The sequence below is a fragment of the Corynebacterium sp. TAE3-ERU30 genome (genome assembly GCF_019209925.1).
Classification (GTDB): Bacteria; Actinomycetota; Actinomycetes; order Mycobacteriales; family Mycobacteriaceae; genus Corynebacterium; species Corynebacterium megadyptis.
In genome coordinates, this window is record NZ_JAHUTO010000004.1 from 1 (window position 1) to 230,138 (window position 230,138).

At 64.1% G+C, this 230,138-nt stretch carries 200 protein-coding genes, 4 tRNA genes and 1 other RNA gene (1 of these 205 running past the window's edge); 130 read left to right on the plus strand and 75 right to left on the minus strand.

The annotated features are described in order from the left end of the window. The first annotated feature begins 281 nt into the window (after positions 1 to 281). Positions 282 to 1,001 carry a hypothetical protein gene (locus KR227_RS08225; RefSeq protein ID WP_218364907.1) on the plus strand — a complete coding sequence of 240 codons (720 nt, stop codon included), beginning with the start codon at positions 282 to 284 and terminating at the stop codon, positions 999 to 1,001. A 70-nt stretch (positions 1,002 to 1,071) separates the two neighbouring features. Here the strand turns inward: KR227_RS08225 and KR227_RS08230 are convergent, their stop codons facing one another. The 3 genes from KR227_RS08230 to KR227_RS08240 are packed head-to-tail and all read right to left on the minus strand — an operon-like array spanning position 1,072 to position 5,444. Next, complete coding sequence (locus KR227_RS08230; RefSeq protein ID WP_218364908.1) at positions 1,072 to 3,654, minus strand: ABC transporter permease; 2,583 nt, start codon at positions 3,652 to 3,654, stop codon at positions 1,072 to 1,074. Then, positions 3,655 to 4,389, minus strand: a complete 735-nt coding sequence (locus KR227_RS08235; RefSeq protein WP_151550304.1) for an ABC transporter ATP-binding protein — start codon at positions 4,387 to 4,389, stop codon at positions 3,655 to 3,657. A 47-nt stretch (positions 4,390 to 4,436) separates the two neighbouring features. Then, on the minus strand, positions 4,437 to 5,444 hold the full coding sequence (locus KR227_RS08240; protein ID WP_218364909.1) for a pseudouridine synthase: 1,008 nt from the start codon (positions 5,442 to 5,444) through the stop codon (positions 4,437 to 4,439). Positions 5,445 to 5,582: 138 nt separating this feature from the next. On the opposite strand from KR227_RS08240, the gene KR227_RS08245 reads away from it, so the two are divergent. Next, a complete protein-coding gene (locus tag KR227_RS08245) occupies positions 5,583 to 7,994 on the plus strand; it encodes an MMPL family transporter (protein ID WP_218364910.1) in 2,412 nt (803 codons plus the stop codon). A 20-nt stretch (positions 7,995 to 8,014) separates the two neighbouring features. Then, a complete protein-coding gene (tgt, locus tag KR227_RS08250) occupies positions 8,015 to 9,250 on the plus strand; it encodes a tRNA guanosine(34) transglycosylase Tgt (protein ID WP_218364911.1) in 1,236 nt (411 codons plus the stop codon). On the opposite strand, the gene KR227_RS08255 is transcribed toward tgt, so the two are convergent. Continuing rightward, positions 9,247 to 9,825 (minus strand): RNA polymerase sigma factor, encoded by a 579-nt coding sequence (locus KR227_RS08255; RefSeq protein ID WP_151529424.1) that lies wholly within the window; start codon positions 9,823 to 9,825, stop codon positions 9,247 to 9,249. The two genes, tgt and KR227_RS08255, sit on opposite strands and share 4 nt — an antisense overlap. Before the next feature lie 162 nt (positions 9,826 to 9,987). On the opposite strand from KR227_RS08255, the gene KR227_RS08260 reads away from it, so the two are divergent. The 3 genes from KR227_RS08260 (at position 9,988) to mmsB (ending at position 14,120) form a co-directional block, all read left to right on the plus strand. Beyond that, positions 9,988 to 11,535 (plus strand): catalase, encoded by a 1,548-nt coding sequence (locus KR227_RS08260; RefSeq protein ID WP_255549239.1) that lies wholly within the window; start codon positions 9,988 to 9,990, stop codon positions 11,533 to 11,535. 152 nt (positions 11,536 to 11,687) lie between these two features. Further along, positions 11,688 to 13,220, plus strand: a complete 1,533-nt coding sequence (locus KR227_RS08265; RefSeq protein WP_218364912.1) for a CoA-acylating methylmalonate-semialdehyde dehydrogenase — start codon at positions 11,688 to 11,690, stop codon at positions 13,218 to 13,220. Positions 13,221 to 13,238: 18 nt separating this feature from the next. After that, a complete protein-coding gene (mmsB, locus tag KR227_RS08270; RefSeq protein WP_218364913.1) occupies positions 13,239 to 14,120 on the plus strand; it encodes a 3-hydroxyisobutyrate dehydrogenase in 882 nt (293 codons plus the stop codon). On the opposite strand, the gene KR227_RS08275 is transcribed toward mmsB, so the two are convergent. Beyond that, the gene (locus KR227_RS08275; RefSeq protein WP_218364914.1) at positions 14,121 to 14,696 is read right to left on the minus strand and encodes a TetR/AcrR family transcriptional regulator; all 576 of its coding nucleotides are present in this window, start codon (positions 14,694 to 14,696) and stop codon (positions 14,121 to 14,123) included. A 53-nt stretch (positions 14,697 to 14,749) separates the two neighbouring features. On the opposite strand from KR227_RS08275, the gene KR227_RS08280 reads away from it, so the two are divergent. Beyond that, positions 14,750 to 16,132, plus strand: coding sequence for a GntP family permease (locus KR227_RS08280; RefSeq protein ID WP_218364915.1), 1,383 nt, complete (start codon positions 14,750 to 14,752; stop codon positions 16,130 to 16,132). Between the two features lie 94 nt (positions 16,133 to 16,226). Next, positions 16,227 to 17,600, plus strand: a complete 1,374-nt coding sequence (locus KR227_RS08285; protein WP_218364916.1) for an HNH endonuclease signature motif containing protein — start codon at positions 16,227 to 16,229, stop codon at positions 17,598 to 17,600. Positions 17,601 to 17,710: 110 nt separating this feature from the next. Here the strand turns inward: KR227_RS08285 and KR227_RS08290 are convergent, their stop codons facing one another. From KR227_RS08290 to KR227_RS08315, 6 genes are read right to left on the minus strand one after another with little or no spacing between them, the layout of a single operon-like run. Beyond that, the gene (locus KR227_RS08290) at positions 17,711 to 18,112 is read right to left on the minus strand and encodes a Na+/H+ antiporter subunit G (RefSeq protein WP_151549698.1); all 402 of its coding nucleotides are present in this window, start codon (positions 18,110 to 18,112) and stop codon (positions 17,711 to 17,713) included. Positions 18,113 to 18,114: 2 nt separating this feature from the next. Next, the gene (locus KR227_RS08295; RefSeq protein WP_218364917.1) at positions 18,115 to 18,384 is read right to left on the minus strand and encodes a cation:proton antiporter; all 270 of its coding nucleotides are present in this window, start codon (positions 18,382 to 18,384) and stop codon (positions 18,115 to 18,117) included. Beyond that, positions 18,381 to 18,917: a monovalent cation/H+ antiporter subunit E gene (locus KR227_RS08300; RefSeq protein WP_218364918.1), complete on the minus strand. Its 537-nt coding sequence runs from the start codon at positions 18,915 to 18,917 to the stop codon at positions 18,381 to 18,383. The genes KR227_RS08295 and KR227_RS08300 overlap by 4 nt, the downstream gene beginning before the upstream one ends. A 7-nt stretch (positions 18,918 to 18,924) precedes the next feature. Continuing rightward, positions 18,925 to 20,448: a monovalent cation/H+ antiporter subunit D family protein gene (locus KR227_RS08305; RefSeq protein ID WP_218364919.1), complete on the minus strand. Its 1,524-nt coding sequence runs from the start codon at positions 20,446 to 20,448 to the stop codon at positions 18,925 to 18,927. Next, positions 20,448 to 20,882 (minus strand): sodium:proton antiporter, encoded by a 435-nt coding sequence (locus tag KR227_RS08310; protein ID WP_151549694.1) that lies wholly within the window; start codon positions 20,880 to 20,882, stop codon positions 20,448 to 20,450. The genes KR227_RS08305 and KR227_RS08310 overlap by 1 nt, the downstream gene beginning before the upstream one ends. Then, entirely contained in the window at positions 20,879 to 23,800 is a 2,922-nt protein-coding gene (locus tag KR227_RS08315; RefSeq protein WP_218364920.1) for a DUF4040 family protein, read from the minus strand. Before KR227_RS08315 ends, KR227_RS08310 begins: the two co-directional genes overlap by 4 nt. Positions 23,801 to 23,912: 112 nt before the next feature. On the opposite strand from KR227_RS08315, the gene KR227_RS08320 reads away from it, so the two are divergent. Next, on the plus strand, positions 23,913 to 25,430 hold the full coding sequence (locus KR227_RS08320) for a YhgE/Pip domain-containing protein (protein WP_218364921.1): 1,518 nt from the start codon (positions 23,913 to 23,915) through the stop codon (positions 25,428 to 25,430). Between the two features lie 5 nt (positions 25,431 to 25,435). Continuing rightward, positions 25,436 to 26,374: a potassium channel family protein gene (locus tag KR227_RS08325; protein ID WP_218364922.1), complete on the plus strand. Its 939-nt coding sequence runs from the start codon at positions 25,436 to 25,438 to the stop codon at positions 26,372 to 26,374. Here the strand turns inward: KR227_RS08325 and KR227_RS08330 are convergent, their stop codons facing one another. Then, positions 26,375 to 27,739, minus strand: a complete 1,365-nt coding sequence (locus KR227_RS08330; RefSeq protein WP_218364923.1) for an MFS transporter — start codon at positions 27,737 to 27,739, stop codon at positions 26,375 to 26,377. A 140-nt stretch (positions 27,740 to 27,879) separates the two neighbouring features. Between KR227_RS08330 and KR227_RS08335 the strand changes: the two genes are divergently transcribed. Beyond that, complete coding sequence (locus KR227_RS08335) at positions 27,880 to 29,499, plus strand: amidohydrolase (RefSeq protein WP_218364924.1); 1,620 nt, start codon at positions 27,880 to 27,882, stop codon at positions 29,497 to 29,499. 59 nt (positions 29,500 to 29,558) lie between these two features. Here the strand turns inward: KR227_RS08335 and KR227_RS08340 are convergent. Next, positions 29,559 to 29,635: transfer RNA gene (locus tag KR227_RS08340), tRNA-Pro, on the minus strand. 52 nt (positions 29,636 to 29,687) lie between these two features. Next, positions 29,688 to 30,593: a metallophosphoesterase gene (locus tag KR227_RS08345; RefSeq protein ID WP_218364925.1), complete on the minus strand. Its 906-nt coding sequence runs from the start codon at positions 30,591 to 30,593 to the stop codon at positions 29,688 to 29,690. Positions 30,594 to 30,622: 29 nt separating this feature from the next. On the opposite strand from KR227_RS08345, the gene KR227_RS08350 reads away from it, so the two are divergent. Further along, positions 30,623 to 31,069 (plus strand): GatB/YqeY domain-containing protein, encoded by a 447-nt coding sequence (locus KR227_RS08350; protein WP_218364926.1) that lies wholly within the window; start codon positions 30,623 to 30,625, stop codon positions 31,067 to 31,069. Here KR227_RS08350 and KR227_RS08355 read toward each other — a convergent pair. Continuing rightward, complete coding sequence (locus KR227_RS08355) at positions 31,066 to 33,438, minus strand: transglycosylase domain-containing protein (protein ID WP_218364927.1); 2,373 nt, start codon at positions 33,436 to 33,438, stop codon at positions 31,066 to 31,068. The two genes, KR227_RS08350 and KR227_RS08355, sit on opposite strands and share 4 nt — an antisense overlap. 183 nt (positions 33,439 to 33,621) lie before the next feature. Between KR227_RS08355 and KR227_RS08360 the strand changes: the two genes are divergently transcribed. The 4 genes from KR227_RS08360 to KR227_RS08375 all read left to right on the plus strand — a co-directional run bounded on the left by KR227_RS08360 (position 33,622) and on the right by KR227_RS08375 (position 35,554). Then, positions 33,622 to 33,921, plus strand: coding sequence for a WhiB family transcriptional regulator (locus KR227_RS08360; RefSeq protein ID WP_151529441.1), 300 nt, complete (start codon positions 33,622 to 33,624; stop codon positions 33,919 to 33,921). 153 nt (positions 33,922 to 34,074) lie between these two features. Further along, positions 34,075 to 34,233: a DUF4177 domain-containing protein gene (locus KR227_RS08365; RefSeq protein WP_018019595.1), complete on the plus strand. Its 159-nt coding sequence runs from the start codon at positions 34,075 to 34,077 to the stop codon at positions 34,231 to 34,233. Further along, complete coding sequence (locus KR227_RS08370; RefSeq protein ID WP_218364928.1) at positions 34,226 to 34,690, plus strand: RidA family protein; 465 nt, start codon at positions 34,226 to 34,228, stop codon at positions 34,688 to 34,690. Before KR227_RS08365 ends, KR227_RS08370 begins: the two co-directional genes overlap by 8 nt. 42 nt (positions 34,691 to 34,732) lie before the next feature. Then, positions 34,733 to 35,554 carry an MBL fold metallo-hydrolase gene (locus KR227_RS08375; RefSeq protein WP_151549685.1) on the plus strand — a complete coding sequence of 274 codons (822 nt, stop codon included), beginning with the start codon at positions 34,733 to 34,735 and terminating at the stop codon, positions 35,552 to 35,554. Positions 35,555 to 35,680: 126 nt separating this feature from the next. On the opposite strand, the gene glxR is transcribed toward KR227_RS08375, so the two are convergent. Together glxR and KR227_RS08385 are read right to left on the minus strand one after the other, a co-directional pair. Further along, positions 35,681 to 36,364 (minus strand): CRP-like cAMP-activated global transcriptional regulator GlxR, encoded by a 684-nt coding sequence (gene glxR, locus KR227_RS08380; RefSeq protein WP_151529403.1) that lies wholly within the window; start codon positions 36,362 to 36,364, stop codon positions 35,681 to 35,683. 389 nt (positions 36,365 to 36,753) lie between these two features. Then, the gene (locus tag KR227_RS08385; protein WP_218364929.1) at positions 36,754 to 36,945 is read right to left on the minus strand and encodes a hypothetical protein; all 192 of its coding nucleotides are present in this window, start codon (positions 36,943 to 36,945) and stop codon (positions 36,754 to 36,756) included. Positions 36,946 to 37,006: 61 nt separating this feature from the next. Here KR227_RS08385 and nth point away from each other — a divergent pair, with 61 nt between their 5' ends. From nth to KR227_RS08405, 4 genes are read left to right on the plus strand one after another with little or no spacing between them, the layout of a single operon-like run. Further along, entirely contained in the window at positions 37,007 to 37,762 is a 756-nt protein-coding gene (nth, locus tag KR227_RS08390) for an endonuclease III (RefSeq protein WP_218364930.1), read from the plus strand. Further along, entirely contained in the window at positions 37,763 to 38,317 is a 555-nt protein-coding gene (locus tag KR227_RS08395) for a TlpA disulfide reductase family protein (RefSeq protein ID WP_218364931.1), read from the plus strand. Next, positions 38,314 to 39,039: a CoA pyrophosphatase gene (locus tag KR227_RS08400; protein WP_218364932.1), complete on the plus strand. Its 726-nt coding sequence runs from the start codon at positions 38,314 to 38,316 to the stop codon at positions 39,037 to 39,039. The genes KR227_RS08395 and KR227_RS08400 overlap by 4 nt, the downstream gene beginning before the upstream one ends. Before the next feature lie 46 nt (positions 39,040 to 39,085). Next, complete coding sequence (locus KR227_RS08405; protein ID WP_218364933.1) at positions 39,086 to 40,276, plus strand: MarP family serine protease; 1,191 nt, start codon at positions 39,086 to 39,088, stop codon at positions 40,274 to 40,276. Between the two features lie 23 nt (positions 40,277 to 40,299). On the opposite strand, the gene KR227_RS08410 is transcribed toward KR227_RS08405, so the two are convergent. Continuing rightward, positions 40,300 to 41,262 carry an alpha/beta fold hydrolase gene (locus tag KR227_RS08410; protein ID WP_218364934.1) on the minus strand — a complete coding sequence of 321 codons (963 nt, stop codon included), beginning with the start codon at positions 41,260 to 41,262 and terminating at the stop codon, positions 40,300 to 40,302. Between the two features lie 106 nt (positions 41,263 to 41,368). Beyond that, complete coding sequence (locus KR227_RS08415; RefSeq protein WP_151529440.1) at positions 41,369 to 41,860, minus strand: phage holin family protein; 492 nt, start codon at positions 41,858 to 41,860, stop codon at positions 41,369 to 41,371. A gap of 92 nt (positions 41,861 to 41,952) precedes the next feature. Between KR227_RS08415 and KR227_RS08420 the strand changes: the two genes are divergently transcribed. Beyond that, positions 41,953 to 42,606 carry a hypothetical protein gene (locus KR227_RS08420; protein WP_218364935.1) on the plus strand — a complete coding sequence of 218 codons (654 nt, stop codon included), beginning with the start codon at positions 41,953 to 41,955 and terminating at the stop codon, positions 42,604 to 42,606. Between the two features lie 23 nt (positions 42,607 to 42,629). On the opposite strand, the gene KR227_RS08425 is transcribed toward KR227_RS08420, so the two are convergent. Continuing rightward, entirely contained in the window at positions 42,630 to 43,442 is an 813-nt protein-coding gene (locus KR227_RS08425; protein WP_218364936.1) for an HAD family phosphatase, read from the minus strand. Positions 43,443 to 43,899: 457 nt separating this feature from the next. Between KR227_RS08425 and ssd the strand changes: the two genes are divergently transcribed. The 7 genes from ssd to KR227_RS08460 are packed head-to-tail and all read left to right on the plus strand — an operon-like array spanning position 43,900 to position 48,331. Beyond that, positions 43,900 to 44,973 carry a septum site-determining protein Ssd gene (ssd, locus tag KR227_RS08430; protein ID WP_218364937.1) on the plus strand — a complete coding sequence of 358 codons (1,074 nt, stop codon included), beginning with the start codon at positions 43,900 to 43,902 and terminating at the stop codon, positions 44,971 to 44,973. Positions 44,974 to 44,980: 7 nt separating this feature from the next. Beyond that, positions 44,981 to 46,117, plus strand: a complete 1,137-nt coding sequence (locus KR227_RS08435) for a TadA family conjugal transfer-associated ATPase (RefSeq protein WP_218364938.1) — start codon at positions 44,981 to 44,983, stop codon at positions 46,115 to 46,117. After that, the gene (locus KR227_RS08440; protein ID WP_218364939.1) at positions 46,114 to 46,902 is read left to right on the plus strand and encodes a type II secretion system F family protein; all 789 of its coding nucleotides are present in this window, start codon (positions 46,114 to 46,116) and stop codon (positions 46,900 to 46,902) included. The genes KR227_RS08435 and KR227_RS08440 overlap by 4 nt, the downstream gene beginning before the upstream one ends. 6 nt (positions 46,903 to 46,908) lie before the next feature. After that, a complete protein-coding gene (locus tag KR227_RS08445; RefSeq protein ID WP_218364940.1) occupies positions 46,909 to 47,457 on the plus strand; it encodes a type II secretion system F family protein in 549 nt (182 codons plus the stop codon). Positions 47,458 to 47,488: 31 nt separating this feature from the next. Further along, positions 47,489 to 47,692, plus strand: a complete 204-nt coding sequence (locus KR227_RS08450) for a DUF4244 domain-containing protein (protein WP_018019576.1) — start codon at positions 47,489 to 47,491, stop codon at positions 47,690 to 47,692. After that, positions 47,667 to 48,017 carry a hypothetical protein gene (locus KR227_RS08455; protein ID WP_218364941.1) on the plus strand — a complete coding sequence of 117 codons (351 nt, stop codon included), beginning with the start codon at positions 47,667 to 47,669 and terminating at the stop codon, positions 48,015 to 48,017. The genes KR227_RS08450 and KR227_RS08455 overlap by 26 nt, the downstream gene beginning before the upstream one ends. Further along, positions 48,017 to 48,331, plus strand: coding sequence for an Rv3654c family TadE-like protein (locus KR227_RS08460; protein ID WP_218364942.1), 315 nt, complete (start codon positions 48,017 to 48,019; stop codon positions 48,329 to 48,331). The genes KR227_RS08455 and KR227_RS08460 overlap by 1 nt, the downstream gene beginning before the upstream one ends. Here KR227_RS08460 and KR227_RS08465 read toward each other — a convergent pair. Continuing rightward, entirely contained in the window at positions 48,328 to 50,670 is a 2,343-nt protein-coding gene (locus tag KR227_RS08465) for a DEAD/DEAH box helicase (protein ID WP_218364943.1), read from the minus strand. The genes KR227_RS08460 and KR227_RS08465 overlap by 4 nt on opposite strands. Positions 50,671 to 51,005: 335 nt before the next feature. Here KR227_RS08465 and KR227_RS08470 point away from each other — a divergent pair, with 335 nt between their 5' ends. The 3 genes from KR227_RS08470 (at position 51,006) to KR227_RS08480 (ending at position 55,095) form a co-directional block, all read left to right on the plus strand. Then, positions 51,006 to 51,209, plus strand: a complete 204-nt coding sequence (locus KR227_RS08470) for a cold-shock protein (protein ID WP_018019572.1) — start codon at positions 51,006 to 51,008, stop codon at positions 51,207 to 51,209. A 488-nt stretch (positions 51,210 to 51,697) separates the two neighbouring features. Further along, positions 51,698 to 54,673: a type I DNA topoisomerase gene (gene topA / locus KR227_RS08475; RefSeq protein ID WP_218364944.1), complete on the plus strand. Its 2,976-nt coding sequence runs from the start codon at positions 51,698 to 51,700 to the stop codon at positions 54,671 to 54,673. Continuing rightward, positions 54,673 to 55,095 carry an NUDIX domain-containing protein gene (locus KR227_RS08480; RefSeq protein ID WP_218364945.1) on the plus strand — a complete coding sequence of 141 codons (423 nt, stop codon included), beginning with the start codon at positions 54,673 to 54,675 and terminating at the stop codon, positions 55,093 to 55,095. Before topA ends, KR227_RS08480 begins: the two co-directional genes overlap by 1 nt. Here the strand turns inward: KR227_RS08480 and KR227_RS08485 are convergent. Continuing rightward, positions 55,092 to 56,618 carry an adenylate/guanylate cyclase domain-containing protein gene (locus KR227_RS08485; RefSeq protein ID WP_218364946.1) on the minus strand — a complete coding sequence of 509 codons (1,527 nt, stop codon included), beginning with the start codon at positions 56,616 to 56,618 and terminating at the stop codon, positions 55,092 to 55,094. The two genes, KR227_RS08480 and KR227_RS08485, sit on opposite strands and share 4 nt — an antisense overlap. A 53-nt stretch (positions 56,619 to 56,671) precedes the next feature. Here KR227_RS08485 and KR227_RS08490 point away from each other — a divergent pair, with 53 nt between their 5' ends. Together KR227_RS08490 and KR227_RS08495 are read left to right on the plus strand one after the other, a co-directional pair. Next, entirely contained in the window at positions 56,672 to 57,856 is a 1,185-nt protein-coding gene (locus KR227_RS08490) for a DNA polymerase III subunit delta' (RefSeq protein ID WP_218364947.1), read from the plus strand. An 83-nt stretch (positions 57,857 to 57,939) separates the two neighbouring features. Further along, a tRNA-Thr gene (locus KR227_RS08495) sits at positions 57,940 to 58,015 on the plus strand. A 51-nt stretch (positions 58,016 to 58,066) separates the two neighbouring features. On the opposite strand, the gene KR227_RS08500 is transcribed toward KR227_RS08495, so the two are convergent. Continuing rightward, complete coding sequence (locus tag KR227_RS08500; protein WP_218364948.1) at positions 58,067 to 59,038, minus strand: GIY-YIG nuclease family protein; 972 nt, start codon at positions 59,036 to 59,038, stop codon at positions 58,067 to 58,069. A gap of 282 nt (positions 59,039 to 59,320) precedes the next feature. Between KR227_RS08500 and KR227_RS08505 the strand changes: the two genes are divergently transcribed. The 5 genes from KR227_RS08505 (at position 59,321) to KR227_RS08525 (ending at position 63,010) form a co-directional block, all read left to right on the plus strand. Next, complete coding sequence (locus tag KR227_RS08505) at positions 59,321 to 60,019, plus strand: hypothetical protein (RefSeq protein WP_218364949.1); 699 nt, start codon at positions 59,321 to 59,323, stop codon at positions 60,017 to 60,019. 130 nt (positions 60,020 to 60,149) lie between these two features. Beyond that, the gene (locus KR227_RS08510) at positions 60,150 to 60,470 is read left to right on the plus strand and encodes a PadR family transcriptional regulator (protein ID WP_218364950.1); all 321 of its coding nucleotides are present in this window, start codon (positions 60,150 to 60,152) and stop codon (positions 60,468 to 60,470) included. A 9-nt stretch (positions 60,471 to 60,479) separates the two neighbouring features. Beyond that, a complete protein-coding gene (locus KR227_RS08515; RefSeq protein WP_218364951.1) occupies positions 60,480 to 61,184 on the plus strand; it encodes a DUF5808 domain-containing protein in 705 nt (234 codons plus the stop codon). A gap of 60 nt (positions 61,185 to 61,244) precedes the next feature. Beyond that, on the plus strand, positions 61,245 to 61,766 hold the full coding sequence (locus KR227_RS08520) for a pyridoxamine 5'-phosphate oxidase family protein (RefSeq protein WP_218364952.1): 522 nt from the start codon (positions 61,245 to 61,247) through the stop codon (positions 61,764 to 61,766). A 32-nt stretch (positions 61,767 to 61,798) separates the two neighbouring features. Then, positions 61,799 to 63,010 carry an FAD-dependent oxidoreductase gene (locus KR227_RS08525; RefSeq protein ID WP_218364953.1) on the plus strand — a complete coding sequence of 404 codons (1,212 nt, stop codon included), beginning with the start codon at positions 61,799 to 61,801 and terminating at the stop codon, positions 63,008 to 63,010. 59 nt (positions 63,011 to 63,069) lie between these two features. Here the strand turns inward: KR227_RS08525 and ffs are convergent. Next, positions 63,070 to 63,164: signal recognition particle sRNA small type (gene ffs / locus KR227_RS08530), an RNA gene on the minus strand. Between the two features lie 191 nt (positions 63,165 to 63,355). On the opposite strand from ffs, the gene KR227_RS08535 reads away from it, so the two are divergent. Beyond that, positions 63,356 to 63,444 (plus strand) — tRNA-Ser (locus tag KR227_RS08535). Between the two features lie 75 nt (positions 63,445 to 63,519). Here KR227_RS08535 and KR227_RS08540 read toward each other — a convergent pair. The 5 genes from KR227_RS08540 to KR227_RS08560 all read right to left on the minus strand — a co-directional run bounded on the left by KR227_RS08540 (position 63,520) and on the right by KR227_RS08560 (position 66,919). After that, entirely contained in the window at positions 63,520 to 64,302 is a 783-nt protein-coding gene (locus tag KR227_RS08540) for an ABC transporter permease (RefSeq protein WP_218364954.1), read from the minus strand. Then, positions 64,302 to 65,135, minus strand: a complete 834-nt coding sequence (locus tag KR227_RS08545) for an ABC transporter ATP-binding protein (protein ID WP_218364955.1) — start codon at positions 65,133 to 65,135, stop codon at positions 64,302 to 64,304. Before KR227_RS08545 ends, KR227_RS08540 begins: the two co-directional genes overlap by 1 nt. Positions 65,136 to 65,141: 6 nt before the next feature. Further along, complete coding sequence (locus tag KR227_RS08550; RefSeq protein ID WP_218364956.1) at positions 65,142 to 65,471, minus strand: hypothetical protein; 330 nt, start codon at positions 65,469 to 65,471, stop codon at positions 65,142 to 65,144. Between the two features lie 210 nt (positions 65,472 to 65,681). Continuing rightward, a complete protein-coding gene (locus KR227_RS08555; protein WP_218364957.1) occupies positions 65,682 to 66,191 on the minus strand; it encodes a hypothetical protein in 510 nt (169 codons plus the stop codon). A gap of 29 nt (positions 66,192 to 66,220) precedes the next feature. Further along, positions 66,221 to 66,919, minus strand: a complete 699-nt coding sequence (locus KR227_RS08560) for a fasciclin domain-containing protein (RefSeq protein ID WP_218364958.1) — start codon at positions 66,917 to 66,919, stop codon at positions 66,221 to 66,223. A gap of 124 nt (positions 66,920 to 67,043) precedes the next feature. On the opposite strand from KR227_RS08560, the gene KR227_RS08565 reads away from it, so the two are divergent. The 5 genes from KR227_RS08565 to gluQRS all read left to right on the plus strand — a co-directional run bounded on the left by KR227_RS08565 (position 67,044) and on the right by gluQRS (position 71,394). Further along, the gene (locus KR227_RS08565) at positions 67,044 to 67,598 is read left to right on the plus strand and encodes a sigma-70 family RNA polymerase sigma factor (RefSeq protein WP_218364959.1); all 555 of its coding nucleotides are present in this window, start codon (positions 67,044 to 67,046) and stop codon (positions 67,596 to 67,598) included. Then, positions 67,595 to 68,275: an anti-sigma factor gene (locus tag KR227_RS08570; protein WP_218364960.1), complete on the plus strand. Its 681-nt coding sequence runs from the start codon at positions 67,595 to 67,597 to the stop codon at positions 68,273 to 68,275. Before KR227_RS08565 ends, KR227_RS08570 begins: the two co-directional genes overlap by 4 nt. Positions 68,276 to 68,499: 224 nt before the next feature. After that, the gene (locus tag KR227_RS08575) at positions 68,500 to 69,753 is read left to right on the plus strand and encodes an aminotransferase class I/II-fold pyridoxal phosphate-dependent enzyme (RefSeq protein ID WP_218365154.1); all 1,254 of its coding nucleotides are present in this window, start codon (positions 68,500 to 68,502) and stop codon (positions 69,751 to 69,753) included. Positions 69,754 to 69,890: 137 nt separating this feature from the next. Next, entirely contained in the window at positions 69,891 to 70,481 is a 591-nt protein-coding gene (locus KR227_RS08580) for a suppressor of fused domain protein (RefSeq protein WP_218364961.1), read from the plus strand. Continuing rightward, on the plus strand, positions 70,459 to 71,394 hold the full coding sequence (gluQRS, locus tag KR227_RS08585; protein WP_218364962.1) for a tRNA glutamyl-Q(34) synthetase GluQRS: 936 nt from the start codon (positions 70,459 to 70,461) through the stop codon (positions 71,392 to 71,394). The genes KR227_RS08580 and gluQRS overlap by 23 nt, the downstream gene beginning before the upstream one ends. Here the strand turns inward: gluQRS and KR227_RS08590 are convergent. Continuing rightward, positions 71,378 to 72,025 (minus strand): DedA family protein, encoded by a 648-nt coding sequence (locus KR227_RS08590; protein WP_218364963.1) that lies wholly within the window; start codon positions 72,023 to 72,025, stop codon positions 71,378 to 71,380. The two genes, gluQRS and KR227_RS08590, sit on opposite strands and share 17 nt — an antisense overlap. Before the next feature lie 176 nt (positions 72,026 to 72,201). On the opposite strand from KR227_RS08590, the gene KR227_RS08595 reads away from it, so the two are divergent. Next, positions 72,202 to 73,137: a GDP-mannose 4,6-dehydratase gene (locus KR227_RS08595; RefSeq protein WP_218364964.1), complete on the plus strand. Its 936-nt coding sequence runs from the start codon at positions 72,202 to 72,204 to the stop codon at positions 73,135 to 73,137. 86 nt (positions 73,138 to 73,223) lie between these two features. On the opposite strand, the gene KR227_RS08600 is transcribed toward KR227_RS08595, so the two are convergent. From KR227_RS08600 to KR227_RS08625, 6 genes are all read right to left on the minus strand, one after another. After that, positions 73,224 to 74,060, minus strand: coding sequence for a cytochrome c biogenesis CcdA family protein (locus tag KR227_RS08600; RefSeq protein ID WP_218364965.1), 837 nt, complete (start codon positions 74,058 to 74,060; stop codon positions 73,224 to 73,226). Then, a complete protein-coding gene (locus KR227_RS08605) occupies positions 74,057 to 74,953 on the minus strand; it encodes a thioredoxin domain-containing protein (RefSeq protein ID WP_218366103.1) in 897 nt (298 codons plus the stop codon). The genes KR227_RS08600 and KR227_RS08605 overlap by 4 nt, the downstream gene beginning before the upstream one ends. Positions 74,954 to 75,188: 235 nt before the next feature. Next, positions 75,189 to 75,593, minus strand: a complete 405-nt coding sequence (locus KR227_RS08610; protein ID WP_151529364.1) for a DUF2304 domain-containing protein — start codon at positions 75,591 to 75,593, stop codon at positions 75,189 to 75,191. Continuing rightward, complete coding sequence (locus KR227_RS08615) at positions 75,590 to 76,333, minus strand: glycosyltransferase family 2 protein (RefSeq protein ID WP_218364967.1); 744 nt, start codon at positions 76,331 to 76,333, stop codon at positions 75,590 to 75,592. The genes KR227_RS08610 and KR227_RS08615 overlap by 4 nt, the downstream gene beginning before the upstream one ends. A gap of 126 nt (positions 76,334 to 76,459) precedes the next feature. Next, positions 76,460 to 77,284, minus strand: a complete 825-nt coding sequence (locus KR227_RS08620; RefSeq protein WP_370625215.1) for a glycosyltransferase — start codon at positions 77,282 to 77,284, stop codon at positions 76,460 to 76,462. Positions 77,285 to 77,348: 64 nt separating this feature from the next. Then, a complete protein-coding gene (locus KR227_RS08625) occupies positions 77,349 to 78,545 on the minus strand; it encodes a CbrC family protein (RefSeq protein WP_218364968.1) in 1,197 nt (398 codons plus the stop codon). Positions 78,546 to 78,670: 125 nt separating this feature from the next. Between KR227_RS08625 and KR227_RS08630 the strand changes: the two genes are divergently transcribed. Further along, positions 78,671 to 79,723: an NAD(P)-dependent alcohol dehydrogenase gene (locus KR227_RS08630; RefSeq protein ID WP_218364969.1), complete on the plus strand. Its 1,053-nt coding sequence runs from the start codon at positions 78,671 to 78,673 to the stop codon at positions 79,721 to 79,723. A 13-nt stretch (positions 79,724 to 79,736) separates the two neighbouring features. Here KR227_RS08630 and KR227_RS08635 read toward each other — a convergent pair whose 3' ends face one another. The 8 genes from KR227_RS08635 to KR227_RS08670 form a co-directional block, all read right to left on the minus strand. Continuing rightward, positions 79,737 to 80,501, minus strand: a complete 765-nt coding sequence (locus KR227_RS08635) for an IclR family transcriptional regulator (RefSeq protein WP_151529361.1) — start codon at positions 80,499 to 80,501, stop codon at positions 79,737 to 79,739. A gap of 210 nt (positions 80,502 to 80,711) precedes the next feature. After that, positions 80,712 to 81,308: a DoxX family protein gene (locus tag KR227_RS08640; RefSeq protein WP_218364970.1), complete on the minus strand. Its 597-nt coding sequence runs from the start codon at positions 81,306 to 81,308 to the stop codon at positions 80,712 to 80,714. Between the two features lie 83 nt (positions 81,309 to 81,391). Continuing rightward, positions 81,392 to 82,609, minus strand: coding sequence for a hypothetical protein (locus KR227_RS08645; protein ID WP_151549644.1), 1,218 nt, complete (start codon positions 82,607 to 82,609; stop codon positions 81,392 to 81,394). Positions 82,610 to 82,619: 10 nt separating this feature from the next. After that, on the minus strand, positions 82,620 to 83,993 hold the full coding sequence (locus tag KR227_RS08650) for a M1 family metallopeptidase (protein ID WP_218364971.1): 1,374 nt from the start codon (positions 83,991 to 83,993) through the stop codon (positions 82,620 to 82,622). Between the two features lie 11 nt (positions 83,994 to 84,004). Next, entirely contained in the window at positions 84,005 to 86,101 is a 2,097-nt protein-coding gene (locus tag KR227_RS08655) for a prolyl oligopeptidase family protein (RefSeq protein WP_218364972.1), read from the minus strand. Positions 86,102 to 86,285: 184 nt separating this feature from the next. After that, positions 86,286 to 88,349, minus strand: a complete 2,064-nt coding sequence (locus KR227_RS08660; protein WP_218364973.1) for a YhgE/Pip domain-containing protein — start codon at positions 88,347 to 88,349, stop codon at positions 86,286 to 86,288. Continuing rightward, positions 88,350 to 89,306 (minus strand): ATP-binding cassette domain-containing protein, encoded by a 957-nt coding sequence (locus KR227_RS08665; RefSeq protein WP_218364974.1) that lies wholly within the window; start codon positions 89,304 to 89,306, stop codon positions 88,350 to 88,352. Positions 89,307 to 90,056: 750 nt separating this feature from the next. Beyond that, complete coding sequence (locus KR227_RS08670) at positions 90,057 to 91,085, minus strand: zinc-dependent alcohol dehydrogenase (RefSeq protein ID WP_218364975.1); 1,029 nt, start codon at positions 91,083 to 91,085, stop codon at positions 90,057 to 90,059. A gap of 641 nt (positions 91,086 to 91,726) precedes the next feature. On the opposite strand from KR227_RS08670, the gene KR227_RS08675 reads away from it, so the two are divergent. From KR227_RS08675 to KR227_RS08700, 6 genes are all read left to right on the plus strand, one after another. Next, positions 91,727 to 92,809: an iron-siderophore ABC transporter substrate-binding protein gene (locus tag KR227_RS08675; RefSeq protein WP_218364976.1), complete on the plus strand. Its 1,083-nt coding sequence runs from the start codon at positions 91,727 to 91,729 to the stop codon at positions 92,807 to 92,809. Then, on the plus strand, positions 92,806 to 93,873 hold the full coding sequence (locus KR227_RS08680; RefSeq protein ID WP_218364977.1) for an iron ABC transporter permease: 1,068 nt from the start codon (positions 92,806 to 92,808) through the stop codon (positions 93,871 to 93,873). The genes KR227_RS08675 and KR227_RS08680 overlap by 4 nt, the downstream gene beginning before the upstream one ends. Continuing rightward, positions 93,870 to 94,919 carry an iron chelate uptake ABC transporter family permease subunit gene (locus tag KR227_RS08685; protein ID WP_218364978.1) on the plus strand — a complete coding sequence of 350 codons (1,050 nt, stop codon included), beginning with the start codon at positions 93,870 to 93,872 and terminating at the stop codon, positions 94,917 to 94,919. The genes KR227_RS08680 and KR227_RS08685 overlap by 4 nt, the downstream gene beginning before the upstream one ends. Beyond that, positions 94,916 to 96,565: an ABC transporter ATP-binding protein gene (locus tag KR227_RS08690; protein ID WP_218364979.1), complete on the plus strand. Its 1,650-nt coding sequence runs from the start codon at positions 94,916 to 94,918 to the stop codon at positions 96,563 to 96,565. Before KR227_RS08685 ends, KR227_RS08690 begins: the two co-directional genes overlap by 4 nt. A 121-nt stretch (positions 96,566 to 96,686) precedes the next feature. Then, on the plus strand, positions 96,687 to 97,673 hold the full coding sequence (locus tag KR227_RS08695; RefSeq protein ID WP_218364980.1) for a bile acid:sodium symporter family protein: 987 nt from the start codon (positions 96,687 to 96,689) through the stop codon (positions 97,671 to 97,673). A gap of 335 nt (positions 97,674 to 98,008) precedes the next feature. Then, positions 98,009 to 100,627 carry an AMP-binding protein gene (locus KR227_RS08700; RefSeq protein WP_218364981.1) on the plus strand — a complete coding sequence of 873 codons (2,619 nt, stop codon included), beginning with the start codon at positions 98,009 to 98,011 and terminating at the stop codon, positions 100,625 to 100,627. A 36-nt stretch (positions 100,628 to 100,663) separates the two neighbouring features. On the opposite strand, the gene KR227_RS08705 is transcribed toward KR227_RS08700, so the two are convergent. The 4 genes from KR227_RS08705 to KR227_RS08720 form a co-directional block, all read right to left on the minus strand. Further along, positions 100,664 to 101,332: an ABC transporter ATP-binding protein gene (locus KR227_RS08705; RefSeq protein ID WP_151549635.1), complete on the minus strand. Its 669-nt coding sequence runs from the start codon at positions 101,330 to 101,332 to the stop codon at positions 100,664 to 100,666. Then, the gene (locus KR227_RS08710; RefSeq protein ID WP_255549242.1) at positions 101,325 to 102,893 is read right to left on the minus strand and encodes an iron ABC transporter permease; all 1,569 of its coding nucleotides are present in this window, start codon (positions 102,891 to 102,893) and stop codon (positions 101,325 to 101,327) included. Before KR227_RS08710 ends, KR227_RS08705 begins: the two co-directional genes overlap by 8 nt. Before the next feature lie 140 nt (positions 102,894 to 103,033). Then, positions 103,034 to 104,071 carry an extracellular solute-binding protein gene (locus tag KR227_RS08715; protein WP_218364983.1) on the minus strand — a complete coding sequence of 346 codons (1,038 nt, stop codon included), beginning with the start codon at positions 104,069 to 104,071 and terminating at the stop codon, positions 103,034 to 103,036. Positions 104,072 to 106,051: 1,980 nt separating this feature from the next. After that, positions 106,052 to 106,125 (minus strand) — tRNA-Gly (locus KR227_RS08720). Positions 106,126 to 106,311: 186 nt separating this feature from the next. Between KR227_RS08720 and dcd the strand changes: the two genes are divergently transcribed. The 6 genes from dcd to KR227_RS08750 all read left to right on the plus strand — a co-directional run bounded on the left by dcd (position 106,312) and on the right by KR227_RS08750 (position 111,904). Beyond that, entirely contained in the window at positions 106,312 to 106,875 is a 564-nt protein-coding gene (gene dcd / locus KR227_RS08725) for a dCTP deaminase (protein ID WP_151529346.1), read from the plus strand. A 39-nt stretch (positions 106,876 to 106,914) separates the two neighbouring features. Continuing rightward, positions 106,915 to 107,733 carry an ATP-binding cassette domain-containing protein gene (locus KR227_RS08730; RefSeq protein ID WP_218364984.1) on the plus strand — a complete coding sequence of 273 codons (819 nt, stop codon included), beginning with the start codon at positions 106,915 to 106,917 and terminating at the stop codon, positions 107,731 to 107,733. Beyond that, a complete protein-coding gene (locus KR227_RS08735) occupies positions 107,734 to 108,393 on the plus strand; it encodes an ABC transporter permease (RefSeq protein WP_218364985.1) in 660 nt (219 codons plus the stop codon). Continuing rightward, on the plus strand, positions 108,393 to 109,070 hold the full coding sequence (locus tag KR227_RS08740; RefSeq protein ID WP_218364986.1) for an ABC transporter permease: 678 nt from the start codon (positions 108,393 to 108,395) through the stop codon (positions 109,068 to 109,070). Before KR227_RS08735 ends, KR227_RS08740 begins: the two co-directional genes overlap by 1 nt. 378 nt (positions 109,071 to 109,448) lie before the next feature. Continuing rightward, a complete protein-coding gene (locus KR227_RS08745) occupies positions 109,449 to 110,414 on the plus strand; it encodes an ABC transporter substrate-binding protein (protein WP_255549243.1) in 966 nt (321 codons plus the stop codon). 152 nt (positions 110,415 to 110,566) lie between these two features. Beyond that, a complete protein-coding gene (locus KR227_RS08750) occupies positions 110,567 to 111,904 on the plus strand; it encodes a UDP-glucose/GDP-mannose dehydrogenase family protein (protein WP_218364987.1) in 1,338 nt (445 codons plus the stop codon). 7 nt (positions 111,905 to 111,911) lie between these two features. Here the strand turns inward: KR227_RS08750 and KR227_RS08755 are convergent, their stop codons facing one another. From KR227_RS08755 to KR227_RS08770, 4 genes are all read right to left on the minus strand, one after another. Further along, positions 111,912 to 113,306: a YibE/F family protein gene (locus tag KR227_RS08755; RefSeq protein WP_218364988.1), complete on the minus strand. Its 1,395-nt coding sequence runs from the start codon at positions 113,304 to 113,306 to the stop codon at positions 111,912 to 111,914. Positions 113,307 to 113,481: 175 nt separating this feature from the next. Beyond that, the gene (locus KR227_RS08760; protein WP_218364989.1) at positions 113,482 to 114,750 is read right to left on the minus strand and encodes a pyridoxal phosphate-dependent aminotransferase; all 1,269 of its coding nucleotides are present in this window, start codon (positions 114,748 to 114,750) and stop codon (positions 113,482 to 113,484) included. 105 nt (positions 114,751 to 114,855) lie between these two features. Then, positions 114,856 to 115,440, minus strand: coding sequence for an alpha/beta hydrolase (locus KR227_RS08765; protein ID WP_218364990.1), 585 nt, complete (start codon positions 115,438 to 115,440; stop codon positions 114,856 to 114,858). Positions 115,441 to 115,467: 27 nt separating this feature from the next. Beyond that, a complete protein-coding gene (locus KR227_RS08770; protein WP_218364991.1) occupies positions 115,468 to 118,551 on the minus strand; it encodes a heterodisulfide reductase-related iron-sulfur binding cluster in 3,084 nt (1,027 codons plus the stop codon). A gap of 177 nt (positions 118,552 to 118,728) precedes the next feature. Between KR227_RS08770 and KR227_RS08775 the strand changes: the two genes are divergently transcribed. Beyond that, positions 118,729 to 119,871 carry an alpha-amylase family glycosyl hydrolase gene (locus KR227_RS08775; RefSeq protein WP_218364992.1) on the plus strand — a complete coding sequence of 381 codons (1,143 nt, stop codon included), beginning with the start codon at positions 118,729 to 118,731 and terminating at the stop codon, positions 119,869 to 119,871. A gap of 73 nt (positions 119,872 to 119,944) precedes the next feature. Continuing rightward, entirely contained in the window at positions 119,945 to 120,529 is a 585-nt protein-coding gene (locus tag KR227_RS08780; RefSeq protein WP_218364993.1) for a nucleosidase, read from the plus strand. 141 nt (positions 120,530 to 120,670) lie between these two features. On the opposite strand, the gene KR227_RS08785 is transcribed toward KR227_RS08780, so the two are convergent. The 3 genes from KR227_RS08785 to KR227_RS08795 form a co-directional block, all read right to left on the minus strand. Further along, complete coding sequence (locus tag KR227_RS08785) at positions 120,671 to 122,107, minus strand: AI-2E family transporter (RefSeq protein WP_218364994.1); 1,437 nt, start codon at positions 122,105 to 122,107, stop codon at positions 120,671 to 120,673. 382 nt (positions 122,108 to 122,489) lie between these two features. Then, positions 122,490 to 123,935 (minus strand): Na+/H+ antiporter NhaC family protein, encoded by a 1,446-nt coding sequence (locus KR227_RS08790; RefSeq protein ID WP_218364995.1) that lies wholly within the window; start codon positions 123,933 to 123,935, stop codon positions 122,490 to 122,492. 25 nt (positions 123,936 to 123,960) lie between these two features. Continuing rightward, complete coding sequence (locus tag KR227_RS08795; RefSeq protein ID WP_255549244.1) at positions 123,961 to 125,181, minus strand: glycosyltransferase 87 family protein; 1,221 nt, start codon at positions 125,179 to 125,181, stop codon at positions 123,961 to 123,963. Between the two features lie 462 nt (positions 125,182 to 125,643). Here KR227_RS08795 and KR227_RS08800 point away from each other — a divergent pair, with 462 nt between their 5' ends. The 17 genes from KR227_RS08800 to rfbA all read left to right on the plus strand — a co-directional run bounded on the left by KR227_RS08800 (position 125,644) and on the right by rfbA (position 144,759). After that, positions 125,644 to 127,410, plus strand: a complete 1,767-nt coding sequence (locus KR227_RS08800; protein WP_255549245.1) for a uroporphyrinogen-III synthase — start codon at positions 125,644 to 125,646, stop codon at positions 127,408 to 127,410. Between the two features lie 51 nt (positions 127,411 to 127,461). Then, a complete protein-coding gene (hemB, locus tag KR227_RS08805) occupies positions 127,462 to 128,502 on the plus strand; it encodes a porphobilinogen synthase (RefSeq protein ID WP_218364997.1) in 1,041 nt (346 codons plus the stop codon). 38 nt (positions 128,503 to 128,540) lie between these two features. Continuing rightward, positions 128,541 to 129,371 (plus strand): hypothetical protein, encoded by an 831-nt coding sequence (locus tag KR227_RS08810; RefSeq protein WP_218364998.1) that lies wholly within the window; start codon positions 128,541 to 128,543, stop codon positions 129,369 to 129,371. A gap of 49 nt (positions 129,372 to 129,420) precedes the next feature. After that, entirely contained in the window at positions 129,421 to 129,918 is a 498-nt protein-coding gene (locus KR227_RS08815; RefSeq protein WP_218364999.1) for a hypothetical protein, read from the plus strand. 3 nt (positions 129,919 to 129,921) lie between these two features. Continuing rightward, positions 129,922 to 132,549: a cation-translocating P-type ATPase gene (locus tag KR227_RS08820; protein ID WP_218365000.1), complete on the plus strand. Its 2,628-nt coding sequence runs from the start codon at positions 129,922 to 129,924 to the stop codon at positions 132,547 to 132,549. A gap of 25 nt (positions 132,550 to 132,574) precedes the next feature. Beyond that, positions 132,575 to 133,345, plus strand: coding sequence for a sulfite exporter TauE/SafE family protein (locus tag KR227_RS08825; RefSeq protein WP_218365001.1), 771 nt, complete (start codon positions 132,575 to 132,577; stop codon positions 133,343 to 133,345). Between the two features lie 99 nt (positions 133,346 to 133,444). Beyond that, complete coding sequence (hemE, locus tag KR227_RS08830) at positions 133,445 to 134,521, plus strand: uroporphyrinogen decarboxylase (protein ID WP_218365002.1); 1,077 nt, start codon at positions 133,445 to 133,447, stop codon at positions 134,519 to 134,521. 18 nt (positions 134,522 to 134,539) lie between these two features. Beyond that, positions 134,540 to 135,964 carry a protoporphyrinogen oxidase gene (locus tag KR227_RS08835; RefSeq protein ID WP_218365158.1) on the plus strand — a complete coding sequence of 475 codons (1,425 nt, stop codon included), beginning with the start codon at positions 134,540 to 134,542 and terminating at the stop codon, positions 135,962 to 135,964. A gap of 54 nt (positions 135,965 to 136,018) precedes the next feature. Continuing rightward, complete coding sequence (gene hemL / locus KR227_RS08840; protein ID WP_151529326.1) at positions 136,019 to 137,332, plus strand: glutamate-1-semialdehyde 2,1-aminomutase; 1,314 nt, start codon at positions 136,019 to 136,021, stop codon at positions 137,330 to 137,332. Next, positions 137,322 to 137,957: a histidine phosphatase family protein gene (locus tag KR227_RS08845; protein WP_218365003.1), complete on the plus strand. Its 636-nt coding sequence runs from the start codon at positions 137,322 to 137,324 to the stop codon at positions 137,955 to 137,957. Before hemL ends, KR227_RS08845 begins: the two co-directional genes overlap by 11 nt. Further along, entirely contained in the window at positions 137,954 to 138,535 is a 582-nt protein-coding gene (locus KR227_RS08850; RefSeq protein WP_218365004.1) for a TlpA disulfide reductase family protein, read from the plus strand. The genes KR227_RS08845 and KR227_RS08850 overlap by 4 nt, the downstream gene beginning before the upstream one ends. An 8-nt stretch (positions 138,536 to 138,543) precedes the next feature. Further along, positions 138,544 to 139,329, plus strand: a complete 786-nt coding sequence (locus tag KR227_RS08855) for a cytochrome c biogenesis CcdA family protein (protein ID WP_218365005.1) — start codon at positions 138,544 to 138,546, stop codon at positions 139,327 to 139,329. Between the two features lie 41 nt (positions 139,330 to 139,370). Beyond that, positions 139,371 to 140,993, plus strand: coding sequence for a cytochrome c biogenesis protein ResB (locus tag KR227_RS08860; RefSeq protein WP_218365006.1), 1,623 nt, complete (start codon positions 139,371 to 139,373; stop codon positions 140,991 to 140,993). Positions 140,994 to 141,119: 126 nt separating this feature from the next. Then, on the plus strand, positions 141,120 to 142,133 hold the full coding sequence (gene ccsB, locus KR227_RS08865; RefSeq protein ID WP_218365159.1) for a c-type cytochrome biogenesis protein CcsB: 1,014 nt from the start codon (positions 141,120 to 141,122) through the stop codon (positions 142,131 to 142,133). A gap of 86 nt (positions 142,134 to 142,219) precedes the next feature. After that, a complete protein-coding gene (rfbB, locus tag KR227_RS08870) occupies positions 142,220 to 143,203 on the plus strand; it encodes a dTDP-glucose 4,6-dehydratase (protein ID WP_218365007.1) in 984 nt (327 codons plus the stop codon). 54 nt (positions 143,204 to 143,257) lie between these two features. After that, positions 143,258 to 143,875: a dTDP-4-dehydrorhamnose 3,5-epimerase gene (rfbC, locus tag KR227_RS08875; RefSeq protein WP_218365008.1), complete on the plus strand. Its 618-nt coding sequence runs from the start codon at positions 143,258 to 143,260 to the stop codon at positions 143,873 to 143,875. Continuing rightward, positions 143,872 to 144,759 (plus strand): glucose-1-phosphate thymidylyltransferase RfbA, encoded by an 888-nt coding sequence (gene rfbA, locus KR227_RS08880; protein ID WP_218365009.1) that lies wholly within the window; start codon positions 143,872 to 143,874, stop codon positions 144,757 to 144,759. The genes rfbC and rfbA overlap by 4 nt, the downstream gene beginning before the upstream one ends. 7 nt (positions 144,760 to 144,766) lie before the next feature. Here the strand turns inward: rfbA and KR227_RS08885 are convergent, their stop codons facing one another. Then, positions 144,767 to 145,147, minus strand: coding sequence for a hypothetical protein (locus KR227_RS08885; protein WP_218365010.1), 381 nt, complete (start codon positions 145,145 to 145,147; stop codon positions 144,767 to 144,769). Positions 145,148 to 145,227: 80 nt separating this feature from the next. On the opposite strand from KR227_RS08885, the gene KR227_RS08890 reads away from it, so the two are divergent. Next, positions 145,228 to 145,548 (plus strand): DUF4229 domain-containing protein, encoded by a 321-nt coding sequence (locus KR227_RS08890; protein WP_370625216.1) that lies wholly within the window; start codon positions 145,228 to 145,230, stop codon positions 145,546 to 145,548. A gap of 6 nt (positions 145,549 to 145,554) precedes the next feature. On the opposite strand, the gene KR227_RS08895 is transcribed toward KR227_RS08890, so the two are convergent. Continuing rightward, positions 145,555 to 146,448 (minus strand): 1,4-dihydroxy-2-naphthoate polyprenyltransferase, encoded by an 894-nt coding sequence (locus KR227_RS08895; protein WP_218365011.1) that lies wholly within the window; start codon positions 146,446 to 146,448, stop codon positions 145,555 to 145,557. Between the two features lie 89 nt (positions 146,449 to 146,537). Here KR227_RS08895 and KR227_RS08900 point away from each other — a divergent pair, with 89 nt between their 5' ends. Beyond that, complete coding sequence (locus KR227_RS08900; RefSeq protein WP_218365012.1) at positions 146,538 to 147,371, plus strand: glycosyltransferase; 834 nt, start codon at positions 146,538 to 146,540, stop codon at positions 147,369 to 147,371. On the opposite strand, the gene menE is transcribed toward KR227_RS08900, so the two are convergent. Together menE and KR227_RS08910 are read right to left on the minus strand one after the other, a co-directional pair. Beyond that, positions 147,368 to 148,513: an o-succinylbenzoate--CoA ligase gene (gene menE / locus KR227_RS08905; RefSeq protein ID WP_218365013.1), complete on the minus strand. Its 1,146-nt coding sequence runs from the start codon at positions 148,511 to 148,513 to the stop codon at positions 147,368 to 147,370. The two genes, KR227_RS08900 and menE, sit on opposite strands and share 4 nt — an antisense overlap. 16 nt (positions 148,514 to 148,529) lie before the next feature. Continuing rightward, a complete protein-coding gene (locus KR227_RS08910; protein WP_218365014.1) occupies positions 148,530 to 149,951 on the minus strand; it encodes a short-chain fatty acyl-CoA regulator family protein in 1,422 nt (473 codons plus the stop codon). Between the two features lie 593 nt (positions 149,952 to 150,544). Here KR227_RS08910 and KR227_RS08915 point away from each other — a divergent pair. The 7 genes from KR227_RS08915 to KR227_RS08945 all read left to right on the plus strand — a co-directional run bounded on the left by KR227_RS08915 (position 150,545) and on the right by KR227_RS08945 (position 157,229). Then, complete coding sequence (locus tag KR227_RS08915; protein ID WP_218365015.1) at positions 150,545 to 151,300, plus strand: succinate dehydrogenase cytochrome b subunit; 756 nt, start codon at positions 150,545 to 150,547, stop codon at positions 151,298 to 151,300. A 23-nt stretch (positions 151,301 to 151,323) separates the two neighbouring features. Continuing rightward, positions 151,324 to 153,333: a fumarate reductase/succinate dehydrogenase flavoprotein subunit gene (locus KR227_RS08920; RefSeq protein ID WP_218365016.1), complete on the plus strand. Its 2,010-nt coding sequence runs from the start codon at positions 151,324 to 151,326 to the stop codon at positions 153,331 to 153,333. Then, a complete protein-coding gene (locus KR227_RS08925) occupies positions 153,333 to 154,082 on the plus strand; it encodes a succinate dehydrogenase/fumarate reductase iron-sulfur subunit (protein WP_151529311.1) in 750 nt (249 codons plus the stop codon). The genes KR227_RS08920 and KR227_RS08925 overlap by 1 nt, the downstream gene beginning before the upstream one ends. Positions 154,083 to 154,125: 43 nt before the next feature. Then, positions 154,126 to 154,458, plus strand: coding sequence for a hypothetical protein (locus tag KR227_RS08930; RefSeq protein WP_218365017.1), 333 nt, complete (start codon positions 154,126 to 154,128; stop codon positions 154,456 to 154,458). A gap of 496 nt (positions 154,459 to 154,954) precedes the next feature. Next, positions 154,955 to 156,319: a DUF445 domain-containing protein gene (locus KR227_RS08935; RefSeq protein ID WP_218365018.1), complete on the plus strand. Its 1,365-nt coding sequence runs from the start codon at positions 154,955 to 154,957 to the stop codon at positions 156,317 to 156,319. 92 nt (positions 156,320 to 156,411) lie between these two features. Further along, positions 156,412 to 156,678: a DUF2516 family protein gene (locus KR227_RS08940; protein WP_255549247.1), complete on the plus strand. Its 267-nt coding sequence runs from the start codon at positions 156,412 to 156,414 to the stop codon at positions 156,676 to 156,678. A gap of 80 nt (positions 156,679 to 156,758) precedes the next feature. Continuing rightward, a complete protein-coding gene (locus tag KR227_RS08945; protein ID WP_218365019.1) occupies positions 156,759 to 157,229 on the plus strand; it encodes a hypothetical protein in 471 nt (156 codons plus the stop codon). On the opposite strand, the gene KR227_RS08950 is transcribed toward KR227_RS08945, so the two are convergent. From KR227_RS08950 to KR227_RS08960, 3 genes are read right to left on the minus strand one after another with little or no spacing between them, the layout of a single operon-like run. Beyond that, positions 157,226 to 157,975, minus strand: coding sequence for a DUF2993 domain-containing protein (locus KR227_RS08950; RefSeq protein WP_218365020.1), 750 nt, complete (start codon positions 157,973 to 157,975; stop codon positions 157,226 to 157,228). The two genes, KR227_RS08945 and KR227_RS08950, sit on opposite strands and share 4 nt — an antisense overlap. Before the next feature lie 55 nt (positions 157,976 to 158,030). Further along, positions 158,031 to 158,852: a class I SAM-dependent methyltransferase gene (locus KR227_RS08955; RefSeq protein ID WP_218365021.1), complete on the minus strand. Its 822-nt coding sequence runs from the start codon at positions 158,850 to 158,852 to the stop codon at positions 158,031 to 158,033. Between the two features lie 47 nt (positions 158,853 to 158,899). Then, positions 158,900 to 159,403: a DUF2505 domain-containing protein gene (locus KR227_RS08960; RefSeq protein WP_218365022.1), complete on the minus strand. Its 504-nt coding sequence runs from the start codon at positions 159,401 to 159,403 to the stop codon at positions 158,900 to 158,902. 24 nt (positions 159,404 to 159,427) lie between these two features. On the opposite strand from KR227_RS08960, the gene KR227_RS08965 reads away from it, so the two are divergent. Continuing rightward, entirely contained in the window at positions 159,428 to 160,570 is a 1,143-nt protein-coding gene (locus KR227_RS08965; RefSeq protein ID WP_218365023.1) for a UDP-N-acetylmuramate dehydrogenase, read from the plus strand. Between the two features lie 106 nt (positions 160,571 to 160,676). Next, on the plus strand, positions 160,677 to 161,474 hold the full coding sequence (locus KR227_RS08970) for a hypothetical protein (RefSeq protein WP_218365024.1): 798 nt from the start codon (positions 160,677 to 160,679) through the stop codon (positions 161,472 to 161,474). Between the two features lie 105 nt (positions 161,475 to 161,579). On the opposite strand, the gene KR227_RS08975 is transcribed toward KR227_RS08970, so the two are convergent. Continuing rightward, entirely contained in the window at positions 161,580 to 163,325 is a 1,746-nt protein-coding gene (locus tag KR227_RS08975; RefSeq protein WP_218365025.1) for a long-chain-fatty-acid--CoA ligase, read from the minus strand. A 491-nt stretch (positions 163,326 to 163,816) separates the two neighbouring features. Here KR227_RS08975 and mshA point away from each other — a divergent pair, with 491 nt between their 5' ends. The 4 genes from mshA to KR227_RS08995 all read left to right on the plus strand — a co-directional run bounded on the left by mshA (position 163,817) and on the right by KR227_RS08995 (position 168,269). Then, positions 163,817 to 165,079 carry a D-inositol-3-phosphate glycosyltransferase gene (gene mshA / locus KR227_RS08980; RefSeq protein ID WP_218365026.1) on the plus strand — a complete coding sequence of 421 codons (1,263 nt, stop codon included), beginning with the start codon at positions 163,817 to 163,819 and terminating at the stop codon, positions 165,077 to 165,079. Positions 165,080 to 165,175: 96 nt separating this feature from the next. Then, positions 165,176 to 165,928 (plus strand): phosphoglyceromutase, encoded by a 753-nt coding sequence (locus KR227_RS08985; RefSeq protein WP_218365162.1) that lies wholly within the window; start codon positions 165,176 to 165,178, stop codon positions 165,926 to 165,928. Between the two features lie 257 nt (positions 165,929 to 166,185). Continuing rightward, positions 166,186 to 167,577, plus strand: coding sequence for an ATP-binding protein (locus KR227_RS08990; protein ID WP_218365027.1), 1,392 nt, complete (start codon positions 166,186 to 166,188; stop codon positions 167,575 to 167,577). A gap of 2 nt (positions 167,578 to 167,579) precedes the next feature. Next, positions 167,580 to 168,269 (plus strand): response regulator transcription factor, encoded by a 690-nt coding sequence (locus KR227_RS08995; protein ID WP_151529294.1) that lies wholly within the window; start codon positions 167,580 to 167,582, stop codon positions 168,267 to 168,269. Between the two features lie 5 nt (positions 168,270 to 168,274). Here the strand turns inward: KR227_RS08995 and KR227_RS09000 are convergent, their stop codons facing one another. Further along, positions 168,275 to 169,159, minus strand: a complete 885-nt coding sequence (locus tag KR227_RS09000; protein ID WP_218365028.1) for a hypothetical protein — start codon at positions 169,157 to 169,159, stop codon at positions 168,275 to 168,277. Between the two features lie 33 nt (positions 169,160 to 169,192). Between KR227_RS09000 and KR227_RS09005 the strand changes: the two genes are divergently transcribed. The 5 genes from KR227_RS09005 to KR227_RS09025 all read left to right on the plus strand — a co-directional run bounded on the left by KR227_RS09005 (position 169,193) and on the right by KR227_RS09025 (position 172,984). Beyond that, complete coding sequence (locus KR227_RS09005; protein ID WP_218365029.1) at positions 169,193 to 170,122, plus strand: Ppx/GppA phosphatase family protein; 930 nt, start codon at positions 169,193 to 169,195, stop codon at positions 170,120 to 170,122. A 14-nt stretch (positions 170,123 to 170,136) separates the two neighbouring features. After that, complete coding sequence (locus KR227_RS09010; RefSeq protein ID WP_218365030.1) at positions 170,137 to 171,117, plus strand: hypothetical protein; 981 nt, start codon at positions 170,137 to 170,139, stop codon at positions 171,115 to 171,117. A gap of 90 nt (positions 171,118 to 171,207) precedes the next feature. Continuing rightward, on the plus strand, positions 171,208 to 172,014 hold the full coding sequence (gene proC / locus KR227_RS09015; protein WP_218365031.1) for a pyrroline-5-carboxylate reductase: 807 nt from the start codon (positions 171,208 to 171,210) through the stop codon (positions 172,012 to 172,014). A gap of 373 nt (positions 172,015 to 172,387) precedes the next feature. After that, positions 172,388 to 172,579, plus strand: coding sequence for a helix-turn-helix domain-containing protein (locus tag KR227_RS09020; RefSeq protein WP_018019464.1), 192 nt, complete (start codon positions 172,388 to 172,390; stop codon positions 172,577 to 172,579). A gap of 303 nt (positions 172,580 to 172,882) precedes the next feature. Continuing rightward, positions 172,883 to 172,984 carry a 30S ribosomal protein bS22 gene (locus tag KR227_RS09025; RefSeq protein ID WP_003855542.1) on the plus strand — a complete coding sequence of 34 codons (102 nt, stop codon included), beginning with the start codon at positions 172,883 to 172,885 and terminating at the stop codon, positions 172,982 to 172,984. Between the two features lie 106 nt (positions 172,985 to 173,090). On the opposite strand, the gene KR227_RS09030 is transcribed toward KR227_RS09025, so the two are convergent. Beyond that, entirely contained in the window at positions 173,091 to 174,146 is a 1,056-nt protein-coding gene (locus KR227_RS09030) for an HAD-IB family hydrolase (protein ID WP_218365032.1), read from the minus strand. 138 nt (positions 174,147 to 174,284) lie between these two features. On the opposite strand from KR227_RS09030, the gene KR227_RS09035 reads away from it, so the two are divergent. The 10 genes from KR227_RS09035 (at position 174,285) to KR227_RS09080 (ending at position 185,224) form a co-directional block, all read left to right on the plus strand. Beyond that, a complete protein-coding gene (locus tag KR227_RS09035) occupies positions 174,285 to 174,527 on the plus strand; it encodes a glutaredoxin family protein (protein ID WP_218365033.1) in 243 nt (80 codons plus the stop codon). A gap of 68 nt (positions 174,528 to 174,595) precedes the next feature. Continuing rightward, positions 174,596 to 175,990, plus strand: a complete 1,395-nt coding sequence (locus KR227_RS09040) for a glutamyl-tRNA reductase (RefSeq protein WP_218365034.1) — start codon at positions 174,596 to 174,598, stop codon at positions 175,988 to 175,990. A gap of 11 nt (positions 175,991 to 176,001) precedes the next feature. Then, positions 176,002 to 176,904 (plus strand): hydroxymethylbilane synthase, encoded by a 903-nt coding sequence (gene hemC, locus KR227_RS09045; RefSeq protein ID WP_218365035.1) that lies wholly within the window; start codon positions 176,002 to 176,004, stop codon positions 176,902 to 176,904. Between the two features lie 333 nt (positions 176,905 to 177,237). Beyond that, complete coding sequence (gene dnaK / locus KR227_RS09050; protein WP_151529285.1) at positions 177,238 to 179,073, plus strand: molecular chaperone DnaK; 1,836 nt, start codon at positions 177,238 to 177,240, stop codon at positions 179,071 to 179,073. Beyond that, on the plus strand, positions 179,070 to 179,756 hold the full coding sequence (gene grpE / locus KR227_RS09055; protein ID WP_218365036.1) for a nucleotide exchange factor GrpE: 687 nt from the start codon (positions 179,070 to 179,072) through the stop codon (positions 179,754 to 179,756). The genes dnaK and grpE overlap by 4 nt, the downstream gene beginning before the upstream one ends. Before the next feature lie 45 nt (positions 179,757 to 179,801). After that, positions 179,802 to 181,010, plus strand: coding sequence for a molecular chaperone DnaJ (gene dnaJ / locus KR227_RS09060; RefSeq protein ID WP_151529283.1), 1,209 nt, complete (start codon positions 179,802 to 179,804; stop codon positions 181,008 to 181,010). A 119-nt stretch (positions 181,011 to 181,129) separates the two neighbouring features. Beyond that, complete coding sequence (locus KR227_RS09065) at positions 181,130 to 181,564, plus strand: heat shock protein transcriptional repressor HspR (protein ID WP_218365037.1); 435 nt, start codon at positions 181,130 to 181,132, stop codon at positions 181,562 to 181,564. A gap of 207 nt (positions 181,565 to 181,771) precedes the next feature. Then, entirely contained in the window at positions 181,772 to 182,866 is a 1,095-nt protein-coding gene (locus KR227_RS09070; protein ID WP_218365038.1) for an S-(hydroxymethyl)mycothiol dehydrogenase, read from the plus strand. A 2-nt stretch (positions 182,867 to 182,868) separates the two neighbouring features. Continuing rightward, positions 182,869 to 183,492, plus strand: coding sequence for an MBL fold metallo-hydrolase (locus KR227_RS09075; protein WP_218365039.1), 624 nt, complete (start codon positions 182,869 to 182,871; stop codon positions 183,490 to 183,492). Between the two features lie 208 nt (positions 183,493 to 183,700). After that, a complete protein-coding gene (locus tag KR227_RS09080) occupies positions 183,701 to 185,224 on the plus strand; it encodes an aldehyde dehydrogenase family protein (RefSeq protein ID WP_218365040.1) in 1,524 nt (507 codons plus the stop codon). 68 nt (positions 185,225 to 185,292) lie between these two features. On the opposite strand, the gene KR227_RS09085 is transcribed toward KR227_RS09080, so the two are convergent. Together KR227_RS09085 and KR227_RS09090 are read right to left on the minus strand one after the other, a co-directional pair. After that, positions 185,293 to 186,537 carry an alpha/beta hydrolase gene (locus KR227_RS09085; protein ID WP_218365041.1) on the minus strand — a complete coding sequence of 415 codons (1,245 nt, stop codon included), beginning with the start codon at positions 186,535 to 186,537 and terminating at the stop codon, positions 185,293 to 185,295. Beyond that, positions 186,534 to 186,803, minus strand: coding sequence for a hypothetical protein (locus KR227_RS09090; protein WP_151529277.1), 270 nt, complete (start codon positions 186,801 to 186,803; stop codon positions 186,534 to 186,536). The genes KR227_RS09085 and KR227_RS09090 overlap by 4 nt, the downstream gene beginning before the upstream one ends. Before the next feature lie 91 nt (positions 186,804 to 186,894). Here KR227_RS09090 and KR227_RS09095 point away from each other — a divergent pair, with 91 nt between their 5' ends. After that, a complete protein-coding gene (locus tag KR227_RS09095; RefSeq protein WP_218365042.1) occupies positions 186,895 to 187,737 on the plus strand; it encodes a carbon-nitrogen hydrolase family protein in 843 nt (280 codons plus the stop codon). Positions 187,738 to 187,772: 35 nt separating this feature from the next. On the opposite strand, the gene KR227_RS09100 is transcribed toward KR227_RS09095, so the two are convergent. Continuing rightward, a complete protein-coding gene (locus tag KR227_RS09100; RefSeq protein ID WP_218365043.1) occupies positions 187,773 to 189,023 on the minus strand; it encodes an FAD-binding oxidoreductase in 1,251 nt (416 codons plus the stop codon). Between the two features lie 238 nt (positions 189,024 to 189,261). On the opposite strand from KR227_RS09100, the gene clpB reads away from it, so the two are divergent. From clpB to KR227_RS09180, 16 genes are all read left to right on the plus strand, one after another. Further along, complete coding sequence (gene clpB, locus KR227_RS09105; protein WP_218365044.1) at positions 189,262 to 191,817, plus strand: ATP-dependent chaperone ClpB; 2,556 nt, start codon at positions 189,262 to 189,264, stop codon at positions 191,815 to 191,817. Between the two features lie 93 nt (positions 191,818 to 191,910). Then, a complete protein-coding gene (locus KR227_RS09110) occupies positions 191,911 to 192,708 on the plus strand; it encodes a hypothetical protein (RefSeq protein ID WP_218365045.1) in 798 nt (265 codons plus the stop codon). A 263-nt stretch (positions 192,709 to 192,971) separates the two neighbouring features. After that, positions 192,972 to 193,844 carry a sulfurtransferase gene (locus KR227_RS09115; RefSeq protein ID WP_218365046.1) on the plus strand — a complete coding sequence of 291 codons (873 nt, stop codon included), beginning with the start codon at positions 192,972 to 192,974 and terminating at the stop codon, positions 193,842 to 193,844. A 38-nt stretch (positions 193,845 to 193,882) separates the two neighbouring features. Then, the gene (locus KR227_RS09120) at positions 193,883 to 195,487 is read left to right on the plus strand and encodes a hypothetical protein (protein ID WP_218365047.1); all 1,605 of its coding nucleotides are present in this window, start codon (positions 193,883 to 193,885) and stop codon (positions 195,485 to 195,487) included. Positions 195,488 to 195,502: 15 nt separating this feature from the next. Further along, positions 195,503 to 196,045, plus strand: a complete 543-nt coding sequence (gene pyrE, locus KR227_RS09125; RefSeq protein WP_151549700.1) for an orotate phosphoribosyltransferase — start codon at positions 195,503 to 195,505, stop codon at positions 196,043 to 196,045. Then, a complete protein-coding gene (locus KR227_RS09130) occupies positions 196,038 to 196,730 on the plus strand; it encodes an RNA methyltransferase (protein WP_218365048.1) in 693 nt (230 codons plus the stop codon). The genes pyrE and KR227_RS09130 overlap by 8 nt, the downstream gene beginning before the upstream one ends. Before the next feature lie 258 nt (positions 196,731 to 196,988). Further along, a complete protein-coding gene (locus KR227_RS09135; protein ID WP_218365049.1) occupies positions 196,989 to 198,197 on the plus strand; it encodes a glycoside hydrolase family 76 protein in 1,209 nt (402 codons plus the stop codon). Positions 198,198 to 198,404: 207 nt separating this feature from the next. Beyond that, positions 198,405 to 198,938, plus strand: coding sequence for a hypothetical protein (locus tag KR227_RS09140; protein WP_218365050.1), 534 nt, complete (start codon positions 198,405 to 198,407; stop codon positions 198,936 to 198,938). Positions 198,939 to 198,996: 58 nt separating this feature from the next. Continuing rightward, positions 198,997 to 201,669 carry a vWA domain-containing protein gene (locus KR227_RS09145; RefSeq protein ID WP_218365051.1) on the plus strand — a complete coding sequence of 891 codons (2,673 nt, stop codon included), beginning with the start codon at positions 198,997 to 198,999 and terminating at the stop codon, positions 201,667 to 201,669. 55 nt (positions 201,670 to 201,724) lie between these two features. Next, positions 201,725 to 205,387 carry a tubulin-like doman-containing protein gene (locus tag KR227_RS09150; protein WP_218365052.1) on the plus strand — a complete coding sequence of 1,221 codons (3,663 nt, stop codon included), beginning with the start codon at positions 201,725 to 201,727 and terminating at the stop codon, positions 205,385 to 205,387. Continuing rightward, positions 205,384 to 208,239, plus strand: coding sequence for a hypothetical protein (locus KR227_RS09155; RefSeq protein ID WP_218365053.1), 2,856 nt, complete (start codon positions 205,384 to 205,386; stop codon positions 208,237 to 208,239). The genes KR227_RS09150 and KR227_RS09155 overlap by 4 nt, the downstream gene beginning before the upstream one ends. A 39-nt stretch (positions 208,240 to 208,278) precedes the next feature. Further along, the gene (locus KR227_RS09160; protein WP_218365054.1) at positions 208,279 to 210,291 is read left to right on the plus strand and encodes a hypothetical protein; all 2,013 of its coding nucleotides are present in this window, start codon (positions 208,279 to 208,281) and stop codon (positions 210,289 to 210,291) included. Further along, entirely contained in the window at positions 210,288 to 212,072 is a 1,785-nt protein-coding gene (locus KR227_RS09165; RefSeq protein ID WP_218365055.1) for a hypothetical protein, read from the plus strand. The genes KR227_RS09160 and KR227_RS09165 overlap by 4 nt, the downstream gene beginning before the upstream one ends. A gap of 5 nt (positions 212,073 to 212,077) precedes the next feature. Beyond that, positions 212,078 to 213,061, plus strand: a complete 984-nt coding sequence (locus tag KR227_RS09170; RefSeq protein WP_218365056.1) for a hypothetical protein — start codon at positions 212,078 to 212,080, stop codon at positions 213,059 to 213,061. Next, on the plus strand, positions 213,061 to 214,077 hold the full coding sequence (locus KR227_RS09175; RefSeq protein WP_255549248.1) for a hypothetical protein: 1,017 nt from the start codon (positions 213,061 to 213,063) through the stop codon (positions 214,075 to 214,077). Before KR227_RS09170 ends, KR227_RS09175 begins: the two co-directional genes overlap by 1 nt. Positions 214,078 to 214,081: 4 nt before the next feature. Next, on the plus strand, positions 214,082 to 214,561 hold the full coding sequence (locus KR227_RS09180; protein WP_218365058.1) for a hypothetical protein: 480 nt from the start codon (positions 214,082 to 214,084) through the stop codon (positions 214,559 to 214,561). Here the strand turns inward: KR227_RS09180 and KR227_RS09185 are convergent. Together KR227_RS09185 and KR227_RS09190 are read right to left on the minus strand one after the other, a co-directional pair. Further along, a complete protein-coding gene (locus KR227_RS09185; RefSeq protein ID WP_218365059.1) occupies positions 214,543 to 215,565 on the minus strand; it encodes a S66 peptidase family protein in 1,023 nt (340 codons plus the stop codon). The genes KR227_RS09180 and KR227_RS09185 overlap by 19 nt on opposite strands. 46 nt (positions 215,566 to 215,611) lie before the next feature. Then, on the minus strand, positions 215,612 to 217,030 hold the full coding sequence (locus KR227_RS09190; protein WP_218365060.1) for a hypothetical protein: 1,419 nt from the start codon (positions 217,028 to 217,030) through the stop codon (positions 215,612 to 215,614). A gap of 321 nt (positions 217,031 to 217,351) precedes the next feature. On the opposite strand from KR227_RS09190, the gene fbaA reads away from it, so the two are divergent. Further along, on the plus strand, positions 217,352 to 218,386 hold the full coding sequence (gene fbaA / locus KR227_RS09195) for a class II fructose-bisphosphate aldolase (protein WP_218365061.1): 1,035 nt from the start codon (positions 217,352 to 217,354) through the stop codon (positions 218,384 to 218,386). 342 nt (positions 218,387 to 218,728) lie between these two features. Here fbaA and KR227_RS09200 read toward each other — a convergent pair whose 3' ends face one another. The 5 genes from KR227_RS09200 to KR227_RS09220 all read right to left on the minus strand — a co-directional run bounded on the left by KR227_RS09200 (position 218,729) and on the right by KR227_RS09220 (position 223,784). Continuing rightward, positions 218,729 to 219,856 (minus strand): S1 family peptidase, encoded by a 1,128-nt coding sequence (locus KR227_RS09200; RefSeq protein ID WP_218365062.1) that lies wholly within the window; start codon positions 219,854 to 219,856, stop codon positions 218,729 to 218,731. Between the two features lie 412 nt (positions 219,857 to 220,268). Then, positions 220,269 to 221,411 carry an N-acetylglucosamine-6-phosphate deacetylase gene (locus KR227_RS09205; RefSeq protein WP_218365063.1) on the minus strand — a complete coding sequence of 381 codons (1,143 nt, stop codon included), beginning with the start codon at positions 221,409 to 221,411 and terminating at the stop codon, positions 220,269 to 220,271. After that, on the minus strand, positions 221,404 to 222,123 hold the full coding sequence (locus KR227_RS09210; RefSeq protein ID WP_218365064.1) for a putative N-acetylmannosamine-6-phosphate 2-epimerase: 720 nt from the start codon (positions 222,121 to 222,123) through the stop codon (positions 221,404 to 221,406). Before KR227_RS09210 ends, KR227_RS09205 begins: the two co-directional genes overlap by 8 nt. A 48-nt stretch (positions 222,124 to 222,171) precedes the next feature. Next, positions 222,172 to 223,065, minus strand: a complete 894-nt coding sequence (locus KR227_RS09215) for an ROK family protein (protein WP_370625217.1) — start codon at positions 223,063 to 223,065, stop codon at positions 222,172 to 222,174. Continuing rightward, positions 223,062 to 223,784: a FadR/GntR family transcriptional regulator gene (locus tag KR227_RS09220; protein WP_218365066.1), complete on the minus strand. Its 723-nt coding sequence runs from the start codon at positions 223,782 to 223,784 to the stop codon at positions 223,062 to 223,064. The genes KR227_RS09215 and KR227_RS09220 overlap by 4 nt, the downstream gene beginning before the upstream one ends. Positions 223,785 to 224,239: 455 nt before the next feature. Here KR227_RS09220 and KR227_RS09225 point away from each other — a divergent pair, with 455 nt between their 5' ends. The 5 genes from KR227_RS09225 to KR227_RS09245 form a co-directional block, all read left to right on the plus strand. Further along, a complete protein-coding gene (locus KR227_RS09225; RefSeq protein ID WP_370625220.1) occupies positions 224,240 to 225,850 on the plus strand; it encodes an ABC transporter substrate-binding protein in 1,611 nt (536 codons plus the stop codon). Positions 225,851 to 226,022: 172 nt separating this feature from the next. Next, the gene (locus KR227_RS09230) at positions 226,023 to 226,988 is read left to right on the plus strand and encodes an ABC transporter permease (RefSeq protein WP_218365068.1); all 966 of its coding nucleotides are present in this window, start codon (positions 226,023 to 226,025) and stop codon (positions 226,986 to 226,988) included. Continuing rightward, positions 226,988 to 228,973, plus strand: a complete 1,986-nt coding sequence (locus KR227_RS09235) for a dipeptide/oligopeptide/nickel ABC transporter permease/ATP-binding protein (RefSeq protein WP_218365069.1) — start codon at positions 226,988 to 226,990, stop codon at positions 228,971 to 228,973. Before KR227_RS09230 ends, KR227_RS09235 begins: the two co-directional genes overlap by 1 nt. Positions 228,974 to 228,979: 6 nt before the next feature. Further along, a complete protein-coding gene (locus KR227_RS09240; protein ID WP_218365070.1) occupies positions 228,980 to 229,789 on the plus strand; it encodes an ABC transporter ATP-binding protein in 810 nt (269 codons plus the stop codon). 34 nt (positions 229,790 to 229,823) lie between these two features. Further along, positions 229,824 to 230,138, plus strand: partial view of a dihydrodipicolinate synthase family protein gene (locus KR227_RS09245; RefSeq protein ID WP_218365163.1) — the start only. It continues 606 nt past the right edge of the window; only the first 315 of its 921 coding nucleotides appear in the window; the start codon lies at positions 229,824 to 229,826; its stop codon lies off the right edge, out of view.

A 230,138-nucleotide genomic window follows, 5' to 3' on the forward strand; every position in this document is an offset into this window, starting at 1 on the left:
GTACTGCACCCGGGAGGGTGTGGGAGAGTAAGTCACCGCCGACCTAAAACTACAAACACCGCACAAGGGCGGGGGAGAAGACACACCACACCAGGTGATGCTTCACCCCCGCCCTTCGGCATGCCCAGACATTGCCCGCGCCAACAATTATATTATGTCATTGCAACATCATTAGGTTACACAAGATAAGTCTAGTAACATTCGTGGGTGTAAGAATACGTTTTTCGCCGGCTGGCGGGCTGTTATGGCTCGACGCTGGTTCCTCATACAAAGGTTAATTTATGGCACACAGCAGAACCCTCGCCGCAGTCCTCGCGGCCGTCGGAATCGCTTTCGCCGGGGTGCAGCCCGCCCAGGCCGAGGTCCAGGTTCCCTCCATCGATATGGCGGAGCCGGGTGGAGTGAGCGTCGATACGCTGCTCGACTGGGCGAGTAGCCAGTCCGAGGATGTACAGCAGGCTATCGCGGCGGTCATGGAGGAGGCCGAGGATACTGACCTCGCGGCGCTGTCCTCCGAAGTGCCCCAGGCCTTCACGGACACCAAGGCTGTGCAGAGCGGGGACTCCACCAAGAAGAGCAAGTTCTACTATCCCGCCCCGGTCCTCGGCTGCGGTATCGGGGATCTGCCGGTGACCGGGGCACTGGCCACAGTGCAACCCGGCCCCAACTACGGCTCGGGTCCGGTGTTTGGCAAGCGCAATCTCCTGAAGCCGTATATCCCCGCTGGGCATGCCTATTTCCATGTGTTCACCGCGGATGAGCGTCTCGCACCGTCGGTGAAGGGCACGGACATGAAGGTGGCGTGGCTGAACCTGAAGACCATGAAGGGCGGCGTCAACGACCTCGATGAAAGCTTCCTCGGAGCGAATGTACACGCCCAGACCTCGGCGCTGGTGAACACCGGCTCCGGTCCCGTGATTGCCGCCATCGCCGGCACCATGGCCTATGGCGAAGATAGCTGCACGGTACTGCCGACCGTGGGCTCGACCACCGTCTCTTAATCTGTCCTGACAGAGAGAGCACAAGGGGGCCGGATGCGATCGCGTCCGGCCCCTGATCGATGTTGTGGTGCTAGTCCGTGATCGCCTCGAGCGGGCGCGTCCGCGCGGCCGTCGCCGCCGGCCAGAGCGCAGCGAGCACGCCCACCAGCATGGAACCGGCGAGCATGATCCCGACGGTGCCCCAGGGGATGACGATCGCCGTAAGCCCGGTGTCTTTCAGATTCTCGAGGAAGGCGCAGCCCACGGCGATGCCGACAACGGCACCGACGACGGCGCCATAGAGGGCGATCACCGCGGATTCCAGATAGAACATGATACGCACCTGTCGGCGCTGCATGCCGACTGCCCGCAGCATGCCGATCTCTTGGCGGCGCTCGATCACCGAAAGCGCGAGGGTATTCACGATACCCAGAATGGCCACGATCACCGCCAGCGCCAGCAGCCCGTAGAGAATGGAAAGCATCCCGCGCACCTCGCTGGCGGCTTGCCCCTTCACCTCATCGGGATCCTTGACCGAGGTCACCAGATCCCGATCGACCTCCTTGTCTAGCGCCGCCCGCACCTGGGCGGGGCTAAAGCCCGCCGCGGCGTGCACATAGATCTCTTGGGGCACCAGGCCCGTCTGATCGATGAGCTCTGCGGCGCTGGCTCGGGAGAGAACACCGCCGTACAAGGTGGAGGAATCCACTAGGGCCGTCACCGGCACCTCCACGTAGCTGTCTTGGCCGCGGATACTCACCCGCGCCATCTCACCCAGCCCCACCTGCACGTAGTCCGCAGCGGTCTCGCTGAGGATAAGGCCTGGGGCGTCAAGGTCGATCTCGCCGCCCACCGCGGTGAATTTCACGCTATCGAGCATGGAATTATCGGCCACCGGGGTGGTGGGCGGCCCGAAGTCATTGCCCATGGACACGTCATTGACCATGAAGGGGCCGGCGGAGACCACCGATATGGAGTCCACCTCGGGCAGGGCGGCGACGCGCTCCGCGGTGTCCTCCGGCATGCTTATTCCGGCGCCGCGTTCGCCGGTGAGCACAAAGTCGGCGGTGATGGAATCGTCCACGATGTCCTCGGTGGAGCGCTGCATAGAGGCAGCCAGCATGCCGATAGATGAGACCATGATCAGCCCCAGGGTGAGGGAGAAGGCGGTGGCCGCAGTGCGGTGCGGGTTGCGCTGCGAGTTGGTGGCCGCCAATCTGCCCACCGTGCGGAAGGGAGCGCCGAGGATCCGGCCCAATCCACCCACCAGGGGGATGGATAGCGCCGGCCCGGCCAGCCATAGTCCCAGCACCAGCGCCAGGGTTCCGGCACCCACCAAGGACAGCGGTATGCGCAGGGCCTCGGTGTCGATGAGAACCGAGACGATGCACAGCACAGCGCCACTCAGTAGCGCCGCGGCGCCGGCCAGGGTGCGCCACTTCAAGGAGGCGCGGGTGGGCGGCTGCGGCCGCATGGCCTGGACGGGGTGAATGGACCCGGCTTTGCGCGCCGGCGCCCATGCCGAGAGCACAGTGACCACCAGACCCACGATCACCGGAGCGATGATGGTGGTGGGGGTGAGCGATACGCCAGCATCGGGCAGGCCCGCGTCGGAGCGATTGAGCAGCCAGGTGATCAGCCGCACGAGCCCCACGCCGGCGAGAACGCCAAGCAGCGAGCCCACCAGTCCGACCACCACGGATTCCGCCACCACGGAGCGGGTGATCTGCGTGGCGGAAGCGCCCAAGGCCCGCAGCAGCGCGTATTCACGGTTGCGCTGGGCCACCAGCATGGCGAAGGTATTGGAGATGATGAAAGTGCTCACCAGCAGCGCGATGCCGGCGAATGCCCACAGGAAGTAGGTGACGAAGGAGAGGGCGGACTCGATACGTTCATTGGCTTGGTCTACCAGGTGCTGCCCGGTGCTGACCATGAAGTTCGGCAGGGCGTCGGCAAGCTCGGATTGCACGCTCTCGGCGGCGTCCGGGTCCTGCAGTGTCAGCGCGGCGAGCTGGGCATGCTCCCCATCGGTGAAGTGGGCGCGATAGTCCTGCTCCCGCAGCGCGATGGAGAGCCAGCCCGCCTGGTCGGAGGGGGCCTCGTAGATGCCGGTGACCTCTGCGTCGAGGCGGGTATCGGGGACCAGTACGGTCACGTGATCGCCGATGGAGATGCCGCCGCGCTCAGCGGCATTGCTGTTGATGGCGATCTGTCCCGCCGCGCTGGGCCGTGCGCCCTCGACGATAGTGCCCTGGCTGGGGATGTCCTCGCCGTGGAGAGTCTCCGGTGGCACGAGGGCAATGGCCTGGGTGGGAACCGCTCCGCTCTGGATGCGGGCGCCATTCGGGTCGGTGAGGATCACGCTGGAGTCGCGACCCTGGATGGACACGGCGCGCACATCTGGGCGGGCGCGCAGCTCATCCACCTCCGCGAAGGGGATTCCCTGCGGCGAGCGCTCGGTGCCGGCGACCACCACGTCAATATCGTCGAAGGCGGTGGTCAGCGCCGAGTTCAGGGAGGAGGACAGGGTCGAGGTGAACATGGAGGAGCCGGCCACGAAGGCGGTGCCGAGTACCACGGCGAGCACCGTCAGCAGCAGCCGGAGCTTATGCGCGGCCACCGAACGCAGCGAGATCGTGCGCATGCGTGGCGGCGTCATGGTCGGTGTCGCCATCTACCGGCCCTCGATCCCGGCCATGATGGACATGATCTTCTCGGTGGTGGGCTCGGTGATGTCATCGCGGATGCTGCCATCGGCGAGGAAGATCACCCGGTCCGCATAGGCGGCCGCCGCCGAGTCGTGGGTGACGATCACCACGGTCTGGTTGAGCTCGTCCACCGCCGCCCGCAGAATCCGCAGCACCTCGGTGGAGGAGTTGGAATCGAGGTTGCCGGTGGGTTCATCGCCAAAGATGATATCTGGCCGCGACACTAGGGCGCGGGCGACGGCCACGCGCTGTTGCTGCCCGCCGGAGAGCTCGGAGGGCTGGTGGCGCAGTCGATCCTTCAGCCCGAGCCGCTCGGTGACCTCGGTGAACCATGCTTCATCGACGCGCTGCCCGGCGATGCCCACCGGCAGGGTGATGTTCTCCGCCGCGGAGAGCGTGGGCACCAGGTTGAAGGACTGGAACACAAACCCCAGGCGGTCGCGTCGTAGATTCGTGAGGGCGGCGTCGTTAAGCTGCGAAAGCTCGGTCTCCCCGATATAGGTCTCGCCGCTGCTCGGGGCGTCGAGCCCAGCCATGCAGTGCATGAGCGTGGATTTTCCGGAGCCGGAGGGGCCCATGATCGCGGTGAAGCGGCCGCGCTCGAATTCCACGGTGACATGGTTCAGCGCCACCACCTGGGCGCTGCCCTCGCCATAGGATTTGTATAGGTTCACGGCGCGGGCCGCGGGGATGGTGGGCATGGGGTCCTCGCTCTCTACCGGGGTCAATGGATCGTCATTCACGGCGCTTATCGACGCTCACTCGCGGAATATCCCGCCGTACTGGTGCTAAATCTACGCTGCTGGCCGGTGAAGGGATCGGTGAACGCCAGATGGGTGGAGCACAGCTGCAGGGGTGTGGCGTAGTTCTCGGGCTCATCGGCTGCGACCGTGGGATAGAAGGGATCGCCGAGGATCGGCGCCCCGGCCGCGGTCATGTGCAGGCGCAACTGGTGGGTGCGGCCGGTGTGGGGGTGCAGCTCATAGCGGGCCAGGGGTGGCTGGGGGCCATAGTCGGCTTCGAGGCGCTGCTGCTCGGCGGCGCTGAGCGGGGTCACGGCCAGCACCTCGGTGATCGCGTTGATCGCCGCGCCGGGCAGCTCCACGGCCTGGATCTCACCTGGGGTTTTGTGGATATGGGAGCGCCACACCGTGCCGGGGGTGATCTCCGCGTGTAGCGGCGCGATGGCCGTGTAGCGCTTGTCCACGGCCCGCTCGGCGAAGAGTCGCTGGTAGGCGCCGCGCACCTCGGGACGGGTGGTGAACATGAGGATTCCCGAGGTGAGCCGGTCGAGGCGGTGGGCCGGCACCACATCCATATTGCCGGTGCGACGGCGCAGCCGCACCGTGGCGGTTTCGGTGATGTGGCGCCCGCGCGGCATGGTGGAAAGAAACGCCGGTTTGTGCACCACCAGCAGGTTCTCGTCGTGGTGCAGGATAGGGCAGTCGAAGGGGATGGGCGGCTCTGGGGCGGGGATGCGATAGAACCACAGATCGGCGCCCACGCTCACCATGTCCTGCGGGGCGTAGGCGCGGCCGGTGGGGGAGACCACTTCGCCGCGGCGGAAGCGGGCGAGTATGGCCGCTTCATCGTCCTCGGGGTGGCGGTGGCGCTGGTTGAGCACCACGTCGGTGAGGAACTCGAGGGCGCTCACCGCCCCGCGCGGGGTGTCCGGCAGGCGGACGCGGGACGGGGAGAGGCCATCCTTGACGGGCAGAGGGGGTTCGCGGCGGCGCCGCCCAGAGGAGGAAGTCATCGTAGTGTTCAGCGTATCTAAAAACCGTGCTGTTACGTACGTGTCCATGTTGTTTATTACCATGAGTGAGACAGTGCCGCCGCGTTGTGCGCTGGCCGAGCGAACTCCACGCTGAAGAAGAAGCGGAAAGAAGATACTGTGGCGAAGTTTTTGTATCACCTCGGCAAACTGTGTTTTCGGTTGAAGTGGATCGTGGTTCTGCTGTGGGTGGGCATTCTAGCGGCCGTCGGCGTGAGCGCCGTGGCCTTCCAAGACGGCTTCGATGATGCCTTCTCTATCCCCGATATGCCCTCCAGTGAGGCGGGGCAGATGATGGAGCACAACTTCGAAGGCGGCGTCTCCCCTGGCTTCGCCACCGATGTGGATTTGGTGTTCCAGGCCCCGCCGGGCGAGAAGCTGGCGGATCCGAAGAATCACGAGGCCATCCAGAAGGTGATTGACTCCCTGCGCGCGGATCTGCCCGAAGCCGCCGAGGAGCGCACCTTCGGCAACCCCGTGGATGTCAATCCCAAGCTCATCGAGGGCGTGGTGGAGCAATCCGTGGAGAAGGGCCTGCCCCGCGAACTCGCGGAAACCAATGCCTACTTCCTCCGCGTGCTCAGCGATGATGGCACCATCGGCACCACCCGCTTCGCCTTCGATGCCCCCGCGCCGGGAGATGTGAACCAGGAGCAACGCGATGCGGTGAATAAGGCCATCGAGCTCGGCCGCGAGGCGGGAATCACCGTGGAAGCGGGCGGCCCGGGCTTCGCCGAGCCCATTGAGGTGCAGTCCAAGTCCGAGATGATCGGTCTCGGGGTGGCGCTGATCGTGCTGCTGTTTACCTTCGGCTCCGTGGTGGCCGCCGGCATGCCGCTGATTACCGCGGTGATCGGCGTGGGCATTGGCGCGCTCGGCATTGTGCTGGGTACTGCCGTGGTGGATCTGAATAACATCACGCCCGTGCTGGCGCTCATGCTCGGCCTGGCCGTGGGCATCGATTATGCCCTCTTTATTCTTTCTCGCTATCGCGCCGAGTTGGACGAGAAAGGCGAGGAGCAATCCCTGGAGGAGTCCGCGGGCATGGCCCTGGGCACGGCCGGTTCGGCGGTGGTCTTTGCCGGCCTGACCGTGATTATCGCCCTGGCGGCGCTCACCCTGGCGAAGATTCCCTTCCTTTCCTGGATGGGTATTGCCGCCGCGGCGACAGTCTTTGTGGCGGTGCTGATCGCCCTTACCTTCATCCCCGCCCTGCTGGGCGTGCTCAAGGGGCGCGTATTTGGGTTGAAGATCCCCGGGCTGCGCTCCACCAAGCGCGAGGCAGGCCCCTCCTATCAGCGCAGCTCCGGGCTGGCCTATCGCTATATCACGAAGGTGCAGCGCTATCCCGCGCTGGTGCTGGCGGCGGTGACCATTGGCCTGAGCGCCTTGAGCATCCCCGTCACGCACCTCGATCTGGCGCTGCCCTCGGACTCGGTGGCGGAGCGCGATACCACCCAGCGCAAGTCGGCCGAGCTCTTGGCGGAAGGATTCGGCGAGGGCAAAAACGCCCCCTTCCTCGTGGTCATGGATGTCAGCGATATGAACACCCAGGCCGCGGCGCTGAGCTCCTATCGTGCCGCCGCCGGGATCCCGGAGGATGCCGGGGTGGAGCAGCTGGCCCCGCTGACCTATCAGATGGCGGCGGAGAAATTTAACGCCAACGCCGATGTGGCCCACGCCCAAGTGGTGCGGGTGAATAAGGCCGGCACCTCCGCCCAGATTCTGGTGACCCCGCGGCTGGGCCCCAATGATCCGCTCTCCACCGAGCTGCTGCACGCACTGCGCGCCCAGGCCGATGACCTGCGCCGCAGCCTCGGCATCGAGATCGGAATTACCGGCCTGACCGCCGTGCAGCAGGATGTGACCACCAAGCTCGACCACGCCATGCCCATCTATCTCTCCGTGGTGGTGGGCCTGGCCATCGTCTTGTTGCTCATGGTCTTCCGCTCGCTCATGGTGCCGCTGGTCGCTGGTCTCGGCTTCCTGCTCAGCGTCGGCGCCGCATTCGGCACCACCATCCTCTTCTGGCAGCAGGGGCTATGGGGCATCGTGGACACACCCGGGCCGATCATTTCCTTCATGCCGATCTTCCTCATCGGCGTCACCTTCGGCCTCGCGATGGACTATCAGGTATTCCTCGTCACCCGCATGCGGGAACGCTATATCGAATTGCAGAAACACCCCGAGGAGAACACCACCCCCTTCAGCTTGGTGGATGCGTCCACCGTCCAGGGCTTCCTGCTGGGTTCGCGCGTGGTCACCGCCGCCGCGCTGATTATGATGGCGGTCTTTTTCGCCAATATCACCCAGCCGCTGCCCTTTGTGAAGATCTTCGGTTTCGCCCTCGGCGTCGCTGTGCTTGTCGACGCTTTCCTCATCCGCATGGCCCTCGTGCCCGCCACCATGTTCCTTTTGGGCCGGGCCACCTGGTGGATGCCGCGCTGGCTCGATCGCATCCTGCCCTCGCTGGATGTGGAGGGAACTAGCCTAGAAAAAGAGATGGAATCGACGGCGAGTGGGCGTCGATAAGCAGGAAAAGAGCTATAGCCATGAACTACTTTGATGTCACCAATCGCCTCGAGGGCCAGCACGGTCGCGCCGGGGTGATTCACACCCCGCACGGCGATATTGCCACGCCCGCGTTCATTCCGGTGGCCACGAAAGCCACCGTGAAAACCCTCACCCCGGAGCAGATTCGGCTCAGCGGGGCGCAGGCGATTCTCTCCAACGCCTATCACCTCTACCTGCAGCCCGGCCCCGATATTGTGGACGAGGCCGGCGGGGTGGCCGCCTTCGAGAACTGGCACGGGCCCACCTATACCGACTCCGGCGGATTCCAGGTGATGAGCCTCGGCGTGGGATTTAAAAAGGTGCTGGCCATGGACACCTCCGGGCTCGATGCGGGGGATATTCGCGCCCGGAAGAAGGACCGCATGGCGCTGGTGGATGAGGACGGCGTGGATTTCCGTTCCATCATCGACGGCTCGAAGCACCGCTTCACCCCCGAGGTGTCCATGCAGATCCAGCACCAGCTGGGCGCGGACATCATGTTCGCCTTCGATGAGCTCACCACCCTGGTGGATACCCGCGAGTATCAGGAGCAGTCGGTGGCGCGCACCCACCGCTGGGCGCAGCGCTGCCTGCTCGAGCACGAGCGGCTCTCCGAGGAGCGCCAGCACCGGCCGGAGCAGTCGCTCTGGGGCGTGGTGCAGGGAGCCCAATATGAGGACCTGCGGCGCCAGGCCGCCCGGGGGCTGGTGCAGCTCTCGAATGAGCAGGAAGAACAGGGCCAGCGCGGCTTCGGCGGCTATGGCATTGGTGGGGCGCTGGAGAAAGAGAATCTGGGCACCATCGTCGGCTGGGTATGCGATGAGCTGCCGGAGGATCGCCCCCGCCACCTCTTAGGCATTTCCGAGCCGGACGATATCTTCACCGCCGTGGAATCCGGGGCCGATACCTTCGACTGCGTGGCGCCGACGCGGCTGGGGCGGCGCGGCGGGGTCTATACCCTCGATGGCCGGATGAATCTGGCCGCCGCCCGCTTCAAGCGCGACTTCAGCGGCATCGACGAGGAGCTCGGCGGCTATGTGAGCGAGAACTACTCCCGCGCCTATATCCACCATCTGCTCAAGGCCAAGGAGTTTTTGGCCGGCACTCTCTGCACCATGCACAACCTCTACTTCATGGTGGGGCTGGTGGATCGTATCCGGGCGTCGCTGGAGGGCGGCTACTACTACGAGTTCCGGGATGAGTTCATGGGGCGCTACTACGCAGCTAAGCGCTAGGAGCTGCGCGCGGGGGAATCCTGGGTGGCGGTGGCGGCGATAATGTCCTGCCTAGCGCGCGCCACCCGGGAGCGGATGGTGCCGACGCGGCAGCCGGCGATCTTGGCTGCCTCTTCGTATTTATAGCCCAGTACCTGGGTGAGGATGAGGGCCTCGCGGCGGTCCGGGGGGAGTTTTTCAATCACCATCCGCGCATCGATCCACTCGGGCAAGGCGGCCGGGGTGGTGGAGCGGGGGACGTCATCGATTTCGGTGATGGATTTGCGGGGGCGCGCCATATCGTGGCGCACGCTATCGACCCAGACGCGGCGGGCGAGGGAGAGCAGCCAGGTGCGGGCGCTGGACTTGGCGGCGAACTTCGGCAGCGCCTTCATCACGCGAAGATAGGTTTCCTGGGTGAGGTCATCGGCGTGATCGCGGCCGGCGAGATGGGCGAGCAGGCGCCAGACATCTGCTTGGGTGGCCTGAATGAACTCCGTGAGGGCGGCTTTATTGCCGCGCCCAGCGGCGAGTGCGAGTTCGGTGACGTGCTCGTCATCGCGCTCGGGGTTCCCTGCGCCGGCGGGTGCTCTCATACCTGATGATCCTAGCAAAACGGATCGCGAACTAAGGCTTGCCTTCGGTAATACCTATGGGTTAGGCGATGATTAATTGGAATTTTAGATACAACGGGTATACTTATTAAGCAGTAGCCATCAATTAGATGGCGCCTATAAAAATTCCTTTGAGGAGGACCCATGGCTGAACAGCACAATTCTGACCTAGATGCCATCGTCAACGGCGGTGCCCGCACCCCCGGCGGCGAGCAGACCACCCGCCTGAATGGCGCCCCTGTGAGCAGTGAAAACCACTCCGTCACGCAGGGCCAGCAGGGCAGCGTCGACCTACGCGACGTGCACCTGCTGGAGAAGCTGGCCCACTTCAACCGTGAGCGCGTACCCGAGCGCGTGGTGCACGCCAAGGGCTCCGGCGCCTTCGGCGAGCTGCACATCACCGAAGATGTGTCCCGCTATACCTGCGCCGATCTCTTCCAGCCGGGGCGCGTCACCCCGATGCTGGCGCGTTTTTCCACCGTGGCCGGCGAGCAGGGCTCCCCGGACGGCTGGCGCGACGTGCGCGGCTTCGCCCTGAAGTTCTACACCCAGGAGGGTAACTATGACCTCGTGGGCAATAACACCCCGGTGTTCTTTATCCGCGACGGGATAAAGTTCCCGGACTTCATTCACTCCCAGAAGCGCCTGCCCGATACCGGCCTGCGCGATGCCAATATGCAGTGGGACTTCTGGACCCGCACCCCGGAGTCCGCCCACCAGGTGGCGTACCTCATGGGCGATCGTGGTATTCCCACGAACTTCCGCCATATGGACGGCTTCGGCTCCCACACCTACCAGTGGGTGAATGAAGACGGCGAGCGCTTCTGGGTGAAGTACCACTTCAAGACCCAGCAGGGCTGGGAGTTCTGGACCGATGAGGAGGCGGAGGCCGCCGTGGGCGCCAATGCCGATACCTCCCGTGAGGATCTCTTCAACGCCATCGAGCGTGGCGACTACCCGCGCTGGGACGTCAAGGTGCAGATTATGCCCCTCGACGAGGCTGAGGATTATCGCTGGAACCCCTTCGACCTCACCAAGGTGTGGTCCCAGAAGGATTATCCGCTCATCGATGTCGGCTACTTCGAGCTCAACCGCAACCCGAAGAACTTCTTCGCCCAGATCGAGCAGGCCTCCTTCGAGCCCAGCAATCTGGTGCGCGGCATCGGCTTCAGCCCGGACAAGATGCTCATCGCCCGCAGCTTCGCCTATGCCGATGCGGCCCGCTACCGCGTGGGCGCCAATGCCCACCACCTGCCGGTGAACCGCCCGTTGAACGAGGTCAATACCTACGCCAAGGATGGCGCGATGGCCTATGAGTTCAATGATCCTTCCGATCCCGTCTACTCCCCGAACGCCTACGCCAAGGGCGCCGGTACGGACGACGATAAGGAGACCTCCGGTTCCGGCGTGACCGTGGGCGTGGCCGGGGATCTCGGATTGTGGGATGAGACCCACGGCACCGACTTCACCCGCGGCGCCTATGTGCAGCACCCCGAGGATGATGACTTTGCCCAGCCCGGCATGCTCTACCGCGAGGTGCTTGACGACGCCGCCCGCGAGCGCATGGCCGGCAATATTGCCCGCGCCATGGCCGGGGTGAGCGAGCAGGTCGAGCAGCAGGTCTATGAGTACTGGGGCAAGGTGGACCCCCATCTCTCCCAGCGCGTCAAGGAGCTCTTCACCCAGAGCTAAGACCGCGCGCAATGCCCGCCCCTGTGTGCCGGGGGCGGGTTTTTCGCGTCTGGGGTAAATGGTGTTCACCATCGCAGAAACCCTAGGAATGTGACGGGTGACTCACTACTGTGTGGCGTATAACACTTTCGCACAGTAGTAAGGAGACTCCCATGAAGACCATCAACCACTACGTCGGTGGCCGCGAATGGGCGGGCAGCTCCACTGCCACCCAGGACGTGATGAACCCCTCCACCGGCACCGTCCAAGCCCAGGTGCGGCTGGCCAGCACCGCCGATGTGCAGGAAGCCATCAATAACGCTCGAGTTGCTCAGCCCGAATGGGCCGCGTTGAACCCGCAAAAGCGCATGCGGGTGCTCATGGAGTGGATCCGGCTGATCAACGAGCACATGGATGAGCTGGCCACCGCGCTATCGCTGGAGCATGGCAAAACCTTCGCCGACGCCCAGGGCGATGTCCAACGCGGCCTCGAGGTGGTGGAAGTATCCCTCGGCGCCCCGCACTTCCTCAAAGGCGAGTTCTCCGACTCGGTGGGCACCGGGGTGGACACCTACTCCATGCGCCAGCCGCTCGGCGTGGTCGCCGGGATCACCCCCTTCAACTTCCCCGCCATGATCCCGCTGTGGAAGGCCGGCCCCGCACTCGCGGCCGGCAATGCCTTCATCCTCAAGCCCTCCGAGCGCGACCCCTCCGTGCCCCTGAAACTCGCCGAGCTATTCACCGCCGCCGGCGGGCCGGACGGAGTATTCAACGTGGTGCACGGCGATAAACAAGCAGTGGACGCCCTCCTCGACTCCGAGGTGATCCAAGCGATCGGCTTTGTCGGCTCCACCCCAATCGCCCAGTACATCTACACCCGCTGCGCCGAGACCGGCAAGCGCGCCCAGTGCTTCGGTGGCGCCAAGAACCACATGCTCATCCTGCCCGACGCCAACCTCGACGAGGTGGCCGACGCCCTGGTGGGCGCCGCCTATGGCTCGGCCGGCGAGCGCTGCATGGCGATCTCCGTGGCCGTGCCCGTGGGCGAGGAGACCGCCACCGCGCTGCGCGCGAAACTGGTGGAACGCATCGAGGGCCTCAAGGTGGGCCACTGCCTGGACCCAGACGCCGACTATGGCCCGCTGGTGGCCGCCTCCGCGGTGGAGCGGGTGCGCTCCTATATCGACGCCGGAGTGGAGGCCGGTGCCGAGCTGGTCGTCGACGGGCGCGAGCGCGGCGCCACCGATAGCAACTTCCAAGGCGAGGACCTCAGCGGCGGCTACTACCTGGCGCCCACCCTCTTCGACCACGTCACCCCCGAGATGTCGATCTACACCGACGAGATCTTCGGCCCCGTGCTCACCATCGTCCACGCCGAGAGCATCGACGAGGCCCTGCGCCTGCCCACCGAACACGCCTATGGCAACGGCGTGTCCATCTTCACCCGCAACGGCGGCGCCGCCCGCGATATCGCCCAGCGCATCCAGGTGGGCATGGTGGGCATCAACGTCCCCATCCCCGTGCCCATCGCCTATCACACTTTCGGCGGCTGGAAGGCCTCCGGCTTCGGCGACCTCAACCAGCACGGCCCCGACGCCTTCCGCTTCTACACCAAGACCAAAACCGTCACCTCCCGCTGGACGCGTGACGACGCCGCCATCACCCCCCACTCCGGCTCCCACTTCGTGATGCCGGTCGTGGACTAAAGAGACAAGGAGAGAGCAATGACCACCATCGCTTTCATCGGCCTCGGCAACATGGGCGGGCCCATGGCCAGCAACCTCCACGCCGCCGGCTACACCGTCACCGGCTTCGACGTGATGGAACCGGCCATCACCGCCGCCCGCGCGGCTGGGATCGACGTCCACGAATCCGCCGCTGCCGCCGCCCGCGACGCCAGCATCATCATCACCATGCTCCCCAACGGTGCGCTTGTCGACGCCACCCTCCGCGAGATCATCGCCGAGCACCCCGGCAACGCGCTCTTCATTGATTCCTCCACCATCGGCGTCGACGAAGCCACCAGCAACGCCGCCACCGCCGCCGCGGCCGGGCACCGCTACATCGACGCCCCCGTCTCCGGAGGTGTGGTGGGCGCCCGCGCCGGGAAGCTGGCCTTCATGGTCGGTGGCGAGGCCGCGGCCGTGGAACAGGCCCGCCCCGTGCTCGAAGTCATGGGGGCATCCCTCACCCACTGCGGCGGCCCCGGCGCCGGCGCGGCCGCCAAGCTATGCAACAACATGATCCTCGGCATCCAGCAGATCGCCATCGCTGAGGGCATGGTGCTCGGCGAAAGGCTCGGCCTCAGCCCCCGCGCCTTCTTCGACGTGGTCTCGCACTCCACCGGCAGCTGCTGGGCGCTCACTACTAATTGCCCCGTACCCGATGTGGTCGAAAGCGCCCCCGCCAATAGGGACTTCGCCGCCGGCTTCTCCACCAACCTCATCTGCAAAGACCTCGCGCTGGCCATCGACTCCGCCACCCAGACCAGCACCGACACCCAGCTGGGCCGGCACGCCCTCGAGCTATTCACCCAGCTGCAGGACGCCGGGGAAGGGGAGCGGGACTTCTCCGTGGTGATCAACCAGGTGCGTGCGGCGCAGTAGTTAGCGTGGCTGCGGGTGGCCGTCGATAAGCGACTGCAGCTGGGTGGCATAAAAGCCCACCAGCTGCTCGTGGGGAAAGGAGGCAAACTCCACATCCCCGCAGCGGCGCATCAACGATAAGCCCGTGAGCAGGGACATCGCCGCCTGGGCGCGCAGCCGCGGCGCGGGAAAAGGATGCGGGGCCTCCGCCGCGATGCGGTCAGTGAGCACCTGCAAAATATCGCGCTGAATACGCTCGCCGATCGCCTGCAACGACGCCAAGGAACCATCCGCGATCGTCAACGCCCGCACAATCGAATAAGGCGCAGCCCACGGTGCCGTCAGCGTCTCCTCGATCGCGGTGGCACCCAGCTGGGCAAAAGGGCCCGCGAACAGCGCCCGCGCCGACTCCGAAAAATCGAGAGTAGCCGCGAACAGGTTCTCCTTGCTGTGAAAATGCTTCACGATCAGCGCCGGCGACACCTCCGCCACCTGGGCGATCTCCTTCAACGACACCCCCGCGAAAGAGCTCTCCGCAAACAACTCGCGGGCCACCACCAGAATGCGGGTGCGGGCGTTCGCCGAATCAGTGCTCATGCCCCGCATTATAAGTACACCGGCCAGCGCCGGTGCCCAGAAAGGCAGAAAACATGGTACTCGGACTCAGCGGCATCTTCCTCTCCCTGGGTGTACTTCTCGTGCTCGCGTACCGCGGGCACTCCGTGATCATCGTCGCCCCCATCGCGGCACTGCTCGCGACACTACTGTCCGGAGCCCCACTACTGGCCACCTACACCCAAATCTTCATGCCGGCGCTCGGCGGGTTCATTATCAGCTTCTTCCCGCTCTTTCTCAGCGGCGCGATCTTCGGCCGGCTCATGACCAGCTCTGGACTCGCCGCCGACCTCGCCCGCGGCATCTCGGCGCTCTTCGGCCCGCAGCGCGCCATCCTCTCCACCGTGCTCGCCACCGCCCTGCTCACCTATGGCGGTGTGAGCGCCTGGGTGGTGGCCTTCACCATCGTGCCCATTGCCACGCCGCTATTTCGGCAGGCGGGGATCCCGAAAAGGCTCATGCCAGCGGCGCTGGCACTCGGCACCATCACCTTCGCCATCGCCGCCCTGCCCGGCAGCCCGCAGGTACACAACGTGATCCCCACCCGCTACTTCGGCACCACCGGCTACGCGGCACCCGTCGTGGGGCTCATCGGCTCCATCGCCATGTTCGCGCTCGGCATGGCGTGGCTCAACCGGCGCGCCCGGGCGCTCATCCGCGCCGGGGAGCCCTTCGGTGATGATGAGCCTGAGGACACTACTGAATCGAGCACCGAGCACGTGGCGCTGCGTGGCCTGCGCGGACTGCTGCCCATTGCAGTAGTGATCGTGATGAACTTCCTCTTCATCTACGTCCTCAGCGAGGCCATGGACTTCTCCTACCTGGACTCGGAGAAATACGGCTCCACCACGATCGACGCCGTCCGAGGGCTGTGGAGCGTCGTGGTGGCGCTGGCCACGGGCATCCTGCTGATCATGGCAATGCGCTTCCGGCACGTATCCGAGCTCGTCGCAGACCTGTCCGAAGGCGCCAAAAACGCGATCCTTCCCGCGCTTACTACTGCCTCCGAGGTGGGCTACGGCGCGGTGGTGGCCTCCCTCGCCGTGTTCGCGGTGCTTCGCGACGCCATCTTCGATCTCGCCCACAACGCCATCCTGGTCGGCATCACCTCGGTGGCCGCGATCTCCGGAGTCACCGGTTCCTCCTCCGGTGGGCTATCCATTACCCTCGAAGCCTTCGGCCCCGACCTAGCGGCGCTCGCGGCACAACAAAACATCGACCCCGAGCTGCTGCACCGGCTCATGGCCATGGCCTCAGTGTCCTTCGACTCCCTGCCGCACAACGGCGCGGTGCTCACGATGTTGCTCGTATGCGGAATGACGCACCGGCAATCCTACAAAGACATAGCAGTAGTATCCGTGGCCATCCCCATCGTGGTACTCACCGGCATCCTCGGCTGGGTGATGCTCCTCGGCTAGGGGCTGTGGATAGAAAAAGGGGTTATGCACAGGATGGCGTCGATAAGCGTGCAGCGTGATGACAACGCGGGGCGGGTGGGCCACGATGTGAGCCATGACCACCCTGCAGCGCGCCCGCGCCGATCTCGCCGCCGCCCTCGAGGCCGCCGAATCGGTGCTCACTACTGCCAGCGACGCCGAGATCGCCGAGCAGTGGGAGGAGATCGTCGCCATGGATGCGCTCATGGGGCTCAAAGCGCACATCGACGTGCTACTCGCGCACCGGCTCGCCAACGGACTATCCAGCGTGGTCGCCGGAACGGGGAAATCCGTGCGGGTGCTCGAAGAAGACTTCGGCTGGTCCCGCAGCCGCGCCACTACTGTCTCCACCCAGGCGCACCGGCTCTACGGACCCATGGTGGATGACGCCACCGAGGAAGACGACGAGGTCCGCGCCCGCCGCGCCGAGGCCGCCGAGCTGCGCACCGCCAGTGAACAGCTGCTGCGCCAGGCCCTCATCTCCGCAGAAACCCGCACCGTCATCGAAACGAAACTCGCCAAACTCAAAACCGACAACGCCCTGATCCGCGAAACCCTGCGCAATCAGCTCGTCACCTACGCCACCACCCATAGCTACGCCGACGTGCGCGCCGCCGCCATCGAACGCGTCCGCACCCTCAACGCCCGGCTCGGCGCCAACCCCGATCGCGGCCGCCGCAAGCGCTTCTTCCGCATTACCCGCACCGATGAAGACGGCACCTGCTCCATCAACGCCAAACTCCCCGCCGCCGCCATCGCCGACTTCAAAGCCCAACTCGACGCCGAACTCCGGAAGCCGCGACCCCACGGCGATACCCGCACCTTCGACCAGCGCAGCGCCGACGCCGCCTGCACCGTCATGAACCGCGGCGACACCAGCCGAAGCAGCGCCATGGTCTTCAGCTTCTCCGCCAAAGACTTCGACCGCGACGACCTCATCGCCGCCGGCTACACCCTGCCCACCAACACCGGGATCAACCTCACCCTCGACCAGATCGAAGAACTCGGGGCCAACAAATACGGCTTCTACGTCATCCACGACCCCTCCACCGGGATGGCGCTGCGCGTCGGCCGCATGCGTCGCACCGCCACCTTCGCCCAACGGCTCGCCCTCTTCGCCTCCGAAGGGGTGTGCTCCCACCCAGGCTGTTCCACACCGCTGTCGCGATCCGACATCCACCACATCACTGCGTGGGAACACGGCGGCACTACTGACATCGAAAACCTCACCGCGAGATGCCGCACCCACCACACCGACAACGACGACACCCAACGCGACCCGCGAAGACACCACGCCCGCCGCGACCCCCACACCGGAATCGTCGGCACCGCCCGCGGCACCCCGCACCCATCGGTGAACATCAACAACGGATACGCCGCCTCCCGCGCCGCCGGCAGACGCATCCGCAACCAACCATGGCCGCCCGGGTGCGAACCACCCGCGAGCTAAACCCCTAGTCGCCTCAGCCCCTCCGCGCCCAGAATGCGGTGGGGCTTCAGGTGCGCGCAAAACAACCCCCAAGGATCAGGATTCCTTGGGGGTTGGTGGCGAGAACAGTACTACTGTTCAGACACCTGCGGATCGGGCTCAGCGGCGGAGCCTTCAGCAGGCGCATCGTCCTCCTGCTGGGAGGAACGCTCCTTGGCCAGGCGCACGCGGTCATCCACAGAGACACCGTAGATGGCGCGGGCCAGGTAGAAGCTGGAGACGCTTACTACTGCCAGTAGGAAAGCGATCGAAATGATGGCGCGAACGAGGTTATTGGGGTCAAACCCCTTGGTGGAGAAGTCGTTCACCAGGTTCGCGATAATCAGCAGTGGTAGTGCTACTCCCGTGAGCGGGCTCAAAAGATTCACGCGGGTCAGCGCATCCTTGGCCTCCCAAATGGAACGCACGGTAACCATGGCAATGAATGCGGCCAGGAGCACGAGGGCTCCGACGATAATGTCGCTGATGGTCATGACTACCTCCTGCCTTTCGAAAGGATGCGGGCGAGCGAAACAGTAGTGAGCGCACCCATGATCGAGGCCAGGAGGGCTACCTCATAGGCGATGGATACGGGGTGCGTGAGGGTCCAGATGAGGTAGATGCCCAGCATGCAGTAGAACACCATGTCGGCCAGTAGTGCGCGGGTGCCCGGGTCCTGGGAGCGGATGGCGAGCGACAGCGCGATGGTCAGCGCGATGGTGAAGGTGGCGATGCCGAGGTAGCAGATGATCTCAAGAACGCTCATTTCTTGTCTCCTTTCTGCTGCTGTTGCCGTTTGGCGGCCTCGATACGGGCTTGTTTGACGCGGTCGACGCGCTTTTGCTCTTTGCTTTTGGCGCTGTTTTCGTCGAGTTCCGCGAGCGGGAAGTCGATATCGTTGCGGTAGCCGTCGCCGACGTTGCCGGCATACATCCATGCGCTGTAGTGCAGGGGTGTGTCTGCGACGCGGGGCGCCAGTTTTTCTTCCATGTGCGCCAGATCGGCGATCACTTCGGCGGGATCGGATCCGTATACGGCCTGCACGAGCAGGATGTAGCCGGATTCGGATTCGGCGCCGTCGATGGTCTCGACGGGCCGGAAGCCCACGGATAGGGTGCCCGGGGTCATGGTGATGGAGGTGGAGAACAGCGTGCGCTCCCATTCACCGGTGACCCGCACGGGATAGTTGACGATGATCGGGTCTTGGGTGTTGTTGATGCGAACCGTGTCGATTGCGACTTTGCTTGCCGACGCAATCACTTGGCCAATCAACCAGATGGTGTAGCTAATCCAGTGCATTGTTGTCCTATCCTGCCGCCCCGGCGACGACGCCGACGGCCTGATCGAAGTTGTCTAGGACTGCCTGCTGGTAGCTGCTCACGTCCAGTAGTCCTTCGCTGGCGGTGAGCACCACATCGAACATGGTGCCGGCGAAGATGAACATGGCGAAGGACAGCAGGATCATGACGGCGGCCGGCGCGATGATCGGTTTTGCGATCACGTAGTCGGCGGGGAACTGGGAGGTCTGCATCGGCTTGCCCCAGAACACCTTCCGCCACACGCGCAGCATGCTCAGTAGTGCGCCCATGGAGGCCACGATGATGGTGGTGATCACGATCCACGAGGCAGTAGTGGCGGGGCGCGCCACTTCGGCCATGATGAAGAGCTTGCCCCACAGGCCCGATAGTGGCGGGAAGCCGACGATGGAGAAGGAGCCGGCGGCGAAGATTGCGGCTACGAGCGGGTCGCGCCGCATCAGCCCGGAGAGTCGAATGATCCGGCCGGTGCCGTAGGTTTCCTCAATCGCTCCGGAGGTGAGGGTGAGGGCACCGATGGTGATCATGTGGTGTAGGGCGTAGAGCAGGCCGGCGGCGAGTGCACGCTGCGGGTCCAGGGTGGTGAAGGCGAGCATGACCAGGATGAAGGGCATGCCGTTAACCATCTGGTAGGCGAGTACGCGCCGAATGGTGTGCTCGGCGAGGCCGGCGAAGCCGCCGACGAGCATGGAGGCCACCATCACCACGATGATGAGGGTGTTCCAGCGGTCGTCGAGGTCGAAGATCACGGTGTAGATGCGGAAGATCATGTACACCGCCACCTTGGTGTGCAGGCCGGAGAATAGCGCCATGACTGCCGCCGAGGATCCCGGGTAGGTGCGGGGGAGCCAGGTGTGCACGGGGAACACGCCGGCCTTGATGGCGAGGGCGATCATCACGATGCCGAGCGCCACGGTCACGGGGCCGTTTCCTGCCCCTGCCCCGGCGAGGGCGGCGATGTTCACCGAGCCGGCGACACCGTAGAGGATGCCGACGCCAATGAGCAGTAGTGTCGAGGCGGTCAGGTTCACCAGCACGAATAGTCGGCCCGATGCCATGCGCGACCAGGTGCCGGTCATGGCGAGCAGACCATAGGAGGGCAGCAGCATGACCTCCATGAACACGAAGAAGTTGAACAGGTCGCCGGTCAGTAGTGCACCGTTGATACCTGTTTGCAGCATCAGCGTGAGCGCCGGATAGAACCGGGCGCGGGTTTCGCCGACAGTAGTGGCAAACCAGTTCGCCGACAATGCCACGATGGCAGTAGTGACGATCATGACCGCCGAGAAGGGGTCAGCCACGAAGGGGATGGCGACGCCGCCCACGTATTTGCCCACGTTGTGGGCGATGGGGCCGTGTTCGGCGGTGTAGCTAAAGAGCCACAGCCCGGCGATGATGGTCCCCGCGGGCACGATGAGGTGCAGGGCGTCGCGGGCGGTTTTGTTGGGCAGTAGTGTCGCAATGCCCGCGATCAGTAGTGGGATCGCAACAAACAGCGGAAGAACAATGTCCATTAGTCGTTTTCCTCCGCATCCTTCAGGTGCCGCTTATAGCGTTGCTTGAGCTTTTCGGCGCGGCGGGGTGATTGATTGGTGCGGACTTTGCGGCCGGCGGTGTTCCACGCGGCGGGCGCTTCGGGGTCGGTGGGGTTGCGGGTGTCGTCGTCGAGGCCGAGTGCTGCGAGCGCCAGCATGAAGGTGACGGTGGCCATCGTGATCACGATGGCTGTCAGCACGAAGGCTTGGGGCAGCGGGTCGGCCATGTCGGCGATGTCGGTGCGGTCGCCAAAGACTTCGCCGCGGTAGGCGGGGACGCCGGCGACGAGGATGATGATGTTCGCGGCGTGGCTGATGAGCGACATGCCGAGCACGATGCGCATCATGCCGCGTTGCATCACGAGGTACACACCGCCGGCGACGAGGACCGCGATGGTCAGGGCCATGATCATTGCTGGTGCACCTTCTTTCCTTCTTGCTTTTCGACGTCCATCTGGTGGTGGAAGTCCGGGTCGGTCAGTTCCGCCTCGGGGTCTTCGTCGAAGCTGACATCGGGCAGGGGCGACTCGTCGTCACGGACGAAGGCGAGATCGCCGGGGTAGGCGCCGGGGCGCAGGCGGCCACCGAGGGCGTTGATGCCCATGGTGATCATGCCGAGCACCGCCAGGTAGATGCCCATGTCGAAGATGAGCGAGGTAGTCAGGTGGATATCACCGATGTGGCCGTGGATGGCGTAGAGGAAGGAGCCTTCCGTCAGCCCCAAGAAGCCGGGGGTGAGCGCCAGGATGATGCCGAAACCGATGAGCAGGAAGGGCGTATTGGGTTTGACGATGCGCTCGTCGGCGGGTTTCGCCAGGTAGCCGAGGGCGATTGCGCCGCCGGCGACGAGGGCCGCCACGAATCCTCCGCCCGGGTCCTCGTGGCCGCGCAGGAAGATCAGCACGGACAGCACCATGAGGACGGGGACGACAACCTTGAACACGTGCCGCAGCGGGGTGGCGTTGAGATCCTCAAAGCCGAAGCGCGGCGGCTTGGTGCCCGGCAGGAAGCTGTGCTTCGGCACCGAGTACACCACCGAGTAGATGACCACACCGGCCATGCCCAGCACGGACAGCTCGCCCAAGGTATCGAGTGCACGGAACTCCACCAGGATCACCGCGACGATATTGGTGCCGCCGGAGATCTCGGGGGCGTTATCGATGTACCATTGCGCGATCTCGGAGCGGCCGCCATTGCGGGCCAGCAGACCGTAGACGGCGAGGAAGGTGACAATACCGGTGGCGATCGCCAGCACGGCCGACCAGTAGCGGCGCCGGTCCGAGGTCCGGTGGAAGTAGCGCGGTTGCAAGCGCACCACCAGCATCATCATGACGGTGATGAGGATTTCCACGGTGAACTGGGTCAGTGCCACGTCGGGCGCGCCCAAAAGCAGCACCTGCAGGGTCACGCCCACACCAGCGGTGCCCACAAGCACTACTGCGTGCAGCCGGGACTTGGCGCGCATGAGGCCGCTGACGGACATCACCACGATCAGTAGTGGCACCAAATCCAGCAGCGTATCGGTGCCCTCCACGCGCGGCGGCATGGCAACGCCATCGACTCCGCCGCTGAAGAAGCTCACCATGAAGCCGAGGATGCACACCACCACCAGCGGTGGGGCCAGGTGCCGGGAGGGGGAGAAGGAATCCGCCATGCGGCCCACGGCCTTGCCCCAGCCGGCGGCGGAGCCCATGAGCACGGCGAGCGCCTGGTTGCCGGTGAAGGGAGCGAAGGTGTATTCGCCGATCGCCTTGAAAAGCGGCTTGCGGTAGATGATGGTGAGCAGGCCGGCGGCCAGCACACCCATGGAGATCATGAACGGAGTGTTCACCCCGTGCCACAGCGCCAGGTGCAGTTCCGGCTCGGCGGCGACCGAGCCCACGGCGGCGGCAATGGGCTTATCCAGCACGCCGAGAACAAACACGATCGGCAGCGACATCAGGCCCGGCAGGGCGGCGGGCAGCCACAGAGATACCGGCGCTTCGTGGACGTCATCCACCGAGCGGTCGCCGTCGATAAACGCCCCGAACAAGAAGCGTGCGGAGTAGGAGAAGGTAAACCATGCGCCCACGGCGGCCGCGATCAGTAGTGAGCTCACGCCCGTGGAGGTCAGCGGCGCCTCGGTGAAGGCCTCCAGCATGCCCTCCTTGGAGACGAAGCCGAAGAGCGGCGGCACGGCGGCCATCGACATCAAGCCGATGGCGGCGGAGGCGAAGGTGAAGGGCATCTTCTTATACAGCGGCCCCAGGCGACGGATATCGCGGGAGCCGGCCTGGTGGTCGACCACGCCGATGAGCATGAACAGGCTGGACTTGAACAGCCCGTGCGCCAGGGTGTGCACGAGGGCGGCGGCCAGCGCGAAGGGGGTGCCCACGCCGATAGTCGCCACGATCCAGCCCAGGTGGGAGACGGTGGAGTAGGCGGTGAGGCTTTTCAGATCGGTCTTCTGGATGGCGAAGAATGCCGCCATCACAGCAGTAGTCATGCCCACCGAGATCAGCAGTACATTCCAGGTGTGGTTGTCTGCAAAGACCGCGGAGAAACGCATGAGCACATAGACGCCGGCCTTCACCACGGCGGCGGCGTGCAGGAACGCCGACACGGGGGTGGCGGCGGCCATGGCCTCGGGCAGCCAGAAGTGGAAGGGCAGCTGGGCGGATTTAGTGAAGGCCGAGACCGCGACCAAGACCGCCAAAACAGTAGTAAGGTTCGGATCCGCCGCCCAGAAGTCGGAGGCGAGAATCTCCCTGATGGAGGTCGTGCCGGTCTTGGCCACCATGATCGCCACCGCGGTCAGGAGGGTGAGTCCGCCGGTGAAGGTGAGGATCAGGGTGCGGATCGCGCCCATCTGGCCGCTGGATCCCTTGGCGCGCCCAATGAGCATGAAGCTGGCCATGCTCACCAGCTCCCAGGCGATGAACAGCACCACGATGTCGTCGGTGAGCACCAGCAGCAGGATGGAGAAGGTGAACGCGGACATCAGCCAGTAGAAGCTGAGGTTGAAGTCATCGTTGTGCAGATAGGCGGCGGAATATATGAAGACCACGCCGCCGATCACAAGCGCCAACAAAGCAAAGAAGGTGCTGAGAGGATCCGCAATAAAATTCAGGTTTACATCTACGCCTGTGGCGGCGAAATCGCTGATCCACGTCATGGAGAAGGTGGGCGAGTCGCCGTCAATGATGTCCGGTAGCTTGGCGGCCAGCACACCCGCTGCTGCGAAGAACAGCAGCGCGAGCGGCCAGCCCGCAAGCCGGTCACCCAAGCGAACTGCTAGTGGAGCCAACACCACGGTGGCTGCCACTAACAGCAATACGGTCGATAGGGTCATAGAAAGTTCCACACTAGGAGTCCGGGAAAAATTGCCGCATTCTACGTTACCAGCTGGGTAAATCGGTGGGCCTCTCGCCGAATCGTCCTTGAAAGCGATAGATTTAGTGCTCATGAAAAGCTCTTCCATGCTCACTCGCTTCCTGGCTGTGCTCGTGATTGTTGCTCCTGTGCTTCTCGCCACTATTGCGGCGGCTGTGATGAGGATGGAGCCCGCCGATGCGTGGTCCACCAAGGATGAGCCCTCCGGCGCGCCTGCGGCCGCCAGCCCGGCCGGCTACTCGGATGCGGATCTCCTCGCGGCGCGCCGGGCAGCCAGTAGTGCCGGCACCCAATCGGGATTCTTAAACTCCGGTGTGAAGGAGCTGAGCGATGGCTCCCGCCAGCTCGCCGAGGGCACCACCCAGCTTCGCGACGGCATCTCCGCGGCCCACAGCGGCTCCGGCGAGCTCTCCGCGGGGATGGTGCAGCTGCAGGCCGGCGTGGGCCAGATGGGCCCGGGCGCCCAGGAACTCGCCGATGGCATCGAGCAGGTCGCCGGGGCGCTGGTGGGGGTGGAGGCCTCCCGCGGGCAGCTGCTGGCGGCGTTGGATCAGATCGACAAAGAGCTTGAAGAGTCGGTGGATCCCCGCTCCGAGGAGCTTCGCGAACAGCTCAACGAGTACCGGCCGCAGCTGGAAAATATCACCCTCAGCGAGGAGCAAAAAGCCCAGTTCACCCGCATGCGGGAGGGCTCGCGGGAACTCGCCAATCAGCTCAATACCCCCGGCTATGCCTTCCACGATGGCATCTTCCAGGCCACCCAGGGCGCCAAGGATCTCAACCAGGGCCTCGCCGAGCTGGAACGCGGCAGTATCCGCGCCCAGGAGGGGGCCACGGCCTTGGCCGATGGTGCTGAGCGGGTAGAGAAGCTGGCCGAGGATAATAAGAACTCCATCACCGGTATCCAGCGCGCCCTCCCCGCCCACACGGCCCAGGCAGACCCCGCCGAGGTGCCGGAGGCCCTCACCAACGCCCTGCCCCCGCTCTATGCGCTGCTCATCGCGGCGCTCGCCATGGGGCTCGGAGCGGCAGTGGGCCTGGCCCGGCTGTCCCTGCTGCAGCAGCTCGTGGCCGCTGTGGGGATCGCGGCCAGCGCGGCTGTGGCCTTGGCCATTGTGGGGGATCTCGGAGTCCTCGCCCTGGCGCTCTCCGCTGGGCTGCTGCTGCTCGCCACGATTGCTGGGTCGGCCATCGCGCAGCTGGTGCAGCTTCTCCTGCCGCAGCGCTTCGCCCCAGGTGTTGTCGGGGCAGTATTCCTCCTCCAGCTCCTCGTCGTGGGCCTGGTGTGGAAGAGCGCCACGACCGGCACGGTGGAGCTCGGGGCGCAGATCGCCACGGGGTTGATGCCGCTGCACTATGCCACCGCGGGATTAAGCGCCATCGGCAATAGCGCCCACGGGGTGATGGCGGGCAGCTCGGCGGCGGTGCTCGCGATCATGGCCGCTGGTGGTCTCTGGCTCGCCCGCCGCCAGGGCCCCAGCCCCAGCGCCAGCCAGAGCCAGAGCCAGAGCCCCAGCTCCGCCGAGCCGGCTGAGGTGCGAGAGGATGGCGTCGATAAGCCCGCGGCGACGGAGCATGTGGCACAGTAGGGGCCGTGGCTGCTTCGACTGAGAAAAATACCGACAGTGGGGCCGATAAGGACGCAGGGCCCGTTGATATTTCAGGCATGCCGCTGCGGCGGAAGACCTCGGTGGTGCTTAAGGAGATCTTTGCGCCCCATGTGCCGCACCATGTGAGCGCCCAGAAGAAGTGGGAGCGCCACTCCGAGGGCCCGATGCTGGTGGCCTCACTACTGTTTTTGGTGCTGTATGCGTGGACGGCCCTGGGCGCCAATGATGCGCTGCTGACCAAGATCGCCAATGTGGGCATGTGGGGCGTCTGGCTGTGCTTTTTGGTCGACTATGCGGTGCGGCTGGTGCTGGCGGAGAATTCCTGGCGCTGGTTTGTGCGCCATCTGTGGGAGTTGGCGCTGATTGTGCTGCCGATGTTCCGTCCGCTGCGGATTTTGCGGATTTTGCCGACGTTGGTGATTTTGCAGCGTTTTTCTGCGGCGAATGCCCGGGTGAGCGTGGCGTGGTACACCTCGGTCACGGCGGTGCTCGTGATTTTCGTGGCGGCGATCACGCTCTATGAGGCGGAGGCGACGCAGGATGGCAGCCAGATTGTGGATTTCGGCGACGCAGTGTGGTGGGCGTTGGTGACGGTGACCACGGTGGGCTATGGCGATATTGCGCCGGTGAGCTCCCAGGGCCGGTTGGTGGCGTCGGTGCTGATGCTCACCGGTATCGCGATCGCCGGTGTGGTGACCGCGATGTTGTCCTCCTGGCTGGTGGAGCAGGTGCAAACCACCTCCTCGGAGACGGAGGAGTTCATGGATTCCGTCCGCCACCGGGAGCTGCTCACGGCCGTTCAGGATCTTTCCCACGAGGTGCGCGAGCTGCGGGAGGAGACCTCCACGCTAAAAAGCGAGCTCGCAGAGCTGGCTTATCGACGCCACCCTGACGCCACCGCCGACCCGCCGGAGAGCAGCTAGCTACTCGGCATCGGTGGCCTCGAGCACGACCTCATCGCGGACGCGGTGCCGTTCGCCGAGGAAACCGCCGGCGGCGCTAATGAGCGCCACCACCACGAGGATGAGCATGCCGGGCCAGGCGGAGGGCTGCTCGCCCGAGCTATTGAGCCAGGCGGCCACGAAGGGCAGCATGCCGGAGATCGTCCCGGCCACATTGGAGCCGATGGCGATGCCGGTGTAGCGCAGCTGGGCGGGGAAGAGCTCGGAGAGCAAAAGCCCGGAGACCGAGTAGCTGATGGTGACCACGCTCAGCCCGATGCACACCGCGAGGGTCAGCAGGGCCACATTGGCGGTGTCGATCATCATCCACACCGGATAGGACAGTAGTGCGGTGGCGATCGAGCCCCAGCCGATGATGCGGCCCGGGCCGATCTTTTCGCCGAGGCGGCCGAAGATGAGGTTGATGAAGATCTGGCAGACTGCCGCCAGCAGGGTGGCGTTCACCACGTCCTGGCGGGCCATGCCGAGGGCGGTGGTGGCATAGCTCATCACATAGGTGGTCAGCACGAAGAAGCCGCCAATACCGAGCAGCGCCGCAGAGACCGCCAGGATCAATTGGCGATAGTAGGAGCCGAAAAGCTCCGTGAGCGAGCCCTGCTCCTCGGCATCGTTGTCGGCCTCGGCGGCGAGGGCGCGAAAGACGGGGGATTCTTCTACCTTGAGGCGGATCCACAGCGCAATGCCGAGGAAGGGGAAGGCCAAGAGGAAGGGGATGCGCCACGCCCAGGAGTCCACGGTCTCCTCCGGCATGAGCAGAACCAGGGCGAATACTCCGGAGGAGAGCAGGGTGCCGACGGGGGAGCCGATTTGGATGAGCGCGGCATAGCGGCCGCGTTTATCGGCGGGGGCGTGCTCAATGGCCATGGTGGTGGCGCCGCCCCATTCGCCGCCGACCGCCACGCCCTGGCCGAGGCGCAGCACGGTGAGCAGCACGGGGGCCCAGAGGCCGATGGAGTCGTAGGTGGGGAGTAGGCCAATCAGGCCGGTGGCCATCCCGATCACCACGATCGACAGGATGAGCGCTGGCCGTCGGCCCAGCTTATCGCCGATGCGGCCGAAGAGTAGTGCGCCGAAGGGGCGGGCGAAGAAACCGACGCCGAAGGTGGCGAAGGCCGCGAGCGTGGCGGTGGTGTCATCGGCATTGGAGAAGAAAAGATAATTAAACACCAGCGCCGATGCGGTGCCGAAGAGAAAAAAGTCGTACCATTCCAACACGGTGCCCACGAAGGCGGCGCGGGCGATCTTGCCCACCTCGCGGGAATCTACCTCCACGGTGCCGGGCCCCTGTGGGTCGCCGTCCGCGATGGTGGGTTCAGTCCTGCTCATGTCGAGCCTCCTAGCTCTGTATAGGGCATTGCAGTCAAGGCTAGAGGCAGCGGCGGGGTTGGTGCAGGATGTATCCCCCACCAGAGGGCCACCGCATAGCCCGCATGATGCATGTTCGATCCGAGGAGACAGCAGTTGTTATGAGCCACAGTCCGATTGTGTTGGTGGAGAACGCGAGGATTCTCACCCAGAATCCGCAGCAGCCCAGCGCCACGGCGGTGGCGATGCTGCAGGGGCGGTTCGTGGCGCTCGACGAGGATGCCCGCCGCCTGCCCGCGGATCGACGCATCGACGCCGGCGGCGCCACCCTTGTTCCTGGCTTTAATGATGCCCACGCCCACACCGTGTGGTTTGGCCAGACGCTCTCTGAGGTGGATCTTTCGGCGGCGTGTACCACCACCGAGGTCTATGACACGATCGCCGCCGCGGCCGCCGATGTGGGGGAGCGGGACTGGGTGATTGCCGCCGGGTTTCGCCCCCGCGCCCTGCAGGATGGCGAGCTGTCTATCGCCGCGCTCGACCGCGCCGCGGCGGGACGGCCACTACTGATCAAACACGTCTCGGGCCATGCGAATACCGTCAATACCCCAGCCCTGTGGGCGGCCGGGGTGGATCCCTCTCACCCGCCGCTGGTGGACGGCGGCGAGGTGGTCTGCGATAGCACTGGGGCGGCCACCGGTCTGCTCGACGAGAATGCGATGCGGCTGGTGCAGCAGGTGTTGCTGCCGGAATCAAGCACCGAGATCGCCGCCGCCATCGAGAAGGCAACCGCGCACTATCTCTCCGAGGGGCTGACCTCGGTCACCGATTGTGGCGTGGCCGGCGGCTGGATTGGGCATAGCCCGCGGGAGATCGGGGCCTATCAGCAGGCCACCCGCCATACCCGGATGCAGATCATGCCCACCATCGACGCCCTGCACGAGATCGCCGGCCACTCGGCGGATGGCTATGGCTATGGCCTCGATGGCGGCATCCGTACCGGCTTGGGCGATGAGTGGCTGCAGATCGGGCCCACCAAAATGTTTATGGATGGTTCGATACTGAGCACTACTGCGGCGATGGCGGAGGACTACCTGTGCTGCCCGCACCGCGGCTATTTTCAGGGGGATCCGGCAGAGATGCGTCGACAAGCACTCGGCGCGGCGGCGGCCGGCTGGTCGCTGGCCCTGCATGCGCTCGGCGATGCGGCGGTGGATCTATCGGTGGCTATTCTCTCCGAGATTATTGACACCTATGGCGCGCCGGCGATTCCGCACCGCATCGAGCACGGCGGGGTGGTGCGTGATGATCAGCTGGCCGCGATCAACGGCCGCCCCATCGTGATTGCGCCGCAGCCGCGCTTCGTGCACGCCTTCGGCGATGCCGTGATCCGGGTGCTTGGCGAGGAGCGCGCCGCCTTCTCCTATCCGGCTCGCAGGCTTCTCGACGCCGGCCTCATCCTGCCCGGAAGCTCGGACCGTCCCGTCACCGACGGGGCGCCCTTGCAGGCCATCGAGTCCTTCGTGACGCGCACCACCCAGTCCGGGCAGCTCTACTATGGCAGCGAGCGCCTCAGCGCGGAACAGGCTCTTTACGCCTATACCGCCGGATCGGCGGCGGCCACCGGCTGGGCGGGCCGCAAGGGCCAGATCATGCCCGGGCAGCTGGCCGATTGCGTGCTCTTGGATCGCAACCCGCTGCAGGTAGCGCCCGAGGAGATCGGCCGCGTGCAGGTGCTGGCCACGATCCTGGGCGGGGAGCTGGTCTACGGCGAGCTTTAAATAACGCCGCCGGACATGCGAAAAGGCCAATCATCCGGTGGATGATTGACCTTTTCCAGTGGTCGGGATAACAGGATTTGAACCTGCGACCTCTTCGTCCCGAACGAAGCGCGCTACCAAGCTGCGCCATATCCCGTTGCTACCTGAAACACTATAGGACAGCGCCGGAAGAAACTACAAAACAGCAGCTAGTGGCGTTCCGTGAGGCGTAGCAGGGTGGCGGTGGGCGGGCAGTTGAGCCGCACCGGCGCATACTTCGAGGTGCCGAGGCCGCGGGAGACATACATGTGCATCCCATCGAAGCGGTGCAGCCCGTGGGCGCGCTCGCGGTCGATGCCGCAGTTGGTCACGATGGAGCGCCCACCGGGCAGGCAGATCTGGCCACCGTGGGTGTGCCCGGAGATGCTCAGCTGGTAGCCGTCCGCGGCGAAACGCTCCAGCACCCGCGGCTCGGGGGAGTGGGTGAGCGCGATGGCGAGATCCGCATCGGCATTGGGCGGGCCGGCGATCTGCTCATAGTCGTCGAGGTCATGGTGGGGGTCATCCACCCCGGCCACGGCGAGGCGCACATCGCCTACTTTCACCTCTACCCGCTGGTGGGTAGCGTCGTGCCAGCCCCGTTCGATGAAGGCGGCCCGCATGCCCCGCCACGGCAGCTCCACGCGGGAGGGGGTGCGCTTCTTCCCCAGCAGGTAGTTGAAGGGGTTCACCGGCCGCGGGGCGAAGTAATCATTGGTGCCAAAGACGAACATGCCGGGCACATCCAGCAGCGGGTTGAGGGCCTGCAGCACATAGGGCACCGCCTGCGGATCGCCCAGGTTATCGCCGGTATTGATCACCAGGTCTGGGTGCAGCTGGGCTAGCCCGGAGACGAACTGCTGTTTGCTGCCTTGGGAGGGCAGCATGTGCAGGTCGGCGATGTGCAGGATGTCGAAGGAATCCTTCTCGCGCAGCACCCCGGGCTCGAGCAGAGGCAGCTCGAGGGTGTCGAGGCGAAAGTCGCTGGTATTAGTGATGCCTTTGAGCGCAACGCCCGCGCCAAGGGCGGCGACGGCGGCGCTCGCGGAACCAAGTCGGCGGAATAATGCAGTCACACCTCACACCCTAGCGATATCGTTGAGGCATGAGCGAATTAGAACAACAGATCCGCGCCGATCTCAAAGAGTCCATGAAAGCGCGCGACAAGCAGCGCTCCAATGCCATCCGGCAGCTGCTCTCCGCCGTGCAGTATGAGAAGACCTCCTCCGGCACCGAGCTTGTCGACGCCGATATCCTCGCCGTCATCGCCCGCGAGATCAAGAAGCGCCGCGAATCCGTCACTACCTATCGCGACGCCGGGCGCGAGGAGCTTGCCGCGGTGGAAGAGGCCGAGATCGCCGTCTTCCAGAGCTATCAGCCGGCGCAGCTTAGCGACGCCGAGCTGGAGCAGCTGGTGGACTCCTGCATCGCGGAGACGGGCGCGAGCTCCATGCGTGAGATGGGGGCGGTGATGAAGTCCGCCACCGCCCAGGCCGCCGGCCGCGCCGATGGCGCCCGCATCTCCGCTGTGGTCAAGGCCAAGCTCAGCTAGAAATTCCGCAGAAGATCGTTAATCGCGTTCGAAATCTCGTCGGGATCGGGCAGCGGCGGCGGGGGCTCCGGGTTCGACCGCGAGGATGGCGGCGGCGGTGGCGGCGGGGGCGCGGAGCCATCGGAGATCTTCAGCGTCACCGTCGATCCCTGGTGGATGATGGGCTCGTGCTCGATGCCCTTCACCTCACCGCGCGGGGTGCCATTGCCGGCCACGAACTTGACCTGGGCGCGAAGCCCGGCCTCCTCTAGTGCGCGGACGGCATCCTTTTCCTGCATGCCCACCACCTTCGGGATGCGATCTTTGGCGGTGCCTTCTCGGAAACGCCCGTGGGCGGGGGAGAGGGAGCCCTGCGCTGCTGCGGGAATCTGCTGCGCCGCAGCAATCCAGGTGCGCGCCGGCTCCTTACCGCCATAGAGATCGCCGCGGCCGCACTGGCGCACCGGGGAGGTACACAGCGGGGCGGCCGAGGTGCCGTCATTGTAGATGTAGGTGGCGGCAGCGAAACCGGAGTTAAAGCCGAGGAAGGAGCTCGACAGGTTGGACTCGGTGGTACCGGTCTTGCCCGCAGCCGAGCCGTTCCAGCCCATCGACTTCGCCGACTCGGAGGCGGTACCGGAACGGAAATCATCGCTGAGAGCGTCGCTCAGCGCCTGCGCCACGCCACTGGAGAGTGCCCGCTCGCACTCGGGGCGATCGAGCTGCACCTCCTTGCCCTCGCGGTCGGTGATCTCCATGATGGGGTTGGGTTCACACCACACGCCATCGGCGGAAATGGTGGCGGCAACATTCGATAGCTCCAGCGGGTTCACCGCCGTCGGGCCGAGCGTATAGGAGCCGAGATTGGCGTTTTTCATGTACTCGGCGATGGAGCTTTCCCCATCGAAGCTGCCCGGTGCCGTATAGGAGCGCAGGCCCAGCTTCACCGAAATATCCACCACGGAGCTCACCCCGACCTTCTCAATAAGCTCCACAAAGGTGGTGTTTGGCGATTTTGCCAGCGCCTCCTTCAGCGAGAGCTTCGGCGGGTACTGGCCGGCGTTTTCCACGCAGTAGGCGCCGGGCGGGCAGCCCTCGGCGCCGCCCTCGCCGAGGCCATAGGCCTCATAGCGCTTCGGCACCGCTAGCTCGGTGTCGATGCCCATGCCCTGCTCGATGGCGGCGGCGGCGGTAAAGACCTTAAAGACCGAGCCGGCGCCATTGCCCACCAGGGTGGAGGTCTGCGGCAGGATCGTTTGCGCGGCCGCGCCATCGAGGCCATAGGTGCGCGAGGACACCATCGCCTGGATCTCGCGGGAGTATTTTCCCGGATTAATCACGTTCATCACCTGAGCCACGCCCGGGGTGGAGGGGTCGGTGAAGCTGGTGACCGCGTTTTTCGCGGCGGCCTGGACCTCCGGATCAAGGGAGGTGCGGATGGTATAGGCATTGGTGCGCAGGTCCTCCTCGCTAATGCCCTTCTCCTCCAGATAGCGGATCACATAGTCGCAGAAGAAACCGCGATCGCCGGTGGTGATACATCCATTAGGCAGCCCCTGCGGCTGCTCCAGCACCCCGAGGGGTTCCATGGCGAAGGCCTCGGCGTCCGCGCGGGAGATGTAGTTCATCTCCGCCATCGCGTCGAGCACCACATTCCGGCGCGAGGTGACGCCCGCAATATTGGTATAGGGATCCAGCGCGGATGAGGACTGCACAATGCCCGCCAAGGTGGCGGCTTGGGGCACGGTGAGCTCGGCGGCGCTAATGCCAAAGTAGGTGCGGGCCGCAGCCTCTACCCCGTAGGCGCCATTGCCGAAGGGGACGAGGTTGAGATAGCGGCCGAGGATTTCGTCTTTATCCAGCCGCTTTTCCAGCTCTGCGGCGGCGCGGATCTCGCGGAACTTGCGGGTATAGGAGGTTTCGATGGCCTCGGCCTGCTCCTCATCATTTTCCGCCTCCACCAAGAGCGCATAGTTCTTGATGTATTGCTGATCCAGAGTGGAGGCGCCCTCGAGCACGCTACCGGCGAGCAGGTTCTTCACCATGGCGCGCCCGGCGCCCTGCCAGTCCACCCCGTCATGCGCATAGAAGCGGCGATCCTCGATCGAGACGATGGCGCGCTTCATGGCCTCAGAGATCTGATCCGGGGGCACGTCGAAGCGGCGCTGTTTATAGAGCCACGCGATGGGGGCGCCGTTTCGGTCTTGGATCTCCGTGACGCCCGGGGTGGTGCCGTCGGTGAGATTCTCGATGTCAGCCGCCATCGACTCATGGGCGCGCGCAACTGCCGCGCCGGAGAGCCCTGCCAGTGGCGTCAGTGCCACGGCACTTAGCACACCAGCGGCAACGGTGGCGAGGAGAACTTTTCCCAAGGATGCAATGCTGGTCACTTCCCTTACAGTACGCAACCGCTTGGCGCTTGTGAATCCACAAGTACCCCCTTTTTATGCCGTATTCGACACTTCCGCGACACTGTGAATACACTTACAAGTATCAAATTGCTGATCAATGAGAGGCGTGTTTTGCAGATGACTACTTCACTCATTTTGAATCGAGAAGCGGCCCGCAGCGGAATGCACTCCTCTTCCACCGAACCCGTTGAACGCGAGGATTGGGTGACTCGCGCGCGCTGCCGCAACAGCGATCCGGATGCCTTGTTCGTGCGCGGTGCAGCCCAGCGTCGGGCGGCCCAGATCTGCGAAGAATGCCCCGTGAGCACCCATTGTCTGGCCGATGCTCTGGATAATCGGATCGAGTTCGGCGTCTGGGGTGGGCTGACGGAGCGCCAGCGCCGTGCGCTGCTGCGGAAAAACCCGCACATCGAGAATTGGTCCAACTATCTCGCCCGCGGCGGCGAACTGGTGGGCATTTAGCCACAGCGAACACAGCCAGCACTTTTTATGGCAAAAACGACGGGCCCGTAAGTTATCGTACTTGCGGGCCCGTATGTGTGTGATGTGCATCTACGTCCCCTTGGGGGTGGGGCGGGGTCCCGTCGTGGCGCCGAGATCACTAAGGTGGGGCGCATGACTCAATGGGAATACGCCACCGTACCGCTTATTAGCCACGCCACTAAGCAGATCCTCGATACCTGGGGAGAGGACGGCTGGGAGCTCGTAACTGTGATCCCCGGCCCGAATCCGGAAAATCTCGTGGCCTATATGAAGCGGGTGAAAAATGACTAGCTCGATCAGCGCCCGCCTGCAGGAGCTTGGCATCACCCTTCCTGCCGTAGCCGCGCCCGTGGCGGCCTATATTCCCGCCGCCGAGGTGGGTAACCAGGTGTGGACCTCAGGTCAGCTGCCCTTCGTGGAGGGTGAGCTGCACGCCACCGGCAAGGTGGGGGCGGAGGTCTCTGCCGAGCAGGCGAAGGACTGCGCCCGCCTGGCCGTGCTCAATGCGCTGGCCGCCGTGGATGCCGTGGTGGGTATCGATAATGTGGCGCGGGTGCTGAAGATTACCGGCTTCGTCGCCAGCGCCGAGGGCTTCACCGGCCAGCCCGGAGTGGTCAATGGCGCCTCGGAGCTCATTGGTGAGATCTTCGGTGAGTCCGGTCAGCATGTGCGTTCGGCTGTCGGGGTGGCGGAGCTGCCGCTCGGCGCGCCGGTCGAGGTTGAGCTCGTCGTCGAAAAGCGTGCCTAAATTGATAGTCGTATACGAGGCAACAGGGTTAAGCTAGTGGGTATGGAGCATCCCGCTTATAGTCAGCTACGCCCAGTATCTCCGTCCGTGGGAGTCGTGCTGTGCCCTAACCCCGGCTACAGCTCGCTCGAGGGCACTAATTCGTGGGTTATTCGTGCCAAGGGTGATCCGCGCAGCATCGTGGTGGATCCCGGCCCAGAGGATGAGGGGCACCTGAATGTGCTCAATAAGAATGCCTCCGAAGTGGCGGAGGTGCTATTGACGCACCGCCACGCGGATCACGCCGATTCCGCCCAGCGTATTCGCCAGCTCACCGGCGCGCCGGTGCGGGCTTTTGATAAGCGCTACTGCTTGGGTGGGCCGGCGCTGGAAGATGGCGAGATCATCAAGGTCGAGGGTGTGACCCCGCAGATCGAGGTGGTGCACACCCCAGGCCATACCAGTGACTCCGTGTGTCTGTTCGTGTGGTCGGGTAAGCCCGGCAAGTCCACCTTGGAGGGCATTATCACCGGCGATACTATCGCTGGCCGCCACACCACGATGATTTCCGAGACGGACGGGGATCTCAAGGACTATCTGAAGACGCTGAAGATGCTGAAGAAGCGGGGCAAGAATGTGCGCATGCTGCCCGGCCATGGCCCGGATGCGGAGGATATCTCCGTCTTTGCCAAGAAGTACCTGGAGCGTCGCAAGATGCGTCTGCAGCAGGTGGAGGATGCGCTCGAGAAGCTCGGCGATAAAGCCACCGTGCGTGGCCTGATCGATGAGATCTACACCGATGTGGATCCGGTGTTGCGCCACGCCGCAGAGCAGTCCACCCGCGTGACCCTGCGCTATTTGGGCGTGGACGTGCCCTCGAAATAAACCTGCGTACATGAGGGCGGCACGGCGTGCGGCGGTGCCGTCCTCTGCGCAGCTGCGGCTGTCCGTGCATACAGCAACACCGCTGCCTTCTCCCATACTGGGGAGGCAGCGGTGTTTTTGTATGTTTTAGCGGGCGCGGCGGGCCAGCTGATCCGTGGCGACGATGAGCACGGACTTGCCCTCGAGGCGGATCCAGCCGCGGTGAGCGAAGGTCGCCAGGGCCTTATTCACGGTCTCGCGGGAGGCACCCACCAGCTGTGCGATCTCTTCCTGGGTGAGGTCGTGGTTCACGCGCAGGGCGCCGCCTTCTTGGGTGCCGAAGCGGTTGGCCAGCTGCAGCAGCGTCTTGGCCACACGGCCGGGCACATCGGTGAAGATGAGATCGGCCAAGGAGTTGTTGGTGCGGCGCAGGCGGCGGGCCAGCACGCGCAGCAGCTGCTCGGAGATTTCGGGGTGGGCCGAGATCCACTTGCGCAGCATCTCCGAGTTCATGGTGGCCGCGGCCACCTCGGTGACGCAGACAGCGGCGCTGGTGCGCGGGCCGGGGTCGAAGATGGAGAGTTCACCGAACATATCGGAGGGGCCCATCACGGTCAGCAGGTTCTCCCGCCCATCGGCGGAGTGGCGGGCCAGCTTCACCTTGCCGGAGGTAATGATGTAGAGCCGGTCACCGGGCTCGCCCTCTTCGAAGATGGTGGTGCCACGCGGAAAACGCACCGTTTCCAATTCCTGGATGAGGGTGGCTACCGCCACTGGGTCGACGCCTTGAAAGATGCCTGCCCGCGACAAGATTTCCTGTACGGATTCCACTGTCTAACTCCTTGTATCTTCGCTGAGTACGGCGCGAAGGATGCAGCAAAGTGGGCCCACATGTCGAGGAGCGTCTGTATACCAACATATCCAGACATCTATCGGTCAAGATCGGCAGTGTGGGATAGGCACCCGCGCCGTGTTTGTCTTCACTCATCCTACTATGGAGTGTGTCACTATTTGACATCTTGCCCAGCTATCTCGGATAAGCCGCTGGTCAGGGGATTTTTAATGCGATCGCGGGATGGCGGGCCGCTGTGTAGTTATGCAAATTTGGGGGTGAATGTGAGCAACCCATTCCTAGCGTGTGACCTAGCGCGCTAGGTGATTTATATGTGATCACCTCAGTGGCGGCTGAGAAACTCACACAAGCAAAAAGGTAGGAGGTCTTATGCCGCGGCTTGGTCTGGGGTGCGCTCTGTGGTGGTGTCGCGCTCTGCCTGGGCCAGCGGTGCGGCCTGCTCGCGCTCGCGCCGCTGCTTCCGGGCGCGGGAGGTCGTAGAGGAGCTCTCGCAGCGCTCCATACCCATGGCGAAAACCGTCAGTACAACTGGGGTTGCAAGTGCAAAAAGTGAACTCATGGGACTCCATTCTACTAGTGGGACAGGCGGGGGTGATCGTGTGTGGCTTAGTCTTATATCTATGGGACGAACTTTTGGCACCACCCCGCTCGCCCGCACGCGACGCGCACGGAAGGTTAGCAGGATGCTCGCAGCCGGCTATCCGGATGCGCACTGCGCCCTCGATTTCTCCAACGCTTTTGAGTTGCTTATCGCGACGGTACTCAGTGCCCAGTGCACGGACAAACGAGTCAATGAGGTGACCCCGCATCTCTTCGCCCGTTTTCCCACCGCCGCGGCGATGGCCGAGGCCAGCCCTGAGGAACTCGAGGAGCTGATTCGGCCCACTGGATTTTATCGCAATAAAGCCAAGGCCGCTGCCGGCATTGCCAAGGCCTTATCCGAGCAGTACGGCGGGGAGGTGCCGGGCACCTTAAAGGAGCTCACCGCGCTTCCCGGGGTGGGCCGCAAGACCGCCAATGTTGTCCTGGGCAATGCCTTCGATGTTCCCGGCCTCACCGTGGACACCCACTTTGGCCGCTGTGTGCGCCGGCTCGAGCTCACCGAAGAGAGCGATCCCGTGAAGGTGGAGTCGGTGCTGGCCGAGCAGCTGCCTCGCGCCGACTGGACGATGTTCTCGCACCGGATCATCTATCATGGCCGCCAGATTTGCCACTCGCGTACCGCCGCCTGTGGGGTGTGTTTTCTGCGGCAGCAGTGCCCCAGCTATGGCCGTGTCGGCCCCACCGAGGTGCCCGAGGCACTGCGCCTGCTGCGCGCCCCCGATGAGCAGGCCCAACGGCATCTGCTGCAGCTCGCGGGGATCGAGGAGGCCTAGATGCGCACCCATATTCGCCTATATCTGGCCTTCGTGGTGGTGTCGATCGTGCTCATCGCGTTCATCATCACCCGTCTGCTCAGCGGCGAGAACCCGCCCGCTCCGGAAGCGAGCGATTCCCCACAGCCCACCGAGACCTCCCCGGTGACGGCCAGCCGCCCCGCTTGTCCCGCGGCGGATCTGGGCGTGGAGCTGCCCTGTTTGGGCGCGGCGACCGAGGGCGAGGCCTCGCCCTATGTGCTGGTGAATGTGTGGGCGTGGTGGTGTGGCCCCTGCCGGGAGGAGCTGCCGGTGATCGAGGAGTTCGCCGCCCGCCACCCCGAGATGACGGTGGTGGGGGTGCACGCGGATCGGGATGCCGGCCGTGGTGCGGCGCTGCTCGAGGATCTCGGGGTGGATATTCCCAGTTTCCAGGATGATCGTGGGGCGGCCGCGGCGGCGTGGTCACTGCCCGGGGTGGTGCCGGTGACGGTGGTGCTGCGCGATGGCGAGGTGGAGCGCATCCTGCCGCAACCCTTCGATTCGGTGGCGGCCCTCGAGGAGGCGGTGCGATGACTCTGGACGCCAGCGGGGTGAATACTCGGCTGCGCCCCGAGGCGGCCCCGCCCTGGCTGGCACCCTTGGTGCGGGCCGTGGATGAGGGCCATGTGCATCGGGCGCTCTCGGATCGGGCGCGCCAGAGCGGCCCCCGCCGCGATCGACAGGCGGCGGTGCTCATGCTTATCGACGGCGACCCGCAGCAACACCAGCTTCCGGCCAGCGCCACCGTGCTGCTCACACACCGCTCACCGCGGATGCGCCATCATTCCGGGCAGATTGCGTTTCCCGGCGGCCGGGTGGATCCCACCGATATCAACGCGGTGGACTGCGCCCTGCGCGAGGCCCACGAGGAGACGGGCCTCGACCGGATGGCGGTGACACCGGTGGCTCAGATGGAGGAGGTGCACGTGCGCCGCAGCGGCTACCCGGTGCATCCCGTGATCGCGTATCAGCACGCCCCCGCGGCGGTGGCGCCGGTAAGCCCCGAGGAGGCGGATGATGTCTTCCGAGCCTCCATAGCGGAGCTGGTGGAACCAGACAATCGCCTCATGGTGGAGCACGGTTCTTGGCGGGGTCCGGCGTTTCGTTGTCGTGGCTACATTGTGTGGGGCTTTACAGGCGGTATTCTGAGTGCAGCTTTGGACCACGCCGGCTGGGCGCAGCCGTGGGCGCAGGATCGGGTGTACGATCTGGGCGCCACCCTAGCCGCGTCGCGTAACAACGAACGCCACTCCTAGCCCCTAGAATCACTATGTCCCTGCCGCAGAGAAGAGAGGCGCCCTTATGGATCCCAGCGTGATAGTGGATGGCGTTGTGGTGTTTCTCCTGCTCTTCGCGCTTATCGACGGCTGGCGCCACGGCATGGTGGGGTCGGTTTTTTCCTTTATCGGCATCGCTGCCGGGTTAGTCATCGGCTTTGCCTTGGCCCCGCTGGCCATGCAGCAAACCGAGAGCAACCAGCTGCGCATCGTGATCGCCGTGACGGTGCTGGTGCTTGCTTCCTGCATTGGCTATTTCATTGGCGGCACCGCCGGGGCCTCGCTGCGCGAGAAAGTCACCCAGCCGCAGCTGCGCCGGGTCGATTCCCTCGCCGGCGCCTTCTTTCAGGTGATGGTGGTGCTCATCGTGGCCTGGCTGCTGGCGACGCCGCTGGCAGAGGGCAACTCGCGGCTGGCGAAGGGAGTGCGCAATTCCACCGTGCTGCAACAGGTGGATACCCATTCCCCACGGGCCCTGGCCGCGCTCACGGATAAGCTGCGGGTGCTGCTCAATGATTCGGGCATGCCCATGATCACCTCGCCTTTCCAGAGCCCCAAGCCGGAGCAGGTGCAGGCTCCCCGCATCGAAGTCAGCGATGTGGCGATGGTGGAACGGGTGCGCCCCTCGGTGGTGCATATCATCGGCGAGGCCCCGCAATGCCAGCGCCGGCTCATGGGCTCGGGCTTCGTGGTGGCCCCGGATCGCATCATGACGAATGCGCACGTGGTGGCCGGCACGAACGAGGTGGATCTTGATACCGTGCTGGGCTTCCACACCGCACGGGTGGTGTACTACAACCCCGTGATTGATATCGCGATCCTCGCCACCGATGGCCTCGGGATTGATCCTCTGCCCTGGGCGGAGGAACCGGCACAGAGCGGCGCGGACGCCGTGGTGATGGGCTTTCCCGAGTCCGGCCCCTTCGAGGCCGCCCCCGCCCGCATTATCGATTCGCTCTTGATCAATAGCCCCACGATCTACGCCGATCAGCGCATCGACCGCGAGGTGTACACCGTGCGCGGCAGCATTCGCGAGGGCAACTCCGGTGGCCCGCTGCTCAGCGAGGACGGGCACGTGCTGGGTGTGGTCTTCGGCGCCGCCGCCGATGACACCGATACCGGCTATGCCCTCACCCGTGCCGAAGTAGAGAAGCACGTGGCCGATGCCACGGGCCTTGAAACCCCCGTGAATACGGGGGCCTGCGTTGTGGGCTAGCCGAGGAAGCGTCGATAAGCGCCCTAGAGAGAGCGCGCGAAGGAGACGAGCACGGAGCTGAAACTAGCGGGTGCCTCGAGATGCGGGATGTTTTTCGTCTGCGGAATGTGCACCACGCTGGTCTCGGATTTGACGCGCTTGGCGGCGCGCTCGGCCAGTCGTGCCCACGGGGTGGAAGAATCCTGCAGCAGCAGCACCGGCTGCTCCACCGGGGCGGTCATCCACCGCAGCGGCACGGGGGCGAGCTCGATGCGCGCCACCTTAGCGCGCGCGGGAGAGGTATTGGCGATGCTATAGGCCACCGTGCGCAGCTGCATCTCCTTCTTGCCGGCGGTGGTGGTATGAAAGCCCTCCGCAGTATTAGTCACCAGATTCACCCGGGCCGTGGACTGCGGGGTGGTGAGTAGCGCATGCAGGCGCGGCGGCAGCAGCGCGCTGAGATGGCGCAGAATCGGGGTGCCGAACATCCACGGATAGCTGAAGGTGCAGCGCCGCAGATCGGTGGGGTGCGCGGCGGCAATCGAGACCAGCGCGCGCACGGCCTCGGGATGATGAATGGCCAAGGCCCAGCCCACCGCGCCGCCCGCGGCATGGCCCACGACCACCGCATCCTTATGCCCGGTTGCGTGGATCACGCCATAGACATCCCCGGCGAGGGTGCGCAGATCATAGTCGCTGGGTGGCTTATCCGACATGCCGAAGCCGCGCATATCGATGGCCACGCAGTGGTAGCCAGCAGCGGCGACGGTGGGCAGCACGTGGCGATAATCGAACCAGCCGCCGAGCGCGCTGTGCACGAACACGATGAGCGGATCGTGGGGATCGCCGGCGGTCGCGGCGTGGAGGCGGATGCCGCGGGTGTGGATCCATTCGTGCGTAAAGGGGCCCTCGAGGGCCACAGCGCTGGGAATGGCGGGGGAATGCTCGGTGTGATTCCGTCGCCAGCGTGGCGGGAGCAATCGCTGACTCAGCGGACGACGGGACACAGCAGACTCCTTAGACATACGGTGCGGGTGGAACGATATGGAAAACCCCCTTTATCCCTGCAGAATACCTGAGGGAAAAGGGGATCAGAGCGGGTGCACTGACGGCTTAGGTGTACATGCCGTCCTGCTCGCGCTTCTCGAGATTCTTGGTGGCCTTGCCCGGGACAAGGGTCTTGAGATCATTCACCGACTGCACCGTCTTCTCCGGCTTGCCGATGGTTTTCACCTTGCGCCAGCCAAAGAGGGCGAACGCAGCAGCGAGCACCACCATGATGAGGAACACGATGAGGAACGCCGCCCAGCGCGACAGCCAGGTGGACAGCAGCTCGGCGAGGAAGAAGAAAAAGAAGAAGGACGAGTAGAGGGCGATCGTGCCGGCTACGCCGAAGAGACCGCCACCAATGGCGCCCTTCTTGGCTTCCTGAGCAACCTCGGCCTTGGCCAGCTCGACCTCAGCGCGGAAAAGATTGGACATCTGCGCAGTAGCGTCGCTCACGAGATTGCCGATAGAGCCCTCACCGGGGCCACGGGTATCCGCGTCGCTGAGGGGAATCGAGTTAACCTTCGGCGAAAAAGCGGGTGCCCCTTCGCTGTACATTCCCTTAGAACTGCTCACCGTCTTGATCCTCCGTTAGTGGTATTTTCTTAAACTCTAGTTGTGCACCATCGTGCCACGAATTCGGCGCGGTTGTGAACTCGACACGGAAAGTCATCAGCTCGGCCGCCATGGAAATATTCCGCAATCCAGCTATCCACCAGCATATCAATGCCGCATCGGCGAGTATTGCGACTGCTCATCGCAAGCGCGCCAACTTACGTGATGCCGCCGCCACCAGCGCCCACTCCGCGCTCGTTGGCGCCACGGCTCTCAAGAAAATCGCAGCTGATTCTGAGGTATCCGCCCTCGAGGTCTACGGGGTGCTCACCCCGGCGCTGGCTGAGACATTCCAGCGTGCCCCGCTGCAGGTGATGGCGAAATTAGACCGCATTGCAGGCGGGGAGGGGGTGCCGGAGCGCCAGGCCTCGCGGCTCAGCGTATTGGCGCGGCTCGTGGGGCAGGTAGAAACGTGCGCGCTGCTGCAGGGGGAGATCTTGGGCCACCGCATCTTTGGCCCCCGCTCGGTCGTCGTGGGGTACGCCACAGTGCGGCTTAATGCCATGGCCGCGGGGCTTGATCCCAAAGGGCTGGCGATGCCAGAGCCCTATCTACTGCGCGACCCGGCCGCGCACACCGCCCTGATTCGCGATTATTGCCGCGGCGAGGTCGATTCTCTCGCGCTGGCGCACTTTGCTGCCTGGCGCCGCGGCGGCGAGGAAGCCGCACGGGTAGCCGATCGCTTGTAGCCTGCCCCGCCGCGCCGCACCTGCTAGCTGGAGCGCAGTGCGCCCCAGCGGGTGCTGAGCCACCAGCTGCCCATCCCGAGCGCCAGAGCGGCGGCCACGGCGCCACCAATGCCCAGATCCTTTTTCGACGGGCTAGACAGCAGCGGCACGGGGTTTTTGAAGTTCAGCACCGGCCACTCGGCGGCCAGCGCATGCTTTTTCAGCACGCGATCGGGGTTGACGGCCCGCGGATGGCCCACCATCTCCAGCATGGGAATATCGGTGGCCGAATCCGAGTAGGCATAGCAGCGGGCGAGATCATAGCCGTGGCTGCCGGCCACCTTGCTGATCTCGGTCGCTTTGGTAATACCACGGCAATAGAGCTCGAGCTTGCCGGTGTAGGCGCCATCGACCACTTCTAAACGGGTGGTGATGGTGTGATCCGCGCCCAGCTCGTGGGCGATGGGATCGACCAGCTCCTTCACCGAGGCGGAAATGATGATCACATCGTGGCCGCGGGCATGATGCTCCTCGATGAGCTCGCGGGCCTCGGCGAAGATAGTGGGCACCACGCGATGCAGCAGGGTGTGGTCAATGGTGTGCTGCAGATCCTCGATGCGCAGCCCCTTGACCATCTGAGTCAGCTGATCCTTGGTGTCATCCATCTGGGATTGGGAGTGCCCCGCGATCATGTATCCCGTTTCGGCGAGCACCAGAGTGAGCGCCTCTTTGGTACTGAGCATTCCGTGGGAAACGAGCGTGCGGCTGAAGGCAAAAGCGGAGGAGGTGGCGATGATCGTCTTATCCAAATCGAAGAAGGCAGCAACGGGTGCCTCTGGGTGCTGTTCGGACGCCATGACCCACCTCCTCGCGTGATACTGATGTGAAATAAGTGACTAAGAGTGATGCTACTGAGAAGTGGCTGTGCCTGCATCTTTAGGCCTCTGTGGGGCTATTGACGTGCTATTCAAGCTGTGACATACTCGGAACCGCACGACCCCGATATACAGTGTGGTCTGCCCCGGCCCGTCCCCCCCCAAGTGGCCGGGTAACCGCAGACGGCCCGCGCATACCACCCCCCATCCCGCGCGGGCCGTCTCTTAATTTTTGGGGCCATCCTTCGCCGCTGCTGTCGCCCGCGCGAGGCAGGGTACTCGCCGCGCGGGGCCAACCCGCTGACGCTAGTGGGGCCACCCGCTTATCGCACCGGCACATATTCTCCGCTGTGCACAACTCGCCGCGGCAGCAGGTTATGCACAGCCCCCGGGGTGCGAGGGGCGACGCTCAACGCTGAATGGGCCACACTCTGGGGCCATGAGCGCCACCCGTGATCAGTCCCAGGCCCCCGTTGTCATCGCCGTCTGTGATCCTCTCGTCCACCCGGAATCCATTCATATCGCCGCCGCGACCGTCCGCCAGGTGGTGGAGGTGTCCACTGCTGAGGAATTGGCGCGCCACCACCATTCTGCTTTTGCCATCCTGGTGGATGAGCAGGGTGCCCAGTTCCTTCTCGAGCGGCCCCAGCCACGCCGCGACAAGGTCTTTCTTGTCGCCGCAGACCAGACGCCGGTGAACTTCGAGCTAGCTATGAAGATTCACGCCGAGCAGGCCTATGCCCTGCCGGCCGAGGCGGCAGCCCTGCTCACCGACCTCGGGCGGGATACGCGCAGTCAGGAAGGCCTCGTCGTGGGGGTGACAGGCTGCGTCGGTGGCTGCGGCGTGAGTACCTTTGCCGGCGCACTGGGCGTGCAGCTCGCGCAGCGCGCCCCCACCACGGTGGTGGATACCGACCCTAGTGGCGGGATGGATCTCATCCTCGGAGTGGAGGAGGAGCCTGGCCCGCGCTGGGATGAGCTGGACTTCAACCAGGGTGATCTCGCCGCCGCCGATGTGCGCGCGGTGCTGCCCACCGCCGCCGCCAGCTGTGTCAGCCATCGCCGCGATCGCGGTGCTGGCCCGCCGCCGTCGACCGACACCATCCTTGGTGCCCTGCGCACCTTGCGCGAAGAGGGCTACACGGTGGTGGACCTGCCCCGAGCCGACGCCCTGGACCCAGACATTGTGGCTGCTCTCGATCACCTCGTGGTGCTCGTTCCCCGCGAGGTGCGCGGCGTGTGCGCCGTGGCCGCGCAGTTGCCGCAGCTTCGCCGCACCCATGTGCCCTTAAGTTTTGTCACCATCAGCCGCACCTGGGCCTCTTTGAGCACAGCTGAGGTGGAGTCCGTGGCGGGTATTAACGTCAGCGCGGATGTGCGCTGCAGCACCGGGGTGGCCAAACAACTCGAACAAGGCGGGCTGCGTGGCCGCTGCCCGCGGATCCTCGCCCGGGCGGTGGAGGATATCTGCACGGATATAGAGCACATCCAGCAGCGCGGACAGCAGTGGTGAGGCGGCCATGAATAGCGAACGCATTCTGGATGCCGTGCACGCCCGGCTCGCTGCCTCCGAGCAGCCCCAGCCCGAGGCCGCCGTGATCGCGGAGCTCATCCGCCAAGAAGCGGGGGTGATCTCTGATCGGGAAGTATTCACCCTGCTGCAGAAGCTGCGCCATGACTCCACTGGCGTCGGCATCCTCGAAGGGCTGTGCAGCCTCGAGGGAGTCACCGATGTGGTGGTCAACGGGGTAGATCGCATCTATTTTGATCGCGGGCACGGCATGGAACACGCCGCGCTGAGCTTCGACTCGCCCGAGCAGATTCGCGCCCTAGCGACACGCCTGGCTGTCGCCTGCGGCCGCCGCCTCGATGATGCCCAGCCCTGTGCCGATGGGAAGCTGCGACGCGCCGACGGCAGCTCCATCAGGGTGCACGCCCTGCTGGATCCACCGAGCGATACCGGCCCGCTTATCAGCCTGCGCATGCTGCGCTCTGCGGCCGCCAGCCTCACGGAGTTAGAAGAACGCGGCACCATGCCGGCGGAGGTCACCGAGTTTTTACAAGCCATGATGGCGGCGCGGAAATCCTTTGTGGTGGTAGGCGGGACCGGTTCCGGGAAAACCACCATGCTCTCGGTCCTGCTCGCGGAGGTGGATCCGCGGGAGCGCATCATCTGTATCGAAGACACCGCCGAGCTATCACCGGCGCATCCGCATGTGGTGAATCTCGTGAGCATGGGAGCCAATGCGGAAGGCCGCGGGGAGATCACGCTCTCGCATCTGCTGCGCCAGGCGCTGCGGATGCGACCCGATCGCATTGTGGTGGGAGAGATCCGCGGCGCGGAGATCGTTGACCTCCTGGCCGCGCTCAATACCGGCCACGAGGGCGGTGCTGGCACCCTCCACGCCAACTCGCTCAGCGAGGTGCCCGCCCGCATGGAGGCGCTGGCTGCCTTGGGTGGGATGTCGCGGGAGGCGCTGCACGCCCAGCTCACTGCCGCCGTGGAGATAGTGATTGCGATGCGGCGCACCGCCACGGGCCGGATCATCAGCCAAATCGGTGTGGTGCATTCCGAGCCTGTGCGTATCGAGGTGATCTGGGATGCGCGTCATCCCGCAGCTGATGGTCTCGCGATTGCGGAGAGTTGGCAGCCATGATCTCCATAGCACCACTGACTCCCCTTGCCCTCGCTGCGGCCCTGCTCTGCACCACAGGTGCGTGCCCGCGGCAGCGCATCGGCCACCGCGCCCGACGGCGGCGCGGCGGCGCCGGCTGGGTGTGGGCAGCGATCGCCGTGGTGGCCATCATCTGTGTGCTCGGGGCGGTGGCTCTCACCTGCGCCGCACTCGTGGTGGTGGCCACGATCGGCTATGTCGTGCGCGATATGCACCGCCGGCGCCGGCAGCAGCGCGCCGCCGCGGCCGCCGGCCAGTGCGCCGGGGTGCTGGCGGCAAGTATCCGCGCCGGGGCAAGCCTGCACCACGCCCTAGCGACCGCCGCTGAGACCGCCGCTGCCACCCCTATCGCGCAGCCCCTAGCCGCCGCCGTGAACCGCGCCCGCAGTGGCCGTAGCCCCGCCCCCGCGCTCAGCGGCGCCACCGAGATTCCCGAGCTGGCGCGCATTGGGGCGCTCTGGCAGCTCAGCGAGCAGCACGGCATCGGATTGGTGGCACTGCTGGAGCGCACCCAGCAGCAACTCGATCAGGCACAGCGCCATGACAGCACTGTGCAGGCCGCACTCCAAGGGCCGATGGCCACCGCCGTGCTCCTGAGTGTGCTGCCTGCACTCGGGGTGGGGCTGGGCAGCCTGATGGGCGCAGCGCCGCTGGCCTTTCTCAGCGGCACCACCCTCGGCGGAGTGCTCCTCATGCTCGGCACCGCACTGATGTGCAGCGGTGTCCTCTGGACATATTCGATCATCAACACCGCACGGGGGAGCTAAACCACCATGACATTCCTCTTTCTCGCCCTCGCCCTGCTCGCCTATCCCCAGCCCACAGCACGCACCCGACTGGGCACCGATCCCAGCTCGAGAACTCGCCGCCCCCGCGATGATCCGGTGGTCAGGCCGCAGGATCGCGCCGCAGACATTGAGCTTCTTGCGGCCTGTATCAGCGGCGGTATGTCCCATGCCGCTGCCGTGAGCGCCGTGGCCACCGTGGCCGCGCCCGCAGACCGGCAGCTATGGGACACCGTGGCAGCCCTGCTCCGACTGGGTTGCAGCGCCGAGAAATCCTGGCAGCCCTTCCTGCACCACTCCGTGTTCGCTCCCGTCGCCGAACTGGCGGTGCTGAGCAGCCGCGGTGGAACCTCTATTGCCAGCGGGCTCGACAGGATCGCCGCCTCGGTGCGGCACACAGCAGAAAACAACCAGCGCGCCGCCGCTGAGCGCGCCGGGGTGCTCATCGCCATCCCCCTCGCTGTGTGTTTCCTTCCGGCCTTTCTCATTCTGGGACTCATTCCCATCATCGTTGATATCGCCAGCACCCTGTTTTAAACCCACACCACCACTTAAAGGAGTCATCATCATGAACACCATCTATCACCTCATCCAGGCCCGTCTTGCCCAGCTCCACCGCGAGGAGGAGGGGATGAGCACCATCGAATACGCCATGGGCAGCCTCGCGGCTGCCGCGCTTGCCGGGGTGTTATTCCTCGTCATCAATTCCGGAGCGGTCTCGGACGCGATTGAATCCATCATCACCGATGCGCTGTCGAATTCCCCGAGCTAGCCGCCGGCTCCTCGCAGCGGAGGAGGGCTCTGTCACCATCGAGGCCGCTCTCGGGCTGGCCTCGCTGGTGGTGGTGTTTGCCCTCACGATCAGTGGCGTAGTGGCGTTGGCGGCGTATCTTGCGGCCATCGATACCGCAGGGGCCGCGGCCCGTGCCGCCGCTATCGGCGAGAGTTTCATACCGCCCCGAGGAAGCGTGCAGATCACCTCCAGCAACGGCGTCATGGAGGCCACTGCGGCCATGCCCTCGCCTGTCGGCACTCTGCATGCTACCGCCCGCTTTCCGGTGGAATACACCGCCGGCGGCGCACCTGGGGATAGCTGATGTGGCGCGATGAACGCGGCTACGCCACTGTCCTGCTGGTGGCCATGATCGCCGTGCTATGCAGCATCCTGGCGGGCATGGCCACCGTGGGCAGCCTGCTCATCGCCCGGCATCAGGCCCAGCTGGCTGCCGATATGGCGGCCGTGGCGGGTGCCTATGCCCATAGCGACGGCCACGATGGGTGCCGTATGGCAGAAGAGGTGGCGCGGCACAATAGTGCAGCTCTCGGCTCCTGCGCAGTCGATGGTGCCGATATCATCGTCCAGACTGTCGTGCGTGGCCGAGAGGCTGTGGCCCGCGCCGGGCCTCTTTAGTCACCTGCGTCGCCGGTCATGCTCACCACCGCCCCCAACACAGCGATGGCTGCATCCTTATCCAGGGGTTGGTTGCCATTGCCGCACTTGGGCGACTGCACACATGAGGGACAGCCCTCGGCGCAGGGACAGGAGCGCACCGCTTCAAAGGTGGCGCTGATCCATTCGGGGAAACGGCGAAAGCCGGTATCGGCGAAGCCCGCCCCGCCCTCGTGGCCGTCATAGACAAATACCGTGGGAAGCCCAGTATCGGGATGCTCCATCGTGGATACCCCGCCGATATCCCAGCGATCGCAGGTGGCCAGCAGCGGCAGGATGCCGATGGCCGCGTGCTCGGCCGCGTGCAATGCCCCAGGCGCCTCCGCCGCGGAGACCTTCAGCTGCTGCAGAATCGCGGGATCCAGGGTGTAGGACACGGCGCGGGTGCGCAGCACCTGGGGAGACATCTCCAGCGGAATCTCCTCCAGCGGTTGGCCGTTGGTATAGCGCTTTACATAGCCCACCACTTGCTTCGTCACCTCCACCTCGAGGTTGGCCACCCAGAGTCCAGGCGCATAATTCACTAGTGCCTCCTCCTCTGGTGCAGCAAGGATCCGCAAGGTGGTGGAGCTGCGGGAAAAGGTGGAGTACGGGGGCTGTTCAGGGTGGACGAGGGCGAGATTCTCTGCCACATCGAGCTCATCCACCACGAAGCTTTCTCCCTGGTGCAGATACACCGCACCGGGAAAGACCTGGGCTTGGGCGCGCGCGGGGTCCACGGTGCCGAGCATGCGGCCGTCGGTGGAATCGACGATGAGCACCTCGCCGCCGTCGTTGCCGCGCAGTGCCACCTGGCTGTGAATGGTGTCTACCTGCCGTGGATCGGCGGGGTAGTAGCGGCCATGGCGGTGGCGCAGCAGCTGATCCTCTACCAGCTGGGGCAGGACCTGCCCCGCGCCCAAGGCGTCGATATCCGCCAAGTTCAACGGCTTTTCTGCGGCCGCGCAGAGCACATGTTCGCTCACCACATAGGGGTTAGTGGGATCAAAGACGTGTTCTTCCAAGGGGCGCTCGAGCAGGGCCTCGGGGTGGCGGATGAGATAGGTGTCCATCGGGTCGCTGCGGGCGACCAGCACATAGAGCGAGCCTTGGCCGCGGCGCCCCGCACGTCCGGCCTGCTGCCACATCGAGGCCACGGTGCCGGGAAAGCCGGCAGAGACCACCGCATCAATACCTCCGATATCGATGCCCAGCTCGAGGGCATTGGTGGTGGCCACGCCCAGCAGCTCCCCCTCGTCGAGGGCCCGTTCGAGGGCGTGGCGATCCTCGCGGGTATAGCCGGCGCGATAGCTGGCAATCCGGCGGGCATAGTCGCGGTGACCGGCGTGAATGAGCTCTTCGGCGCAGCGTAGCGCCACGGTTTCCGCAGTGTGACGGGAGCGCACAAAGGTCAGGGTGCGAGCACCTTCGGCGAGCAGCAGCGCCATCACATCGGCGGCCTCGGTACTGGCGGCTCGCCGCTGGGGCGGTTGCCGCTCATCCTCACTCGGGAGAAGGGAGGGTTCGAGGAGCATGATGGTCTGCTCGCCCGCAGGCGCGCTATCGCGCTCCACGCTGGTGATATCGAAGTCGGGGACATCGATGAGCCTGCTGGCGTGTGCCGCTGGATCACGGGAGGTGGCCGAGGCCAGAACGAAGGTGGGGTGCCCGCCGTAGTGGGCGCAGAGCCGGCGGAGCCGTCGTAGGACCAGCGCCACGTGGGCGCCGAACATGCCGCGATAGACGTGGGCCTCGTCGATCACCACATAGCGCAGGTTGCGCAGCAGCCGGGTCCAGGAGCCGTGGGCGGCCAGAATGGAGGCGTGCAGCATATCCGGGGTGCTAAACACGAAGCGAGAGGCGTCGCGGATGGGGCGGCGCGCGTCGATGGGGGTGTCGCCGTCATAGGGGTGCGGGGCGACGTCGTCAAGCGCAGAAATGGTGGAACACAGCCGCGCTACGGTGTGGAGTTGGTCATTGCCCAGGGCCTTGGTGGGGGTGATGTAGAGCGCGCAGGCGCGGTCATCGGAGGCGAGGGCGCTGAGGATGGGCAGCAGGTAGCCGAGGGATTTTCCCGAGGAGGTGCCGGTGGAGATGATGGTATCGCGGCCGGCATGGACCGCTTCGGCGCATTCCACCTGGTGGGCATAGGGGCGGGTGATGCCCTCGTGTTCGAGGTGGGTGCGCAGCTCTGGCAGCACCCAGTCGGGCCAGTCTTGGTAGGCGGCGGGTCGGCTCGGGCGGGTGCCGATGAACGTGGGTGTGGCGGTGGGAAGCGCAGTGCTGATGATGGTGGTGAGTTCGGCACCAAAAGAGGACATAACTGCGCCACTTTCTGTTGGTTTTGTGTGCTTATAAAAAATAGTATTAGCGCGTTGAGCTGCGGAAAGGCAGTAATTTTCAAATATAGACTATCCCTTTGCTGAAAAACATGACACACTGGGACTCGGTCGGACGTTTTCTGATAGCTGAAAAGCATCAGATGTGACCAGCCCACTGAGTGGGCACACAGAGGAATCGAAGAGTTTGTAAGCGCCACATAGAGCGCCACACCACGTTGTGAACAATCCGGTGAATAAGACGCCCTCCCGGCATGGCTCGTGCAATAGGAGCCAGGTCGTATCGCACTTCAAGAAAAAGATTTGAGTTAGTTTTTATGGCACAGGGAACTGTGAAATGGTTCAACGCGGAAAAGGGCTTTGGTTTCATCGCCCCTGAGGACGGCTCTGAAGACGTCTTCGTCCACTACTCCGAGATTCAGGGTGGCGGTTTCCGTACTCTCGAGGAGAACCAAAAGGTTGAGTTCGAAATTGGCGAGGGTGCTAAGGGTCCGCAGGCCCAGGCAGTAACTGCCCTCTAAACCTCCTTGCGTGTCGGCCTTCGGGTCGATCTGCTTGAAGCCCAGCGTGTAATGCGCTGGGCTTTTGTGGTGCGTGCGGGGTGTGTGCGGGATGTGTGCGGGAACAGCTGCCGCTGTCACCGTGCCCCCGCGATCGCCTGCTGGCCTGCGCTTGTGCCAGCGCATGGCGTCCCCCGTTGCTGGTACCCCAGATAGCACCGTGGAAGACCCATATATTACTGTGTACGCTAAATGACCACAGATAAAGAAGATGGGTACTGGTGCAGATGTGTCTGCGCGGTGACGCGTGGAATGTGACTAGTGTTCATCGTGGTCGGATCGTGCGGTAGCGCGAGCGTCCTGGACGCTCCCGCGGCAGGAAGTGACCGCTTCATGCACACCACCGCCCACCTCACTAACCATCTTGAGATAGCTCCAATACACGTGAGCAGCAGCCGCGAGTACCGCTGAGACGGCACCGTGGCTGCACCACGCGAGGAAAGGTAACCGTGGCTGAAGGAACGAAGCGCCTAGTGATTGTCGAGTCGGCGACCAAGGCGAGGAAGATCCAGCCGTATTTGGGCGATGATTACATCGTCGAAGCATCGGTGGGGCACATTCGTGACCTCCCGCGTGGTGCTGCGGACATCCCCGCGAAATACAAGAAGGAGTCGTGGGCTCGGCTGGGCGTGGATGTGAACAACGAGTTCGCGCCGCTCTACTTGGTGAGCCCCGATAAGAAGAAAAAGGTCGCCGATCTTAAAAAGAAGCTGAAGCAGGTAGACGAGCTCTACCTGGCAACAGACCCCGATCGCGAGGGCGAGGCCATCGCGTGGCACCTGCTCGAGGTGCTGAAGCCGAAGATCCCCGTGCGCCGCATGGTGTTCAACGAGATCACCAAGCCCGCCATCGTGGCCGCCGCGGAAAATACCCGCGAGCTGGACATGAATCTGGTGGATGCCCAAGAGACCCGCCGTATCCTCGATCGTCTCTATGGCTACGAGATCTCGCCGGTGCTGTGGAAGAAGGTGATGCCGCGGCTGTCCGCAGGCCGCGTGCAATCGGTGGCCACCCGCGTGATCGTCGAGCGCGAGCGCGAGCGCATGGCCTTTGTTTCGGCCGAGTACTGGGATCTGGTGGCGGAGGTGGCCGCGCAGAACGCGAAGGCCGATGAGCCGCGTGATTTCCAGGCGAAGCTCACCGGGGTGGAGGGCAAGCGCATCGCCCAGGGCCGCGACTTCAACGATGCGGGCGTGCTGCGTAAGCCGGATGATGTTGTGGTGGTGGATAAGTCCACCGCCGAGGCTCTCGAGGAGGGCCTGAAGGGCCAGCCCTTGCGGGTGAGCGCGGTGGAGGAAAAGCCCTATACCCGTAAGCCCTATCCGCCGTTTATGACCTCTACGCTGCAGCAGGAGGCTGGGCGCAAGCTGCATTACACCTCGGAGCGGACGATGCGCATCGCGCAGCGCCTCTACGAAAACGGTCATATCACCTATATGCGTACCGACTCCACCACGCTGTCGCGCGCCGGCCAGGAGGCGGCTCGGGTGCAGGCCCGGGAACTCTATGGCGAGAGCTATGTGCCCTCCAGCCCGCGCCAGTACTCCCGCAAGGTGAAGAACTCCCAGGAGGCGCACGAGGCGATTCGCCCCGCCGGCGAGTCTTTTGCCACCCCGGCCTCCCTGTCGGGCCAGTTGGATGCCGAGGAGTTCAAGCTTTATGAGCTGATTTGGCAGCGCACCGTGGCCTCCCAGATGGCGGATGCCAAGGGCACCTCCATGAAGGTGAGCATCGCGGGCACCGCCCAGTTGTCCTCCGGGGACCAAGAGGTGGAGTTCTCCGCCACCGGTCGCTCGATCACCTTCCCCGGTTTTTTGAAGGCCTATGTGGAGACCTCGCGTCTCGCCGATGGTCGCAATGTTGCCGATAATGCCGAGAAGCGTCTGCCGCGTCTTAGCTCCGGTGATGAGCTGCGCACCAAGGATGTGCACGCGGAAAGCCATGCCACCAATCCTCCGGCCCGCTACACCGAGGCGAGCTTGGTGAAGAAGATGGAAGACCTCGGCATTGGTCGCCCGTCCACCTATGCCTCGATTATCAAGACCATTCAGGATCGCGGCTATGTCTTCCCCCGCGGCAATGCGCTGGTGCCCTCGTGGGTGGCCTTCGCTGTCGTGGGGCTGATGGAGTCCAACTTCTCGGCATTGGTGGATTATGACTTCACCTCCTCCATGGAGGATGAGCTCGACGATATCGCCGTGGGTAATGAGGATGGCCACCACTGGCTGAGCGATTTCTACTTTGGCAACAAGGCCGCATCCGAGAACACGGCGGAGTCGATCGCGCGTTCCGGTGGGCTGAAGTCGCTTATCGACGACAACCTGGAGAGCATCGACGCTCGCTCCGTCAATTCCCTGACCCTCTTTGATGACGAGCAGGGGCGCCCCATCGTGGTGCGTGTGGGCCGCTATGGCCCCTATCTGGAGCGCGTTGTTGGTACCCAATCCGATGGCAGCCCCGAGTACCAGCGGGCGAACCTGCCGGATTCCACCACCCCCGATGAGATCACTCTCGAGGCCGCAGAAAAGCTCTTCGCCACCCCGCAGGGCGGCCGTGAGCTGGGCCGTAACCCACAGAATGGTCGCATGGTGGTGGCCAAGGAGGGCCGCTATGGGCCTTATGTGACGGAGCTGGTGACCAACGATGAGGAAAGCCACATCCTCGAGGTAGCGGAGCAGATCATCGCCGAGGAGCGCGCGGCCGAGGACGCCGAGCGGGCCAAGGAGGGCAAGCGCGCCAAGAATTGGGAGACCAAGACTGCGGCGAAGCAGAAGGAAAAGCGGATCCGCGAGATCATCGACGAGCGCCTCAAGCCCGGCACGGCCTCGCTGTTTAGCTCGATGGAGCCGGCCACGGTGACCCTCGACGAAGCCCTGAAGCTGCTGTCCTTGCCGCGCGAGGTGGGCGTGGACCCGGCCGATAATGAGCTCATCACCGCCCAAAATGGCCGCTATGGCCCCTACCTGAAGAAGGGCAATGACTCCCGTTCGCTGGGCGATGAAGAGCACATTTTCAGCATCACTCTCGAGGAGGCGCGCCGCATCTATGCCGAGCCGAAGCGCCGCGGCCGGGCCGCCGCCAAGCCGCCGCTGAAGCAGCTGGGCGATAACGATGTCTCGGGCAAGCCCATGTCCGTCAAGGACGGCCGTTTCGGCCCCTATGTCACCGATGGCACCACCAATGCCTCGCTGCGCAAGGGCGATACCCCAGAAACCATGACGGATGCTCGCGCCTGCGAGCTGCTCTCTGAGCGGCGCGCGAAGGAAGCGGAGAACCCCAAGGCCTCGAAGTCCGCTAAGAAGTCGCGGAAGAAGGCGAGCAAGAAAGCCAGCAAGAAGGCCACGAAGAAAAGCAGCAAGAAGTCGGTGAAGCGCACCACCAAGAACGTGGTGAAGGCCGGATCGCGGCGGCGTTCGACGAAGTAATGGCTGCAGGCGTGGTGCGGGTGACGGCCGTGGTGGTGCGGGATGAGCACGGCCACGTGCTCGCCGTGCGTAAGCGCGGCACCACCCGGTTCATGCAGCCCGGCGGGAAACCGGAGCCGGGCGAAAGCCCCACAGACACCGGCATTCGGGAATTGCGCGAAGAGATCGGGCTCGTGCTTAAGCCAGAGGAGCTGGACTCGCTCGGGCATTTCGAGGCCCCAGCCGCCAATGAGGCGGGCTGGGTGGTCTCGGCGGATGTCTTTGTGTGCACCCGTCTGCTCAGCGCGGCCGAGGCCGCGGCCATCGCGCCCGCCGCTGAGATCGAGGAGCTGCTGTGGATGGATCCGCAGCGGCTATCCGACTATGGCGTGGAGTGCGCCCCACTGATGGTGCGGGAGATTCTGCCGCGCCTCGGCGCCTAGGAGCGCTCCGCCAAGGTGGGGCGGATGGGGCGCGCCAATTGCGTCATCTCTTGGCGCCCGCGCAGCTCCACGGACTTCAACACGGTCCAGCGGGCCTGCTCGGCCTCGTTGGCGTCGCGCAGCGTGGAGGCAGAGGTCAGGGTTTTGCCGGGGGTGTCCTTGGCGAGTTCGGTGAGGCGGGCGGCCTGGTTTACCGCATCACCAATCACGGTGTACTCGAAGCGATCATGGCCGCCGATATGCCCGGCCACCACGTGCCCAGTTGCGACACCGATACCGCATTCCAGCTGGCTGTCCTTGAGCCGGCGCTGCAGATCGCGGGCCGTGGCTAGGGCGGCACCGGTGGAATCAGACAGCGATACCGGCGCCCCGAACACGGCCAAGGCGGCGTCTCCCTGGAACTTATTGATGATGCCGCGGTGCTCATGCACCGATTCCACCACGTGCTCGAAAAACTCGTTGAGCACGGTGACCACTTCCTCTGGGGTGTGGTGCACGGCGAAGGTGGTGGAGCCAATAACGTCCACGAAGAGCACCGCCACCTTGCGGTCCTCGCCGCCCAAGGTGGGCCGTTCCTCGAGAGCACGGCTGGCCACCTCGGCGCCGACATAGCGGCCGAAGATATCGCGCACCCGCTGGCGCTCGCGCAGCCCGCGCATCATTTCATTGAAACCGGCTTGGAGCACACCCACCTCGGAGCCGTCGTAGATGTCCACGGCCACGTCCTTTTCGCCGCGGCGTACCCGGTTGATGGCGTCTTGTAGCTCCATGATGGGATCCACCACGCTCATGATCAGCAGGGTGGTCACGAGCAGCCCGGTGATGAGCGCCAAGACGCAGAGCGCCAGAATGGCGGGCAGAATATCGGCGGGATCGGTGGTGAAATATCCCACCGACTGCCCCGTGAGCAGCAAGATGATGCCGACGATGGGCATGGCGGTGGTGGCCAGCCAGGTCAGCCGCATGCGATGCGACACCGGCGGCTCGAGGGTGGAATCTTCGAAGCGCCGGGCCAACGCCTGGGTGGCCACGGGACGCACGAGGCGCTGCGCCTCGAAATAGGTGAGCAGCACAACCGCGGAGCCGCCAAGGAAGGTGGCGAAGAAGATCACCGCGGCGAAACGCCCCGAGACGCTGCTGGCGACGATGGTCAAAATCGCGATACCGATCAGCCACACCACGCCCGCAATGATCGCCTGGTAGACGGGGATGCGCATCACCAGATTGCGCACCATATTGCGGTCATGTTCATCGGGGTGGCGCTGCCACATCAGCACCGGTTTGAAGAGGTAGTAGGTGGCGATGGCACCCACGATCATGGCGAAGAACACGTAGAAGATGCCGATGGAGGCGACGTCGAAACGCGACTGGCCAAAGTTCGTGCCCTCAGGCAGCGGGATGAGGTAGTGGATGAACGCCATGATGGCCACGGCACCCAAAAGGTTCGACCCGAGAACAGTGGCGCCATAGAGCGGCCACGCAGTTCCCCAGAGCCATGTCAGTGCCCGTGCCAATCGATTCATAGTCATTACTTTAATCAGTTGATCTCCGTTTCGGTGAGCTACGCTAGTTTGTCGTGAGCTCCGAAGTATTCAACCGCCTCGCTGGGGCGACGAGCGTGGCACGGGCGCTTGTCGACGCCGCCTCGCACCCCGAGCACATGACCCATGCGTGGCTCCTCACTGGCCCGCCCGGATCTGGACGATCAGTGGCCGCGCGAGCTTTTGCCGCCGCGCTCGTGTGCGACACCCCCGGTGGCTATGGCTGTGGGCAGTGCGAGGGCTGCCGGATGGTATTCGCCGATACCCACCCCGATGTGTTCCACCTCGTGCCCGAGGGCGTGGTGATCCCCGTGGCCCAGGTCCGCGACCGCATCATCCCGCTGGCCAATACCTCGCCCACCCACGGGCGGTGGCGCGTGATCATCATCGAAGACGCCGACCGGCTCGGATCGGAGTCCTCCAATGCCTTGCTGAAGACTGTGGAGGAGCCGCCGGAGCGCACCGTCATGATCTTCTGCGCGCCCTCCACCGACCCCGAGGACTTCTCGGTGACGCTGCGCTCGCGCTGCCGCCACCTCTATATCCCCATGCCCAGCCCCGAGGACGTGGCCGAGCTACTGATGAGGGAGGGGGTGGCCAACGAGCAGGCCGCGCACCTGGCGGCGGCAGCCTCCAGCGGGCACATCGGCCGCGCCCGGCACCTCGCCACCGACACCCAGGCGCAGAAACGACGGGCACGAGTGCTGCAGCTTGCGGAACTCGTCAACCACGGCTCCAGTGCCTTCCAAGACGTGGCGGCTCTGGTGAAAGTGATCGAAGACGAAACCGAGAGCACCCTCGCCGCCCACAATGAAAAGGAAACAGACGAGCTGAAGCAGTCCCTCGGCATGGGGTCGCGGGGCAAGGGCACCGCCGCGGCGCTGCGGGGCAGCAGGGGTGAGCTGAAAGAGCTCGAAAAGCAGCAGAAGCGGCGCCGGACCCGCTCCACCCAGGATGCGCTCGATCTGGCTCTCACCGACCTCGCTGGACTGTATAGGGATGCGATCATTGTGGCGAGCGCGGCGTCGACAAGCCTGACGCACCCAGATTTTGCGGGGCTCTCGCGCGATCTCGCCGAACAGGTGGGGGTGGCAGGGCTGCTGCGCTGCATCGATGCGATTGCAGAATGCCGGGAGATGCTGACATTTAATGTGCGCCCCACGGTGGCGTTGGATGCGATGATCGGGAAATTCCGGCTGGCGTATGGGGTGGAGCAGTAGCCGACGGGCGGATTTAGGAATGTGCGCTGTGGTGCGCTACACTTCCAGTCGGTAATGGCGACGCCTCTGGCGTCGTGATACCGGCCGCCTTAGCTCAGTCGGTAGAGCATCTCACTCGTAATGAGAAGGTCGCGAGTTCGATTCTCGCAGGCGGCTCCACTGAAAAGCAGGTCAGCCCCACTTTCCGGGAAAGGAAGGTGGGGCTTTTCCTTATGGCTGGTGGCTTTGACCTGCGGTGGTGGTCGTTTCTTGCCCCTCCTCCCAATCGCCCAAGGTCTGTCCTGTCTTCGTCTTCCAGGCGATCCGCCCATTCGTGGATGCCGAGCCATAGACGATGGCCCCGGCGGCGGAGGGGGAGGTGAACACGACGTCTTTTAGCAGCTGGACTAGATCCGGCGTGGGGCCGGGCGTGGAGGCCTCCACGATCGTCGCATGCTGGGCTTGGCGCTTGGCGAATTGTTTCCTCGTCGTATCGGACCAATCGGGGTTGTCCTTCATGGTCGCGGGGATGATGGAGCCTGCCAAGAGAGTGAACTCGCCATCGATGAGCTGTGCCTGGGCGTCGGCCCCTTTTTGGTTTTTGATGTAGAAGACGGGGCTGTCCGAAGACTCAGTGGCTTCATCAGTAGGCGAAGCAGCGACCGGGGCAGTGGATCCCTTGGCGGCGGGGAGTGGGGTGGTGCGGCCCCGGAAGATATCGAAGCCGAGAACCGGCATGAGAATCCGTATCTGAGTGATGAAGTAATGCATGTCGGATTGATCAGCCTCGGGCAGGGCAGCTCCGCCGGTCGGGGAGACACTATTGTAAAGGTAGGTTCGGCCGATGGACTTGGCGAGCCTGATCAGCTCCGATTCGAGGTACCTCACGTGGGCCTTAGTGAGGTTCATGTCCTTGGAGGTGATGATGACGACGTCTTCCCAGAAGTCCTTGCGGGCGTTGTGATTCTCCAGCCGTCTGATGACATTGTCGCCTTCGCCGATATAGGCGGCCGGCTCACCGTCCTCATTAGTGCCGAAGAGGACGTACACGCCAGTTCTTTGGGCTTCCTCGCGATTCTTGAGCCGAGCGAGGTCCTTGCGGCGTGCCCGGAGCATGTGCCCAGTCCAGTTGAGAATCTCGGCGGTCATCAACCCGCCGACGGTGCCGTCGACGAGGTAGAGCCGAACTTGCTTGCCATTCATCGAAACATCCTTCGATATTTTATCCCCAGCGGAATTCGGTACAGGTTGTTCAGGGACTCTGGCGGGGCTGGGGTCGCGACACAGATCCGGTGTATAATTCTATCAAGACGCGAAGCTGAGTGGGCTCTTCTCCACCAGTGCCAAGAGCCGATTGGGTGGAATGCCCAGTGGGTATGAGCAGTCGAGCTGAGCACAATCGCTGTGGCACAGGCGCAGGCGTTGTCAGCTGAGACTGGAGATACGTGGTGTCCGTGTGGCGGTGGGGTCTGTGGAGGAGATGTCATGGCGGTATCGCAGAAAGCTCTGAGTGCTGCTCTCGCTGTTCTGGGCGCACCGGAGGAGGCTGTATCCCCAGAGACCGTGTGGGAGCAGACAGTCAGCTTTTACCCCGCATCGTGGAAGAAGAAGTGGCCGGCGGAACTTCCCCTGCCGTGGTTCTTGGAGAGAAAGGAGCCGGCTCTTTCGGTGTCTCGGCAGAGGCTGTTCGAGATCGGGCAATCCGTGGAGACCGAAGAGGACGCCGTGAACTTCTACGTCGCTGTGTGCTCCTGGGGTGCTGGGACGAGTGCTCTGCAGATTTCTCGAAGTGTTCGTCCCCTCCACGAGCCCGGCGCGCCCGGCAGGCTCGTGGAGGGGATCACAGCTGCGTCGACAGTGCCGGCGGCCGAGAGCTATGCACTGTTCTATCGTTCGGGGCCGGCACAGATTACAGGGTTGGGGCCTAGCTTCTTCACCAAGCTGCTGTACTTCGCCGCGGGGCAGCCTAGCCCGAGCGATACCCGGCACCCGCTCATTCTCGATAGGAGGGTGGCGCAGTCCCTGGGGTGGAAGACAACGACAGGCTGGACACCTGCCGGCTACACCTCATATCTCGATGTGGTGGAGGCAGCGCATGAACGATGGCGGCCGGATCTTCCTACTGACGTCATCGAGTACACCCTTTTCCACGGGCATGCTTCCGAGACTCCCCCGTCCATATAGCCGGTGCAACCCCACGGGTGTGGCGCGCCATCTCTTGCGGGGCTAGGCGGCGCCCGCGGGTGTTTCTTGGTGGGTGTCTTTTCGGCAGCTACTGTGTATGACACGCTACTAGGTTGGGCGAGGGGGCTATATGGCGGAATCGCAATTGCGCAAGGGAGCTATCGAGCTGGTTGTGCTTGGGTTGCTGCAGGAACGAGCATCCTATGGCGGCGAGGTGCTCGAGCGGCTGCGCGTGGAGGCGGGCCTGGAGGTCTCCTCCGGCACGGTCTATCCGCTGCTCGCTCGACTCCGCAAAACCGGAATGGTGGGCACCTCGTGGGAGGAGTCTCCTATAGGGCCGCCGCGCAAAATCTATGAGCTCACCACTTCTGGGCGCACCCGCCTCGCGCAGCTGGCAGAGGAATGGGAGCAGCTCGCTGCGGCGGTGGCGGCAACAACACGGAAGGCATGAGTGAGCACAATGAACTGGTGGACTCTTGATGAGGATGGGCAGCGGCGCGTGTGTGGGCTGCCAGTGTCCTCGTTCTGGGCGGGGGATCGAGATGCGGTGCTCGATAACTTCGAGCCGGAAAATCCGCGTCTATGTGTGCCCCGCACCTTGGGGTTGGGCTGGGATCTCAACCTCGGGGCGGTGGCGGTGAAGGCGGGCTGGATTCGCCCCGATGATTCCTTGCCGGATCTCGCCGAGCATATTCCTGCTCGGTGGCGTCGCGTGCTGCAGCTCGGGCCGCGTATCGGCGGTGTTGGCGTGGCTGCTGGTGCCCTCGCGGTGGCGAGTCTCAAGACGGCGCCCGTCCAGTGGTCGCTGGGTGGGCAGCCGAAGAAGTGGGGGCCGGGGATCGTGGCGGCGGCCCTGCCGGCGGGGATCGTCGGTGTTATCGCAGTGCTGCCTTATGCGACGCAGCGTCGTGGCTCGGAGGCGCCCCAGGAGGCAGATCTCTCGCAGGCGTTTTCGGTGGCATCGCGGGCGGAGCTATGTGGCGCACAAGCCATGGCACTGCTGGCACTGCATGCCACGTTCTGGTCGGCGCTGCGGCCCGAGCGACGCCAGATTGTGGGGGCAGCCGCGCCGTGGGCGTGGCCGGTGATCAGCGGTGGGCTCAAGATCGCGTGTGTGCGCAGCGCCTTGACGGCGCTCGATGCCCAGCTGCGGGCGGCGGACTGAGCGCTCGGCCATCCATCCTGCCCCGCGTCGGCAGTGCCGAATGACGCCTAGGATGGCCCTATGAGTACTACACACACATCACAATCCACCCCTGACTCCACCGATCGCGCTGCACAGCAGCGGCGCACAGTGCGCGAGCTCATCCGCTCGGCGCGTTTTGCCATGGTCACCACCACGGATAGCGCTGGCTCGCTGGTGTCTCGTCCCATGACGGTCCAGGCGGTCCGCGACAACGGCGAGATCGTATTTATCCTGCCCCAGGAGGGCGATACCGCCCAGCAGGCAGATGGGGCGCAGGTGAACCTGGCCTTCAACGATGACATGTCTTTCGTCTCCGTTGCGGGAGTGGGCGAGATTTCCCACGACACCGAGCTACTCGCCGAGCTCTGGGGCCCAGGCACCGATGCTTTTTCGGAGGAGGGCGAGCACCCCGAGAACACCGACAAGGTGGTTCTGATCGTGCGTGGCGAGTCCGCCCAGTACTGGGAAAGCCCCTCGCGCCCCTCCCTGCTGGTGCAGACCTTTACCGGTCTCGTCTCCGATGAGCGCCCCTCGGGCGATAGCGGCACCGTCGAGCTGTAGATTTCTTCCCCCAACCCTAGGAGCACACGCCTATGACCACCTATGATGTCATCGTTATTGGCGCCGGCGTGGCCGGTTTGGCCGCGGCCCGCGCCGTGCAGGACAACGGCCACAGCGTCATCGTCCTCGAGGCGAGCGATCGCCTCGGCGGCCGCATCACGACTGAGGAGGTCGATGGCTTCCTCGTCGACCGCGGCTTCCAAATCCTCAACCCCGCCTACCGGCACCTGCGGGCGAGCATCGACACCACCCGGCTTGGGCTACGTTCTTTTCCCCGCGCGCTCCGGGTGCGCACCGGCTCCGACCTAGTGGAGCTCAACGATCCCACGCGCCGGCCGCAGGCGCTGCCCGCCGTGCTGAAATCTGGCTTGGTGGCCAAGGAGGATCTCGCCGCGTTGCGCCTGCTGAAGGGGATTCCCAGCGCCGATACCACGCGCGCCGAGGCCTTCGATAAGGCCGGTTTTAGTGGCGCTTTACGACGCCACGTTCTCGATCCTTTCCTCGCTGGCGTGGTGGCAGAACGAGAGGGCAGTACCTCCTTTAGGCACACCGCGTGGCTGCTGTCGATGTTCATGGCCGGTACTCCTGGCCTGCCGAGCGGCGGCATGCGCACCCTGCCGCGCATCATGGCTGAAGGCCTCGATGTGCGGTTGAACCAGCCGGTGAGCCGAATTGATACCACCACGGCCACCGTGTGGGTGGGAGAGACAGAGCTGCACGCGCGCAGCATTGTGCTCGCTGCTGGACTGGAGTCCTCGGCTGAGTTGATGGGTACTGATACCCCGGCGATGCATGGCACGCGCACCTTCTGGTTCGCCGCCGAGGAGGCCCCCAGTGATAGCGCTGCGGTGCATATCGACGGGCGCGGCACCTCCGGAGAATATGGGCCTGTGACCACGACCTGCGTGCTAAGCCATGTCGCGCCCGAGTATGCGCCGGCCGGCCAGCATCTCATTGCCGCGCTGACGCTCAGCGATGATACCGAGCCGAGCGAGGAGGATACGCGCCGCCACCTAGGTGAGATCTACGGGGTGGACACCACCGCGTGGCGCTGTGTGGCCACCCACGATGTGCCCGATACTCTGCCCGCCGTGGCCCCTGGCGAGCCGGGCGGCGACCGCGCGCTGCGGCACGAATTGGTGGTGGCCTGCGGCGATCAATTCGGCAATGCGTCCACAGATGGCGCTATCGCCTCCGGCCAAGCGGCCGCGGAGATCGTGGAGGATATTCTCGCCGCTCAGTAGTGCGGAGCGGCGTGCTCGTGGCGTCGATAAGCGGCGTCGCGAACCTACCCCCAGAAATAATAAAGGGATCCCACGCACCCGTCAGAGCTCGCTGACCCTTGCTGCATTCCTGCCCTGGGGGAGTTCACAAGATGGACGCCGCGTGGAATCCGTGTACCACTGTAGCAATAGCCAGCCGCGAGAAGCAATAAGGCAGGCGATCTCGGCGGGCTCTGGGGAGGCTGGCGCGCCGGGCTGCTGGTTGAGCGGCGAAAAGAGGGCGGCTGACAAGGCGTTTTTGGCTTTGCGGTCGAGTGTGTGTAGTGTATCTACCGAACAGAGGCGCTCTGCGCTTGTGTTTGGCATGGAGGATTCGACTAGCGGCCTATGTCACACGCCTGGAACGCGTGCGGGGTTCACGCCCCTCGTGGGTTCAAATCCCACATCCTCCGCCACTGACAAATCTCCCGACGCATCCTGATAGATGCGCCGGGAGATTTTTTATGTCCTCCAGTGGGGCGGTGCGGTGCTTAAGCGAGCTCGCAGCGGTTGAATCTGCAGATTCCCCACAGGAACACCACGAGTACTAGGCCCAGTGAGCTCCCCACGGGAATCAGCCAGGCCCCTACCGCGTCCTGGCTCGAGATCTCAGTGCTCAGGCGCGACAGGCCCAGTGGGCTATAGGCGGCAATTCTGTCGAATGTTCCGCCGATTGCAATGAGAAGATAGAGCCCGACTCCGGCCAGTACTGGGGCTCCGATACCCGGTTTTAGTGTGGTGGCGAGGAGCTGGACTGCGCTGATGAGCGTCATTTCTAGGCCCCACACCAGGCTGGCAACGAGGACTGGGAGATAGGGGGCGTCAGAAAATACCAGTGCGGTTCCTGCCCAGGTGACTGTCGCCCCGATGGCCGCATAAGCAAAGATGGCGCACCACGTAGAGATGGCCCCCGTCGCTAGGTAGTAGGAGCGGCGCAGGTTCTTCGTCAGAATAAAAGGAATATCGCCGTTGCTGCTCAGCTGCGCGTATCCGAGTGCGTTGATGGTGAGCAGCCCGAGCGTGATGATTTGCGCCAGGTTTTTCATCCATCCTGCATAGGCGTGGTGCCACGATGGTTCAGGCATCGTGGCGGCAAGAAGCTCGGTCATCTCTGGCCCGGCCAGACTGCTCATGATCTCGGGCAGGTGCGAGCTCATCACGCCCTGGGTGCCTGCCATCGCCACGATGAGCGCGAGCATCACCCACGTGCTGGTTGAGCGCAGTAGCCGCACACCGTGGTAGCGCCATAGGGGTAGTAGCTGCTGAGACGCCATCACTGCTCCTCCTTTCCCTTGGTGAGGCGGGCGTAGAAGTGCTCGAGTCCCTGATGTTGCGGTTCGATGCGTGACTGCGGGTCGATTGCGTGAATGGCTGCGGTGATGCGCTCGGCGTGCTCGGCGCGGGTGCTGAGGGTAAAGTGCGCCCGCGGCATCCCGCGTGATTCGAGGAGCTCGTCGATCTGCCCCTGGGCGAGAAGCCGGCCGCGATGGAGCACTCCAAGATGGGTGGATACTTTTTCGACATCCGCCAGAATGTGGGAGGAAAACATGATGGTTGCGTGCCCTCTGAGCTCCTGAATGATCGCCAGCACGTCCGCACGCCCCATGGGGTCCAGGGCGCTGGTGGGTTCGTCCATGATCAGCAGGCTCGGTGCAGTAATCAGTGCCGCGGCGATCCCTAGTCGTTGCTTCATTCCCCTCGAGAACGCGCCGACGGTGCCCGGTGCATGTGTCAGCCCTACGAGTTCTAGTAGCTCAGAAGCTCTGTGCGACGCCACCTCCGAGGGCACATTATCGAGGCGGGCAAGGGTGATGAGGGCGTCTGTGGCGCCGAGCCACGGACTGAGCTGTGGCACATCGGGAAGATACGAGACCCCTCCTCGTGGTGTGGGCGGCAACGTGCCGCGAGGAGTGCCCAGCACCGTGGCTTGGCCGCTGCTGGCAGCGGCAAGGCCTAATAAGATCCGGATCGTGGTGGTCTTTCCGGCCCCATTCGCCCCGACAAAGCCATAGACAGCGCCCCGTGGTACCCGCAGCTCCACGTCCGTGAGCACGCGGTGGCTGCCATAGCTTTTGCACAGCTTCGTCGTCGTGATAGCCCATTCCATGGTGGTTTATTCCTTATACACGCTGTCGATCACAGACGAGACGTCCGTGCCGTGGCCACGTGGTTGCTGTTTCTGGGCGCGATGGAAACGCTTTTGCTCAGCCATCGCCCGCTCTTCCCTGATGTGCATGATGAGGAACACAACAGGGCCGAGAAGCTGTCCCATAAGGATGATGGCTGTCCAGATCGAGCGAGGCAGCCCGGCGATACGCTCGCGCTTATCTTTCCAGAGCCGGAGCAGGGCCCACACCATCGCGCCGAGCTGGCACACGATGAGAAGGGCGAGAAGGACCAGCAGGTACGTGGGCAGATCCTGCACAGCGTCGAATGTGTTCATGATGTCCTCGATTGTTCTTATGGGATGTACTTGCCGTACATAGTAGCTTGTAATACATACTAGCAGGCGGCACACGACCCGCACCGTGATTGTATGCGGCGCGCGGCGAGGCGATGATGGCATCTTTGCACCCGCGACGAGAAGCTCCCTGGCCCGAGACAGGACTAATCCCCCGCAGGATATGTCCTGCAGGGGATGGAAGGCCTCAGATTAACGCAGCGTCAACGGGGTGGTAGCGGTGCTGCCGTCGAAGTGGATGACCTGGATGCTGCCGTCGATGTTGGGGTAGGCGGCGCAGCCGGTGAGGGTCTGGAAGTCACCCGCGAAACCGGCCTGGCCATCGCAGACCACCGCGGTGGTGCCGTCGATCTTGACCATGGTGTCGGGGCCAGCGATGCCGATGGCGAGACCCGGCTGAACGCCGTGGGCCTCTACTACTGCACCCTCGCCCACAGCGATAGCGGCGGGGCCGGAGAAGTTGGAGGCGTGGGCGGTGGCGGAGCCATTGAGCACGGAGATGCCGAGGGCGATGGCGTCATCAGCCTTGGCGTGAGCGTGGCCGTTCTCAACATCCCACTGGGGAAGAGCGCCAGCGACGTTAAAGCCCGGGAGGGCGGGCTGGAGGGCATCCTCGAGGGTGCCGGCCTGGGCCGCGGCCGGAGCGAGAATCATGGAGCCACCCAGTACGGTCATGGCGGCACATTTGGTGAAGCGTTTCATAGAGGTTTCTCCTTTGAGAGAGTAAAAAATTACTTGTTCGGGATCAGGACGGTATCGATGATGTAGACCCGAGCGTTCTCGGTGGGCACGTTTGCGCAGCCCACGGTGGCGTCATTCACCATCATCGGTTCGCCGTCGGTGACGGTCAGCATGGAGCCTCCAACGGTGGTGTGCTCGCCTACGATCGCATCCATGCCGGCCTGGCCTTCCACGGCGTGGTAGGTAAGAATGCTGGTCAGCATGTTGGAGTTGGTCTTCAACTCCTCGATGGTCGCTGGGTCAAGCTTCTCGAAAGCGCCGTTGGTCGGGGCGAAAATGGTCCACTGCCCGCCCTCAATGGTGCTCACGAGATTGACGTCAGGGTTGAGCTCTCCGGTCAGTGCTGCGGTGAGCGTGGAGAGTTCCGGAATATTCGGCAGTGCCTCGACGATGTTCTGGCCGGCAATGACCTCGAGAGAGGCGGGGCCGTCCGGGTGGGCGTCGGCATATGCCTGGCATAGCGGGCCGCTCGGGGCCTCGGCTGCAGCTGCGGCCTCGGTGTCGGTCTCAGTCTCGGACTCAGCCTCGCTGGAGGGGCTGTCTTCAGAGCTGGTCATGCTGGAGGTGCTGGACATGCTGTCCTTGGCCTCAGTGCTATCGGAATCATCAGCATTACAGCCGCTGAGTACAAGTCCGGTGGCGCCGAGAATGGCAGCTGCCGTGAAAATTGGGTGGCGATTAAGTCGCATGTATATCCACTTCGTTTGTTGAAAAACAGGCAACTATTTTGTTGCCCTCACAAAGTGTTCGGAGCCAAAGAAGGATCGGGTGGGTGCAGCTCGAAATATTATTTTCGTGTGTAGGCTTAGCCCTGTGCCTAACGTCAAATCTCACCTCGACGCTCTGCTCGAGGCCACCTCGCGGGGGGACGTACAGGCTTTTGAGCAACTTTTTACACTTCTGCATAAGCGCGTCTACGGATTAACGCTGCGCATTCTCACCGACCGTAATTTGGCGGAAGACGCCGCCCACGAAGCATGGCTATCGGTATGGGAAAACTCCTCGTCATTCGACTCACATAAAGGATCTGCCGAGGGCTGGGTGCTTGCCATGGCCCATCGCCGGGCAGTTGATGTCGTACGCAGCAGAGAAGCCCACCATCGCCGCAGCGCTGAATATGCCCAGTCCATGAGTCTTACTGAGTCCGTGGATGCGGCAGATGCTCATCTGCTTCGTATTGATGAGCATGCAGAGTTAGCCGAGTGTTGTGAACAACTCACCGCAAAACAGCGTCAGGCACTTGCTCTGACCTATTTTGAGGGGCTGACCTATCAAGAAGTAGCTGATCGACTCGGAGTATCTCACTCTGCGATCAAAACCCGTCTACGAGATGCAATGAAAACCTTAAGGAGGTGTATGGACTCGTGACTACACAACAACCATCGCGGGAGGAACTCGAGGCGCTTGCCGCTCTCTCGGCCGTAGGGTCGCTGCCGCTCGATGAGCAAAAAAATCTGGGCGTTGCAGATAATGACGAGTTCATTCATCTCCAGCAGCAGTACCGTGATGTCCTCGCCGGCCTCAGCGTCGATGTCGATATGCCTGATGCCCAGACTGCCTGGGAGCGTCTGCGCCGAGATATTGCCCCTGTGGCCACGGTGGATACCGTGGCGTCTCGACGGCGCCGGCTGCCGCTGTGGCTGGCGAGCGCCAGCGCAGTGGCGGTGCTGGCCAGCGGCGCTATTACCTTCACCACCATGAATGCCTCCTCCGATCGGGCAGAGACTGAGCAGGCCGAGGTGAGCACTAGTGAACGCCGGGTAGCTGGCGGCACGGTGACTGTGGAGTATGCCCCAGGCGCTGACACGGCGAAGGTGATGTTGCGCGATGTTCCCGCACCGCCACCGGATCAGGCCTATCAGATGTGGCTTGTGGAGGATTCCGGTCCCCGTTCCGTCGGCGTGATGGAATCCGCCGAGGTACTGCCCGAGATGGACGTGGAGATCGACGGCGTCGCGCAGGCGCAGTCAATCATGATTAGCCAAGAACCTGCGGGTGGATCGACGACCCCATCGACGTCGCTGCTCGACATTGCTTTGCCATAGTGCGCCTCGACGTCGCCGCGCGGGCGAGGATCAGACAGCCGGCTATCGCGCCCTGCAGGGCTAGAATCCGCTGCTCATCTGTGCGCGATCATAGAAAAACGACAGGCCGAGCAGTAGAGTAAGGGCGGAAATGATCGCCCATGACTATCACCTGTGGCGTGACTGACCACGAGAACAACCAGAAATACAGAAGGGCGGGTCGCGACGTGACCGAACTGAAGGATATGAATCAACAGGACTTCGAGGAGATTGCCGCCGATGCGCGCAATCGTTATGAGGAGCTCGTTCAGCGTGACCTGCAGCTGGATCTGACCCGCGGTAAGCCCTCCGCAGAGCAGCTGGACTTCGCGGAAGAGCTGCTGGCTCTGCCCGGGAAGGGCGACTATCGCACCGCCGATGGGGTCGATGTCCGCAACTACGGTGGCCTCAACGGCATCGTCGATATCCGTGAGATCTACGCCGAGCTGCTCGGACTCGATGTCTCCCAGGTATGCGCCGGCGATTCCTCCAGCCTCAACATCATGTTCGACATCATGAGCTGGACCCACACCTTCGGTAACTGTGATTCCCCGCGCCCGTGGTCGCAGGAGGAGAAGCTGCGCTGGATCTGTGTGGTGCCCGGCTATGACCGCCACTTCTCCATCACCGAGCACTATGGCTTCGAGATGGTGACCGTGCCCATGCTCGAGGACGGCCCGGACATGGATGCCATCCGCGAGCTGGTGAAGGATCCGAGCGTGAAGGGCATGTGGGCGGTGCCGGTGTACTCCAACCCCACCGGTGTGACCTTCTCCGAGGAAGTGTGCCGAGAGCTCGCCGAGATGGAGACCGCGGCACCCGATTTCCGCATCATGTGGGACAACGCCTATGCGGTGCACGTATTCGATGAGTTCCCCGAGAACCACAATGTGCTCGAGATGGCCAAGAAGGCCGGCAACCCCAACCGCTTCTGGTATCTCACCTCCACCTCGAAGGTGACCTTCGCCGGTTCGGGCGTGGCTATCTTCGCCTCCTCCGCCGCCAACCTGGAGTGGTACGCCTCCCATGCGGGTATTCGCGGCATCGGCCCGAACAAGGTGAATCAGCTGGCCCACGCCCGCTATTTCGGCTCCGCTGACGGGGTGCGCGAGGTGATGCGCAAGCAGGCCGGTTCTTTGGCGCCGAAGTTCCACAGCGTGCTGGAGATCCTCGAGCAGCGCCTCGGCGGGCTCGGCATCGCCACCTGGACGAAGCCGGAGGGCGGCTACTTCATCTCCCTCGACGTGGTGGATGGCACCGCCTCTCGCGTGGTGGAACTGGCCAAGGAAGCCGGCATCAAGCTCACCGCCGCTGGATCGACCTTCCCGCTCAAGCAGGACCCCAACGACCGCAATATCCGCCTCGCCCCCTCGATGCCGCCGCTGAATGAGGTCGAGGTCGCCATGGATGGTGTGGCCACCTGTGTGCTGCTCGCCGCGGTTGAAAAGCTCGCGCAGTAAATCTTCCTCTTTTCAGGTACTCCCTCGTTCCCGCATCGCGCGGGGCGGGGGAGTTCTGCGCTGGGCAGCCGCCAGCAGCTGCGCTTATGCCCGTGCAGATGCCGGTTCGGCTGCGGTGGATGTGCCACACTGGAGGAATGAACACAGCAGAGATCAGTGTCTGGTTTGCGCAGCTCTTCCAGCTGGGCGAACAGCCCGAATGGCAGGAATACAGCGTCGCCGGCCATCGCGCCGCCAGCTTTTCTTCTGACGGTCGGGCCACCGCAGTCACCCTAGATATGTCCACGGTGGATACGGGCCTGCGGGCGGTGGCCCCGCCTGAGGCGCAGAACCCGCTGAGCGAGGCAGATATTCGGGTGGAGCTGATTCTGCAGACCACGGATGCTCACCGAGAGCAGCTGCCCGAGGCGCTGGGCCGCGCCCTCGCGGTGCTGAGTGATGCCGACTCTCAGGTGGCACCCCAGCCGGGCGCTATCCTCGCCGATCTCATGCCGGAGCTGTCCACCCGCCACGGGCTTCTGGTCGCGCCGCAGCTATGGGAGAAGGGCGTGCCCCATCTGTGGGAAGAACCCGAGCAGACCGGACGCTCTCATGGCCAGCTCACCCTGCCATTGCAGCTGCTGCTGCTCACGCCGGAGGAGCTGGAGTATGCGATCACATATTCGCCGGAGGAGCTGCAGGAGCAGATGCCGGCCCAAGGGATTGATGTGCATGAGTGGAACCGCTGATGCCCGTATCGCCGGTGCTGGCCGCTACGCGCCGTCGCCAAGCGGAGAACTGCACTTCGGTAATCTGCGCACCGCGCTGATCTCGTGGCTGGTGGCCCGCTCGCACGGGCTGCCTTTTCTGCTGCGCGTTGAGGATGTCGATACCCAGCGCAGCTCGCTGGAATCGGCGGCGGCGCAGCTGGAGGATCTCGCCCGCCTTGGCCTCGACTGGGATGGGGACGTGCTCTACCAGCACCAGCGTTTTTCCGCCTATGAGCAGGTGGTGGAGACTCTGCGCGGGCGGGAGCTGGTGTATGAGTGCTATTGCTCGCGCAAGGATATCGCGCACGCGGCCTCGGCACCGCACGCCATCCCCGGCCATTATCCGGGCACCTGCCGTGATCTGGATGAGGACCAGCGTCGTGCGAAGCGGGAGCAGCTCAGCGCCGCAGGTCGGCACCCCGCGCTGCGGCTGCGTAGCGACGCCACCTCCGCCACAGTGGAGGACTATTGGGCCGGCAACTATCGCGGCGATGTGGATGACTTCGTGCTGCGGCGCGGCGGCCAGGCCCCCGACTGGGCCTATAACCTCGCGGTTGTGGTCGACGATCACTACCAGGGCGTGGGCCATGTGGTGCGCGGCGATGATCTCTTGTCCTCTGCCCCGCGGCAGGCCTATCTCGCCAGGCTGCTCGGCTATGAGCCGCCGCTGTACCTGCATGTGCCCCTGGTGCTCAATGAGCAGGGCCAGCGGCTGGCGAAACGCGATGGCGCGGTGACCCTGCGCGAGATGGAGCAGCAGCGCTCTACCGCTGATGTGGTGCAGGCGCTCGGCGCATCGCTCGGGGTCCCTGGGACCCGTTCCACGGCGGAGATTCTGGAGCGCTGGGAGTTGGAGCAGTTGCCTGCTGAGTCGGTTACTTTTCGCAGCTAGCGGCCTGCGCGGCCGCAGCTGTGGTGTGCTCGGGAAGGTGGCGGGCAAAGCGGTGGCTGAGGCGCTCGACCACGAGGCCTGAAACCACCCCCAGCACCATGCCGGAGACCAAGCCGATCAGCGGCTGCTCCCGAAATACCCAGCCGCCGAGATAGCCGAATAACGTGCCCTGGACCGACCAAATAATCACCCCGATGGCGTCGAAGAAGGCGAAGCGGGCGTGGGAGTAGTGGCCGGAGCCGAGCATCACGGTGACTACCCAGCGCGCGCCGGGGATGAAGCGGGCGATCACGATCACCGAGGCATCGCGGCGGTAGAGATTATCGTTTACCCAGGTGATGGCCTTCTGCAGGCGGCTGCGCTTGCGCAGATACCCCATGGCGCTGGTGAGGCTGCGGCCTAAAACGAAGCAGATATTATCGCCGATGATCGCCCCGGCGGCGCAGCAGATCATGATGAGGATGAGATGCGGGAAGCCGAAAATACCGGAGTAGGCGCCGGCGAGGTTCATGGGCAGCTCGCCGGGGATCACCGGCACGATCGCATCGCCGAGGGTGACGCCCCCGAGCAGCAGATAGATCCAGGGGGAAGCCATCAGTGGCTCCAGCCACTGGAATACGATCTCTTCCACGGTAGGCTGCTCGCCCCCTTTCTCGGACTCGGTGCGCCAGCATGCGCGGGTGCGGTGGGCACCTCGCGTTCTCCTAGCGAGCTTAGCGCGTGAATAGATTGCCTCCTGCCACGAGGGCGGGCAGCTGCTGGCGGCGCTATCGCCTTTGTGCGCCGAAGAGTACTACGATTTTCAGCATGAACACTCTTGTTACTGGCGGCGCTGGCTTCATCGGCTCCCATTTGGTGGATGCGCTCGTGGCCCGCGGCGATACCGTGGTTGTGGTGGATAATCTCTCCCATGGCCGACGGGACAACCTGCGCGATGCGCTGGAGACGGGGCAGGTGACACTGCTCGAAGATGACGTGCTCAGCTGTGATTTTCTTGCTGTGTGCAGGGAGTATCGTCCCGAGGTGATCTTCCACTTGGCGGCGCAGATCGACGTGCGTTCCTCGGTGGCTGATCCGGTATTCGATGCCGAGATGAACACCATTTCTACGATCCGGATTGCTGAGGCGGCGCGCCAGACCGGGGTGCGCAAGGTGGTCTACACCTCCTCGGGCGGTGCTATCTATGGCCGCCCAGAGTCCTTCCCCGTCAGCGAGGAGGAGCCGGTGCGCCCGATGTCTCCCTATGCGGCCTCGAAGGTGGGCGGCGAAACCTATTTGAACATGTATCGCCGCCTCTACGGGCTGGACTGCACGCATATCGCCCCGGCGAATGTCTACGGCCCGCGGCAGGATCCCCACGGCGAGGCCGGGGTGGTGGCGATCTTCAGCAAGAATCTGCTGGCCGGTGCCCCCACCGTGGTATTCGGCGAGGGCAGCAATACCCGCGACTATGTGTATGTGGGCGATCTGGTGCGCGCCTTCGTGGCCGCCTCTGGGGAGCAGGGCTCGGGCATGCGCTTCAATATCGGCACCGGGGTGGAAACCACCGACCGTGCCCTGCATAGCCTCGTGGCCCAGGCGGTGGGCGTGGCGGATGAACCCCGCTTCGAGCCGGCCCGGGTGGGCGATGTGCCCCGCTCCTGCCTCGATTCCAGCCGTGCCCAGGCGGTGCTCGGCTGGCGGCCCGAGGTGGATGTGGCCGAGGGTATCGCCCGCACGGTGGAGTATTTCCGCAGCCGCTAAGGCGGGGGCCTATGCGTGACGACGCCACCCTCTATTCCCCTGAAACGCTGGGGCGAGGGTGGCGTCGATAAGCATGCGAAGCGCGGTTACTCGCTGTTCTTGGCGGGAACCCGCACGGATTTATAGGCCAGCACCATAGCGACGATGCTGAGGATGAACAGCAGCACCATGGCGCCATTGATATTCATCAGCAGCGTGGCCACGCGCAGCTGGATGGCGGACTGGGTCTCGGTGGAGAGCAGCCCGCCGAGGCTCGTGGTGGCGTTGGTGGCCATGTAGAGCACGCCGAGGATGATGAAGAACACCCCGGCGAGCATATTGGTGGAGTTCAGCGTGAGCGGGCCGAGCTGTACCTGCGTGCCCCGCAGCCAGGAGGCCTCGCCGATGTTGAACTTCTCCCACAGTGCGGCCAGCAGGAATAGTGGCAGGGTCATGCCGAAGGCATAGGCGGCCATGATGGCCAAGCCATAGAGCACGCTGGAGCTGACGAAGGCGGTGGTGAGCACCGCCCCCAACATGGGGCCGGCGCAGAACCCGGCGAAGCCATAGACTGCGCCGAGCAGGAAGGTGGGCACCCATCCTGCGGCGCTCATGCCCACCCTGCCCGCGAGGGAGGACAGACCCGGGATCTGGAAGCCGCCGCCGAAGAAGATGAATACGCCCAGCGCAATCATGATGATGCCGCCGACCATGATGAGGGTGCCGCGTTCGCTGCTGAGCCACTGGCCCAGCGCGCCGGCGCCCGCCCCGATGGGGGCGAGGACGGCGACGAGGCCGAGGAAGAACACGACGGTGCGGGTGATCAGCTCCGTGCGGGAGCTAAATGCGTAGGCGAAAAACGCCGGAAGCAACAGCGCCGAGCAGGGGCTGAGAATAGAGAGCGCCCCGGCGACGATGGCGCCGAAGAGTCCGATAGAGATCATTGCGGAACGCTCACCTCGCCGGCAGCCACCTTGGCTAGCTCCACATTGATGACCTCAACGAAGGTCTCAGTGGGCTGGGCGCCAGACACAAAGCGGGTGCCCACCACGAAGCTCGGGGTGCCTTGGATCCCCAAACCAGTGGCGTAGCTCTGGGCCTGTGCCACCGGCTCGGCGTAGGTGTCATTGTCTAAAGCCTCGGTGAAGGCGTCCATGTCCTCCACCCCGGCCTCCTTGGCGAAGCGGATATAGTCCTCCCGGCCGAACTCGGGGTGGCCGGTGATGTCCTTCGACGCGGTATAGAGCGCATGCTTGAAGGCGAAGAACTTGCCCTGGGCGGCTGCGGCACGTCCCGCCTGGGCGGCGCTGACGGCGTGGGGGCCATTGATGGCATAGTCATTCCACTCGATGCGCACCAAGCCATCCTTGACGTACTGGTCAATGAGTTCCGGCTCGGTGGTATTGGCGTAGCGGGAGCAGAAGGGGCACTCGAAATCCGAGAACTCCGAGATCACCACGGGGGCATCCACGGCGCCATAGGCGAAGGGATCGGCCGCATCGCGGCGAGCCACCTTCACGATGTCCGCCACGGACTGAATCTCCCCACCGGGGCCGTAGATGGTGGCGTCGAAGGAGCCGTCCTCGGACTCCGCGTCGAGAGAGCCCGTCCCTGGCTTCACCTGGGCCACCAGCTCCGCGATCTCCTCCTTGCTCAGCTTCTCCACCGCAGACTCCTCCGGGGCGGCGGCAGTACCCGAGTCCTGCTGTGCGGAGGAGGGCGCGGCTTGGGTGGCGGCGCTATCGGTGGTCTGCGTGCCCACGAGGTAGCCGCCGAGACCGGCGATCACCAGCAGCACGCTAAACAGGGCCCACACCACGGTGGGCACCTGGGAGATCGGGGAGGCGGCTGTGGCCTCGGCGTCCTCGGCATCCTCGGTAGTCTCGGCTGCTGCAGTGTCCGCAGTGGCTGCGGAATCAGTCGCGGAATCGGCCGTGGAGTCGGCGTCGACACGCGTCGCGTCGGCAGCGTCGGCAGCGTCGGGCGCCGCGGGAGTCACGGCCTCGGCGTCCTCGGGGTTGGGGGTGTGGTCCGGTCCGTTTTTCGGGGCCTTAGGCATAAATGTCGTCGTCTCACTTTTCTGCACGGCCGCTGGCCGTGGGGTCGGTGCCATCGCGGGATGGATCAGGTGTTTCGGGTCGGATCGCCGTTTGCAGGGCGACGGCGCGAGCTAGCCTAGCGTAGCGCAGTTCCTGCTCGCGGAAGCGAATGTAGCTCGAGATCGTGGTGAACATGAAGGCCACCACCAACAGGTAGAGCAGCAGATCCGTGCCGCGGGACACCCCGAGCCAATTGGCCACCACGGTGAGGTCATCGGGGCGCACAATCGCCCAGATGCAGGAGATAAAGAACACCACAAAGCCGAGTTTCACCCAGGCCTTGGCGCGGGCCTTTTTGCGCTTGCTCACAAAAAAGATGGCCAAGCCGATGGTGGCGAGCAGCAGCACCACCTGAATAATGCTTTGTCCCGAACTCATGACAGGTTCCTCGCTATAAATCCATCGGCCAGAATATTGACTCCATTAAAGAGCGATTGGCCCTTGCTCATCGAATACTCGGTGTAGAGAATATCCACCGGCTGCTCGCTCACGCGCCAATTATTGGTGTCCATGAGCGTGACAAATTCGCTGGCATGGCTCATGCCATTCATGCGGAGATTCAGCTGCTCGGCCACCGTGCGATTGAATACGCGCAAACCATTATGGGCGTCGGTGAGCCCCAGCTTGCGGGTGCGCCGCGAGAGCAGCACCACCGTTTTCAGCACGATGCGTTTGATCAGTGGCACCTGATCATCGGCGGCGCGGGGCCGACCAAAACGGGTGCCCACGATGATGTCCACATCCTCGGTGCGAAGCCGATCGATCATGGCCACCACGTCTTTGACCTGGTGCTGGCCATCGGCGTCGAAGGTGACAAAGTTCTGCGCGCCGGGTTGGGCGCGGGCGTATTCCACACCGGTTTGAATGGCGGCGCCTTGGCCGAGATTCACGGGGTGATTCACCAGATGCGCGCCGGCGGCGTGGATGGCCGCAGCGGAGTCATCCTTCGAACCGTCATTAACCGCCACGATATTGGGAAAAGTCTGGCGGGCATGTCGGATCACATCACCGATGACGGGTCCCTCGTTAAAACACGGGATCACCAACCACGTATCCGCATAGTCGCCGGGGTGACGGCAGGCGTCATCGGCGGGGCGGGGAGTATCAACAACGGGCATGCCTGTCATGCTAGTAACTTCTCGGACAGACACAGCGGCAGCCACGCGCGGCAGACAGTGAATGAAAATCGGAGCCCTCGCCCAGCGCATGCGTGACGACGCCGTCCTCGCGTCCCATCGACCCAGTTAGCGGCGGTGGAACAGGAGGCGATAGACCCGCCCGAGCAGGCGCTTGGGGAGCAGCCGGTAGAGGGAGCGAAGAAGGAAATTGCCCACCGCGCGAAACGCGCCGACGGTCCCATAGTCCACGAGGTTGCGCTGCATGCTCAGCTCGGCGCGGATCATATCCAGACCCGTACGCCGCGATAGCTGCTCCTCGCCGACCCGGAAATACACCAGCTGCTCCGGCATATTGGCCAGCACTTTGTCTCCAGCCACGAGCCGTGCCATGAGGTCATAATCCTCCATCAAGTGCACCGGCTGATAGCCACCGACCTCACGGATGGCCTCTACCCGGGCCATGATTGTCGGGTGGTTGATGGGGTTATTGATGGTGAGATAGCGGTTGATCTCCGCGGGGCTTTCCGGCAGCGTGCGCACGCCCACCGGCTCGTCCGGGGAATGAACGAACTCCGTCATGGCCGAGCCCACCAGATCCACCCGAGGATGCTCGGCGAGGAAGGCGAGCTGGCGCTCGAAGCGCTCTGGATAAGAGATATCGTCGCTGTCCTGGCGGGCATAGAACTCGGTGGTGAGGGTGGCAAATCCAGCGGCCGTGGCCACCGCATTGCCCTCGTTCTTCTCTCGCCGCAGCACCCGCACCTCGGGGCGGGTGGCCTCGGCCGTGCTGAGGATGGCCGCCACATCCTCGCTAATGGGGCCATCCTGGATCAGCAGGATCTCCTCCGCTGGCCGGGTCTGGGCGTAGAGGCTCTCCAAAGCCTGGCTTATGTGCGTCGCGGTTGTCCCGTGATACACCGTCATCAGCACCGTCAGGCTTGGACCAGTCACCGTGAGTACACCTTTCAGCTCGGAAGGATTCAGCGGCCCTAAGCCTAGCCTGCTGGGCTGAGAACTAGCTGTGATCCATCCAGAACTTCAGTGTGTCTGAACTCAAGGAGGAAAAAGCGAAGACACAGGGGTCGGCGTGGGCCCGTAGCTCCTCGCGCGGCTGGGCGCGCAGCCAGGTGAGATACTCCTCCTTGAAGAAGGACTCATCCAGCCCGGACTCTTCGCGCTCCTCGGGGCTGAGGCTCTCTAGCTGGGCGGCGGTAGCCACGCCCAGGAACTGGCAGGCATCGCCGTCCGCGCTTTGCCACTGCTCCTCCTGGAAGGAGGCGAAGGAGGGGGTGCGCTTGATGAGCTCCTCCGCGCGCTCCGGCGGCATGCCCTCGGGGGCGGTGGGGACGAAGCGGGCATCGTATTTCTCGGCGGCGGCACCCGAGGCGATGCACCACGGGCACAGATTCTCCACGCGCTCCAGCGCATAGGGGCGATACACATAGGCCCAGCCAGTCGTGCGTTCACAGCAGGGACACTCGGCCTCTTCATTGCGCACGATGGCGCCCGTGATCACCGGGTCGGGGTGGTAGCGGAAGACGGGGAGTTCCTCGTGGGCCGGTTCTACCTTCGCCTGGGACTGAGCCGCAGACTCGGTGATGGGGGTGCTCACCGTGGCGATATCGGGAAGGATGGGGCGATCGATGCGGTACTGCAGACCAGCCATGAGCGAGGGGAACTCGTGGGGCAGCACCGAGTACACCAAGGCATCGTCCACATTGCCATCGCCCAGGCGCGAGGCACTACGCAGCGTGCCTTCATAGCGCAGATCCGCCTTTTCCGCGGCGCGCCGGGCCTGAATATTGGTGCGCGGCACCACCATGGAGAAGCGCTGGGCGCCGAGGGTATCGAAGCTATAGGCGATCAGCAGCGCCAAGATTTCCGGGAAGACGCGGGTGGACTGGGCGCCACGGGTGACCCAGGTGTGGCTCAGTGTGACGGTGGGAACATCGGGGTTATCGATGGTCAATCCGGTGACTCCCACGGCGCGGTTATCGCTATTCAACCGCACCAACAGCGGCAGGGAACGACCGGTATCGGCCGTCGCGCAGAGACGCTCCAGATACGCGGGTATGCCCTCCTGCTCAGGCACCCCCGACCAGTACTGTTTGTGCAGGTCCACGGCGGCGCTGGCGAGGATTTCTGCGTGGTCGGTGCTCAGCGGCGTCAGGGTGATAACGCTGCCTTCTAGGGTGACTGAGGAATCAAACATAAGAACTATCTTAAGAAAATTCGAAGGTCTGCGCAGGTTCTGGGTCTGCCCCAGCACTAGCTCTGCCACTAGCGCGCGTTAATGAAAAACAGCACCGCTAGCTGTTGTTTTGTAGCGTGGGCGGCATGACATTTCGCGTGAAAGCTGTGCAAAAGACCGCCCCTGATTCCCCCTTCGAGATCGCCGAGATCACGCGCCGTGATCCGCGCCCCGATGATGTGGTGATCGATATCACCGCGGCCGGTATCTGCCATAGCGATATCCACACCATTCGCAATGAGTGGGGTGAGGCCCACTTTCCGCTCACGGTGGGCCATGAGATTGCCGGTGTGGTCTCCCAGGTGGGGTCCGAGGTCACGGAATTCACCCCTGGTGAGCGCGTGGGAGTGGGGTGCATGGTGAACTCCTGTGGCGAGTGCGAACAGTGCCGCAACCATCAGGAGCAGGACTGTCTCCAGGGTGCCGTGGGTACCTATAACGCGCAGGATGTGGACGGTAGCATCACCCAAGGTGGGTACTCCCAAAAAGTGGTGGTGAACAAGAATTTCGTCTGCCGCATCCCCGATAGCATCGATGATGCGCACGCGGCCCCGCTGCTGTGCGCGGGAATTACCACCTATGCGCCCATCGATCGCTGGGGTGTGAAGGAGGGCGATCGTGTGGCCGTGCTCGGGCTCGGCGGGCTGGGGCACATGGCGGTCCAGATCGCCGCTGCCAAGGGAGCGCGGGTGACGGTGCTCTCGCGCAGTCTGCGCAAGCGGGAGCAGGCCCGCGAACTAGGCGCGGAGCGCACGCTCGCCACCACCGAGGAGGGATTCTTTGCAGAGCATCGCGGCGAGTTCGACTTCATCCTCAACACCATTAGCGCCGATATTGACGTCAATGCCTATCTCGGGCTGCTCAAGCCGCACGGAGTGATGGTGGTTGTGGGGTTGCCGCCGAACCAGCAGCAGCTCCACTTCGGCTCCATTATCGGCGGGGCGAAGGTGCTCGCCGGATCCAATATCGGCGGCATCAAGCAGACCCAAGAGATGCTGGATTTTTGTGCCGAGCACGGCATTCGTGCCCGCATCGAGAAGGTCTCAGTGCACGAGGTGGATGAGGCCTATGAGCGGGTGGTCAATGGCGAGGTGCAGTTCCGCTGCGTAATCGACACCGCCAGCTTCGAGCAGGCCTAAGCCGCCGCAGCGGCTAGTGCTCGTGGCCGAATACGGTGTGGGAGATGAGCTCGGCGCGGGTGCGTACCTCGCCGAGGATTTCGCGGGGGTCCACCGGGCAGTCGATATGGAACGACACCGCGAGGGCCGCCGCCGGCTGGCCGAGGTGGTCCAGGATGGGGGCGGAAAAGGAGCGGTGGGCGCGGTCGATGCGCTCATTCTCCTCGGCCCAGCCTCGCTCGCGGATAATGGCCAGTTGCTCAATCACCTCGCGAAAGCTCATGTGATTCGGCACCGGGGAGGTGGAGTAGGTGGCCTTGACCTGCTGCTCTGAGCGGAGCGAGAGCATGGCCATGCCGGAGGCTGTAATGAAGGCCGGAATGCGCACCCCGGCATCGAAGAGCAGGCTATTGGCGTTTTTGCTGCGCTCTTCCAAAATGTAGAGCACATCGCTGCCCGAAAGTTTGGAGATATGGGCGCTGCCGCCGATGAGCTCGGCGAGGAACTTGGCGTGGCGGGCGCCGACGCGCACCAGCGGCTGCTGGGTGGTATATGCCGAGGCCATGGCATAGGCGGCCACGCCCAGCCCATAGGTCTTTTCCTCGGGCAGCCGCACCACATAGCCGGCATCCTCCATCACTGTGAGCAGGTGATAGACCGTGGAGCGTGGAAGATCCAGCTCGGTGTAGATGCGGGCGGCGGAGACGGGCACATCGATACTGGTCAGCAGCGTGAGAATGCGCAGGACGTTGGTGGCTGCTGGGACCCGCGAAGAATGTCGTCGGGTATGCTCGCTCACTTTTTTCACGTCCTCCTTCTGCTCGGGGTCTAGCGCTGCATGGCCGCACAATGCGGGTGTTCCTTAAAACTATACCGAGGAACTAACGGTTCGGTAGCTTAGCCTGCGTTCTCGGGGGCTAATCACGAGGATATATCGGCGCTAAGAGAGGAAAACCGCCCCGCGCACAAGGGCGTCGGGGCGGTGGTGCTGCGCGGGGGCAGCGACGCATTAGCGGTTGGGCTCGTCCCAGCCGGTGGTGCTGTTGGTGTTGTTGATATCCGAGCTATCGAAGGCCGTGGTCTCGGCATCGAAGCTGGAGGTCGTGCCTGCGGCGGGTGCCGTGGTGGCCGTGGTGGCCGTGGTGGTGGCCGGGGCATAAGCGGCGGAGGTGGCGTCCTCATCGGCCGCGTCCTTGCGGTTACGGAAGGGGCGCACCAAGAGGTGGTCCAGCGAGACGCGACCAGCGCCGGCAGCGGCGAGCAGCAGACCGGCAGCGCCGATCACACCGGCGAGCTCCCAGCCGCCATCGGAGACGAACACGCCGCCATCGCGGTGGGCGAACCAGACGGCGCCGGCCATCAGGGCAAAGAGAACCGGGCCAACGAAGCGGACCAGCAGGCCGAGCACGATGGCGATGCCGCCAGCAAACTCGAAGTAGGAGGTAAATTGGGCAGCGAGCTCAGGGTTGGGCACACCCAAGTTGCTGAACATGTCGGTCACACCAGAGATGGTGATGTCGTTGATTTTCTGCCAGCCGTGCGCGATGAGCACGGTGCCGAGAATAATGCGGGCAATGAGTTGGAAAATATCCTTAATTACAGTCACGCCTACACACCCTACATAAAGGTTCGATTCAGCAAAACACGGAAGTACGTGAAAATAATAAGAATATCGACCGGAAATACTATTTAATGAACGCGCCGCACATGTGCGCCAAGCAAAGAATAGACGTGCACCGCCATGCCGATGAGCGGGCCGAGAATCAATGCGGCGCAGACCGCAGTGGTGAGCGAGAAGGGCAGCAGCAGCACACCGAAGGCGCTGGCGGTGGCCACCACCCAGCCGAGCACGTACACGCTATGGCGCTCGTGACTCAGGGCGGCACAGCCGGTGATCATCAGCGAGCCCGTGCAGGCGGAGGCGAAGGTGAGCACGGCCAGTAGCCAGCCGGGCAGCACATAGCTGGCGGGCAAGAAGAGCCCGAGGATCCACGGTCCGAGCAGCCACGCCAGGCCCGCCCCGGCAACGCCCACGGCGCCGACCACGGCCAGCGGAATCAGTAGGGCGGATAGGAGGCGCTCCCGCCGATCCACGAAGTACACCACGAGGGCGGACTGGAAACGTTGGGTGGGCACCAGGATCGGGGCGCGGGTCAGGAGCACCGCCATGATGATGGCGGCCACGCTCACGCCATCCACGGAGCTATCTCCGGTGCCGTGGGTGATGCGCACCAGCGGCGGGAAGCCGGTAATCAGGGCGGCCGATGCCCCGGTGGCGGCCATGGCGGAGACAACGCCGCGTCGATAAGCGGCGGAGGTGACATCGACCGGAGCCTGGAGCGCGGCGCGGGCCTGCGGGGAGAAGGCGATGATGAGCAGCCAGGTGGCGGCACCCATGACGGTAATGAGGAGGAAGGCGCCGATACCCCAGCCCTGCCACCACGCGCATGCCGCGGCCAGCATGCGCACCCCAGAGTCGATGGCCACCAACCAGGCATAAGCGCCCCAGTGCTTGAGCCCAGAGAGCACGCCCGAGAGCAGCGCCTGGAACACATAGGAAGATAGGCCGATGGCAAAGAGCGCGATCGCCGCGGGATGGGGGTGGTGCAGCAGGAATCCCATCCACACCCCGCCGGTGGCGAGGATGCTGATCCCGGCGATGAGCGCCACCACCCCGGCCAGCCGTACCGGCCGTGCCGAGCGGGGGCTGGCCCCGGCGCGTACCGCGGAGGTTGCGCGGGTGGTTTCCTGCGTGATGCCGTCGATAAGCCCCGCGAGAGCAAAGAAGAGACCCCAATAGGCCTGGAAGTCGGCGTTGATGGTCTCGGGCAGGGCCCAGGAGGCGACGATGACCACCACGAACCCCGAGAGGGCCGCGAAAATAGTGGCGAGAGACAGCGCGCGCATGGCAGTGGTCCTAGGCGGTGGGGAAGGGCGGAAGTGGCAGGGCGAGCAGCCAGGCGGAGCGCAGCTCATCCAATTCGGCGTGCCGCTCGGGGGCGAGGTGGGCGCGCAGAATATTGAAGAGATCCACCGGCTCCACCACGCCGTGGCGGTCGCGGCGGGCATAGTCGCGCAGCGCGGCGAAGAAGTCCGCATCGCCGAGCAGCAGGCGCAGGGCGTGCACAAAGACGGCGCCACGCTTATAGAGGCGATCGTCGAACATGTGCTGCGGGCCCGGATCGGCGAGGAGCAGGTCCTGCGGTTTCTGCTGGAGGCCGCGATAGTGCTCGCGGGCGTAGTGCTCGGCGGGGGTGCCGGTGGAGTGCTCGAACCACAGCCACTCGCAGTAGCAGGCGAAGCCCTCGTTGAGCCAAATATCGTCCCACTGCGCCACGCCGAGGGAATTACCGAACCACTGGTGAGAAAGTTCGTGGGCGATCAGCCGTTCCCAGGTCTTGTGGCCGTCGGCGTGATTGGCGCCGAAGATCGACAGCCCATGGGCCTCGAGGGGGATCTCGAGCTGATCGGCGGTGATGACCACCCGGTAGGCGGGGAAGGGATAGGGGCCGAAGAGCTCGGCGTAGAACTCGAGCATGCGGGCCTGGTCGGCGAAGTCATGCAGCACCCGCTGGCGCAGGGCGGCCGGGGCATAGGCGGTGACGGGCACGCCCGCCCCGGAGCCGAGGGGGATGGTGCTGAACTCGCCGATCTGTACCGAGGCGAGATAGGTGGCCATCGGCTCCTGCACCCGGTAGTGCCATAAGGTGGTGGAATTGTTTCGCTGGGTATCCACCAGCTCCCCGGTGCAGATCACGCTGAAGGGATTATCGGCGGTGATCCGAATGTCATAGCGGGCCTTCTCATCGGGTGTGTCATCGCAGGGGAACCAGCTATGGGCGCCGTGCGGCTGGCTGGCGACGAGCGCCCCCGCATCGGTTTCCTCCCAGCCGATCTCACCCCAGCGGGAGGTGATGGGCTGCGGATTGCCGGAGTAGCTGATGGCCAGGCTGAACTCGGTATCCGCGGGGATCTCGCGGTCGAAGAGCACCACCACTTTGTTATCGCCGCGGTGGCGGAACTTTTTCACCTTCACCTGCGCGCCGCCCACACCTTGGGCGGTGATGCGCCGCACGGTGAGGGTGCGGGCGAAGTCGAGGGTGAGCTGCTGCAGCGGAAGGTAGCTGAGCACATCCAGCGTCGCCGTGCCACTGAGGTGGTTGGGCATGACCCGATAGGTGAGGTCGAGGTCGTAGTGACGGATGTGGAATCCAAGGTTGAAGTCCACACCCGTGTAGCGGTCCCGGGTACCGGGGATCTCGGTGGTGCGCAGGCGTGTAAAGGAACTCATCGCGGCTAAGTCTAGTCCGCGCAGCGCTGCGCCTCCGCGCTCGCCGCCGCGAGCTGCTGCTCCAGCCAGGTAAATACGATGGCCTGCTTCCATGCGATCTGATCATTATCGGCGGCCCCAGCATGCCCGCCTTCGGAGTTTTCTACATAGTCCACCGGCTGGCCGGCGGCGGCGAGGGCGGCGGCGAACCAGCGCGCATGGGCGGGGTGCACCCGATCGTCTCGCGTGGAGGTGGTGATCAGCGCCGGCGGATAGGGTTTGTCCGCGGCGGCGACCACGCGCTGCAAGGGCGAGTAGCTTTCGATCACTGCCCGCTCCTCGGGGATATCGGGGTGGCCATATTCCGCCACCCACGAGGCCCCCGCGAGCAGGGTGTGATAGCGCAGCATATCGATCAGCGGCACCTCGCTCACCACCGCGCCAAGACGCTCGGGATAGCTGGTGAGGGCCACCGCGGCGAGCAGGCCACCATTGGAGCCGCCGCGCACAGCGAGCTGCTCGCGGGTGGTGATCCCGCGCTCCACGAGATCATTGAGCACCGCCTGATGATCCTCAAATACCTTCCGGCGCTGCAGCTTTGTGGCCTGGGAATGCCAGCGCGGGCCGAACTCGCTGCCGCCACGCAGATTCGCCTGCACCAGCAGATGCCCCTTTTCGAGCCACGCGATGCCGTTCACCGCGGAGTAGTAGGGCAGGAGGGAAATCTCGAAACCGCCGTAGGCGTGCACCACACAGGGCTTCGGGGTGGGGCTGGCGCCGTCCTCGTGCAGGCGGCCGGTGAGGAAATAGGGAATCTTGGTGCCATCGGCGGAGGTGGCCCAGTACTGCCGGGTGCTCATCCCAGAGGCATCGAATTGCTCGGGCGCGCTTTTGACCACCGTAGAGAAACTCTCCGGGTCGCGGGCGTCGGCGCGCAGCAGCCTATCTGGGGTGGTGAAACTGGAGGAGTAGAGCCATACTTCCTCGCCGATCTCTGGGTCCTCCGAGAGCGGTGCCGTCGCCACGACGCTGGTGCTCGCCAGCTCCGGCAGGGCCACCCGCACGCACTCTTCCGGTGCATCGAGGCGCACGCGGTAGAGGGTGGTGGTGACATTCTCCAGCACCTGGATCAGCGCATAGCTGCGGGTGAAGTGCAGCGTCTCCAGCGATTGATACTCGGTGGGGGCAAAGATCACCTGCACCTCGGTACTCGCGGGATCCGCCATAAAGCTCTCGCAGTCGGCCACTCCCACGCCGCCGGCGGGCACCCCGTAGACATCCGTGCGGGGGAGCAGGAAGATCTGGTCGCGGTGCACGATAATCTCGCAATCCACCGGCACCTCAATGCGCACCGGCTCCGAGCCGCGCAGCAGGTAATTCTCGGCGGTGAACATATCCAGCCGCCGCTCAATGAGCACCCGCTCAAACCCGGGCGTGCGATCCGCCCACCCGCCGGAGGCGATATCGCTGCGCTCGCCGCTGAAGAGCAGCTCGGCCTCGCGCGGGTCGGTGCCGCGGTGCCAGCGATACACCCGCGCCGGGTAGCCAGACTCCGTGAGGGAGTTCTCGCCCACATTGGTGCCAAGGATGAGGGTATCGAGGCTCTCCCACGACACATCGGATTTATCCTCCGGCAGAGTAAAAGGCCTATCCTCCACGAAGCTGCAGCTAGTGATGTCGAACTCGCGGATCACGGTGGCGTCACTGCCGCCGCGGGATAGCCGCAGCAGGGCCCGGTCGTATTCCGGTTCGCGCACATGCGCGCCCTTCCACACCCAGCTTTCCCCATCGGCCGCGGCGAGGGCGTCCACGTCGAGCAGGATCTCCCACTCCGGCGACTCGCTGCAATAGGACTCATAGCGGGTGCGCCGCCACAGTCCCCGCGGATGCTCGCTATCGCGCCAAAAGTTATAGAGATAGTCGCCGCGCCGAGTCACATAGGGCACCCGCGCATCGGTATCGAGAGCCGCGCGCAGCCGCTGCTGCAGGGCGGTGCGGTGGCCGCCATGGCTATCGATGTTGTCGATGGTGGAGGCCGTCCACTCCTGCGCCCACCCAAGGGCCGTGGGGGAGCCGATAATTTCAAGCTCGCTTGACGGCGGCGTCTGTGCTGGTGCGGTAGTGCTCATAGTGCCGCCGATTATACGGATACTACCCCCGGCGCACCAGTGTTAGTGCAGCTCATTGGCAGTTTTCTGGCTGGTGGTGGGAGTTAAACTCGGCGGCTCTTGTGCTGGCGCTTATCGACGCCACCCCGCAGCACAGAAGCACCGCCGCAGCAGAAGGGCCGCGGCGGTGCTGAGCAGGGGATGGCTAGAAATCGATGGGCGGATGCAGCTTCTTCATGGTCCACGTTCTATCGCGCCGGGCACCGAGGGCGGTGCCTACGAGGAAGATCGTGAGGAAGAGGCAGAGCGCGATTACTGCTTGCAGCATGCGGCCGTCGAAGTCGCCGTAGAGTGTCTGGCGGAAGCCGTTGACGGTGTAGGTCATGGGCAAGAAGGGGTGGATCCAGCTCCAGAAGTCCGGTTCCGTTTCCACGGGGTAGAGCCCGCCGGAGCCCAAGAGCTGCACCATGAGCAGCGCCATACTGGCCACTCGGCCGGGGCCGGACCCAAGGAGAACGATGAGCACTTGGTTCATCGCGGCAAAGACCAGCGCGGTGAGCATCATGAACACGGTGAGGCCGAAGAATGTGGCCGGATCCAGCGGCACCGCCAACACGGTGGCGGTAGCGACCACGATGGCCTGGATCATGGCGATCAGGCCGGCTGGGGCCAGACCGTCGATAGCGGCGCGCAGCGGGGAGATGCCGGCGGCCACGGCGCGGGCCTGCAGCGGGCGCAGCAGCAGGAAGCTCACGAGGCTACCGATATAGAGCGCCAGCGAGAAGAAGAAGGGGGCCAGACCGGCACCGAAGGTGTTCTCCCCGCCGGAGTTGGACTGGTTGATCTCTACCGGCCCGCCGATGGTCTCCGCCATGGTGGTGCGGTGATCGGGCGACCAGTCCGGGGCCTCGCCTGCGGCCTGCCCGAGCTTGGTGGCCAGCTCATTGCTGCCTGCGGAGAGCTTGCTGGAGCCGTCCTTGGCCTCGGTGAGAGCGGAATCAAGTTTGCGGCCGCCGTCGAGCAGCTGGGTGGCGCCGTCATTGAGCTTATTGGCGCCATCATCGAGCCGGGTGACACCCGAGCCGAGCTCGCCGATACCGGCGTTGAGGCGGTGGGCGCCATCGTTGAGGGCCTGGGCGCCGTCATTGAGCTGATTGACACCGCCCACGAGCTCGCCGAGCTTGCCGGGCAGATTGCCCTGGTCGATGTCCGCGGCAATGCCATTGATCCGGTCGAGATCCTGCTTCAGCGGGGAGTGGGGGCCAACGCCCTCGGTGTCCACGCGGTGCGCAATATGATCCACCTGGCCGGCGGTCTGCTGCGCCAGCGGATCGGGGATCTGGCGGATCGCCGCGGCAAGATCGCGCAGATCCTGGGCGAGGGAGCCCTGGATCTCGGAGGCTTCGCTGGCGGTGGCGTGATAGTGGTGCACCTCGCCGGTGAGGCTCTGGAGTTTGCCGATGGCTTGGTCGATCCCGCCACTGAGCTGGTTGGTGCCCTCCACTAGGCGCTCCGTGCCATTGGCGAGCTCGCTCGAGCCGGCCTGCAGCTTATCGGCGCCTTCACGAAGCCGACCGGTGCCCTCGACCAGCTGGGTGGTGCCTTCCTTATTGCGCTCGAGGCCGGAAACGAGATCGCCGGCGCCCTGCTGGATCTTGCCCAGCCCGGAGTCGAGCTTGGTGGCGCCATCATCCAGTTGAGCGGCGCCATCGGCGGCCCGCTGAATGCCCTCGCTGGCGTTGACCACGCCCACCAGCAGCTTATCCACGGCCTCGGTGCCGATTTTGTCGGAGACCACGGCGAGCACCTGGCGCATGGCGTTTTGGCCGATGAGCGTGGAGAGCCAGCCATTGGCGTCATTGTAGTGCGTGACAATGCGGGCCTTCTCCGGTTTCTCGGAGGTAGGAGAGGCCACTGCCTGGGAGAAGTTCTCCGGCAGGGTCACCGCAAAGTAGTATTCGCCGGTTTTCACGCCCTCGAGGGCGTCCTGTTCGGTCACGGTGATCCAGTCCAGGGACTGATCCTCGAGCAGGCCCTCTTCGATCTGCTTGCCGGCGTCGATACGCTGGCCATCGACCTCGGCGCCGGCGTCCTCATTGACGAGGGCGACGGGCATGCGGTCGAGACGGCCGAAGGGATCCCAGAAGCTCCACAGGTAGAGCGTGGAGTAGAGCAGCGGAAGCAGGCAGATGGCCACGATGGCGATCTTGCCCAGCTTGGCTCGCCCGAAGCGGCGAAGCTCGCTGCCGATATGAAATGTGGCAAGCATTTACTGCTCCTCCTTGGTGGTAGTGGGCTCGGTGGTGGTCGACGCTGTATCGCTCTTGGCGTGGCGCGGTTGGGGATGATCGCCCTGGCGCAGCGCGGTCCAGCGCGCCAGCAGGTCCTCGAGGTGCTGGTCGGTGGCGCCGCTGCTCTCAGGGGCGATGTGTCCGCGGTCGGTGAAGAGCTCAATCACCTGCGAGCCTGGCAGCGTTGCCGCGCTCGGCGGATTCACGGAGTTCACCAGCACGGTCATCTCCGTGGAGAGGCGGTTGAGCACGCTGAGCAAAATGGCGCGGTCGCTGAGCTCTCGCACCTGCTCGAGATCGTCCAGGATGAGCAGGCGAATCTTCTCATCGTGGGCGGGGTGCAGGGCCATGCCGATGCGGATGAGGATGCGATCCAGTGCGGGGATCTGGCTGACATATTGGTTCAGATCCGGCAGCGAGCGGCTGCCGTAGACTTTCGACAGGATCTCCTCGCGGTAGGCGTCATCGGCTTTGGGCACCCAGCCGAACCAGCCATGGCACCACGCGCGGTGGTCGGTGAGCACATCGCGCACCCGCACATCGCGGTCGAGGGCATCAATAACGTCCACCCCGGCAATGGCGACGGTATCGCGAATATCTTTGAGCTGGTCATGGCCGAAGACAGTGAGGGTGCCATCGGTGGGCTTCATCCGTCCCGCCAAGGTGAGGGCGAGCGCGGTACGGCCCGAGCCGCCCCGGCCGGAGAGGAACACGAGGGTGTTATCGGGCACGCGCAGGTCAATGGGCCCGAACACCGGACCTTCCTCGCCCACCACGGATAGCCCATCGGCCACGAGCACATAGTCGTCCGCGGCCGCCGCCTCGTGAGGTGGTGCGGTGTCGGTATCCGTAGCAGCGCTGGCGGGTGCAACGGGGAACTGGCGGGTGCTCTCCGCGGGTTCCTCGCTCTGCGTGTGGATCTCCCTGTCTGACATGCTCTCTCCTCAGCACTGTGTATCCCCGACTGGCTTCAACGCCAGTCTGTCTGCGCCCGGCACTTCGGGTGGGTGATACGTCGCCACGGCGCTGCGCTCTCCCTCCGCGGTGGCTGCCGGATGCGGCGCCGCCGGAAGACACGGAGGCCTCAGCCGTGGTGCATATCATTAATTCTGCCGGCACACACGAAGCTATGGGCGGACAACCACGGCGGCGAGGGGCGCCACGGGCTACTGCGCCTAGCGCAGCAGGGCCGGCGCTGCTGGCACGAGGACGAGGTGGTGTCGAGACGATTCATCGCTCGCGCGCCTCGCAGTATCCGCGCCGTAGTATCCACAACCCTTAACGCAACGGGTGTAGCTTAAGTTCCTTAATGAGTCTTTGATTCTAGCCATAAAGTGGCATCTACCTGCAACGCGGCCGGTGACCCGCCCTCGCTGGCCCGTAGATAGAACCCACACCAACATGTGTCGCGATGTGGGCAGTGGGGGTGGTAAATGGGAGTGAGCTGGGAGTGTGGGGGATGTCGGTGAACCGATTATGGGAGGCGGTTCAGCCGGGCGGCGTTTGCCCCATCCGAAAGGGGGTGTTCCACTTAGTGTGGATATGTGCCCCTGTGGCGCCGCTCCGGCGGGCATGTTCGCATGTGTGATTGTTCCCACACGCGTGCAGGCAGTGGGCGTCGATGCGCATCTGTATGCGCTTGTTGACGCCCACTGCCTGGTTCGGCGTTGTGCCGGGGTGGATCGTTAGTAGCGGATGGCCATGCGGCCATCGACGCCGCCGTGGCGCAGCTTCTCAAAGACATCGTTGACGTCCTCGAGATTGCACTCGCTCACGGTGGGGTGAATATAGCCGCGGGCGTAGAAGTCGAGCGCTTCTGCGAGGTCCTGGCGGGTGCCCACCAGGGAGCCGCGGATGGTCAGACCCTTGAAGACGATGTCGAAGATCGGAGCGGGGAAGTCTCCCGGGGGCAGGCCATTGAAGACGATGGTGCCACCCTTGCGCGCCATGTGAATGGCCTGGCCGAAGGCTGCTTCATGCACGGCGGTGACGAGCACACCATGCGCGCCGCCCTTGGTGTAGTCCAGCACGGCCTCGCCGGGGTCGGTCTCGCGGGCATTGACGGTGAACTCCGCGCCGTGCTTGGTCGCTAGCTCCAGCTTGTCCTCCGCAATATCGACGGCAATCACGCGCATACCCATCGCAACCGCGTACTGGACGGCGATATGGCCGAGGCCGCCCACGCCGGAGATCACCACGAACTGGCCGGGGCGGGTTTCAGTTTCCTTCAGGCCCTTGTACACCGTGACGCCGGCGCAGAGCACGGGTGCCACCTCGAGGAGGTCGGCGCCCTCGGGGATGCGGGCGCAGTAGCGGGTATCGACCAGCATGTACTGGCCGAAGGAGCCGTCGACGGTGTAGCCGCCGTACTCGGCATTGGGGCAGTAGGTTTCGCGGCCGGTGCGACAGAACTCGCAGGTGCCGCAGGCGGACCAGAGCCACACATTGCCCACCATGGAGCCGACCTCAATATCGGCGTGGTCTCCCTCGCCGAGGGCGACTACTTCGCCCACGCCCTCATGGCCGGGAACGAAGGGCAGGCCGGGCTTGACCGGCCAGTCGCCTTCGGCGGCGTGGAGGTCTGTGTGGCAAATGCCGGAGGTGTGGAGCTTGACCAGTGCCTCATTGCGGCCTGGGCTGGGTAGATCGATCTCGCTGATGGTGAGGTTGGGGCCAAACTCGGTGGCTACTGCGGCGGTGAATGTATCGGACATATCAACCACTCCTTGGGGGTTGGGCGCGCCTGATCGAGGGGCATCGGTGCTGGCCTCGGCCACAACGCGGCGGGGTGTGAGGCCCACCAAACCACTAGGGGCAGTGTGTCTGCCATAACTGTGAATCGTTATGTGCGGACTCTCAGGAACGCTTGACAGTGCCAATTTTCATTAAGGAGTCCTTGCTGAACATGGCTGAGTTAGCAAAGTTTGCGAAGGCTGCCCTTAGCTAGGCTTCTCAGGTTAGCCACCCCCGTGCGGCACCCCCGTGCGGCGACAGGGGCAGTGGCGGTCGGTCGTATTCGTGGCTGTGGCGTCTCGCGGACGGCGGCGCATCCGTCGCAGCGGGAGCGATCGGAAAATGTGGGCAGCTGGGGCGGCGTGAGGCAAGGAAAAGTAGTGCGCTAGAGAGCAATCTGGGAAAGCAGACAAGTGCACGACTCGGTTCTTCGCAGAGGGCTGTGTGGGGTAGGTGCCCCGCTGTGCTGGGCATAAAGGCATGCCATGGCTATCCATGGCTACGCATGAGTATGTGTGCGTGGGTGCAGCGAAAGAAAAGGGGTTTGCTTCACATTTTCAGCTGTGGTTATGGTTAGCCTACATTTATCCGTTATGTTTTTGTGACCTATGAAAGGGACAGCGTGGCCGAACAGCTCAGCTCCTTTAGTCGTCGTCATTTCCTCACCTCTCTCGGGCTCGGTGCCGCCGGGCTTGGTGCCGGCACCGTGCTGGCAGCCTGCTCGGATGATTCGGGCGTGACCCCTGCGGAGGATGCGGGCTCCGACTCCTCGGCCCAGGGCAGCGATGCGCAGACCCGCACCTTCACCGATGATGTGGGGCGAGAGATCGCCATCCCGCAGGACCCGCAGCGCCTCGTGTCCACCAAGGGCATCACCTCGATGGTGGCGCTGGGCATCACTCCCGTGGGTATTGCCAACATGGAAGTCGATCTCTACTCCTATCCGGATGTGTTGAGCCGGCTGCAGGAGGAGAATGTCGTCGACCTCAATGAGCGCGAGCTCAATATTGAGAAGGTCATGTCTCTCGAGCCTGATGTGATCATCGCCGCCACTCCCCGCGATGATGACTACCGCGAGACCCTCGCCGCGATCGCACCGACCGTGGTGATCACCTCCGGCGATGAGCGCAAGCATCGCTGGGATGACACCTTGCGCTTTTTCGCCCGCGTGATGAATAAGGAAGACAAAGCCGAGGAGCTATTGGACGACTATCACGAGAGGGTGGATGCCTTCCGAGAAAAGCACGGCGAGTACCTCAAGGATAAAACGGTCTCGGTACTCCGCATTCGCAACGATAATCTCATCATTTACACCAAGAGCTCCTTTGCCGGTGGCGTGCTCGATGATGTGGGAATTCAGCGCCCCGACAACCAAGACCTTGATCTCGCGGCGACAAAGGCGGCCACCAATGGCGAATCCATTGAGGCCTTCCCGCTCTCGCCGGAGCGGCTGCAGGAAGCGGACGCCGACATCATGTTCGTGGTGGTGCAGGTGCACGAGGATCCTGCGGAACAGGACGATCGAGACAAGGCCACCCTGGCGAATGTCGAGCAGGTGAAGAACCACCCGCTGTGGAATCAGCTGGAGGCGGTGAAGAATAACCAGACCTTCTTCGTGGGCTCGGTGTGGAATGGCGAGTCCGTGATGGAGGCGAACTCCATGCTGGATGATCTCGACGAGCACATCGGCTCCCTCGATCAGTGACGGCTGAACCAGTGACGCTCGCGCAGCGCTCGCCGTCCTCGCCGGCGCCTACCCCCACGCCCAGCGCGGGCCGGCGTCGGGGTCTCGCCTTGCTCGCGGTGCTGCTCATCACGGCCGTGATTGCCGTGCTCAGCGTGAGTGTGGGATCGGTGGCGATCACCCCGGCGGAGATTATTGCGGCCTTCACCGCCCACGATGCCCGCGACTATAACCACACGGTGGTCACGGATATGCGTATTCCGCGCACCATCATTGCGTTGCTGGTGGGCGCCACTCTCGGGGTGGCGGGGGCGGTGATGCAGGCGGTGACGCGCAACCCTTTGGCGGATCCTTTCGTGCTCGGTGTGTCCTCGGGAGCGGGCTGTGGCATCACCGCGGCAGTGTTCTTCTTTGGCGCCGATAGTCCACAGCAGTTCACCGTCATGGCCATTGCGGGCGCGCTCGCCTCTGGTCTGCTGGTGATCCTCATCGGCCAGGGCACCCGCGGGCAGTCCTCCCCAGTGCGTCTCGTGCTCGCAGGCATGATCGGCGGGACGGTGATGACCACGTGGACTTCGATCATGGTGTTCAGCGATGAACGCACCCGCGAAACGGTGCGCTACATCATGGTCGGTGGCGTCGGCGGCCGCCGCTTGCAGGACTTTCCGCTGGCGATCGTGCTGTGCCTGGTGGGCATCGTGGTGTGTCTGCTGCTCTCGCGCAGTATCGGCATGCTGGCCATGGGCGAGGATGTCGCCTCCGCCGCAGGTGTGCACACCGCCCGCACCCGGCTGATCGCCTCCATCGTGGTGGTGATGATGGCCGGGGCGAGCGTCGCTATCTGCGGCCCTATCGGTTTCGTCGGCTTCGCGGTTCCCCATATCGTCCGCCCCTTGGTGCGCGGCTCTGTGGAATGGGGCATTGCGCTCTCGGCGGGCGTGGGCGGCTGCCTGCTCACCGCCGCCGATATTGTGGGCCGCTTCGCGCTGTTTCCCGCTGAGCTTGAAGCCAGCATCGTGATGGGCGCGCTCGGCGCCCCCTTCTTCATCCTGATCGCTCGTCAATCTTCGAAGGTGGCGTCATGACAGCACCTCCTCGTACCCGCGGCCCCTGGCGGGCGTGGCGGGGCCCGTGGTGGAGCATGCGCATCCACCTGCCCACCCTGATCATCCTCGGGGTGAGCGCTGTGCTCGGCCTCGGCGTGGGAATCGTGGCCATGACCCTCGGCGATATGCCCCTTGCGCTCAACGATGTGGCCACGGCGCTGTGGTCTCGCGCGGATCCCCAAACTGAATTTGTGGTCTTCCAGCTCCGCCTGCCGCGGCTCTTGCTCGGATTCTTGGTGGGCGCCGCCCTGGCTATGTCGGGCGCGGTTTTCCAAGGGGTGACCCGCAACGATCTCGTGGCCCCAGACATTATTGGCGTGACCTCCGGCGCGGGGGCAGCGGGCTTTGTGTGGATTCTGCTCACCCACAACGTTTCTGGCCTGCCTTTTGCCGTGTTCAGCGGCGCCGTGCTCACCACGGCGGTGGTGTATCTGCTGGCGAAGCGGGAGCGGCTTGATCCCAACCGCATGGTGCTGGTGGGAATCGGCGTGCAGACCTTCCTCACCGCCGTGGAGGCCTATATGGTGCGGCGTTTCCCCATCAAGGACGTCATCTGGGCCGATAATCTCCTCATTGGTTCGCTCTCGCGCGCCCGGTGGTCCGATGTCTCGCTCATTGCCTTCGGTCTTGCGGTGGCTGTGCCCTTCGTGCTCTGGTACAGCCGCTCGGTGCGCATTATCGCGCTTGGGGAGGATTGTGCGGCCACCAGTGGCGTGCATGTGGGCCGGGTGCGCATCATTCTCATCGCCCTGGGGTGCTGGTTGGCGGCCCTCGCGGTCACCGTCGCCGGGCTCATTGGCTTTGTGGCGCTGGTGGTGCCGCATATCGTGCGCCTGATGGTGGGGCAGATTACTGGGCTCTCGCTGCTTCTTACCGGCGTGTGCGGGGGAGTGCTCACGATGCTTGCCGACGTCGTCGGCGCGAATTTCTTCCCCGTTGCCGTGCCCGTGAGCGTGATCATCGCCGCCATCGGCGCCCCCTACTTCCTCATTGTGTTCACTCTCGTGCAAAGGAAGCGCGCATGAAGCACCACGACTCCAGCTCTGAGCAGCCCATGGAGGCGGGTATCCGGGCCGAGGATCTCACCGTCCGCTATAACCGCCGCGGCGAGGCCGTGATCGAGGGCCTTAACCTGCGTATTGGTGATGGCGTCACAGCGCTGATCGGGCCGAATGGTTGCGGCAAGTCCACGCTATTGCGCACGCTATCGCGGCTGCTACGCCCCAGCGGTGGCGCCGTGTGGATCGACGGAAACGATATCGCCCGCATGTCCAAAAAGGCCACGGCCCGGCAGGTGGCGGTCTTGGGCCAGCACGGCGTTCCTACCAGCGGTATGAGTGTGCGCGATGTGGTGGCCAAGGGGCGTTTTCCCTATCAGGGGCTATTTCAGCCGCACACCGACGCGGATATGCAGGCCGTGGACGATGCGCTCGAACAGTGTGGCATCACCCAGCTGGCGGATCACCTCATGGAGGAGCTCTCCGGCGGCCAGCAGCAGCGGGCCTGGATCGCCATGACGCTTGCCCAGACCACCCCGATCGTATTTTTGGACGAGCCCACCAGTTATCTCGATATTGGTGGCGAGCAGCGCGTTCTTGAGCTCATATCGGCGATCGCCGCGCGCGGTATCCGGGTGATTGTGGTGCTTCACGACGTCGACTCCGCCGCCCATGTGGCCGATTCTGTGGTGGTGATGCGTGCTGGGCGGATTGTCGCCTCGGGGCCGTGCGCTGAGGTGCTCAACCGCGAGCTGCACCACGAGGTTTTCGGCCTCGATTGCCATTTCCTTGCTGGGCGGGAGCGCACCGTGCTGGTACCGCATCTGGGGTGTGGGGTGACGGCTCCGAGCGAGAGCGCCCCGCCGCCGGCGCTCAAGGCCAGCAATATCCGTACCGGATATGCCGAGACCACCGTCTCGGAGGATCTTTCCCTGGCGATACCGCAGGGCATGATTACCGGGGTGATCGGGCCCAATGGCTGCGGCAAATCCACGCTCGTGCGTACCCTCACGGGCATTATGGCCCCGCAGACCGGAACTGTGGATCTGACGCTGGACGGCGCCGCCGAGGCTGCTGCGGTACGCACCGTACATGACTTGAGCCCGCAGCAGCGGGGCCGGCGTATCGCGGTGTTGTCGCAGCAGTCGGCGGCTTTGGAGGGGTTTTCCGTGGAGGATGTGGTGATTGCTGGGCGTCATCCGCACCGCCGCGGTCTGCACTCGTGGAGTAGGGAGGATGAAGAGGCTGTGGAGGGCGCGCTTGCGCTGGCTGATGTCACGGCTTTGCGGCAGCGACCGCTCGGACAGTTATCTGGTGGTCAGCGCCAGCGTGTGTGGCTTGCCCGCGCGCTGGCCCAGGACACTCCGCTGCTGGTGTTGGATGAGCCGACTACCTATCTCGACCGGACGCATCAAGTGGCCCTGATGGAGGCGGTAGCGCAGCGGAATGCGAGTACCGGCCTGACCGTGGTGATGGTGCTGCATGACATCAATCTCGCGGCCCGCTACTGTCACCGCATGATCGCTATGCACGAGGGGGACATCGTGGCCACGGGAACCCCTTCTGAGGTGCTTACCTCTGAGCGTGTAGGCGAGCTCTACGGGGCGCGGGTAGATATCCATCATGTGGATGGTTCCCCGGTGGTGGTATCGACAGCCGGCGCGAGGAACTGAGGCGGGTAGAGGGAGCGAGCGCAGCTGAGCGACCCGCCGTGAGCAGGCACTATATTCGCGAGCGACGCATATATCCGAGGCTATCTCGCATGGTAGAAAATGCATCTCTTATAGTGAGAACATGCGTGCACAGGACAAGGATGTAGATCACTATGGCGTAGGGGCTCAGGCGATGGCCGCAGAGGAGCGCTCTGCGGCTATTGCGGTGTGGGCGTTCCCTGCTTTCATCTTGGCAGGCGCGGTGCTTGCCTTTTTCTTTCCCGAGCCGGTGATGCCGATTGCCGCCTATATCACCCCGGCGCTGATTTTCATCATGTTCTGCATGGGGCTGACCCTGACTATCCCCGACCTCAAAGAAGTGGTGCGTCGGCCGTGGCCCATCGCGATCGGGGTGGTGGCGCAATTTGTCATCATGCCGCTGATCGCGGTGGCTGTGGCTCGGCTCCTGGGGCTGAATCCGGCGCTGTCCGTGGGGCTGTTGATGCTGGGTTCGGTGCCTGGCGGCACGGCCTCCAATGTGGTCGCCTACTTGGCAAAGGGGGATGTGGCGCTGTCGGTGGCGATGACATCGGTGTCGACGCTGCTGTCTCCGCTCGTCACGCCCATCATCATGCTGACTCTGGCCCATGCCGAGACACCCGTGGACGGCCCCAGCATTGCGTGGATGCTCGCCCAAACCGTGCTCTTTCCCGTTATCGGCGGGCTGCTCATTCGCTTCTTCTTTAATAGCTTCGTGGATCGCATCCTGCCGGCGCTGCCCTGGCTATCGATTCTCGGCATCGGCGTGGTGGTATTTCCCTCGGTGGCAAAGGCCTCCGAGAAGCTCGTGGATGTGGGCGTGATTGTGTTCGTGGCCGTGGTGCTGCACAACCTGCTGGGCTATATTCTCGGCTACCTCTCGGCGCGGGTACTAAAGATGCCGGAGCCAGCCTGCCGCACCACCGCCATCGAGGTCGCCACACAGTCCGCAGGCCTGGCCTCGGGCATGTCGGCGAAGTTCTTTTCGCCCGAGGCGGCCATCCCCGGTGCGATCGCCGCCGTGTGGCACAACGTCGCGGGCGCACTTTTTGCCTTCATGGCTCGGAAAGTCACAGCCGCGAGCAGATAAGGCACCCATCCTCCGCCATTGCGTGCGGCGAGGGGCGGGGCCGCGAGGACTGCGTCGATAAGCGTGAGCGGGTAGCGGAGCAGAAGAGTGGGCATGAACACATGCATAAAACGGCACTGGGGTGGCCCTCTCTGACATGCTGAGATGTCCACAAGCGGCGGGGTGCTGCCGGCGTAGATATGTGCAACCTTCCCAACACTTTTAGGCAGGAACGCCTTGCCTAGGTTATTTTAGGGTTAACTGAGAACGAGCTGGGTGCCTCTCTTATGCACCAGCGCCTCGCCCTGCGCCGATCGAGGGGTGGCGCGGACAGGGGCACGGTGGAAGGAGATCTTGTGTCCCTCGCACGCACTGCGCCGCTGCTGGAAGGAGTGGCTGGATCGTATCGGCCTAGTGATATCGCCCTGCGCACGAGTTCCGGCGAGCTCACCTATCGGGAGCTTGAGGAGGCGACGCAGCGGCGTGCGGAGGAATTCCTGCAGCGCTATGAGCCCGGCACGCTGCTGCACCTGTCCTTCCGCCCCACCCGCGAGGCTGTGGTGTCATATCTCGCGGCGCTGGCGGCGAAGATGCCGATCCTGCTCACCGCAGACACAGCGGGGACAAACGCCGATGCTGATGATGGCCCCTATGCGGAGATCCTGCGCACCTATTGCCCCGCGGCCAGCATCGATCCGGCCACAGGCCAGCTGCTGCCGCGCCAGGAACAGCTGGGCGAGCCCCTGCACCCCGATATCGCGGTGCTCTTGTCTACCTCGGGCTCCACGGGGGCGAAAAAGCTCGTGAAATTGAGCCTGGAGAACCTGCGGGCGAATGCCCACGCCATCGTGCAGGGGCTGGGGCTGCAGTCCGAGGACTGCGCGATCACCCTGCTGCCGCTGCACTACTCCTTCGGGCTGTCCGTGCTGAACTCCCATCTCTTCTGCGGGGCGAGTATCGCCGTGGAGGAGTGCTCGGTGGCGGGTCCGGACTTCGCTGCCGCGCTGCAGCGCTATGGGGTGAGCAATGTGGGCGTGGTGCCGCACATGCTGCAGGTGCTGCGCACCGCCGATGGCGGCGAGAGCTTGACTCAACTGCGTCTGGTGTACCAGGCCGGCGGCAAGCTGGATACATCCGATGTGCAATGGTGGCACAGCTTTTTGGCCGAACACGACACGGATTTCCGGGTGATGTACGGCCAAACCGAGGCCACCGCCCGCATGAGTATCATGCCGCCGGAGCTCATGGCCGACTATCCCGAGGCGGCCGGCGCGCCACTGGTCGGGCACTCCATGCGGATCAGCGAATCCGGCGAGCTCATCTTTAGCGGCCCCTCGGTCATGCTCGGCTACGCCGAATGCCCAGAGGATCTGCGCACCGGCCGCACCATTGAGGAACTTCATACCGGGGATCTGGGAGAGCTGGTGCAGGTGGACTCGCCCACAACAGAGGAGATCCTGCGCATCACTGGGCGCTCCTCGGACTTTGTGAAACTCGCGGGCCTGCGCATCTCCTGCGAGCAGGTGCGTGGCTGGCTCGCCGAGGCGGGCCTCGCCGCCTGCGTGACCGGTGATGATACCGCCCTGCGCGTGGCGGTCGATGAACAAACCTCGCAGGAAGAACCCGATGCCGCAGAGATCGAAAAGGAGCTCTGCGCCCGCACTGGACTCACCCCGGCCTTCATCCGCGTGGTGGTTGTGCCCACCTTCCCCCTGATCGATAATGGCAAACTTGATCGCCGCCGCTGCGCCGAGCTAGCCGATGCTGCCGCCGGCGCCGACCAGGACACTGAAACACAGCCCGCTGCCGGCGCCGGTGCGCGCAGCGCCGCGGGCGTGGAGTCGGTGATTGAGGCCATCGCCCAGGCCCTCGGCACCGTGCCGAGCGCGGTGCGCCGCGACCTCTCCTTCGTGGACAATGGCGGCAGTTCCATGAGCTTTGTGCCGGTGGCGATGGCATTTGCTCGCGCCGGGGTGGAATTGCCCACTGGCTGGCACCATATTCCCCTCGCGGAGCTGCTCGATAATGCAGAGTCTCAGCACAGCTCAGCAACGGCCGCAGGCACGCAGCGTGGAGCTGAGGGCCAGGCTCCGTCCTCGCTGATCTGGCTTGATTCTTCGCTGGTGCTGCGCGCCATCTGCGCCATAACCATCGTGCTGGGCCACGCCACCACCTTTACCTTCTTGATGGGCGGCGCCCACTCCCTCTTGGTGATCGCCGGCGCGGCCTTGGGCAGCTTTGGCCTGACTATGCTGAGCTCGACCACGCGACTGCGCGCCACGGCCCGCTCCCTCCTAGCGGTGGTGCTGCCCACAGTGCTGTTGGTGCTGGTGGGCATGGCGACCACGGGCAGATATGGGCTGAGCAACCTGCTCTTTATCCACTGGTTATTCCCCAGTGAAGGCGCCAGTGGATCCTTGTGGTTTATCGAGACCTATGTGCTGGGCTTGATTCTGATCATGGGGCTGTTGGCCATCCCTGCGGTGTATCGCCGCTACCGGCATGAGCCCTTCGTCACCGCCTGTGTGCTCACCGGCCTGTTTCTCATCGTGCGTTTCGCCGTCGGGGCGTGGGATATCGTCCAGACCCGATTCGAGCCGCCGGGAGCGATCTGGTTCATTGCTGCCGGCATCATGATCTCGCAGGCGCGCAGTCGCCGCCAGAAGCTCATCGCCGCGGCCATTCTCGTGGCCGGTTCGGTGACGCTATTCGAGTACGTCACCCAGTGGGTATATGTGATGGTGGTGAGCGCGATTTTGCTCTCCGAGGTGCGCCTGCCGGTACCGCGCGCGATTGTGCGCCCAGTGGGGTTGATTGCCTCGGCCTCGCTGTATATCTATCTGATCCAGTTCGATATTCTGGCTCAGCCCTTAAGCGAGTTCCTCACGGTGCCGCTCTGCTTCCTCGCGGGCATTGTGCTGTGGAAGGCGTCGACAAGCGTGGTGGCGTGGCTTGCGCAGCGGCGGATGGTCTAAGGCCACCACGCCGCTTATCGACGCCTCCCTGGGGGCTTAGCTCCCCACGGGCGTCATGCGCACCGTGTGCTGGGCGAGACGGGCAGAGTCTTGCTCGTCGTGGGTGACCAACACGCTGGTGACGCTGTACTGCTCGATGATGGCGGCCACCTCATCGCGCACCTGGCCGCGGAGGGCGGTGTCGAGATTAGAGAAGGGCTCATCCAAAAGCAGCACCCGCGGCGAGGGGGCGAGGGCACGCGCCAGCGCCACGCGCTGCTGCTGCCCACCAGAAAGCTCGTGTGGGTAGCGCTTGTCATAGCCTTCAAGGCCGACCGCGGCGAGCATGGCCTGCACCCGGTCCTTGGTGTCTGCGCGGTTCATCTTGCGCAGACCGAAAGCAATATTGGCGCGCACCGTGAGGTGCGGAAAGAGCGCATAGTCTTGGAATACCAAGCCAATGGCGCGCTTTTCCGGGGGCACAAATACCCCCGGGCCCGCCAGCAGGGTCTCATCCATATATACCGATCCCGAGCTGGGCTGCTCGAGGCCCGCGATCAGGCGCAGCGCCGTTGTTTTGGCGCAGCCACTGGGCCCTAGGAGCGCGGTGCATTCCCCAGCGGGGGCTTCGAGGTTGAAATTATCCAACTGCCGAGTCTCAGACCCGGGATAGCTGAAGCACACATCGCGCAGCGTAATCGTGGGGCAGGAGGAAGTATTAGTCATGGGTAGACCCTTCAAGCTTTGCGGAAGAAGCGGAGCTGTCGTCCTCGCTGGTCGTAGTGGTGGTTTTTTGTCGCCACAACAACACCAGCAGCGGCAAGGCGGCGATGAGAACAATCATGAGCGAGGCCAGAGAGCTCTCCGGGATCTTCTCATCATTGGCGTATTCAAAGACGCGCGTGGCGAGGGTAGAGAAGTTGAAGGGGCGCAGGATCAGCACGATCGCCAGCTCCTTCACCATGTCAATGAACGCCAAGAGGAAGGCTCCCACCAGGGCGGTGGAGATCATGGGCATGTCCACGCGGAAGAATGCTCGCGTCGGGCCGGTGCCCAGCATGCGGGCGGATTCGTGGAAGCGCACGCCGGTGCGCTCGAAACCGGATTCCACCGATTGCATACTTACCGCCAGGTAGCGGATCACATAGGCCACAATCACGATCGTCGGCGAGAGCATGAGCTGCAGCGGCGAGTGGGAATCGATCCACAGTGCCACCGACAGGATCGCTAGGGCGATCACTGTGGAGGGCACCGAGTAGCCCATCACCGTGATGCGGGCCAAAAAGCGTGAGGTCCGCGAGGGCCACAGCCGCTGGTTATTCGCCACAATGACAGCGAATACTGTGGTCAGTGCCGCGCCGATGCCGGCGACCCACACGGTGGTGATCGCATCCTCGAGCATCCCCTCGGTGCGGATATTGGGCAGCGAGAGAATCGCCCAATAGGTCATCTGTGCCACCGGGATGAGCAGGGCAAACGCCAATGTTCCCCAGCTCAGCAGCATGACCAGCCATTTGCTGGGGCCCTGCAGGGTGCGGCGAGTAATGGGCGTGACTCGGCCCGAAGAATAGGCAGCAGAGCGGGAACCGCGCATTACCTTCTCGCCGACGCTGATGATTGTGACCACCAGCAGCAGAATGCCCGCGAGTTTCAGCGCCGAATTCACGTCCTGAAAACCCAGCCAGCTCTTAAAGATGGCGGTGGTAAAGACATTCAGCCCGAAGTATTGCGAGAGGCCATAGTCCGAGAGCACCTCGAAGGCCACCAGGGTGGCACCCGCGATCACCGCATTGCGGGTGAGCGGCAGAATGATCTGAAAATAGGTGCGAATGGGGCCCGCGCCCAGCACGCGGCTGGCCTCGATGAGTCCACCGGCTTGACGATCCAAGAAGGCTCGCACCACCAGATACACATAGGGGTAGAGGAAGAGCGAGAACATCACGATGGCGCCGGGGACATTTTGAATGTCCATCAGCGAGGGCGGGATATCAATGCCCAGTCTTTCGCGGGCAAAGACCTGAATGGTGCCCGTGTAGCTGGTCATGGCCACATAGGTGTAGCCACCGATATAGGGCGGGATTGCCAGCGGCACCACGAGGGCGATGCTGAGGAACCTCCGGCCGGGGAACTCAGTGGCAGTGATAAACCACGCGAGCGCGGAGGCCAGCGAGCAGGTGATCGCCAGCACGCCGATGACCACGATGGTGGTTTCTTTGATATAGCCCAGCAGCAGCGTGTTCTGAATATGCCGCCAGGTGTCGGAAACAGGGGAAAGTAGGCCTGACAAAATGCCAAGAAGCGGTAGTAGCATGAGCGCTACTACCGTCAGACTCAGCACGAGCCAGGGTGCCTGCCCGCGGGCAGGCACTAAACGTTTGGCCGTCACTTACTCCGGCTTTCTATCTACAGGAGTGGATAGGCGGAACACTACTGCCAGCCAACCTCATCGAAAATGCGGGTGGCGACGGGGCGCTCCTTGCCGAAGGTAGCGAAGTCGAGATCCTGCGGGGTGAACTCGCCCCAGGATGCCTGGATCTCAGGAAGCTTAGCCTCCGGGTTCATCGGGAACTCGCCGTTCTCCTCAGCGATCAGTTCCTGGATTTCCGGGCTGGCCAGGAACTCGAGGAAGGTCTTGGCGTTGTCCGCGTGCTTCGCACCCTCGAGGACTGCAGCGTAGCTGATGTTCAGGTGGGTGTTCTCGGGGAAAGCAAGCCCGATCTGCTCCGAGACCTTGCGCTCCTCGGGATCGGAGGAACGGTTCATCAGTGCCCAGTAGTAGGAGTTCATGATGGCGACGTCGCCCTCGCCTGCAACCACTGCCTTGGCCTGGTCGCGGTCATTGCCCTTGGGGTCGCGAGCGAAGTTGTCCACTACGCCCTGAGCCCACTCCTTGGCCTCATCCTCGCCGTTCAGGGCGACGAAGGAGGACAGCAGAGCCTGGTTATAGGAAGAGCTGGAGGAGCGTGCGAGCACCTTGCCCTCGAACTTCGGCTCGGTGATCGCATCGTAGGAGTTGAGCTCCTCCGGATCCACGGTCTCCTTGTTATAGGCGAGCACGCGGGCACGAGAAACAATGCCCATCCAGTTGTCGCCGCGGAAGTTCTCGGGGATCGACTTCTCGATCTCGGGGGTCATGGAGTCGCCAAGAATGCCCTCCTCGTTGAGGGGGTAGATGGACTCGGCGCCCACGGTGAGGAACACGTCAGCTGCGGGGTTGGACTTCTCACGCTTGACGCGCTCGATCAGCTCGTCAGCTTTGCCCTCGACAACGTTGATTTCGATGCCGGTGTCTTTTTCGAAGCGATCGTAGATCTCCTTGTCCACGTCATAGTGACGGGAGGAGTAGACATTCACAACATCGGGAGAGTCCTTATCGAACTCCTCGGGGGCGTCACCTCCGCTGGAGCAGCTGGCCAGAGAGAGGCCCACTGCAGCGGCGACGATGGTGGCGGTTAAACGGCGCATATGGTCGTTCCTTAGGGTTGTGCGCTCAGCGTGTCCATGTGACGATTTTGGTCACACTGAATAGGCTGGCGCGCGGCGTACAAAATGTGGGATCTATAAGAGTCCCACATGGGCGTCTTAGATAATAGCAAAGGCTTGCCATATTCCCTGCCAGAGAGATCGTTAGCCTAAGCACATAGGACGTGTGCGTTGAAAATACTGTGCGCGCCAGAAATATTTGTGCTGGTGGCGAGGTTAGGCATGCGTATGTGTGTTTTTTGCCACTCTATGCTGCGCGGGGCGTTCTAGGCGTTCCGAAGTGCTGCCATACGGGGGTAGGTGCGGGCGAGAAAAACAATAGGGACATGTCCCCAATGCGGCTAAGTGTATGGACGGAATGCGCCATCTGGGGTGATGTATCGCGCTGGAAGTTATTCCTGACTCTGTGGTGGGTAGTTACTTCCGCGGTGTGCGCGGGAAATAATCACGCTGTATGCGGGCATATGCCGGCCCAGGGTCTTAAGCTGAAATCATGCTGAGTATTTCTTCTGTCTGGAAAAGCATCCTTGGCGGCGGTACCGCGCTCATGCTTATAGCCGGCTGCTCCGCTCTGCCGTCCTCTTCTGAAGACTCGACTGCCTCCGGGACTGCCTCCGAGTCCGCGTCTGAGTCCGTGCCCGAGTCTGTCACCGTCACGGAAACCATTACCGAAACGAGTGTTCGTAGCCGCAGCTCTGCCGCACCGGCCAGCACTAGTGCGCAGCAGGAGGCGGAACGCGAACCTACTATCTCTCTTGCGCAGAGGTGTGACATGGACAAGCTACGCGCAGACGTGGACTGGGTAGGGGGTCTGAGCGTGCTGTATTGCGATGAGAGTTTTGCCCGTTATGGGAGGCCCAACACGGGGTCTGTGCACATTGCCCACTGGAGCGGGGACTCGTGGCACACGATCAACCCAGATGGCAAGGACACCAATGACTTCAGCTGTTATAGCCGTGCACATCTGGAGGATCTGGGCTTAACGGCGGAGCAGATCCAGCGTGCGCACCTGTGCGAGGGGGCGTAAATACGTATAGCGAAGGTGAGGTATGAGCCGCTGGCACGCCGCTGTGGCTGTGCCGTCCGTGTGCCTATGGCAAGGAATAATTCCCCCAGTCATCCGATGCTATCGCACCTAGGTCGGCAACTAGAGCACTGATAAGAACTCCCAGATAGATCGATAGCGGAGACATGCTGAGGAAAAGAAGGAGCTGTATTCTCCGCGAAGAACCCGATGGTCATGTAGGCATATCCCACACAGTGCATGAGCTACACCGGTGTAGTCCATTGGTGGTGTACTCCCACGATGGTTGATTATTAAGTCCGACTTCCTCCGGTGGCATAGTGCGAATGTCCAGGCTGCGTGCTGGAAATTCAGTCGTCACACTAATTTCTTCGATCCGTCCTACTGCGGTGCATTCTTTCGGTGGGTTCGGGCGAACACCCTCTACGATTGCCACCTCGAGAGAATCCTGAGATTCCTTCACTGCGCTTCGAAGTCCAAAACATTTCGGATCGCCGGTGGTGACAGTGAAAGTCACCTCATTCGCCCCTGTGACCTCATACTTCGTCCAGTCGACGATCTTTTCAGAGTGCATAGGAGCATCGTTATTCGCACAGCCGCACACCATAGCAACGGCACCGAGGAGGATGATCAGCCGTCCTCTTAGTTGTCTCAATGAGGGCCATGTCATCGTGTCCTGCATCATCGTTCCTCACCCATGTGTGGAGTAATCTGCGTCGGAGGCGTGGTGATACATCTAGGCTACATAGTCACCGCGATAGGCGAGCTAGCTAACAATGCCGTGCACATTCGATTTGTCTGTGGGAGCTTGGCGGGCCAACACGCCGATATAGCGGGTGCCGTACCAGCGCTAGGGAACCGGCCATAACAAGCAAAAACACCCCTTCCGATACGCCGTCCGGTCAAACCAAGCGGGGTATCACAATGGGGTGTTTAGGTGGAGCCGATGACGGGAATCGAACCCGCGTATTCAGCTTGGGAAGCTGATGTTCTACCATTGAACTACATCGGCAGTGCTGCTCAGCGGGGTAGGGCATAGCGTGCATCTCGGCCACATAGGGCCGCGCAGCTGCCTTCCCGCATCTGAGTTGCAAGCTCACAGTGTAGCACCACGTTTTATGGTTCTACCAACTGCCGTGGCCGGGGCGGTCCGCTCTTTTTCTTACCTCTATGCCGCGTACCCGCTACACTTGCGAACGTGCTTCTTTCTGACCATGACATTCGCGCCGCCATCGATTCGCAGGCATTGGGAATTACCCCCTATGACGAGACGCTGGTTCAGCCCTCGTCCATTGACGTGCGCATGGACCGTTTCTTCCGTGTGTTCAATAACTCGCGGTACACGCACATCGACCCAAAAATGCAGCAGGATGAGCTGACGAGTTTGGTCGAGGTCGAAGAGGATGAGCCCTTCGTGCTGCACCCCAGCGAGTTTGTGCTGGGTGCCACGCTGGAGCGTTTCCGGCTACCGAGCGATCTCGCGGGCCGCCTCGAAGGAAAGTCCTCCTTGGGCCGGCTAGGTTTGCTCACCCACTCCACCGCCGGCTTCATTGACCCCGGTTTCGATGGCCACATCACTCTCGAGCTGTCCAATGTGGCCAATCTGCCGATCATGCTGTGGCCGGGAATGAAAGTGGGACAGCTAGCGCTATTTAAGATGACCTCGCCCGCCGATGTGCCCTATGGTTCGAGCGCGCTCGGCTCCAAATACCAGGGGCAACGCGGACCGACGCCGTCCAAGGCGTACTTAAACTTCCGCTAGGCCGCGCCCACACGGCGCGTGCGCTAGCACGAGGATTCTATGATCACGTTCGAGAACGTCACGAAAACCTACCCAGCCCGTGAGGGGGATAACACCGCCCCCGCGGTCAGTAACTTCTCGCTATCGATCCCGAGCGGCAAAACCACCGTTTTTGTGGGCTCCTCCGGCTCTGGAAAAACGACCCTGCTGCGCATGATTAATCGCATGGTCACGCCCACCAGCGGCCGCGTGCTTATCGACGGCAACTCGGTGGCAGATCGTGACCCTGTTGAGCTGCGCCGCTCTATTGGTTATGTCATGCAGGCCTCGGGTCTGCTCCCCCACCGCACGATTGCGGAGAATATCGCCACGGTGCCGCGCCTCGAGGGGGCGTCGAAAAGCGAAGGGCGTGAACTCGCTGCACCGCTGATGACGCTGCTCGGGCTGGACACGGGATTGCTTGATCGTTACCCGAGTGAGCTCTCGGGCGGCCAGGCGCAGCGCGTCGGGGTGGCGCGGGCGCTGGCCCACGACCCCGCTATTTTGCTCATGGATGAGCCTTTCGGCGCTGTGGATCCGCTGGTGCGGCGGGAGCTGCAAGACCAGTTGCTTGATCTCCAGCAACGCCTGCACAAGACAATTGTGCTGGTGACCCACGATATGCAGGAGGCTATTGCGCTGGGCGATCAGGTGGTGGTGCTGCGTACCTCCGCGGAGATCGCGCAGGTGGGCACCCCCACGGAGATCGTGCGCGAGCCCGCCGATGAGTTCGTGAAGAAATTCCTGGGCATGCACACCAACACGGTGCACATTGAGCAGCGTGATGGGCAGCAGATCGTGGTGGATCACCTCGGCCGGGTCCAAGGGATCGTGGGATAGATGAATCTGTCATGGATAGCGGACAACCTGGGCTATATCGCGGGTCTCGCCGGCCAGCACGCGATGCTGGCGGTGCCGGCGATCGTGGCGAGCTTCGTGTTGGCCTTGCCTTTTGGCTTTTGGCAGCGGTCCTATCCCACCGCGCGGGAGCTACTGATCGGTGCGGTGGGCTTGCTCTATGCGGTGCCCAGTTTGGCGCTTTTTATCGTGATGCCTCTGCTCTTGGGAACCTCGGTGCTCTCGCCAATAAACGTGGTGGTGGCGATGATTCTCTATGGGCTGGCCCTGCAGATTCGCAGTACCACGGATGCTTTCGCCTCGGTGCCGCAGGCGCCGGTGCAGGCCGCAGAGGCCATGGGGTATAGCCGCTGGCAGCGCCTGCTGCAGGTGGAGTTTCCCCTGGCTTTGCCGGTGCTGATCGCCGGGCTGCGGGTGGTATCGGCGTCGACGATTTCGCTGATTTCGGTCGGCGCGCTCATCGGCGTGCAGTCTCTCGGCACCTTGTTTACCAATGGTTTCCAGCGGGCCTTTCCCACCGAGATTCTGGCGGGGGTGCTCGGCACCGTGGTGCTGGCCGTGGTCTTTGATCTCATCATCGTGGCTATCGGTCGGATGTGTACGCCCTGGGTGCGTGCCTCCCAGCAAGGGGGTGTGGGCTGATGAGTCCTGTAGCAGAGGCTTTGCAACAGATCACGAGCGCTGAGTATTGGACTGGATCCGCTGGTTTTGGCGCGCGCGTGCTCGAGCACATGGAGCTCACCCTGCTCACCATGGTGTTCACGCTCGCGATTGGTTTGCCTGTGGGTATCTGGTTGGGAGTGCGCGCTCACCGCACCGGCCGGAGTGGCACCAGCATCGTCGCCGCCTTGGGGGCGTTGCGGGCGCTGCCCACGCTGGGACTTGTCACCTGGCTGACCTTGATTATTCCCCTGGGCATCTCTATGCCCACGGTTCCCGCGGTGATCGTGCTGGTGATTCTCGCGGTGCCGCCGGTGGTGGCGGGCGCCTACTCAGGTATCGCCGCCATCGAGCACAGTGTGGTGGATGCGGCGGTCGCCATGGGGCATTCTCCCTGGCAGGCGCTGCGGGCGGTCCATCTGCCGCTGGCGCTGCCCACAATCATCGGTGGCATACGCTCCGCCACCGTGCAGGTCCTCGCCACCGCCACGGTCGCGGCCTATATCGGATTGGGCGGGCTCGGCCGTCCGCTTATCGACGGCTTGGCCCTGCGGGATTATCCCCAGATGCTCGCAGGAGCCATTCTGGTGATTGCACTGGCGTGGATAGTGGACATGCTTCTCGCCGTGGCTCAACGCGCCGCCCGCCCGCGCACCTAGACCGCCACCTCGGTGTTCCCAGGCGGGGCCGTCGTACCCCCATCGCGCGTCTGCACTGTTCAGCAGTATTTTCTCTAACAATAAAACTCAGCGGCTGTTAAACTAAGCAGTTGTGCTGCAGCGTGCCGAGCGCCGGAATTGCCCTGCCACCGGCTATTAGCAGGGGGCGTGGCGTCGCTGTCTCTGTCACCGATATTCCCGTGGATAGAGAGATCCATATGTGCACGCAGTCGGTGGACGCCGGGTATCCCGGTGTGATCCTCGGCGCGGCTGTATCGCGTGTTTATCCCTTATGTGCAGGGACCATCACTCAGGTGAACTCAGTACTGTGGAGGTAGTGAGTATGTCCCAAGAGAATTATTAGAGAAAGTAGAGCAGATGAACATCAATTCCCGTCTTGCGAGCATGACTGCGGTCGTGAGCGCGAGCGCCCTCGTACTGTCCGGCTGCGGAGCCGGCAATGATCCCCTCGATGGACAGGGCTCGGATAGCGAGAAGAACTCGGACCGGGACCGCGGCACCATCGTTATTGGTACGGCGAACTTCCCCGAGTCGGAGCTGATCGGTCAGCTCTGGGCGGAGGCGCTGCGCACGCAGAGCATCGATGTCGAGGTGAAGTCCGGCATTGGCTCCCGCGAGGTGTATATCAAGGCTATCGAGGAAGGCTCGATCGACCTGGTGCCCGAGTACTCCGGAAACCTGGCGATGTACTTGGCTGGCGATGAGGATGCGGTGACCGTGGGCATGTCCAGCGAGGAGGTGCTCGACGCGTTGAAGGAGGTAACTCCCAAGAATCTCGCTGTGGGCGAGGCCGCCGAGGCGCAGTCGAAGGATTCCTACCGCGTCACCCCCGAGGTGGCCCAAGAATATGATCTGAAGAGCCTCGAGGATCTCCGCTCTGTCCCGGAGATTATTGTCGCGGGCAACCCGGAGCTCGCCGAGCGCCCCTATGGCCCGAAGGGGCTGAGCGAGTTCTATGGTGTGGAGGAATCCTCCATGGAATTCAAGGCCATCTCTGATGGTGGTGGCCCGCTCACGGTGAAGGCGTTGACCGATGGGGCGGCCACGATCGCCGATATTTACACCACCTCTCCGGTGCTCAATAGCGAGGGCGAGGAGATCAATCTGGTGATGCTTGATGACCCCAAGGGGATGATCCTGCCGCAGAATATTGTGCCGCTGATGGCCAAGGGCCGGCTGGGCCGCGAGGCGCGAGAGACCATTGCGTGGGTCAACCGCACGCTCACCACGGAGAAACTCACTGAGCTGAATAAGCGCAATGTGGGCCCCGATAAGGAAGATCCCGCGAAGATCGCCCGTGAGTACACCCAGGAAGTGTTCTAGACACACACCATTCCTGCCTGAGACCCTGCCCCGCCACACGGGGTGGGGTCTTTGTGCTGTGACATGGGGGAATACGCTTGTAAGCAAGCATTCATGCGCGGGCTAGCGCCCGGTCAGCGGTGGTTTACCCACCTGAGCTAGGAATAACACTCATGAACATTTCAGTACTGGGCACCGGGTATCTCGGGGCAACGCACGCAGCATGCATGGCAGAGCTTGGCTTTTCCGTGGTGGGCGTGGACATCGATGAAGACAAGATCGCGGCGCTATCGGCGGGGCGAGCGCCCTTTTATGAGCCGGGGCTCGGGGCTATTCTGCGCCGCGCCATCGACAATGATCGACTCCGCTTTTCCACCGACATGAGCGCGGCGGCCCAAGCAAACGTTCATTTCATCGCAGTAGGCACCCCGCAGGCCAAGGGCTCCTTCGCCGCTGATACCTCAGCAGTGGAGGGGGTGCTGCGTGAGCTGGTGCCGCATCTCGAGGGCGAGCATGTGGTGATTGGGAAATCCACCGTGCCAGTGGGTACTGCGGCGCGCCTGCAAAAAATGGCCGATGACCTCGCCGGAGACCGCGCCCGCGTGGAGGTGTGCTGGAACCCAGAGTTTTTGCGAGAAGGCTATGCGGTGCACGACACCATCACCCCGGATCGCATCGTGCTCGGTATGGCGCGCCCTGATTCCTCGGCTCGCGCCGTGGTGGAGAACATCTATGCCCAGGCCCTCGAGGCGGGCACCCCGTTGATTGTGACGGATCTGGCGACGGCGGAATTGGTGAAGGTGGCGGCGAATGCCTTCCTCGCCACCAAGATTTCCTTTATCAACGCCGTCTCTGAGGTATGTGAGGTTGCGGGCGCGGACATCACCGACGTGGCCGATGCGCTGGGCTACGATAACCGCATTGGCCGGCGCTTTTTGAACGCCGGTTTGGGATTTGGCGGCGGCTGCCTGCCGAAGGATATTCGCGCTTTCATGGCCCGTGCCGGCGAACTCGGCGCCAATGAGGCGCTCACCTTTTTGCGCGAGGTCGATGCCATCAACATGCGGCGCCGCGATCACCTAGTGCAGGTAGTCAAGCGGGCATGTGGCGGATCGCTGATCGGGCAGAATATCGCGGTGCTCGGCTGCGCCTTTAAACCGCATAGCGATGATGTGCGCGATTCTCCTTCTCTCGCCGTGGCGGGTGCGTTGTCGCTGGGCGGGGCGGAAGTCAGCGTCTATGACCCGCAGGCGATGGATAATGCCCGCGCGATCTTTCCCACCTTGCACTATTCCACCGATGCGCGTGAGGCGCTGGCGGGCGCCGATTGCGTGGTGCTGGCGACTGAGTGGCCGGAGTTTATGGAGCTCGACCCGCGTGAGGCGGCAGCGATGGTGCGCACCCCACGGCTCGTCGATGGCCGCAATGTGATGGACCGGCAGGCGTGGGCGGCGGCAGGGTGGAGCGTGCATGCGCTGGGCCGTCCCAGCCTGGAGCCGGGATCGGTATAAAGAGGCGCTAGGAGCTCGCGGCCTCCTCGGCGATAGCGTCCTGGTCGCGCCGGCTCTGCTCTCCCTCGCGGTGCGGCCCCACCGTCAATGCCGCAATGCCGGTGGTAATCGGCACCGCCAGGCAGAGGGCGAGGGCACCCACGGCTGAGCGCATGAGCTCGGTGGACATAATGTCCGAGGTGAGAGTATTGCTCAGCGGGCGATCCGCCACAGAGAGCAAGAGCAGCAGCGGCAGCGCCGCGCCGGTATAGGACAGCACTAAGGTGTAGACCATCGAGGCGATGTGATCGCGCCCCACCCGCATGGCGGAGGTAAACACCTGCCAGGGAGTGTTGCGCGGGTTGAGCTCATAGAGCTCGTTCACGGTGGAGGCTTGGGCAATGGTGACGTCATTGAGCACACCCAAGGCGCCGATGATGAAGCCGCACAGCATCAACCCTGGCACCGTCACATCGGGCAGGTAGAGCTGGATCAGTAGATTGTCCTCATCGCCTAGGCCGCGAATACCGGTGGTAGTAATCGCATAGCGGCCCAGTAGCGCCGCTATGAGCAAGGCGGTGAGGGTGCCGCCCAAGGCGGCCGAGGACTTCCAGTTCAAACCGTGTACCAGGTAGATCACGATGAACAATACGAGCGCTCCGGTCACTACCGATAGCCACAGCGGATCGCCGCCGCGCAGCAAGCTGGGAAGCAAGAACACGGCGATGACCACCAAGCTCACGCTCAGCCCCACCAGGGCTCGCATGCCGCGCCAGCCGCCGATAACCACAAAGCCGAGAGCGGTCAGAAGCGTCCAGAGGATGATCGGGGTTCCGCGTTGAAAATCGGAGAACGCATACTGGGTGCCGCCATTGGGGGTGTCATTAACCAGCAGGCGAATCTGATCGCCCACCTGCAGTTCCGGATCGCCAGGCAGATTGTTGGTGATTAACAGGGTGCGCATCCCGGCATCATCGCCGGAGGTGAGATCCACGATCGAGTGGGTGCAGGTGTGGTTCGGCTCGACGGGGCGGGCAGAATCGCGACTCGGTGCCCCAGGTGCCCCCGGCGCGGTGGGGCCATTGGGTGCGGGCGGTGGCGTTGGCGCTGCCGGAGCAGCCGGAGCAGCCGCGGGGGCCGTTTCAAACACCTGCCCCGAGCCGGGCGAATCACACGCCCCCTCTTGGACCACGGCGACGGTGCCATCGACCTGCTTGTGCGCGAGCGGGACGGAAAGGGCGAACCCCTCAGCGACGCTCGGTTTCTCAGCGGAGGGCCAGAGCAGCACGGTGCCGACCACCGTCAATAGTGCAGCCAGCGCCAAAGCCCCACCGAGGAACTTCTGCGCCATGCTGAATCGCGCCGTGGTATCGGCGCTGCTGGCTGATCGCTTGGATTCCGAATGCCGCGAGTGTCTGCCCATAGTTGAAAAGACTACCTTCCTGCCGTGCAGGAAATAACCCCCGCACCAGTGCAGCGCGGCGTGGGTGGGGCCGCCCCCAGTGAACAATCACCGACAGCAGCAACCCCGCCCATCCCGCGCGCGGCGGAGTGGACGGGGCGGAAAGGCGGCGAAGCGAGAGGCTGCGCCACGGACGTTATTGCTTATAGCTGGCGAGGAAGTTGCCGAGGCGGTCGATCGCTTCCTCCAGCTCGCTGGGCCAGGGGAGAGTGACCACGCGGAAGTGGTCGGGCTCCGGCCAGTTAAAGCCGGTGCCCTGCACCATCAGGATCTTCTCCTTGCGCAGCAGATCCAGCATCAACTTGGTGTCATCGTGAATGTCATAGACATTGCGATCGATCTTGGGGAATGCGTACAGCGCACCCATGGGCTTGACCACGGAGATACCGGGGATCTCGTTGAGCTTCTCATAGGCCACATTGCGCTGGCGCAGCAGCCGACCGCCCTCGGCGGTGAGGGAGTAGATGGACTGCCGTCCTCCCAACGCCACCTGGATGGCGTGCTGGGCGGGCACATTCGGGCACAGGCGCGTTCCCGCCAGCAGGTCGAGGCCCTCGATGAAGCCCTCGGCGTGATCCTTCGGGCCGGTCAGCACCATCCAGCCGGCGCGATAGCCGGCCACGCGGTAGGCCTTGGACAGGCCGTTGTAGGTGATACACAGCAGATCGGGGCACAAGGAGGCGATGGAGATGTGCTGGGCATCGTCGTAGAGAATGCGGTCGTAGATCTCATCAGCCAGCACCAGCAGCTGGTGCTCGCGGGCGATATCGGCGATCTTATTCAGCACCTCACGGGAGTACACCGCACCCGTGGGGTTATTCGGGTTGATCACCACGATCGCTTTGGTCTTTTCCGTGATCTTGGACTCGATATCCTCGATCGACGGCTGCCACTCGTTCTCCTCATCGCACAGATAATGCACCGGGGTGCCGCCGGCCAAGGAGGTGGCGGCCGTCCACAGGGGATAATCCGGGGAGGGGATGAGCACCTCGTCGCCATCATTCAACAGCGCCTGGGTGGTCATGGTGATCAGCTCGGAAACACCATTGCCCAAGTAGACATCGTCGACATCGAACTCGGGGAAACCGTGGATCATCTCATAGCGCGTCACGATCGCGCGGCGCGCCGGGATCACACCCTTGGAGGTGGAATAGCCTTGGGCGCTCGGCAGCGCGGCAATCATGTCGCGCATAATCACGTCCGGGGCTTCGAAACCGAACACAGCGGGGTTGCCGGTGTTCAGCTTCAGGATGCGGTGACCATCCATCTCGAGGCGCTCGGCCTCCGCCGCCACCGGACCGCGAATCTCGTATAGGACGTCTTTGAGTTTCTCGGACTGGTCGAACTCGCGGCGCTTCACGTCGGGGCGACGCTCGTCGCGGGGCTGATGGGTGTCATTGCTCATTGTTCCATCATGCCACTGGCCTCCGGCGCAGGAAAGTGCTGTGGGGAATCTGTGGGGCAGAATCGCCGATGGTCATAGAGGGTGGCGTCGATAAGCGCTAGGGGGTTAGGAACGGAATACGGCGTCGCGGATCTCGGGCACCTGAACCACGTTCTCACTATCACGGAAATGGCCCGCACCTGCGACGATGGTGGGTTCCACGCCGAGATGGGCGGCCACCTCATCGCTGGCGGCGGCGGGCACGAGGGAATCATTATCGGAGCGAATCACGGTGATAGAGGAGACCCGGTCACGAATTTTCTCCCACTCCACCTCCTCGCAGAAGGCACGGATCTCCGCAGGCGTGCCCTCATAGGGGCGGGCAAAGGGGGCAACCAGCACCAACGTCCCCAGCGACCACTCAGAGGTATCGCGCGTGAGATAGCGCAGCGCCGTGATCCCGCCGAGGGAGTGCGTCACCAGCCCCATCGACGTATCCAGTTCCGGCAGCTGCCGGTCGAGCACATCCTGCCACTGGCTCGGCACGGGCGCATCGGGGGAGGGAAAAGCCACCGCATCCAGCACGGCGCCGCGCATGATCCCCTCCAGCTTCAGCCACTGAAACAAACGCTTCTGTGGCGAACTATGAAAACCGTGGAGGGCGTAGACAGAACGGATAGGGGCTACCGGCTGGGCAGTTTCGAGCGACATAGCAACGACTGTACCCAGCCGCCGCGGCTATGTCTGCGTGCCGTCCTCGGAGTCGTCGTGCTGTGCGCTTGTCGACGCATCACTGCCCGCATCCCGGCCCGACATCGGTTGTGGCACGGCGGGTGGGGGAGCGGTAGGCGCGGGCACCGCAGGCTGCGGGACAGCTGGTTGTGGAGTTGCCGGCTTGGGGGTTGCAGCCTTGGGCACGGCTGCTTGTGGCGTTGCTGCCTTGGGAGTAGCTGCCTTCGGCGTTGCAGGAGTCGGTGTCGCGGGTTTCGGAACCGCGGGTGCTGGCGCTGCTGCTTTCGGCGTCGCCGGTTGGGGTACTGCGGGTTGCGGAGTAGCTGCCTTGGGTGCTGCCGGTTTGGGGGTTGCGGTCTTGGGCACGGCAGGTTGCGGAGTAGCTGCCTTCGGGGTTGCAGGTGCCGGTGTCGCGGGTTTCGGAACTGCGGGCGTTGGTACTGCTGCCTTCGGCGTTGCCGGTTGGGGCGCCGCTGCCTTCGGCGTTGCCGACTGTGGTGTCGCTGGGGTTGCTGCCTTGGGCACGGCTGCTTGTGGCGTGGCCGGCGTTGGCACTGCTGCCTTCGGGGTCGCCGGTTTCGGGGTGGCCGGCGTTGGTACCGTTGCTTGCGGAGTAGCCGGCTGGGGCGTTGCTGCCTTCGGCGTCGCGGGTGTCGGGGCTGCGGGTCGGGGCGCTGCTGGGGTGGCTGGCGCCGGCGTCGAGGGCTTCGGCACCGCGGGAGCCGGGACGGCCGCTTGGGGTGCGGCAGCCTGCGGGCTGGCTGCCTTCGGCGTCGCTGGAGTGGGCGCGGCCGGCTGTGCCGCCGGTGGAGTTGCAGCCTTCGGTGCTGCCGGGGTCGGCGCGGCAGGGGTCGGGGCAGCAGGAGTCTGTCCCGCATCCTCGGCGGCGTGGGACTCGGGGCCGGGAAGAGGTACGTTCTTCGTGGCAGACCGCGGTGCGGCCACACGGGTGGGGCGCTCGAGGAACGCCTTGGGACGGGCGGGCGGCAGGGCGCCGTCAATGGTGATGGAATCGCGCATCAGCTGGGCGACATCCTTAATCACCGGGGCGTTGCCCTGCTTGTTGGCGGTGGCTTTCACCCCGGCACCCAGCATGGTGTTACAGAAGGGGCAGCCCACGGCGATGGTCTCGGCGCCGGTCGCCACGGCCTCGGCCGCGCGGTTATCGCTGATGCGCTGGCCGATGTTTTCTTCCATGAACATGCGGGCGCCACCGGCGCCGCAGCAGAAGCCATCGTCGCGGTTGCGCGGCATCTCCCGCAGCTCCATACCGGTGGATGCGAGCAGCTCACGCGGCGGATCAAATACCTTATTATGGCGCCCCAGGAAGCAGGGGTCGTGGTAGGTGAGGGGGCGGCGGTTCTCCGGGCCGCGGGGCACCGGGGTGATCAGCTTCTCGCGCACCAAGCGGTTGAGCAGCTGGGTGTGGTGGAACACGTCATAGTGGCCGTCGAAGTCCGGGTATTCATTGCGCAGCGTGTTAAAGCAGTGGGCGCAGCTGGTGATGATCTTGCGCTGCCGCGGCGGCACACCATCAAATACCTGGTTGAGAGTGCTCACATTCTGCTCGGCGAGGGTCTGGAAGAGCAGCTCATTGCCAGCGCGGCGCGCCGGGTCGCCGGTGCAGGTTTCGTCCTGGGCGAGCACCGCGAACTTCACCCCGGCCGTATGCAGCAGCTCCACGATGGCGCGCGAGGTTGCCACACCATCCTCGTCGAGAGAGCCGGCGCAGCCCACCCACAGCAGGTATTCGGTGTCGGAAAAGTCGGCGACATCCTCGCCAAAGATCGGCACCTCGATGCCGTCCTTGCGGGCGCGCTCAATCCATGCACGACGATCGCGGGAGTTGCGGCCCCACGGGTTGCCCTTGTTCTCCAGGTTCTTAAACAGCCCCGTCAGCTCGGAGGGGAAGGCGGATTCTTCGAGCACCTGGTAGCGGCGCAGGTTCGCCACGTGGTCGATGTGCTCAATATCCACGGGGCACTGCTCAACGCAGGCGCCACAGTTGGTGCACGACCACAGCACATCCTCAGTCACGGCCTGGTTGGCGCCGACGAGCTTCAGCACATCCACGCCGTCGTGGCTGTCCTCTGGGGTGAGATCGGCGTGGAGGGCGGCGTCGCGAAGCGACATCATGAGTAGCTTCGGCGAAAGCGGCTTCTCGGTGTTCCACGCGGGGCACACCGCCTGGCAGCGGCCGCATTCGGTGCAGGTGGCCGAATCGAGCAGCATCTTCCACGAGGCATCGCCGACGGTGCCGGTGCCGAGGCTGGCAGGTTCGCTCTGCTCGAGATCGGCGAGCCGGAGAGGACGCGGGCCATCCATCAGGGGGCTGAGCGCGCCAAGGGAGGGACTGCCGTCGTAGTTGCGGGTCAAGAAAAGATTGAAGAATGCGAGAATGCGGTGCCAGGACACGCCCCAATGCAGGTTGCGTCCCACCACGATCAGCCACGTCATGCCGGTGAGCAGCTTGAATAGGGCGAAGCCGCTGACCATGAGCGGTGCGGCCGGCAGCAGCTGGGACAGAGGACCGGTCACCCAGTCTGTCCACGGCGAATAGCCGCCATAGGTGGCGATGGCGCCGGCCTTGACCAGCAGAATACCGAGGCCTTCGAGGAAGACCACTGCCTCCACGAAATGCGCGGCGGTGGCGTTCGAGCCATAGAAACGATCGACGCGGTTGGCGCGGCCCACGCGCAGGCGAGTGATGAACAGAAAGAGAATGCCCACGACTGTGCCCAGCCCAAGGACTTCCTCGAGCAGCCGGTAGACGCGCAGCTCATGCAGCCACGGCCAGCCGCCGGCGGGATTGAAGGTTTGGATATAGGCCTCAAACCAGACCACCACACCAAATAAGAACCCCACCATCACCAGCCAGTGGGCAATCGCCACCGCGGGTTTGGGCATCATTTCGCCATGCCCAAACACCTTGCGCAGCACCTGGAAGGCACGGCTAAAGGGGCGATCGGTGCGGGTGGTGGTGGGCGTGCCCCGGGAGACGAAGCGGACAATGCGCCAGCACCCGTGCAGAAATACCGCCCATGCGGGCAATGACAGCACGACGCCCGCAATCCCCAAAAGGGTAGTCATGGTTGTTTCCCGTTCAGCTTCGGCAGTAGTCCCTCGCATTTTAGCTTTAGGACGCCGCCATGCGGTTGTCAGCACTGCCTAAGCGATACGCCCAGACTCGGGGCGAGAACTCACTAAGCTGGAGGGAGGAAACACCACGACAGCGATGTCACTAGCGAAGGATCCAGAGAAAAAACGATGCCCAACATTATTTGGCAGATTTATCCGCTCGGCTTCACCGGCGCCCCCGTGCGCCCCAGCGAGGGAGAGCGCGAGACCACCCCGCGGCTGCGCCATATCTGTAATTGGCTGGACTATGCCGCCGAGATCGGCGCGGACACCATTCTGCTGAACCCGATCTTCGAATCCGCCACCCACGGCTATGACACCATCGACCATCGGAAGATCGATACCCGCCTCGGCACGGACGAGGATTTCGATCACCTCGTGAAGGTGTGCCGCGAGAAGAACCTTGAACTGGTGCTCGACGGGGTGTTTAACCATGTTGCTGAAAGCCACGAGTTAGCCACTGCGGGGCATGTCAGCGGCGGCGACTTTGAAGGCCATAGCGATCTGCTGGAGCTGGACCACTCCTCCCCCGAGGTGGAGGACTATGTGGTGGATGTGATGTGCCACTGGCTCGAGCGCGGCATCTCTGGCTGGCGCCTCGACGCCGTGTATGCCACCGATCCGGAGTTCTTTGCCCGCGTCACCACCCGGGTGCGTGAGCGTTTCCCGCACGCCTGGTTTGTGGGCGAGATGATTCACGGCGACTACAACGACTATGTGGCCAAGGCGCATCTGGACTCGATCACCCAATATGAGCTGTGGAAAGCCATCTGGAGCTCCATCAAGGATCGGAACTTCTACGAGCTGGAGTGGACGCTGAAACGCAACGCCGAGCTCACCTTCACCCCGATGACCTTCGTGGGCAATCACGACACCACCCGCATCGCCAGCCAGGTGGGGGAGCACGGTGCCGCTATCGCCGCGGTGTTGCTCTACACCCTGCCGGGTATCCCCGCCATCTATTACGGCGATGAACAGGGCTTTACCGGGGTGAAAGAAGAGCGAGTTGGCGGCGACGATGCCGTGCGGCCCACCGTGCCCGGCTCCCCGGAGGAACTCCACGAGATCGGGAAGTGGATGTATGCGCTGCATGAGCAGCTAGGACGGCGTCGACAAGCCCAGCCCTGGATCAAGGACGCCCAGGTAGAGATCACCGATATCGACAACGCGGTGCTCGCCTACCGGGTATTCGATGAGAACAACAGCATGAACGTGCGTGTGGAGCTGGACCCGCCGCGGGCAGAGATCGACGGCGAATCCGTGGGGCTCTAGGGCTAGTGGGGTACGGCCGCGGCAGGGAAGAATCCCGCGGTGCTGATCGCGGTTCTTGCTAGACTCCAACTCTATGACGCACATCGTAGAGTCCCGGCCCCTTATTGTTTCCGCAACGAAAGAGGAGGCCGCTTATCTGCCCGAGGATGTGCCGGTACTGGTCACCGGCATCGGCACCCTCGCCGCCGCAATCAAGCTCACCGCCCTGCTCGCCGAGGCCCGCGCCGAAGGGCGCACCCCCTCGCGGATCATCAATATCGGCACCGCGGGTGGTCTCAAGGACGGCGTCTCTGGCGTATTCGAGATCGCCACCGTATTCAAGCATGATCTCGACCGCGATGTCTTTGAAGACGCCACCGGCCGCGGCTGGGGCGAGCCCTATGAGCTGAAGAAGGTCGGCCCGCTGCCCGCGGCGGGGCTGGCCACCGGCGATAGCTTTATTCGCGACTCCGAGACGCGCGCCCGGCTGGGCCACTATGCCGAGCTGGTCGATATGGAGGGCGTCGCCTTCGTGGAGGTCGCGCGCTTCTTCGATATTCCGATCACCCTGCTCAAGCAGGTCAGCGACTCTGCGGACGAGAACGCCGCCACCACATGGTTCGACGTGGTCGATCACAGCGCCAAGGAGATCGCCGCCGTGGTGGGGGATTATCTCTAAAAAGCCGCAGCCAGCAGACTAGGCCCTAGTTACCTAGCCCAAGCGCGGGACGTCCTGCTTACGGGACACCTGCGCGGTGGCGCCCGAAAAAGCACCGCCGGAGAGTACGTTTCCGGCGGTGCTGTGCTGTGTAGCGAGGGGTTAGTCCTCGTCGTCCTGGCTCTTCTTTGCCTCCTTGGTGGACTGCAAGGAGCTTTCCTTGCGGGTGCCCAAGGCCAGCATCTTCTGCCGGATGGTCTCGAAACTTTGCAGGCCTTCCGATGATTGATCGCCCTTGGCGGTGGCGATCTCGATATCGTCGGCGGTGATCTCGCCGGCGCGCAGCGCCACCAGATCAGAGTGATAGCGCAGCCAGACCGCGAGGGTGGCTGCCACCGGCACGGCCAAGAAGGCGCCGATGATGCCGAAGAGGGTAGAGCCCACGGTCACCGACAGCAGCACGATCACCGGATGCAGATTCATGGCCTTGGACTGCAGGATCGGGGAGAGCACATTGCCCTCCAGCTGCTGCACGATGAGGATTAGCGCCAGCACGGCAATGGCCGTGCCCACACCATTGGACACCAGCGCAATCAGCACCGCGATCGTGCCGGCAGAGATCGCACCCACGATGGGGATGAAGCCGGCGAAGAAGGTGATGGTGGCCAAGGCCAAGGCCAGCGGCACCTGCAGAATGAGCAGGCCGGCGCCGATGAGCACGGCATCCACCAGCGACACGATGGCCTGGGCGCGGATGAAGCCCGCGAGGGTATTCCAGGTGCGGGTGAGCACCTCGCTCAAGTGCCAGCCGGCGTTGTGCCCGGCATAGCGGCGCACGAAGGGCAGGAAACCGGTGCCGTCCTTGAGGAAGAAGAAGGTGAGCACGAGCATCACCACGAAGGTGACCGCGATGGAGGAGGCGGCAGACAAACCGCTGAACACGCCCGAGGTGATCTGGCTGGACTGCTGCTGCAGGCGCGAGGCCACCTGATCCATCAGCCCATTGAATTGCTCCAGCCGCAGATTCAGCGGCGGGCCCTGGACCCAGTCGACGAGCTGATCCGCGCCGCGGCGTGCTTCTTTCCACAGCACTTGGCTTTGCGACGTAATGCTCGGGGCGATGGCAGCAATAACCCCACCGAAGATCGCGAAGAAGCCCAAAATCACCAGCAACGCGGACAGCCCAGCGGGAACCTTCTTGCTGCGAAGCCAGCGCACCGGCGGCCACAGCACCGTGCAGAGAAGAATAGCCAAGAGGATCGGGAGCAAACCGACCCAGATTTTGGCCAGACCGAACCACAGCAGGGTAGCGGCAATCACAAGAATGACGAAGCGCAGGGCCCAGCCAGCCAACCAGCGGCCATCCGAGCCGAGAATCGCGCCGCGATCAACCTCGTCGCTGGATTCCTCGCCGCCCTCGCTCAGCGGTGCGGGGCTGGGATTAGCCGCCGAAGTATCGCTGGCGCGCTCTGTAGCCGTGGAGCCAGAGTGGCCGGACTGCGCCGCCTCTGCCTGAGTGGCCGCGTGGCGCGGGCGATGCTCCACATCGTCGAAGGTGTCGGTGACCTCGTCGAGGCCATCGTAGGGCTTATCGTTCATTCCATCTCTTTCGCAGTGGGACGCGACATCGGACATATAAGGTCGTTCACGCGCGCTAGACAACCGAGCGCGGATATCGCGTTAAGGGAATAAAAAGGCTGCTCAGAGTAATCACAGGGCGTTCCATGTGCTGGGAATGGGAGCAGCGTAAGACACATTCTATGGACTAGGCCAGCACAACGCTAAATGGAGCGAGCAGTACGAGTTAGAGCGCGAGCCCTTCTGAGCAGGTGTGGCATCCCGCTCGACAGAGCTGCGAAGAGCTGCGGGACGTTGCGGGGAGCTGCGGAGCGCCGCAGCGAAAAATAGGCCCCGCCACAGCCTGTCCCGAGTGTGGGAGCAGGTGCGGGCGGGGCCGTGCGGTCGAGGCGAGAAGCCTGAACTAGAGGACCATCGCTGCGATCCAGCCTGCGGCCATGAGCGGCAGGTTGAAGTGCAAGAAGGTGGGGATCACCGAGTCGCGGATGTGATCGTGCTGGCCATCGGCGTTCAAACCGGCCGTGGGGCCAAGGGTGGAGTCCGAGGCAGGGGAGCCGGCATCACCCAGCGCACCGGCGGTGCCGATGATGGCCACCGTGGCCAGCGGGGAGAAGCCCAGCTCCATACACAGCGGAACGTAGATGGTGGCGATGATCGGCAGGGTAGAGAAGGAAGAGCCGATACCCATGGTGACCACCAGGCCTACGGCCAGCATGACGAGCGCGGCCACGCCCTGGTTGCTGCCGAAGGCAGTGGTGGCGTCTTCTACCAGGGTGGTCACATGCCCGGTTTCCTTCATCACCGCGGCAAAGCCCTGGGCGGAGATCATGATGAAGCCGATGATTGCCATCATCTTCATGCCATCGGTAAAGACATCGTCGGCTTCATTCCACTTCACCGCGCCGGTGATGAGGATGATGGACAGGCCCACCAAGGCGCCCACCAGCAGAGAGTTGGATTCGGCGCCCATGGCCTGCATGACCACCTGGATGGCAAAGGTGGCCACGATGGCGATGAGGGCCACGATGATCTGATAGGTGCTGGCCCGCGGGGTGGTGGCGGATTCCACCTCCACCTCAGTGACGGCGGGTGCCGCCGTGGAGCCGGTAGCCGGGGTGGACGGCTGGGTGCGGGTTTCTGCGGGGCGGGAGGTGTCCTCGCCAAGAACCGGCAGATCCTCGTAGTGGCGGCGGCCGCGGTAGCTGATAAAGAGGGCGATGAGCAGACCGATGAACATGCCGAGTGCCGGGATGCCCATGGCTTGCATGATGTTGATCCCCGAGGTGTCCATGCCGGCGTCTTGAATATTGCCCAGCAGGATGTCATTGAGGAAGATATTGCCGAAGCCCACCGGCAGGAACATATAGGTGGTGACGAGGCCGAAGGTCAGCGTGGTCGCCACCGCGCGACGGTCCAGGCCGATGCGGTTGAACACGGTGAGCAGCGGCGGGATGAGCAGCGGAATAAAGGCGATGTGCACTGGGATGAGGTTCTGCGACATCACCGCCATGGCGAAGATACCCAGGATCAGTGCCCACTTGGTGGTGGTTTCTGCCCGTTCGGAGGCTTCGCCGGCCGAGCGATCCATTTTCGTGATGATCCAGTCCGCCAACATCTTGGGCAGACCGGTGCTGGCGATGGCCATGGCGAAGGCGCCGAGCAGCGCATAGCTGAGCGCGATACTGGCGCCGCCCGCCAAGCCGTCCTGGAAGGCGAGCATGGTGCCATCGACCCCCAGACCACCAATCAGTCCACCGACGAGGGCGCCGATGAAGAGGGCTAGCACGACATGGACGCGGCTGACAGCCAAGACCAGCATGACGATGACCGCAACTAATACTGCATTCACGCGACTGATCTTAGAGTAGCGTTATTTATTTCTTAGGATTCACCCCTTGATGGGGCACGGGCGTGACGGGCGTCTCCTCCGCAGCGTGGCTGCCCTGGGCCAAGGGCCGGTAGAGCACCCACAACACCGCGATGCACACCACGGTCCACCACAGGTAGCTATTGCCCACCACGTGCCAGAAGAGGTTCCACTCCCCGCCGAACTCGGGGATGGGAGTAAAAGCCTTCGGCTCGAGCAGGAAGCAGCAGAATCCCGCAGCAGCACATACTTTCCAGATAACGCGCATCCGGCTGCTGAAGCTATCGCGGGTGGCGGGGTGCGTCACCCGCAGTGTCACGGCGATAACGAGCAGCGGAATCCACACCCAGTGGTGGGTCCAGGACACCGGGCTGGCCAGCAGCGCGATGAAGCTATTGGCCGCGAGGGCTTCGAAGGGGGCGTGGGCGTGGAAGAGTCGCACCATCAGCGCGGCCACCACGGCGATGGTGATGAGGGCCAGCAGCAGCCACAGCGTGGAGCCGGAGGTGTCATCGCGCAGCCCCGCCCGCCACAATGCGCCGTTGAAGGACTGGTTGGCCGGAAAATCCATGTTGCCGATGCGCCCCGTGGCGGAGAGCGTATCCAGCCAGTAGGTGCGCGAATCCTGCGGCAGAATCACCCAGGCAATCCCCGTAAGCCCTAGGGTGCCGGCCCCCATGCGCAGAATCGAGGCCCAGTCGCGCTGCAGCAAAAACCAGAGACCAAAGACCGCTGGGGTGAGTTTGATGGCCACGGCCGCGCCGGTGAGCACGCCCCGCCAGCGCCGCGGCAGAACCATGGTGTCCACGATGATCAGCGCGATGAGGAAAATATTGATCTGCCCGTAGACCACGGTGGACCAGATGGGGCCGATCGGCACCAGCGCTGCCGTGGTGGCGAGCGCCAGCCACGATCCGGTGGAAGAATCCACGGCGGCGAAGCGGGTGATGATCAGCCGCGTCAGCGCGAAGAGCACGGCCACATTGGCGAGGGTGATACACACCGAGGCCACCGTGTGTGAACCGAAGGTGAGCGGCACAAAGAGCAGCGCGGAGATCGGCGGATAGGTAAAGGGCAACACCACATCCGGGGTGATCTGAAACGCCCCGCTATACAGCTCCTGGCCGTCGAGCACCCGCTGGGCGCCCACGCGGTAGACCTCCATGTCCACGCGATAGCGCAGGCCGCGGTCATTATAAAAAGCATAGATGAGGGACGCGGCCATCATCAGTACGAAGACCACCTTGTGCCATCGCAAAAAAGAGATATGGCGAGGTGTGCCCGACACGGCTGTGGCGGAGAGCGCGCCGCGATCGGCAGGGTTAAGGGCGGGGAGCATCGGCAACGAACCTTCAGGGATGTCACGAACTACGACTGAAGCCTTTATATTAAGCCACGTCGATAGCTACGAGGTGCGGCTTGTGAGCAAGCAGGGTGGCGTCGATAAGCGTCGGCGGGATCACCGGCACAGAGGGGACCCCAGTACATGGGCCCGTGGGTGGGCGTGGTATAAGGCGATTTTTCACAGGCCGATTCATGCTCTACCCTTTACCTAGCATGTGGACGAACCTCTTCGCCGATAAGGACCGCGTATTTCTAGGCCCGCGAACGGTCGAAGGGGTTATTTCACGTCCCACGACGTATACCTTGTGATCCCACCCCATCCGCCGCGCCAAAAGAAAAGAAGTAGATGACAGCTCAGGACTTGCAGGCCGACGATCGCGCTAGTGAGCAGACCCGCGTTAGCGAGCCTGCCGCTGGGGTGAACGGTGCGACCGTTCTTTTTGTTGGGGCTGGCCCCGGCAACCCCGAGCTGCTCACCGTGCGGGCGCGCGATGTGTTGAGCCACACCGTCTACGCCTTGGTTGATGAGGTAGTACTGCCGGGCGTGCGCGATATTGTGGGGCAGTCGCTGAGCGTGCCGCAGGCCAAGATCGACCAGTGGAATGATGAGTATGAGGCCGCCTGCGCCGCCGCGAAGGCCAAGGGGGCGCGCCGCAAGCCGCCGAAGCCGCCGCAGCCCGGGGCAGGGGAGATCACCGAGGTCACCGCTATTATCGACGCCGCCTCGCAGGAGGATTCGGCCACCGAGCCCAGTGTGCACGCCAGTGTGGATTGGCTCGAAGAGAAGGTGCGCCAAGGCCATGACGTGATCCGGCTCGTGGCCGGTAATCCGCTGTCTAATGATCACACCCTGCGGGAGATCAACGAGGTGTCGCGCCGCGGCATCGAATTCCAGGTAGTGCCGGGCATGTCGCTGCCGGCGACCGTGCCGTCTTTCGCCGGTATCGCCACGGGATCGACCTATACCGAAACCGATGTGGCCGCCACCGATGTGGACTGGGATCAGCTGGCCGAGGCGCCGCAGCCGCTGGTGCTCACCGCCACCCAAGATGATCTGGCCACCATCGCCACCGAGCTGAGCGAGCGCGGCATGGCCGCCAATACCCCGGTATCGGTGACGGTGCATGGCACCACGAGGCTGCAGCGCACCCACGACACCCAGCTAAACACCCTCGGCAAGCTGAACGGGGAATTCCCCGGCCAGCTGGTGGTCACGATCGGGCGCGGCGTGGATGCTCGCTCGAAATACTCCTGGTGGGAGACCCGCCCGCTTTATGGATGGCGGGTGCTGGTGCCGCGGGCGAAGGCGCAGGCGGCGGACATGTCCACCCGCCTGGCCAGCCACGGCGCTATCCCCCAGGAAGTGCCCACCATCTCGCTGGAGCCGCCGCGCAACCCCGCCCAGATGGAGCGCGCCGTCAAGGGCATTGTGGAGGGGCGCTACCAGTGGATCGTGCTCACCAGCGTCAATGCCGTGGATGCGCTGTGGTCGAAGCTGCAAGAGTTCGGCCTCGATGCCCGCGATCTCGCTGGGGTGCGTATCGCCGCGGTGGGCAAGAAGACCGCCGCTGCCATCCGCGTCTGGGGTATTAGCCCCGAGCTGATGCCGCACGAGAAGCACCAGAACGCCCATGGTTTGGTGGAGGTATTCCCCGAGTATGACGAGGACCTCGACCCCGTGGGCCGGGTGCTGCTGCCGCGCGCCGACATCGCCACCGATGTGCTGGTCGATGGTCTCAAGGCCAAGTTCTGGGACGTCGATGATGTGGTGGCCTACCGCACCGTACGCGCCGCCCCGCCCTCGGCGGATGTCCGCGACATGATCAAAACGGGCGGCTTCGATGCCGTGTGCTTCACCTCCTCGTCCACGGTGCGCAATCTCGTCGGCATCGCCGGCAAGCCGCATCAGCGCACCATCATTGCCTGCATTGGCCCGATGGCGGCCGCCACCGCCAAGGAGCTGGGGCTGCGCGTGGATGTGGTGCCGGAGGAAGCGAGCGTGCACAACGTGGTGGACGCCCTGGCCGATCACGTGGCCCAGTTGCGGGCCACTGACCAGCTGCCGCCGCCGCGAAAGAAGCGGCGCAGCCGGAAGAAAGCAACGAAGAAGTAGACAAGCGCGCGGGTAGTCCCCCGCGCGCTGTCGCGCGTTAAGGTAGGAAGCATGTCTGAGTTTTCCGAGAATACTGCTGGGGCCCGCGACGCACACTACGATGCCGGACTGCTCCGCCGTCCGCGCCGTCTACGCAGCTCATCGACTATGCGTGAGCTCGTGGCCGAGACCCGCTTGCACCCGAGTGATCTGATCTTGCCGATGTTTATCGCCGATAAGATCGACGCGCCGAATGAAATCTCTTCCATGCCGGGGGTGTACCAGCACACGGAAAACTCCCTGCTGCACGCCGTGGAGGAGGCCGCCGAGGCGGGGGTGCGCTGCATCGACCTCTTCGGCGTTCCGGTGGAGGACAGCAAAGACCATAACGGCTCGCAGAGCTGGGCCGAGGACGGCATCCTCAACCGCGGAGTGCGGGCAGTACGGGAGCGCTTCGGCGACGATGTGCTGGTGATGGCCGATACCTGCCTCGATGAGTTCACCGATCACGGCCACTGTGGGGTGCTCACCACTGATCGCTTCGGGGCCACCGTGGTGGATAATGACGCCACCCTGCCCTGCTATCAGCGCATGGCCGTGGCCCAGGCCGAGGCGGGCGCCCACATTGTGAGCCCCTCCGGCATGATGGATGGCCAAATTTCCGCCATCCGCGCGGCCCTCGATAGCGCCGGCTTCCAGGACGTGGCCATCATGGCCTACTCCGCCAAGTATGCCTCCGCCTTCTTCGGCCCCTTCCGCGATGCTGTGGGCTCCTCCCTGCAGGGGGATCGCCGCACCTATCAGCAGGATCCCGCGAACTTCCGCGAATCCCTGCTGGAGGTCGATCTGGATGTGGCAGAAGGCGCCGACTTCGTGATGGTCAAGCCCGCCCTGCCCTATCTGGATGTGCTGGCCGCCGTTAAGGAGCGCGTGGAGGTGCCCGTGGCCGCCTACCAGGTCTCTGGCGAGTACGCCATGATTCACGCCGCCGCCCGCAATGGCTGGATTGATCTCGACGCCGTGATGATGGAATCCGCCCTGTCCATTAAGCGCGCCGGCGCCGACCAGATTCTCACCTACTTTGCCGTGGACCTCGCCCGTAGCTGCGGCTAAAGACGAGACCAGACACCCCAGAGCCAGATAGGTCAGCTGTGCACAACCACACCCCAGCACCACCACCCAGCAGCCCCGGCGGGATGGGCGGTCAGCCCACGCCTGGCGGCCAGCCCGTCCCCGATGCGCCGCCGCCGGAACGCCCCAGCGGGCTCGGTGAGCCAGAGCGCCAGCCGCAGCCGCCGCAACCAGAGCGCCCTGGTGATCGCACCCCACGCACCCCGCGCCGCGGCCCCTCGCGTCCCTGGGACTCGCAGCCGGACCCCCAGCCCTCCCACGGGCCGGCGGGACCAGGTAGCGATCAGCGCCAGCAGCCGCCACAGGGCGGGCGCCCGGCCGGTGAGGAGCCGAAGAAGCGGCCGGAATCGATCGACCTCGCCGTCAAGGTGTGGTGGGTGCTGATTATCGCCGAGGTGCTGCGGCATGTGGTGCTGGTGCTCACCACCGCCATGAACCCCCGCGAGGTCGCCTCCCAAGTGATCTCCACCATGGACTCGGAGCAAGTGTCCCAGCTAGAGAACCTGGGAGATACCGCCCTGAACCTGGCAGTGATCGGCTACTACGTGGTCATCATGCTCTTTGCCTTCGCGATCTTGGCCATTGTGGCGTGGATGGTGAATGTGATCGCCCGCGCTCGGGAGAAAGCGCCCAGCGCGAAGCGCCTGCTCACCTTCTTTGGTATCTACTTCACCATTCGGGCGCTGTTCGTGTTCTTCTCTCCGCCGCCGATGTCCGATCCGAACTCGGTGCAATTCCTCATCGACGGCTCCCTGCAAATTGTGGTGGGCGTGGCCGCGGTTCTGGGCTTGGTGTTCTTCTCCCGCCCCGAGTCGAAGACGTGGATCGAACCCACGGAGACCGAGCGCTAGCGGCCCCGCCGCTGCTTTGCCCGACCCCTTGCTGTTGAAGGATATCGCCATGACTCACCCCGCCTCGGCCCCGCAGCCAGTAGCCCCCACCAGTATTCGGGTGGGATTTTTCCTCCTGCTCGCCGGGGCGGCGCTGATGATCCTCGCCGGGCTGGTGGTCACTACCGCCGGCTATCAGGGGGATCCCGCTGCGCCGCTGGAGTTCCAAGACAGCGTGGTGCGTAATCAACGCATCGTCGGCTTCTTTAATATGGTGTTAGGGCTGGTGATAGCGGGCCTCGCCGCGCAGCTGCACTCCGGTTCCATCCGCTCGCGCCGCATCCTTTTGCTCGTGCTCGCCATCGTCATCGTGCTCGACGTGATGGCCTTCGTTTTCCGCTTCGTCGGGCTATCCTTCGGGCTGATACCGATGGTGCTGGCGCTCGGTGGGCTGGCCATCTTCCGCCCCACGGCAAATGACTATGTGGCCGCCTGCAGCGCGTGGCGGAAAAAACGCGCCCAGAATTCTCATCCCGAGTCCGCCCCTGATCGCGAGAGCGAGGAGTAAATAATGAGCCCCCTGAGTAATGGCAGTCGCGCCGATCTCAGCCCGGCCGCCCTACGCGCGGACTGGCGAGATATGGACGAGGCCATCAAAGAGGCCAAAAAAGCGGCCAGCCTCGCCGGATTGAACACCGATGCCTCCTCCTCTGATCTCGCCTCCCAGCGTCTCGCCTCCCGCGAGGGCTCGGAGCTCATCTCCTTTGCCCTCGAGCTACAAGGACTCTCCTCGGCCGCCGCGGCACGGGATGTGGAACAGGCACTGGAGTGCATCGACGGGGTGCGGGCCTCGCTGATCTACACCAACTCGATCGCGTGGATCACCGCGCCCACCAGCATCCCGCCCGAGACGATCATTGAGAAGCTGGCCAATATGGGGGTGCGGGCCGAGCTCACGGAAGGCTCGCTGCGTCGTCGCGCGGACCGCCTCATCGCCCCGCCGGTGCACCACGCGCAGCGGCATCCGCACCGCAGCTCCCTGCTGGAGCGGATCAAAGGCACCAAGCAGGCACTCACCGAGGCCAACCCCGAAAACCGGCACCTGGGTCTCACCCTGGAGCGCAACGATAATGCCGATGTGCTCTTCACCGCCCGCGGGCTGGTCACCCTCGATCGGCTGCTGGTGAGCCTCGTTCTCACCATCCCCATCTTGGTCTTTAGCTATGTGCCCTCCCTGCAGATCAACTACTGGCAGTGGATCAGCTTCGCGCTATCTATCCCCGTGGTCACCTGGGGCGCCTGGCCCTTCCACCGGGCGGCGCTGGGGGGATTGCGGCGGAAGATGTCCGCGCTGGACGCGGCCAGTGCGGCCGCCATTATCGCCGCCTTCGGCTGGTCCATGATCATGCTCTTTTTCACCCCGGCCGGCTCGATCGGCTGGACCTCCGAACCGCGCTGGTTCGCCTATAACTACCCCTCGATCCTCGATGGAGAGCTCTTCCTAGACGTGGCCTGCGGCATGACGGTGCTGCTGTTGGGCGGGCGCATCGCCATGCGCCACTCCCGCTCCAACTTGGTGGAAGACGCCCGCCGCGAGCACGAGGGCACCATGTATGAAGTCACGGTGGTGCGCAAAGCCGGCCCTCGCGCCGCCGCCGTCAAACAGGTGGTGCCCGTGCAGGAGCTGCGGGTGGGCGATGACATCCTGGTGCCCACCGGCGGGGTGATTCCCTGCGATGGCCGCGTTGTCGGCGGCGCGTCCACGGTGGCTTCGGGGCTGCTGCGCTCGGCAGTAGATAGTGATGACGGCCACCAGGACGCCCGCACCGTGAAGGTGAATTCCAAAGTGTATGCCGGCTCCACCAACCTGGGCGGGCCGCTGAAGATTCGCGTCCGCCACTCCGGCTCCGCCACCCGGCTGGCCGCGATGCTGCGCTGGATCGACGAGTCCACGGCCGTGCAAAACCACTCCGCACAGCTGGCCACCCGGTCCGCCTCCCTCTTGGTGCCCTGGGCAGTCACCATCGCCATCGTGGATTTTTGTATGTGGCTGCTCATCCGCGGGAATTACAATGTCGCCTTCGCCACGGCGCTCGCCATACTCGCCTGCGTGGCGCCGGTGTCTCTCGCCATTTCCGCACCACTGGCCACCCGCTATGGCATCGAGTCGGGTGCCCGCAAGGGCCTGCTCATTCGTAACTCCGAGACCATCCGCGTGATGGAGCGGGTCAATACCGTGATCTTCAACCGCGTGGGCACCCTGACCAAGGACACCATGTCGGTGGAAACCGTGATCGCCAGCGATCGCGAGAACCCCGAGCTGGTATTGCGTGTGGCTGCGGCGCTATCGATGGAGTCCGATCACCCGGTGTCGAAGGCCCTGGTCAAGGCCGCCCGCGAGGCCCGCGACCGCGGGGCCGGCGGCGAGGAGATTCCGCACTGGATCGATGTCTCCCAAGCCCATGTGGATGAGCACGGCACCTTCACCGGGCTCGTGGAAATCCCCATCGAGGTCGCCCGCGGGAAAACGGAGCTGCGCCAGGTGGAGGCCTCGTTGTGGCGTCCGCGCGATGAGTCCGATCTCGAGGGCCGCCTGGCCCTAGCGATTTCTGCCGGCGGCACCCCGCTGGTGGTCAATTGGAAGGGCAAACCGCGTGGCGTAATCACCATGCACTCGGATCCCAAAGACGATGCCATGGACGCCATCGATGAGCTAGAGACGATGGGCATTGAAACCGTCATGCTCACCCGCGACGCCTATCCGGTGGCGCGCCGCCTGGCGAACTTCATGGGCATCTCCAAGGTGCTCGCCGGCATCGCCCCGGCGAAGAAGACCGTCACGGTCCGCAGCGTCCACACCCGCGGCAACGTGGTGGGCATGGTGGGCGATGAGTCCGTGCGCGGCCCGCTCAACGTGGCCGATGTGGGCCTGCTCGTCCAGCCCGGCGATGATTTCGATGTGCCCGAGGCCGATGTGGTGATCCTGCGCCAGGACGTCTCCGCCATCCCCGAGGCCTTCAACCTAGCGCGCCGCGTCGGTGCCCTCGTGGACCGCAACCTCATGTTCGCCTGGGTGTATAACATCACCGCCATGCTGCTCGCCGCCGCCGGCTTGCTGCACCCCATGGCCGCCACCGTGCTCATGCTCACCAGCTCCTTCATCACGGAGTGGTCCTCCCAGCAGGCGCGACGCTTCTAGCGTATCGACGCCTACCCTAGACACCATGATCCTTCTGACCATCGTCGTTGGCCTCGGGGTGGGGCTCGTGGTGGGCGCATTGGGTGCCGGCGGCGGTATCCTCTCCGTGCCCGCCCTCATCTTCCTGCTGGGCTTCGCCCCGCACGATGCCACCTACGGATCCCTCATCATCGTGGCCACCACGGCCGCGTTCTCCCTTGTCGGCCACGCCCGCCACGGCACGGTGGCGTGGCGTCGCGGCGCCAGCTTTGGCCTGCTCACGGTGCTGGGCTCCTTCCTCGGCGGGCGGGTATCGGTGCTGGTGAACCCCGATCTGCTCCTGGTGCTCTTCGCGGCGCTCTTGGCTGTGGTGGCCGGTTATATGGGCTGGCGGGGGCTGCGCGATCGCGCCCAGCCCGAGACCACCGCGGCAACACCGGCGCCCTCTCGCCCCTGGTGGCTGGTGGTGGCATTGGCCTGTGCCACGGGTTTTCTCACCGGGTTCTTCGGCGTCGGCGGCGGCTTCATCGTGGTGCCCGTGCTGGTGCTGGCGCTCGGCATGCGGATGCAACAGGCCGCCGGAACCTCCTTGGTGATTATGATTATCAGCGCTCTGGCGGGGCTGGCGGCGCGAGTGGGTACCGACTTCGGCGGAGACTATCTGACCGTGCTGATCTTTACCGCCGCCTCGGTGGTGGGCGGCATCCTGGGCGAGCCGCTGACCCGGCGGGTGCGCCCCTACCAGCTCACCTTGGCCTTCGCCACGCTGCTGGCCGTGGTGGCTGCGGCGACCGCCCTGGAAACCGTGCTCGGCTGAGCCCGCGCCGCGCCCGCGCCGGGCCCGCAGGGCAGCCGTGCTCCGGCAAGGGGCAACTCGCTAGCGACGTGTCCTACGGGTAGGGCATGATGGAACACTATGACAGATTCCGCCTCTGCCCGCCGCCGCTCGATCCCTTCCGCACCGTTGCTCGCCGCCGCGCATGGCCGCACTCCCAGCCGCACCCCGGTGTGGTTCATGCGCCAGGCAGGGCGGTCGCTGCCGGAATATCGCAAGGTGCGCGAGGGCATCGCCATGCTGGACTCCTGCTTCATGCCGGAGTTGCTGGCCGAGATCACCCTGCAACCGGTCCGCCGGCATGATGTTGATGCTGCGATCCTCTTCTCCGATATTGTGGTGCCGCTCAAGGCCGCGGGCCTCGATATCGATATTGTGCCCGGCCGCGGGCCCGTGGTGGAGCAGCCGATCCGCTGCGCCTCGGATATTTCGGCGCTGCCGATTCTCGATCACGATGTGGAGGAGATCGTCGAGGGCATTGGCCTGATCCTCAATGAGCTCACTGATCAGCAGGCCCTCATCGGCTTTATCGGCGCCCCCTTTACTCTCGCCAGCTATCTCATCGAGGGTGGGCCCAGCAAAAACCATGAGCAGACCAAGGCCATGATGCACGCCGATCCCGAGAACTGGCATGCGCTCATGCGCCGCATCGTGCCCACCGTGCTGGGCTATCTTGATACCCAGGTGCACGCCGGCATCGACGCCATGCAGCTCTTCGATTCCTGGGCCGGGTTCCTCAGCCAGCGCGACTACCGCGAGTTCGTTCTGCCCTACTCGCAGGAAATCTTCGCGCATATCGAGCAATATGACATTCCGCGCATCCACTTCGGCGTGGGCACCGGCGAGCTGCTGGGTGCGATGGCCGAGGCTGGCCCCGAGGTGGTGGGCGTGGATTGGCGCGTGCCGCTTGACGACGCCGCCTCGCGCATCCGTGCCGCCGCCGGCCCCAAGGTGCTCCAAGGAAACTTGGACCCCGCCATGCTCTTTACCTCGCCAGAGGTGATTTCTTCCGAGGTGCAGCGCATCACGGGCGAGGCCCAGCGGGCCATCGCGGCCGGGGATGCCACCGGCCATATCTTCAACCTGGGACACGGGGTGCTGCCCAGCACCAACGCAGAGATGATCACGCGCGCCGTCGAGATCATCCACGAGACTTAGGAAGTGACATCAGCAACCATGAAGTACGCCATTGTCGGTGCCGGTCTCGCCGGCCTCACCGCAGCCTATGAGCTGAACAAGCACGATAGCTCCGCGCAGATCGATGTGTATGAGGCCGCGGACCGGATCGGCGGGAAGCTGTTCACGGTGCCCTTCGCCTCGGGGCCGACGGATATGGGTGCTGAGGCATTTCTCAACCTGCGCCCAGATATCAAGGAGTTCGTGGCGGAGCTGGGGCTCAGCGATAGCCTGCGCTACCCCTCCGGTCTCAGCTCGCTGGTGTACTCGGGAGAGGAGCTGCATCCGCTGCCTCGCGGCGGGGCGATGGGAATTCCCGCCACCGCCGCCGAGATCCGGGAGCTGATTTCCGCCGAGACGGCTGCCCGCATCGACGCTGAGGGCGAGCAGGAGCCCATCGCGTGGACGGTGGGGCAGGACCTCAGCGTCGGAGAGCTGGTGCGCCAGCGCTATGGCGATGATGTGGTGGATCATGTGCTCAGCTCGCTGCTGGGCGGGGTGTATTCCTGCCAGGCCGATGACCTGGGCGTGCGCGCCACCATCCCAGCGCTGGCGGGTACCTTCGACGCCATGGTCGAGGCGGGGGAGAAGGTCACGCTCTCGGGGGCGGTAAAGAAGATGAATGAGCAGCGCGCCGCCGCGCGTGCGGCCCGCAGCGACGCCCCGGCCACCGAGCCGACTCCGATCTTCGCCACCTTCGATGGCGGCTATGCCACCTTCTATGAGGCGCTGGCTGAGCGCTCCGGGGCGAGGATCTTCGTCGATGCCTTCATCACTGGCCTGCAGCGCTGCGAGGGCGGGCTGCGCCTCATAGGCGGCGAGGACGAGGTCTACGACAAGGTCATTATGGCCACCCCGGCACCCACTACCGCGCTGTTGCTGAAGCAGCACAACCCGGCAGCGGCGGCCGCGGCCAAGCAGGTCGAGCTGGCCGGCTCGGTGGTGGTGGGCATGAAGTTCGACGATGCCACCGGCCTACCCGATAACTCCGGCATCCTCATCGCCGCCGATGAGCCGAATGTGCACACCAAGGCCTTTACGCTCTCCTCGAAGAAGTGGCCGCACCTGGCCGCCCGCGGCGGGGCGCTGGTGCGCGCCAGCTTCGGCCGCTATGGCGATGATTCCTACCTGCGCACTGATGAGGACCAGCTGGTGGACTGGGCCCTGGACGATCTGCAGGCCATCACCGGCTTCGATGGTCGCGCTGCCGGGCTGAGTGAGATCTACACCCAGTACTGGTACGGCGGGATCCCGCGCTACTCCCACACCCACCTCGATACCGTTGCCGCCGTGCAGGAGGCCCTTGCCGCTGATACGGATGTGGCGGTCACCGGAGCATGGATCGGCGGCGTGGGTGTGCCCGCCGTGGTGGCCCATGCGCGCTCCACCGCCCGCGCGCTTCTGGGTGTGTCCGAGCGGCTGTAGGGGTGGAAGTGGGCGTCGATAAGCGTGCTGCTGGAGACGTCTACAATGAAGCACATGACTTTTAGCACCTCGCACTCCGCTGAGTACTTTGATCGCGCGCAGAATCTCATCCCTGGCGGGGTGAATTCTCCGGTGCGGGCCTTCGGCTCCGTGGGAGGCCAGACCCGCTTCATCGACCACGCCCACGGCTCCACGCTGGTGGATGTGGACGGCAATGAATACGTGGATCTTTTCTGCTCCTGGGGGCCGATGCTGCTCGGGCACAACCACCCCGCCATCGTGGAAGCCGTGAAGAAGGCCGTGGAGAAGGGGCTGTCCTTCGGCGCGCCCACCCTCGGCGAGGTCGAGCTGGCCCAGACCATCGTGGATCGCACCTCGGTGGACGAGGTACGCCTGGTGAACTCCGGTACCGAGGCCACCATGTCGGCGGTGCGCCTGGCCCGCGGCTTTACCGGCCGGTCGAAGATCATCAAGTTCGAGGGCTGCTATCACGGCCACGTGGATGCGCTGCTTGCCGCCGCCGGCTCGGGTGTGGCCGATTACTCCCTGCCCGGCAGCCCGGGTGTCACCGGTGCCTCCGCCGCCGATACCATCGTGGTGCCCTATAACGACATCGAGGCGGTGCGCGCCGCCTTCGCCGCCCACCCGGAGGATATCGCCTGTGTGATCACCGAGGCCGCCGCCGGCAATATGGGCACCGTCGCCCCGGTGGAGGGCTTCAACCAGCAGCTCAAGACCCTGTGCGGCGAGTATGGCGCGCTGCTGATCATGGACGAGGTGATGACGGGCTTCCGCACCTCCTACCAGGGCTGGTACGGCGTCGATGGCGTGGCCGGCGATCTCACCACCTTCGGCAAGGTGGTCTCCGGCGGGCTGCCCGCCGCGGCCTTCGGTGGCCGCCGCGACATCATGGAATACCTAGCCCCGCACGGCCCCGTGTACCAGGCAGGCACCCTCTCCGGTAACCCGGTGGCGGTGGCCGCCGGTAAGGCCTCGCTGGATAATGCCAGCGCAGACATCTATGACACGGTGCGCGCCAATGCCGATCAGCTGGCCAGCCTCACCCACGCGGCGCTGGACAAGGCTGGAGTGGCGCACCACATTCAGCGCGCCACCACCATGATGTCGGTGCGCTTCGCCGAGGGCGAGGGCCACAATTTCGCCGATATGCAGGGCGCCGATACCTTCCGCTACCCGGCCTTCTTCCACGCCATGCTGGAGCACGGCGTGCACCTGCCGCCGAGCGTGTTTGAAACCTGGTTCGTCTCGACCGCCCTGAGCGACCGCGACTTTGAGACCATCGAGAAGGCCCTCGCAGCGGCCGCCGAGGCAGCGGCCGCCGCCACCCCAACCAAGGATGGAGCCTAACGTGGCCAGCACCCCCGAGACCACCATTGTGCACCTGGTCCGCCATGGTGAGGTGCACAATCCGGAGCGCGTCCTCTATGGCCGCCTGCCCGGCTATCACCTATCGGAGCGGGGCCGGGCCCAGGCGGCCGCCACCGCCGCCTCCTTCGCCGGCCATGACGTGACCCAGCTGTATAGCTCCCCGCTGCAGCGCACCCGCGAAACCTCCGAGCCCTTTCAGCAGGTCACGGGCCGTGAGCTGCAGACCAATGAGGGCCTGCTGGAGGCCGGCAATCGCTTCGAAGGCTTGCGCATCAAATCCTGGCGCTCCCAGCTGTGGAACCCGGTGCGCTGGCCGCTATTGGTGGATCCGCGCGTGCCCTCCTGGGGCGAGCCCTATGAGCACATCGCCGAGCGCATGATGGACACCATCGCCGATATTCGCGAGCGCGCCGCCGGGCATGAGGCCATTGTGATCAGCCACCAGCTGCCGATTGTCTGCGTGCAGCGCCATCTGCAGGGCCTGCCGCTGCATCACAACCCCGCCCTGCGCCGCTGCAACCTGGCGTCCGTGACCTCGCTGGTCTTCCACGGCGAGGAGATCATGGACATGCACTACACCGAACCTGCACGGGACATCTCATGAAGCGCACTACGGCACTGATTCTGAGCCTGGTGGCGGCCGCCGCCACGGCCACCGCCTGCAGCACCGGCGATGATGCCGTGGCCGTGGGTGGAACCTTCTCCTTCGTGGCCCCCGGCGGCGAAACCGATATCTACTACCCGGAAGAGGAGCGCGCCCCCATCGGCACGCTCAAGGGGCCCTCGCTGCTGGACGAGAACACAGAAATCTCCCTGGACGACTACGAGGGCCAGGTGGTGGTGCTCAACGCCTGGGGCCAGTGGTGTGCTCCCTGCCGCTCCGAATCAGATGATCTGCAGCGGGTGCAGGAGGATATCGAGCCCCGCGGCGGCACCGTGCTGGGCATCAATGTCCGCGACCACAATGTGCAGCTGCCACGGGACTTCGTGAAGGACAATGGGGTGAGCTATCCCTCCATCTACGATCCGCCCTTCAAATCGGCAGTGGCGCTCGGCGGTTTTCCCGCCACCGTGATCCCCACTACCATCGTGCTGGATAGACAGCACCGCCCCGCACACGTGTTCCTGCGAGAAGTCACGGACACCGAGCTGCTCGAGGCAGTGAACCAAGAACTGAGCTAAGGATCTGAGTGGACACCAACGCCGTCGCTGACCTCGTGGCCAGCGGCCCCCTCCTGCTGGGGCTGCTCGCCGCCGCGCTCGCAGGGCTGGTGTCTTTCGCCAGCCCCTGTGTGGTGCCACTGGTGCCGGGCTATATCTCCTATCTCGCCAGCGTGGTCGGCGGCGAGATCAGCTATGACGCGCGCGGCGGCGCCGTGGTGCGCGGCTCCCGCGCCCGCGTAGCCGGGGCAGCGGGGCTGTTCATCCTAGGCTTTACCGTGGTGTTCGTGCTCGCCACCGTCACCGTCTTCGGCACCATTCAGGCGCTCACCGTGCAGGCCACCACGCTGCAGCGGATCGGCGGGGTCATCACCATCATCATGGGCGTGGCGTTCATGGGCTATATCCCGGCGCTGCAAAAAGACACGCGGTTGCAGCCGAAGCGCATCTCCACTTGGGTGGGGGCGCCGCTGCTCGGCGGGGTCTTCGCCCTCGGCTGGACCCCCTGCCTCGGCCCCACGCTGGCAGCGATCATCTCCGTGGCAGTCGGCACCCAAGGCACCACCGCCGCCCGCGGGGTGGCGCTCATCATTGCCTATTGCCTCGGGCTTGGCCTGCCCTTCTTATTGGTGGCGCTGGGGTCGGCCCGGGCGATGAACTCGGTGGACTGGATGAAACGCCATTCCCGCAGCATCCAGAAGATCGGTGGTGCCCTGCTCATCGTGGTGGGCGTGTGCTTGGTCACGGGGTTGTGGGATAGCTTTATTAACGTGATCAGGCAGTGGACCGTTAATTACGGCACCACCCTGCTCTAGGCCGCGGCTCCGACTCCTCAAAGGACAACGCTGAGTACCTCATGAAAAACCTCAACCGCTATGTCGTTCGCGCATGGAACTGGCTCACCAGTATGCGCACCGCGCTCATCCTGCTCTTCCTGCTTTCTCTGGGCGCCATCCCCGGCGCCCTCTTGCCGCAGCGCAGCCTCAATGAGTCCAAGGTAGAGGAGTACATTGCCACCAATGGGCGTATCGCGGAGGTCTACGATACGCTGCAGCTTTTCGACGTCTTCAGCTCCACCTGGTTCACCGCGATTTATGTGCTGCTGTTTATTTCTTTGATCGGCTGTATTCTGCCGCGCAGCTGGGAGCACTATCAGGCCATGAAGCAGCCGCCGGTACGCGCTCCCAAAAAACTGGAGCGCCTCCCGCACTACTCCGAGGGCGTCGTGGAGGAGAGCCCGGATGAGGTGCTCGCCGCGGCCCGCAGCCGGATGAAGGGCTGGCGGCTGAAGGAGTACTCGGCCACAGAGGATCGCAGCGGACAGCGGTCGCTGGCGGGGGAGAAGGGCTATGCGCGCGAGCTGGCCAATCTCGTCTTTCACCTCGGTTTGGTGGGCATGTTGATTACCGTGGCCTGGGGGCGTTTGAGCTATTACGAGGGCCAAGTGATCGTGGTGGCCGATACCGAGGAGTCCCAGTTCTGCAATACCGCGGTGGCGAACTATGACAGCTTCCGCCACGGCGCCACCTTCGATGGCACCAGCCTCAACCCCTTCTGCATCGACGTCCACGACTTCACCGCCGACTATCTGCCCAATGGCCAAGCGGAGATGTTCCACAGCAACGTCTCTTGGGCCGAGGGCGAGGACGTATATTCCGATCCCTCCACCTGGCAGGACTATGAGCTGCGGGTGAACCACCCGCTGCGCATCGCCGGCGATCGCGTCTATCTGCAAGGCCATGGCTTTGCCCCCACCGTCACGGTCACCTGGCCGGATGGGGAAAGCCGCACCCAGACCCTGCAGTTCCGCCCCGATGATCCCACCTTCTTCCTCTCCTCCGGCGCGATGCGTTTCGATCCCCCGGCGGGAATGTATGAGGAGCTCTCGGAGCGCCGCCAGAACCAGATCGCCCTCGAGGGGCTCTTTGCTCCCACCGCCGCGTGGTCGGGGGAGAATAATGAGCTGCTCGCCTCCGCCTTCCCCGCGATGCGTGATCCCGCCCTCGCCATCGATATCTATCGCGGCGATGCCGGGCTGGATACCGGGCGCGGGCAGTCGCTGTGGAGCCTTGACCCCTCCCTGGTGCACACCGGCCAGCTGCAGAAGCTGGAGCGCGTCAATCTGCTGCAGGGCGAGTCTGTCACCCTTGACGATGGCACCACCGTCACCTTCGACGGCGCCAAGGAGTTTGTGAACCTGCAGATCAGCCACGATTCCACCCAGATCTGGGTGCTGGTGAGCACCATGATCACCCTGGCGGGGCTCGTCGGCTCGCTCGCGATCAAGCGCCGCCGCATCTGGATTCGCGTCAGCCCGGTTGCGGGCGGCACCCGGGTAGAAACCGGTGGTCTGGCCCGTACCGACCGCGCCGGCTGGGGCGAGGAGCACGACGACCTCGCCCGCGCCCTCTACGGGCTGCCCGATCCGGAGGATGAGAGCTTCGACGCCGAGGTGGATGCCCAGCACATTAAGGGCTAGCCGCGCCCCCGCTCGGCTCCCGCCGGGGCCCCGCTGGGCAGGGCAGGCTTATTGAAATTGGCCTAAGGTTCGCTACACTCTCACGAAGAATAAACTCTTGACGGGATAGGACGACTAGTGAATTCCCTGCCGGTTAATCAGTCTGTGGCGACGTTTTCGGATCTCACCTTCGCCTCGGCGTTTGTGGTGTACTTCTTGGCGCTCGCGCTCGCGATCGTCTACTACGTGAAGCACACCGCCGCCGCGGAGGCCACGATCGACGCCACACGCCCCGCGCTCGTGGGCACAGCGAGCTCCGCCTCGGAATCGGATGCCGAGTCCGGCAGCTCCGCTACCCCGTCGCCGGCCGCGACGAAGAAGGCAGCAGACCTGGAGGCGAAGGCGCGGCGCTTCGCCAACATGGCGCAGACCATGGTGTTCCTCGGCATCGTGCTGCACGCCACCTCCCTGGTGCTGCGCGGTGTCTCCGCCTCCCGCTTCCCCTTCGGCAACCTCTACGAGTACGTCTCCGTGATCACCTTCGGCACCATGCTGGTGACCGCGCTGATGGTCACCTCCCGCGCCATCCCGGCGCTGTGGCCGTGGGTGCTCACCCCGGTGCTGGCACTGATGTTCTTCGGCGGCACCAAGCTCTATGCCGAGTCCGCGCCGCTGGTTCCGGCCCTGCAGTCCATGTGGTATCCCATCCACGTTTCCACCGTGGTCACCGGTGCCTCTATCTGCATGCTCTCTGGCCTCGGCTCGCTGGTGTTCCTCTTCCGCAGCCGCTTCCCCAAGGGCAAGGAGCCCGCTACCTTCTTGGGTCGGGTGGCCCGGCCGCTGCCCGCGGCGAAGGTCTTGGACCAGATCGCCTATAAGACGGCCATTTGGGCGCTGCCGATCTTCGGCCTGGGTATCGCCTTGGGCGCGATCTGGGCGGAGTCCGCCTGGGGTCGTTTCTGGGGCTGGGATCCGAAGGAGACCATGTCGCTGGTTACCTGGCTGCTCTTGGCCGCCTATCTCCACGCCCGCGCCATCCCCTCCTTCAGCCGCGTATTCGCCGCCTGGATCAACGTGGTCTGCCTCGGCACCATGGTGTTCAACCTCTTCTTCATCAACATGGTCACCTCGGGCCTGCACTCCTACGCCGGCCTCAACTAACGCCCCTGTCTGTACCGAGCGGGTGTGGCCACTGCGGCGCGCCCGCACCGCGCCCGCTCCTCGCCCGCGCAGAAAGGACCTCTGTCGTGCATCTCGTGGTCACCGGCGGCGCCGGTTTCATTGGCGCGAACTTTGTCCGCCGCACCCGGCTCACTCGCCCCGAGGTGGAGCGCATCACCGTCCTCGACGCGCTCACCTACGCCGCCAACCCCGATAGTCTGGCCGGCACGGACGCGCAGCTGGTGCAGGGCACTATCTGCGATGAGCAGCTCGTGCACGAGGTGCTTCACGACGCCGACCTCCTGGTGCACTTCGCCGCGGAAAGCCACAACGATAATTCCATCGACCACCCCGAGGTCTTTGCCCGTACCAATGTGGAGGGCACGGTGACCCTCGCCAAGTGCGCGGTGGCGCACGGGGTGCGCATGCACCACATCTCCACCGATGAGGTCTATGGCGATCTGCCCCTCGACTCCGCGGAGCGTTTCCGGGTGGATAGCCCCTATCGGCCCTCCTCGCCCTATTCGGCGTCGAAGGCAGCCAGCGATCACATGATCCGCGCCTTCGTGCGCTCCTATGGGCTGCAGGCGACCATTTCTAATTGCAGCAATAACTACGGCCCCTATCAGCACCCAGAGAAGTTCATTCCCCGGCAAATCCTCAAGCTGCTACAGGGCGAGTCCGTGCGCCTCTACGGCGATGGCCGCAATGTGCGGGACTGGATTCACGTGGACGATCACAATGACGCCGTGTGGCGCATTATCGACGCCGGCACGATCGGCTCCACCTATCTCATCGGGGCGGATGGGGAGGCCTCCAATAGGGACGTGGCCGAGCTGCTCGTCGAGATCATCGGCGGCGGCGCTATCGAGTATGTGCGCGATCGGCCCGGCCATGATCGTCGCTACGCCATCGATCCCAGTTCCACCGAGGAACTCGGCTGGGCGCCGGCGCACACCACGCTGCGCGCCGGGTTGGAAGAGACCGTGGAGTTTTATCGCCGCAATCCGCAGTGGTGGCAGGCGGCCTATGCCCGCTCCGAGGAGCTCTACGCCGCTCGCGGCGTCTAGCCGCACTGCTCAGCGGGGTGCAGCCTCGCGCCGCGCGGCACTATAGTGGTGCCTATGCTGCATGAACTCTCCACCCTGCCCAGTTTCTACACCGAGCCCACCGTGCACCCCGATACGCGGGGCAGCTTCCACGAGTGGTTTAAGGCCACCGAGTTTGAATCCTTCACCGGCCACCCCTTTGCTTTGCAGCAGGCGAATATGTCTGTCTCCCGGGCCGGAGTCCTGCGCGGGCTGCACTTCACCGCCGTGTTCCCCGGGCAGCAGAAGTATGTCACCTGCGTCAGTGGCGAGATCTGGGATGTGTTGGTGGATGTGCGCCTCGGCTCGGAGACCTTCGGTCGCTGGGAGGGCGTGACCCTTTCTGAGGAGAATCGCCGGTGCCTCTACATCCCGGATGGCTTCGCCCATGGTTTTGCCGCGGTGCGCGATTCCACCGTCTGCTATCTCACCTCCAGCGAATACGACCCGAACGTCGATTTCGGCATCGATCCGCTCGATAGCAGCCTCGGTATCGAATGGCCGGTCACTGATCCGATTTTGAGCGATAAGGACCGCGCCGCCCCAGGGCTGGACGAGGCTCGCGAGCATCTGCCCACCGTCGAGGACTGCGAGGAGCTGCTCAACATGTACAAGGATGGGTGGGTGCTGGCGAACGAGGAAGCGCAGCAGTGAAAGGCATCATCCTCGCGGGCGGCACCGGCTCCCGGCTGTGGCCCATCACCTTGGGCGTCTCCAAACAGCTGGTTCCGGTCTATGACAAGCCCATGATCTACTACCCGCTGTCTACGCTCATGCTGGCGGGTATTGATGACATTCTCGTGATCGTGGATCCGAACGATGAGCCGCAGTTTCGCCGCCTCCTCGGCGATGGCTCCCAATTCGGCATCTCCTTAAGTTTCGCCACCCAGGACGCCCCACGGGGTCTTGCCGACGCCTTCCGCATCGGCCGGGACCATATTGGCGAGGACAGCGTGGCGTTGATTCTCGGCGATAATATCTTCTATGGTGCCGGCCTCGGCACCCAGCTGCGCCGCTTCACCGAGGTGGAGGGCGGGGCGATCTTCGCCTATTGGGTGGCGGATCCGAGCGCCTATGGGGTGGTGGAGTTCGACCGTGAGGGCAATGCGCTGTCGCTGGAGGAAAAACCGGCCCAGCCGCGCTCCCAGTTCGCGGTGCCGGGCCTGTATTTCTACGACAACGAGGTGGTGGATATCGCCGCCGGGCTCACCCCGAGCGCTCGCGGCGAGCTGGAGATCACCGATATCAACAACCACTATTTGCAGCGGCAGGCGCTGCAGGTGGAGGTGCTGCCGCGGGGCACCGCATGGCTGGACACCGGCACCCATGAATCACTCATGGACGCCGGCGATTTTGTGCGCACCATCGAAAAGCGCCAAGGGCTCAAGATCAGCTGCCCAGAAGAGGTGGCGTGGCGCATGGGGCTGATCTCTGATGAGCAGCTGCGCATCCGGGCGCAGCGTTTGGAGAAGTCCGGCTATGGCGCCTACTTGAGCGAGATTCTTCGGCGCGAACAGGCCGCCGCCGCCCGCGCCTAAGCCCCAGCTAAGAGCCTGGTTTCTCCTCGGGATTCTCCTCCGGGTTATCCTCCGGTTGTTCTCGCGGCGTATCCGCAGAGGCGGGGTCAGGCTGCTGCTCGGCGGCGCGCTGCTCCTCGAGCCGGCGCTGCTCCTGCCTGCGTTCGCGGCGGCGCCGCTCCTCGGCCTCTTGGGCCTGGCGCTCGAGTTCCTGCTGGCGGGCGCGCCGCTCCTTGAACTGGCGTTTTTCCAGCTCCCAGAGGAATTCCTCATCATCGTCGGGGCCCTTGATGACGGGCCGCTGCGACTGCTGGAGCTGGTTGTTGCGTTTCCAGCTCGATGGCCCGAAGGCCTTCCAGATCAGCACCAGGGCGGCAATGATGAGAATGAGAACGATGAGACGACCCACTCGCTGACAACTCCGATCTCTACAAACAATGATGCGGGCTACGTTTTCTTCCCCCAAGGATACGGCTAAACTCGGTGCTTGTGACTAGCAGGGTTGAATCGGACGCACCGGAGTTGGATACAGAGCTGCGCAGCCGCGCGTGGAAAGACTCCGCGCTGTATGCGGGCGCACGCATCGTGCTCTTCGTTGTACTCACCGCGCTCATCAAGGGGGCGGCGGTGCTCATTGATTCCCCCGTGCCCTGGCTCATCTGCGCGCTGCTGGCCCTCCTCGTGGCCTTCCCGCTCTCGTTGCTGATCTTCAGCTCCCTGCGGATGCGCGTCACCGGCGAAATGGCCGAGTGGGATGAGCAGCGCAAAGCCCACAAGAAGTGGGTGGAGGAAGAACTAGCCAATCGCTAAGCGGCGCTAGCCGGCCAGCGCCAGCGCGGCGGCGATAACGAGGGAGAACACCAGCATCCCGCGCCCGGTCAGCCCCAGCACGGGGATGAGTGCCGCGCCGGTGGCGCCGCCACGCACTGGCCGTGCGGCGGCCGCAAGGAAAGGTGCTGCGAGCAGACCCACCAGGCACCACCAGGTGGCACTGACTGCGAGTAGCAGGATGGCCACCAGCGGCACGGCTATGAGCGCCAGCCACAGGGTGCGGGTGCGCTTATCACCGAGAATCACCGCCAGCGTGGTTTTCCCAGTGGCGCTATCGGAGGGGATATCACGCAGGTTATTGGCTAGGTTCACCGCGGCCGACATCGCGCCCACGCTCACTGCCAAGGCCACGCCCACGGCACTGATGGAGCCGGCTTGGGTGAACTCGGTGCCCAGCACGGCCACAAGCCCGAAGAACACAAACACGGCTACCTCGCCCAGCCCGCGATAGCCATAGGGGCGCGAGCCACCGGTGTAGAACCACGCCCCCGCGATACAGGCGATACCTACGAGGATCAGCCACCACGCGCTGAGCAGCGAAAGCACAATCCCCGCTAGTGCGGCCACCCCGAAGGCGGCGAAGGCGGCGCGCTTGACCTTCGCCGGCGCCGCCAGGCCTGAGCCGGTGAGCCGCAGCGGCCCGGAGCGATCATCATCGGTGCCGCGGATCCCATCCGAGTAGTCATTGGCGTAGTTCACCCCCACAATCAACGCCCATGCCACCAGCAGCGCCAGCAGGGCGCGGGGCAGCGAGGCCCCCTGGGCATAGGCGGCGGCCCCCGTGCCGGCAATCACGGGGGCGAAAGCATTGGCCCAGGTGTGCGGTCGGGCCCCTTCGAGCCAGTCGGCGGCGGTCGCGGTGGAGCGGGAGTTCTGCATAGCTACTATTTCTACCCGCGGCCCGTCCCCTCGTGGCGCTTGGGGTGCTGAACTCAGCGGCGGGGTCGGGCTGGGCTAATCTCGAGCGTGTGTGGCTGAACTATCTCTGTACCGCGGCGAAAAATGCGCTGTGTCATCTTCCCTTGCTGCTGCGGCTGGTATGGCGCAACCACACCTCGCGCACCCCGATGCCGCAGCATCCCCAGGTGGTCATTAGCCTCAGCAGCTATGGCCGCCGGCTGCGCTGGGTGCATCTCGCTATCGAATCGGTGGCGCATGCCGCCCCGGTGGAATTGTGGCTCGAACCGCAGGACTATCACGCCCCGCGCTCGGCCGGTCTGCAGCGGCTCTGCGCCCGCGGCCTGCGCATCCGCCAGGCGGAACCGGGCCTGGGGCCGCACACCAAATACCTCCCGGCGGCGCGGGCCCACCCGCAGAGCTGGCTCATCACCATCGACGATGATGTGCTCTATCCGCCCGCGTGTGTGCCGCAGCTGCTCGCAGCGGCCCGGCCCACGCAGATCACCGCCCACCGCGCCCACCGGATCAGGCTGCAGGGCCAGCGCATCGCCCCCTATATCCGCTGGAATCCCGTGCGCAGCACCAGCGCCTCGCTTTTGCACGTGCCCACCGGGGTGAGCGGGGTGTGCTACCCGCCGGGATTCGTGCAACGGCTCGCCCAGCTGCGCCGCGAGGATATCGCCCCCAGCCTGCACTGCGATGACCTGCTGCTACACCACACCGCCCTGCGCGCCGAGCTGCCCGTGGCGCAGGTGGCGCACACACCGCGCACTTTTCCGCTGCTGCCCTCGGCGGCCCTGCACCCGCTGGTGCGAGAGAACCTCGCCCACGGCAATGATGCCGCCATTGCGCGGCTCTACACCCGGGATGACGTCGTCAAGCTCTATCAGGCGAAGCGCTAGAACAGCCGCGCCACCGCCCGCCGATCCACCTTGCCCGGGCCAGTAAGCGGCAGGGTGTCCACCCGCAGCAACTGCTTCGGCAGCTGCCAGCGGGGAAGATGATCGAGCGCCTCAATGATCTCGCCCACCCGCGCTGTGCCGGTATAGGCCGCCACAATGGCCTGGCCGAGGCGCGCATCGGGGATGCCGGTGACACACGCTGTGTCCACCCCAGCGATATTGAGCAGCTCCTGCTCCAGCACCTCGGGGTGCAGCTTCAGCCCGCCGGAGGAGATGATCGCATCGAGGCGGCCGGTCACCTGCAGCAGGCCATCCGTGATATGCCCGCAATCATTGGTGGAAAACCAGCCCGGGTGGGCAAAAGCATCCGTGTCCTCCGAGCTCACATTGCGGTAGCCGCGGGCCACCATCGGCCCGCCCAGATGAATCCGCCCATGCTGTCCCGTGAGTTTCACCGAGGCCCATTCGATGGGCACGCCATCGTAGATACAGCCGCCCGCCGTCTCCGAGGAGCCATAGGTGCACACCACGGATATCCCGAGGCGCCGCGCGGCGGCGCGGGTGCTTTCGGTGGTGGGTCCGCCGCCGACCAAGATGGCGTCGTAAAGCCGCAACGCCTCGATACCCTGCAGTGACGCCAAGGCCTTGTGCAGCTGGTTGGGCACGAGTGCGGTGTAGAGCGGATCCTCCCCGGCAGCGCGCCGGGCGTGGGCGGTGGCGCGGGCGAAGGCGTCGAGGTGGAAGCCGCCGGAAACATCGAGGGTGGTGGGGGTGGTCTCGGCGAGGATGCTGCGGATAAGCACCTGCAACCCGGCGATGTGATGGGCGGGCAAGGCCAAGAGCCAGGCTCCCGGCCCGTGCAGAGCATTATGGGTGGACACCGCCGAGGAGGCGAGGTTCTCGCCGCTCAGCAGCGCCCCCTTGGGCGTGCCGGTGGAGCCGGAGGTGGAGACCACCAGCGCCACCTCGGGATCGATCTCCTCGCCGACGCGCATGGTGCGGGCCAGCTGCTGGGCGCGGGAGCGGTCCTGGGCGGGCAGCGGCAGCAGGCTGCGTTCACCGGCGAGGGCCGCGGCGAGATCAGGCAGGATGGCGGCAGGATCAGCGGGGGAGACAGGCAGGGCTTCCAGCATGAATCTCATGGTAGCCGCGGGCCTGCTAATAGGCGGCGAGGGAGGAGGAGTGGGCGTCGAAGCGCGCAATGCCCTGGATGGCGGGGAAGGCGCGCTGCGCGCAATCCGTGCGGGCACACACCCGACAGCCGGGGCCGATGGGCACCGCGGCGGCTGGGTTATTCACCGGCAGCGCATCGAAATACACCATGCGCCCCGCGTGCCGAGCCTCGCAGCCCAAGCCGATCGCAAATTCCTTGCCGCCCTGGTCAAAGGTGCCATAGCGATGGCTGACGGTGCGGGCGACCCACACATAGGTGCGGCCATCGGGCATGGAGGCAAATTGGCGCTGCACATGGCCCGGATTGGAGAAGGCCTCGTAGACATTCCACAGCGGGCAGGTGCCGCCGGAATGAGTGAAGTGAAAGCCCCCGGCGGATAGCCGCTTGGACATATTGCCGGCGCGGTCGACGCGGATGAAGGTAAAAGGAATGCCCCGCCGCCCAGGGCGCTGCAGCGTCGAGACGCGGTGGCAGATGGTCTCGAAGCCGAGGCCGGTGTAATTGGCCAGGTACTCCAAGTCATAGCGGGTCTTATCCACCAGCTCGTGGAACTCGGTATAGGGCAGCAGCAGCGCGGCGGCGTAGTAGCTAGCCAGGCCGCGCAGCGCCAGCAGGGAGGATTCACGGGTGCTGAAGTCCGCCTCCTCGACCAGCCGCTGCAGCTCTAAGCCGAGCTCGAGGTGGGCGAGCACACTGGCGATACGAAACGCCTGCTGGCCCGGCCCGATGAGACTGGAGATCTCCAGCGTGGCGGTGCTGGGGTCATAGCGGTGCAGGGTGGTGCCGGTGGTGGTGGGCAGCACGGTCACCCCATGCTCTTCGGTGATGTACTGGTGCAGCGCCGCCAGGGTGGCGGGTGTGGAGCCCAGGTGCAGCCCCAGCTTCTGGTGCAGCTGCTCCGCCGCGGTGTCGAGCTGGTGGAAGTAATTGTTATTGGCGTGGATGAAATCCCGCACCTGCTCGTGGGGCATGTCCAGCAGATCGCCGGTGTGATCCTTCATCTCCTCGCTGTGGCTGCGTTCGTCGGTGAGCAGCGAGAGCTTATCGCGGATGGTGCGATAGCGCCGGTGCATGTCCACGATGGTCTTGGCCACCGTGGGGTGATCGGCCACCACCTCGGAGAGCTCGGCCAGATCCACCGGCTGGGCCACCAGCTCCTTGTCCGCGATCACGTCCTTGACCTCGGCGAGGAGCCGAGAATCGTCCTCGTGGGAGAAGAAGGTGGCATCGATTCCGAAGGCCTCGGTGATTTTGGACAGCACCGATACGGTCAGCGGGCGCACATCGTGTTCGATTTGATTGACATACGAGGCAGACAGCCCCAGCGTCTCCGCGAGGGAGGCCTGGCTGAGGTCCCGTTCCCGCCGCAGCTGCCGCAACCTAGAACCCACGTATGTTTTTCCCATAGAGACATAGTACGTGAGCGGCATCACCTCAACCGGATCAGTGCTCGCCGCGGCGGCAGAGCCGGTTCACCCGCGTATTCGGGGTGCCTGCGCGCCGGGCCGCGGCATATATACGCCCACCTATGGGTGTGTTTTTCCGCGGTTCTCCCCCTGATGCGGCGCCGTCTCGAGCGCTCCCTGCGGGGCTCTTATCGACGTCGTGAGCTGGGCATATATCCCGCCATGGCAGAACTGAGGCTGGGGTGGGGTACGCGGAGCGCTCGCGGGCTCGGTGTCGGCGCGCGAGGTGAATTAAGAATCAAAAATGTTGCGTAATTTCGGATCGCGAAAGTGCCCCCGATAGGGGTTGATTGTGGGGCTTGGGGTAAATGTGAATCTCGAAACGGCCCACCAACCGCGTATCCTGATAGAGGAATGAGAATTCGCAGTGAACTGCCATAATGGCCGTGCAGCACACTTCTTCTAGAGGCGAGCCTAACCTAAAGTACTTGATACATGCTAGTTATAGCGTTGTGAGTTGGGTCACCCCGTCATGGAGCGAGTGGTTCCGCCTGTGAAAACGGCCGTAAGGTATTAGCGACACTGGAGGTGCCATGACTGTTAAATATGACGACCGTGACGCAATCGCGCACGGCAAAATTACTGAAAAACCACTCCGCGAGCGGCCGGGCTTTCCCACCTGGGCCGTGAAGCTCACGATGGCGATTACCGGCCTGATCTTTGCCGGATTCGTCGTCGTCCACATGGTGGGTAACCTGAAGATCTTCTTGCCGGATCATGATGGCCGCCCCGCGCTCGACGAGTACGGCGAGTTCTTCCGTACTGTCGGTGAGCCCGTTATGCCTTATGGGTCGGTGCTGTGGATCCTGCGCATTGTCCTGCTGGTGGGCATCGTTCTCCACATCTGGGGAGCCTTCACCATCGTGGGCCGTGCTCACCAATCCCGCGGCAAGTTCCGCCGCACCAACAAGATGGGCGGTCTGCAGAGCTTCGCGACGCAGACCATGATCGTCACCGGCATCGTGCTGCTGGCCTTCATCATCTTCCACATTCTGGACCTGACCGTTGGTGTCCAGCCGGCAGCATCCGCGTCCTTCGAGCACGGTGAGGTATATGCCAACGTTGTGGCAACCTTCAGCCGTCCGGCCGTGGCCATCTTCTACATCATTGCTCAGCTCTGCCTGTTCCTGCACCTCACCCACGGCATGTGGGTGGCAGTGAGCGACCTGGGCATTGTGGGTAAGCGCTGGCGTGCTGTGCTCTCCTTCGTTGCTTACCTTGTTCCCGCCATCGTCCTGATCGGCAATGTGCTGATCCCCGTCGCAGTCCTTGCGGGCTGGGTCAGCTAAGGATTCCAGGAGAGTTAAGTTCCATGAGTAAAGAAATCGATACGTCCTTCCTCGACAACTTCGAGGCTCCTGCCTCCGTAGTGGAGGGTGTCACCCTCGGCTCGGTCCTCAACGACAATGCACCGCACGGCGTCGTTCCTACCAAGGACATGTGGGAATACCAGAAGGACCACATGACCCTGGTCTCCCCGCTGAACCGCCGTAAGTTCAACGTGATCGTGGTGGGCACCGGCCTCTCCGGCGGCGGCGCAGCCGCGGCTCTCGGCGAGCTCGGTTATAACGTCCAGTGCTTCACCTATCACGACGCCCCGCGTCGTGCGCACTCCATTGCTGCCCAGGGTGGTGTGAACTCCGCCCGCGGCAAGAAGGTGGACAACGACGGCGCCTACCGCCACGTCAAGGACACCGTGAAGGGCGGCGACTACCGCTGCCGCGAGCACGACTGCTGGCGTCTGGCCTATGAGTCCGTGCGCGTGATCGACCACATGAGCGCCATTGGTGCTCCCTTCGCTCGCGAGTACGGCGGCACCCTGGCTACCCGTTCCTTCGGTGGCGTGCAGGTCTCCCGCACCTACTACACCCGTGGTCAAACAGGCCAGCAGCTGCAGCTCTCCGCTGCTTCCGCGCTGCAGCGCCAGATCCACGAGGGCACCGTTGAGATCTTCACCCACAACGAGATGGTGGATCTGATCATCAACGAGCGCGAGGGCGGCAAGCACTGCGATGGCGTGGTCATGCGCAACCTCATTACCGGCGAGATCAAGGCCCACACCGCCCACGCTGTGGTGCTGGCCACCGGTGGCTACGGCAACGTCTACCACATGTCCACGCTGGCAAAGAACTCCAACGCATCCGCCATGATGCGTGCCTATGATGCGGGTGCCTACCTGGCCTCCCCGTCCTTCATTCAGTTCCACCCGACCGGCCTGCCCGTCAACTCGCACTGGCAGTCCAAGACCATCCTGATGTCGGAGTCGCTGCGTAACGACGGCCGCATCTGGTCTCCGGTGACGGAGAAGGACGACCGCGACGCCAATAGCATCCCCGAGGAGGAGCGCGACTACTTCCTCGAGCGCCGCTACCCGGCATTCGGCAATCTCGTGCCCCGCGACGTGGCCTCCCGTGCGATCTCCCAGCAGATCAACAAGGGTCTCGGCGTTGGACCGCTGCACAACTCGGCATACCTGGACTTCCGCGACGCCATCCAGCGTCTCGGCGAGGACAAGATCCGTGCTCGTTATGGCAACCTCTTCACCATGTATGAGGAGGCCACCGGCGAGAACCCCTACAAGGTGCCGATGCGTATTGCCCCCACCTGCCACTTCACCATGGGTGGCCTGTGGACCGACTTCAACCTGATGACCTCCGTGGACGGTCTCTTCGCCGCCGGCGAGTGTGGCTGGACCTATCACGGCGCGAACCGCCTCGGCGCGAACTCGCTGCTCTCGGCATCTGTGGACGGCTGGTTCACCATTCCGTTCACCGTTCCGAACTACCTCGGCGAGCACCTGGGCAAGGAAGTTCTCTCCGCGGACTCCCCGGAGGCCAAGGCCGCCGTGCAGCGCGCGGAGGACCGCATCTCCACGCTGATGAACGTCAAGGGCGACCACGGCCCGGAGTACTTCCACCGTCAACTCGGTGAGATCCTGTACTTCTCCTGTGGCGTGTCCCGTAACGAGAAGGACCTGGCCGATGGCATCGAGAAGATCCGCGCCCTGCGCAAGGACTTCTGGGCCAATGTCAACATCCCCGGCAAGGCCGATGAGATGAACCAGGTGCTGGAGTACGGCCTGCGTGTGGCCGACTACATCGACCTGGGCGAGCTCATGTGCGTTGACGCTCTTGACCGCGACGAGTCCTGCGGTGCGCACTACCGCGAGGATCACCTCACCGAAGACGGCGAGGCCCGCCGTGACGACGAGCACTGGTGCTTCGTCTCCGCATGGGAGCCCGCCGGCGAGGGTAAGTTCATCCGCCACGCCGAACCGCTGTACTTCGAAGCCGTTCCGCTGATGACAAGGAATTACAAGTAATGAAACTGCATCTAGAGATTTGGCGCCAAGCTGGCCCAAACACCGAGGGACATTACGAGCCTGTCGAGGTTCCGGACGCTGTACCGCAGATGTCGGTCCTCGAGCTGCTCGACCACGTCAACTCCCAGTACGTTGAAGAGGGCAAGGAGCCTTTCGCCTTCGCTTCTGACTGCCGTGAGGGTATCTGCGGAACCTGTGGCGTGATGGTCAATGGCCGTCCGCACGGCCCCCTGAAGAACACTCCGGCCTGCCAGCAGCGCCTGATGGACTTCAAGGATGGCGACAAGCTGCAGATCGAGCCGATGCGCTCCGCCGCCTACCCCGTGATCAAGGACATGGTTATTGACCGCTCCGCCCTTGACCGCGTCATGCAAAAGGGTGGCTATGTCACCGTCAACGCGGGTACCGCGCCGGACGCTGACACCATGCACATGAACTACGAGGACAACGAGTTCGCACTGGACCACGCAGCCTGCATCGGCTGTGGTGCCTGTGTGGCCGCCTGCCCGAATGGTGCCGCTCACCTGTTCACCGGCGCCAAGCTGGTGCACCTGCGCATGATGCCTCTCGGTAAGGAAGAGCGCGGTCGCCGCGCCCGCAATATGATCGACGAGCTGGAGACCAACTTCGGCCCCTGCTCGCTGTACGGTGAATGTGCCGATGTGTGCCCGGCCAGCATCCCGCTGACCGCTGTGGCATCCATCAACTATGAGCGGGCCCGAGCTGCATTCTCGGGCAAGGATCGCTAAGCTGATTCTTAACATTTGCTTAACTTGAACGAAAGGCAAGGGTATGTCTGCGAAGAAGGTTTCAGACAAGGAACTGCGCATCGAGGACAACTACATCGAGGGCTATGATCCCGTGAGCTTGGAGGCACCGCACTCCTCGCTGCTCAAGAGCTCCACCTGGTGGGGTATGGGCATCATCCTCTCCTCGATCGCTTTCTCTGGCATCATCCTGTTCGGCCTGGCTTCAGGCTCGGTGGATTCCCAGGCCAACGCTTCCACCTACGTCATCGTCGGTGTGGTCGCCACCCTCGCGGTGCTGCTCTTCGGAGTGGGCCTCGTGAAGTACGGTCGCCGCGACTACAAGGCGTACGTCAAGCGCACAGGACGCCACAACTAGGCCGCTGACATACCCCTCAACCTCGTTCAGTACCTCACCACCGCGGCCCCGCACAGCGGGGCGGGTGGAACGAGCTGACTGGCGCGGGTGAAGCGTCAGCGCTCCGTGTTCAACTCAGAGCCGCCGAGTCGGATCCCCGAAGATCTGGCTCGGCGGTTTTGGCTATGTCATTCCCCACTGCAACGGAGAGGAGGTGCCCGTGAATAACCGCACCCGCTGGATCATTCTCATGGTGCTCATCACCATCCTCACCCTGCTCGTGGGGCTGCGTTTCATCAGCACCGGCCTGTCCATGATCTAGGCCGCACCCCGCGCCTGCACCTGCGGCCCGCGCCCGAACCCGCGCCCGAATAATATGGCGCAGCACTACGCGTATACGCTGGGCACATCTCGCCCGCACCGCAGCAGATGCGCTATAGTGCAACAGTTCATCCCAGCCGCCGCCCCATCCGAGGCGGAGGCTGCACCTAGTACCTAGCTGAGAGTGACAACATCCATGGGACGACACTCACTCGGCCCCGCCGCAGATGCGGCGGAGGCTACCGCGCCCACTGCGTCCGACTCCACCTCGGGGCGTCTCGCCGTTCCCGGCCCCTCCCCAGAGACGGAGGCCGAGCGCCGCCGCGGCCTGCGCAAGTACAAGACCATCGCCACCGGACTGCTGCTACTGGCCACGGTGGTGTATCTCCTCTGCCGCTGGTTGGAAGCCCAGCCGGGCGAAACCGCCACCTGGGTTGGCTTCGTACGCGCCGGCGCGGAGGCCGGCATGATCGGCGGCTTGGCGGACTGGTTCGCGGTGACCGCGCTCTTCCGTCATCCGCTGCATCTGCCGATTCCGCATACCGCGATCGTGCGCAATAAGAAGGACCAGATCGGCGAGTCCCTGGCGGGCTTCGTGGGGGATAACTTCCTCAATGCCGAGCTCATTACAGAGAAGGTCTCCCAGGCCCGCATCCCGGAGCGTATCGGCGAGTGGCTGGTGGCCGAGGGCAATGCGGAGCGCACCTCCGCCGAGGCCGGTCGTTTGCTCGCCGCCATTGTGCGGGAGTTGGATCCCGCCGAGGCCGAGGCCATTATCCAGCGCGGCCTCATCGACCGCCTCGCCGAACCGGAGTGGGGACCACCTGCTGGCCGCATCCTCGAGGGGCTGATCGAGGAAGGCAAGACCGAGCCGGTGGTGGATGCCGTCGCCGCTTGGGCGGATGAGAAGGCCCGAGCCTCCGAGGATCTCATCGACCGTCTCCTCGGCGAGCGCGCCCCCAGCTGGGCGCCGCGCTTTGTCAATGATCTCGTCTCGGACAAGGTCTATCGCGAGCTCACCGCGTGGACGGCCGCTGTGGCCCGCGATAAAAACCACGAGGCCCGCCGCGAGATGCGCCGGGTGGTGGCCCGCTTGGCCCATGATCTCCAGCACGATCCGGAGACCATCGCCAAGCTGGAGAGCTGGAAGACGGATGTGCTCGGCTCCAGCGCGATCCAGGGCGCCCCTGCCGCCATCTGGCGGGGCGCATCCTCCTCCATTGTGGAGGCCGCCGAGGATCCCACCTCGGTGCTGCGCACCAAGATCACCGCGTTCGCGCGCGACTGGGGCCACAGGATCTGCGAGGATGAGCAGATGCGTGTCTCCCTGGAGCGTCGCATTATCGATGGTGCGGCTTTCTTGGCCAATAACTACGCAGATGAGATCACCGCGATCATTTCGGAGACCATCGAGCGCTGGGACGCCGAGGAGGCCAGCGACAAGATCGAGCTCATGGTGGGCAAGGATTTGCAGTTCATTCGCCTCAACGGCACCATCGTCGGTGCCTTGGCGGGGCTGATTATCTACGCGCTCTCCCACCTTCTCTTCGGCGCACTCTAAGCGCCGCACATTCCCCGCACCCACCACAGGTGTCTCGCTGCGGAGACGGTAAGGTGGGTGCCACGACGCCCGCTGTCTAAGGAGCTCCGCTGATGTCGCTATTCACCATGATCCTCTACTGGCCGGTCGCCATCGCCGGCGCGCTTGGCGCTGTACTGATCGCCAATACCCGCCCCGACGCTTTCGAGGCCGCCGGCCGCAAGGACAAGTGGACGTGGTTCGGCATGGTGCTGGGTTCTACCCTCGCCACCCTCATCGGTTTCCCGATTCTCGCCTGGGTCGGCATCGTCGTCATCGGCGTCTACTGGTGGGATGTACGCCCCCAGATCAAGAGCATCCTCAACGGCGACTACTACTAAGGCCCTCGCCGGCGCTTATCGACGCCGCCCCGCCGCCCAGCAGCCGCCCTGCGTGCAGTGATCCGCTAGCCTTAGAAGCCATGACATGGTTGATGGCCCTGCACCCGGGCGTGACAGACGAGCAGATCCGTGCCCGCATGGAGCAGGCAGCGCAAGAGGGCGCTGCCGCAGTGGTAATTCCCCCGCATAAGCTGCACCTGGTGCAGCACGCGAGCGTGCCGGTGCTCTCCACGGCTGGGTGGCCGAGCGGCAACCACGCCCCGCTGATCAAAGCCTCCGAGGCGCGCCTAGCCGTACAGACCGGGGCCGAGGGAGTGCTGGCGATGCTCGACCAAGCCGGCGATGAATCCCATTTCTTCTCCGAAGTTGCCCTGCTCACGGAGGCAGTACCAGAGCCCGCGGGGCTGTGGATTGTGCTCGGCCCAGACTCGGACCCAGCACAGCACGAAGCCCGCGCCGAGCAGGCACGGGCCATGGGAGTGCGGGGAGTCATCAGCGCCGCCGCGGCGCGCGGCTGTGGGCGACTCTACCCGGACAGAGTCGAGATTTAGAGCTGCTCCTGCAGGCTATTGAGATCCACATTATCGCCCACCGCGACCACGCGCAGGCCAGTATCGACGACCTCCACCTCGGTGATCTTAAGATCCACCGTGGCTTCGGCGACCGCTACCTGAAGGGCGCGGCCAATCTCCTCGGAGAAGGCGTCGGGAAGCCGCACGGTGCCCACCTCGATGCTGTCTACCTGAAATTCCAGCTGGTTGGAGCCGACGCGCGGGGTGAGAGTGAGGGTGGCGAGGCCATCATTGATGAGCACCCGCACCTTCTGGCCGGCGGTGTCGATAGCGGTGACCTCGATGAGGCTGGCGAAGAAATTGCCCTCGCTGCGCTCCGCCTGGGTGCGCTGCGCCATGGCCAAGAGATACTCATCGGGCAGGATGGCGTCGGCCGCGAAGTGCCCGGCCATGAGGCGCTCGCTGCGAATATCGAGGTCCTCGATGTCCACGGTGGCCTTGGGGGTGCCGGTGACGGTCGGTTCCGTGGGATGGGCCTCGGTGGAGACAATCTCCAGGGTGTTCTCGGTGTCGACGGTGAGGTGATTGACGGTACCCGTGGCGGCACCCAGCAGCAGCGGGGAGGCACCGAAGCTCACCGAGGAGCCGGGCACTTCCTCAGTGATGCGTTTACCCACATAGAAGCGGGTACCTACCTCGGCCACCACCGCGATCACCAGCAGGGCGAGAAGCAGGCCAATAAGAATTTTCATAGGGGACTTCGAGGACCCGTGAGAAGCAGACATCTCTCATAGTGTGCTCGAAAACGGGGGAGTGGGCAACTATGGCCGGCGGCGGGCGCTAGCGCGGCGCCACGGCGGCGAAATCCACGGTCACGACATTATCCCGCACCCCGCGGCGCCAGCCGTGCAGCGGATACTGGGTGGCGAGGGTCTCTAGCGCGTGCCGCCAGCGGATGCGCGGGCCAAAACTCGACCAGCCGGCCGCCTGATCCCAGGCGGCGTCAGCGGCGCGCAGAAAATCATAGATGCGCTCCCCAGCCACATTGCGGTGGATGAGGATCTTCGGCAGCCGCTCGGCCACCAACGAGGGGCGCGGCGTATGGTGCGGATCCCAGGCCAGGGTGAGAGTGCGCGGGCCGTGTTGATCCAGCAGCACCCACGAGCTACGCCGGCCCAGCTCATCGCAGGTGCCGTCGATAAACATGCCCCCGTCGGCGAGGCGTTCGCCCACCGCCTGCCACACCTCGGGCACATGGGCGGCGTCGTATTGGCGCAGCACATTAAAGGCGCGCAGCAGATGCGGGTGATAGCCGGCGAGCTCGAAACCGCCCAGCTCAAAACGCACCCCATCCCGCGGCGGCAGCACCCGGCTGGGTTCGATCTCGAGCCCGATCACCGCAATATCGGGGCGGGTGCGGCGCAGCCAGCGCGCCCACTCGCAGGTGGTGCGAAACGACGCCCCATAGCCGAGGTCGATGGCAAGGGGCGCGTCTACGGAACGCAGTAGCCTGCGCACCTCGGGCTGGTAGTGCAACCAGCGATCGAGTTTGCGCAGGCGGTTCGCTCCGGTGGTTCCTCGCGTCACCACGCCCACAGGTCCGCTACTGGGGCGGCTGAGGGCGTGGGAAGAAAAGGCGAGGTTATGCGCGTGATCGGCCATGGTCTCAGAGCGCCTCGACGCGCAGCGAGAGTCGCGACACGAGCGGACTAGGAGTGCGAGGAAATCCACTCTTCGGTGAGCTTCGCCTCGTTGGCGAGCAGCTCACCCACCGCATCGGCCACCTTGGGCTCGATGGCGGGCCCCATGAAGGGGATGTCCACGGTAATGACGTTGTTGTAGGTGAGGGTGGTGGAGGAGTCATCGCCGCTCAGGGCGATGTCGCCCTCGAAGTCCACCGGGGCGCCCTTCACATCGGCGGTATAAGAACCCTCGGTGGAGGTGCCCTCGAGAGCCGTGTAGTTAACCACGCGCTTAATCTTGAGTGCCTGGCTGATCATGGCGCTCACAGCCTCGGGCAGCATGTCGGTGGGCATGACCTCGAAGAGCACAGCCTTGGCGCCGTTATCGTCGGCAGTGAACTCGTGCACCTCGCCCGGCTCGGGGGAGAGAGTGGCGGTGTTGTGATCCCAATACGCCTTGTCTGCAAACGCAGCGTAGACGTCTGCGGGCGGGAAATTAATGGTCACGGTGGTAGTTGTACGAGTAGCCATGGCAATAAGACTACCGTTAGAAGGGTGGACGACTCGACTTTCACCCCTAATTACTCCCAGTTGGCATCGAAACTTGCTGCGTGTGAGGGCCTTTCGCTCCAAGACATAGCATTGGCGGATCTCACCACGCTCCGGATCGGCGGGCAGCCGCGCCTCACCGCCGTGGCGGATACCCCCGAGGCCGCCATCGAGGCACTGCGGCTGTGCGACGCCGCCAGCGTGCCCGTGCTCCCCATCGGCGGCGGCTCCAACCTCGTGGTGGCAGACGTCCCCCTCGAGTTGGTGGCCCTGGTCTTAAATTTCCGCGCGATCACGGTGGACACCGATAGCGGCCTGCTGCAGGCCGAGGCCGGTGCGGTATGGGACGATGTGGTTGCCGCCAGCGTCGAGGCCGGCCTGGGCGGCATCGAGTGCCTGTCCGGCATTCCCGGCTCGGCCGGCGCCACGCCGGTGCAAAATGTGGGCGCCTATGGCGTGGAGATCGCCGATGTGCTCACCCGCGTGTACCTCTACGACCGCAGCACCGACACCGAGCAGTGGGTAGATGCCAGTGCCCTGGAGATGTCCTATCGCTACTCCAACCTGAAGTTCACCCAGCGCGGCCTCGTGCTGGCCGTAGAATTCCAGCTCCGCACCGATGGCCTGTCGGCGCCGCTGCGCTTCGGGCAGCTCGCCCGCGAGCTCGGGATATCCGCGGAAGAAGACACCCCGCGTCGCCCTGCCGCGACCGTGCGTGAGGCTGTGCTCGCGCTGCGACGCGGCAAGGGCATGGTGCTTGACGACGCCGACCCCGACACCTACTCCGCCGGCTCCTTCTTCACCAACCCCATCATCGATGCCGCCGATGTGGACACGGTGCGCGCCAATGTGGCGGCGCTGGTGGGCGAGGAAGAGGCCGCCGCAATGCCGGTATTCCCCAGCGGCGAGGGGCGGGCCAAGCTCTCCGCTGCCTGGTTGATCGAGCGTGCCGGCTTCCACCGCGGCCACCCCGGCCCGGATGCGCCCGCGCGGCTATCGACGAAGCACACCTTGGCGCTGACCAATCGCGGCGCGGCCACCGCGGCCGATCTCGTGGCACTGGCCCGCGAGGTGCGTGACGGGGTGCGTGAGCGCCTCGGGGTGACTCTCGAACCGGAACCGATCTGGGTGGGCGTGAGCCTCGATTAAGGCGGAACCACCCCTATTGTCTGGGGGGAACCTTAGAATGGCACACAAACCCGACAATCTACGACGCGGCGTGTACGGCCGTGACACAAGAAGTGAGTGAGTATCGATGACGAATACTGGCAACCCCGGCAACCAGTCCGGCCCTTTCCGCGACCCCAATGAGCCCCAGTGGCAGGCGGGGCAGGGGCAGACGGATCCGCCCACTCAGAACATGCAGCCTATTCAGCAGCCCTACTCGCCTGATGCGGATTTCGCCGCCCCCGCCGGCGCGGCCGCGGGTTATGGCCAGCCGCAGAATTATGGCCCACCACCGCAGCAGACACCCCCGCCGCAGCAGCCACAGCAGCAGCCGCCGAAGAAATCCGGGGGAAAGACCGCCGCCATTATCGCGGGCGTGATCGTGCTGTGTCTGTGTGTCGTCGGCGCTGCCATGGTGCTCGCCCGGGTGCTCAGTGGCGGTGGCGGGGACGATACCCCCACCCAAGCGGTCGGGAGCAGCTCTGAGGAGGAATCCGTGGTGGAAACCGTGGTGGAGACGGTGACCGAGGAGGAAAGCACCCCCGCGGAGACCAGCAGCTCGAGTTCGTCCTCCACCTCGTCGTCTGAGAGCTCATCCCCCTCCACCACGACTGAGCCGCGGGATCATTTCCGCCCCAATGGCACCTATGCGGGCTCGACGAACACCTTTGAGTACTACACGGGTAGCTCCGTGACCACGAAGCCCTTTGCGAAGGCTGTGGCCAAGGAGATGGTTCCCCACGCCAATGCCACCGATGTGTTCACGATTCGCGCCACCTCGCCGGTGACGAATAAGGAATACGAGATGAAGTGCGTGCCGCAGAAGGCTGATGGTTTCACCTGCAGCGGCGGCGATAACGCGGTGGTCCACCTAGTGCGGAAGTAGGCCCGATAGCCCCGCGAGTACAGCACAGCGGCTCCAGCTAGGCCCTGAATGCTTGAAGCCCGCCCCACGGTGTGGGGCGGGCTTACTCATGTCTGCGTGCTCGGGCTAGAACTCGTTTTCGCTGCCGTAGCGCTCCACTAGGAGCTGCTGCACGTCGCGGCGGCGGATCTTGCCCAGCTGGTCGCGGGGGAGTTCTTCGAAGTGGTAGAACACGCGGGGCACCTTGTAGCGGGTGAGGTGCTCGCGGCAGAAGCTCTTGAGGGAATCCGGATCCAGGGTAGCTCCCGCAGAGAGAGTGATGGCGGCGGTGACCGTCTCAGAACCGTCGCCGCGGGGCATGCCCACCACGGTGCAGTCGGTGATATCCGGGTGCTTCTGGAGCACATCCTCCACTTCCGCCGGGTAGACATTGAACCCGCCGGTGATGATCATTTCCTTCAAACGGGAAACGAGCTTGACGAAGCCATCTTCTTCCATCAATCCCACGTCGCCGGTGCGGAACCAGCCATTGTGGAAGGAGGCGTCGGTGGCCTCTTGGTTTTTCAGATAGCCGGGGAAGATCTGGGGGCCGCGTGCCAGCACCTCGCCCTCGACGCCATAGGGCTGCGTCTCATCCAAGTTATCGGGGTTGGCGATGCGGATCTCGGTGTCGGGGAAGGGAATGCCCACATAGCCGGGGCGGCGGTCGCTGGTCATCGGGTTACCGATGAGAATCGGCGAGCACTCGGTCAGGCCATAGCCCTCCACGAGACGGCCATTGGTGTGTTCCTCCCAGGCCTGCACCACAGACACGGGCAGAGTGGAGGCGCCAGAGAAGGCGTTGCGGAAGCAGCTGATATCGATCCCGGTTTCCTGGGAGGCCTCCACGATCCGCTCATAGAGGGTGGGAACACCCGGCAGCCAGGTGGGCTTCTTCTTCTTCACTACCTCCATGATCAGCTTGAGATCCGGGGAGGGCAGCAGCAGCACTTGGGCGCCCACGAAGAAGGCGAGGGTGGCGACCATCGTCATGCCATAGGCGTGGAACATCGGCAGGGCGGCGAGCATGCGCTCCTCGCGATCGCCGAGCCCCTCCACCCAGTGCTTGCCCATCAGCAGGTTAGAGAAGAGATTGCCGTGGGTGAGCTGCGCGCCCTTGGGGCGACCCGTGGTGCCCGAGGTGTAGAGAATCAGGGCCACGCTGTCGCGGGTGACGTCCGGGCAGGAGGTGATGTCGGCGCCATCGCCACCGATGACGGGATCCAGCAGGGTCTCCCACGGAATCGAGTTGCGTGCCGGCTCGGAGAGCTTTTTGCGGGTCTTAATGAGCGAGGGCAGCGGGACGCGCAACGCCACGCGCTTGACCATCGGCATGGCGTTGATCATGTTCACCGACACGATCGTCTCCAGCGAGGTGGAGGCCCGCAGCGATTCCAGCACATGGGCCGACTTATCCCAGCAGATCGCCACCCGTGCACCGTGATCGGCGAAGGGCGGTTCCAGCTCGTGGGAGGTATAGAGCGGGTTGTGCTCCACCACGGTGGCGCCGAGCTTGAGTACCGCGTAGAAGGCGATGAGATGCTGCGGACAGTTCGGCAGCATGATGCCGACGCAGTCACCCTGACGCACACCGAGGGCGCGCAGACCAGCGGCGCAGGCCCGTACCTGGGCGTCGAACTCGCTGAAGGTCAGTGACTTACCAAAGAAGTAGGTGGCGGGGCGGCCACCATTGATCTGGAGGTTGTTGTCATAGACATCCAGCAGGGTGGTCTCGCCATAGTCCAAGGCGTGGGGAGTCCACTCGGCGTAATACTTCAGCCACGGCTTTGAACCGGGTTCCGGTGTGGTGGTGTTCTCAGGATGGTCGGTCATGGTGGAGATGAACTCGCCTTTCGATCAGCGTGGCGTCGAAGCGTATGAGGGTCCGGACGTCTTTTCTGGGGCGTGTAAGGGTCAGTTTGCCAACAGTATAACGATGAATTCCTCATGTTTCGGCGTAGAGGCTCATCGCTCGTTCTTATCCAAATCTTAACTGTGGGGTTATGCGCGGCGCGCATGAGGACCTACTGCTGTGATAGGTGCCGCTGTGTCAAGGCAATAGTCGCTGGTGGGCGCCGCTCGGCAGCGATTGTGTCAGGGGCAGCATCTCCCCACTGCCACTGAATGCTGTTCAGGCGCTGTCCTGCCGTCCCACGGCGCGAAAGATAAGAACAGTGGCGGCGATTCTGGCTGCTGGGAGCGCTGTATCCCCTGCAATGGGCTGCTGCAGCCGCGGTACGTGAAAAAGAGCACATGTGCTCTGGGTGACTATCGCTGACTCTGTCCCGCCCGCTCGGCGCAGGAGCGCTCTAGAATAGACAGCTATGCGTATCGCGATGATTTCCATGCATACCTCTCCGTTGCAGCAGCCGGGGCAGGGCGACGCCGGCGGCATGAACGTCTACGTGTTGGCCACGGCCCAAGCGCTGGCGGATCAGGGCATGGACGTCGATATCTTCACTCGTGCTCACCGGCCGAGCCAGGGCGAGATCGTAGAGATTGGGCCGCGGATTCGGGTGATTAATATCGTCGCCGGCCCCTATGAGGGTCTTGCTAAAGAGCAGCTGCCGATGCAGCTCGCGGCCTTTGCCGGCGGGATGTTGGCTTTTGTGCGCTGCCACAAGCTCTCTTATGACCTCATTCATTCGCATTATTGGCTCTCGGGGCAGGTGGGCTGGCTGCTTCGGGATCTCTGGGAGGTGCCGCTGGTTCACACAGCGCATACCCTCGCCGCGGTGAAGAATGCGCACCGCACCGCCGATGACACCGAGGAATCCGAGGCGCGACGCATCTGCGAGCAGCAGATTGTGGATAATGCCGACAAGCTGGTGGTCAATACCCTCGAGGAGGAGGACAATCTCGTCTCCTACTATGACGCCGAGCGGGACAAGATTGAGATTGTGTACCCGGGGGCGGACACGCAGCTCTTTACGCCGGGCAATGATCGAGCCACCGAGCGGGCGCGCCGGGAACTGGGATTGCCTTTTAATGCCAAGGTGATTGCCTTTGTGGGCAGGCTGCAACGCTTCAAGGGCCCGCATATTCTGCTGCAGGCTGTGGCCCAGATGCTTGAGCGCGATCCCGAGCTGAATGTGCGCGTGGTGGTGTGTGGCGGGGCCTCGGGGCCGAATGCCACCGGCGAGGAGTACTACCGCCTGGCCGAGAGCTTAGGGATTGGTCGGGTGGTGCGTTTTCTCGAGCCGCGCCCGCCCTCGGAGCTGGTCGCGGTGTTTCAGGCCGCGGATGTGGTGGCGGTGCCGAGCTATAACGAGTCCTTCGGGCTGGTGGCAATGGAAGCCCAAGCCACGGGAACCCCGGTGGTGGCGGCCCGCGTGGGTGGGTTGCCGATCGCAGTCCGGCATGGAGAGACAGGGCTGCTTACTCACAGCCACGAGGTGACGGAATGGGCAGAGGCGCTGACCACGATGGTCAACGACGATGTCACCCGCATCCAGATGGGGGAGAATGCGCGCGAGCACGCCCTGAACTTCTCCTGGGCGGCCTCCGCGGAGCGGCTACTGACTGTGTATTCCGAGGCGCTGAACTCTCCAGTGGATCAGTGCGCCCCGCGTAAGGCGCACGGCTAGCCGGTGCTGCCGCGCTCGCGGAGTCCACAGCGAGGTGTGTGAATGTGGGGCACTCAATAGCACAAGGGGGAGACGATGATGCCTGAGCGTGGCACAATGGTGCTTATGACTGGAAAGCTAATTCTTCTCCGCCATGGCCAGAGTGAATGGAACGCATCCAACCAGTTCACCGGCTGGATGGATGTCAATCTTACCGATAAGGGCCGCGAAGAGGCGCAGCGCGGTGGACAGCTGCTCAAGGAGCAGGGTGTTCTGCCGGATCTGCTCTACACCTCGCTGCTGCGTCGCGCGATCAACACCGCCAATATCGCCCTCAACGCCGCTGACCGCCACTGGATCCCGGTAGTCCGCGATTGGCGCCTCAACGAGCGCCACTACGGTGCACTGCAGGGCCTGAACAAGGCTGAGACCAAGGACAAGTACGGTGACGAGCAGTTCATGGCATGGCGTCGTTCTTATGACACCCCGCCGCCGGAGCTGGACGATGCTTCCGAGTACTCCCAGGCCGGGGATCCGCGCTACGCTGATCTGCCCGCCGTGCCGAAGACGGAGTGCCTGAAGGACGTCGTGGAGCGCTTCGTGCCCTACTTCGAGGAAGAGATTCTGCCGAAGGCCAAGGAAGGCAAGACCGTTATGCTCGCCGCGCACGGCAACTCCCTGCGCGCCCTGGTCAAGCACCTGGACAAGATCTCCGATGAGGAGATCGCTGGGCTGAATATCCCCACCGGTATCCCGCTGGTTTATGAGCTCGATGCTGATGGCACTGTGCTCAACCCGGGTGGCACCTACCTGGATCCGGAGGCTGCTGCCGCCGGTGCCGCCGCCGTGGCTGCCCAGGGTGGCAAATAACCCTTCACGCTCACAGTGAGCTCACTGTAGCTGCATGCCTATCACGCGGTGAGTGAAGAGGCCCGCAGTGCGTCCGTGCGCACTGCGGGCTTTTCCGTGTGCTGGGCAGGCCGCGGCGGCGTCTACGTCACCCACGGGTGTGCTCGCGTAGCGGCATCGCCCAAACTGTGCTTGGGTGGGACACAGAACCATCACATTATTCGCAATGTCACCGCCGCCGGCCGGACCGGCGGCGTCGGCGAGAGAAGGCCAGAGACATGTTCTTAGTCGGAATCATCGTGGGAGCCATGGGGGCTCTCGTGATGATGCCGCTTGCGCGTTTTCTGCGGCGCTGGGCGCAGCGCCGCCGCGAGGCCGAAACGATTACGGATAACCGCATCACCACCATCTCCCAGGTACTGCACCTAACGGTGCAGGGATCGCCGACAGGCGTGGCGGTGATTGATCGAAGCGGCTCGGTTGTGCTCTCTAATATGCCCGCGCACGATATGGGCATCGTGCACGAGCACAGCGTGAACAAGCAGATTTGGGCCTCCGCGCTGGAGGTATTCGCGGATCAAGACACCCGAGTGGTCTCACTCGAGTTGCCCCGCCGGCTCGCCAGCCGGGTCTCCGCGGTGGATGCGACGGTGGCGCCGCTGACGCTCACCGATGAGCGCTTCGTCGTGGTCTATTCCACGGATGAGTCCGAGCATGTGCGCATGGAATCGGCGCGCCGCGATTTCGTGGCCAATGTCTCTCATGAGCTCAAAACCCCGGTGGGGGGTATGGCCCTTTTGGCGGAGGTGCTGCTGAACTCCGCGGATGATCCAGAATCTGTGCTGCACTTTGGTGAGCGGCTGCTCAACGAGGCGCATCGGATGTCCTCGTTGATTAATGAGCTGATTGCTTTGTCGAAGCTGCAGGGCGCAGAGAAGCTGCCCGCGATGAAGCCGGTATCGGTGGATGAGGTGATTGACGAGGCGGTCAGCCGCAATAAATTGACGGCAGAGACCGCCGGTATCGAGATCATTCGCGATACACCCTCCGGGGTGCAGGTGCGCGGCGATAGCACGCTGTTGATTACCGCCATTACCAATCTGATTATCAACGCCATCAACTATTCGCCGGAGTCCACTCCCGTGACGATCTCCCAAAAGGTGGTGCATTCCCCTAGCGGAGAGAAGACCGTGCAGGTGCGGGTGACTGATCGCGGCATTGGTATTTCGGAGGAAGATCAGCAGCGCGTATTCGAGCGTTTCTTCCGGGTAGACAAGGCCCGGTCGCGCCAAACGGGAGGCACCGGTTTGGGGCTAGCGATTGTTAAACATGTCACCGCAAACCACGGGGGATCGATTAAACTGTGGTCACAGCCCAATATTGGCTCGACGTTCACCCTTGAGCTTCCTGTTTTCGATGTTCAGGAAACGAATGAGGCTCAGCCGCTGACGTCTGAGGCCCCAGAACTTCCCGCCGATACCTCGGTCGCGGCGCCGAAGCGCGCGAGGCGCTCCCTCCGTCCCCTCGGCGGGGGACGTGGGCACCGCAATGCCGAGAAACAACCGGCTGCGCGGCAGGACAGCTTGATGGATCGTGTGGGAATTACTAGCGCATCTCAGCATGTGGGTATGCGCAATGAAGCCAGCAGGCGGAAGGATGGCACAGAGTAACCATGACCCGAATTCTGATTGTTGAGGACGAGGAATCCCTAGCGGAACCGCTGGCATTTCTGCTGGCGAAGGAGGGCTTCGAGGTAAGCACTGCGGTCGATGGCCCCTCGGCGCTGGTGGAGTTTCATAAGAAAGACATCGATATCGTCCTGCTGGATCTGATGCTTCCTGGAATGTCCGGCACCGATGTGTGTAAGCAGATTCGCCAAAGCTCCCAGGTGCCGGTGATCATGGTCACCGCCCGCGACTCGGAAATCGATAAGGTTGTGGGCCTCGAGCTCGGCGCCGATGACTATGTGACCAAGCCTTATTCTTCTCGGGAGCTCATCGCCCGTATTCGCGCGGTGCTCCGCCGCAGCAAGGAACGCGCGGTGGAGGAGGAGTTCGACGAGCAGGTGCTCAAGGGCGGCCGGGTGCGCATGGACGTGGAATCCCATACCGTCACCGTCGATGGCGAGGAGATCGCCCTGCCCTTGAAGGAATTCGACCTGCTCGAGTACCTGCTGCGCAATTCGGGCCGCGTGCTCACCCGCTCCCAGCTCATTGACCGCGTCTGGGGCGCGGACTACGTGGGCGATACCAAAACCCTGGATGTGCATGTCAAGCGTTTGCGCTCCAAGATCGAGGAGCAGCCCTCTCGGCCCCAATATCTCGTGACCGTCCGCGGCCTCGGCTATAAATTCGAGGCCTGAGCCGCTTATCGACGCTCACTTGCCGCCACCGTGGCCGGGTGCTGCAGCGAGGATCCTCCCACCTGGGTGATCAGCTCCACGAGACGCTCATAGGCGGCATCGCCCATCACCTTCCGCAGCTCCGTCTCATAGCTTTGCCACATCGGTATCTCGCTGGTGTGGCAGGACGAGGCGGAGGTGCACCACCAATCGAAGTCTTCGCCACCATTTCCCCATGCCCGCCGCTCATACTCGGAAATGGTGGTTTTCAAAATATCGGCGCCATCGGCGCGCACGGTCCATTCCTCTTCGCGGCGCAGCGGCACCAGCCAACACACCTCCGGTTTGATCTCGGTGATGTCCTGGCCGCTGGCCACCGCATATTGGTGGAGAGCACAGCCCGCGCCTGTGCCGTGCCCGTTGCGGTTGGCAAAGATGCAGGCGCCGTCGACAAGCTTTGTTTTCAGCGCCGGCTCCATCTCCCCGTCCTCGTTTTCTAGCTCATCCCATTCCAGCCACGGCTCGATCTCGGTGGCATCGGCGGCGGCGATGTAGTCATCGACGTCCTTGGGGCGCAGCTGCCAGAAATGCGCGGGCATCTCGGCCACGGAATTGTAGAGCAGATCCTGATCGGACTCGTCTGTGAGAAAAGCCCCATGATTGCAACAGCCCACTACCCGGTTGTTTTCGTCAATACCGAGGCATTCGGGCTGGCCGAAATGGCAGCGCCAGCGGGAAGTCAGCCACGTGATGTCCACGCTGAACAGGTGATTCGGGTCCTCTGGATTGTGAAATTCCAGCCATTGCCGGGGAAAGTCAGGGGGTAATTCGCGGCCCGCGCGAATGGATCGGCCGGCTGGGGATGTCGCGGGAAAGCCAAGAAATGTCGACGTCTCATGCGGGGTGTTCACACTTTTCCAACTTAGACCCGCTACCCTAAAGTTGTGCGATTAGGTGTATTGGACGTTGGCAGCAACACTGTCCACTTGGTGGCAGTCGATGCGCGCTCGGGTGGACATCCCACCCCCATGAGCGATTGGAAGACCACGATGAAACTCGTGGAGTTCCTTGACGCAGACGGCGCCCTCAATGACAAGGGACAGTCGAAGCTGATCAAGAATGTGGCAGAGGCGAGCGATCTCGCCGACACACTACGGTGTGATGAGGTGATGGCTTTCGCCACCTCTGCGGTGCGTTCCGCCACGAATCAAAAGAAGGTTCTGAATCGCGTTGAGAAAGAGGCGGGCATCAAGCTCGAGGTTCTCACCGGCGAAGAGGAAGCAATACTGACCTTCCTGGCGGTACGACGCTGGTACGGCTGGTCTGCCGGCCGCATCATCAATCTTGATATTGGCGGTGGCTCCCTCGAGCTCTCCACTGGTACCGACGAGCATCCGGAGAAAGCATTTTCGCTTGATCTTGGTGCGGGCCGGCTCACTCATAAGTGGTTCGACACGGATCCGCCCTCGCGAAAGAAGATCAATATTCTTCGCGATTACATCGACGCCGAACTTGCGGAACCCGCTCAGCAGTTGCAGAACTGCGGCCACGCCAATCTGGCTGTGGGCACGAGCAAAACGTTCCGCACCTTGGCTCGTCTCACCGGTGCTGCACCCTCCTCGGCGGGGCCGCGCGTCAAGCGCACCCTCACCGCGCCGGGCTTGCGCCAGCTGATCGCATTTATTTCCCGCATGACAGCTAGTGACCGAGCAGAGCTCGAAGGAGTAAGCTCGGACCGTTCCCATCAAATCGTCGCCGGAGCCCTCGTTGCAGAGGCAAGCATGCGCGCCCTGGGGCTCGAAAAAATCGAGATTTGCCCATGGGCGCTGCGTGAAGGGGTTATCCTTAGACGAATTGATAAGGGATTGGACTAGGAAAGGAAGCGAGTATGAGCGACCAACAGCTGACAGTCGCAGAGCTCTTAGCCCGCGCATCCAAGGAGAACGGCGATCAGGCTCCGCGTAAGCGTCGCCGGCGCCGCCGCAGCCTCGAAGAGGGCGGTGTGTCCGTTGCCGAGCTCACCGGTTCGATCCCGAAGGTAGATAAAACCCCCGAGCAGCCCAAACACACCTCTCAGCCGATCGACGCGGAAAATACCGCCCGCACGGCCGAGCCCGCCCCCGAGGCAGCACCGCCCGCTCCGGAGCAACCGGCTGTGCAGCAGCAGGAGAGCGTCGATAAGCCTGCGAGTGCCCCGGTTGAGGAGCAGAAACCCGAGGGCTTTAGTCCGAAGCTCAACCGTGTGCCGCGTGGCGCTGCGGCGAAGGACAAGGACGAGACCATGGTGCTCGACGTGGTCCAGGAGGGCGAAGAGCCGCGTCTGACCACCGATACCTTTAAGGCCGTGAGCCCCGAGCAGGCGCAGCAGGCCGCTGCACCGCAGCCCGAGACCGCGCCGGAGCCGGTGGAATCCATCGAGCGTTCGCCGGAATCCGAGGGCACGCGCAGCGATGAGCCGCCGACCGCCACCCTCGAGGCGGTACGCGATGAGCACGCCGGCGAGCAGAAGCAGCGCGTGGCCCCCTATATGGCTGCTCCGGAGCAGCCGGCTGCGCAGCCCGATGCAGAGCCCGCTGAGGCCCCCGCGGCGGCTGCGGAGGAGGAATCCGAGCGCTCGGTGTCCATCCCCGCCATTATCGGTATGACCGTGGTGGCTGTGGTGATTGGTATCGCCATCTTCAAGGGCTTCGAGCTGCTGTGGGCCAACTTCAGCAACCTCATCACCGGGGTGCTGGCCCTGGCCGTGACCGGCGGCATCGTCGGTATCGTGCACGCAATGCGCACTGATCGCGACAAGCTCACCATGCTGCTTGCCGCGGTGGTCGGACTGGTGCTCACCTTCGGCCCCTCGCTCATCGCCGGGCTCTAAGCGCCACCGGCTAGGAAACACCCCCGCTATGGAGATGATCCGGCGGGGGTTCTTTCTTGCGCTGCCAGCTACATCTGGCACAGTGGTGATATGACCAAGATTGCAGTGATTGGTGGCGGAAACATCGGCGAGGCCCTCATTTCTGGGCTCATTTCCGGTGGTATCCGCCCGCAGGATATCAACGTGTCCAACCGCCGTGAGGAGCGCGGACGCGAACTTGCGGAGCGCTTCGAGATCAACGACTACGTCGATAACTACCAGGCCGTTGAGGGCGTGGACGTGGTGTTCTTGGCGGTCAAGCCCTACATGATTGTGGATGTGCTCGAGGAAATCTCCGACTCGCTCAATGAGAACACCGAGGACGCGATCGTGGTGTCCATGGCCGCAGGTATCTCCCTGGCGGCCATGGAAGAGGTGGTCTCCGCCGGCACGCCGCTGGTGCGCGTGATGCCCAATACGCCCATGTTCGTGGGCAAGGGGGTCTCTGCCATGGCGGCGGGGCGTTTCGCCGGTGATGCCGAGATGGACACCGTCGCCGAGCTCTTGTCCGCCGTGGGCGAGGTGGTGCGGGTGCGCGAGTCGGATATCGACGTCGTCACGGCGATGTCCGGATCCTCGCCGGCCTATGTGTTCCTCATGGCCGAGGCCATGACCGACGCCGGGGTGCAGCTGGGCCTGAAGCGGGAGCTTGCGGAGCAGCTGGCGGTGAACGCCATCGACGGCGCAGCCGCCATGCTCAAGGAAGGCAGCAAATCTCCTGTGGAGCTGCGTGCCTCCGTCTCCTCCCCAGCCGGTACCACGGCTGCTGCCATTCGTTCCCTCGAGGAATCCGGATTCCGGGGCGCGTTTTATCGGGCCATGGAAGCCTGCGCGAAGCGTTCCGCAGAGCTGTCCTGAACCGGCACGCCGCAAACCCTTAAGTAGCACTTCACCCCGCCGATGGGTGGGGTGCTTCTTTTTTGCGGGGCCGGCCGCCGCCGCGCTGATACTGGCGTCGATCAATGGTGGGAGAGGTCCCGCGAGCCGCCGCTGAGACCGGAACACGGGGTTTCAACTGGGCAAATGGGAAATCCGGTGGGCAGGGTGTGGGGCTTGGCAACTCACGTGCATGTAGTTTCCCACCTGACTCATGTGGCAGCTGAGATAAACTCCATCCCACCAGCTCGCATTCGTAACAACATTAACGCTAAGCTGTTCTCGAACACGATCGTGTCTCCATCTGCAGGAGGGGAAGCCTGCAGCGCGTTCGCGTTATGAAGGGTTTAACACTATGGCACACGAGGACAATGGCACCTTCTTGACCGTCGCAGAAGTCGCTGACATCATGCGCGTATCCAAGATGACGGTGTATCGACTTATTCACTCCAGCGAGCTGCCCGCCGTGCGGGTGGGGCGCTCCTTCCGAGTTCATGAGAAGGCCGTGAATGAGTACCTCGAGGCGTCGTTCTACGACGCCGGCTAAAACATGCTCCCGCGCCGCAGTCGATAGGCTGGGGCGCACATGTGCGGGCTGGTTATCGCGCTAGGGTGCTCTGCAGGGTGTAGCGAGGGGGAATTTTATCCTCGCTCACCCTCTAGGTATGATTGCTAGCATTCGTGTGGCATCACACCTGCTCCCACTACGGGGGTGGCGGCACTCTCTTGCCGGGCGGTGCGTCCGACGATGTCCGTCCGCCTCGGCAGCGGCCTGCTGCTGCACGGCCGTCGCAGATGCGCACACTATGTATATATACGCACAACGATCTTAAGTAAGTGAGGATGCCCTATGGGTTCTGTTATCAAGAAGCGCCGCAAGCGCATGTCCAAGAAGAAGCACCGCAAGATGCTGCGCCGTACCCGCGTTCAGCGTCGTAAGCTCGGCAAGTAAGCCGCATGCGCGCGGCCCTTTATATCACTCTAGGGCCTGCTCACACACCGCCGCAGTAGAGATAATCTACAGCTCGGCGGTGTGTTTTTTATGCTCTGGGCGAGGCCTAGCTCTTTTTCTTGGACTTGCCCAAGTAGCGCCAGGCGCCGGTAGAGAACGCGGCGGTGATGATGGCGGGCAGGCCAAATTTGCGCACGGCCTTGCGCACATTGCGATAGTCGCGCACCTCCCAGCCGCGCTGCAGCGCAGTCTTGCGGAGCTTGGCGTCGGGATTGACGGCCACCGCAGTGCCCACCATGGATAGCATGGGCAGGTCATTAATGGAATCGGAATAGGCCGTGCAGCGCTGCAGGTCGAGCTGTTCCACGGCGGCAAGCGCGGCCACCGCATGCCGCTTGCCGGAGCCGTGCAAGATATCGCCCACCAGGCGGCCGGTGAACTTGCCGTCCTTGACCTCGGCCACGGTGCCCAAGGCGCCCGTGAAGCCGAATTGGCGGGCCAAGATCTGCGCTAGCTGCACCGGGGTGGCGGAGACCAGCCACACCTGCTGGCCGGCATTGAGGTGCATCTCGGCGAGCTCCTTGGTGCCGGGCCAGATCTTCTCCGACATGTGGGTTTCCACGATGTCCTCGCAGAGTTCCACGAGCTCATTAACATCGCGGCCCTTAATAAACTCCAGCGCCTGCTGGCGGCCCTCGGCCACATCATTGGCGTTCTCGGAGCCGCTGAGGCGGAACTTCAGCTGCTTATAGGCCACCGGTGCGATCTCGGAGAATTTAAAATACTTCTTCTTCGCCAGCCCCATGGCGAGCACGATGATCGAGGCGCCCTGGATCAGAGTGTTGTCCACATCGAAAAAGGCGGCCGCCGTATGGTCCTGCGGGATCTCCGGATCGGGAGTTGTGACCGACCGGGCGGACGCTGCCTCGAAGGCGCCGGAGACGCTGGTCATGCCGGAGTCAAAGTCAGCGGGGTCGAGGCCAAAGACCTCGGCCACCGCGGCCTCGCCGGCGGCACGCTGAGACTGCTCATCAATCGGCGGGAGAGCGCGATCTTCAAAGAAGTGGCGCAGGTTCCCGCGCGAGGTGGACCACGCCGCCAGAAATTCCGAGGGCGAGCTAGGCCCATCGAAGGGACCAAGGGGAACGTTATTGGAGTTCACGGCGATTGTTCAGAGGCTTTCCGGGTAGGGGCTAGAGCTGAGAGGCACGCCCGAAAGTGGGACCCTTGCCATCGTATAAGGTTAGGGCGCAGCTCGCCGTCTTAATAATCACTCCCAGGATGGAGGCACCGATTCTCTATGCCCACCCACAGCGTTGAACTTATGGTCCGTGCCGGTTGTGGATCCTGTGTGCGCGTCGCCAAGCAAATCGAGCCCATTGTGCGCGCCGCCGGAGCGACATGGCAGGTGCGAGATGTGGATGAGGACCCCGAGCTCGCCATGGAGTTTGGCGACCGTGTGCCGGTGGTTGTGGTGGACGATGAGGAGTTTGCGTGCTGGGAAGTAGACAACTCCGAGTTAGCCAACACTTTGTTGGCTTGAAGGTGAAAGCAGACTAGCGTTCTTATCAGCCTTTAATGTGACTGATGAGGAAGCGGTGAGCTATTTCAATGAGCGTGCTAATTGTGGGTATGTCCCACCGGTCGGCACCTGTGTCGTTGCTTGAACAGCTCAGCATGGACGATGACGCAGCGATTCGCGTTGCGTCGACTCTGATTACCCGTCCCTCGCTCACCGAGGCCCTCATTGTCTCTACCTGCAACCGGGTAGAGGTGTACTGTGTCACCTCCTCCTTCCACGCCGGCGTCCACGAAGTGGTGGATGTCCTGCATGAATACAGCGGGGTAGACATCGATACGCTGCGCGCCAAGCTCTATGTGCGCTATGCCGACGCCGCCGCCGAGCACATGCTCATGGTCACCGCCGGACTGGATTCCATGGTGGTGGGGGAGCAGCAGATCATCGGCCAGGTGCGTCACGCCTACCAGCTCGCCTCGAAGTCGGCCACTGCCGGCCCGGCGCTGCACTCTCTGACCCAGACAGCCCTGCACACCGGCAAGCGAGTCCACACCGAGACCGCCATTGATGAGGCGGGGGCATCCATGGTCTCCTTCGCCCTGCAGCAGGCGGTGGCCGAGATGGGCCGTGAGGAGGAGGAACTCCCCCTGAAGGGGGTTAGCGTTCTCGTGCTCGGCGCGGGGGCAATGGCCTCCCTGGCCTCCACTCATGTGGGCCGTATGGGGGTAGAGCGCCTCATCGTGTGCAACCGCACCTACGAGCGGGCCCAGAATCTGGTGGCCCACGCTCTCGAGGCAGGGGTGAACGCCCAGGCGATCCAGTACGAGGATCGCACCTCGGTGCTCAACGAGGTGTCCATGGTGGTCTCCGCCACCGGCGCCGATGGCTTCACCATCAACGCCAGCGACATCCCCGCCGATCATCCGGGCCTAGTGGCCGTGGATCTCTCCCTGCCGCGCGATCTGGACGATGCGATCGAGGAGCGCACTGGCTGCCACCTGATCAATATCGAGAAGCTGCACCACCACGCCGATGGCGAGACCTCGCAGGTGCACGCCGAGTCGCTGCGCATTGTGCGCGATGCCCTCGAGCAGTTCACCTCCCAGCAGCGCGTGCGCGAGGTAGCACCCGCGGTCTCGGCGCTGCGTAAGCACGCCGCCGAGCTGGTGGAGGCCGAGATGGGGCAGCTCATGCGGCGCACCCCGGGCATGGAGGATGCTGACCGTAATGAGGTCAATCGCACCGTGCGACGCATCGTCGATAAGCTGCTGCATCAGCCCACCGTGCGGGTGAAGCAGCTGGCAGCCCGCTCGGGCACCGTCACCTATGAAACCGTGATTCAGGAGCTCTTCGGGCTGCAGGATCCGGTGCCGGGGCGCTCCATTGCTGTGGCGATGGACGAGCTGCCCGGAAATATGGGGCATATGCCGGTGCGGGCCGAGTCCGTAGCGGAGACCTACCCCTCCTCGCTGAGCGTCAGCGAGTAGTCTTAATGGGCATGTTTCGGATTGGTACTCGCGGATCTCAACTTGCCACTACACAAACCGGCCATGTGCGCGATGCACTGGCCGAGCTCGGCCACGATGCCGAATTAACGATTATCACCACCCCGGGTGATAAGAACATGTCCCCGGTGGAGCGCATCGGCGTCGGCGTGTTCACCCAGGCGCTGCGCGAGGCCATGGCCCGCGGCGAATGCGATCTGGCGGTGCACTCCTTCAAGGACCTGCCCACCGCCCCCGATGATCGTTTCGTGCTCGTCACCCCAGCCCGTGAGGATCGCCGTGAGGCCCTCATCGCCCGCGATGGGCTCACCCTCGATGAACTCCCCGAGCACGCCACCGTGGGCACCTCCGCGCCGCGTCGTATCGCCCAGCTGCGGGCGCTGCGCCCCGATCTGGATATCCGCCCCCTGCGCGGCAATATCGACACCCGCATGGGCAAGGTGCTGCATGGGGAACTCGACGCCGTGGTGCTGGCGGCAGCGGGACTCACTCGCGTCGGGCAGCTCGATCGCGCCACGGAGCTTTTCGACGCCACCCGCCTGATGCCCGCCCCTGCCCAAGGCGCCCTCGCTATCGAATGCCGAGCCGAGGACACCCACGCCGTGGAGGCGATTCGGGCCCTGGCGGATACCTCGACCGAGCTCTGCGCCGCCGCCGAGCGTGCCGTATTGGCCACCCTGGAAGCCGGCTGTACCGCGCCGGTGGCCGCCCATGCTGAGTTCAGCGAGGGGCAGTTGAGCCTCACCGCCGGTGCTTTTGCGCTCGACGGCAGCGCCCAGCTGGTGCACAGCGCCAGCGGCGCGGTCGAGAACAAGGAACAGGCCCGCGCGCTGGGCGCTGCGGTGGCCCGCGAGTTGCTCTCGCAAGGCGCCTCCGCACTGGTGGCCGTCTCCTAAACTCACGCGCTTTATCGTTTTTGTGCGCGTCCTAGCGGCGCCCCGGATAGCACGCTATTGCTCTCCGCGGGCGCCGCTTCTGTCTCTTCCTAACCTGTGTGAGCTGGGAAAATAAAAAAGTTGAGCGAATCGGGAACAACTTTGCGGGAAGTGCCGTTGTATGAGGTGAAAAGTTGAGTTAGCTTCACTCAAGAAGGTTGGCGATTATGACGAGAGTTTGTTAGCGTGGTCGCAGACGTTGAGTGAGCATTACTCAACTCGATGAATTCAAACGAGTCCCGTCCGAGTGGGCGGGCACAAACGTACAAACGTACACAGGAGGACAACACAACTATGGGACGTGCAGTAGGCATTGACTTGGGTACCACCAACTCGGTCGTATCCGTGCTTGAGGGTGGCGAGGCAACCGTTATCGCTAACTCCGAAGGCTCCCGGACCACCCCTTCGGTGGTCGCATTCGCAAAGAACGGCGAGGTTCTGGTCGGTCAGTCCGCGAAGAACCAGGCCGTCACCAACGTCGATCGCACCGTGCGCTCCGTCAAGCGCCACATGGGCAGCGACTGGACCGTTGAGGTCGACGATAAGAAGTACACCCCGCAGGAGATCTCCGCTCGCACGCTGATGAAGCTCAAGCGCGATGCTGAGTCTTACCTGGGCGATGATGTCACCGACGCCGTGATCACCGTTCCCGCTTACTTCGAGGACGCACAGCGCCAGGCCACCAAGGAGGCCGGTCAGATCGCAGGCCTGAACGTGCTGCGTATCGTGAACGAGCCCACCGCCGCCGCTCTGGCCTATGGCCTGGAGAAGGGCGACAAGGAGCAGACCATTCTGGTCTTCGACCTTGGTGGCGGCACCTTCGACGTCTCCCTGCTGGAGATCGGCGATGGCGTGGTCGAGGTTATGGCCACCGCTGGCGACAACGAGCTGGGCGGCGATGACTGGGATCAGCGCATCGTGGACTGGTTGGCTGAGAAGTTCAAGAGCTCCCACGGTATCGACCTGACCAAGGACAAGATGGCTCTGCAGCGTCTGCGTGAGGCTGCCGAGAAGGCCAAGATTGAGCTGTCTTCCTCGCAGCAGGCATCCATCAACCTGCCCTACATCACCGTGGACTCCGAGAAGAACCCGCTCTTCCTGGACGAGACCCTCACCCGCACCGAGTTCCAGCGCATCACCCAAGATCTGCTGGACCGCACCAAGGCTCCCTTCAACCAGGTAGTCAAGGACGCAGAGATCTCCGTTTCCGAGATCGACCACGTGGTGCTCGTCGGTGGCTCCACCCGTATGCCGGCCGTCTCCGAGATGGTCAAGGAGCTCTCCGGTAAGGAGCCGAACAAGGGCGTGAACCCGGACGAGGTTGTGGCCATGGGTGCTGCTCTGCAGGCCGGTGTGCTGCGCGGCGAGGTCAAGGACGTGCTGCTGCTCGACGTCACCCCGCTCTCCCTCGGTATTGAGACCAAGGGTGGCGTGATGACCAAGCTCATCGAGCGCAACACCACCATTCCGACCAAGAAGTCCGAGACCTTCACCACCGCAGAGGACAACCAGCCCTCCGTGCAGATCCAGGTATTCCAGGGTGAGCGCGAGATGGCCTCCGCCAATAAGCTGCTCGGCTCCTTCGAGCTCGGTGGCATTGCCCCGGCGCCGCGTGGCGTGCCGCAGATCGAGGTCACCTTCGACATCGACGCCAATGGCATCGTGCACGTGACCGCGAAGGACAAGGGCACCGGCAAGGAAAACACCATCAAGATCCAGGACGGCTCCAGCCTGTCTCAGGAAGACATCGACCGCATGGTCAAGGATGCTGAGACCCACGCCGAAGAGGACAAGAAGCGCCGCGAGGAGCAGGAGGTGCGCAACTCTGCAGAGTCCATGGCGTACCAGACCCGCAAGTTCCTCGAGGAGAACTCCGAGAAGGTCTCCGAGGACATCAAGAAGAAGGTCGAAGACGCCGCCAATGGTGTGGACGAGGCCCTGAAGGGCGATGACCTCGATGCCATCAAGGACGCCGTGGACACCCTGTCCAAGGAGTCCCAGGAGATGGGCAAGGCCCTCTACGAGGCCGAGGCCGCCCAGGGCGCTACCCAGGCTGAGGGCGCCGACCAGGCCGCTGATGACAATGTTGTCGACGCTGAGGTTGTCGACGAGGAGGATGAGAAGAAGTGACCCACCCAGGCGAGATGCCCGATAACCCGGGCGATCCCGACGCCACGGATGAGGCCAACTACTCTCCGAACGAGGCCGAAGCCGCCGCTGCGGAAGCGGCGGCCGACGCCGAGGCCAGTGCAACAGGCGGCGAGCAGGTAGTCGATCCCCTCGACGAAGAGATCAACGAACTGCTCGACGAAGAGGCCGCGCTCGCCGACGCCGAAGCCACCGAGGCTGAGGAAGAGGCAGCGGCCGAGGCTGAGGCCGAGGATCCGGCTGCGGCACAGATCGCGGAGCTCACCGAGGATCTCAAGCGCGTGTCTGCCGAGTACGCCAACTATCGTCGGCGCACCGAGCGGGAACGCGAGGGCGTGATCTCCGCCGCCACGGTGAAGGTGCTCAAGGAATTGCTACCTATCCTCGATGACATCGACATGGCTGAACAGCATGGCGATCTCGAGCAGGGGCCCTTGAAGCCCTTCGCGGAGAAGCTCCGCAGCACCGTGAGCGGTGTGGGGCTCAAGCGCTTCGGCGAGACCGGCGACGAGTTCAACCCGGAGATCCACGAGGCCATCCAAGATGCCTCGACCGGAGAAGACAAGGCCCTCGGCACCGTGGTGCGACCCGGCTACCAGTACAAGGACACAGTCGTGCGCGCCGCTATGGTGATCATCGACGACCCAGTAGAGGATCAAGAATAAAAAGCCCACGATATCGTGTAGCGGAAGGAGGGGACTGTACGTCTCATGGCACAGCGTGAATGGGCAGAAAAAGACTATTACGCGGACCTCGGGGTCTCCTCGTCCGCTTCCCAGGCCGACATCAAGCGCGCCTATCGGAAACTGGCACGAGACAACCACCCCGACACCCACCCAGGTGACACCCAGGCGGAAACCCGCTTCAAGAAAGTCGCCGAGGCCTATGACGTCATCGGCGATGAGCAGAAGCGCAAAGAATATGACGAGATGAAGGCCATGCTCTCCTCGGGCATGGGCGGATTCGGTCGCGGTTTCGGCCAGAGGGGAGGCGCCGGATTTCCCGGCGGGTTTCGCTCGACGTCGACGGAGGACTTCGACATCTCGGACCTCTTCGGCCAAACGGGCGGAGGACCCAGTGGAGGCTTTTCTAGTGAAGGCGGTCTGGGGGATATCTTCGGTGGCATTTTCAACCGCGGCGGTGGTGCTCGCCACGCAACTCGGCCGACGCGGGGATCGGACGTAGAAACCCAGATCACTCTGGATTTCCGCGAGGCCACCAAGGGCACCACTATCCCGCTCCGGCTCACCGGCGATGCCCCCTGCAATAAGTGTCACGGCTCCGGCTCCGCCTCGGCGAAGCCCGCCACCTGCGGGGTGTGCAATGGCACCGGCTATGAGTCGGAGAGCAAGGGCACCTTCGGGTTCTCTAAGCCCTGCAGTAACTGCAATGGCTCCGGCACCAAGATCACCGATCCCTGTTCGGCCTGCAGCGGTACCGGCACCGTCAACCGCACCCGCTCGATCACCGTGAAGGTGCCAGCGGGCGTGATCGACGGCCAGCGGGTACGCCTCGCCGGCCAGGGCGAGGCCGGGCCGAATGGATTGCCCTCGGGCGATCTCTTCGTCACCGTCCACGTCCGCCCGGATCCGGTATTCACCCGCTCCGGCGACGATCTCGAGCTGACCGTACCCATCTCCTTCGCGGAGGCGGTCTTGGACAGCACGGTGACAGTGCCCACCCTCGACGGCCCCGTCACGGTGCGTTTGCGGGAAAACACCCCCAATGGCCGCACCCTGCGGGTGCGCGGCAGGGGAGTGCCGAAGCGTGACGGCACCAAGGGCGATCTGCTGGTCACTGTCGAGGTGGTGGTCCCAGATCATCTCGATGCCGGCGCTACCTCGGCGCTACGCAGCTACGCCCAGGCCGAGAAAGACTCCGGTTTCGACCCGCGGAAGGACTGGGCCGGACAGGACTAAACCCGTTAGGCCCACCTGGATAACGCTGGGTGGGCCTCTACCCCAGGGGCGCCATCGCAGACGTGCGGCGGCGTGCCAACGACCACCGGATGTGAGTGAGGAGGTGTCTACCTAGCGTCATGACTCAACAGAATGACCACTCTGAGCACACGGAAGTCTATGTGATCTCCGTGGCAGCGGAACTGGCGGGCATGCACGCCCAGACGCTTCGCACGTACGACCGCATCGGGTTGGTGACGCCGCAACGCACCCGCGGCGGTGGGCGACGCTATTCGCCCAGCGACGTGGAATTGCTCCGAAAGATTCAGAAGCTCAGCCAAGAAGACGGCGTGAATCTCGCCGGAATCAAGGCGATCATCGAGCTCAGTCAGGAAAACGATCGCCTGCGCCAAGCAAATGAAGAGCTCAGCGAGGATCTCACGGCGCTCGAGCGCGAGGTGCACGAATTGCGCCGCAGTGCCGGGCGCAAGCGCGGCGAGATCGTGCACGTGCCCCGCTCCACTGCGGTGGTGGCATGGGAGCCGCGCCGCTCCCGCAGCCGCCCCCAGCACTAAGAATCTCCAGCCACCCACGACGCCCCGACCGGGCTCGTGGGTGGTGGTGTATCTACGGCCATAGCGCCGGTGATGCGTCGGCATATGCGGTGCGCAGCGGGAATGCGAGTGTGCTAGTGAAAAATGTTATCGGCAATGATTGAAAATCTGGGTACAATGGGGGGTTGCACAATGACCCCTCTATAACCCTGAAGGAGTGGCACGTTTATGACAGCCACCGTTACTGGAATCATCGCCCGTGAAAAGGGCGCACCCGTAGAAAAAGCGCAGATAATTATCCCCGATCCTGGCCCCACCGATGTGGTGGTGGATATCAAGGCCTGCGGGGTGTGCCACACCGATCTGGCCTATCGCGATGGCGATATCGAGGACGCCTACCCCTTCTTGCTCGGCCACGAGGCGGCCGGCGTGGTCTCCCAGGTGGGCGAGGATGTCACCTTCGTTGCCGAGGGCGACTTCGTGGTGCTCAACTGGCGTGCCGTGTGTGGCGAGTGCCGCGCCTGTAAGCGCGGCGAGCCCAAGTACTGCTTTAGCACCCACAATGCCTCGCAGCCTATGACTCTCGAGGACGGCACCGCGCTCAGCCCCGCACTGGGCATCGGCGCCTTCGCGGAGAAAACCCTGGTGCACGAAAAGCAGTGCACCAAGGTGAATCCGGCGGAGGATCCGGCTGCGGCTGGGTTGCTCGGCTGCGGCGTGATGGCTGGACTGGGCGCGGCGGTCAATACCGCCGATATCGCCCGCGGCGAGTCCGTGGCCGTGTTTGGCTGCGGCGGCGTCGGCATGGCGGCCATCGCCGGGGCGGTGGTGAACCAGGCCCGCACCGTGATCGCCGTGGATGTGGACCAGCGCAAGCTGGATACCGCCACCGACTTCGGTGCCACCCACACCATCAACTCCTCCGAACTATCGGAGGAGCAGGTGATCGAGCGCGTCCGCGAGATCACCGATGGCTTCGGCGCAGATGTGACCATCGACGCCGTGGGGATTATGCCCACCTGGCGCCAAGCCTTCTATTCCCGCGATCATGCAGGCCGCATGGTGATGGTGGGTGTGCCGAACCTGAGCGATCATATCGACATCCCGGCCATCGACTTCTACTCCCGCGGCGGCAGCCTGAAGCCGGCCTGGTACGGCGATTGCCTGCCGGAGCGCGACTTCCCCGCCTTCGTGGACCTGCACCTCCAGGGGCGTTTCCCGCTGGACAAGTTCGTCTCCGAGCGCATCGAGCTGGGAGCGGTGGAAGAGGCCTTCGCCACCATGAAGGCCGGAGACGTCCTGCGTAGCGTGGTGGTGATCTAAGTATGTTCCGAGTTGATCATGTAGAAACCAGTGGCACCTTCGCCCTCGACGGGGGCGAATGGGATGTGGACAACAATATTTGGATCGTCGGAGACGACTCCGAGGTCTACATCATCGATGCTGCCCACCAGGCCCAGCCGATTATCGACGCCGTCGCCGGCCGTCGTGTCCGTGGCATCCTGTGTACCCACGCCCACAATGACCACATCACCGTGGCCCCAGAGCTGTCCACCCGCCTTGATGCACCGATCTATGTGCACCCCGGTGATGAGATGCTGTGGCAGCAGACTCACCCCGATATCGCCCACGAGGCGCTGCGCGAGGACATGCTTTTCGACGTCGGCGGCGCGGAGATGAGCGTGCTGAACACCCCCGGCCACTCGCCGGGATCGTGCTGCTTCTACGTGCCGGAGGCCGCAGAGCTCTTCAGTGGCGACACCCTCTTCCAGGGCGGGCCGGGCGCCACTGGCCGGAGCTATAGCAGCTTCGACACCATCATTCACTCGCTGCGCACCTCCGTGCTGGAGCTGCCTGCCGAGACGATCGTGCGCACCGGGCACGGCGATCACACCACCATTGGTAGCGAGGCGCCCCACTTGGAGGAGTGGATTAAGCGCGGCTACTAGGGCTGATATGGCTGCAGACAGCGCGCGGACGGTTCCAGTGACATGCTGGCACCGTCCGCGCAGGTGTGTCGTGGGTCATATGCACCATGGTGGGAATGTGCGTAGGCTGTGTGACACATCACTACCCGCCGGGTAGAGGTGGTGCAGAAAGTCCCCACACACTGCGGTGCCATGGATATGGTCCGACGAGAGATACGGAGAACACAGCATGACTGTCTACGCACATCCCAATTCCGAGGGCTCGGTTATGTCCTTCCGCGAGCGCTATGACAACTTCATCAATGGCGAGTGGACCCCACCAGCCAGCGGCGAGTACCTAGACAACATCACGCCGGTCACCGGCGAGGTGTTCTGTCAGTTCGCTCGCGGTAAAGAAGAAGACATCAATCTGGCCCTCGACGCGGCGCACGCCGCCAAGGAGGAGTGGGGCCACACCGCCCCGGCAGAGCGCGCGATGGTGCTGAACAAGATCGCCGAGCGCATCGAAGAAAATTTGGAAAAGCTCGCAGTAGCCGAGACCTGGGAGAATGGTAAGCCGGTGCGCGAGGCCCTGGCCGCCGACATCCCGCTGGCTGCCGACCACTTCCGCTACTTTGCTGGTGTCACCCGCACCCTGGAAGGCCATACCTCCCAGATCGATCGCAATACCGTGGCCTATCACTTCAAGGAGCCACTCGGTGTGGTCGGGCAGATCATTCCGTGGAACTTCCCCATCCTCATGGCTGCGTGGAAGCTCGCCCCGGCCCTGGCCGCCGGCAACTGCGTGGTGCTCAAGCCCGCAGAGCAGACCCCGGTATCGGTGCTCTATCTCATGGAACTCATCGCCGATCTGCTGCCCAAGGGCGTGGTGAACATCGTCAATGGCCTCGGCAAAGAGGCCGGCGCGGCGCTGACCTCCTCCCGTCGTATCGCCAAGGTGGCCTTCACTGGTTCCACCGAGGTGGGCAAGATGATCAACAAGGCAGTGGCCGATCAGGTGATTCCCGTGACCTTGGAGCTGGGCGGCAAGTCGCCCTCGGTGTTCTTCAGCGACATCATGAGCAAGGACGATGACTTCCTGGACAAGTGCGTCGAGGGTGTGGTCATGTTCGCCCTGAACTCTGGCGAGGTGTGCACCTGCCCCTCGCGCGCCCTCATCCAAGAGGACATCGCCGATGAGTTCATCGCCCGTGTGGTGGAGCGCACCAAGAAGATCAAGGTGGGCAACCCCCTCGACTCCGAGGTGATGCTGGGCGCCCAGGCCTCGCAGGAGCAGCTGGACAAGATTTCCGGCTACCTCACCTCCGGCCCGGCCGAGGGTGCCGAGGTGCTCACCGGCGGCAACGTGGCCAAGCTCGAGGGCAGCCTTGATGGCGGCTTCTATGTGGAGCCCACCATCATGCGGGGCGAAAACTCGATGCAGATCTTCCGCGAGGAGGTCTTCGGCCCCGTGCTGGTGGTCACCACCTTCAAGGACTTTGATGAGGCCATCGAGATCGCCAATGACACCAACTACGGCCTCGGCGCCGGTGTGTGGACCCGCGATCAAAACACCGCCTACCGCGCCTCCCGCGCCATTCACGCCGGCCGCGTGTGGGTGAACCACTATCACAGCTACCCGGCCGGTGCTGCCTTCGGTGGTTTCAAGGAGTCCGGTATTGGCCGCGAGAACCACGCCATGATGCTCGATCACTACACCGAGACCAAGTGCGTGCTCACCTCCTATGACCCCAAGCCCACCGGGCTGTTCTAAACACACACCCGAGTGAGGATTCCGGCGCCGTGGCCCCAGTACTGCTGGGAGCGCGGCGCCGGTGGCGTTTAGCGGTGGGCGAGCCTGCCCAGGCGGGCAAGGAGCTCGGGATCATCCCAGTAGCTGGTGTGCGTGTGCCCACCGCGCCACACCTCCGCGCCGAAGCGGGAGGAACTGGGATCCGGGCCGTGCACCCCGAAGTGAGGGTCGGGGGCGAGAGTGATGACGTCCGCGCTGCCGGTCAGGGCCACCACATCGGTGTCCTCGTTATCAAAGACCAGCTCCTCGCGGTGGCGCGCGCCCACCCCAGGCGAGCCGAGCAGCACCAAGGCATCGGTGGCCAGCCCCTCCTCGCGGGCGGCCATGCCGGCCACGGTGGAGCCATAGGAATGGCCGAGGGTCAGCAGCCGCGGCTCTGCCACGTGCTCCTCGCCGGGGCCGTCGCCTGCGGCGATGGCGCGGCGGCGATCGCGGAGCGACTGCTGGAATGTGCGCAATTCCTCGCTGCCGCGCTGGGCACTGTCACGGGAGAGCGCTTGGCCGAGGTTGCTGGGGGCGCTATAGCCCATCCACATCACCGCGGCGCCGCCGGTGGCGCTGGCGATCGAGCGAGTGCGCTCAAGATAGGTGCCCCAGCCGGAGATATCGGAGGAACCCACCCCGGCGACCACGGTGGTGATCGACTCGGCCGCATCAATATCGCCCACCGCCACCACGAGTCGTCCATCCGAGGCCTCCAGCACGGTGACATCGGGGTTCTCCGCCAGCAGCGGCTGGATCTCCTGTGGCGCCTGGGCGCGCTGCAGCACATCGATATCGCGGGCGGGAAGCTCGGCATAGTCCGCCAATCGTGAGGTCGGGGGCGGTAGTTCCGCGCCGCAGACACGGGCGATCTCGGCGCCACAGAGCGCGTCGAGCCCGCGGCCGGTGGCGAGGAGAAACATCCGCATCCGCTGGTGTATCTGCAGCACCGGCGCCCCGGCGGCTGCGGCGATCGGCGCGGTGGCGCGCAGCCCCTCCCAGAGGGTTTCAAGCTGCCGTTGGAAGGGGAGTGCGGCCTCTAGCACCGAGGCAATCTGCTGCATCTGCGCGGCCGAGCGCGCCGCGGGGACCTGCACCTGCTCCTCATGCTGGGCGGCAGCATCGAAGGCGGCACCGCGTATACCTTCGCTCACGGCCTGCTGCCAGCGGCGAATATTGCTGTCGATCTGTCGCGATACCTCCACCGCGAGGGCCACATAGCGTTCGGCGATCTCCGCCATCTCCCCGGAGTCCAGGGGAAGCTGCTGGGCGGGAGTGATCAGGCGTGTCATCGCAGCGCTCCTCCGATCCGCTGGGCGAGGTTGTTTGCGAGATGCTCATTGCAGCTGAGACAGCGGTGGACGAACTCCTCGACGCTGCGAGTGTGCTGGGTGAGGGCGGCGTCGACAAGCGACAGCCGGTGGGTGAGACGGCCACTGGCGGCACGCAGGGCGAGGCTGGTGAAGGCCGGCATGGCTGGCTCGGGTGGGCGCACGCTCACCGTGGCGGCGCGAAAGAGTGGGGAGACACTGTGGGGGCTAAAGCTGAGTTCATTCATGGCGCTCACTATGCGCCAGTCGCAGCGCCTGGGCGAGGGCGCGGCGCTGCGGCGTGTGGATAACCCAGGGTTATGCACATACGCTGGTGTTATGAAAGCAGCAGTAGTGCAAATTCTGAGTAGCGATGATAAAGAGGCCAATCTCGAGCAGGTGCTTGGCAAGGCCCGGGAGGCGGCCGCCCAAGGTGCGGAGCTGATCGTGTTCCCCGAGGCCAGCTCGCAGGCCTTTGGTACAGGTCGGCTGGATCAGCAGGCGGAGCCGCTCGATGGCCCCTTCGCCACCGCCGTCGCCGAGCTAGCCACCGAGCTCGACGTGGTGATCGTGGTGGGCATGTTCTGCACCGCCGACACCATTGAGCGCGAGGGGAAAGAGGTCCATCGCGTCGATAATGTGGCGCTGGTGACAGGGCGCGGGCTGCACGCCGGCTATACCAAGATTCACTGCTATGACGCCTTCGGATTCCGCGAGTCAGACACCGTGCGCGCCGGGCATGAGCTGCTGGTGGTGGATGTGCCGGGCAGTAACGGCGAGTCGTGGAGGCTGGGCTGCGCCATCTGCTTCGATGTGCGTTTCCCCGAGCAGTTTAAAGATCTCGCGCGGCAGAAGGGGGCCGAGGTGATCGCGGTGCCCACCTCCTGGCAGGACGGCGAGGGCAAGCGGGAACAGTGGTGCGCCCTCACCACCGCCCGTGCCCTGGATTCCACCTGCTATATTCTGGCCGCAGCCCAGGCGCGCCCCGGCGGGGCAGCGAAAGCCGGGGAGGACGATGGTCCCACCGGCATTGGGCATTCCCGCGTGGTGGGCCCGGCGGGGCAGGTGCTCGCCGAGGCCGGCTATGAGCCGGAGATCCTCTACGTGGAGCTCGACCGCGAGCAGCTGGATGCGGCGCGACGCTCTATTCCCGTGCTGCTCAACGAGGCCGAATACAGCTAGCGCCGCGTTGCAGCGAACGCCGCCTGCTCTCTGCGCTACCCGAGCGGGATGGTGTGAATCCGCGCCGGATCGACTCCGGTGTCGAGCAGCCGCGTCCGCGCCGGCAGGATGAAGTCGCCGCCGCCGTGGATGAAGATGTCGTGGTTGCGCCACGCGCGCAGCGCCGAGTGCGACCCGGCGTGCACGGGCGGGGTGGTGCGCATGGCCACCTCGGTGGGGGAGCCGATATTGAGGTTCAGCCCCGTCGGTAGCTGGGAGTAGGTGGTGTCGTGGGCCCAGTAGGGGTTGTCGGGGGAGTCCACGCAGGGATATACCCGCAGCCAGGGATGGCTGGCGGAGAGCTGCATGAGCGTGGAGAGATCATAGAGCTCGGCGGGGAACTCGGCGCCATAGAACAGCGTCACATTGGGTGGGGTGTGCACGGCGGTGGCGGCGGTGCTATCGCCTGCGCTGAGCACGGAGTGGGCGTGCACCCGCATTTGCTGCTCGGCGAGATCGAAGATCATCGAGCGCAGCAGTGCGAGGCCATGAGTGTGGGCGAGCATGAGCACGTCACGGTCGCCGGGGATGGCGAGGGTGCCGAGGGGGTTGCCGATCCACCACACATCGCCGGGTCGGGCGAGACCGAACATGGGCGAGCAGCGTCCTCGCTGGTTGATGCGCACGTGGAACTCGATGAAGCCTTGGGGGTTGCTGGGGTTGGCAGGCGAGAGGAAGCGCCATTCGCCGGGGATGAGGTTGGCATTGCAGGGCACAAACTGCCCCGCCCGGTAGGGGATGGGCCGGTCGGTGACCACGCGCACCACGCTGACGCGCTTGGTGCGGCGCTCCACTTCCACCACTTCCGCCCGATACAGTGCGGGGATGCCGCGATGTTCCTCGGCGATCATGGCCGAGGCCATGATGTCGCAGGCCTTGCTCACCGCTTCTTGGGCGCCGAGCACGTGGCCGACGGACATATCGGCGCAGTTGTCGAGGATGCCGCGGTTGATGATGCGGCCGAACTCGGGCAGGACGTGCACCGGCACCCGGAATTTACGGTGATCGCGCCCCAGCTGGGCGATGATGCGCTGCATGCGTGGGGTGAGCTCGCCGCTGGCGGGGGTGTTGCGCAGTAGTTTCTCGAGCACGGGTACGAGAAAGTAGTGGCGTTGTTGCGGCGTGGCGGAGAAGAGGATGGCGAGATCGGGGAGAGCGGCTATGAGTCGCTCATAGGTGGTGGTTCGAAACGCCTCTGCACGGGAGACAAGGCGCTCTGCGATATCACTCAGATCCTCTGTGGCCATGGCCCTATTCTGCACCATTTCGCAGTGAGCTGGGAACTGAAGCCAGAGTTGAGGGTGGGTTGCTCAACTTTTTTTGAAAATATTTCTGCTTGAGTGGAACAGACTCAAGTTTTGGTGCGTTATAGAGAGTGAATCCCCCACGAGGCGATGGCGCACGGCGCTTATCGACGCCACCTACGGCGCTCCCGCCGCGTGGGCAAGATATAACGACACTGATTAATGAGAGGAAAGAACGACCATGGCAGGGTTTAACCCCACAACAAAGACCTCTGAGGCGCTACAGGAAGCCCTGAAGCTCGCCAGCGCCGAGGGGAATCCCGATATCCGTCCCGCCCACATCTTGGTGGCCATCCTGGAACAGGAGGAGGGCATTGCCTCCCCGGTGCTCAAGGCAGCGGGTGCTGATCCGCAGGCTATTACTGCCAAGGCGCGGGATCTGGTGACGTCCTATCCCAGTGCCGAGGGGCAGGGGATGGCAAATCCGCAATTTAACCGCGATGGGCTCAATGCCCTCACCGCCGCCCAGGAACTGGCCGGCGAGTTGGGCGATGAGTTTGTCTCCACCGAGGTGCTGCTGGCTGCGATTGCTCGCGGCAAGGATGACGCCGCCCAGCTCTTGCAGGGTGCCGGCGCCACCTATGACGTGATTAAAAACGCCTTTCCTTCGGTGCGCGGTGGGCACAAGGTGACCACCGAGGATCCCGAGGGCCAGTTCCAGGCGCTAGAAAAATACTCCACGGATCTCACGGCCCGCGCCCGCGAGGGCAAGATTGATCCCGTGATCGGCCGTGACGCCGAGATTCGCCGTGTGGTGCAGGTGCTCTCGCGCCGCACGAAGAATAACCCCGTGCTCATTGGTGAACCCGGTGTGGGTAAAACCGCCATTGTGGAGGGGCTTGCGCGACGCATTGTGGCCGGCGATGTGCCGGAGTCGCTGCGCGGCAAGACCCTCATCAGCCTGGATCTGGGCTCGATGGTGGCCGGAGCGAAGTATCGCGGCGAGTTCGAGGAGCGGCTCAAGGCGGTGCTTGATGAGATCAAGGGCGCCGAGGGCGAGATTGTTACCTTTATTGATGAGCTCCACACCATTGTCGGCGCGGGCGCCACGGGCGATTCCGCCATGGATGCCGGCAACATGATTAAGCCCATGCTGGCGCGCGGCGAGCTGCGTCTCGTTGGTGCCACCACTTTGGAGGAGTACCGCAAATACATCGAAAAGGATGCCGCGCTCGAGCGCCGCTTCCAGCAGGTGTATGTCGGCGAGCCCTCGGTGGATGATGCCGTAGGCATTCTGCGCGGGCTCAAGGAGCGCTATGAGGTGCACCATGGTGTGCGCATCCAGGACTCCGCCCTGGTGGCCGCCGCCGAGCTGTCCAACCGCTATATCACCAACCGCTTCCTGCCCGATAAGGCGATCGACTTGGTAGATGAGGCGGCCTCTCGGCTGCGCATGGAGATCGACTCCTCCCCGCAGGAGATCGATGAGCTCGAGCGCATCGTTAGGCGCCTGGAAATCGAAGAGATGGCACTGGCGAAGGAAAGCGATGCGGCCTCGCAGCAGCGTTTGGCGAAGCTGCGCGAGGAGCTGGCCGATGAGCGCGAGAAGCTCGGCGAGCTGAAGGCGCGCTGGTCCAATGAGAAGAGCGCGATCGATGAGATGCGCGATGCCAAGGAAGAACTCGAGCGGCTGCGTTCTGAGTCCGAGATCGCGGAGCGCGACGGCGACTATGGCAAGGTGGCCGAGCTGCGCTACGGCAAGATCCCGGAGGTAGAGAAGAAGGTCGCCGCCGCCGAGTCGCAGGTGAAGGATGGCCAGAACAACGCCATGGTGGCCGAGGAGGTCACTCCCGATGTGATCGCCGAGGTGGTCAGCTCGTGGACGGGTATTCCCGCCGGCAAGATGATGCAGGGCGAAACCGAGAAGCTCCTGCACATGGAAGGTGTGCTGGGCAAGCGAGTGGTCGGCCAGCTGGACGCGGTGCGGGCAGTCTCCGATGCCACGCGCCGGGCCCGCGCCGGGGTGGCCGATCCGAACCGGCCCACGGGTAGCTTCCTCTTCCTCGGTCCCACCGGTGTGGGTAAGACCGAGCTGGCGAAGGCCCTGGCCGAGTTCCTCTTCGACGATGAGCGCGCCATGGTGCGTATCGATATGTCCGAGTATGGGGAGAAGCACTCCGTGGCTCGCCTGGTGGGTGCCCCTCCGGGATACGTCGGCTACGATGCCGGCGGCCAGCTCACCGAGGCTGTGCGCCGCCGCCCCTACACCGTCGTTCTCTTCGACGAGGTAGAAAAGGCGCATCCGGATGTATTCGACATTCTGCTCCAGGTGCTTGACGACGGCCGCCTCACCGATGGTCAGGGTCGCACGGTGGACTTCCGTAACACCCTGCTGATTCTGACCTCGAACCTGGGCGCCGGCGGCAGCCACGAGCAGATGATGGACGCCGTGAAGCGCACCTTCAAGCCGGAGTTCGTCAACCGCCTCGACGATGTGGTGATCTTCGATAGCCTCACCCAGGAGCAGCTGACCCACATCGTGGAGATCCAGGTGAACCAGCTGGCGGAGCGGCTCGCCGCCCGGCAGCTCACACTGCAGGTCTCCGATGCCGCCAAGCACTGGTTGGCCGATCGCGGCTACGACCCCGCCTATGGTGCCCGGCCGCTGCGCCGACTCATCCAGAAATCCATCGGCGACCAGCTCGCCCGCAAGCTATTGGCGGGAGAGATCCACGATGGCAACACCGTGCACGTGGATGTCGCCGAGGGCGGCGAGGACCTCGAGCTGAGCTCCTAAGAGCCGTGGTTGAGCCGGCTGTCCCCTCGCCGGCTGGTGGGCGGGTGCGCGCTGGCGCGCGCCCGCGGTCGCCGGTGGCATAGAATAGCGCGCATGCATCGAATCTTCTCCGGCCCTGTCCACCGCCTCTGCGCCGGCATTGCCTTGGCGCCCCTCCTGCTGAGCGTGGCAGCGTGCTCTACGGATGAGCAGGAGGGACAGCAGCCGGAGGAGACGACGTCGACAAGTGCAGTGCAGCAGGCGGAACCCGTGGATATCGCTGCCGCCACCCTGCAAGAAGGGGAGATGCTGCCGCATCTGCGCTACGCCAACTATGGGCAGGACTATGCCGCGCTCAGCGATGAGGAGCGCACGGAGCTGGCGCGCAGCCAGAAGTACCAAGAGGAACAGCTGCGCACAGAGCCGGCAGAATGCGCCGAGGTGGCGCTCGGCGAGAGCTTCATTACCGCGCTCGTGGCCGAGAAACCCGAGGCCGCGAATGTGGTGATGTGGCAGCCCAAGCCCGAGGACTATACGGATAATGCCGATCTCGAGGCCTATTCGGTGCTGATCGCGGACGCCGAGGCCCTGGGTGAGCACGGTGCCCTTGCGGAGAACTGCCTCGACTACAGCGCCACGATGCCCGTGGGTGGGGTGGATGTTGGCTATAGCGTGACGCAGCACTTTCAGAACACCGCCATCGACGATGTGACGCTGAGCGGGGCCGAGGATGTGCAGGCCTATTCCACAGTGACGTGGGTCGATGGTTCCTCGGCCGAAGAAGGACACCGGACCTATATTGTGCGGGGGCGCACCGGGAATGTGGTTGTGCTGGCCCGCGGTATCGAGCTCAACAGCGTCAAGACCTTGGCGCAGGCACAGCTCGATCGCATCGCCGCGACCCGCGGCTAGCGCGGGGACCTGCGGGCACGCGCCCACGAGGCCGTGATCTGGAATCCCAGAACAGATCACATTCACACTTTTTAGACGTGGAATGTACCGCATGGCGCGCCGATTTCCCCTCCTGATAGGGGGAAGGTCTGATGAGGAGCGCCTGTTGGGGGATATCAGGGGACAGTCCTAACAGCCGCAAAAGTACAAAACTTCTGCCCGTTGATCTTTCTGAAAACCGCCTCAACCTGCACAAAGGCGTGGTGTGGCTTAGGCTGGCAGCTATGAATCTCACCATCACCCCTGATGAGTTGGCAGACCGCATCCGCTTTGGCCGCAAGACCACCCTCCTTGCATCCTTCTGGCGAGCAGGCGAAAAAGAAGGCCTGTACAAATTCAATTCCGAACACATCCCCACCTCCCTCTACTGCGATACCGCGCACGCACTGGCCGGTGTTCCCTCCCGCGCGGAGGGACGCAACCCGCTTCCGGACGCCGCCCAGCTAGCTAGGTGGTTCGTGCGGTGGGGCATTAATACCGATCAAAAAGTTGTGGTCTACGACGAAGGCAATGGGCTTTTCGCAGCCCGCGCTTGGTGGGTGCTGACCTGGGCGGGCGTGCAGGATGTGTGCGTGCTCGACGGCGGCATGGCCGCATGGGAAGCAGACGGGCACCAGATCATCGGTGGGCCGGGCAACCTGCCCATGTTTTCTAATATCCGCCCGCACCTGGGCAATCTGGCCGTCGCCGACTATGAGGACGTGCAGCGCGCCGCCACTACCGGCGATGCCGTGCTCATTGACTGCCGCTCCCGCAACCGCTTCGCGGGCCGCAAGGAATTCCTCGATCTCAAGGCCGGCCACATCCCCGGCTCGGTGAATATTCCCGTCACCGACTTCCTCACCGAGGACAATCGTTATCGCAGCCCAGAGGACATTCGGGAGATCTTTGACAAAGCGGGCATCACGCCGGGCATGAAGACCATCATGATCTCCGGTTCGGGCGTGCACAGCTCCCAAGCGATCTTCGCCATGCACCTCGCCGGACTCGATGGCGCGGCTCTCTATCCCGGTGGCTGGTCCCAGTGGTGCGCCGATGCCAGCAACCCCGTGGAGCGTGGCGACGTCGCCAGTGTGTCGGAGTGTGTGCGAAATTAGTTTCACCGCCGCTCAGCAGAGATTAAGCTAGGTGAGCGATGAACCTAGTTATCTTTATCGTTGCGGCACTCCTCTTCCTCGTCGGCCTCTGGCTGCTCGTTGTAGATCGCAAACGCCGCACCCGCACTGCCCCGCGCGAGATGTCCCGCACCAGCGACGCCGATCGTCCCGTCGAGGACGAGCAGGCGCCTGAGCGCCCCGCGGCGGATGATGCTGCCGCCGCGCCGCTGCCGGTCGCTGACACCGCGCCCGCCCCGGCCGAGCACTCGGAGCCGCAGCCCGCAGCAGAGGAGGGGCCACACGAGCCCGCCGAGCTCGCTGAACCTGCAGCTGCCGAGCCTGGCGAGCCTGCAGCCGCCGAGTCTGCCGAACCTGCGCCCGCCCCCGACGGTGCCACGGCCATCTACGCCGAGGAAGAAACCGAGGTGGATGTGGACGCCGAGGAGGCTCTCTATGATCTTCCGGCCTCGCACCCGGACGAGGAGGCAAAGCCAGCGCCGCAGGCGCCCACCGCCGAGCCCGACGAGCCCGTGGACTCCGCAGATCCCGACGCTCCCGAGGGACACGAGGAGAACGAGGAGCAGGCTGGCGCCGACACGGCACCGGCCACCGCGGCCTCGAAGCGCCGTTTCTCCCTGCCCGGGTTTATGAACTCCGCGCGCCGTGAGCGGCGCGACTGGGCCAAGGAGCATGACTACTTCTTCGCTAAAAGCGATGAGTTCCTCAGCGATGAGTGGTCGCGTGGCGCGGCCGCCACAGGCGCGGTAGCACGCAACGTGGTCAGCGGCACCGCCTGCGGCCACGAGATGCACCTGGTGGATCTCGGCGGGGTATGCGTGATGGCGATGCGCCGCGGCTCGGTCTCTGATGTGGTGATCGATGCCCGTCGCGCCAGCGCGGAGGATGCCCCCGGCACCGGTGAGGATTTGCTGCCCGTCGGCGAGCTGCACGAGCTGCGCGTGGTGGCCAGCGAAGTCGATGTGGCCGAGCGCTTCCTCGATGAGCGCGTCCACGCCGCCCTCGAGGCCCTGCCGCCGGCCGTTGCCGCCGTGTGGTGCGAGGGCAACTGGGTGCTCGCCCAATTCCAGCCCCACTCGCAGTCGCCGGATTGGGATGCGGTGTGCCAGCCGCTCTCTATGCTTGCCGACGCCGCCCGCGCGCTGCCGCCCCGCCGCGGCGCGCTGCTGGATCTGAAATTGGAGGATCGCGATCCTTCCCGGCCGGTGGTGGAACCCATCGAGCTGGATGAGGTGAGCGTGCCGGAGGAATTCTCCGACCCGCGCCCCGCCGTGGTCACCCGCCCCGAAGAGCCGGTGGAGCTGCCGAGCCGCGCCCAGCAGGTATCGCGCGGGGTCGTGAGCTCCCGCGGTGTGGGCACCGATGACATCGCCCCCATCGCCTCCGGTGATAGCCGCGAGCACACCGGCTTCGATGGCACCAAGGTGCTGCGCGATACGGGAATGTCCTCGTCTATCTTTAATGACATCTCCGCAGAGCTGGGCACCAGCTTCACCCCCGAGTTCGCCGCGCGTCTCAATGACTCTGCGGCCCAGGACGAGGCGGAGACGCCCGTGCAGGACGAGCGCGACGCGGCCGCAGATGAGGGCGGCGACGCGGATGAGAACACCACCACTAACAACTAGGAAATGAGCGCGAGAATGGACGTTGCGGCTGCAAAGGCAGAACTGGCAGAGCTAGTGAAAGAACTGGCCGTGGTGCACGGGGAGGTCACGCTCTCCTCGGGGAAGAAGGCCAACTATTATGTGGACCTGCGCCGCGCCACGCTGCACCACCGGGCCTCCCGGCTGATTGGGGCCCTGCTGCGGGAAGAGACCAAGGACCTGGACTATGTCAGCGTCGGCGGGCTCACCTTGGGTGCTGACCCGGTGGCGACCGCCGTGATGCACGCCGAGGGCCGTGAGATTAACGCCTTCGTGGTGCGCAAGGAAGCAAAGAAGCACGGTATGCAGCGCCGTATCGAGGGCCCTGATGTGGTGGGCAAGAAGGTACTGGTGGTGGAAGATACCACCACCACCGGCAATTCCCCGCTCACCGCTGTGCAGGCGCTGCGTGAGGCCGGCGCCGAGGTCGTGGCGGTAGCGACGGTGGTGGATCGCGCCACCGGTGCCGCCGATGTGATCGCCGCAGAAGGCCTCGACTACCGCTACCTGCTGGGCTTGGAGGATCTTGGTCTTGCCTAAGCAGCAGACACCGGAACCGGAGGGTTCCTCGGGGCGCGGGCCCACCGAGTGGTTCGAGGCGCCCCGCGGTCTCGGGCCGTGGGCGGAGGAGTATCCCGATACGCCGCTGCCCACGGACTCCCGCTATGATCCTCGGCTGCTGGCGGAGGGCGATCGCCGCAATGTGGTGGACGCCTACCGCTATTGGACGATGGAGGCCATCGTCGCCGATATCGATTCCCGGCGGCACCAGCTACACATCGCTATCGAGAACTTCGAGAATGACTCGAATATCGGCACGGTGGTGCGCACCGCCAATGCTTTTGCCGTGGACACGGTGCATATCGTGGGCCGGCGGCGGTGGAATCGCCGCGGTGCCATGGTGACCGACCGCTACCAGCACCTGCGCCATCACTCCAGCGTGGCCGAGGTACTGACCTTTGCCCGCGAGCAGGATCTCAGCGTGGTGGCCATCGATAATGTGCCCGGCTCCGTGCCGCTGGAAACCGCCGAGCTGCCCGAGCGCTGCTTATTGCTCTTCGGGCAGGAAGGCCCCGGGGTCAGCCCCCAAGCCCAAGAGGGGGCGATCATGACCTGCTCGATCGCCCAATTTGGGTCGACGCGCTCGATCAACGCCGGGGTAGCCGCCGGCATCGCCATGCATACCTGGATTCGCCAACACGCCGATCTGCGCCATTCCTGGTAACCGCGCAGACCGGCACATACTCACCCGTAGCTTATGGTCCCAAAGAATAGCGTTAGCGCAGGCCACGACAGGTATGTGTCGTTTCTGTTACCGTTTCAATTAGAGAAAGTGTAGAACGTGAGTTGAAGCCACCGCGCTCTGGCAGTGGCTTGCACACGCTGCGCCCTAATCCCTGTACGGGCCAGGGGCGTATCCACCAGTTTCCGCCCCCCGTGGGCGGTCGCTGCTCGTGACCTTGATGGAATGAGGACAACTACCGTGCCCGAGAAGTGGATTCACCGCGCTGACCTAGCCGAGGCAGCGATTGAGGATCGTCACGCCACTGGGCTGTGGGCGTTGCCGCGCACCAACCTGGCCGAAGTGGCCTGGCCTGGGGGCGTGAAGGAAAAGCTCATGCTGCATTGGCACTACTGGTGGCAGGCGCACTATCTGGACTGCCAGATTGATGCGGCGCTGCGTACCTCCACTCGGCCCCGCCGGAAACGCATCCAGCACACGGTGCGTGGGATCAGAGTGCGCAATATCTACAAGCTGAGCCGCAATAAGTACTACGACGATAAAGCGTGGCTGGCCCTTGCCTTGCGGCGCATGGATACCGTGCATTCGCTCTCCGCGCCCGCCTATGCGGCGGAGCTGGAGGAGAACCTGCGCGCCAATGTGGACCCCGGTCTCGGCGTGCTGCCCTGGCGGGAGGGGGAGAACTTCTTCAACGTGCCCACCAACGGCCCCGCCGCGATCATGCTGGCCCGCACCGGCTATGTGGACGAGGCCCGCACCATGACGGATTGGATCTTTGACAACCTGATGAATGAAAAGGGTTTGATCATGGATGGGGTGCGTATGCGCATGCACGGCCCCGAAATCGTCAAGCCCATTCACCCCTACTGCCAGGGCGTGGTCATGGGCGCCTGCATGGCCATTATCGAACAATTGCGCAACCAGGCAGGGCTGGAGCCCCATGCGCGTATCGAGACTCTCGAGGACGCCGACCGCGCCGAGGACATCATGGATTATGTGGCCCGCGTGCGGCAGCTCGTGCACGCCGTGGCCAAAGAACTGGCTAATGATCGTGGCGCGATCACCACGGTGAACCGCGGCGGCGATGGCGGTCTGTTCAAGGGCATTCTTGCCCGCTACCTCGCCGAGGTGGCCGTGAATCTACCGAATGATGGCGGGCGCAATACCTCCACCAAGAAGATCGCTGCGCGGCTGGTTTTGGCATCCGCCGAGGCCGCCTGGGGATATCGCCTCGAAATCGATGGCCTGCCGGTGTTCCCGGCGGAGTGGACCGAGGATGCCCAGCTGCCACGCAATGCCGGTGTGGTCTCTGCCAAGGTGGGCGGAGCGCTCACCAGTTCCGGCATCCCAGAGCGGGATCTGTCGGTTCAGCTCAGCGGCTGGATGCTCATGGAAGCCGCCGCGCGCGTGAGCACCCAGGTGGGTGCGGAGCTCGACCTCAGCATCTAATTGGGCTGAGAGGGGGTAGGTGCCCGCAGGCATACCTCCCCCTCGCTCACCTGTGCGAAAACGCGCAAAGATTCTTCCGTATTCCTCGTTCCCTGCCGCCGACTGGCGTGAATAAAGGGGAATAGGAGTGCGAAAAAAGGGGCGCGCGTGTCGCGCCGTGGCGCTATTATGAGGCCCTAACCTATTTTTTAAGGAGAATCTTTTACGGTGTCACGTCCCACTTTTGGATCGGATTTTCATGATTCTTGGTCTGATCAGCCTGCAGACTCCCGCGGCGATACCGCGCCGCGGGCTTGGGATTCTGTCCCCTCCTCTTCTTCGGCCGCTTCCGACTCCCCTGGGTTCGGTGGTGGCTCCAGCTTTAGCCAACCCGCGGCCCCCGCAACCCCGCCGCCGCGCCTCCAGCCGGTATCGGGGCCGTGGCCGCTCTTGCTCGTGGCTGGGCTGACCTCGCTGCTCGGAATTTTCTGCGCTCTCGCCGCCCCGCTGCTCGGGGGAACGGCCACCGATCCCGCATTCCGCACCTATGCCCTCGTGGGGTGGGTATGCGCCGGCATCCTCACGTTTGTGGCCATTGGATTTCACAAGATTGCAGATAATCGTCGAAAAGCGGAGAGCTTTTATGTGGAAAACACGACACAAACGTTGCTGCTGCGCGCAGCCTTGGCTTTAGGCGCTGTGGGCGTAGTGATTACCGCATTCGAATTCGCCCTAGCGATCTCTAAAACGGTCGGTGCGTAGCGTAGCGACGCCACCTCTTTTATCTTCATTGCTTTTACTCTAAGGATCGAGAAACACAGTGAACCACCCCGCCCAGCGCCGTGGATCGTCTCGTCGATGTGGTGCAGCCGCCCTGGCGGCGGCGCTTAGCGTGGCAGCAGCGCCGCAGGTAGCTGCAGCGCCGGCACCCTCGCCAGTCGCAGCAGACAATATCGCGCGCCTGAACTCCTGTATCGCCCAGAAAAAGTCCGCAGACCTGATGTTTGTGGTGGATGAGTCCCAGTCCCTCTCAGGATTCGAGGATCTTCCCGCCACCGACCCAGACGCGGTGCGCGTGGCCGCCGCCCAGGACCTCATCCGGCAGCTCGGCATCGCAGCCCAGGACGTGGATGCGGATATCAACGTCAAGCTCGCCGGCTTCGGCGAAACCTACGAGTCCGATCCTGATTCCTATGGCGACTGGGCCAATGTGGCCAACCAGGCCGATGCGCTCGCCTCCACGGCGGAGATCTTCGCGGAGCGCGACCAGCAAAGCTACACCGATTATGGGACCGCGCTGCGTGGGGCCGGGGCAGATATGGCCGCGCATAGCGATGGCGACTCCTGCCGTGCCGTGCTCTTCTTTACCGATGGTCTCATCACCACCCCGGGCGAGGAGGCTGCCGCCGCCGCAGACCAGCTGTGCTCGGCGGCCGGGCCGGTCAACCAGCTCCGCCAGTCCGGGGTGCAGCTATTTACCGTGGGGCTGATTCCGCGCGGCACCGATTCCCCAGAGCAGCTGCTGCGCGATATGGCCGAAACCCCCGCCTGCGGCGGAGCCCCCGCCAATGGTGCCTTCTTTAATGCCACCGACGATGTGGCCGGGCTCTTCAGCGCCTTCCGTGGCATCCTGCCCAATGCGGGATCCGTGCAGGACGAGCTGCGCATGGGAGAGACCTTCCGCTTCGTGCTGGATAACTCCGTCGATGAGATCCGCCTGGACGCGCAGCCGCAGCAGCGCGGCGCCAGCGATAACGTTCAGCCCTATCTGATTAACCCGCGCGGTGACCGCATTGATCTCGGCGGCAGCGGCACGCAGGATCTCGCCGGGGCAGAGGTAGAGGTCTTGGGAGACAACCAGGTGCTGCCCGGCATGATCGACGCCGAGCTGCGGCAGAATGGCTCCGATGCCTGGGCAGGGGAGTGGACCTTCGGCTATGACTCGCCGGAAAAAGAGGGCCGCTACAAAATAAAGATGCAGATCCTGCCCGGTTTGCACCTCGATATTCCGGCCCTGAGCGAGGGCGAAAAGACCGGTATCACCAACGAGGAGCCGCTGCAGGTGCAGCTGCTCAACCGCGATGGCGAGGCCGTCGATCTGGAGGGCGAGGCCGCGCTGGAGGCGATGTTTGTTGCCGCCGATGGTGCCGCGCCGCTGCCCTTGGGCGAGGCGCAGTCCATCGCCGAGGGCAGCCCCGTGGCCGTGCCTCTCGACGCCATCGATCGGCCCGTCAACGGCACGATCGCGCTGCGGAGCCAGATCACCACCAAGGGCACCGATGATGCGCCGGGCACCGCGCTCTCGCCGATCGTGGCCGAGTACCCGGTGTCGATCTCCCCGCGAAATATGCCCGTGGTGCCGGGCGAGGTGCAGGTGACAGTGGAGGAGACCCACGCCCAATTCACCGTGCCCATCACCGGCCCCGGAGAGGCCACTCTCGGCGGAGCCGTGCTTAACGCCGTGCCCGAGGGCGCCGAAGGCGTGAGCGTGCAGGTGGATGAGGCCCCGCTACAGCTCGCCAAGGGAGAAGAAGGCACGCTGTCCTTCACCATTGATAGCGAGCACCTGGCGGATGGCCCCCTGGCCGGCGTCCTACAGCTCAACCTCGCGAGCGCCGATGGCGATGGCCGCACGGCCGAGGTAGATATCCCCCTGACCGGCTCCATGCGCGCCCCCGTGAACACCACCGTGTTCTCGCTGGTGATGGTGGTGGCGCTGCTGCTCGGGCTGCTCATCCCGCTGGCTATCTTGTACCTCTTCAAATATCTCAGCGGCACCCTGACCCGCAAGAAGATCTACGCGCTCACCATCCCCGTGCAGATCAAGGAGCACCAGGTGATCCGGAGCAATACCGGCCGCCCCTTCCACGTGGATCGCGGGGAGCTGATGGACGCCACCGGCACGATGGTCAGCGGTCGGCACGCCACCATCGGCTCTAAGAGCTTTGGGGTGGCCCTGGGGCTGAACCCCTTCAGCTCTGCGCAGGCCCGCGCCCAGCAGGCGCCGTCCATCCCCGATGATGGCCGCCGCTCGGGTGACAACGCCGTGCTGCCCTTGGATCTTGCCCAGCACTGGGTGTTTTATCCGCAGCAGGGCCGCCCCGAGGCCGGCGCCGTGGTGGTGCTCGTCGATCGTTTCGCCACCGATGACGCCGTGGCGCGCATCGAACGCTCGGTCCGCGAGAAGCTGCCGCGCCTCGCCCAGGATCTTCACACCACAGCGAAGGACAGCGGCGAGAACACCGCCAGCGATAGCAGCGGCGGCAGTGGCGCTGCAGAGACGGCCGCCGCAGGCTCTGCGGCCAGTAGCTGGGGCGGGCCCAGCGAGCCCCAGCAGTCGACAAGCGACGGCAGCTGGTCGCCACACACCGGCGCTGGCGGCTGGGATCAGCCCCGCAGCACCGGCTGGGACTCGGGCGGACACGAGGATCAGAAGCCCCATCGCCCCTCCTCGGGCGGCTGGTCAGATGACTCCCGCGGCTGGGATTCCTAGGCGCACACGGATACGGCAGTAGACACGGTAGATATCTACAAGGAGAGATGAAAAGATGCGGAAGTTTTTGGTAGTAGGCTGTGGCGGCTCGGGAGCGAAAACCTTGGCCTACATGATGGATCAGCTCAAGGCGCTGATCCGAGAGGTAGAGCCAGGGCGCGATACCCTGCCCAAGGCGTGGCAATTTGTCTCTATCGACGCCCCGCTGGCCGCCGAGGATGGGCCCAGCGGCTTAGCCAATGTGGAGCAGGCTGGGGGCCGCTATATCGGTATCGGTAGTCACCAGTCCTATCGCACCTTCGACGCCGCCGTGTCGGCGGAGCTCGCCCGCGGCGACGGCCTCAAAGACATCGCCACCTGGGCGCCGCGGGTGCCCAATGCCATTGAGCTTCCTATCTCCGCCGGTGCCGCCCAGCGCCGCACCCTGGGGCGCATGCTCACCCTGCCCAAGCTGGAGAAGATCCGCGAGGAATTACGCAAGGCACTGGAGGATATGAACACCTCGGATGCCAATGTGGAGTTGAACGAGCTCAACCGCAAGATCCAAGGTTTCTCCTCCGATAAGAGCGAATCGGATCCCACTATCTTGGTGGTCTCATCCATGGCTGGTGGCTCCGGTGCCTCCATGTTTTTGGATGTATGCCGCGTGCTCGCTGGGCTGCCCAATGCCAAGCCCGAGCAGACCGCCGTGTTCCTGCTGACACCTGAGGTATTCGATTCCCTGCCCAAGGACGCCATGAGTGGCGCCTGGCCCAATGCTCTGGCCATGTTCGGTGAGGTCTTCGCCACCCAAACCGGGGCCGCCGCCGCGGCCGATGCCTCCCTCTACCACGCACTGGGTATCGCTACCGCAGATCAAGGCTCCACCTTTGCTCGTCTCTTCCCCATTGGTAGCCGCATGGGTGAGGAGCGGGCGCGTTTCGGCCGCGAGGGCTCGCCCTCGGAAATCTATCGTGGGCTCGGTCGGGCCCTGTCTGGTCTGGTCTACTCTGAGCAGGCGTCCGCGGATTTCGTGCAATACGATCTCGGCAATGCGGGCGCCCCGGATGCGAAGCGCTCCTATCTCGGCTGGGCCGATAACGAGAAGCTGAAGTGGACCGGCCTGCCCTGGGGTTCGATGGGCTACGCCCAGCTCAGCATGGGGCGCGATAAGTACAAGGAGTATGCGGCGCAGCGCATTGCCCGCGCCAGCTTCGATCAATTGCTGCGCGGCCACATCGATCCGCGCAATCACTCCACCGGTGAGGAACAGCTTCGGGAGCGCCTCGCTGAGCGCCTGCCGGACAGCATGAACCGGATGAAGATTCACCCTCAGCTGGTGACGAGCGCCGCCACCACAGACATCATTCGCAGTTGGTACGAGGTTCTTTTCCATGCGGAGCTGGAGGCCGCCGTCAGCGAATCCCAGGCGGTACTGCGCTCGAAGATCCCCACGCCGGTGGAGGGCCAAAAGGGCCAAGAGTGGGCCGACGAGGTAGACAGCGTGATGGGGAGCTCCTATCTGAGCACGGAGCTCCGCAGGGTCATGCAGCGATCGGCCTATAGCGCGGTGTATCGCTGGGCGGACTTCATCACGGACAGCATGCTCGCCGAGGCCGAGGAAGAGCTCTCGCGGCTGGGAATTCCCTATGTGGAGAAGATGCTCTCCGAGCTGGATGTGATTGTGAAAGACAAACTCCAGCCGGGCACCGAGCAATTTATCCTGCGCCACCAGGGACTCGATCCGGCGGCACGTCCCGCTGATGCCGATCAAGCCCTGCACCCGGTCACTGGGAAGAAGCGTATTCACAATGCCGATGCCGTGGTGGAGCAGCTCCTCAGCTGCTACAGCCCGCAGCTGCGCACTGCCATGGTGGTGGAGCTGGCCCGTAGCCTCAGCCCGGTACTGGAGGATTTCCGTTTCGGGGTGCTGCGCCGCCTGCGCGATGAGCTGGACCGCGCCCACAAGGATGTGCGCGCCGCCGATAAGGCCAAGGAGTCCACGCTGGATCTCGCGGATGTGGCCACCGATGAGCCGGCGGCGTGGCCGCGGCCGCACGATGAGAAGGTCAGTGATCGCTTCCGCGGCTCGGTGAATGAAATCGTGATTACCGAGGTGGATAACTTCCCCGCTGATTTCGAGGCGCAGCTGCTGGAGGCAGTCTCGGGCGAGGACGCGAATGTCACCGATCTTGCCGAGGCCACCTCCCGCGTTAGCCGCACCATCATCAAGGGCGAGTGGGAGACCACCGATGCGGTGAAGGCCCCGCGCGATACTCTGGCGCGCCCCGCCGACGAGGTGCCCGGCGGTAACCGGGCGGGCTGGGCGAGCAAGCATTTGCGACGCCACCCCGAGAACACAGGGGAAAGCCGCGAAAGCTCCAATGCCGTATTTAAGGCCCGCATCCGCCCGAAGGACCTGCTCGAGCGCGCCCGCATGTGGGTGGTGCGCCCAGGCGAAAGTTTCGAGCGCTTTATCTCCGCAGACCTGCGTAGCTACATGACCCAAGATGAGATGCTGAGCGACGCCGAGTACGAGCAGCGCATCGCCCGGCTGCGCAGCGAATTCGCCAAGGCGCTGTCCCTATCGCGCCCCTTGGCCGCGGTGGACGCCACGATGGTGCAGGCGGTACACGGGCAGGGAGTCACCTACCGTTATTCCTTCTCCGAGATCCCCTTCAAGGATCAGCGCGTCGCCGCCGAGCTGGAGAGCACCCTGAGTTCGGGCAAGATCGAGGGGCAGTCGCGCACCAAGTTCGACAATGCCCTGCGCGATAGCACCAATATTCAGCGCATCGATATCTTCGGCTCCTATCCGAACTATTCGCCGATCGTGTTCAGCTCCCTGCTGCCGCAGATCGCGAAGGAGTTCAAGGCCAGCCACAATCGCTTCGATTTCTGGAACCTGCGCCGCACCCACACTCTTGATGCCGCGCTGCCGCTGAGTATCGATGAGCGCAAGGCCCTCGTCGGCGGCTGGTTGCTGGGTGTGGCCACTGGCCGCATCCTCATCACCAACCAGGGCACCACGGACGCCGCGGCCCATGTGTATGGGCGCCTGCCCGCCCACCGCGGCTCCGCGGAGCGCGCCGAGGGCTGGTACCACTTCCCCTCGCCGATGCTCACCGGCCCCGGGGAGATGCGCAATGAGGTGGATTGGATGCCGGCGGTGTTGGAGTCCATTCTGCTGGCCTATGCCAATAGCCATGAGCGGGATCGCAGTGGCGCCCCCGGCGCATCCCTGCACCCCTACTGGGCGTTGCGGGCGCTCTTTGATGATTCGCCGGAGAAGGCCAGCAATGTCGATGGCGGTCTGCGCCACCCGGCAGTGAATACTTTGGCGCACTTCCTGCGCACCGGCGAGTGGCCCGCCGAGCGCAATGGCACCCGCGGCACGAGCATCGCGGAGCGCGCCGGCATGGTGGAAGAACACCTGGCCCGCGCCTTGCGCACTGCGGAAATGTTGGCGCCGGTGGATAATACGGGCTTCCCCAGCGCCTCCACGGTGGATAAGTCCTGGGCGCATCCGACCAGCCGCGAGCGCGCTTCGAAGACGCCCTACTACCGCGACTTCGCGGCGGATGTGGTGGAGATGGCCAATCTCTTGCACGGGCTGCTCGATGAGGCGCAGCGAGTGGCGGAGCAGCCGGAAAGCACGAGCAGTATTCCTACCGGCTTCAGCTCGGCACAGACTGACAATGATGATGAGTTCTCCGGATTCGGTGGTGGTTTGTTGTGAGTTACACCAAAAACACAGATGTTGTCTTCATCGGTGCGGGTCGCCTCTTCGGTGAGGTGCGCGGCGTGGCCGCGGACCTCACCACGCTCGGGCATGTCTCGCGCACCTTCTGGATTGATGCCGGCGCCCAGGATCCCGCTCGCGGCGGCGTGCACTCGACGGTGCGGCTGATGGAGGAACCCGCTGAGCAGCACCGCGGCTGCGAGAGCTTCGTGGCGCTTTCCGATGCACTGCGGGATATCCGGGGATTGACCTTGGTGGTGCACGTGGTGGACGCCAATGATCCGGACACCGATTATGCGGCCGTGGATCGGTGGATGCGTCTGATCCAGTCCGAGGCCGCGCAGAACTCGGTGCGCCGCGTTCGCCTGCTGCTGCCGCAGCTGCCGCTGCCCAGCACGGAGCCGGCCCCTCGCGAGGGCTGGGCCACGGTGGCGCTCACCGCCTTCGACGCGGATTCTCCTCTGACCTCCTCGCGCCGTATTCAACAAGACGATGGCCCCCTCGAGGTGGCTCGCGCCTATGCCCCGAGCGTGCTCGGGCTCTGCGGTCGTTTCACGGCTGCGCCGGTGGTGGGCGTGCTCAAGGAGGATGGCAGCGAGATCATTCAGGGTCTGGCTGATTCCTTCGTGCTGGCCCGCTGCTTCTTCCGTAATTTAGACGCCAGTGCCGCCGAGGAAGAGCTCCGCGACGCGGTGATCAACGTGCGGGAGGATATCCCGGTCACGCATATGCGCGATGGGCGCCAAACGGTACCCCAGCAGCAGAGCGAGGAGATGGTGCGTCGCTATGCAAGCGAGTTGCTGCAGGCGCATCAGGCCGAGCTCATCACCCAGGAGAAATCCCCGAAGAGCGCCGAACAGGTAGAGCAAAGTGGTGCGGCCGCACTCAAGGCCTTCTTCCGCGAGTTTTTCCGCGCCACGGTGGGCTCGCGCTCGATCTGGAGCTCCTCCCTCCACCAGGGCATGGCGGATCGCATGCGGGATATGGTGCAAAAGAATCTCTATGGAGAAGAAAGCATGATTCGCGTCGTGGTGGGGCAGAAGGGCCGCGGCAGCAGCGGCGAGGCCGGGATGGAGGCGCTGCGCGCCAGCTCGGCGCGACTGCTGGGCGCCTCCAGAAAGGCCGGTATCAACGTCACGAGTCAGACCAATCTCTCGAGCCTGTGGTCCGATTATTGTGCGGCCTCGCTCACCCTCATCGATGGCTCGGATCGTTTGCATGACCGGCTGCCGAACCTGGTGGATAACTCCAATCCCGCCGTGGTGAGCACCGCCGCCGAGGTGGTGCCGGATACGGAGCAGGGCTTCGATGCCAGCCTGCCGATTCTGGACGAGTTTATGAAGCGCGAGGAATCGGAAAAGTTCCTGCACCCCTACGATGCGGTGCGGGTGGGGAGCTTCGATAGGAAACTCACCAAGGCTGTCTCCCGCACCTCGAATCCCGAGGTATTGGACCTGCGCGAGGATTTCCAGCGCTGGCGCGCTGAGAGCGGCACCAGCTTTGCCTCCGAGGTGGGCTCCGGTTTGCTGGATCGTCTCTCCGACGCCCGCCATCGGGTGGGCGCCGCCTTCGACGCCGCTCAGGCCTGCGGGCAGCAACTCAGCCAGATTGGTAGCCAGGATACGGAGGCCATCAATCGCCGCTTGACCAGGAAGCTGCGCCTGCTCAGCGGGCTATGGGCGGTGCTCATGCTGCTGCTCATCTACTGCTGCATCCGCTTCTACAAGCCCGATTGGCGCGTGCCTTTCCCGCAATGGCGGGGCCTGAACTGGCAGTGGACGGTGCTCCTTGCGGTGCTGACTACGGCGGTGATTGTGGCGGTGCAGATGGCGATCTTTGCCCGGGCGCGGCGCGGGGTCTATGACCTGCTTCGCCAACGCCGCTTGCTGGAAGAAAACCTCGAGATCTACATGGACAACTACCACGCAGCACTGGGCGATGTGGCCCGCCTGACTGGGGCCTACCAGCAGTTCTTGGCATGGTCCTTGGTGCTTGGCCGCGTGCTCGCCTATCCCTTCGGGGCCCCGCGTACCACCCGCACCACCACGGAGATCCCCACCGCCGGTCTGCCGCGTGCGGCTCGGCTGGGGCGCGCGGTGGCCGATCCGGATAAGCGCCGCGAGCTCACCCATACGCTGCGGCAGTCCTTGTGCCGCGAGGGCTGGGCGGGCAGCGCCTTCGAGCGCAGCGTGGGCGAGCTGGCCCGCCAGGTGGCATCCACCACCGGCAGCCGCGAGCAGCGCGTCACCGATTTCTATAGCCTTAACGGCCTCGGTTCGGGCTCGGAGCTGGATCAGCTCGCCCAGTGTGCGATGCGCACGATCCCGGAGCTGTCTGAGCAGGACCGGCAGCGCCTTATCGACGCTCTCTCGCAGGAGAATAGCGCCGCCACGGTGCAGAGCTATCTGCCGCAGGCCATCTTCTACGAGAACGGCCAGGAACGCACCGTGGAGCGCAGCGAGTTCTTCTCTGGGTTGATGGAGCCGGATCGCGCCGATGTGGAATTCCCCGCAGAGTCGCTCAGCGCCCTCGGCGCCACCCGGGGCGCGACCGTGATCGATCAGGACAAGAGCGTGACCTATCACTCGGATTCCAGCCGCGGTTCGCTCACCCGTAGCGTGCTCAAGCAGCAGTTCGGCGCGGTGGCCAAGCTCTCCTTGTTGGTGCCGCTCAGCGAAGATGATGCGCAGGTGGAGGACTTCAACCCCAGTGCGCAGGGGGCAGATTTTGGGTGGACGATGTACCGCTCCGACGCGGATACCTTCCCCGGCCCCGACGGCGCCCCTGGCGGGCACCGGCGCGGTGAGGATGACTCCCAAGGATTCCCCGGACCATCCACCCTGCTCTAAGCACAGTGCCTTGTGAAAGTTTGAGGAAAGAGAGACCCTATGGCGATCAATAGATGGGTAACTGATCTACCCGCAGACGCTATCGCCCAGCTCAGTGGCCTAGTGGCGCCGTCTCGCGAGCGGGTAGCCGCCATTCTTCGCGACGCCACCCCGCAGCAGGTTGACGCCGCGACCGCGATGCTCAGCTGCGAATCCCAGCAGATCCCGGAACCCAGGGCGGAGCAGTCCGCGCTGGTGGATACCGCGGCAGCGGCGGAGGACAGCGCGGAGGCGGCGTCGACAAGCGTCGCGGACGAATGGGACTTCGCTGCGGGCCCGGAGCCGACGAAGCCGCAGGTAAACCCGGCGGATTTCATGGACGAGAAGCTGCGTGGCTTCAGTTTTGCACCCTTCGCGCACCAGGTTGCCGCTCCCTGCGGACTGGTGAAGGTAGAGGTAGAAGAGGTCACCGATGCGGGCACCCAGGTGCTCGTCTATTGGGATGAGGTCCCCTCCGCTGCGAGTTTCGTGCTCTACCGCCTCGTGGGGAATGTGGGCGAGGGCCCGCTCAGCCCAGAGGAGGGCACGACTCTGGTGCATACCCGCGGCCGCGCCTTCCGCGAGGTGATTCCACCCACGGTGGGTATGCGGCACTACACGGTATGGGCCTATATGGGCGATAGCCCTCGGAGCCTGCTGGGCGTGCAGCCGGAGCTCGTGGGCGAGGAGGCGCTGGGCCTGCCGCCGCGCAATATCACCCTGGTGGAGGATAAAAACGGTACGGTCACCGGCTCCTGGGCGCTGCCGCAGGGCATCGACGATATCGAGGTCTATGCTCGGGTGTCTACCGCGGTGACCCCGCTCTATGATCCGAGCCACCGGGTGACCTCCGGGGTGGGCTTGCGCAACTTCACCCACACCGTGGCCAAGCGCGGAAAAACCTATGACTTCCAGCTCTTTCCCACTTTCGAATTCCGCGGCAGTAGGCGCGTGGGAGAGGGCTCGGAGATCGCGCAGGTGCAGATTTCCGCGAATATTCAAAAGGTAGTGATGAAAGAAGCGGTGCGCCTGCCCAGCAGCGCTGGTGACCGGATCAGCCTGGCGTGGGATGTGCCCTCGATGGGCGAGGTGCGGGTGTATCTGAGCGAACAGGCACCCCAGGCAGATTTGGCGCTCGAGGCGGTGGAGGAGCGGCACATCCTCGACGATGATGCCCTCGGCTCCACTAAGTGGGTGCATACCTTCGACTTCGACGAGATCGACCAGTATCAGCCCGGCGAGGAGCACCGCACCGTGGTGCAGTGGCCGGGGGAGTGGTCGCAAGTGTTCTGCGTGCCCGTGCACGTGGTGGGCGATTCCTTCCAGGTGGGTGACTATCAGGTGGTCAACCGCGTGGAGAAGATTAAGGATACGACCCTGCACGAGCGGGTATCGAGCCAGTTGGTCACCTTCGATTGGCCCAAGGGGGCCTCGGTGGTGCACGTGCGCTCGCGGAGCAGCCACATCGATCACTATCTCGTGGAGGAGGACTATCGCCGCCAGGGTGGGGTGCGTCTCCAGCTGGAGAATCTTGGCGACACCGTGGAGTTGGAGCCGCGCTTCTACTACGGCGGCACCGCGGTGACCGGCGAGACCACCACCATCGAGTATGAGGGTTTGTGGACGTATCGCTACCGCATCCGCACAACCATCGACAACGGCAACTATCTGCTCGGGGTGTGGCTGTGGCGCGACGGCGTCGAGGATGAACACCCGCCGAGCTTTGTGCTGGTATTCAACCGCGACCGCCTGCCGCTGCACGCCGGTGATGGCGAAAGGCTCCGCACGGTGTGGTCCCCGCGTTCTGAGCCTGATGAGCCGGCGCCGAAGATGGTGCCGGAGCGGCTCGAGGCAAGCTGGGACGCGGCCGAGGCCTCAGGAACCTATTGGTTCACGACGATGGAGCCCTCGCAGCACGGCTATGTGCGCGTCTTTCTCGCCGATGCGGAGCGGCGCCGGCCGAACGAGCCCCAGCGCGTGGTGGTAGACGATGATTCGCGGATCTTCGAGGTCGATCCGGGAGGCATACGATGAGCCCTGAGTCTGTGTCCTCGCCCGTACTGGGCACCTTCAGCTTCGCCTCCTTCGGCCGCAGCTCCACCCGCGCCGGTGGTTGGGGCGTGGGCGATAGCACGGGGCGGATCACCCAGCAGCTGATTGCGCAGCTGCGTCCCACTATTCCCTCCACGCTTGTCGACGGCGCCCGCTTCGGAAACTACCCGAGTAGTGCGGAGATCGCGCACCTTAATCGGCGTTTCGCATGGCTGCCGACAAGCGATGCCGAAGGCAATACAGTGTGGGCCTTCTATGCCTCCTGCCATGCCGGGCAGGACGCCTCTGGCAGGCCGGGCAATGTGTTCACCTTTGTGCAGGTGCACGATTCCGCCGCGCAGGTGGACCCGATCAGGATGATGTATTCCCCACAGATCCCTGCACCCTTTGGCAAACGAGAGGTCGATGCCGCAGCGCTTCCCGCCGCGATCACCGAGCCTGGGCCGTTGAGCGACGTCGTGCTGCGCCGCTTCCTCACCGCCTCGGCCGAGTCGGCCGAGCTGCCCGTGCCGTGGGAGAATCTCTCGGCCCACAGCAGCGGCGGGCCGCGCCGGGAGTATGTGGACGCCGCAGTGGCGGCCCTGCGCACCGGCGCCCCTGTGGTGCTGGCCTGCCCCCTGGCTGAATCTCCGCTGTGGGTGGCCGCGGTCTATCGCGCCCACGGGGAGAACACGAGCTTTGCCACCTTCCACAACGCCGAGCGGCTCGCCGATATGCTCGGCACGAAAGCCCAGCTGGTGGCGGTGCGTGCGGAACATGTCGAACTGGCGCGGGAGGTGGTGCCAGAACACGCGGTGGTGCTGGATGTGACCGCCCCGCTGCCGGAGGAGCTGCGCGCCCCCAGCACCAGCGCGACGGATCCTATCGTGGCTGACCCCGCTGTGACTGACTCGGCTGTGACTGACTCGGCTGTGGCTGACCCGGCCGCAGCACCGCTCGCTGCGCCCCCACAGGAGTCCGCGCAGCAGGAGGAAAGCAGTGCGGCATGGGGCGGACAGGAACGCATGAGCTTGGGCGAACAAGGATCCTCCGCTGCCACGGCCGCCTTTGGAGACATGCAGGACTATCCTTCTTTCAGCTTCGAGCAGCTGGGGCCCCTGCAGCAGGAATGGCCGAGCTCGCAGGGGGCGGCCGTCGATGACGCAGAGCTGTCGTTGAGCGATGAGGAGTTTGTGGCCGACCTCGAGCGGGACGTGGTTCCGTCCGCGCCGCTGGCCCCACCGCCTGTCCCCGAGCTATCCCCAGGTGGCATATACAACGGAGAATGTGTGGTCACAGACGACGATCTGCGTTTGATCCGACTGCCGCTGCGGGTCTTCGTGGAGAGGATGACGCTGTGGTACAACACCGAAGGACCGAAGGATGCTGTTACAAACACCCGCATGGTCATTCGGATGAATCGCCTCGCCGCAATCACGACGCTCAGCGATGACATTCTGCGGTTGCGCGCCCGCTGCGCACTGGTGGCGTTGATCAGCGATGTGCATGCCTGCGACAGCATAGGGCCGCTACTCCAGTTGCAGCGCCATGATCTCGATCGTCTGCAGAGTTTCTTTGCTAAGGAGATCGACGATCTTCTCGCGCACAAGGACGCGATTGAAGAGATTCTCTATTGCGAACGTACTTCTTTTAGATGTATCGAAGACGCGGTGGCGGAGCTGATGCAGGCCCCCGAGAACCAGGACAGTGCCCGCTATCTTGGGCCCCAAATACAGCGGCTGCTGCGCGATTCGGGCAGTGATATGAGACCGGAAAGGTACTAAGAGATATGAATACCGTTACTCTCAGCGGCGGCCACAGCTATGAGCTGCCCCTCGGTGACTTCATCAAAGTCAGTGCTACCCGCGTCAGTGGCGATGAGATGGATGTGCGCCTCGATGTGCGTGGCGAGCTCATCCACAACCAGTACAGCGCCGCAGATACCGTGATTACGGAGCTGCACGGTGATGTCACCCTCGCGCTCACACCGGATAGGGGCGCGGAGTTTCCCCCAGACCACTCCGTGATTATGCGCGTCATTCAGCCCGCCACGGCGAAGCCAGTGACCGTGCAGACCGAGGAGATTCGCCTCGACGGGCTGCATGAGAAGACCGTGCTCACCCTCTCCCCGCGGGACGGGGCAGTGCAGGTCACTGCCGTGGATGGGGGTATTTCCACCACCCTGTCGCGCTCGACCACCACCGTGTACTCGGCATTGACCAGTATCGATGCCCCGCGGGCGCAGGTTCGGCGCTGCAGCGTGTGGATGGATGATTCAGCCGCTGTCACCGCGGCCTTGCAGGAGGTAGATCTGGGGCCTGTCCGCGAGATTCTCGACGGCGTTGCAGAATACTTTTCTATCGCCGTGGACGATCACAGCACTGCCGGCGCGGGTGCCGCCACCACCGTGGGGGCTGATCTCAGCTCGCTGGAGTCGGAGGAGTGCGTGGCCGTGCTGAGCACCCACCTGCGTCCCTCCTTGTCCGTGCCCACCCGGCGCACCCTCGTGATTGTGCTGGGCCCTGATGCCCGCCGCGAAGCCGAGATGTATCGCAGCGCCTATGGCGATCGCTATCCCTTGGATCTGCTGGTGATCGACGATGCCCTGCACCACTCACTGAGCACGGGTGATCGCGCCGATCTCCAGGACGAGGCCGAGGTGCTGGTGCACTGGTTGTGCGCCGATGAGCACAGCGCGCCCGAGCAAGATGCGCCGGTTGAGCTGGGCAGGATGAGATTCAACGACGCCGATAAGGAAGGAGGACGATGGTGATGTCGACCGCTCCGGTGTATGCGGGCCCGCGTTGCCCGGACACATTCCAATACCTCGACACCGCACCGACGAGCACTCGCTCCGGGGAGCAGCTGCCGGCCGATTGGGGTGAGGCCGTCGTGCACTGCGTGGTGATGGCGGGCGCCCGCGCCACCGGCAAAAGCCTCTATCTGGCGGTCGTCGTGAAGCAGCTGGAGCTGCTGGCCAACGAGAAATTCCCGGGCATGGTGGTGGAACCGGCGACTGCCTCCACGAAGGAGCGCTACGCCAAATACTATGAGCAGCCGCTCTACGTGGAGATGAAGCAGATGGCGCCCACCCCCACCAGCAGCCAGGAGGACGCCTATCAGCGGGATCCTTTCATTTTCTCTCTCGGCACGTGGCCCGATAGGGACGGCGTTGAGCGCCCTAATTATGTGGTGCTTCGCGACGTCGCCGGCGAGGATTTGGAAAACCCGCGCGTGGATCGGAAGGCGCTGAGCTTCTTCCGCGACGCCGATCTGGTGATTATGCTCTTTGATCCGCTGCGGGTGCACTCGGTTCAGGCCTATGTGCAGGGTCTGGTGCCGCGCCAAGACGGGCTGGGAGGCGACCCCGAGGATGTGTTCACCAACCTCATGCGCATCCTGGGCGATGCCCGACCGCCACTGGCGCTCGCGATCTCGAAGTTCGACTCGCTGCAGATTCTCGAGCGCATGCCTGATGGAGATTGGAAGGCCATCATGGGCAACCGTGGCGCGGCTTTCCGCCGCGACAATGGCTGGGACTACAACCCCGAAGCCCAGAAGGTACTCAACCTCGAAGTGAAGTCGCTGCTGGGCTACATGAATGCCGGGGGACTGCTGAACAAGGTGGAAGCAGCCTATATGGACAGTGTTCACTCCTATTTTGCGGTGTCCTCGCTCGGCGATTCCCCAATGGGTGAGCGCCTCAGTCGCAAAGGCATCGCCCCCTACCGCTGTTTAGATCCACTGCTGTGGATCCTCACCCAACGCAACGTGTTGAAAGAAGACTAAGCAGATGAGCTCCACCGAACCCCAGTGGGAGTTTTCCTCCGAGCAGAAGCGCCCCACCACTCCCCGCTCCGCGCATTCCTATACCACGGGCGTGGTGCACGATACTACGGCGAAGTATTCCCCGAGCTTCACCGCCACCTCGATGCGCACCGCGCCCCTGCCCGTCTGGGGTGCCGCGGCGCTGTATCTGGGGTTGGTGGGCTGGCTGCTCACGGCCCTCGTCCAAGAATTGATGCGCTCTAACGCCCGCGATCTGCTGGTGATTATGCAGGTACTCGCGATCGCGGTCATCGCGACGGGGGTGGTTGCCGTGCTCAAAGCCCAGCAATGGGGGCGGTGGCTGCTGACGGCGGTGTCGGTGGCCGCCATCTTCCTCATCGTGGTGGGGAAGTTGTGGATTGCCACCATCATCGCGGTACTGGCCGCGGTGCTGGTGTGGCTGCCCTTTAATAGCGCCTGGTTTGGCTATCGTCGCCGCGGATAGTTCACCTGGTAGTCGGCGAAGACTCGACGCTGCGCGGCGTCGAGGGTGAGCTGCCCGCCATAGGGGAGGATCCATTGCGGCCGCGTATGCCCAAAAGGCACCCCGAACACGGCAGGCAGCTCGGGGTTATAGCGCGCAAGCTGCTCGAAGATCACATCGCACTGGGCCTGCCAGGCAGCATCCTGCTGCGTTTGTGAGGGAATAACCTCCAACGAGCTCACCGGCGGGGAGGCGATCATGAGCCCCGCGGCGACGTCGAAAAGCCCCCACTCGCCGAGCCCGCGCACCCACCGCATGATCTGATCCGGCGGGGTGAGATTCTCGCAGGCCTCGAGCAGAATGATGTGACCCCGCAGCCTGTCCAGCGCCGGCATACGCCCCGCCATGGCCAGCTGATCAATCACCTCAATGCAGCCGCCCCAGGTGGCGCCGCTGACGCGATCGCGCGCCCCACGCCACTGCCACGGGCGCGCCGGGCGGCGTTCACCGAAGCTGTGCAAGGCCGCAGGCTGAGTCCAGTCCACCCCAACATCCTCCGAGGCGTCCACCGGGGTGATCTCGAGGCGGCCGCTATCGCGCAGGGCGGCGAGAAAGGAGGCGCGGTGCTCGGGATCGATATACGGCCCGGACCCGAGGTGCACATGGGTGGAACCGCCGTAGAAGCTCTGTATCCCCAGCTGCCACAGGTGGTTGTGCAGGTTGGTGTTATCGGAGTAGCCGAGGAAGGGCTTGGGGTTGTGTCGAATCACTTCATCATCCAGATGTGGGATCACCTGGAGCTGATCATCGCCGCCAATAACGGCGAGTATTCCAGCGACCGTGGGATCGGCGAAGGCCGCGGTGATATCGCGGGCACGAGCCGCGGCGGAGGCGCCGACGGTGCGGGTGGTGGGAAACTCCACTGGCTCGAATCCGAGCTCCCGCACGCGCCCGAGCGCCTGGGCGTAGACCTCAGGGAAAGCGCCGGCGGCAGCGAAAGAGGGCGAGATAACAGCGAGTTTCATAGCCTCTCACTCTAGCGGCGGCCCCGGCGAGAGGTGCGCGGGCGTCTTAGCGGCCCGTGGTGAAACGTGTTTTCACGCGGTGGGCGTCCTCATCCATTCCCAGCTTGCGGAAGGCGCGCAGCGTCTTTTTAAACAGCGGCGCCGAGGCCTGCGGGCCGCGCAGCTGATGCAGCAGTGCGGCGTGCAGCTCATAGAGATAGGCGAGCTGCTTGGCCGCTGCAGGCGAGAGCTGGTCAATATTGAAGATCCCGCCGCACCGTTCCGCTTCCTGAATAGCCGCTTCATACTCGCCGCTGGAGTGACGCAACTGGGCGGATTGGCGCACGAGGTATAGGTACTGCGTGGTCACCGTGGGGGCATGCTCGGTGAAACAGGCGTCGTGCAGGATCGGTAGGGCCTTATCCAAGGCCGCGCGTTGGGTCTCCGGGCCGACGGACTCGGCCAGCCGGCACATACTGACCAAGGACACGGCGACGGCCTTATAGTCATTGAAGTACTGGGCGGCGTCCACATAAGTCAGAAACAGCGGCAACACGGTGCGGACATCGTCGGGATTGCGCGCCTGGGCCTCGAGGTGATTGCCGAGGGACAAATAGCGGCTGAGCTGGGGAATATCCGCCACCATCGCGGCGGGAAGAAGCGGTATCACCTGCATCCAGGCATGCAGTGCCGGCGCCATCTCAGGCAGCGCGGACTCGGAGGCGGCACGAGCCAAGACATACTGATCAAAGATCTTCGCGAACTCCGGCACCCGTGCCGGAGGGATCATCTGATTGCCCTTGGCCTCCGCGTAGAGCTGCGCAGTGAACAGCGTGGCGCAGTGCTCCACAAGGTCGGGCTGCGCGGTGGCGAGGGGTGCGAAGTACTCCTCGAGCGGATACGGAAAATCCGCCATGCGGTGGCCCTGGGCATAGGCCTCATCGCCGAAGTACTCGGCCATGGAGGTCGCACAGGTGGGATCGGCCTCTGCTTCCCGTTGCTCTGCTTCCCTTTGTTCCGCCTGCTGCTGCTCGGCAGCCTGCTGCGTGGCGTCGTAGTGCTCGTAGAGGAGATCCAGCAGCTTGAGGGAGTCAGCGTCCATCCGCTCCAGAAGCGCTTGGCGCTGGTTGAAGGTGGAGTCTTGGTAGAGATACTCGGAGCAGGCGAGCCACGCCTGCGCATTCTGCAGGGCGGGGGTCGTGCCGAGAACAAGGGCCACCGCCAGTTGCCGCTGATTGAGCTGCCGCAGGGTATCGGCGAGAACGGGGCCCCGGTTGAAGCACATATTCTCCACTTCACGGCCGAGCAGCGCGGTGTAGTGATCGTCCAAGATCAGTCGCAGGGCGCCATAGTCCGCCTCGCTCCAATCGGGCGCGAGAGGGTTGGTGGCTGCAAGCAATACATTCGCCTGCTCCTCCGCGCCCTGTGTTCCTGCACGCTCGAGCTCGGCGAGCAGCTGATCCAAGGTGAGGCCCGTGTTAGTCATGCCTCTGATATTAGGAAACAGCTGCGACATTGTCTGCTCAACACTCGGCCATATGTTCGTCGGGGCCGCAGGGCACCCTCCGGATTTTTGTTTAGACACATTTTTCGCCCAGAAAGGCTCCCGCTCATGCCCGAATGTGTGGTTTTTCACGTGTTTTTGGGCGGCTTAGGTACTGCGATAGTGCGCTAAAGCTGGCATAATAAAAATCAAAGCGCACATATCGGATCGGCTATCCGCAGCCTCGCTGCCTCCGTGGTTGGGCTGCGGCGGTCGCCTCGAGAAGATGCGTCGCCAACCACACTCTATGGAGGGATTTTCTTCATGCCAATTGCAACCCCCGAGGTCTACAACGAGATGCTGACCAAGGCCAAGGAGGGCGGCTTCGCCTACCCGGCCATCAACTGCACCTCTTCCGAGACCATCAACGCCGCGCTCAAGGGCTTCGCTGACGCCGAGTCCGATGGCATCATCCAGTTCTCCACTGGCGGCGCTGAGTTCGGTTCCGGCCTCAACGTGAAGAACAAGGTTGCTGGCGCGTGCGCACTGGCCGCTTTCGCGCACGAGGCAGCCAAGCACTACGGCATCAACGTCGCACTGCACACCGACCACTGCCAGAAGGAAGTTCTGGACGAGTACGTGCGCCCGCTGATCGCGATCTCCCAGGAGCGCGTGGACCGCGGCGAGCTGCCGCTGTTCCAGTCCCACATGTGGGATGGTTCCGCTGTGCCGATCGACGAGAACCTCGAGATCGCCCAGGAACTGCTGGAAAAGGCCCGTAACGCCAATATCGTTCTCGAGGTAGAGATCGGCGTCGTCGGCGGCGAGGAAGACGGCGTGGAGGCCAAGGCTGGCGCCAACCTCTACACCTCTGAGGAAGACTTCGCTAAGACCATCGATGCTCTCGGCACCGGTGAGAACGGCCGCTACCTGCTGGCCGCTACCTTCGGTAACGTCCACGGCGTGTACAAGCCGGGCAACGTCAAGCTGCGCCCCGAGGTTTTGGACATGGGCCAGAAGGTGGCAGAAAAGAAGCTCGGCCTGGATGCCGGCTCCAACCCCTTCGACTTCGTCTTCCACGGCGGCTCCGGCTCCGAGAAGGAAAAGATCGAAGAGTCCCTGCGCTACGGCGTGATCAAGATGAACGTGGACACCGACACCCAGTACGCGTTCACCAACCCCGTCGCTCGCCACATGTTCGCTAACTACGATGGCGTGTTCAAGATCGACGGCGAGGTCGGAAACAAGAAGGTCTACGATCCCCGCTCCTACATGAAGAAGGCCGAGACCGGCATGGCCGAGCGCATCGTGGAGGCCTGCCAGGACCTCCACTCCGCTGGCACCTCCGTGTCCAAGTAACACCCCCCCTTCACACCCTCCCCACAGCACACCACGCAGCGGGGAGGGTGTTTCGCATGTCTGGGGGTATTCCTTCGACGTGCGCTCAGTGCGCTGCTCACGCGCCGCTTCGCTCCCGGGTGCTCGGGCGTCCACCCCAGCACTCGAGCTCCCATCCCCGCGCCCCGGTATCCACCCCGCGCCGCTGCCCGCCCGCACACCCCCGCGCACAGTACTACCGCCCCCAGCCTGGCCACGAGGGCCGCGCTGGGGGCGGTAGGTGCGTGTTATGCGCTTGTCGCGAGCCGGCTAGCGCACGAACCGACTAGCAGACTAGCGAACGAGCACGAGCGATCTAGCGATCTAGCGGCGGGTGAGCCACGAGATCAGGCTGCGGCGCTCGGAGCGCTCGTAGTCGGTGGTGTCGGTGGTGATGCGCTCGTAGATCTCGGTCTGCTCGGAGACGATCTCCAGGGTGGAATTGACTTCCTCCAGCTCGCGCTCGAGCTCGGCGCGCTCGTTGAGCTTGTCCTCGGAATCGATCTGCTCTTCCGGAGTGGTGTTCTCCAGCTTCTCCTCGATGTCCTTCTTGCGGCCTTCCAGCTCGCTCTTGGCGGTGCGGGCGCGGCGCAGGTCTTCCTCAAGCGTCTCGCCGCGGCGGTGACGCTCCACGCGCTCCCGCTCCTTGGCGTCGCGCTCCCGCTTTTCGTTCAAGATGCGGTCGGCGTCGGCGGTGCTGGTGACGGGCTGGCTGCGCACGAGGTTGAAGTCCGGCTCATAGCCTTCGACTGGCTGGTGCAGGTTCAGCGGGCGGGCGAGATCGTTGTTCCCGATCTGGCGGAACACGGTGGTGGTGATCTTGCCCTGATCGGAGCGCCAGATCCAGTCGGCGCCGAGCAGCTGGCCGAAGTAGCCCTTGCCCTCGATCCAGGCGGGTCCGCCGGAGTCGCCGTGGTCGCTGCCCACGTCGGCGGTGATGGCCACCGGGCCGGTCAGGTACAGGATCGGGGAGCAGGCGATGCGCTGGGTGCGGTTGCCGTAGGTGCACAGCTTATCGCCGATTTGCGGCTGGGCGATGGTGTCGCCGGAGAAGTAGTTCTGGCCGATGTACTTGGAGTCGTAGAACTCGATGTAGGCCACGTCGGCCATGCGGCTCACCGGCCCCCAGCGGGAGTCGTTGCTGTTTTGTACGGCGGCGAACACGTCGGGGTAGATGTGGTGCAGGCGGCCGATGGGGGTGTAGAAGGCGTCGTAGACCTCGGTGCCGTTGGCGCCGCAGTGGGCGTCGGTCCAGGCGCGGCCATTGGCTTCGTCTACGTAGCCGATGGTGCAGGAGCTGACTTGGCCATTGCCGGCGTCGGTGAGCAGTACGTCACCTTGATCGACCAGCGCGGGGGCGGGTTCGGCGACGGCCACGGGGGCGCTGAGCAGGGGAAGTGTCACTGCTGCGGCAGCGACGGCTATCGAGCGTAGGGCTCGAGTTAGGGACATGTGTCATCCTCTCACGAATGTGGGATAGGGGGTGACGAAATCCTAAGCCGGAAGGTAACGAATCTACAACAGATGAAAAGCGCTGCGAACTGATTATAAAACATCCCACCTGTGAGTAATATGCCTTCTTTTCGCTTATCGACGCCACCCCCAGCCACCCTCATGTGGGGGCGAATCGGCCGCAGTCCCGTCTATGCGTCCTCTCAGGATCGGTTGTAAGGGGCGCGTTTAACTGGGGATACGTCAGCAACTGCCCATCAGGGCCTGGCATATAACCGCCCCTCCCAGCAGGAAGCAAAAAATTCACTTACTCGCATAACTCCGCAGCCGCCGGTCCACGCGCTCAGCCTTGACTGGGCAGAGAAAAGGGCGCCCGAACCCTATGGTTCGAACGCCCTGAACATGGCGCTAGCTAGGCCTGTGCGCGGTGTCCTTCGCGGTAGACCTCACGCACCTGCATCTGCTCGTCCCACACCACGAGATTGGCGGGGCCCTCGCTGACGCTGGCGCGGTGGGCGAGGTTCAGCAGCCCGTGGCCGGAGGTGGCGGAGCGCAGTACCTCCGGCAGCGGCAGGCCGACGGAGCTTTGGAGGCGCACCTGGTCGCTGACCCGCGAGGTGCCGCCGGCGATGGAGCCTTCGCTGCCATCCTCGGTACGCAGCCGGGCGACGCCATCGCGGACGGTGACGGCGAGTGCGCCGAGCACATAGTCGCCATCGGCCTTTCCGGCCGCCCCCATCGCATCGGAGACGAAGGTGGCCGCGGGATAGCCCACGGTGTTGAGCACCATCTGTACGGTGTGGTTATCCAGGTGCACGCCATCGGCGATGAGCTCCACGGAGACGTCCTCGCGCTGGGAGGCGGCGTCGAGAAGCGCAGCGATGGGCCCGGGGTTGCGGTGATGCAGCGAGGGCATGGCATTGAAGAGGTGCGTGGCTGTCACCTGTGCGCCCTGGCTGGTGGCATAGTCCACGATCGCGGCGGTCTCGTCGAAGTTCGCATCGGTGTGTCCCAAGGAGACGATGATGTCATGCTGCACGCACAGATCCACCAGCTCTCGGGCGTGGTCGGTTTCCGGGGCGAAGGTGATCGAGCGCAGCTGGCCGCGGGCGGCCTCGATCATCTCGCGGAAGAACTCGGGGTCGCCGGGGATGATGGCGGCCGGGTCCTGGGCGCCGCAGCGGCAGGTATTGACGAAGGGCCCTTCGGCGTGGATGCCATCGAGGCTGCCTTCCTCCACCAGGCTGGCGAGGATGCCGAGCTGGGGCAGGAGTACCTCTCGGGTCTGCGAGACCGTGGAGGCCAACAGCGTGGTGGTGCCGAAGCGCCGGTGGTGCAGCGCGGCCTCGCGGCATTCCTCCAGCGAGGAGGTGGGGAAGGAGTAGCCCGCGCCGCCGTGGTTGTGCAGATCTGCCAGCCCCGGGGTGATGACAAGCCCGGTGTCCACGGGACCATCGAGGCGCTCGATGGCGGCGGCGCCGGAGCTATCGATGCTCACCCGCGCTGGATAGCCGGGCTGGCCTGGTTGGATGAGAGTGCCAATGTACTCAGTCATGATCCACTCCTTCGCGAGCGCGGGCTGCCTCGACGAAGCGGGCGGTCACCCACGCGGTATCTGTGATGGCGGTGCCCACGATAATGGCGTCGGCACCGGCCTCCAGGCCGGCGCTGACGGCCTCGGGGCTGTGATAGCGGCCCTCACCGATGAGGAATACCTCCGGGCCGATGGCGGCGCGAACCTCGCGCACCAGCTCGAGGTCGGGGCCGGTGGTGGCGGCGCGGTGCTCGGTATAGCCGGCCAGGGTGGTGGAGACAATATCGGCGCCGGCGGCCACCGCTTCGGTGGCCTCGGAGACGGTGGCGATATCGGCCATGGCCAGGGCGCCGGCCTCGTGTACGGCGCGCACCTGCTCGGCGAAGCTCGAGCCGTCTTGGCGGGGCCGCTGGGTGGCGTCGATGGCCACCACCTGTGCGCCCGCCTCGGCCACGGCCACCGCGGAGGCCACGGTGGGGGTGATATAGACGCCCGTATCGCCTTCCTTGGTCAGCCCGATCACGGGCACGGACACGGCCGCGGCCACGGCGCGGATATCGGCCAGTCCGCCATAGCCGCCGCAGCGGATAGCGGTGGAGCCGCCGTGCTCGGCGGCGGCCGCCAGCCGGGCGATGGTGTGGGTATCGCGGAGCGGATGTCCATCGGGAGCCTGGGCGGAGACGATGAGGCTACCGCGAACCTGGGTGCTGAAGTCTGTGAGGGAAAGAGACATGAACAATTCTCCTGAAATGACGAATGCGTAAAAGACGGGGAAGGAAGCTCAGGCAGGAACCAGGGCGGCCGCGCCGATGATCGGGGCGTCGTGGCCGAGCTGGGCGGGCAGGATGTCGATGGTGTCCAGCGGCTGCAGGGAATAGGTGCGGAACGCCCGCTTGAAGGGGCAGAGCACCACATCGCCAAGATTGCCCACGCCGCCGCCGAGGATGATGGCATCGACGTCGATGGCGCTGGCCAGCCCGGCGATGGCTTCGCCCAGGTTGAGCATGCAGCGTTTGATTACGCGCTGGGCGAGTTCGTCCTGCTCATAGCGGGCCATAATGGCGCGCAGATCCAGCGCCTCTGCCTCGCTGCGCCCGGCCGCGCGGTTATAGGTGGCGGCAAGTCCCGTCCCGGAGGCGAAATCCTCGATGGGGGCGGCCATACCCTCGAAGTCGCGGCCGATGATCCGGCGCAGCTCCCCTGCGGTGAAGTGGGGGGATTCGGCGAGGGCGCCGTGGAAGACGAATGCCCCGCCCACCCCGGTGCCGAGGCTGAGAAAGAGCGTGCGCTGATAGCGGGCACCGGCGCCATAGCGGGATTCCCCGAGGCCCAGCACGCGCACATCATTGGCTACGTGCACCTCGAGCCCGGTGGCGGCGCTGAGATCAGTGCGGATATCGGTGCCGGCCCAGCCGGGCATAGTGGGCCCGGCGGAGACCACCACCCCGCGGGCGGGGTCGATCACGCCCGGGGCGCCGATGCCGAGGGCGTGTGGCGGCTGCGGGGCGGCGTCGATAAGCGGGCGGATGAGCTCGGCGATGCTGGGGATGATCTGGCTGGCCGCGGGGGTGGCAGTGCGTACCTGCTGGATTACCTCGGTGGGCCGTTCGGTATCGATGAGGCCGGCGGCGATTTTCGTGCCGCCGAGGTCGATGCCGATGACATACCGGCTCACTGTTCGCACCCCTCGGCGGCCAATTGCTCGGAGATGACGCGCCGCAGCGGCCGGTAGTGCTGCTCGATGACGTCCTTATAGGCCTGCATATCGCCGGCTTCGAGGGCGTCGATCATGAGCTCGTGGGCGTTGATGGTGTCTTCCATGTCCTTCGGGGTGGTCACGCCGATGATGGGAATGGCGCGGGTGTGGACCTCCCACATGGCCATGGTGAGCTCGCGCAGCAGGGGATTGGATTGCTGGTCGATGAGCTCTTGGTGAAAGGCGCGATCGTGCTCGGCGAAGGACTGCCCCTTATCCCAGGCGGCGCGCATATCGGCCACATGCTGGCGCAGGGTGGCGGTGGAGGTGGCGCGATAATGCGCCATGAGGTCCTCGGCGGCGGCCAGATCGAAGGCGATGCGCGTATCCACCACGTGCTTGAGCTGCTGCAGCGCCACCTTCTCATTGAGGCTCATGCGCAGCACCATGCCGTTGATCAGCGGCGCCAGCGACATCTGCCCCACATAGGTGCCGTAGCCGTGGCGCACCTCCACCACATCCAGAGTGGAGAGGGTGCGCATTGCTTCGCGCACGGAGGAGCGGGAGACGTTGAGGAGCTCGCAGAGCGCGGCCTCGGAGGGCAGCACGTCTCCGGGGGTGAGTTTATGTTCGCGGATATAGTCCTCGATCGCCGTGGCAGTGGGACTAATGCCGTGGGATTTCTTGCGGACGGGCATGACACTTTCAGCTTTCTTGGGTGGTGGGGGTGGCCACGGGGTGGCGGGTGGCTATCGACGCTTATCGACGTCGCCCGCCTGGTGTGCTGCCACCGTTGTGTGCACCTATATGGGGGGTGGGTGCGGACCCTTTTCGGGCTCTACGGTGGGAAAGTGGCCGGATGCAGTTGTCTTTAGGGGCAAGTTTAACAGAAGCGCTTTACCTCATCAGATGTCTGACGTACTATTGGGGCAGGCAGTGATCTGGACCTCTTTCTTTCTGAGCCTTATGGTTCAATCACATCCTCACTGACACAATGAATACATAGGGTCTGCGCCTCGTGCCAGCTTGGCCGGTGCATTGTCCCGCTCTCAATTTCATATTCCGCATCAGGCACCTCCCGTCGAGACGCCACGCGTCGCTCCACCGCCGGGACCGAGTAGGAACAAAGGAAGCAGCCATTATGACTGATTCAATGCACCGCCCATTTAGCCGTCGTGATTTTTTCCGCATCACCGGCGCTCTCGGTGCCGCCGCTGGCCTCACCGCCACCCTGGCGGCCTGTGGCTCCGGTAATGGCGGCGGCGGGGCGCAGCAAGAGCCCGCCAAGGCCGAGGACGCCAAGGACGATGGCACCATCAACGCCGCCATCTCCTATGAGCTGGGCACCAACGGCTATGACCCGATGACCACCACCTCCGCGCTCACCCTGGCCGCCAACTGGCACACCCTCGAGGGCCTGACCGAAATGGACCCCGTCACCGGCGAGTCCTATGCGGCCCTGGCCAAGGAGATGCCAGAACTCGACGGCACCACCTCCGAAATTCAGCTGCGCGACGGCGCCGTCTTCCATGACGGCACCCCCGTCACCGCCGATGACGTCGTGTTCTCCTATGAGCGCGTGATGGACGATGCCAATAAGTCCCTCTACGCCTCCTTCGTCCCCTTCATCGACAAGGTGGAAAAGAAGGATGACTCCACCGTCATCATCACCACCAAGCACGAGACCGGCGTCTTCGCTGATCGCCTCTCGGTCATCAAGATCGTGCCCAAGGCCCTGGTGGAGTCCGATCCCGAGGGCTTCGACGCCAACCCCACCGGCACCGGCGCCTACCGCATGACCGATAACGGCGGTACCTCCAAGAAGGTGCAGTTCGAGCGCTTCGACGACTACACCGGCCCCAAGCCGGCCCGCGCCGCCGCCATGACCTGGCAGATCATCCCCGATGCCTCCACCCGCACGAACGCCATGCAGTCCGCCGAGGTGCAGGCCATCGACTCGGTGCCCTACCTCTCCGTGGAGCAGCTCAAGGCCGTGTCCACCGTGGAGTCCGTGCAGGGATTCGGATTGCTCTTTGCCATGTTCAACAACACCAAGGACAATCCCTTCTCGGATGTGAAGAACCGCCAGGCCTTCCTCTACGGCATTGATATGGAGAAGATCATCTCCACCGCAATGCTCGACCAGGCGGCCCCAGCCACCTCCTTCCTGCAGAAGGAGCACCCGAACTACCACGAGGCCTCCACCGTCTACAGCTATGAGCCGGACAAGGCCAAGAGCCTGTTCAAGGAGACCGGCCTGACCAAGCTGCGGATGCTGTGCACCGACCACGACTGGGTGAAGAAGTGCACCCCGCTCATCGAGCAGTCCATCTCCGGTCTGGGCATCGAGGTGGAGTTCATCGAGAAGAAGTCCTCCGATGTCTACAACACCATCGACGGCAAGCCCGATGCCTATGACGTGGTGATCGCCCCCGGCGACCCGAGCGTCTTCGGCAATGACCCCGACCTGCTCATGCGCTGGTGGTACGCCGGCGACACCTGGACCGATTCCCGCATGCACTGGAAGGGCACCGAGTCCTATGACAAGGTGCAGGAGCTGCTGGATAAGGGCCAGCGCGCCACCGATCCCACCGACCAGCAAAACGCCTGGAATGAGCTCTTCGATGTCCTGTCCGAGGATGTCCCGCTCTATCCGCTCTTCCACCGCAAGGCACCCACGGCCTATGACGCCTCCACCCTGGTGGACTTCCAGCCGATCTCTCTCACTGGCTTGAGCTTCGTGGGCGTGGGCACCACCCAATAAAACGGGGCCGATCCACGGGGCGCCGCGCAGCCTGCTGCGCGCCCGTGGACGCCGGCACCCCTGACCGCCGCGGCCCACATCGCCGCATCACTCCTAGGCCGCCGTGGGGCGGATAGCACCCCCACCTGCCCGACGGCGGCCTTGTGTATGCACGAAATGAGAAGAAGAATCTATGTCTAACCTGATCCGACTGATCGGCCGGCGCCTGGTGGCGCTGCCCATCATGGTCCTTGGTGTGACGTTCTTGGTGTTCTTCATCATGTCCTTTAGCCCTGCCGATCCTGCCCGCCTCGCGCTGGGCGAAGCGGCCTCGCTAGAAGCGCTGGAGAACTACCGCGAAACGCACGGCCTCAATGATCCGCTCCTCGTCCGCTATGGCAGCTTCCTCGTGAACATGGTGCAGGGCGATCTGGGCACCACCACCGGTAATACTCCCGTGGTGGACGTGATCGCTAAAGCCTTCCCCATCACCCTGCAGCTCACCTTCCTCGGCCTCATCATCGCCGCTGTCCTCTCGCTCATCTTCGGCGTCGTGGCAGCCCTCTACCGCGACCGCTGGCCGGACCAGGTCATCCGCGTGTTCTCCATCGCGGCGCTGGCCACCCCCTCCTTCTGGCTGGCCATCCTGCTGATCCAGTGGCTGGGCACTATCCCCGGCGGCGCCGGAGTATTCCCCGCGCTCATCACCAGCTGGGTTCCCTTCTCCGAGGATCCCGCGACCTATGTGAATAACATGTTCCTGCCCGCGGTGGCCTTGGCGCTGCCGGTGGCCGGCTCGCTCACCCGCGTGGTTCGTACCGCGATGGTGGAGGAGCTGGATAAGGACTATGTGCGCACCGCCATCGGCTCCGGTATTCCGAAGCGGGAAGTGATTTCCCGCAATGTGCTGCGCAATGCACTGATCACCCCGATCACTGTGCTGGGCCTGCGCGTCGGCTATCTCATGGGTGGCGCGGTGATCATCGAGATCATCTTCAATATCCAGGCCATGGGCCAGCTCATTCTGGACGGCGTGACCCGCAACGATGTGTACCTGGTGCAAGGCGTGACGCTCACCGTGGCCATCGCCTTCATCATCATCAACATCATCGTGGACATGTTGTACGTTCTCGTTAACCCGCGGATCAGGAGCATCTAATGCGTAAAAAACTGACTGCTCAACTCGAATCCAACGCCGGTGCGCGCTTCCAAGGTCTGCGTGCATTGCCCCTGATCTCCAAAGTTGCACTCGGCTTTGTGCTGCTCGTGGCACTCATGGCGATTCTCGCCCCGCTGATTGCCCCCTATGATCGTCTCGCCACCACCGGCGCCCCGATCGAACCGCCCAGCAGTGCCCACTGGTTTGGTACTGACTCCATCGGCCGCGACATCTTCTCGCGTGTGGCCTATGGTGCCCAGTCCTCCCTGATTATCGGCCTCTGCGCCACCGCCGCTGCCCTCGCCGTGGCCGCCGTGCTCGGCTCCATCGCCGCGACCGCCGGCAAGGTGGTTTCCGAGGTGCTCATGCGCGTGCTGGACATCATCATGTCCTTCCCCGGTATCGCGCTGGCCGCCGTATTCGTGGCCGTCTTCGGCAACTCCATCCCCGTGCTGGTCTTTGCCATTGGCTTCCTCTATGTGCCGCAGCTCTCCCGCGTGGTGCGCGCCAATGTGCTCGCCGAGTTCGGCGAGGACTATGTCTCCGCCGCCAAGGTGATGGGCTCTGGGGTGCCGCATATCCTGTTCAAGCACGTGGCCCGCAATACCATCGCCCCCATCGCGGTGTTCGCCACCGTGCTCGTGGCCGATGCCATCGTCTTCGAGGCCTCGCTGTCCTTCATCAACGCCGGCGTGAATCCGCCCGAGCCCTCCTGGGGCAATATCCTCGCCGATGGCAAGCAGGTGCTGCTCAACGGCGCGTGGTGGCCCACCTTCTTCCCCGGCCTGATGATTCTGCTCACCGTGCTGGCGCTGAATATCCTCTCCGAGGGGCTGACCGACGCCATGGCCTCCCCGCGGATCAAGCCCACCGCCGCTACCACGGACGAGGGCGAGACCGTGCAGGGCCGCGACACCCTCGGTGTGGTCTCCGAGGAAGAGGCCCGCGCCTCCCTGCAGACCTCGCTGGCTACCCTCCGCGAGGCCGAGTCCAAGGAGAATCGTCGCCTCGACTACACCTTGGGCAAGGAGCCGCTGATCGAGGTGAAGAACCTCTCCATCGCCTTCCCCGCCGCCCACGGCGATGTGAACATCGTGGATAACATCAGCTTCACCGTCGCCCCGGGCCAAACCATGGGTCTGGTGGGCGAGTCCGGCTGCGGTAAATCCATCGTGTCCATGGCGATCATGGGGCTGCTTCCGGATACCGCCCGCATCACCGGCGAGATCCTCTTCGATGGCAAGAATGTTCTCGAGCTTTCGCCCGAGGAGCACAATGCCCTGCGTGGCCACGATATGGCCATGATCTATCAGGACGCGCTCAGCTCGCTGAACCCCTCCATGCTGATTAAGTCCCAGCTGCATCAGCTGCTGCGCCGCGGCGGCAAGCGCTCCGCCGAGGAGCTGCTGGAGCTGGTGGGTCTCGACCCCGAGCGCACCCTGAAGTCCTATCCGCATGAGCTCTCGGGTGGTCAGCGCCAGCGCGTGCTGATCGCTATGGCCCTGACGCGCAACCCGCGACTGCTCATCGCCGATGAGCCCACCACGGCCCTGGACGTCACCGTCCAGCACCAGGTGGTGGACCTGCTCAATGAGCTACGCGATAAGCTCGGCTTCTCCATGATCTTCGTCAGCCATGACCTCGCACTGGTGGCCAAGCTGGCCCACAAGATCACCGTGATGTACGCCGGCCAGGTGGTGGAGCAGGGCAATACCCGCGAGCTGCTCTCCGATCCGCGACACGAGTACACCCGCGGCCTGCTCGGTGCTGTGCTCTCCATCGAAGCCGGTGCTGACCGGCTCTACCAGGTGCCCGGTACCGTGCCCAGCCCGCGCGAGTTCGTGGAGGGCGACCGCTTTGCCCCCCGCTCCTCCTATCCGGAGATCGGCTTGAATGAAAAGCCCGTGCTGCGCCCAGTGGATGGTTCCCCCAGCCACTCCTACGCTGCCACCGACCAGCTACTGAATAGCTTGAAGGGAGCCTAGATCACGATGGCTAAGAAGAAAGCTGCAGCTGCCGCAGAGCCGCTGATTCAGCTCAAGGACATCAACGTTATTCACAAGACCCGCACGGGTAAGCTCTTCCGCCCCGATAAGGTGCACGCCAATAAGGACGTGAATCTGAGCATTCGCCGCGGCGAGGTCGTGGGTATCGTGGGCGAGTCCGGCTGCGGTAAGTCCACGCTCGCCAGGGTGATGGTGGGGCTGCAAAAGCCCACCTCCGGGGAGGTGTTCTTCAAGGGCCAACCGATGAAGAACAACGCCAAGATGCGCAAGGAGCTCGGCCGCTCCGTATCGGTGGTGTTCCAGGACCCAGCGACCGCCCTCAACCCGCGCATGAGCGTGCGCGATCAGCTGCTGGACCCGCTGCGCGTGCACAAGATTGGTAGCGAAAACGCCCGCCTGAAGCGGGTGAAGAAGCTGCTGGATCTCGTGGGCCTGCCACAATCGGCGCTCGAGGTGCTGCCGCGCCAGATCTCCGGCGGCCAGCGCCAGCGCGTGGCGATCGCCCGCGCCCTGGCCCTCGAACCCGATCTGATCATCGCCGATGAGCCCACCTCCGCGCTCGACGTCTCGGTGCGCGCCCAGGTGCTCAACCTGCTCACTGATCTCCGCAATGAGCTGGGCCTCGGCTTGGTGTTTATCTCCCACGACATCAACACTGTCCGCTATGTCTCGGATCGTATGTGCGTGATGTACAAGGGCGAGATCATCGAGGAGCAGCCCACCGACGATCTTTTCGACTCCCCGAAGCAGGACTACACCCGGACTCTGCTCGCCGCAACCCCCTCGCTGCTCTAATTCTGTAGCGTCTAGAAAGGCAATAATGACTGCTATGTCGCGCATTTCCCACGGCATTATTCCGCCGCTGTTGACTCCGCTGAGCGCAACGGGCGACATCGATATCCCGGCGCTGAAAAAGCTGATCGATCGGCTCATCGAGGCGGGCGTGGATGCCATCTTCGCTCTCGGTTCCTCCGGTGAGGTGGCTTTTCTTAGCGACGCCGACCGCACCCACGTGCTCCGCACGGCCGTCGAACACGTCGCTGGCCGGGTCCCCGTGTACGCCGGCTGCATCGATACCCAAACTAATCGCGTGATCGAGCACGTGCGCCAGGCCGAATCCTGCGGCGTGGATGCCGTGGTGGTC

Excerpts from the sequence above, each read along its gene's own strand:
- KR227_RS08235 (WP_151550304.1), bottom strand. The coding sequence starts at position 4,389 with ATGCCCACCATCCCCGCGGCCCGCGCCGTGAACCTATACAAATCCTAT.
- KR227_RS08265 (WP_218364912.1), top strand. The coding sequence starts at position 11,688 with ATGAAGACCATCAACCACTACGTCGGTGGCCGCGAATGGGCGGGCAGC.
- gluQRS (WP_218364962.1), top strand. The coding sequence starts at position 70,459 with ATGTGCATGAGTGGAACCGCTGATGCCCGTATCGCCGGTGCTGGCCGC.
- KR227_RS08850 (WP_218365004.1), top strand. The coding sequence starts at position 137,954 with ATGAAGCGCACTACGGCACTGATTCTGAGCCTGGTGGCGGCCGCCGCC.
- KR227_RS08230 (WP_218364908.1), bottom strand. The coding sequence starts at position 3,654 with ATGGCGACACCGACCATGACGCCGCCACGCATGCGCACGATCTCGCTG.
- KR227_RS08575 (WP_218365154.1), top strand. The coding sequence starts at position 68,500 with ATGAATCAACAGGACTTCGAGGAGATTGCCGCCGATGCGCGCAATCGT.
- KR227_RS09040 (WP_218365034.1), top strand. The coding sequence starts at position 174,596 with ATGAGCGTGCTAATTGTGGGTATGTCCCACCGGTCGGCACCTGTGTCG.
- KR227_RS08960 (WP_218365022.1), bottom strand. The coding sequence starts at position 159,403 with ATGGCTACTCGTACAACTACCACCGTGACCATTAATTTCCCGCCCGCA.
- KR227_RS08295 (WP_218364917.1), bottom strand. The coding sequence starts at position 18,384 with ATGAGCGTTCTTGAGATCATCTGCTACCTCGGCATCGCCACCTTCACC.
- KR227_RS08305 (WP_218364919.1), bottom strand. The coding sequence starts at position 20,448 with ATGGACATTGTTCTTCCGCTGTTTGTTGCGATCCCACTACTGATCGCG.
- KR227_RS08330 (WP_218364923.1), bottom strand. The coding sequence starts at position 27,739 with ATGAGCAGGACTGAACCCACCATCGCGGACGGCGACCCACAGGGGCCC.
- KR227_RS08990 (WP_218365027.1), top strand. The coding sequence starts at position 166,186 with ATGTTCTTAGTCGGAATCATCGTGGGAGCCATGGGGGCTCTCGTGATG.
- KR227_RS08860 (WP_218365006.1), top strand. The coding sequence starts at position 139,371 with ATGAAAAACCTCAACCGCTATGTCGTTCGCGCATGGAACTGGCTCACC.
- KR227_RS08955 (WP_218365021.1), bottom strand. The coding sequence starts at position 158,852 with ATGGCCGATCACGCGCATAACCTCGCCTTTTCTTCCCACGCCCTCAGC.
- KR227_RS08510 (WP_218364950.1), top strand. The coding sequence starts at position 60,150 with ATGGCGGAATCGCAATTGCGCAAGGGAGCTATCGAGCTGGTTGTGCTT.
- KR227_RS09085 (WP_218365041.1), bottom strand. The coding sequence starts at position 186,537 with ATGACACGCCTGATCACTCCCGCCCAGCAGCTTCCCCTGGACTCCGGG.
- proC (WP_218365031.1), top strand. The coding sequence starts at position 171,208 with ATGACCAAGATTGCAGTGATTGGTGGCGGAAACATCGGCGAGGCCCTC.
- KR227_RS08465 (WP_218364943.1), bottom strand. The coding sequence starts at position 50,670 with ATGTCCTCTTTTGGTGCCGAACTCACCACCATCATCAGCACTGCGCTT.
- KR227_RS08750 (WP_218364987.1), top strand. The coding sequence starts at position 110,567 with ATGAACATTTCAGTACTGGGCACCGGGTATCTCGGGGCAACGCACGCA.
- KR227_RS09120 (WP_218365047.1), top strand. The coding sequence starts at position 193,883 with ATGAACCTAGTTATCTTTATCGTTGCGGCACTCCTCTTCCTCGTCGGC.
- KR227_RS08505 (WP_218364949.1), top strand. The coding sequence starts at position 59,321 with ATGGCGGTATCGCAGAAAGCTCTGAGTGCTGCTCTCGCTGTTCTGGGC.
- KR227_RS08275 (WP_218364914.1), bottom strand. The coding sequence starts at position 14,696 with ATGAGCACTGATTCGGCGAACGCCCGCACCCGCATTCTGGTGGTGGCC.
- KR227_RS08970 (WP_218365024.1), top strand. The coding sequence starts at position 160,677 with ATGACGAATACTGGCAACCCCGGCAACCAGTCCGGCCCTTTCCGCGAC.
- KR227_RS09170 (WP_218365056.1), top strand. The coding sequence starts at position 212,078 with ATGAATACCGTTACTCTCAGCGGCGGCCACAGCTATGAGCTGCCCCTC.
- KR227_RS09110 (WP_218365045.1), top strand. The coding sequence starts at position 191,911 with ATGCATCGAATCTTCTCCGGCCCTGTCCACCGCCTCTGCGCCGGCATT.
- KR227_RS08300 (WP_218364918.1), bottom strand. The coding sequence starts at position 18,917 with ATGCACTGGATTAGCTACACCATCTGGTTGATTGGCCAAGTGATTGCG.
- KR227_RS08630 (WP_218364969.1), top strand. The coding sequence starts at position 78,671 with ATGACATTTCGCGTGAAAGCTGTGCAAAAGACCGCCCCTGATTCCCCC.
- KR227_RS09205 (WP_218365063.1), bottom strand. The coding sequence starts at position 221,411 with ATGACTGAGTACATTGGCACTCTCATCCAACCAGGCCAGCCCGGCTAT.
- KR227_RS08335 (WP_218364924.1), top strand. The coding sequence starts at position 27,880 with ATGAGCCACAGTCCGATTGTGTTGGTGGAGAACGCGAGGATTCTCACC.
- KR227_RS08910 (WP_218365014.1), bottom strand. The coding sequence starts at position 149,951 with ATGGGAAAAACATACGTGGGTTCTAGGTTGCGGCAGCTGCGGCGGGAA.
- KR227_RS08500 (WP_218364948.1), bottom strand. The coding sequence starts at position 59,038 with ATGAATGGCAAGCAAGTTCGGCTCTACCTCGTCGACGGCACCGTCGGC.
- KR227_RS08260 (WP_255549239.1), top strand. The coding sequence starts at position 9,988 with ATGGCTGAACAGCACAATTCTGACCTAGATGCCATCGTCAACGGCGGT.
- KR227_RS08600 (WP_218364965.1), bottom strand. The coding sequence starts at position 74,060 with ATGATCTCTATCGGACTCTTCGGCGCCATCGTCGCCGGGGCGCTCTCT.
- KR227_RS08625 (WP_218364968.1), bottom strand. The coding sequence starts at position 78,545 with ATGTTTGATTCCTCAGTCACCCTAGAAGGCAGCGTTATCACCCTGACG.
- KR227_RS08310 (WP_151549694.1), bottom strand. The coding sequence starts at position 20,882 with ATGATCATGGCCCTGACCATCGCGGTCCTCGTCGCCGGCGGTGTGTAC.
- KR227_RS08255 (WP_151529424.1), bottom strand. The coding sequence starts at position 9,825 with ATGAGAGCACCCGCCGGCGCAGGGAACCCCGAGCGCGATGACGAGCAC.
- KR227_RS09220 (WP_218365066.1), bottom strand. The coding sequence starts at position 223,784 with ATGCCCGTCCGCAAGAAATCCCACGGCATTAGTCCCACTGCCACGGCG.
- KR227_RS08285 (WP_218364916.1), top strand. The coding sequence starts at position 16,227 with ATGACCACCCTGCAGCGCGCCCGCGCCGATCTCGCCGCCGCCCTCGAG.
- KR227_RS08290 (WP_151549698.1), bottom strand. The coding sequence starts at position 18,112 with ATGACCATCAGCGACATTATCGTCGGAGCCCTCGTGCTCCTGGCCGCA.
- KR227_RS08435 (WP_218364938.1), top strand. The coding sequence starts at position 44,981 with ATGAATAGCGAACGCATTCTGGATGCCGTGCACGCCCGGCTCGCTGCC.
- KR227_RS08445 (WP_218364940.1), top strand. The coding sequence starts at position 46,909 with ATGACATTCCTCTTTCTCGCCCTCGCCCTGCTCGCCTATCCCCAGCCC.
- KR227_RS09240 (WP_218365070.1), top strand. The coding sequence starts at position 228,980 with ATGGCTAAGAAGAAAGCTGCAGCTGCCGCAGAGCCGCTGATTCAGCTC.
- mmsB (WP_218364913.1), top strand. The coding sequence starts at position 13,239 with ATGACCACCATCGCTTTCATCGGCCTCGGCAACATGGGCGGGCCCATG.
- KR227_RS08610 (WP_151529364.1), bottom strand. The coding sequence starts at position 75,593 with ATGAGTTCGGGACAAAGCATTATTCAGGTGGTGCTGCTGCTCGCCACC.
- KR227_RS09075 (WP_218365039.1), top strand. The coding sequence starts at position 182,869 with ATGTTCCGAGTTGATCATGTAGAAACCAGTGGCACCTTCGCCCTCGAC.
- menE (WP_218365013.1), bottom strand. The coding sequence starts at position 148,513 with ATGAGATTCATGCTGGAAGCCCTGCCTGTCTCCCCCGCTGATCCTGCC.
- KR227_RS09210 (WP_218365064.1), bottom strand. The coding sequence starts at position 222,123 with ATGTCTCTTTCCCTCACAGACTTCAGCACCCAGGTTCGCGGTAGCCTC.
- KR227_RS08940 (WP_255549247.1), top strand. The coding sequence starts at position 156,412 with ATGTCGCTATTCACCATGATCCTCTACTGGCCGGTCGCCATCGCCGGC.
- KR227_RS08460 (WP_218364942.1), top strand. The coding sequence starts at position 48,017 with ATGTGGCGCGATGAACGCGGCTACGCCACTGTCCTGCTGGTGGCCATG.
- KR227_RS08835 (WP_218365158.1), top strand. The coding sequence starts at position 134,540 with ATGAAGTACGCCATTGTCGGTGCCGGTCTCGCCGGCCTCACCGCAGCC.
- KR227_RS09070 (WP_218365038.1), top strand. The coding sequence starts at position 181,772 with ATGACAGCCACCGTTACTGGAATCATCGCCCGTGAAAAGGGCGCACCC.
- KR227_RS09080 (WP_218365040.1), top strand. The coding sequence starts at position 183,701 with ATGACTGTCTACGCACATCCCAATTCCGAGGGCTCGGTTATGTCCTTC.
- KR227_RS08800 (WP_255549245.1), top strand. The coding sequence starts at position 125,644 with ATGACAGCTCAGGACTTGCAGGCCGACGATCGCGCTAGTGAGCAGACC.
- KR227_RS08820 (WP_218365000.1), top strand. The coding sequence starts at position 129,922 with ATGAGCCCCCTGAGTAATGGCAGTCGCGCCGATCTCAGCCCGGCCGCC.
- KR227_RS08895 (WP_218365011.1), bottom strand. The coding sequence starts at position 146,448 with ATGCAGAACTCCCGCTCCACCGCGACCGCCGCCGACTGGCTCGAAGGG.
- KR227_RS09010 (WP_218365030.1), top strand. The coding sequence starts at position 170,137 with ATGAGCGACCAACAGCTGACAGTCGCAGAGCTCTTAGCCCGCGCATCC.
- KR227_RS08315 (WP_218364920.1), bottom strand. The coding sequence starts at position 23,800 with ATGACCCTATCGACCGTATTGCTGTTAGTGGCAGCCACCGTGGTGTTG.
- KR227_RS08690 (WP_218364979.1), top strand. The coding sequence starts at position 94,916 with ATGAAGCACCACGACTCCAGCTCTGAGCAGCCCATGGAGGCGGGTATC.
- KR227_RS08555 (WP_218364957.1), bottom strand. The coding sequence starts at position 66,191 with ATGAAACGCTTCACCAAATGTGCCGCCATGACCGTACTGGGTGGCTCC.
- KR227_RS08760 (WP_218364989.1), bottom strand. The coding sequence starts at position 114,750 with ATGAGCAATGACACCCATCAGCCCCGCGACGAGCGTCGCCCCGACGTG.
- KR227_RS08385 (WP_218364929.1), bottom strand. The coding sequence starts at position 36,945 with ATGAGTTCACTTTTTGCACTTGCAACCCCAGTTGTACTGACGGTTTTC.
- KR227_RS08225 (WP_218364907.1), top strand. The coding sequence starts at position 282 with ATGGCACACAGCAGAACCCTCGCCGCAGTCCTCGCGGCCGTCGGAATC.
- KR227_RS08685 (WP_218364978.1), top strand. The coding sequence starts at position 93,870 with ATGACAGCACCTCCTCGTACCCGCGGCCCCTGGCGGGCGTGGCGGGGC.
- KR227_RS08615 (WP_218364967.1), bottom strand. The coding sequence starts at position 76,333 with ATGCCCGTTGTTGATACTCCCCGCCCCGCCGATGACGCCTGCCGTCAC.
- KR227_RS08525 (WP_218364953.1), top strand. The coding sequence starts at position 61,799 with ATGACCACCTATGATGTCATCGTTATTGGCGCCGGCGTGGCCGGTTTG.
- KR227_RS08520 (WP_218364952.1), top strand. The coding sequence starts at position 61,245 with ATGAGTACTACACACACATCACAATCCACCCCTGACTCCACCGATCGC.
- ssd (WP_218364937.1), top strand. The coding sequence starts at position 43,900 with ATGAGCGCCACCCGTGATCAGTCCCAGGCCCCCGTTGTCATCGCCGTC.
- KR227_RS09200 (WP_218365062.1), bottom strand. The coding sequence starts at position 219,856 with ATGTCCCTAACTCGAGCCCTACGCTCGATAGCCGTCGCTGCCGCAGCA.
- KR227_RS08795 (WP_255549244.1), bottom strand. The coding sequence starts at position 125,181 with ATGATGGCCGCGTCCCTCATCTATGCTTTTTATAATGACCGCGGCCTG.
- KR227_RS09180 (WP_218365058.1), top strand. The coding sequence starts at position 214,082 with ATGAGCTCCACCGAACCCCAGTGGGAGTTTTCCTCCGAGCAGAAGCGC.
- KR227_RS08770 (WP_218364991.1), bottom strand. The coding sequence starts at position 118,551 with ATGACTACCCTTTTGGGGATTGCGGGCGTCGTGCTGTCATTGCCCGCA.
- KR227_RS08925 (WP_151529311.1), top strand. The coding sequence starts at position 153,333 with ATGAAACTGCATCTAGAGATTTGGCGCCAAGCTGGCCCAAACACCGAG.
- KR227_RS09115 (WP_218365046.1), top strand. The coding sequence starts at position 192,972 with ATGAATCTCACCATCACCCCTGATGAGTTGGCAGACCGCATCCGCTTT.
- hemC (WP_218365035.1), top strand. The coding sequence starts at position 176,002 with ATGTTTCGGATTGGTACTCGCGGATCTCAACTTGCCACTACACAAACC.
- KR227_RS08765 (WP_218364990.1), bottom strand. The coding sequence starts at position 115,440 with ATGTCGCTCGAAACTGCCCAGCCGGTAGCCCCTATCCGTTCTGTCTAC.
- KR227_RS08545 (WP_218364955.1), bottom strand. The coding sequence starts at position 65,135 with ATGGAATGGGCTATCACGACGACGAAGCTGTGCAAAAGCTATGGCAGC.
- KR227_RS08950 (WP_218365020.1), bottom strand. The coding sequence starts at position 157,975 with ATGTCTGCTTCTCACGGGTCCTCGAAGTCCCCTATGAAAATTCTTATT.
- KR227_RS08360 (WP_151529441.1), top strand. The coding sequence starts at position 33,622 with ATGCACTCCTCTTCCACCGAACCCGTTGAACGCGAGGATTGGGTGACT.
- KR227_RS08740 (WP_218364986.1), top strand. The coding sequence starts at position 108,393 with ATGAGTCCTGTAGCAGAGGCTTTGCAACAGATCACGAGCGCTGAGTAT.
- rfbC (WP_218365008.1), top strand. The coding sequence starts at position 143,258 with ATGCTGCATGAACTCTCCACCCTGCCCAGTTTCTACACCGAGCCCACC.
- dnaK (WP_151529285.1), top strand. The coding sequence starts at position 177,238 with ATGGGACGTGCAGTAGGCATTGACTTGGGTACCACCAACTCGGTCGTA.
- KR227_RS08815 (WP_218364999.1), top strand. The coding sequence starts at position 129,421 with ATGACTCACCCCGCCTCGGCCCCGCAGCCAGTAGCCCCCACCAGTATT.
- KR227_RS08560 (WP_218364958.1), bottom strand. The coding sequence starts at position 66,919 with ATGCGACTTAATCGCCACCCAATTTTCACGGCAGCTGCCATTCTCGGC.
- KR227_RS09235 (WP_218365069.1), top strand. The coding sequence starts at position 226,988 with ATGCGTAAAAAACTGACTGCTCAACTCGAATCCAACGCCGGTGCGCGC.
- KR227_RS08665 (WP_218364974.1), bottom strand. The coding sequence starts at position 89,306 with ATGTCAGACAGGGAGATCCACACGCAGAGCGAGGAACCCGCGGAGAGC.
- KR227_RS09020 (WP_018019464.1), top strand. The coding sequence starts at position 172,388 with ATGGCACACGAGGACAATGGCACCTTCTTGACCGTCGCAGAAGTCGCT.
- nth (WP_218364930.1), top strand. The coding sequence starts at position 37,007 with ATGGGACGAACTTTTGGCACCACCCCGCTCGCCCGCACGCGACGCGCA.
- KR227_RS09090 (WP_151529277.1), bottom strand. The coding sequence starts at position 186,803 with ATGAATGAACTCAGCTTTAGCCCCCACAGTGTCTCCCCACTCTTTCGC.
- KR227_RS08920 (WP_218365016.1), top strand. The coding sequence starts at position 151,324 with ATGAGTAAAGAAATCGATACGTCCTTCCTCGACAACTTCGAGGCTCCT.
- KR227_RS08595 (WP_218364964.1), top strand. The coding sequence starts at position 72,202 with ATGAACACTCTTGTTACTGGCGGCGCTGGCTTCATCGGCTCCCATTTG.
- KR227_RS08375 (WP_151549685.1), top strand. The coding sequence starts at position 34,733 with ATGGAGCATCCCGCTTATAGTCAGCTACGCCCAGTATCTCCGTCCGTG.
- KR227_RS08650 (WP_218364971.1), bottom strand. The coding sequence starts at position 83,993 with ATGAGTTCCTTTACACGCCTGCGCACCACCGAGATCCCCGGTACCCGG.
- KR227_RS08985 (WP_218365162.1), top strand. The coding sequence starts at position 165,176 with ATGGTGCTTATGACTGGAAAGCTAATTCTTCTCCGCCATGGCCAGAGT.
- fbaA (WP_218365061.1), top strand. The coding sequence starts at position 217,352 with ATGCCAATTGCAACCCCCGAGGTCTACAACGAGATGCTGACCAAGGCC.
- KR227_RS09175 (WP_255549248.1), top strand. The coding sequence starts at position 213,061 with ATGTCGACCGCTCCGGTGTATGCGGGCCCGCGTTGCCCGGACACATTC.
- KR227_RS08655 (WP_218364972.1), bottom strand. The coding sequence starts at position 86,101 with ATGAGCACTACCGCACCAGCACAGACGCCGCCGTCAAGCGAGCTTGAA.
- KR227_RS08350 (WP_218364926.1), top strand. The coding sequence starts at position 30,623 with ATGAGCGAATTAGAACAACAGATCCGCGCCGATCTCAAAGAGTCCATG.
- KR227_RS08935 (WP_218365018.1), top strand. The coding sequence starts at position 154,955 with ATGGGACGACACTCACTCGGCCCCGCCGCAGATGCGGCGGAGGCTACC.
- KR227_RS08660 (WP_218364973.1), bottom strand. The coding sequence starts at position 88,349 with ATGCTTGCCACATTTCATATCGGCAGCGAGCTTCGCCGCTTCGGGCGA.
- KR227_RS09095 (WP_218365042.1), top strand. The coding sequence starts at position 186,895 with ATGAAAGCAGCAGTAGTGCAAATTCTGAGTAGCGATGATAAAGAGGCC.
- KR227_RS08540 (WP_218364954.1), bottom strand. The coding sequence starts at position 64,302 with ATGGCGTCTCAGCAGCTACTACCCCTATGGCGCTACCACGGTGTGCGG.
- KR227_RS08775 (WP_218364992.1), top strand. The coding sequence starts at position 118,729 with ATGCCCAACATTATTTGGCAGATTTATCCGCTCGGCTTCACCGGCGCC.
- KR227_RS08370 (WP_218364928.1), top strand. The coding sequence starts at position 34,226 with ATGACTAGCTCGATCAGCGCCCGCCTGCAGGAGCTTGGCATCACCCTT.
- KR227_RS08845 (WP_218365003.1), top strand. The coding sequence starts at position 137,322 with ATGGAGCCTAACGTGGCCAGCACCCCCGAGACCACCATTGTGCACCTG.
- KR227_RS08995 (WP_151529294.1), top strand. The coding sequence starts at position 167,580 with ATGACCCGAATTCTGATTGTTGAGGACGAGGAATCCCTAGCGGAACCG.
- KR227_RS08670 (WP_218364975.1), bottom strand. The coding sequence starts at position 91,085 with ATGTCCGATACATTCACCGCCGCAGTAGCCACCGAGTTTGGCCCCAAC.
- dnaJ (WP_151529283.1), top strand. The coding sequence starts at position 179,802 with ATGGCACAGCGTGAATGGGCAGAAAAAGACTATTACGCGGACCTCGGG.
- mshA (WP_218365026.1), top strand. The coding sequence starts at position 163,817 with ATGCGTATCGCGATGATTTCCATGCATACCTCTCCGTTGCAGCAGCCG.
- KR227_RS08715 (WP_218364983.1), bottom strand. The coding sequence starts at position 104,071 with ATGCGCCGTTTAACCGCCACCATCGTCGCCGCTGCAGTGGGCCTCTCT.
- KR227_RS09185 (WP_218365059.1), bottom strand. The coding sequence starts at position 215,565 with ATGAAACTCGCTGTTATCTCGCCCTCTTTCGCTGCCGCCGGCGCTTTC.
- KR227_RS08415 (WP_151529440.1), bottom strand. The coding sequence starts at position 41,860 with ATGTACAGCGAAGGGGCACCCGCTTTTTCGCCGAAGGTTAACTCGATT.
- tgt (WP_218364911.1), top strand. The coding sequence starts at position 8,015 with ATGAACTACTTTGATGTCACCAATCGCCTCGAGGGCCAGCACGGTCGC.
- KR227_RS08400 (WP_218364932.1), top strand. The coding sequence starts at position 38,314 with ATGACTCTGGACGCCAGCGGGGTGAATACTCGGCTGCGCCCCGAGGCG.
- KR227_RS09230 (WP_218365068.1), top strand. The coding sequence starts at position 226,023 with ATGTCTAACCTGATCCGACTGATCGGCCGGCGCCTGGTGGCGCTGCCC.
- KR227_RS09225 (WP_370625220.1), top strand. The coding sequence starts at position 224,240 with ATGCACCGCCCATTTAGCCGTCGTGATTTTTTCCGCATCACCGGCGCT.
- hemB (WP_218364997.1), top strand. The coding sequence starts at position 127,462 with ATGTCTGAGTTTTCCGAGAATACTGCTGGGGCCCGCGACGCACACTAC.
- KR227_RS08755 (WP_218364988.1), bottom strand. The coding sequence starts at position 113,306 with ATGGGCAGACACTCGCGGCATTCGGAATCCAAGCGATCAGCCAGCAGC.
- KR227_RS09025 (WP_003855542.1), top strand. The coding sequence starts at position 172,883 with ATGGGTTCTGTTATCAAGAAGCGCCGCAAGCGCATGTCCAAGAAGAAG.
- KR227_RS08425 (WP_218364936.1), bottom strand. The coding sequence starts at position 43,442 with ATGGCGTCCGAACAGCACCCAGAGGCACCCGTTGCTGCCTTCTTCGAT.
- KR227_RS08730 (WP_218364984.1), top strand. The coding sequence starts at position 106,915 with ATGATCACGTTCGAGAACGTCACGAAAACCTACCCAGCCCGTGAGGGG.
- KR227_RS09190 (WP_218365060.1), bottom strand. The coding sequence starts at position 217,030 with ATGACTAACACGGGCCTCACCTTGGATCAGCTGCTCGCCGAGCTCGAG.
- KR227_RS09150 (WP_218365052.1), top strand. The coding sequence starts at position 201,725 with ATGCGGAAGTTTTTGGTAGTAGGCTGTGGCGGCTCGGGAGCGAAAACC.
- hemE (WP_218365002.1), top strand. The coding sequence starts at position 133,445 with ATGACAGATTCCGCCTCTGCCCGCCGCCGCTCGATCCCTTCCGCACCG.
- KR227_RS08780 (WP_218364993.1), top strand. The coding sequence starts at position 119,945 with ATGACGCACATCGTAGAGTCCCGGCCCCTTATTGTTTCCGCAACGAAA.
- KR227_RS09065 (WP_218365037.1), top strand. The coding sequence starts at position 181,130 with ATGACTCAACAGAATGACCACTCTGAGCACACGGAAGTCTATGTGATC.
- hemL (WP_151529326.1), top strand. The coding sequence starts at position 136,019 with ATGACTTTTAGCACCTCGCACTCCGCTGAGTACTTTGATCGCGCGCAG.
- KR227_RS08930 (WP_218365017.1), top strand. The coding sequence starts at position 154,126 with ATGTCTGCGAAGAAGGTTTCAGACAAGGAACTGCGCATCGAGGACAAC.
- KR227_RS08695 (WP_218364980.1), top strand. The coding sequence starts at position 96,687 with ATGCGTGCACAGGACAAGGATGTAGATCACTATGGCGTAGGGGCTCAG.
- KR227_RS08405 (WP_218364933.1), top strand. The coding sequence starts at position 39,086 with ATGGATCCCAGCGTGATAGTGGATGGCGTTGTGGTGTTTCTCCTGCTC.
- KR227_RS08975 (WP_218365025.1), bottom strand. The coding sequence starts at position 163,325 with ATGACCGACCATCCTGAGAACACCACCACACCGGAACCCGGTTCAAAG.
- KR227_RS08580 (WP_218364961.1), top strand. The coding sequence starts at position 69,891 with ATGAACACAGCAGAGATCAGTGTCTGGTTTGCGCAGCTCTTCCAGCTG.
- KR227_RS09100 (WP_218365043.1), bottom strand. The coding sequence starts at position 189,023 with ATGGCCACAGAGGATCTGAGTGATATCGCAGAGCGCCTTGTCTCCCGT.
- KR227_RS09160 (WP_218365054.1), top strand. The coding sequence starts at position 208,279 with ATGGCGATCAATAGATGGGTAACTGATCTACCCGCAGACGCTATCGCC.
- KR227_RS08280 (WP_218364915.1), top strand. The coding sequence starts at position 14,750 with ATGGTACTCGGACTCAGCGGCATCTTCCTCTCCCTGGGTGTACTTCTC.
- KR227_RS08440 (WP_218364939.1), top strand. The coding sequence starts at position 46,114 with ATGATCTCCATAGCACCACTGACTCCCCTTGCCCTCGCTGCGGCCCTG.
- KR227_RS08735 (WP_218364985.1), top strand. The coding sequence starts at position 107,734 with ATGAATCTGTCATGGATAGCGGACAACCTGGGCTATATCGCGGGTCTC.
- KR227_RS08240 (WP_218364909.1), bottom strand. The coding sequence starts at position 5,444 with ATGACTTCCTCCTCTGGGCGGCGCCGCCGCGAACCCCCTCTGCCCGTC.
- clpB (WP_218365044.1), top strand. The coding sequence starts at position 189,262 with ATGGCAGGGTTTAACCCCACAACAAAGACCTCTGAGGCGCTACAGGAA.
- KR227_RS08450 (WP_018019576.1), top strand. The coding sequence starts at position 47,489 with ATGAACACCATCTATCACCTCATCCAGGCCCGTCTTGCCCAGCTCCAC.
- KR227_RS09035 (WP_218365033.1), top strand. The coding sequence starts at position 174,285 with ATGCCCACCCACAGCGTTGAACTTATGGTCCGTGCCGGTTGTGGATCC.
- KR227_RS08825 (WP_218365001.1), top strand. The coding sequence starts at position 132,575 with ATGATCCTTCTGACCATCGTCGTTGGCCTCGGGGTGGGGCTCGTGGTG.
- KR227_RS08455 (WP_218364941.1), top strand. The coding sequence starts at position 47,667 with ATGCGCTGTCGAATTCCCCGAGCTAGCCGCCGGCTCCTCGCAGCGGAG.
- KR227_RS08645 (WP_151549644.1), bottom strand. The coding sequence starts at position 82,609 with ATGCGCGCGCTGTCTCTCGCCACTATTTTCGCGGCCCTCTCGGGGTTC.
- KR227_RS08365 (WP_018019595.1), top strand. The coding sequence starts at position 34,075 with ATGACTCAATGGGAATACGCCACCGTACCGCTTATTAGCCACGCCACT.
- KR227_RS08785 (WP_218364994.1), bottom strand. The coding sequence starts at position 122,107 with ATGAACGATAAGCCCTACGATGGCCTCGACGAGGTCACCGACACCTTC.
- pyrE (WP_151549700.1), top strand. The coding sequence starts at position 195,503 with ATGGACGTTGCGGCTGCAAAGGCAGAACTGGCAGAGCTAGTGAAAGAA.
- KR227_RS08480 (WP_218364945.1), top strand. The coding sequence starts at position 54,673 with ATGGCTGCAGGCGTGGTGCGGGTGACGGCCGTGGTGGTGCGGGATGAG.
- KR227_RS08470 (WP_018019572.1), top strand. The coding sequence starts at position 51,006 with ATGGCACAGGGAACTGTGAAATGGTTCAACGCGGAAAAGGGCTTTGGT.
- KR227_RS08395 (WP_218364931.1), top strand. The coding sequence starts at position 37,763 with ATGCGCACCCATATTCGCCTATATCTGGCCTTCGTGGTGGTGTCGATC.
- KR227_RS08915 (WP_218365015.1), top strand. The coding sequence starts at position 150,545 with ATGACTGTTAAATATGACGACCGTGACGCAATCGCGCACGGCAAAATT.
- KR227_RS08705 (WP_151549635.1), bottom strand. The coding sequence starts at position 101,332 with ATGACTAATACTTCCTCCTGCCCCACGATTACGCTGCGCGATGTGTGC.
- KR227_RS08945 (WP_218365019.1), top strand. The coding sequence starts at position 156,759 with ATGACATGGTTGATGGCCCTGCACCCGGGCGTGACAGACGAGCAGATC.
- KR227_RS08550 (WP_218364956.1), bottom strand. The coding sequence starts at position 65,471 with ATGAACACATTCGACGCTGTGCAGGATCTGCCCACGTACCTGCTGGTC.
- KR227_RS08515 (WP_218364951.1), top strand. The coding sequence starts at position 60,480 with ATGAACTGGTGGACTCTTGATGAGGATGGGCAGCGGCGCGTGTGTGGG.
- KR227_RS08320 (WP_218364921.1), top strand. The coding sequence starts at position 23,913 with ATGAAAAGCTCTTCCATGCTCACTCGCTTCCTGGCTGTGCTCGTGATT.
- KR227_RS08485 (WP_218364946.1), bottom strand. The coding sequence starts at position 56,618 with ATGAATCGATTGGCACGGGCACTGACATGGCTCTGGGGAACTGCGTGG.
- KR227_RS09165 (WP_218365055.1), top strand. The coding sequence starts at position 210,288 with ATGAGCCCTGAGTCTGTGTCCTCGCCCGTACTGGGCACCTTCAGCTTC.
- KR227_RS08745 (WP_255549243.1), top strand. The coding sequence starts at position 109,449 with ATGAACATCAATTCCCGTCTTGCGAGCATGACTGCGGTCGTGAGCGCG.